A 230,686-nucleotide genomic window follows, 5' to 3' on the forward strand; every position below is an offset into this window, starting at 1 on the left:
AGACCGACAAGGTCGCGCAACCGGCCAGCCTGGATAACTTGCTGAAACGCCTGAACGACGATGAGTTCGATCTAGTAGCCGTCGGCCGCGCTTTACTGGTCGACCCGGACTGGGCACAGAAAGTACGTGAAGGCCGTGAGCAAGACATCCTAGCGTTTAGCCGGGAAGCGTTAACCACGTTGGTCTGACCAAATATCTATTGATAACAAACTTGTTGGCCAGGCGTGAGGGTTGATGGACACAACGCCGATGGCCTTGCCAACAAGTTAATTTCAGCGAATGGAACTACTACACCTGAATCTGCCCCATCGGAACCGCCTTGCCCTGTTCAGACGTGCTGCGCAGTTGCTGTTCAAACGCGTCGATAATCGCTTCCCAGCCCTGATGGATGGCGTGTTTACGAGCATTCAGACGGACGCTACGCAGGGTTTCGCTGTCTTTTAGTACCCAGCGTGCCGCGTCAATAAAGCCTTGCTCGTCCCCCGGCATCGCCAGCGCGCCATTATGGCCGTGAAGAATGTGCTGCGCGGCGGCGGCCTCGTCATACGCAATCACGCCCAATCCTGAAGCCAATGCCTCTAGCACGACATTACCGAACGTTTCAGTCAAACTCGGGAACACAAACAAATCGGCTGACGCATAGTGCGCCGCCAGCATTTCACCGCGCTGTGTGCCGCAAAAAATAGCGTCTGGCATTTGTTGTTCCAGCACCGCGCGTTTCGGGCCGTCACCGACCACTACCATCTTCAATCGCAGCTTCGGATAGGTCGCTTGCAAGGCATCAAAGCTGGTTTTCAACAGGCCCAGGTTTTTCTCCGGCGCGAGCCTACCGACATGTAATACGGCAATATCGTCGACGCGCAATCCCCAACTTTGTCTTAGCTCCATGCAGCGCTTTGCCGGATGGAACAACTGGCTGTCAACGCCTCGAGACAACAACTCAATACGCTCGAAACCCCGTCGCCCCAATTCCAGTTTTTGACTGGCACTTGGCACAACCGTCATCTGTGAGCGGTTATGAAACCAGCGCAGATAATGCGTAAGCAGCCGCGAGAAAACGCCGAGACCATAATCGACGGTGTACTGCTGGAAATTGGTGTGGAAGCCACTTATGACCGTTATCCCCAAACGCCGCGCTGCACGCAATGCCGATAACCCTAGCGGTCCCTCGGTGGCGATATAGAGGACATCGGGTCGTTGCCGGGTCCAGCGTCGTAGCAGTTTGTGCATCGACGATTGCCCCCATTGCAAACCTGGGTACCCAGGGATAGGCCATCCCCGGCATAACAACAGATTTGCATCCGCAGTTTGGCTTTGGTCGTCCACTTGGCGCGGCCGGACCAGTTCAACGCGATGGCCGCGTAGACGCAAGCCGTCACACAGCCGGCCAAGCGTATTGGCCACACCATTGATTTCAGGTGGGAAGGTTTCAGTGATCAGGGTGACATGCAATTGTGGATTCATGCCGTTAGTGTCGACGGGTGTCATGTCGCTGACGTGGCGGTTGGGTGATGGATTTGTGACGGTAATGCTGGTGGTGTATTTAGTTGAAGAATAGTGCGGTTGGTTAGCTAGGCGATATTTCAAACACTACATATGTAGGGGGGGGTCGTTACTACTGTAGGTAGGATGTTTCTTACTTTTAAAGTTCTGGTTTTGTAAGGCGATTCCGTAAATATTAGTTAAGTTAAACAACCGGTTGACTGGGGTTTTTCTACAGGTAACGTATGCGCTGTCTTCAGTAGGTTCGCTCAATTTTCTTGAGTTTATATGAAGGCTCCTCCGAATATGCAGCAGCAACCTTCAGGACTGCTGTTGTCTGAAATAACATAATAAGGAATTGTAATGTCTAGTAAATTTTTGCCTTTCAAAAAATGCTGCGCGATGTTGAGTATAACCTCTGCTTTGGTTTTAATTTCGCAGGCGTCAATGGCCGGGTCGTACCATTCGACGGTAGGGCTTCCGACGATTCATTCAAAGGGTTACGTGTATCAAACGCATGTGCCTGTTGCAAGTATTGCCCCGTCCGGTTCGCAGATCTCTACGGTGAGCTGGTCATGGAGTTATGTCGGTTTTCCACGTGGGCTTGTGGTTCAACTATGCCAAGGACCGTAAACAGATGTCACGATGTATCGCGTCAACGGTCAGGCTCGACAAGTATGTTTGCTGGGAATAATCAATCGCAACCATTCTTTTTTAGAACGGTTGTAAACGGTAGGAATAGTTCGCCCGTTCCGGTTGGTGCCCAGGGGGGGGCGGTAACGGTAAAATGGTGATCTAATCGTGTTGCCGTCTTGGGAAGGATCCCGAGACGGCATTGGGTTACAAGTCTGCCATTCGTTTGAACTCATTCGGTAATGCGTCGTAGTAGGCGAATACCTTTTTTAAGACTTCTATAGCCGGTGTATTTTTCGCTATTTCAGACCTGTAGAGCTCTGCGAGTCCGGGCTGCTTGTTCTGACGAACTTGTTCATAATAGGTTTGCATTTTTTTCGTATAGACTTCACCCGTCGCGCTAAGTCTTATAATTGGCTCGTCGGAAACGTCTATTAAAGGCCCGTCAAGCGAGTCGCATCCATAAAGTTGCGCCCACATTCCCGCCCGTTCCGAATCGTTATTCGCATCGCTCATTATCCAATCGCGAACTTCAGTAGCCCTTGCGCTTCGTACATAAGGTATTTCAGCCATTTTGTTCGTGGCGTTACTTAGTGTTTCGGCAAACGATATAGAGCGCTGTGAGTTTTCAGCTTTTTTATCGGCTGATGGCCGAAGCATTTCATTGCTGATTATCAGGGTGGTTGAATTCGTTACATTTGACATGGCCATATCCCTCCTTTGCGTTGGCCATACGAATAAAGCAATGTAAATGCCAACTCCTAATATGGAAATGTCACAAAATATGGAGAGTAATGTTTGCGGGGGATAAGAGTGGTTGCTTGATGTTTAAGACTACCGACATACAAGGCAAAAGTTCGTGGTTTGGCAGGAGCGGCAACCACTTGCCGTGCTTCGATAAATGAGGCCTCGATTTATTAGGCCTAAAACGCCGCCGCGATTACCTGACAAGTAATTGAGCGAATGCAGGCTGTGGGGAAGGCTGTGGCAGAAAGTTGTTCAGCGGGTTTATTCCTGACGACCCAGGAGGTTTCATGCTCAGAAGATGGTGATCCGGTAAGGGATCACCAAGCAGGTATCATTAACCCAAGGTACGAACCAGGTTAGAAATGATTTCGCTCAAGGCACTAGCGTCTGGCCCCTCCATTCGGTGCTCGTCGGCGAAGGAGTATGCAACAGAAAACAGACCTGCATTGACGAACGAATAAGCAGGTTCTTCTTTGTCTAGAATGCACTGCACAGCTGCATTAGTAATGGAAGTCGAGCTGATGACCAAACGTTCAGTCAGGTTGTTCACGCCGTTGATAAAGACTTCATCGGGGTTGAGGCCCGACAGCGCATCGCTCAGAAGCGGGCGCACGGTGTTTGCAATGTTGTTCCAGCCTTCTTGATGACCGGCTGCAGGGTTAATTGTCTTGCTCATACTGATCTTCCTTAATCTAGCGTCCATGCTAGGTGAGCATCATGCTCATCTCAGTGTTGTGAATGGACTTGTTTGTGGAGAGGCCATTAGAGCGGAACACGCCGGTTGCGAGCGCATATATAAATATCGTGTTCAGTTTTTTCGGCCAATTGCCTGTTTTTCCACCGCCAGGTGCCCACTTTCACGTACCCAAAATAACGTAGCCCCAGCCACTGCCGCTGGCATCATCAGCACATTCACGACCGGAATCAGCAGCGCCAGATAAACGATTCCGCCAAAACCCATACTCTGCCAACGCTTCTGCCGCAGCCAGACGAGCATTTCGTTCCAGCCGAGTTTGTGGTTATCCGCCGGATAGTCGATGTACTGAATCGCCATCATCCACACGCCAAAAAGCAGCCACAACGGGGCGGCGATGACGTTGACCACGGGGATGAAAGAGAGGATCAGCAACCCAATGGCGCGGGGCAGAAAATAGCCCAATTTGCGCATTTCACGGCTGAAGGTGCGTGGCACCATGGCGATCAATTCGCCCCAGCTAAAGGTCGGGAAGTCGTCGCTCCCCTTTAGGACCACTTCCACCTTCTCGGCCAGAAAACCATTAAAGGGCGCGGCAATCACGTTCGCAATCAGGGTGAAGGTGAAGAACACCATTAATATCACCAGAATGACAAACAATGGCCAGATGATGTAGTTCAGAAAGCTCAACCACGTGGGCAGTTCTGGCATGAAGGTGTCGACCCACATACCGAACTGATGCATGGCGAGGTAGATCAGTCCGCCGAACAACAGCAGATTGATGGTCAATGGCAGCAGGACAAACAGACGCAAACTTGGGCTGAGGACCAATTTCAGGCCTTCGTGCAGGTATTGCGGGCCAGATAGAGCAGGGGCAGGCATGGCAGCGTCCGATTAGTGGAGTCGGGCAGACCTTACCGGCTTTGGTGGGCGAGCGGAAGTCGTGACATTCGCAGTAACGATCACGGCAATGTAAAGTCGCTGGTTAGCCACAGATACAGCTATGTCGACATAGATGTGATCTATGAGGTGGATTGTGAAACCATATTTCCTTAATCTTCGCCTACTCGATAGTCTTCTCGATAATTAATCGACTTGGCAGTATTTGGCAGCGGCCTGGCCGCAGCCTCCGATTTCAGGACCGCCGTGTTTATAGCCTTCCCCAAGTGCTTGCGCGGTCCTTTTTATTCCAGCCGGTACGCCGGCGATCCGACCACTCGTCATATCGGCCGGTCAATAGGAGCGTGTCATGTCTGAAGTACGTCATTCGCGGGTAATTATCCTAGGCTCCGGCCCTGCCGGTTACAGCGCTGCGGTTTACGCCGCCCGTGCCAACCTCAAGCCGTTGCTGATCACCGGTATGCAAGCAGGTGGTCAATTGACCACCACCACTGAAGTCGATAACTGGCCTGGTGATCCCCATGGCCTGACCGGCCCGGTATTGATGGAACGGATGAAAGAACACGCTGAGCGCTTCGAGACCGAAGTGGTGTTCGACCATATCAATGCGGTGGATTTGGCCGGCAAGCCATTTAGCCTCAAGGGCGACAACGCGACTTACACCTGCGACGCGCTGATTATCGCGACCGGCGCCAGCGCGCGTTATCTGGGCTTACCGTCGGAAGAAGCGTTCATGGGCAAGGGCGTTTCTGCCTGCGCGACCTGCGATGGTTTCTTCTATCGCAACCGTGAGGTGGCAGTGATCGGTGGCGGTAACACGGCCGTTGAAGAAGCGCTGTACTTGGCCAACATCGCTAGCAAAGTAACGCTGGTGCATCGCCGCGAAACCTTCCGCGCCGAAAAAATTCTGATCGACAAGCTGTTTGTGCGTGTTGCCGAAGGCAAGATCGTGCTCAAGCTCAATTCGACACTGGAAGAAGTCCTTGGCGACAAGATGGGCGTGACCGGTGCTGCGTTGCGTAACAACGACGGTACCCGTGATGAGCTGAAAGTGGACGGCGTATTTATCGCCATCGGTCACACGCCCAATACCTCGTTGTTCGAAGGTCAACTGACGTTGAAAGACGGGTACATGGTGGTTCAAGGTGGGCGTGAAGGTAATGCCACCGCGACCAACATCGATGGTGTGTTTGCTGCGGGTGACGTGGCCGACCACGTTTATCGTCAGGCTATTACCTCTGCCGGTGCAGGTTGCATGGCGGCATTAGACGTCGAGCGTTACCTTGACGGCCTGAAGAACGCTGCGTTCTAAACGAACTGGTGCGCAAAAAAAACCGGCCCGGGCCGGTTTTTTTATGCCTGTCAGCACGTCACTCTTTGCGCTTCAACGGTTTGCCTTCAAAGGTCACTCCCGCCAGTCCGTTAGCGATCATGGATCGAATGTTAGCGTGGTCGCTGCCCTCTGGCGTGGCCTGTACCGAGCGGTAGTGTTCGCCGAACGCAAGCAACGTTTCTTCATCGCTTAATCCTTCAAGCAGTGCGAACCCCAAGAGCTTGCACGACCCTTCGTTCTGTCCGGCGACATTTTCGACGTTGCCGTTGGTGAAGGCTTGCGGTTGATAGGCATAATCTTTAGCGATGAACGCCAAGGTGTCGGCGAAGAGGTGTTGGCCGCTGCGTAGGTGGGCACGCAGGGTGTTCAAATCAGTCATGCTTTTGGTCCTTGGCAAATGCAGTGTTCTGTTCGGCGCTGGCTTCTTGCTGGAATTTGCTTTTCCACTCGCCGTACGGCATGCCGTAAACCACCTCACGGGCTTCGTCGAGGCTGACGCCTATGTGTTTTTCATCGGCAGCGGCTTTGTACCATTTGGACAGGCAGTTGCGACAGAAGCCGGAAAGATTCATCAAGTCGATATTCTGGACGTCCTTACGACTGTCTAGGTGCGCGACCAGTCGGCGAAAGGAAGCGGCTTCAAGTTCAAGGCGTTCTTGGTCAGTCATGATGAGCTCTGGCAGGCAATTGAATGGTTCGGATGATAACGGGCAAAACACCGTCACAGTTTTTGAGCGGTAGATCTAGCGCTGCCCAGCCAAGGTAATCGACACCGATTCGGCGAAACGCAGCGCGTGTGGTTTGTCGACTTCGACTTCGGCGTACAGCACGGCCTGATGGCTCATGACCAAATCAAGGACTTCCTGGGTCAGTCGTTCAAGCAGCGCGAAGCGATTACCTTCCACGTGCTGAATAATGGCTTTAGTAATGGTGCGGTAATTCAGTGCGTGATCGATGTCATTGTCACGCACCGCATCTTGGGCTGCGTACAGGATGGTCAGGTTGATCAACACATCCTGCTTATTGAGGATTTCATCTTCATTGATGCCAATAAATGTGCGTAAACCCAAGTCTTTGACCCGAATTCGAGCAGTGCCTGGTTCAAGTCTTGGCATGCTTACCTGCTCCGTCCGATCAACTGTAAAAATTCCTGCCGGGTTGTGCTCGATTCACGAAATGCACCGAGCATCACCGAGGTCATCATGGTCGAGTTCTGTTTCTCGACGCCGCGCATCATCATGCACATGTGGTGCGCCTCAATGACCACGGCCACACCAGCGGCGTTGGTCACTTCGTTAATCGTGTCGGCGATCTGGCGGGTGAGATTTTCCTGGATCTGCAGGCGTCGGGCGAACATGTCTACAATCCGTGCGATCTTCGACAGACCCAATACTTTTCCGGTGGGGATGTAAGCGACGTGGGCCTTGCCGATAAACGGCAGCAAATGATGCTCGCACAGCGAGTACAGCTCGATATCTTTGACGATCACCATTTCATCGTTGTCAGAGGCGAACAGTGCGCCATTGACGATCTCCTCGATGCTCTGTGTGTAGCCTCGACATAAATACTGCATCGCTTTAGCAGCGCGTTTTGGTGTGTCCACCAAGCCCTCGCGATCGGGGTCTTCGCCCAGACCAACAAGGAGTTCACGGTAATTCTGTGGCAGGGACAAGGTCATCAAGGATCCTCACGGGGCGGCTTACTTAAGGTGCCTACCGCCGTTTACAGTCAAAGTTGTGCCGGTAACGTAAGGGTTGTCCAGCAAATAGCGCAGGCTCTGATAGATCACTTCGGCTCCGGGCTCTATGCCCATGGCGGATTTAGTCAGGGTGCAGGCACGGTACGCTGCGTCGTCGTCAGGTTGAAACATCAACAGCGCTGGCGCAATGCTGTTGACTTTGATTCGGGGGGCGAACTTGGCCGCGAATGATAGCGTCAAACTCTCAAGCCCAGCCTTGCTGGCGCAGTACGCAATATGTTTGCTGCTGCCCTTGCGAGTGACGTCGTCGCTAATGTGGACAATGTCGGCTATGGGTGAGCGATGCAACAGGTGAGCGCAGTGAAGATTAATCAAATAAGGCGCCAACATGTGAACGCCAAACATTTGAGTAAATACTGCCGCTTCCTTCCCTGGCGTTTCGACTTGCCACTGTGAGGCATTATGGATAATTGCCCGCAAGCTGTCGGTGTGAGAAGCGAGTTCCTCGATAAAGGTCAGGATGCTTGCTTCGGAGCAAAAGTCGCTATGAATAGCTACTGCCCCCAAATCACGCAACTGCTGAACGCCAGGGCGTTCGCTGCGGTAGCTGAAAATGACGGGCTTCCCCTCCGCCAGCAAACGTTTTGCGCAATGCAGACCAACTCGCTGGCTGGCGCCAGTGATCAAGACAGGTGGAGTGGCGAAAACCATGGGCAACTCGCGTATCAGTAAAGGTCGAGCCGGGCGCCAAAATAGCGGCCGCGAGATCAAACCAACGAAGCCATCAACTGACTATTATCTGCAGCAAAGTTATACCAATGGCCATAACCGAACAACCCGCAAGGCAAGGCGCAAGACATTTCCTTGTGTCGCACCTAGTGGCGCGGGGCCGTTTCAGACGTGCGGATGGGCACGCAAAGTGCGCTATGCAACCCGCACGTGGGCAAGCGAGCTGACAGCGCAATAAACAGGAACCGCGAGGGGCTGAGTGGCAACATGCAGGCCCGAGCCGGAAACAGAAGAGTTAATTCACGCAGCAATGAGCCAAGTACACAGTTGAACACCACACGAACCGGAAAATTGCCCGCTATATCACCCTTGCCTATTTCCGCGGTGGCAGCGGGACAGTTTGTGGGCGGCGGTGTTGTGAGTACAATGCTCCACTGTATTCAATCGATGCCTGCCATGACTGATTCTGTTAACGGCCCCGCTATAGATGGTGGCCTGCAGCTAGACGACCTGAAACAAGAAGAATTATTTCCTATCCGCGAAGTGTCACGCATGACCGGAATCAATCCGGTCACGTTGCGTGCATGGGAACGGCGGTATGGACTTATTCAGCCAACCCGCACCGACAGCGGGCATCGTCTGTATTCTCAAGCCGATATTGAAGAAGTTCGCAGCATTCTTGGCTGGATTGAGCGCGGTGTATCGGTCAGTAAAGTCGGTAAGATTCTCGCCAGAGCCAGCGTCGTTAGAGGTGCGCCCGGTGCTGGCCGGGAAGACGGGTCGCTAAAGGAATGGAGTGAATGGCAAGCCCAAGTGCGCCGTGCGACCCGTGCTTTTGATGAGCGAAGTCTTGAGCTGTTATACGGTCAAATATTTTCGACATACCCGATGATCGTGGTGTTCCAAGATATTTTCATGCCCCTGTGGCAAGAGTTCTTGTTGCATCAGGATCAGTTTGGTCAAGCCAGTGAATGGCTGTTCCTCGATAGTTTTCTGCGGGGACGAACCCTGCAACGTTTGCAGATGTCCCGCAGTACTGGAGAAACTGCCGTATTGGTAGCTGCCCTACCCGGAGAATGCCGTGAGCTGGAGTTGTGGGTGGCAGGTCTGATGTTAGGAACCACCGATACCTCGGTTAGCGTATTGGCCTTGGGTCAACCGCTGGAGGAGTTGAGCCTTGTGTGCGGAAAAGCTCAGCCGCAGGTGTTAGTGCTGTATTCCAATCGCCCCCCGACTGCCGATCTGCCTCGGCGTTTGCAGCGCCTTGCGTTGATGCTCGACTGCCCGGTTTTGTTGGCAGGCGAAGCTTCTGATCTGGCGCAGGATACCCTTGCGGGTTCGCCCATTGCATGTCTTGGAAGTGATGGGCGTGTGATGCAACGACGGTTGCAGCAGTTTCTGAAGGGGCATCTGGATTCGTAGCCGGTCGGCTGGGCTACCCGCTCTAAGCAAAAGCTGTAGCTACTCAAATGGAGCAGGATGAGCCAATTGATGCTGTTGCAGAATGTACTGGCGCAGCAATTCGGTGGCTTGCTTGTTTCGCTGGCTCAAGCGGTAAGCGGCCAAGCCCTGCGCAGTGAGTCGTTCGAATGTGCCCCGCAGGGCGATACGGGCATGCCCAGCTGGAGTAAACCACAGCGAAAAATACTTTGGGGGTTTGGTCGCTTTGCGATTTTCCACCAAGACACCTTTGAAAGATATCTCGTGAACCCACATTGCAGAAAGCGAACCTTTATCGGTTTTCAGCGGCAACGGTTCGTCCAAGCTCAAGCGCCAAGGGCGGGTCATGGAGCCGTTTTCTTCATAAATGCTAGGTGCGCCCAACTGCAGATGCATGGCGTGAAATTCATCTTCCACCAAATGCAGCGGGAATGTCATTTGCTGGTTGTCGAACTGCGCTTGGAGTGTCACTTGCTCGTGAGCGGCCAGCCGCGTCAGCAATTCTTGAATCTGCGCACCGCCGTTGACCAGCAGGCTGCGCGACTGATCGCGCTCGTTAAGTTTTTGGCTGTGCTGCATGTTTTGAATGAAGTCCAACTCGTCCTGGGTCAGCAAGGTATCGCGCTGCATGGTAAAGCTCGGATTTGCGATTAATGGACTAAAGACCGTTAGTTTCGGCGTTAGTTAGGACCGCTTGTCGTTTTTTAGCGACATGATTTCTGCTCGTGCTGACGCCAGATCGGCTTCTAACTCGACAACCCTTTGTTGTGCCTCGACCTGCTTAGTCACGTCTTTCTGGATACCTATGAAGTAGGTCAGTTGATCGGCAGCATTAAATACGGGCGTAATCGATAACTCGTTCCAAAAATAGCTGCCGTCTTTGCGGTAATTACGCAGCACTGTTCGGCAGGGCGAGCCCTCGACGATGGCCTTTCGAATCAATTCCAGGCCAGGCTGATCTCTGTCGCCGGCCTGCAAAAAACGGCAGTCGCGATACAGAATGTCTTCTCCCTGATAACCGGTCAGGTCTTCAAAGGCTTTATTGACATAAATAAGAATATTGTCATCGCCTTCTTGCTCTGCGACCACGATTCCGTCGTTCGACGCATTGATTACCAGTTGCAGCAGCTTTGCATTAATCATTGAAAACTTCCGACATGGTTGCTAGGTCCGCATTCTAAAACATCGTGCCTGATTGAGGCATAATGCCGTCCTTTTTACTGTGCTACAGGGTCAGTTTATGAAAGTCGTTATCCTTTCTGGGTCGGTCTATGGCTCAGCTGAAGAGGTTGCTCGGCATGCGCAGAGCATCCTTCGCGATGCCGGTCACCAAGTCTGGCACAACCCTCGCGCTACGTTTGCCGAATTGCAAGCTTATGCGCCTGAAAGCTTTTTGGTGGTGACCTCGACCACCGGCCTTGGCGAGTTACCGGACAACTTTCTTGCACTGTATTCGCACATTCGCGACGTTTTGCCCGCGGCTTGGCGCGGATTGCCAGGCGGCGTGATTGCCTTGGGCGACGCCAGCTATGGCGATACGTTCTGCGGCGGCGGCGAGCAGGTACGCGAGCTATTTGCCGAGCTGGGGATTCGAGAAATACAACCCATGCTGCGCCTCGACGCGAGTGAAACAGTGAACCCTGAAGCGGATGCTGAGCCATGGCTGGCGACTTTCATTGTTCAGCTCGGCGCTTGATTGGGTTGTTCACGCAACAAGGACAACCAGGTGCGCGCGGCTTTTGATTTGTGCGCGCCCTGGCTGGTTTCCTCAACGTGTTCGCTGCTCGGTTATTGTCCGCTTTGCTTTAAGATGACTCGCTCGGCCAGTAAGCTGGCTGCGAATGCAACTACGGGGATCCTTGGCTCTGAACTAGACTGTTCGGCACACCATCCATAACGCCAACATAATAAAAGTGCCGAGGTGAACGCCGTGAATGTCGCTCAAGTTTTGCCCGCCCGAAATGTTCAGGATCAAGTCAGCGCCACTGAGTGGCAAGCCAGGGTTGATCTGGCCGCGTGCTATCGCCTGGTTGCGATGCACGGTTGGGATGATCTTATCTTCACCCACATTTCCGCCAAGGTTCCGGGCACCGAAGACTTCCTGATCAACCCTTACGGTCTGATGTTTCACGAGATCACGGCATCGAGTCTGGTCAAAGTCGATCAGGCCGGTAACAAGTTGATGGACAGTCCTTACGAGATCAACCCTGCCGGTTACACCATCCACAGTGCTATCCACGAGGTCCGGCACGACGTGGCGTGTGTGATTCATACGCACACCGCGTCCGGGGTTGCGGTGTCTGCGCAGAAGCAGGGAATTCTGCCTATCAGCCAGCAATCAATCTTCATCCTCTCCAGCTTGGCTTATCACCCTTACGAAGGTGTTGCACTCAATCACGAGGAAAAAACACGCTTGCAAGCTGACCTTGGTGAGAACAACTTCTTGATGCTCAATAACCACGGGTTATTGACCTGTGCCGGTAGCATCGCTGACGCCTTCTTGATGATGTTTACGTTCCAGCGTGCCTGTGACATTCAGGTGTTGGCGCAGAACGGCGGTGCCGAGCTGATTCCCATTCATGGACAGATTCTGGCCGGTGCAAGAGCGATGATGGCTGGAGTCACTAAAAGCGCACAAGGCATGGGTGGTGTATTGGCGTGGCCAGCGCTGCTACGCAAGGTCGACAAGCTTGACCCGAGTTACAAGGAATAGCGTTGAACAGAGCTTAAATCCTACCGTGCGGGGTTATTTGTCTGGCAATAAACGCTTTAGGGCAGATAGACGCGCGCACATCTGCTGGCCTTATTAGTCACTATTCAGCACGAACCGTGTTGATTGTGACTCGGCGTCGGGTGATTGACACTGATGCCATTGCCTACCTTCCGCTGGAGTTGTTCATGAGTGAGCCTGTGCGTTTTGAAGATAAAGTTGTCATCGTCACGGGCGCGGGCGGCGGTTTAGGGCGTGCCCATGCCCTGCTATTTGCTAAACATGGCGCTCGCGTAGTGGTCAACGACCTTGGCGGCTCGGCGCATGGCGAAGGCGCGAATGCCTCGGCGGCGGACCGGGTGGTAGCTGAGATTCGCGAAGCGGGCGGCACGGCCATCGCCAACCACGATTCCGTGACTGACGGCGACAAAATCGTCCAGAACGCCCTGGACGCGTTCGGCCGTATCGATGTAGTCGTCAATAACGCAGGCATCCTGCGCGACAAAACCTTTGCGAAGATGGACGACGCTGATTGGGACTTGGTGTATCGCGTCCACGTTGAGGGCGCCTATAAAGTAACCCACGCTGCCTGGCCGCACATGCGCGAGCAAAACTATGGGCGTGTAATCTTTACCGCCTCAACCTCCGGCATCTACGGTAACTTCGGCCAGTCCAACTACGGCATGGCCAAACTGGGCCTGTATGGCTTGACCCGAACCTTGGCGTTAGAAGGGCGCAAGAATAACATTCTGGTTAACGCCATCGCTCCAACGGGCGGTACTCGCATGACCGAAGGGCTTATCCCGGCCGCCGTATTCGACATGCTCAAGCCTGAGCTGATCAGCCCATTAGTTGTATTCCTCGGCAGCGAACAGTGTGTAGAAACCTCCGGCCTGTTTGAAGTCGGTGGCGGCTGGATCGGCAAAACCCGCTGGGAGCGCAGCGTAGGTGCTGGATTTGACCCGCGCGCGGGTTTCAGCCCGGAAGACGTCGCGGCCATCTGGGAAAAAATCGGCGACTTCGATGGCGCATCACATCCCAAAGACACGACCGACGCATTAAAAGAGATGATGGCGAACTTGCAGAAATATTCTGTTTGACGTGTTAGTGCGCGTTTTATGACTAGCTAAGCCGATCATTTGATCGGCTTAGCTGTTTTTGTAGGAAAGTTATTTGCAAGCGTGTAGGGCTGTTCTGAATCTGTTGTGTAGAGGTGGTTTTCGTTAAAGTTTATCCAAAGGACCTCCGATAAGACGGGAACAATGACGTCGAGTGTGGAGGTTTTTTATGATGGATAATTATGATGTTGTAAAATTACGGTTGGAAAGCTATACAGCGTCTCCCGATAGAGCTTTCAGGGTTGAAACAGATTATCCCGTCGCAGAAAAAGATATTCAGCAGAAAGTCGGACAGTATTGGGCGGATAAATCCATTTCTAATGAGGAAAGGTTGGCCGGCTTTGAGTATGACTTGTCCAATTTTGATCCGGAAAATACCAGTAATGTTGAAATGCGTGCTATTGCGTGGGAACTTTGTGACCTTGGGGTAATTGATACAGCTACCGCTAGCTGGCTGGGGGGGCTTGATGTTGAGTTTAATAGTCAGGGTAATGAAATAAATAAAGGCAAGAAAAAAAACGTATTCACGTCTTTTAATAGTAGCTTGGAATATTACAAAACGGAAATATCTGCTGGGAACACGAGTCTGAAAAATGTGCAGAGAAGCCTTAGCGCTGCTCTTCTAGTTGTACTTGCGGTACAAGAGCGCGCGCAGATGACTAAGAATAAAGCGCTGATCGATACGCATGCTTAACATCAAAATAGACGTTTTCTGAACCAGTAACTTTGGAAATGCATCTGACTTCACCTACATTGATCGGTAGGCCTCCCAAAGCGGTTAACTTGGGCCGCTGCATAACGGTAGCGGCCCAAGTATTATGTTCTCAGTTGTGGGTAAAAGAGGAACGGAGAATGTGCCGCCTTTATAGGGGGCAGATGTTTGTTTACCTTGGTTGTTTAGCACAATTCTAAACGTTCCGGAACCATACTGTTTCGCGGGATTAAATGCACCGCTCTCGACATTCGTCCAAACACCTCCAATCAGCTTTTGCACATCCACAAATGTCAGCCCAAGCCGAAATTTGTGATAAGTCGTGGCGCATTTCGCGGTATACGGCCCGTAAACAACCTTGAGTTCCCCCGGCGCCGCAACCCCTGGATAAACCGTTCCGTTGTTGATGAAACACATTTTGTTCAGCGGCGTTAGCCAGCTTTGCATTGGCGCAGCCACCACCTGACCACTCATTTGCACCAATCCAAACGCCAGCACCCATGCACCTAGTTTCTTATTCATGATGTAGCTCCTGTTATGTATTAAATTGTCAAGTCATACGCTTTGTCCCATTTGGGCTCAACGCTTGTAGAACACCGACTTGACACTAACAGTTTAAGCACACTTGTTTGTAGTCCTGCTCCCGAGAATAACGTAAGAAAATTCCGAGTATGGCCGTTCGGAAAGTTATCTGTAGGAGTCCTCTTGTAGTGTTGAGAGAGAGATTTTTTTAATTCAAGTGAGTAATCAAGATCGTGTTGGCGAGCGGATGATAAATTGCAGGTAAAAAAAAGCCGCTGTATTAACAGCGGCAAATAAGACGCAGATCCAGGAGCTCTAAAATCAACGTCGGTCAACCAGGGGTGCAACTAGCGCGTAGGCGATCGATCATCGATAGTCTGCGCGATGCAATATTCATTTGGAAAGTTAAGGCATAATTGCGGTATTCAATAATGCTGATCAGTCCTTGTGAAAGCCCAGCAAGAATAAGGAAAAAACGTCCGATTAAACAGAGCGGTTTGCGACAATGACTATTGCACCACAGGCAACAACCGCCATTTTTTCAGGATTGCGCTCTTGCGATTCCAGTCTCGCCTCTACGATGCACATTAGTTCAATCCATCCCCGTCATCATCGATCATCCACCGCGTCGATGATGCTTCGCGAAGCCGGGCCAGATGGGGGATTCACTCTTTCGAGGTACAACACAAATACCTCCTTTGTGCGCTTATCGCTCCTGATGGCGCTGGGTAGGGTATCTTCCTCTGCAATCAACCGGGGAAGACGCATGACAACAACAATAATGCGCGCCATCTTCAAGCCAAAGGCGCTGGCGATTGCCGTCGCACTGGGCTGTACAGCACAGGCGCAGGCCGTTTCATTCAACATTGGCGAAGTCGAAGGGCAATTCGATTCGTCGCTTTCATTAGGCGCAAGTTTTGCGCTACGTAATGCCAACCAGGGTCTGGTTGGGACGGTGAATGGCGGCAAAGGTCAGGCGTCTACCGGCGATGACAATCGCCTGAATTTCCAGAAGGGCGATGCGTTCTCTGAGATCTTTAAAGGTGTGCACGACCTGCAGCTGAAATGGGGTGACAGCGGCGTGTTCATCCGCGGCAAGTATTGGTACGACTTCGCGCTCGAAGACAATAACCAGGATTTCAAACAAGTCAGCAACAATGGGCGTAAAGAGGCGGCCAAGTCCTCCGGCTACCAACTGTTAGATGCGTTCGTTTACCACAACTACACCATTGCCGATTTGCCGGGCACCGTGCGGGCGGGTAATCAAGTAGTTAGTTGGGGTGAAAGTACCTTCATCGGTAACTCGATCAATTCGATCAACCCCATCGACGTTTCTGCATTCCGCCGTCCTGGTGCCGAGCTTAAAGAGGGCCTGATTCCGGTCCCGATGCTGTTCGCTTCCCAGGGGATAACCGACAAGCTTAGTGCAGAAGGCTTTTATCAAGTGCGCTGGGAGGAGACGGTCGTAGATAACTGCGGCACCTTCTTCGGGAATGATGTTGTAGCAGAAGGCTGTAACAACAACTACACGGTCGGCAGCCCCGCCATTGCGCCATTGCAGCCAATCGCCGCTGCTTTCGGCCATGGCTTCCAGGTAACGCCAGAAGGCGTTGTTGTACCTCGGGGCAGCAAGCGCGATCCGAGTAACAATGGACAATTCGGTGGTGCTTTGCGTTGGTTAGGAGACGATACCGAATACGGTCTGTACTTTGAAAACCTGCACAGCCGCGTTCCAGTCCTTAGTACCCAGACCGCTAGCCTGCAGACGTTTCAATCGATCCCCGGCATTGCCGCTGCCGCGGGCCGGGCTACAGGCAGCGCCGCTGCTGCCGCTGGTTTAGCGCAGAGTACTGCGCTTGGTAATGGTCAGTACTACCTTGAGTACCCGGAAAACGTGCGTCTGTTCGGCGCCAGTTTTGCCACCACCTTGCCGGAAGGCACGGCTTGGAACGGCGAGATCAGTTATCGGCCTAATGCTCCGGTCCAACTCAATACCACTGACTTGACCCTGGCGCTGGTAAACCCACTCGTTCGTGGCGCTGCATCGCCTATCGCGACCTCGCCAGGTGCAGACAACCAAGGCTACAGACGTAAAGAAATCACACAGGTTCAATCGACCCTGACGCACTTTTTCGATCAAGTATTGGGCGCTGAACGTTTAACTGTAGTCGGTGAAGCCGCTGTGGTGCACGTTGGTGGACTGGAGTCCCACGACACTCTTCGCTATGGCCGTGATTCGGTGTACGGCGCTTACGGTTTCAACGGCGACACCAAAGGCTTTGTGACTGCGACGGCGTGGGGTTATCGTGCGCGGGCAATACTTGATTACGCCAACGTGTTTGCGGGCGTCAATCTTAAGCCCAGCGTGTCTTGGTCACACGACGTAAATGGTTACGGTCCGAACGGTCTGTTTAACAAAGGCGCGAAAGCGGTCAGCCTTGGGGTTGATGCCGATTACCGCAACACCTATACCGCCAGCCTCAGCTACACCGATTTCTTCGGTGGTAACTACAACACCTTGATCGACCGTGACTTCGCCTCGTTGAGCGTCGGCGTGAACTTCTGATCAGTTTGAAAAGGGCATGACTATGCGCAAGATCATTCTTCAATGTGGCGTCCTGGCACTCAGCCTGATGGCTACCAGTGTAATGGCCGCAGTTTCGGCGGAAGAAGCCGCCAAGCTGGGCAAAAGCTTAACCCCAGTTGGTGCAGAAATGGCCGGCAACGCTGCCGGCACCATTCCAGCCTATACCGGTGGCCTGCCGGTCAACGCTGGCACAGTGGACGCCAATGGTTTTCTGTCCGATCCCTTTGCTAATGAAAAGCCGCTGTTCATTATCACTGCCGCCAACGTAGCCCAATACAAAGACAAATTGTCTGACGGTCAGCAGGCGATGTTCCAGCGCTATCCCGATTCGTATCGGATTCCGGTTTATACGACGCACCGCACGTTTGCCTTACCGCAAAAGATCTACGATTTGGCTAAGAAAAGCGCCACCACGGTGACGACGATTAACGATGGTAATGGTTTGGCAAACTTTGCTGAAAGCCGCTATTACGCGTTTCCGATTCCGAAAACCGCCAACGAAGTGTTGTGGAACCACATCACCCGTTATCACGGCGGTAACGTACACCTCACCATCACTCAGGCAACGCCGCAAACCAATGGCGCATTCGATTCAGTCACCTTTGAGGAGGATATCGGGGCGCCTGAGGATATTCCGGATCTCGACAAACAGGCCAGTGCCAACATCCTGACTTACTTCAAACAAGAAGTAACCAAGCCTGCGCGCTTGGCAGGTAACGTATTGCTAGTGCACGAAACCCTTGATCAAGTTAAAGAGCCCCGTCAGGCCTGGATCTACAACGCCGGTCAGCGCCGTGTTCGCCGTGCACCGCAGGTGGCTTATGACGGGCCGGGCACCGCTGCTGACGGCCTGCGTACCTCTGACAACTTCGACATGTTCTCCGGTGCACCTGATCGTTACGATTGGCAGCTGATTGGCAAGAAAGAAATGTACATTCCTTACAACAGCTACAAACTCGATCAGCCGACCCTCAAATACAGTGATGTGATCAAAGCTGGGCATATCAACCAAGATCTGACTCGATATGAGTTGCACCGAGTATGGGAAATCGTTGGCACCTTGAAATCCGGCCAGCGCCATATTTATGCCAAGCGTCACATGTACATTGACGAGGACAGCTGGCAGGTAGCGTTGGTCGATCATTACGACGGTCGCGGGGCATTGTGGCGTGTCGCAGAAGGTCACGCGGAGTATCACTACGCACGTCAAGCGGCCGCTTACACGCTTGAGGCTCTTTATGACCTGAACGCCGGTCGATATATCGCCCTTGGGATGAAAAACGAAGAGAAGCACGGCTACCAGTTTGATCAGAAGTTCCATGCGTCCGACTTCACACCTAACGCGTTACGCAACGCAGGTATCCGCTAAGCCTGTAACCAAGCATTTTTAGCAAAAAATAAACCACTTACAGCGATGTAGGTGGTTTTTTTATGGTAAATAATCACTGCGCCGAATATTCCTACATCCAGAACTACCGAACCGCTTAGTGTGGGCGTGAGAAGTCAGAATAATAATAGGGGCTCCCATGACTGCCTTTACCGTTCATCTGGGTCATGCGGACTATTGGCCGCGCCTGTCGCCTCAGCACTTGGTACGTCCACGCTTGACCGTGCCGTTACTCATGTCTAGTGCGCGAGTGAAACTATTGTGCGCGCCCGCTGGCAGTGGCAAAAGCGCAGTACTGGGTGAGTGCATCCGCCAAGCCCCTTCCGACTGCAGCGTCAGTTGGTTGCCGTTAGCAGGAAACGAGCAAAGTCCTGCGGGCTTTTGTGCACTGCTAGCCAGTGCACTTGGTATCGAAGATCGCGACGAAAACAGTTTTGTGCATCATTTGGCGCATTGGCAAAAGCCATGCTGGATTGTGCTGGATGATTATTGCCGATTGCCATCACCTGATATGGATCACTGCCTTGATCGGTTGTTGGCGGTCAGCAGTCCGGCTATTACTTGGTGGATAACCGGGCGGCGACGACCCCTATGCAACTGGCCAAGGTTGCTACTCAGCGGTGAGTTGTACGAGATTGATGGCCCCACATTAGCCTTCAATCTCGCTGAAATCGAGCAGCTTTTAGTCAACGAAAGCATCGTTTGGCCAATCGACGCAGGTACTTCAATTCTTTCCGAAAGCGCTGGCTGGTGCGTGGGCGTAAAGGTAGCTCTGCTCAATCCAGAGGAATGGATTACGGCTGAAGGCTTCACGCGGCAGCAGCGCCGGCAGCGCTGTTCTCGGACACTGTTTGAATACCTCAATCATGAGTTGTTTTCAGGAATTAACTCCGAACTAACTGAAGCCTGGCGGGTACTGGCGCACTTACCGCGGTTCAATCCGGGGTTGTGTGAACATGTGTTCGGTGCAGGTGAGGGCGGAAAGTGGCTTAAAGCGTTGCAGGACATCGGTGGCTTTATTGAACCTTGGGAACACAATAGCGAGTGGTTGCAGGTGTTCCCACCGCTGGCCCACTGCATGCGTGACGAGGACTGGCCGGAGCGCCGCTCATGGCATCGGCGTGCTTGTCAGTGGTTCAGTGCTCAGGGCGATTGGCAGTCAGCGGTAGAGCACGCGGTTCAGGCAGAGCAGTATGAAGTCGCGATCAGCCTGCTGCAGCATTATGACTTTTCTTACTTGCTGCTGGGCCAAAATATTTCGCTTCTACTGAGCTTGTACGAGCGCTTTCCCGATTTAATGCGCGGCACTCCCCACCTCATAAGACTGACCGGTTCAGCCCTGATCTACACCGGTCGTTTCGATCAGGCAGCGATATGCCTAGAGCATTTAGGGCGTTTTCTGCCACAACCGTCAGCCATGCAACAACGTGACTTTATTGCTGCATGGCAGGCGCAGCAAGGTTGGTTGCACCACCTGTGCGGTGATGCCCCGCGTGCAGTTGGCCATTTTGAAGAGGCATGCGCTTATCTCGCACCCGATGCGTGGTCATGCCGTGTTCTCTGCCTATCGGGCATGACCCAACAAGCCCTGCTTAACGGCCAGTTCGACGAGGCGCTGGTACACAATCGTGCGGCGCTATGCTTGGCGCGCGCCGAGGGATCGTTGCTGTTTGAAGCCTTGCTGGAACTGGATCATGCCCAGTTGCTGGAACAGCGGGGGGTGTTACAACGCAGCGAAGATACGCTGGAAAAAATGCACGATCTATTGCTGGCTCACCACGCGGTCGCAGGTCCGCTATTGGGTAGGATAGCGTTGCGTCGGGGGCGTCTGGCTTTGCGCCAGGGGCTTGATCAGCAAGCGCGTGCACTGTTGCGAAGTGGGCTGAACCAATGCCTGCGCAGTAAAGATAAGCTTGCGCTGTTCGGTTTTTTAGGGCTAGCCATCCTTGACGCTAATCAGAGTAACTATGCACAGGCGTTCGTCTGGTTACGAGACGCCGAGCGGGTGATGCAACAAAACCATATTCCGGAATATTTTTGGCGCGGTGTTTTGTTACAGGTCAGCAGCCATTTTTGGCTACAACAACGTCGGCCCGAACTCGTTCGAGTGGCATTGACCCGTGTGTTACATCATTTAAGTTGCGCGCCAGCCAAGCATGCACCGCCTGCAACGCTGGAGTTAGTCCCGCATATCGAATACTTGTTGGTATTAGCAGAAGTTTACTTACATCAGGCTGAGCAGCCCATGCAACGGCTGCAAGTGCTGCAGCGCTTTGCCAATCAACAGGGCATGCATAGCCTTGAAACCGAGCTGTATCTAGCGATGGCTGAAGTGGCCTTCCTGCTGGGAGATATGCGCACAGCCAATGGGTATTTGACTGACGGTTTAACCCTGGTTGACCGTTTAAACCTTCAGCAACCGTTGCGCGAGTTAAGACTGCGGCAACCTGCGATGTTGCGGGAACTGGGGGTAGAAGAGCGTTTGATTGCAGCCTCTGAAAATCCACTTAGTCATCGCGAGCTGGAAGTACTCATGCTAATCGCTCAAGGCAGTTCAAATCTGCAAATTGCCGACCAGCTGTTTATCTCTTTGCATACGGTAAAAACTCACGCTAGGCGTATTCACGCCAAACTAGGGGTAGAGCGTCGAACCCAGGCAGTGGCCAGAGCCAAGGCGCTAGGATTGATGGCGTGAATCGAGCGCAGCGGACATGCACATGCAAACGTTATTCCTTGATTGCTACTTTTTTCTCGCATTAGCTGTCGGTAGCAAGTGGTGATTACTTTGAGCTTTAATATGTATCACCGGCCCGCTGTACCCTCCATTAATTATTACGCTCGGTCTTTGGGACTGATTACTGTCAAATAGTCAGTCGGGAGCTCCAAGACTCTAGGCACATCCACTACGCTCGCCGCCGGGAGCTGTTTGCCAGTTGCAAACAGGTAGAAATGTATCGTGATGCGTTAGTTGACATGTTTACGGCCGCTTAACCCTGGCCTCTGGTTGACGCGTGTGATGGTCAGTTTGGGTGCGTCCGCTACGCTCGAAGGGGTTAGTAATAACACTATTAATTCACTGCACCTAAATGATTGCCTGATTGACGGGGTTTTTACTTTTAGGGACTTCGACAGCACGGACCCTGCTGGTAAGTTTGAGTTACACAGTTGTCAAATGCACGAGCAACCTATTGCTGCAGGTTCGGACCAGCAGTAAATTGACGCCCCATGGGAAATACAACGTCCTGTCAGCCACCTGACGTTAGATCTTAATGAACCGCGCGGCTTGGCGGTAAATGACTCAATCGTTCGGTCAATCTCAGCCGTTGAATAGGGTCCTCACTCAACAGCAGTGCATGTTCCAGGTCGAAACGCTCGGCCTGCGGACATTCAAGAGATTGATACAAACTGGCCCGTGCCAAGTGATCACCGGTGGTCGCTTGGCCCAACTGCAACACCCGGTCCGCATCCTTGAGCGAAGCCAAAAAATCATCATTAATTTGATGCAAATGCCGAAGGTTACGCGACAAGCGTTGCACCATTGCTATGTCTGTCGCGCGCGTCATGTGGTCCGATTTAAGTTGCATGTCTGGACCAAATTGGCGTACCAGCAATTCACGGCAATCTTTTGGGTAAAGCCGCCGCCCCCCGCAGGGATCCAAGAGGTGGTCTGCTCCTGGCACCCGCAACAGAAAGTGCCCTGGAAAATTAACCCCTTCCAATGGGATTTCTAGTCGCTTGGCCACTTCCAAGGCAATGATCGCCAAGCCTAACGGCTGCCCGCGTCGACGCTGCAAAATGTTGTGCACTAACGCCGATTGAGGTCTAGGTTGACTTTTGTCGTCCTGTTGAAACCCCAATGTATTCAGGCAGCGCAGCAGTGGCTGAGCCAGCTCAATGGCCGGCAGCATTGGCAAAGCAGCGCTGATTTGACGTTCTAGATCTTCGACAATTTGGAATCCTTGCACTGGGGAGAACTGCGGATCGTGTTCAGCGGACACCCACAAAACGGCTTCCATAACAGAAGACGGCGGACATTGCAGGCTGGCAAGGCAGGCTTGACGTGGGGTCATCAACCTCTCCGTTGATCAGATACCGTGGCTTTGATACGCACTAATTGTCGGGACTCTAGAGCTTCTGTTTTAGCCCCAGTCACCGATTTCGTCCAGTGCCTTATTAGTCAGCGCGTTGCGGTTGGTCGCCTAGGTTGCGAGTGTTTTTCATAGGTTCCTGAGTGGTTCGGCGTTTTTTGTTCCAGCGCCTATACTCGCCTTAGAAAAAACTCGGGAGCACCGCCAATGTTCGCTCTCATGCAAAGCTCACATGTGGAGACGCTGCACTTTATCGTCGATCCTGAGACTGGCCTCAAAGCATTGATCGCAATCCACAATAGCCAGAACGGTCCCGCCTTGGGCGGTTGCCGCTACCTTGATTACTCCGACGAACAGAGCGCCATTCAGGATGCCATTCGCCTCGCGCACATCATGAGCTACAAAGCGGTACTTGCCGGGCTACCTTATGGAGGAGGCAAGGCGGTGATCATGCGCCCGGCGCACGTTCCCAATCGCGCGGCGTTGTTCGAGTCCTTCGGGCGGTTTATCGAAACCCTGGAAGGACGCTACATCACGGCGGTCGACAGCGGCACCTCCAGCGCTGACATGGACTGCATCGCACGACAAACCCAACATGTCACCAGCACCACGGAAGCGGGCGACCCCTCGTTGCACGCCGCCATGGGCGTATTCGCTGGTATTCGTGCCACTGCCGTGGCGAGGCTAGGCAGCGACAATCTTGAAGGATTACGCGTTGCTGTCCAAGGGCTTGGGCATGTCGGTTATGCCTTGGCCGAGCAGCTGCATGCAGCCGGCGCCGAACTGTTGGTCAGTGATTTGGACAACGGCAAGGTGCGATTGGCCATGGAGCAGTTTGGTGCTCACCCGATTGCCTGCGACTCTTTGCTTAGCACCCCATGCGATATTTTTTCACCTTGCGGGTTGGGTGCCATCCTGACGAGCAAAAGCGTTTCGCAACTGCGCTGTGCCGCCGTGGCCGGCGCGGCGAATAATCAACTGACTGATTTGCAGGTCGGCGATCAGCTGGAAGGACGAGGCATTCTGTATGCGCCTGACTACGTGATCAACTCCGGAGGCCTGATCTACGTGGCGCTGCAACATCAGGGGGAAACGCTGAATACTATTACTGCGCACTTGTCACAAATCGGTACTCGATTGACCGAAGTATTTGCTCACGCCCAGGCCGAAAAACGCTCCCCGGCGCATGTCGCTAACGACCTGGCGGAACGCCTGTTAAATAAAGGGTACTGACGTTCAGCGGCTGAATTTGCCGACGCCTTCGCACAGATCCGTGTAGGAGCCAACGTGTTGGCGAAGCGGCAGAAGCGCCGTTCCTAACTAACCGCCTCGCCAACACGTTGGCCCTACAGAGTGTGTAGTGGCGCTTATTCTTCCAGCGGTGCACTCAGCAATTCGGACAAGGCGTCCGGCTGACTCTTGAACGCTTTAGCGAAGACATCACGATTTTTCGCCATGTAAATCCCGGCTTCTTCCACCTGAGCTTCCGTTAACGACGGCACCGCTCGTTGCAACACTTCGGCAAGCAATTCTGCCAGTTCGAGCATTTTGTCATGACGATCAGCTTCGGCTTTATCCATGAACAAACGCTCCAAATCTCGGCTGCTGCGGTATACCACTTCGACGGCCATTCAGCACCTCACATGCCTTCACGATAATCAGTCTTTAACGACTACTGTATTTTTATACAGGTAAAAGCATAAGCCACCCGATCCGTTTTGGATAGTGGCATTTTTGCTTAGATTCCTCATTTCGCAGCATTGCGGTGTTACTTGCGACAATCCACCACGCTCTCAATCCAAGACCTTGGCACCTGTCCTGCAAATAAAACCTACTACAAAAGACGACGCGACAGTAAATCGTCACCTCGGCACGGCATCATCCGCTCGAATTATTCAAGGAAGTACATTGTGAAAATCAACTGGGCTGAGTCTCTGCGTCAACACGTTCACGGGCTGGCCGAGTCACTGGGGAACTTGTGCGTCGAGACGTTCCATTACCTGGCGCTGTTCGCTATTGGCGCGGTAACGGCCTGGGCGGCGGTGATGGCGTTTATGGACATGCTGGAGAAGGGTCACATCACGGTCGATGACATTCTGTTGCTGTTCATCTATCTGGAGTTGGGCGCCATGGTCGGGATTTATTTCAAAACCAACCACATGCCGGTGCGGTTTCTGATTTACGTCGCCATCACCGCGTTGACCCGCTTACTGATCTCGGACGTATCGCACCACAACCCACCGGACCTCGGCGTGGTTTATCTTTCTGGTGCGATTTTGCTACTGGCATTCGCGATTTTGGTGGTGCGCTACGCGTCGTCGCAATTCCCGTCGGGTAAGGTTCCTGACCCGGACAGCAAAGCCAAGGGCGCGCTGACCGAGGAGAAAGGCGAATTGTAATTCGCGTTAGAAACCGGCCGATAGTTGCGGCTGGTTACTTAACCAATTCTTACGAGGAGCGGGTTTATCCAATTGATCGCTGTCGGTCATTGCCGCCAGAATGGCCACGGCGCTGTGGCCTTGTTCGATGGCGATGCCAAATTGCACGCTTTGGATGAGCCTGCGCAGTCGCTTGGGCTCATTGCGTTGCTCGGCACTGATCCAGCGCTTGGCGACGATGCCCGTCTCGTTGGATAAGGTCAGCATGATGCCGCCATCGAGCCCCTGAATGCTCAGATTGACTCGGTAATCAGGCTGAAAAACATCAGTGATCAGTTGAAAAGGGTTGTCCATAGCCTGCGCCTGGTCGAGAAGTCTATTTAAATTGACCGGCTGTCGGTGGTTTAAGTTCGCGACGTAAGACTAATGGCGATGATGGCGCCTCGGCATGCGCCATAAAAAAAGACAGCGCTGTTTTCACAGCGCCGTCCTTTTCAGATTGTTTCCATGGTGATGGTCGTCAATTGCGCGCTGCGGATTAACCGTGCAGGGCGTCCTCTTCTTTTTCCAAAAACTCTTCCTGAAGCATGGCATCCGGATTTTCAGAATCCGCGTCTATCTCCGCGTCTGTTACCGGCGCGCGTTTGTCGCGCAGTTTGCCGAACAAGTGTTCAAGGGCGTGATTGAGTTTCTCTGCCGCGCCTTCCACTGCCTGATCCAGTGTGTCGGCTTTGTGGGTAACCGAAATCGGTTGGTGACCTTTTGGCCGGGCTTCCATCTGGCAGCGAATATCATGCGGGCCAGGCTTTTCGCCATTCTCGTCGCGGATATGAACCTCAACGCGCGTTAGATCTTCTTCGTAGCGTTCGAGCGTGCTTTCAACGGTGGTACGGACCCACTCCTCCAGTCGGATGCTGTTTTCAATATGGTTATCGCTATTGACCTGGATTTGCATAGTTTTTTCCTTACTTAAGGCTTACTCACATGAGAACGATCAGCCTGCCTCGGGTTCGAGGAATAACCACTCGCCTCTCACCCTCAGTGTTGGCCCCGATGAGGAAACAATTCAACCCCTTGATAGCAAATATATTTTGTGGCGGAAAAGGCGAAGGTGGCAGGGATTTTGACTGGACGGCGTGCCGGCCGATGTGATTGGAGCCGTAGGTCAAGGCAGAGATCGGGACGTTTCCTACATCTCAGGCGGAATCCCCTGATTGGCAGTGTTGGATTTTCAAAGCAAATTCTCTGCATTCCATTGACGGAAATAGGTATGAACAAATATCTGATCCCGCTGCTTGCCTGTTCTGCCTCGTTCTCTGTTTGGGCAGACAACTGCAAACAGAAAAAATTATCTTTCGGTGCTCTGCCATTTGCGCAGAGTGACGGGTTGGCGGTAATCATTGGTCCTTACCAATTCAACCTGCCTGAAGCACCCACTGCGCTAGTTGCGTTCGACGGAATATTGGCCGCTTACCCCGAAAAAAAGTACGTAAGTTATCAACTTATAACCAATGACAGTGTTGCAGGTGCTCTGTCTCAATTCACGACGAAAAAACTCTCAAGCGCTGATTTAGATCGTTATCTATATGGGCTTTATAGTTTGGAAAGTCTGAATGAAACAGATCAGGCACTGGTTAGAGATATGCGTTCTGACATGCAGCTCGACTGCCGTGCCCGACTGACGAATTTCGCCGTGGGCTATGGTGTTGAAGCCATTTTTCAAGAAGCTACACCAACCGATCCAGAGCACCGAATTTTGCTTTTCGCGAATGATTCTACGTATTTGATCAGTGTGAGGGGTGCCAAGGAGATGGCGCTAAATGTTCTGCAGACCATAACGCTCAAGAAACAGTAAAACAGCCTACAAAAACGCCAACCGATACTCCCCCGGCGTCGCCCCCATCGCCTGTCTAAACCGGTTATTGAAATGACTCGCACTGGCAAATCCACAGGCCATTGCAATACTTCCCGACGGTTGTTGGCTTGTGCGCAGGAGTTGCTGTGCGTAGTTCATGCGGCGCGCCAACAAATACTGATGCGGCGGTAAGCCAAAACTTTCGCGAAACATCCGGGCAAAGTGGTATTCGGACAATGCACAGAGCGCTGCAAGTTCGCCCAGGCTTATTGGGTCTGCCAGACGATGTTCGATGTAGTCCACTAAGTGTCGCCGTAGATGCGGGGCGAGGCCGCCTTTGAGGCGGAGGCCGTGGCGTTGGCCGACTTGGTTGAGCAGCGCGTGGCTGAGCATTTCGTGGGCGAGGCTGCTGGTTAGCAGGCGTTCACCGGGTTCACTCCAATCCAGTTGGATTATGCGGCGAAAACGTTGAGCTTGTTCGGCATCGTCGATAAACGTGCTTTCGCGCAATTGCAGTTCCCGGGGCTCACGGTCGAGCAGGGTGACGCAGCCCAGGGCGAATTGTTCAGGGCTGATGTACACATGCGCGAGGCGAATTTCGCCATTGATGACCCAGGCCGACTCATGCCCCGCCGGCAAAACACAGAGCTTTCCTGGACTGCCTTTCTCATTTGGACGGTCGCGACGGTAGGTACCGGTGCCGCCGGCGATGTAACACGACAGGGTGTGGTGGCTGGGTGCTTGGTATTCCTGCGCATCGTGATGGTTGTTCCACAGGGCTGCGACCATCCCGTCACCCAGGCTCGCGCTTTGTTCGAGGCGAGCATTGGGCGAGCTGTTCAGGGCTTGAAAGACCTGGATGGTTTCCAGTGGCGGCATAACGAATTCCTCTAACTTCGCATCCTATCAAGTCGCTTACGTGTTGCCAGTCGCCAAACGATCAAAAGCGCAAGTTTGTGCAAGTCGGCCCTGAGACGAAACCTCAGACTGGAGCTCAATTAAGGAGCCCACCGATGAACCTCTCTTTGTACCTGCTCACCGTACTGATCTGGGGCACCACCTGGATTGCCCTCAAATGGCAGTTGGGCGATGTGGCGATTCCGGTGTCGATCGTCTATCGCTTTGGCTTCGCGGCCTTGGTGCTGTTCGTGATCCTACTGCTCAGCGGTCGGCTGCAGAAGGTCAATCGGCGCGGCCAACTGCTTTGTCTGGCGCAGGGCCTCTGCCTGTTCTGCGTGAACTTCATGTGTTTTTACACCGCCAGCCAATGGATTCCCAGCGGCTTGATCGCCGTCGTGTTTTCCACCTCGACGCTTTGGAATGCGCTGAACGCTCGACTCTTTTTCCGCCAGAAAGTCGCGCGTAACGTATTGGCTGGTGGTGGCTTGGGGTTGATCGGTCTGGCGTGCATGTTTTGGCCTGAATTGTCCGGGCATACCGCCAGCCATGAAACCTTGATCGGCTTGGGCTTGGCGCTGCTGGGTACGCTGTGTTTCTCAGCGGGGAATATGCTGTCCAGCTTGCAACAGAAAGCAGGGTTGAGACCGCTAACCACCAATGCATGGGGGATGCTCTACGGGGCGACAATGTTGGCGGTGTATTGCGTAGTGAGCGGCACACCCTTCAGTTTTGAATGGAGCACCCGTTACATCGGGTCGTTGGTGTATTTGGTGATTGCGGGTTCCGTGATTGGTTTTACCGCCTACCTGACGTTGGTCGGGCGTATGGGGCCGGAGCGTGCAGCGTATTGCACGGTGCTGTTCCCGGTAGTGGCATTGAATATTTCGGCTTTTGCCGAAGGTTACCAATGGACATTGCCCGCGTTGATGGGGCTGGTATTGGTGATGTTAGGGAATGTGTTGGTGTTTCGTAAGCCAAAACCGGTGACGGTGGTGACGGGAACGCTGGCATAGACCGCCTCGCCAACAAGTTGGTATCTACAGAGGGGTTATGTCTGTAGTCGCCAACGTGTTGGCGAAGCAAGCAACGCGGTTTAGCGGCGAAACCGAGGTGTTGTCTTCCCGAATGAATTCGGTCCTACAGGATTCGCGCCACGCCATGCGCATTGATCTCTCCCTTCAACGGGCACGGTCTAGGGAGAAATCAGCCGTTCCACACCTGCGGGTTCACCAGGTCCTGCGGTTTCTCACCGAGCAATGCGCTGCGCAGATTCTGATACGCACGGTCAGCCATGGCCTGGCGCGTCTCGTGGGTGGCCGAGCCAATGTGCGGCAGGGTTACAGCGTTGCTCAGTTGGAACAGCGGTGATTCTGCCAGTGGTTCTTTTTCATACACGTCCAGCCCCGCACCGCGAATCGTGGCGTTTTTCAGCGCTTCGATCAGCGCCGGTTCATCAACCACCGGGCCGCGGGAGATGTTGATCAGGATCGCGCTTGGCTTCATCAGCGCCAGTTCGCGTGTGCCAATAAGGTGTTTGGTTTTTTCGCTCAACGGTACAACGAGGCAGACGAAGTCCGACTCCGCAAGCAGTTGATCAAGGCTGCGAAACTGCGCACCCATCTGCTGTTCCAGCTCTGGCTTATGGCTGTTGCCGCTGTACAGAATCGGCATGTTGAAACCGAAGTGGCCACGTCGGGCAATAGACGCCCCGATGTTCCCTATGCCAACGATGCCCAACGTTTTGCCGTGCACGTCGGTGCCGAAATACCCAGCTTCGACCGTGCGTTTCCACTGGCCAGCTTTGGTCCACGCGTCCAGTTCAGCAACGCGGCGGGCACTGCTCATCAACAGCGCGAAGGCCAAGTCTGCCGTGCTTTCGGTTAGTACGTCCGGGGTGTTGGTCAGCATGATGCCGCGCTCGTTGAAGTAGCCCAGCTCGTAGTTGTCGTAACCCACCGAGATGCTCGACACCACCTCCAGGTTGCTGGCGCTCTGCAACTGCTCGCGGCCCAGCTTGCGCCCGGCGCCAATCATGCCGTGGGCATGGGGCAGCGCGGCGTCGAATTGTTCATTCATATCGCCCAATTTCGGGTCGGGTACGATCACGTTGAAATCTTGCTGCAGGCGCTCGGCCATTTCGGGGGATACGCGGCTGAACGCAAGGACAGTCTTTTTCATCGGGCGCTAATCTCGAACGGTTAAATGGAAATGTCAGACGATGTTGAGTAAATCATGGGTTTTCAAATCAGCTTCATGGGCGGCCAGAATCTCCGGCAGCGACCCGCGCAGGTATTCGACCCATGTCCTGATTTTTGCATCCAGGTACTGGCGCGACGGATAGATTGCGTACAGATTTAATTCTTGCGAACGGTAGCTAGTCAGCACCCGCACCAACGTGCCGTCGCGCAACCCCTCAATAGCCGAATAAATCGGCAAAATGCCGACCCCCATCCCGCTGCAAATTGCCGCTTTCATGGCGTCGGCCGAATTGACCAAAAACGGCGAGGTGACAATGGTGACCATCTCCTGGCCTTCAGGGCCGTCGAACACCCATTTTTCCAGTGGGAACACCGGGCTAACCAACCGCAGACAGGCGTGGTTGAGTAAATCCTGGGGTTTTTGTGCGGCCCCGAAAGCGTTGATGTAGGCGGGTGAGGCGCACACAATGCTGTAGGTGATGCCCAGGCGCTGGGAAACAAAACCCGAATCCGCGAGCTCTGTGGCCAGTACGATGGAAACGTCGTAGCCTTCTTCAAGCAAATCAGGTCCGCGGTTGCCCATGGTTAAGTCGAAGCTTACGTCCGGATGGTGCTTGCGATAACGGGCGATTGCGTCAATTACGTAGTGTTGCCCGACGCCGGTCATCGAATGAACTTTCAGCTGACCTGACGGACGCGCGTGGGCATCGCTGGCTTCTGCCTCGGCTTCTTCGACATAGCCGAGAATCTGTTCGCAACGCAACAGGTAGCGCTTGCCCGCTTCCGTTAGGGCAATACGCCGCGTGGTGCGGTTCAGCAGACGTGTTTGCAGGTGCGCTTCAAGGTTGGAGACTGCACGCGATACGTTTGCGGTGGTTGTATCGAGCTGTACCGCAGCGGCAGTAAAACTGCCCGCTTGCGCCACACAGCTGAAAGCACGCATGTTTTGCAGGGTATCCATTGGCAGTTCTCTGATGAGATTGACAAATTGTGACATGAAGTAACGGTTGGATGTGAACCAAACCCGCTGATTATCCCCGGTTCTGTAACAAAGAATCGCACTTCACCGGTCTTATCGTCGCCTTGACCGCCCTCTAGAATCGATGCATATCCTCCGCAGTACACCTAAGTCGGGAATTTGCAGCAGTGCCGCGTCGCATGTCCAGAGGGCTCAAACCCCTATTTGTTATGGCTCTTTCGCTGGCAATCGGCGGCTGCATTGGAACCGGAGGCATTGGCCCTCAGGAGCATTCCATTCCAGCCAACGAACTGGCAACGGATGAGGCGATCCAGAGTGCTGCCAAAGAGGCGCACTGGCCAGCTTCGCAATGGTGGCGTGCCTATGGTGATGAGCAGCTTGATCGCTGGATCGAACTGGCGGCCAAAGACAACCCAAGTCTGGCAATGGCCGCCGCACGAGTGCGTCAGGCCAAGGCAATGGCAGGTGTCGCCGAGTCGGCCGAATCGCTGCACGTCAGTGGCGATTCGAACCTTAAAAGGCATAATTGGCCAACCGATCAGTTTTACGGCCCAGGTCAACTGGCCAATACCAGCACTTGGGACAACAATGCCTCAATGGGCCTTCGCTATTCTCTAGACCTTTGGGGTCAAGAGAGCAATACCACAGAGCGAGCGTTGGATATGGCTCATATGAGCGCCGCCGAAGCGCGTTTGGCTCAGCTGGAACTACAAAACGACATCATCCGAGCGTATATCCAGTTGTCGCTTAATTACGCACAGCGCGACATCGTTGAGGCGACGCTGGCCCAGCAAGAGCAAATTCTGCAACTGGCACAACGGCGCTTTAACGGGGGCCTGGGTACTCATTTCGAAATCAGTGAGGCCCAAACCCCGTTGCCTGAAACCCATCGTCAGATCGATTCCCTGGACGAGGCCATCGCGCTGAGCGGTAATCAGCTGGCTGCGCTGGCTGGCAAAGGCCCTGGGGAGGGTGCACGTTTGAAGCGCCCGACACTGTCGTTGCAAACTGCGTTGAAACTGCCTTCGTCGCTGCCCGCCGCCTTACTCGGTCAGCGTCCCGACGTGGTAGCTAGCCGCTGGCGGGTTGCGGCTCAAGCGCGTGGCATTGACGTTGCGCACGCCGGTTTCTACCCCAACGTCGATTTGGCTGGCAGCCTCGGCTTCATCGCAACCGGGGGCGGCATGCTCTCGTTCCTGGCAGGTAATAAATTCAACTACAGCGTCGGCCCGGCCATTACTCTGCCAATCTTCGATGGCGGACGTTTGCGTTCAGAGTTGGGCGAAGCTTCTGCCGGTTACGACATCGCGGTGGCGCAGTACAACCAGACCTTGATTACCGCATTGAAGGAAATATCGGACCAACTGATCCGTCGAGAATCGATGGCCAAGCAGCAAGCGTTTGCAGCTGAATCGGTGGCCTCGGCGCAAAAAACCTATGACATCGCGCAGGTCGCTTACGCCCGTGGCCTGACTGATTACCTGAACGTGCTCAACGCGCAGACCTTGCTGTTCCGTCAGCAACAGATCCAACAACAGGTCCAGGCCGCGCGCCTGACGGCACATGCCGAATTGGTGGTCGCGTTGGGCGGTGGTTTGTCAGCGGGCGCCGATTCACCTAAAGAAGAGAAGACCCTGCCGTCGAAAGTTCCGGCTGCACTCGCGGCGTTTGACCATTGAAAAACTCCAAGGTAACTCCTGCACAGCAGACACAGTCCTGTGGGAGCGAACGTGTTCGCGAAACAGACGACGCGGTGCCTGATTGGACGCCATCGCGAGCAAGCCCGCTCCTACAGGTTTGGCTGCGCTCATGATCAGCTTTTTTCGGTCTATTGAATGGCGTCGCGAGTTTTTCGCGTGGGCACGCAGCGACGGCGTGACCTGGATTTACATCTTCAAAGTCTTGTTTGCGGCGTTTCTGACCTATTGGATCGCGCTTCGTCTTGAGTTGCCGCAACCGCGCACGTCGATGATCACCGTATTTATCGTCATGCAACTGCAAAGCGGACATGTGTTCGCTAAAAGCTTCTATCGGATTATCGGCACCCTGGCCGGCTCAGCCATGATGGTGTTGTTAATGTCTTTGTTCGCCCAAAACAGCGAGCTGTTCCTCGGCAGCCTGGCGTTGTGGGTTGGCTTTTGTTCGGCGGGCGCTGCGCGTTATCGAAACCTGCGGGCGTACAGTTTTGTTCTCGCCGGTTACACCGCAGCGATGATCGGCTTGCCAGCATTGGCGCACCCCGAAGGCGCCTTCATGGCAGCCGTCTGGCGGGTGCTGGAAATCTCCCTTGGAATTGTCTGCTCGACCGTAGTCAGCGCCGCGATCCTGCCGCAAAGCACTAGCGCCGCCATGCGTAACGCGCTCTATCAACGTTTCGGCGTGTTTGCCCGATTTGCCGCTGATGGCATACGCGGCCTCAGTGAGCGGACGGCCTTCGAAGCAAGCAACGTTCGCTTCATCACCGAAGCCGTCGGGTTGGAAGGTCTGCGCAGCGTCACGGTGTTTGAAGACCCGCACATGCGTCGTCGCAACGGCCGATTGAATCGTCTGAACAGCGAATTCATGGCCATTACCACCCGCTTCAACGCCCTGCATCAATTGCTCGAACGGTTACGCTCACGGGGCTTGACGCAAGTGGTGTCGGCCATCGACCCGGGTCTTGCGACCCTGGCTGAATTGCTCGACGGTTTCGCCGGACGCGCATTGACCATTGCTGATGCCGCCTCACTCGAGCGCAAATTGGCGGCCTACAAAGTCAGTCTGCCGGATCAGGTGCGCAGCCTGCGTGAGATCTTGGTAATGGGCCGCCCGAGCGCCGCGGACTTGTTGGATTTCCACACCGCCTTTGAGCTGCTGTACCGCTTCGTCAATGACCTGCACAACTACGCGCAAACCCACGCGTCGTTGGGCGATCACCATCATGTTCGCGAACAGTGGAATGAGTCATTCAAGTCCACCACCAGTTGGTTGTCGTCAGCGGCATCGGGCATTCGCGCGGTATTCATCGTCGGCGCGCTGAGCGCTTACTGGCTGGCCACCGCCTGGCCGAGCGGCATGACCATGATCTTGGTATCGGCGGCGACGGTGGCTTTGTCTGCCACCACGCCGAATCCAAAACGTATGGCATTTCAAATGGCCTGCGGCACGCTAATGGCGGCGGTGTTTGGGTTCATCGAAACCTTCTTTGTTTTTCCCTACATCGATGGTTTTCCGTTGCTCTGTGTGGTGTTGGCTCCGGTGTTCGTCATTGGTGCCTTCCTGGCCTCCCGGCCCCAATGGGCCGGTATCGGACTTGGGTTGCTGATATTTTTCAGCATTGAATCGATACCCAGCAACATGACCCTTTTTGACCCGTACCTTTACGTCAATGATTACATCGCGATGATTATCGGCATGTTGGTCTGTGCTGCAGCAGGGGCAATCATCCTGCCGCCCAACAGCCGCTGGTTGTGGCGTCGGCTGGAACTTCATCTGCGTCGGCAAGTGTTGTTCGCCATCAGCGCACCCCTACGCGGCTTGGGCCCGGGTTTCGAAAGCCGCACCCGCGATCTGCTGCACCAGGCCTATGGGCTGGCCGCCGGCCAGCCGCAGGTGCAGCGCGGATTATTGCGCTGGATGTTCGTGGTGCTGGAAGTGGGTCACGCGATTATCGAGTTGCGCCGTGAACAAGAGGTGCTGCCGGATTTCGCGTGCTATGCCCATTACCAGCCTTGGCGCCATGCGATCCGGCTTATGGGGCGTTCGTTGGTACGATTGTTCGTTCAGCCTGGTAGGAACAACCTTGAACGCAGCTTGAGCGCGGTTAATCACGCTATCGTCTGCGTGCAGCTAACCGACGAACCCTTCGCCCCGCACTTTGAAACTTCAGCGTTACGCAGGGTTGAGAGCTATCTGCACTTCATCCGTACTTCGTTACTTGATCCGCAATCACCCCTGGCTGCGTACGCTGCCAACCGTGAGCCGCAAGGACTTCCGCATGCCTCGTGAAATAGCGTTCCACGGTCTCTACATGCCGACGGTGACCGTGATGTTTTTGATCGCGACGGTATTGGCCTGGGTGCTGGACAGAATTCTGTCGGCGTTTGATCTGTACCGTTTTTTCTGGCACCCGGCGCTGTTGCGCCTGAGCATGTTTGCTTGCATTTTCGGGGTGCTGGGGCTGACGGTTTACGGTTGAAGTCCGGCTGTTTGCAACACCCTTTTTGCCTCCGCCCTTTCGTTGAGAACCAGGATGAAAAAGCTCTTCAGTCTGACCGCCACGTTACTGGTCCTGGCCTTGGCCATTTGGATAGGTCACAGCCTGTGGGTTAACTACATGAACACACCGTGGACCCGCGATGGTCGCGTGCGCGCCGATGTGATCAACGTAGCGGCCGACGTGACTGGAACCGTGGTCGATGTGCCAGTGCGTGATAACCAGCAAGTGAAGAAGGGCGATTTGCTGATGCAGATCGACCCCGATCATTACCAGATCGCAGTTAAAGAGGCACAGGCGAACGTCGCTTCACGCAAAGCCACCTGGGAGATGCGCAAGCTCAATGCCAGCCGCCGCGCAGACATGGACAGCCTGGTGATTTCCCGTGAAAGTCGCGACGATGCCAGCAATATAGCCGTTTCAGCTCAAGCCGATTATCAGTTGGCCCAGGCGCAACTTGAGGCAGCAGAGCTCAACTTGCAACGCACCAAGGTGGTGGCGTCGGTGGACGGCTACGTTACCAACCTCAACGTGCATCGGGGTGATTACGCGCGAATTGGCGAAGCGAAAATGGCCGTCGTCGACATGAACTCGTTCTGGGTCTACGGCTTCTTCGAAGAAACAAAGTTGCCGCACATCCGTGTGGGTGACCCGGCTGACATGCAGCTAATGAGCGGTCAGTTACTCAAGGGTCACGTGGAAAGCATCGCCCGTGCGATTTATGACCGTGATAACCCGGAGAGCCGCGAACTGATCGCCGACGTCAACCCGACCTTCAACTGGGTCCGCCTGGCGCAGCGGCTGCCAGTGCGGATCCATTTGGACAGCGTGCCCGACGGCGTGGTGTTGGCGGCGGGCAGCACCTGCACCGTGATTGTTAACCCAGGGGTTAACTGATAGTCGTCAAACACGCATTGCTTATTGATAAAAATAATTCTGCAGAGCCCGACGAAGGTTGTGATGAATCTGCCTATTGTCCTATGGCTGCCTGAGCTGCTGTGGGACTGAGTCAATGAAATCGCAAGACCTTTTTCGGTGGCTACTACAGAGAATGGGTTTGTTCACAATACTTTGTCTAAACCAAACCGCTTGCGCAGTCCTCTTTCCAGCAAACTTTTGGGTACTAGCGCCGCTATCAATGGCAGCGCTCGGCAGCCGTTTCCCAGGCGTAGCAAGCGTGGCGGTTTTCGTTTTTTCACCGCGTTGAGCAAATCGAGGGCGAATGCCGTGGCAGATGTCGGATTGCCTTGTGAGGCATTGGCTCTGGCGCGAATCGCCTCGCGCAACGGCCACCACGGCGAAGACTCAGCGATCAACAACTCAGCTTCACGGGTCGCATTGCTGGCAAAGCGCGTGTCGATAGCCCCGGGCTGGACCTCCATAACCTTGATGCCGAACGGCGCCAGCTCCAGGCGTAGCGCATCGCTGAGCGCATGCACGGCGGCTTTCGAGGCGCAATACGCACCCGCAAATGGCGTCACCAGAACCCCTGAAACGCTGCCAATGTTTACCACCATTCCCTTACTTTGGCGCAACAATGGGAGCAGCGCCTGGGTCACGCCGACCACCGAAAATACGTTGGTTTCAAACTGCCGCCGCATGGCCTCCACACCGCCATCCAGCAACGGACCCATTGCGCCATACCCAGCATTATTAATCAGCAAGTCAAGCCCACCGTGGGCTGCGAGCTTCATTTCCAGGCGCTCAAGGGCTTCGCCATTGTTGACGTCTAACTCAACGGCGAAAAATCCAGCGGCATCCAGCGCTGCTACATCGTCGGCTTTACGCGCAGTGGCCCACACTTCATAGCCCGCCGTTTTGAACACGTCTGCCAGTGCCCGGCCAATGCCACTGGAACACCCGGTGATGAGAGCGATAGGCATAGTTTTCCCTTATTGTTTTTTAGAAATTGCCCTGTAAATGCTCAGCCCGAAACTCGACCGTTTCTGCACGATAACCGGGCCGCAACGGCGGTATTGGTAGACAGTCTTGCCAATCTCCCCCGGCCTTTAATTCACCGGGGCCGCGATAACGAGGTGCAGCATAGACATCATCGGCCAGGTTCACCGTGTCGCCAGGTCGATAGGCCGCTACGCGCCATTGCAATGCCAACAGTGGTTGGTTGTTACCGTTGTGTAATTGAACCCGCAAAGGGTTATCAGCTGGACAGCGTTCAGGCGAATAACTCAGGCGCAGCTCAAGCCGCTCCAACTGCCGGGTGTCCTGACTGTCCTGCCACAGGACCCACAACGTCACTAGCCCTAGACACAGCGCCGCCGCCAACGACACCAGCAAGGCTTTGGTGGGGTAGCGCTGTAGCAGGACGAGCCATATAAGGATTAGCGCGATGCCAATCAGCATTAAGAAACGCCTTGTTTGATACAGATGTTCGGCATCGTACAGAAGTGCAGGTGGGATTGACCAACCGCCAGATCACTCATTGACCGACATCCAGACTTTGCGCCCTGAGTAGCCGTTTAGGTTTTAATGGCTGATTTGGGATATGCACATACTAAGGAACCTTGCCGATCATCGGTGTAACTCGGTCGGGGTGTCTCGCAGGAAAACAAAGGTGTCGGTCTTCGACTGCTCAGGGCTGTAGCGATAGCCATGGGCATCAAATTGCTTCAGCGCTTCGGGGTTGCTGATTTGTTCTTTGATCACAAACCGGCTCATCATGCCGCGCGCTTTCTTTGCGTAGAAGCTGATGATTTTGTATTGGCCATTTTTCAGGTCACGGAATTCGGTATTGATGATTCGGGCGTTGAGCGCTGAGCGTTTCACCGCTGAAAAATACTCGTTTGACGCCAGGTTCAGCAGCACATCATCGCCTTGTTCGAGCAACGCCTGGTTCAGCCACTCACTGATTTGCGTGCCCCAGAACGCATACAAGTCTTTGCCGCGAGCGTTGGCCAGCTTGGTGCCCATCTCCAGCCGATACGGTTGCATCAAGTCCAGCGGGCGCAATAGACCATACAGGCCAGAAAGCATCCGCAGGTGGTCTTGGGCGTAAGTGAAATCGGCGTCGGTGAAGTTTTCTGCCTGGAGTCCGGTGTAAACATCACCTTTGAACGCCAGTAGCGCCTGCTTGGCGTTTTCGGGTGTGAAATCAGGTGTCCAGCTGCCGAAGCGAGCGGCGTTAAGGCCAGAGAGTTTGTCTGACAGGTGCATCAAGTCGGCGATTTGGGCTGGCGCCATCTCCCGCAGCTGGATGATCAGCTCTTGAGAATGGTCAAGGTACTGCGGCTGGGTGAAGCGCTTCGTGACCGGCGGGGTCTCAAAGTCGAGGGTTTTGGCCGGGGAAATCACCATCAGCATAAAATCGTCTCCTGGAATCGTGAGCGCGATTCTAGGGTACAACGCAAGGTCAGTGGCGATAGATTCTGAGCCAACTTGTTGGCGAGGGCGCTAAACGACAGGCTGCTTCACGCCTCTGGCCAACAAGTTGGCTTCTAAAGAGCATCTGTGGCTCACCTGGGTCATGGGCAGGTTATAGTGCGCCGCGAGGTATTTCTGGGGATGTGACTGTGCGCTTTGTTTTTTTTATTTTGGCCGGTCTGTTCTGGCTCAACGCCCACGCTGCTGGCCCGGTACCGCTGGCGACGATTGATCGCAGCGTATGGCCGGAACAATTGGCCACCCCCGCATTATTCGATGTCGCATCGCGCGCCGAAATCCTGGCGTTTGCCCATGCGTTGGTTGTGAGTGAAGGCCAGGATGAAAACGCTCTTAAAGCGAGATTGGGCCTAAGAAAAATCAACATGGTTTCGCTGAATCTGATCCGTCGGCGCTTATGGACGCGTTTGTTGGAGAACTATCAATATGCCCAGCAAAGCTGCGAACAGGACGCTTCGTTTTGTGTGTTGGTCGAAGACATGGCGATGCTCCGCGAGCAAGCCACCAAGTTCAAGATCGCCGATGACTCGTTTTACGCCGCTTGGGATCTCCCCAGTCATGCCTTCCATGAGCGTTACCTGACCGAGCTCCTGCATATGGCGGCACTGTTTCCGCTGACCAGCAACGAGATCGAACGCTATAACTCTGACGAACTGACCGGCGATGAACTCGGCGATCGCACCTTCCTGCTCAGCTTCAACAGCGGCCCGACCGTGGTGGATGGCACCACCGACTGGCTGACCGATTACCTGCGTCAGCGCAAACTCAATGCCACGTTCTTTGTGCTTGGGAAAACTTTCCAGACACGTGAAAGCGAAAGCTTGGCGGCCGATATGCAGGCGTTGTACAAACAACAATGTGTTGGGTCGCAAGGCTGGCAATACCGCTCGCACAGCCAATGGGTCGACTGGCAGAGCTCAGTAATGCGCAGTGCGGCATTGTTGCAGCAAGCGCTGCCAGAAAATTACGTACCGTTGTTCCGACCGCCCTACAGTCAACGTCGGTCCGACAGCGCCGAGTTCTTCCGCGCTCAAGGTTTGAAAGTCTCGTTATGGAATATCGATTCGGAAGATTGGAGCCGTGCTATCTCAGCTGAGCAGGCTGGCCAACGGGTGCTGACGTTGATGTTGCTGTGGCGGCGGGGGGTGGTCGTATTCCATGACATCAACAACAAAATCGAAACAGCGTTGCCTTGGTTGCTCGCCAGCACTGCACAAAGTGGACTTCAATGGCAGGATTGCCACCATTATCCCTGAAAGGCCCGGTAGGTCGGGCTGTGCATCCATTTGAGTGGAGGGAGGAATTGAATTTTTTTAGCAATTTGGATCGGGCGGACTTCCGACTTTAACGGTGCTGGAGCGCGCCGCCAAGGGCTATTCGTCACACCGCAAAATAAACTTCAAAAAAGTGTCAAAGAGCTTTTTACTGTCATGCCTTTTGCGGTATTACCACTGTAGATCGCCGAAACCTGCAACACAGGTGGCGTCATCCCAGACCCATCTTGAGCATGTCTCCCCTGCCTGAAGAGGAGAGTTCGGCGGCCTTATCGTGGCGCAGTACTGTGCAGTATTGCGTCGCTTGGCTTCTAAAAAAGGTGAGCGAGTATGGATGATCACGGACGCACCCCTTCATCTAACCAGCCAATTATGTACGTGCTTGATACCAACGTACTGATCCATGATCCAAATGCTTTATTGAACTTCGAAGAGCATCACGTTTCCATCCCCATGACCGTGCTTGAGGAGTTAGACAAGCTCAAAGCGGGGAAGCACTCCGTCGCTGCCGAATGCCGTCAAGCTATTCGACTGATCGACAAAACATTGGGCGGCGCTACACCAGAGGAGGTTGAGTTAGGCGTACCGATTGATCGCGGCACCGGTATCTGCAAGGGCTTTCTGTCGATCCTCATGAACAAGCGGCATGAGCCCAACAACTTGTTGCCTGAACATCTGAACGACAACATCATCATCAATCAATTGATCGACCTGCACACGCGCAACAAGGATTTGCGTCTGGTGCTGGTGACCAAAGATATCAACATGCGCCTCAAGGCGCGGGCGTGTGGGATCGCCTCCGAGGATTACAGTACTGATCAACTGGTCGACGACGTTTCCATGTTGTCGCGTGGTTATCACACCATGACCGGCTCTTTTTGGGACCGTGTCAGCAAGGTTGAAACTCGCCAGGATCACGGACGCACTTGGCACCGCGTGCAGCTCACCGATAACCTGCCTGCGGTACACATCAATGAATTCATCATTGATGCACAGGGTTTTGTGGGTTGGATCAAAGGCATCAAAGCTGATGAATTGCTGATTCTGGATATGCACCAAGAACCTTTGCTGCACCAGGAAGCTTGGGGCCTCAAACCACGTGACATTTATCAGGGGCTCGCGTTGTTCGCCTTGCTTGACCCTGATATCCACTTGGTCAACCTGTCGGGTGCAGCCGGTTCCGGTAAAACCATTCTGGCGTTGGCCGCTGCAATCGAACAGACCATGGTCAGCAAGCGTTATCGCCGCATCATCGCGACTCGTAGCGTGCAAGGTCTGGATCAGGAGATCGGTTTCCTGCCCGGCACCGAAGCCGAGAAAATGGAGCCTTGGTTAGGCGCCATCACCGACAACCTTGAAGCGCTGCACATGGACGATGAAAATACCCACGGCAGTGTTGATTACATCCTCAGCAAAGTGCCGTTGCAGTTCAAATCCCTTAACTACATTCGAGGCCGTAGCTTCCAGCAAAGCCTGATCCTCATCGACGAATGCCAGAACCTCACACCGCACCAGATGAAAACCATCATCACCCGTGCCGGTGCCGGTTCCAAAGTAGTGTGCCTGGGTAACCTGGCGCAAATCGATACGCCTTACCTGTCGGCGACCAGTTCCGGCCTGACCTACCTGACGGAGCGCTTCAAAGACTTCCCCAATGGCGTGCACATCGCCCTGCAAGGCGTGCCACGCTCAATCCTGGCTGAGTATGCGGAGTCGCATCTGTAACCGCTGATCGGGCGGCTGTGTTTAAAAATGGCCGCCCGATTTCCTTGCCTGACAGCATCTACTCGCTCTGCATTCTGATTTTTTCAGAGTGATATTGATCCCTATATTCAAAATATAGCCATGCCCCGACGATAACAGCGAACACACCGGCGAAACAAAAGACTCCTCCAATTGTTATAAGGCGGGATAGCCAAGCGCCCAGTATTGGAGTCGTAATCATGAGCGCCAAGGAAAGGCTTCGAGCAGTGGCTGAAAGAACGCCTAGATGGGAAACAGGGCAATATTTTTGCAGCGTAATCCCAAATCCAAGGGCGGTGAGTCCGTACGCTATTCCCGCCACAAGAAACAGTGACATGAAGACGACTATATTGGCCAAGTGAGGAATGGTTGGAAGCAAACCGGCCAAGATGACGGCAACCCCAAAAAGTGATAGGGAAAGTGTGGAGCAGAGTGAGAGTCGGGCTGGATAAATTTTAGGGAAAATTAGCCCCGATAATATTCCGCCTACTGCGGTGGCACTGACGACAGCCCCGAAGGCGTACGACTCCAAGCCGAAATTTTTTAGGAAAAGACTTAATAGAGAGTCATAACATCCAAGCACAGCCGACTGCACCATGGTGCAGATGAAAAATAGCCTTGTAATAGGACCATGTTTGAAAAATGATTTGAACGCCTCAAGACTACCGAACGACCTCATCTCGGGGTTTTGAGTGACAGAGGATGTGGAATGAGTAATTGATAAAACGATTACGCAAATAGTGCCGATCAAGGAAAATACCGCTGATACTAAAAAACCTGAAGATTTGTCTGCGACGCTTGCTATGATGCCAGCCGCCAATGGAGAACACACTTTTATAAATTGATCCATGATGGTGACGAGAGATATATTTTTTACAAGATCTTCATTGGATAGTAATTTTCTCGTAAGGATTATCTCTGCAGAGCCTGAGCCTAGGTTGGCGAGCCCCTTCATGAAAACGAAGACTAAGAAGACTGTTTGAGACGTCGCCGAAAATAACAGGCAGGCAACAAAACAGCGAGTAAGGAAGCTCCAGCAGATAAATTTGAACGGGCTCGTGCGGTCTGCTAGAGCACCGAACAGTGGTCCCAATAAAAGAGGAGGTAGCCCGTACAATGCAGCAGCGAGTCCTAGCGTTTCAGCAGAGGCATCGAAGCCAAACGTTAATACTGTAAATATTAGAACGAAGTCTACCCAAAGCGTAACCGAGGTGCTTAGTCTGATACCACACAGATAACCGTATCCAGCGATGTTGGGAATATTCACTTAGCTTGCCTTCGCTTTTCTATACATATTTTGGTTTATGACATAAGTCGATATTCCATTTTGAAGGCAGAACGCTTCAATGTCTGAGTGGGAGTTTATGAAACCTCTACCTTTGAAGTTAAGAGAGGTGTTACAGAGTACGCCCACTCCGGAATGCGTTTTGAAGGCGGAAAGCAAATCGTACATCGCAGGATTGTCCACTGCTGTTACGGTCTGAACTCTCGCTGTTCCGTCGATATGTGTGATAGCCCTTAATTTGCGGTCGATAACATTATAAAATGACAGCATATATTTGCTTTTAACACACCCTTCAAAATAAATTCCAGCGTCTTCTTCGATACAGATTGGTGCTATCGGCCGATATCTTTCTCTTTCTTTTATTATATTTAATTTTTCTGTTGTTTCGATAGAAAATGGGGCCGCGATAATTGACCGATTTCCTAGGGCGCGGGGACCTATTTCACAGTTGCCTTGGACCCAGCAAACTATCTCACAGTTGCCTTGGACCCAGCAAACTATCTCTCCTGTGGCTAGTGTTTCGGAAACCTCGTCTAAGCACAGAGGTTTTTCCAGGAAAACTGAACTGTTCTTTGGGATGTCATAGATAAATGACTGAGCAGAATACACGGACCACTCGATCTTTACTTTTCCAGTCAAGTTATGTTGAGTCGCAGCTGCGGCTCCGATTCCTACGCCTGTGTCATTGGTGCATGGCGGAACAAAAACGGCATCAAATAGACCCGATTTTTCCCACATCCGGTTCCACTCGCAATTCAACCCACACCCGCCCGCAATTTTATTGTCCGCATAAGGAGAGAGTGCGTAAGAAGCAATTATGTGCGACAGTTCATGGCTGCAGTGGGTCCACTTCAGTGAGTTCTGGCCTAACTTATATTCTCTGCTTTCGAAGTTAAGGCCTAAATAACCTCCGTCGGTAGGAGCGTTTCGAGGGTCGTGCCCTTCCGCCCAACCGCTTATAGCTACCGCATCCAAATCATCGGAATACTTTAGCGTTGCTTCTATTAATGATTTCGTAGAAACAGGGGCATATCGTTGTCCACTATTTTTCTCGGCTTCATGGCTAAATGCTAGCTTCCCGTCCTCTAACAAACAGATGTGGCCGTCGTGCCCGGTATTGACGCCTAGTATTTTCATTTAAATTCTCTTGTTAGGTGTGGTTAGGTTTAAGCCAAAACAAATACATGGCACCAAAAAAACTAGGATTCGATTTTTCAAATATGTCCCAATTTTCAAAAAAATCTTCCAACGAGGTGGAGTCATAAAATTGACGGAAGCCCGGGGAATTTCTTTCGCCGGCCCGTTCAAAACCCGCAAAAGTGGCTTTGGTTAAATGTAATAATTCAGATATTTTTTGTACTGTATAGGTGTGTTTTAGTGGGTTAAAAAACAAATCCATACAGCCAGATCGATTATAAAAATCTGGTGATTTTATAATTTCATTAAAGGCCTCGGCGGAGCTATTAAGTAAAATGAAATCTCTTATCCTCGGCAGATTTTTCGGCGAAAATGAAATTTCAGACTCAGAAAACTGTTGAGCCAATTTTTTTAGTGGCTGTCTCGCCAAGGTGCTATAAAGGCCTAATTTTAAAACGCCACCTGGTTTTAAAGAAGAAAGAAGTGCTCGGCAACCTTTAACCGGATATTTAAGATGGTGCAGAACACCAATGCACTCAATGAGCCGGAATTTTATTTTTAGCTCATCGACATCGTAGATGCTACCTTGGACAAAGGTTATATTTGCGACGTTTAGCTCTCTACTTTTGGTCAGGGCATACTGTAGGCTTGCCATACTAATATCCAAGCCGATAATATTAGTTTCGGGATAGGTAAGCGCTAATTGAATGGCGTGTCTTCCGGTGCCACAACCCGCCACGAGTATAAATTCCCCGTTATTTTTTAAAGACGTTCGATTAACGTTTAGCTGAGAAAGGGCTTCATTTAGCGTTGTCTCTCTGTAATAAGGTACTGACGACCACGCTGGATAGGGATACGCTTCATAAAAATCAGCCGTGATTTCTCTTTTTCTGCAGGACGCCATAACGAAGATTTCGGGACTGCCTATGTGCAGGTTGTTCGCGTTTACAGGGTGAGCTTGATAGGCTCCTACTGGAAAGCTTTCGTTTGGTGAGTAACGGCTGTAAGACGCCAATACACGCTCTATAGCTTTACATCTGCAGGTGGAAATGCTGTCGTCGCTCTGATACAGTTTTAACGACTCTATTATTTCCTGATCTTCAGTTTCAATTTTGTAGATGTAGCCGTTGAGACGGCATTGGGCGCTCATAGCTGCCAGAAATGGTAAATGCTTTCCGTTGTAGCAGTCTTGTATAAGTTGTCGCGCGATCTTTCTTCGCGCTCGGCGAATCTCCATTTCAATGATGGGTGAGTTAACTAGTTGTGTAGAAATGAGCTTTAATGTGTTGGCGTTATCTTCAAGCAGATCTGAAGTGTTAAGTATGTTTTTTGTCTCGCCAGCTCTTGATAGGGTAACTAGATGTCCGAGCTGTTCGAAATAAATATTTGCCGCCGCTTGTTTATCCAAGAGTGTGTTATCTATCAGTGGAGCCAGAGAGTCAAAAATAACCCTGTCAAATGATTCGATATGTAGACTCTGTAGTAATCTGAGGTAGTTTTTTGATAGCTCACCTGTTGAGTTGGATTCGAGTTTTATCGCGGCTTGGTATGTCCACACTGCGGCGCTATGTTGGTTGCTATATTCGTATGCTGAAGCTAGATTCTGATAATATTTTAACTGTGTTTCTGTTGTTTTACTCGCTGCGCATGCCTTTTTGTAGAAGCTTAGCGCTAGTTTTATTTCGCCTTGTTCCTCGTGCAGAATCGCTAGATTGTTGAGCGCTCTATCATTTGTCGGGTCAAGCAGAAGGCTTTGTTTGTAACGTTTATGGGCGTCGGCAAAATTATTCTCTGTCAAAGCGATATCTGCTTGTAGGCGCAGGTGTTCTGATTTTTCTTTTTTCTCATCACTAGGGGCAGTTTTGCTCACATCACGACTTCCTTTATCATGGATTCGAGTTTAGGAGTTGTAATACGCCAGGGCTTAAAGGGTCTGAATAGCCGGGGCCCCCAGCCATTACAAATATGGACTGCTCTTTAAATCCGTCAACCTTTATGAGGTCGTTAAGTAGATTGTCTATAAAGTATCCCGTAACCCATGTGTTAAGGGAGTAAGCGGTGGTTACCAAATTGAAGGTTTGAGATAAATGGCCAACATCCAATAGTCCCGAACGATATGCTCGTGAATGTGGGTATTTCCACCATAATTTATCGAATCTCGTAGTAAGGACAATAAGAAATGAAGCTTCGATCGCAAAACTCTGATAGCAAAGAATTTTTTCTAGTGATGGATCAATCACTAGGTCTATTTCTGTCAGCACATGTTGATGTGATCTATAGTGATAAATTCCTCTACTTAGACCATCGACGTTAAGTGCGATTAGGTATGCTTCAGTTGCCTGGAGACATCCCGCGCTGGGTGATGATCGTCTGTATCCGACTGTCCTAATTCCTCGTTTTTCCATTTCTTCTTTGTGGGAGTCGCCGTGAATTGCCCCAAACGTTGAATACAAAATATCGGCTACGATTGATACAGGAACTGCGTCAGATCTAAAGTTTCGACTCGTCCTTCTTTCCCACAGGGCGCCTTGAAGATTCATATTTTGGATGGGCGCTCCGTTATAATCAGGCAGAGTGATTATTTTGCCTTCGCGCTCGGTTTCCAAATCAGGCATCGTGTCTTCGATACTCTGGCAGAAATCAATATAGCCTGATTCAGTATCCTCTAGTTTTGATATTTCAGAGGGAAAATTATGCTTGCTGCCATAATGAAATATCTTGGATATTAAATCCCATCCCCACTTTCCACGTTCAGCGGCCAGCTTTTTATAATCAAGCGCTTGATCAGCCAGCAGTAATATTCCGGCTTCAATCAGCAACTCGTCCTCAGGTTGAGCTTGATAAGGAAGATGGCTATATTCAGTGAGTTCAAATATCCTATCAAGATATGTTTTTTCAAAAATTTCGTATTGCTCTCCGGTATTTAAATTCCATAGACCAAAAACGCCATCATTGAGCGTTATGACTATCTCTTCACTGATTACGAATTCACGCATGACTGACTCCTTTGAGGAAAAGACGCTGAGCGGTTATCCGCCCAGCGTCAACATTATTACTTGGCCATTTTCGATTTTTTGTCCATAGGAGTAATCAAAGTGTTGTAAGCATTATTGGAGAGTGCAGTCAAACGGGTTTGCAGATTAATCTTACGCATCATCAATTCCTTTTTTAGTTGGGGTAATGGGTCTTTCGACTCCACGAGTTAAAGAATAATATTTATACGTTTTCAGTCAATAAAAATATTGCGTGATGTTTCCTACAGATAAAACATTTGTCCTTGTAGGAAGTTTCTGTCTGTTAAATTTAATTGGTTTATTTTGTTGGTTTATTTCAATAATTTACAGGGATCTAGATGTGTGTCTGGCTAGGGGCGAGATTCGTATTTGAAATATATTGTAATAACTATTTTTTGGGTTTTCTTACCAGTTGGTTATGCACCTAAGCCCTATGTCAGGACAGATGGCGGATCGACGAATGCCAGAACCTCACGCCGCACCAGATGAAAACCATCATCACCCGTGCCGGCGCTGGTTCCAAAGTGGTCTGCCTGGGTAACCTGGCGCAGATCGATACCCCTTACCTGTCGGCCACCAGTTCTGGCCTCACTTACCTGACGGAGCGTTTCAAAGACTTCCCCAATGGTGTGCACATTACCCTGCAAGGGGTACCCCGTTCGATCCTGGCTGAGTATGCGGAGAGTCATTTGTAAGAACGTTTGCTGACAATAGAGGACCCCTGTGGGAGCGAATTCATTCGCGAAAGCGGCTTATCAGGCGCTAAAGAGGTATCGCCTGCACCGCCGTATTCGCGGATGAATCCGCTCCCACAGGTTTGTTAGCGTGCCTCACTTTAGGTTTACACTCCGCACTCCTGCTCAGGAGTAATGTTGTGCTGACTCATCTCGATTCCCAAGGTCGCGCCAATATGGTCGACGTCACTGAAAAAGAAGTGACGTTCCGTGAGGCGGTGGCCGAAGCGTTTGTACGTATGCGTCCCGAAACCCTGCAACTGATTGTCAGCGGCGGTCATCCCAAGGGGGATGTGTTTGCTGTGGCGCGGATTGCCGGCATTCAGGCGGCGAAAAAAACCTCTGATCTAATCCCCTTGTGCCACCCGTTGATGCTGACTGGGGTCAAAGTAGAGCTGAGTGCGGAAGGTAACGACGCTGTGCGCATCGTCGCCCGCTGCAAGCTTTCCGGGCAGACCGGTGTAGAAATGGAAGCGCTGACTGCCGCGAGTATCGCTGCGTTGACGATCTATGACATGTGCAAGGCCGTGGACCGTGGCATGGTCATTGAAAACGTGCGGTTGCTGGAAAAGCTTGGCGGTAAGAGTGGGCACTTTGTAGCCGACGAGGCGGGTGCTCAATGAGCGTTCAAGTATTGTATTTCGCCCGGTTTCGCGAGGTGTTGGGCTTGGAAACTGAAACGGCGGAGGGCGACTACCACTCCGTCCGGGCACTGCGTGAATACTTGGTGTTGCGCGGCGGGGCCTGGCAAATTCTGGCTGAACAGAACCTGATGTGCGCGCGTAACGAAGAGCTGTGTCAGCTGGACGAACCCCTGGTTTCAGGCGATGAAGTCGCGTTTTTCCCGCCTGTGACCGGAGGCTGAACATGGCGATTCGGGTGCAGACAGCGGCGTTCGATCCGGGCCTGGAAGTCAATGCGCTACACGCCGCCAACGTAGGCATCGGTGCGGTGGTCAGTTTCGTGGGCTATGTGCGTGATTTCAACGACGGTCGGGAAGTGGCGGGCATGTTCCTTGAGCATTATCCGGGCATGACCGAAAAAGCCTTGGCCAAAATCACGGTTGAAGCTGAGCAGCGCTGGCCGTTGCTGAAACTGGAAGTGCTGCATCGCATTGGTGCTTTGGAGCAGGGAGAACCCATCGTCTTCGTTGGCGTCGCCAGTGCACACCGGCAAGCGGCGTTCGATGCCTGTGCGTTTGTGATGGATTACTTGAAAACCCGAGCGCCGTTCTGGAAGAAAGAAAACACCAGTGACGGGCCGCGTTGGGTAGAGGGCCGGGACAGTGATCATGCAGCGGCGGGGCGGTGGGACAGTAAAGCCTGAAACTAGTCTGTAGGGGCCAACACGTTGGCTCCTACAGACAATGGGGTCACAGCGGCACAGCACTCTTGCGCACGACCGGTTTCAGCAGTTCCATCGGCGGCGTTTCGCAGCTGATCTTGCGGCCCAGCAGCGCTTCGATGGACGGCAACTGATACGAGTCATCTTCGCCGGCAAAGCTGATCGAAACGCCGCTGGCGCCCGCACGACCGGTACGGCCAATGCGGTGCACGTAATCGTCTGGGACTTCCGGCAGGGTGAAGTTGATCACATGGCTGATGCCATCAATGTGGATTCCACGACCGGCCACGTCTGTGGCAACCAACACACGAATCTTGCCTTCGCGAAAGCCTTCCAGAGTCTTGATACGTTTGTGTTGCGGCACGTCGCCGGACAACTGCGCAGCGTTGACGCCATCTCGGACCAGACGCTCTTCGATGCGCCGCACTTCATCTTTGCGGTTGGCAAACACCATCACCCGTTCCCAATTGTTCTCGGTGACCAGGTTGTAGAGCAACTTGTATTTGTCAGCGGCGGCAACGGCATAGATATGCTGCTCGACCATGTCACTGGCAACGTTCAAAGCCTCGATTTCAACGATTGAAGGCTCGGTCGTCCATTGTTTCGCAAGGTTCATTACGTCTTCGGTGAAGGTCGCGGAGAACAGCAGGGTCTGACGTTCGCCCTTGTGCGGGGTTTGGCGAATGATCTGCCGGACCTGTGGGATGAAGCCCATGTCGAGCATGCGGTCGGCTTCGTCCAGTACCATCACCTCGACCATATCCAGATGCACTTCGCCGCGCTGGTTGAAATCCAGCAGGCGCCCCGGCGTGGCTACGAGAATGTCGCAATGACGGGCTTCGAGCTGCTTGAGTTGCTTGTCGAAGTCCATGCCGCCGACGAAGGTCATGACATTGAGGCCGGTGTACTTGGTCAATAGCGCCGCGTCTTTGGCAATTTGCACTACCAGTTCGCGGGTTGGCGCGATGATCAACGCACGCGGCTCGCCCATGTACCGCTCTTTAGGCGGAGGGGTCTGCTGTAGTTGCGTGATAATCGAAATCAGGAACGCGGCGGTCTTGCCGGTGCCGGTCTGTGCGCGACCGATTGCATCTTTGCCCGCGAGGGTGAAACCCAATACTTCAGCCTGAATCGGCGTGCAGTAGGGGAAGCCCAGGTCGTGGATCGCATGCATCAATTCAGGCGACAAGTTGAAATCGTGGAAGCGGGTTTTGCCTTCCTGTGGTTCAACGACAAAGTCTTGAAGCTTCCAGGTGCTGACTGGCGGTTTGGGCGCACGTTCACGACGGGGGCGTTCTGGCTTTGGCGTTGCAAGTTTTGCGCTGACGATGTCTGCGTCTTGACCCTGGGCAGGCGTGCTGACAGGTGCCGAATGATGGGGATTACGTTGCCGTGGATCGCTATCGGTTGGGCCGACGGCAACAGGCGAGGAGGCGATAGGGCTGGGCGCGAGTTGCACAACCTCGCTTTTACCGAACATCTTTTTGAGTGCTTTGAGCACGGTCATCTCATCAATTGATTAAGGAATGTACGTCGGGCAGTGTAAAGCAAGAACCTCCTGCGGCGTAGTGCCATCCGGAAGCGCTACAGGACGCGTCAAGTCAGGGCTTCACAGTGCGCTGTAGTTCGCTTCTTACACTCGCAACGGAGTTTTCAACTAAGCTTTTGTGCCAGCCAGACTCCGATGTCAGTAATCTCCTGCGGTAACACTTCGTGCCCCATTGGGTATTCCTGCCATGTAACGGTTACGCCCGAGGCCTTAAGGGCGTCATGCGCAGCGCGGCCCATGGCATTTTTGACCACATCGTCACGGTCACCATGCAAGCAACACACCGGAATCTGCTTTTGGCTCGCGGACAATGTCAGTAGTTCGCTAAAAGTCGGAGCGTAAGTAGACAGCGCAAGCACGCCGCCCAACGGTCCCTGCCAGCGCAAGAAAGCGGCGTGTAAAACGACCGCGCCGCCTTGAGAAAAGCCTGCCAGAAATATCCGTGCCGGGTCGATGCCGCTGTCACGTTGCGCTTCGATCAGGTTCAACACCATCAGTGCAGAAACCTCCAACTCCTCGCGATTAATGGCCCGCGCAGGGTTCATGGCCAAAATATCGTACCAACTGGGCATGGTATAGCCGCCGTTGATTGTGACGGCACGGTCCGGTGCCTGAGGCAGGATGAAGCGTGTAGTAAGCAAGGTTTGTTGGAGCATTTCTGCAACCGGCATGAAGTCATACCGATCGGCACCAAGACCGTGCAACCAGATCACGCAGGCATCGGCCGCGTTGATGGGCTCAAGAATCAAAGGGTCGCTCATTGTTGCTCCATTAATGTGCGCACGCGCTGTTTTAGTGCGTTGACGCGGTGCGCAATTGAAATAAATAGTTAATAAGATGTCGCAAGGTTACAAGTATTGGACTTGACCTGTCGTTAATTCGACATCGCCAGCGTGCTGGTACGGGCTTTGCTATGAAACCCCCTGAGTGAATGCGTTTGCTCCGGCGGTAACACTATCAGGTGGCTGATGGCTGGAGTAGGCACTGAATCCATGCATCAAGATTCTGCGTACAGTTCGTTTTGTACCGGATTGGTCCAGCGGACATCATGGGGCTTCAATCCATTTGACTGATTGCGGGCTAAGGTTAATCGGGTGTCGAGTAGATCTCGGACGCGATCCTGGCCTAGGTCTTACGTAGCATTGACCCAAAAATAAGCCGACACGGGTCAGCAATGCCTCACAAGGGTGCGACGGGACTGAAGCTCTACACAACAAGAGCAAAACTTGGAGGTTTGTTGAATGAAGATGTTGAAATCTACCCTGGCGGTACTGACTGCCGCTGCAATTCTCGGCGTAAGCAGCTTCGCTCAGGCGGGCACTACCCTTGATGCGATACAGAAGAAGGGCTTTATTCAGTGCGGCGTCAGTGATGGCCTGCCAGGTTTTTCGGTGCCTGATTCCAAAGGCGTCATCCAAGGTATCGACGCAGACTTCTGCCGTGCAGTCGCTGCTGCAGTTTTCGGTGATGCTACCAAGGTCAAATTCAGCCAGCTGAACGCTAAAGAGCGTTTCACCGCGCTGCAATCGGGCGAGATCGACATTCTGTCGCGTAACACCACGTGGACCAGCTCCCGTGATGCAAGCATGGGCTTGATCTTCCCTGGCTTTGTTACCTATTACGACGGTGTGGGTTTCCTGGCCAACAAGAAACTGGGTGTGAAAAGCGCCAAGGAACTGGATGGCGCTACCATCTGTATTCAGGCCGGCACCACCACCGAGCTGAACGTTTCTGACTACTTCCGCGCCAACAACCTGAAGTACACGCCGATCACATTCGACACCTCCGACGAAAGTGCCAAGTCGCTGGAAAGCGGCCGTTGCGACGTTCTGACTTCCGACAAATCCCAGCTTTACGCACAGCGCAGCAAACTGGCTTCGCCGGCAGACTACGTTGTACTGCCTGAAACTATCTCCAAAGAACCTTTGGGGCCGGTTGTACGTAAGGGCGACGAAGATTGGATGGAGATCGTGCGCTGGACTGGCTTCGCTCTGCTGAACACTGAAGAAGCCGGCGTAACGTCGAAAAACGTTATGGATCTGGTCAAAAACGGCAAAAACCCTGACGTTGCTCGTCTGTTGGGTGTTGATGGCGAGTACGGCAAAGACCTGAAGCTACCTAAAGATTGGGTTGTGAAGATCGTTTCGCAAGTCGGTAACTACGGTGAAATCTTCGAGAAAAACCTCGGTAAGGCCACACCACTGGCGATCGACCGTGGTATGAACGCTTTGTGGACCAATGGCGGCATCCAATACGCACCACCAGTACGCTGATAGGCCCTGCGCTCGGTAATCCATAACGGTTACCGAGCGCTGTCTGTTGCATTTTTTCCTGGGGCACTTCATGCAAAATCAAATCGGCGCACCCAAGCAGAGGTTCTCCCTCAGCGACCCAAAAGTGCGTGCGTGGCTATTTCAGATCATCACGATTGTCGCGGTGGTCTTCATGGGTTGGTATCTGTTCGATAACACCCAGACAAACCTTCAACACCGCGGTATTACCTCTGGCTTCGAGTTTCTTGATCGCAGCGCCGGATTCGGTATTGCTCAGCATCTGATTCCCTATGTCGAATCGGACACCTACTCGCGCGTTTTTGTTATCGGTTTGCTCAACACACTGCTGGTCACGTTTATCGGCGTGATACTGGCAACGCTGCTGGGCTTCATCGTCGGCGTGTCACGGCTATCGTCCAACTGGATGATTAATAAGCTGGCGACTGTTTATGTAGAAGTCTTCCGTAACATTCCGCCGCTGCTGCAGATTTTATTCTGGTACTTCGCGGTCTTCTTGACCATGCCAGGGCCTCGTAGCAGTTACAGCTTCGCCAGCATGTTTTTCTTCAGCAATCGTGGCTTGAATATGCCCGGTGCTCTTTTGACTGACGCTTTTTGGCCGTTTTTTGCCAGTATTGTGTTGGCAATAGTAGCCATCGTGTTTATGTCTCGCTGGGCGACCAAACGGTTCGAAGCCACTGGCGTTCCTTTTCACAAGTTTTGGGTTGGGTTGGCCCTGTTTCTGGTCATCCCTGCACTGGACGTGCTGATCGTCGGTAGCCCGTTGCAATGGGAAATGCCTGAACTCAAAGGGTTCAACTTCGTCGGTGGCTGGGTAATGATCCCGGAGTTGCTGGCGCTGACCATTGCCTTGACGGTGTACACGGCTGCGTTTATCGCTGAAATCGTGCGCTCCGGGATCAAATCGGTCAGCCACGGGCAGACCGAGGCCGCTCGTTCGTTGGGGCTGCGTCCGGGTCCAACCCTGCGCAAGGTCATCATCCCGCAAGCGTTGCGCGTGATCATTCCTCCGCTGACCAGCCAATACCTGAACCTGGCGAAGAACTCGTCGTTGGCGGCGGGTATCGGTTACCCGGAAATGGTTTCGTTGTTCGCCGGTACGGTGCTCAATCAGACCGGTCAAGCTATTGAGGTGATTGCGATCACCATGAGCGTGTACCTGGCAATCAGCATCAGCATTTCGCTGTTGATGAACTGGTACAACAAGCGCATTGCGCTGATCGAGCGGTGAGGAAAAGCTCATGACAACTCATTCTTTCAAACCCGACATGACGCCGCCAAAAATGAGCGTGGGCGCCGTGGCGTGGATGCGGGCCAACCTGTTCTCCAGCTGGCTCAACACATTGTTAACGCTGTTGGCGTTTTACCTGATTTGGCTCATCGTGCCGCCGTTGCTGCATTGGGCGATCTTCGATGCCAATTGGGTGGGTACAACCCGCCAAGACTGCACCAAGTCGGGCGCATGTTGGGTGTTTATCGAGCAGCGCTTTGGCCAGTTCATGTACGGCTATTTCCCGCCTGAACTGCGTTGGCGAGTGAACCTGACGGTTATATTGGCCGTCGTCGGCGTTGCGCCGTTGTTCATGAAAATGATGACCCGCAAAGCGATCTATGGCTTCAGCTTTCTGGTGATCTATCCGATCGTGGCTTATTTCCTTTTGCGAGGCGGCATTTTCGGCTTGACCAGAGTGGCCACGAGCCAGTGGGGCGGGTTGATGTTGACCTTGGTGATTGCCACCGTCGGTATCGCCGGCGCATTGCCTTTAGGTGTTGTACTGGCCCTTGGTCGACGTTCTAACATGCCGGCGATTCGCGTGGTCTGCGTGACCTTCATCGAGTTCTGGCGCGGCGTTCCATTGATCACCGTATTGTTCATGTCGTCAGTGATGCTGCCGTTGTTCCTGCCAGAAGGCATGAGCTTCGACAAACTGTTGCGCGCACTGATCGGAGTGATTTTGTTCCAGTCGGCCTACGTGGCTGAAGTGGTACGTGGTGGCTTGCAAGCCATCCCTAAAGGTCAGTACGAAGCGGCCGCTGCGATGGGCTTGGGTTACTGGCGCAGCATGGGCCTGGTGATTCTGCCGCAAGCGTTGAAAATGGTGATTCCGGGCATCGTCAACACGATCATTGCCCTGTTCAAAGACACCAGCCTGGTGATCATCATCGGCTTGTTCGACCTGCTCAACAGTGTCAAACAAGCAGCCGCCGACCCGAAATGGCTCGGTATGGCCACCGAAGGCTATGTCTTCGCTGCGCTGGTGTTCTGGATCTTCTGTTTCGGCATGTCCCGCTACTCCATGCATTTGGAGCGTAAGTTGGACACAGGCCACAAGCGTTAGGAGTTTTGTGATGACTGAAGTGAGCAAACTGCCTCTGGGCGCCGAAGGCATGATCCAGATGGAAGGCGTACACAAGTGGTACGGCCAGTTCCACGTACTCAAAGATATCAACCTGAACGTCCGCCAAGGCGAGCGTATCGTTTTGTGCGGCCCGTCGGGTTCGGGTAAGTCGACCACCATCCGCTGCCTCAATCGTCTGGAAGAACACCAGCAAGGCCGGATCGTGGTCGATGGCACTGAGTTGACCAACGACCTCAAACAGATCGAAACGATTCGTCGTGAAGTGGGCATGGTGTTCCAGCACTTCAACCTGTTCCCGCACCTGACCATTCTGCAGAACTGCACCTTGGCCCCAATGTGGGTGCGCAAGATGCCCAAGCGTCAAGCGGAAGAAATCGCCATGCACTACCTGGAGCGTGTACGCATTCCAGAGCAGGCGCACAAATTCCCGGGTCAACTGTCCGGCGGTCAACAACAGCGCGTGGCGATTGCTCGCGCTCTGTGCATGAAGCCGAAAATCATGCTGTTCGACGAGCCAACCTCGGCCCTCGATCCAGAAATGGTTAAGGAAGTGCTCGACACCATGGTCAGCCTGGCAGAAGACGGCATGACCATGCTCTGCGTAACCCACGAAATGGGCTTCGCCCGTACCGTGGCAAACCGAGTGATCTTCATGGACAAAGGCGAGATTGTTGAAGAAGCCGAGCCTAATGCGTTCTTTGATAACCCGCAGAGCGACCGGACCAAGTTGTTCTTGAGCCAGATCTTGCACTAGTGGTTTTGATGATGTGAAGAAAAAACCCGGACTTAGTGTTCGGGTTTTTTTATGCGCAGCTGGCCAAATTTGGTGGGAGCAGGCGTGCCTGCGAAAGCGGTGGGGCGGGCGGTGGAGATGTTGGCGAATTACACATCCTGTGGGTCCAGCCTAAACAACTCCACCATGCAATATTTCCATGAAAATGAGGGCGTTGGGCATGGAATACCACATGTTAAGCCCAACCAGCATCCACACGAAATTCAGCAGCGTAAATCTAGCATTACCCTTGCCTAGAAGATCATTCTCAAAATAGTTGATTGCACGCTGCGCTCCGATCCATAAGTAGATTTTTATATCCAGAGAGAACAGGGTGACTTGGCCCCCGTCAGTCTGGGGCAGTCAAATATCTGAACATCATATTTTCTTCCACTAACGCGAGGTTTTCGTACGACACGAATTTCGGTACGAAAACATCGTAGGGCAGGCTTGTCTGCGAAGGCCATTCATAGCTGAATGTCAGGCAAAACTCAGCGCCTATTTTTTCAATAAGCAACTTTCATTTCCCTGCATGCTTTATTCACTTTGGATTCAAAACATTTTCCGGCCCGGCTTTTTCAAATAAGCACGCATTGCATAAGTCCCAGTGACCAAAAGGGATACAAAGAACACGCCCATGACATATCGCGATTGAATGGGTGTTAATGTTGCGATCCTCAATAATATATTCCCGGCAATAACAGTATAAAATACAGAGCAACAGATAATCACTCCGGCCCTTCCTAAAAAAATTAAAACACGGATAAAATTATCTGCAATTCTCATAAAACCTCAAAATATAAAGTTTTTCATTGTTAATTTAAAAAATTTTCCAGAATAATATTCTTCTACTCCATGGATAAGCTACAGCTTCAGCATGAAGAATGATCATACAAAATGACAGCCAACCATCGATTTATCGATAACGTTTAAGAATAGAAATTTCCCATCGTTCAAAAACTCTTGGTGAAATATCGCGCAGAAAATGTTGTAAACCAATGCAGCGGTGGATTTTTCGACTGAAAATCCTTCGCCCGAAAGCGCAAACCTTGCCCAGAGAGAAGGTAAATAAATCATAAAGGCGAGCAGTATAAAAATATATGAGGTAACCCCATTGGGACCAAACGCTCCCCCGTTGGATTTCGGAATTATAGTATCTGGTCGCGCAAGCCAGTCTTGCAGTGGTTTCAACCAGAACAGAATAAATAAAACAGTGATCACGACATATACTATGAAATTTTTTACAGGTTTTTTTTCCCATTTGGCCAACGCTCGTCTCTGGTAGGTCTTTCGGCGGTCCGGGCTGGGGCAGGGCAAAACTACTGGCATAGGATCGCGTGAGAACCAGCTTTTTCGTTTCCATGGTACTGGGCTGGTGAAGAAGTAAGCGAACATGACGAGGAGTGATGCTCCGGCCATAATGGGGTTCTCCTTCACTCCTACAAATGGAATGTAGTTGTTCTCAAGGTAGTTCCAGTGCAAAGCGAAGCATGCGAGGATATACAAATAGTAGCCTAAGTATCTCGTGGGGGAGTAATTATCTCCTTATAATGCGCTCCTGGCCATAGAGCAGGCAGGTACAATAAAATACCTGCAATAATAAAAAGGCTGCTAAACAAATGATCATTCACTTTTAGCTTATCAAGTTTTCCCCGCTTCCCATGCGTCATATGCAGTTATCAAGGTGGTTGTTGCATCAAGCATCAAAGCCGGGACAGACGCTAGTTTGTATGCTCTTGTGAGATCTTACCTTATGTAACGAAATAGGCGCCGCGCCTCTAGTTTTAACATTAGTCGAGCGGAACCATATACTGACGTGAATATATCAACGCCTGCATAGGCCATATTGCCTTCAAACTCCCCATAGCCCAGCTTTTCCGAGATATCCTTATAAAGTATTCTGACAGGACCTTGCGTATCTGACTTGCCGTCGCGTAAATTTACACCGTTCTCGTACATATTGTTAAACCCATGGGCGACTACTATCGTGCCATATGGACAGGCCACCACAGAACCGCAGTACTTAGATCCCTCAATAACCTGAACCGTGCCAGCGGTAAATCCAATCGCATATTTAGCGACTTGCTGCGATTGTTCTACAATATCTTTTATGTTCTTTTTTAGCTCTTTTAACCCCCAGTCAGCACTCTTCCTCCCCTCCGCCACATCCCTGACAATACCCCGCGCATAATAAGCAACCTCACGGTTGAACTGTATTCTCAACATCCCGTCATGAATATGCTTGGCCGACACGGTGCACGCTTGGCTTGCCAATACACTTGCCGCAGTGGTCACTCGGAAGTAGTCATCGCTGCTAGGCTTTTGCTTGCCGTTTATTTGTTCCATGCGGAGTCATCCCAAGAGCTCCATCCGCTGGTATTGGCGAGGTGATTCGTCCAGGTGATATCGCGACAGCGGATAGCAATTTCCTCTTCAGGTTTGGCGTCATTTTCCGCGATGGAGATTCAGGCGTTACGTATTTTTTCTAAACTTCATAAGTCGAAATTACCGTTTTTCTTAAAGTGGTTAAAGGACCAGTAAAATCCAATTATATTAAGACATGAAAAAAATATAATTACGATGCAGCGCCAAAAAATAGGCTCTAGTGATATAAATTGCATAAGTAAGAAAAAGGTGACAGCCGTATAAAACCCAGCGGCAGCGGGGATCAACAATAACATTTGAAAAAAAGCAAAAACCTTTTGGTTAAATGCAGCTTTTTTTTTTATTGCGACACTCTACACTCAAATGTGGTTTTAGACTGTTAGGGCTGGCGACCTAAATGGCATCGCAAAACGAAAATATTTTCTGGGTAATTGGCGCCGACAGCCTACTGTCTACTGTTAAGAAGGTCCGATCGGTCATTGGTCGTTCAATTGGTACAATTGTCGAATTGTCATGCTATCGCTAAGTATTTCTAAAGCCAATGAGGGCTTATTCATTAGTCTATATGCCCTGAAGAGATCCGTAGGCATTGTACGAAATAGTTTCCATGTCTCGGGTTTCTGCACCTTTCGAATTAAACCCCATCCAGACAAGCTTAAATCGATGATGGCGTAGGCTTTATCTCCTGTGGCGTCTGTGCCAATCATGTTTTTTGCGATGTACCTATATACTTTTCTTACGGGGCCCTGCATGTTCGAATCTCCGGTCCATAAATTTACGCTGTTCTCTATAATGTTGTTGGTTCCGTGGGCTATGATTGTTGCACCAATGGGGCAAGTAATAACGCCAGTGCAGATTGCGGCTCCCCCCACCATCTGAGATACCCCCGCGACTACGCCAACGCTCTTTTGTCCGATTTCTACCGATTTTATTGCAAGTGCTTTTAATTCTACTGTTAACTCCTTCAACCCCCTCTCAGGGCTCTTCTTCCCCTCCGCCACATCCCTGACAATCCCCCGCGCGTAGTAAGCAACTTTACGATTAAACTGAAGCCGCAGCATCCCATCCTGAATATGCTTGGCCGACACGGTGCACGCTTGGCTCGCCAATACACTTGCCGCGTTGGTCACTCGGAAGTAGTCATCGCTGCTAGGCTTTTGCTTGCCGTTTATTTGTTCCATGCGGAGTCATCCCAAGAGCTCCATCCGCTGGTATTGGCGAGGTGATGCGTCCAGGTGATATCGCGATAGCGGATAGCAATGTGTTCCTGGGGTTCGGCGTCATTTTCCGAAACAGCATGGGGCATTTCCATTTGCTGGTCGGCAATCAGGCAGTCTTTCAGCTTGATCGTGAAGAATTTTTCTTGAGTTCCGAACTTCGAGACTCGGTAGAAGGTAATCTCGCAGTTGACCACTTCACGGTTGGACAGCGCTTGTGCCAGTAACGGGGTGGCCTTATCGATGTTTTTAGTGATGAGTGCGGGTTGATGTGTGGCGTGGTTCGAGTTCTCAGCGTTGAACATTCGATGATCGAATGAGAGCACCATTATTTCATCCGTGTGTGCAGTCTGGCACTTGTTGCCAATTGATTCGTGGCTTGAGCAACCGGCTGAAATGAGCCCTTGCTGTTTACCGGTCATGGTCATGTATCCGTGATAAGCCATAGAGAGAATCTCCTGTGAAAAATTCGGGCTATTGTATGGCGAAAATTTTTAGTGGATGCGTAGGACCTTTCCGTAAATTCGCAGCATTCCCGCTAACCGACATGTCTGCCCTTGATTGATTGATACAAAATGAAACGGAGAGGTGGCCGCCCCTTATGAGTGGACATGTCAGCCCATTTCATCGCGTGAATGTGATCGACTTATTTTTTCATCGACAAATATGTTTCCACGGGTCTGATGCTTGCTGGTATTTATAAGTCGATTGTCGGAGTGAAGGACTCTCTGGTGCTTCCTTCGTGATATATCTGGCTGAGACTGCGGTAGCTAATGCCAAAGTGTTCTATGATTTTTTCACCGTTTCCCGAGAACTCAGGTCGGCTTTCCATGTTATGCGAAGTGATGACGGCTCCCTCTAGAGTGAAGGTGAAGAATTTTTGTTGAGTGCCCGACGGCGACTCGCGGTAGAGGGTGATTTCGCATTCAATTATTTCTTCTTCTGCGAACGCTTGAGTCAGAAGGGGTGTGGATCGATCATCATCCTTGCTGAAAAAGAATGGATATTCGGATAGACCGTCTGAAGTCTCTTTTCTACTAAATTGGTGATTGAACGACAGCATCCTAATTTTATCAATGTGCTCAGGTTCACGTTTATCTTCTTTGGTTACCAAGATCGAGCCGCCAGAGATGAGCCCCAGTTTTCGCCCCATGATGGATATGTAAGAGTAAGGTGTCATTGGTTGAGCATCCTTTTTAACTTCCAATAATTATATTCATGTGTTTTACGAGAGGTAGGTCGAGCAATCGATGATTGCGCCTTAATTCAATAGCCGTGTTGCACTCAGCTTCTGCAAACGCCCCCTTTGAATTGCGGGACATTGTATTTCGAGGGTTTCTGCGAAGTATGTAGGACGTTTCCGAGATTTCGCTCAAGCGTAAAAAACGAGTGTCAAACAACGAATAACTTAGGGAGTCGCTAATATTAATTGTAGGAGCGCCCATCCCGCGATGGGCCCGGCGTCGCGCTCGACCGAGCGGTCCTGATAGTTTGACCCCGGTTCTAACGGGAAGAATCGAGTCGCGGTTTTTACAACTGCTTCGCAGCCGATGCTAGCAAGCCCACTCCTACAGTTTAAATTTATATATTCAATGAATTATGTATTTTTGATAAGGGTTGACGAAGGCTGAGATAGGCCCAGAGAACTTTCTCCAAAAAGTAGGCGCCTACAGATTCGGAGCCAAGTGTCGCGCCCTAAAACAGCGCCCAACCTTGTTTTCTCTCCCGTTCTCCAACAGGATGCTCGATCAGCCTCCGAATCCTGACCCAGAGAACAACATGCCGACGCCCCACGAAATCAACGAGCTGCTGATCGATGCCGAGGCTGACGATCAGCAGGTCCAGCAACCGCACCCGGCATTAAAGCGCCCTTGGTTGCTGTTGCTCGGTTTGGTGTTGGTGGCGCTGAACCTGCGCCCGGCGTTGTCGAGTATGTCGCCGTTGCTGAGTGAGGTGTCCAATAGCCTTGGGTTGTCGGCGGCCAAGGCCGGTTTGCTGACGACCTTGCCGGTGTTGTGCCTCGGGCTGTTTGCGCCGCTGGCACCGGTGTTGGCACGGCGTTTTGGCAGTGAGCGGGTGGTGTTGGGAATTCTGCTGACGTTGGCGGGCGGGATTATCTTGCGCAGTTCGCTGGGTGAGTTCGGACTATTCGCCGGCAGCCTTTTAGCGGGCGCAAGTATCGGCATCATCGGCGTTTTGCTGCCGGGCATCGTCAAGCGTGACTTCGCTAAGCAGGCAGGCGCCATGACCGGTGTTTACACCATGGCGCTGAGCTTGGGTGCCGCTATTGCAGCCGGTGCGACAGTGCCGCTGAGTCATTATTTCGGCGGCAGTTGGTTCCTGGGCTTGGGCTTTTGGATGGTTCCAGCGCTGCTGGCGATGCTGTTCTGGCTGCCTCAGGCGCGTCACGGTCATGGCGCGCATTATGTGGCTTATCGAGTTCGTGGGTTGCTGCGCGATCCCCTGGCGTGGCAGGTCACTCTTTATATGGGCCTGCAATCGTCGCTGGCGTACATCGTGTTTGGCTGGTTGCCCTCGATCCTGATCAGTCGCGGGTTGTCGCCCACCGAGGCGGGGTTAGTGATGTCAGGTTCGATCATTGTGCAACTGGTCAGCGCGCTCACCGCGCCGTGGCTGGCAACGCGCGGTAAGGATCAGCGTTTGGGTATCTTGATCGTGATGCTGTTGACCGTCGGGGGATTATTCGGTTGCCTGCTCGCGCCGTTAAATGGCTTGTGGGGCTGGGCGGTCGTGTTGGGATTGGGGCAGGGCGGTACCTTCAGTCTGGCGTTAACGCTGATCGTGTTGCGCTCGCGGGACGCACACATTGCGGCCAACCTGTCGAGCATGGCCCAAGGCTTTGGCTACACGCTGGCCTCGCTGGGTCCTTTGGCTGTGGGCATCGTCCACGATCAAACCGGAGGCTGGAAGGCGGTGGGATGGATCTTTGCCGTTATCGGTTTGGCTGCCGTAATTTTTGGCTGGGGCGCGGGAAGGGCTGAATATGTACAGGTCAGCGCCGAAAAAGTCTGACAGGCGGTATTTATGAGGCGAATGCTGATAGTCAATTTACGCATTGCCGATTAATGTGCGGGGATCTTTCCGTTCGTCATGGAACCGACAAAAATGAGCGACGCTAACAGCGCAGTAATCATTGAGTTTTACCAAGCTTTTAACCGGCTCGATGCTGAGGCCATGAGCGCCTGTTACACCGAGGATGTCCTGTTTAGCGATCCTGTATTTGGTGAGTTGCGGGGCCGGCAAGTCGGTGACATGTGGCGGATGCTGACCTCCCGCGCCAAAGACTTTTCACTTACGTTCGACCATGTTCGCGCCAATGAGCTTACCGGCGGCGCGCACTGGGTTGCGACCTACCTGTTTAGCCAGACCGGTAATACGGTGGTCAACGATATTCAGGCCAGTTTCATCTTTCGCGATGGCAAGATCTGCGAACATCACGATCAGTTTGATCTGTGGCGCTGGTCGCGTCAGGCGTTAGGCACCAAGGGGCTGCTGCTGGGCTGGACGCCGCTGGTGAAAAACGCAATTCGGGCACAGGCCCAGAAGGGCTTGAAAGCATTTCAAGCCGGAGACTGAACGTGCGCGCCGAGATAATATTTATGTAGGCATTTTTTTATGCTCGGCTAGATAACGTCAATGCCTTATTCCCGCGATAAGGCAATTGCACAATGTCATCTATACCCCAATCTCCACCAATCGTATCTTTGCTTCCTACTTCGCTGCTTGAGCAGATGAGGGACCGATTCAAGCGCGATCCTGTACTTGATGTTATTCAGAAAAACCTGTCACCCGCCTTCATCCAATCCTCGCTGCAAGATCGCCAAGACTACTGCGCAGCGTTGTTGGCCAGTCGACGGGCCAAGGAGGCACTGAAACTATTGTTCAAGCCGCTTAAAGGGCTCAGTGAGTTTTCTGAACCCTTATTGTGTCAGGCCCTGGACGCTAAGTTTGGTGCGGGTCTTGATGCCAGAACAGACCGGCTGTTTTATGTCGTTCAGGAAAGAGCGACCCTGGCGGGTACCCAACTAACGCTGTTGGAGTCGGCGCTGCATAACTTTGAGCGCAAAGAAGCGGCGGCGGGGTTTCTCCGACCCAATGCAGCAATTCTCGACAGCACCGGAAATGTTCACCCGAAAAAAATCAAACCCCAAGCGTTTATAGACCTTTGCCGCCAATTGAACTTAGGGCGCAAGTACCAGGACCACCTGGAGAGTGTGCTCGAGCCGGACTCTGCCCCTGGCGATGCTCACGACGCCGGCCGCTTCAATGCACGAGGAACCTTCAAGGCCAATGACAAGGCCGACATGGAAGTTTATGCCCGCGAAGCCGCCATGAAAAAAACCATCAGTCAGGACGCGTGCTCGGCGATGGTCGCGTTGGCCCGTCGCAGGCCTGAGCCTCGCTTCAACGGTAAACCTCTGTTGTTGCAATGTCTGACACTGTTTGGCGTCGAGATCCCCCGAGTGTTGTTGATCAGTCCGCAACGTACATGGAGCACAACGCAAGTTCCTACGCTTTTGTACATCCCGCAAGACCCCGTTAGTCCGTTCACTGAATATGCATCGCTAAAAGACCTAGAAGATGGGCTTCGCTCGCGATTAATGGACAAGTCCTATCAATCGTTCTTCGCCCAGCTTATCGGTGAGCGGCAAAGAGCTGCATTTTTTACCCGGCTAAACAAGCATCTTTTCCCGTTGGTTCCCAAAGATGGAAGCATATTCACCTCGGGCCTTTGGCACCGTGTTGCCGACCACGAGGCAAATCTGGTGGTCGACACTGATGTTCTTAGCGAGGATCCGTTTAGCCGAATGTACCGCCAACATTTGTTTCTTCTGAAGGACAACGCTCGATTCCTGGCAGTGCCCACTGAGGAAGAAGACGCGAAAAGCCGTCAGGAGCGGCTGCAACTTTGGTTGAGCGCAGGTATGAACATTCTCAACCTCGCTTCGTTCGTTATCCCACCCTTGGGTGCGGTCATGATGATTTATGCGACGGTGGAGTTGATCGGGGAGGTCTATCACGGTCTTCAGGATTTGAGCCACGACGACATGAAAGAAGGGCTTCTTCACTTAATGAGCGCCGCTGAACAGATTGCGTTTATGGCGCTATTAGCTGCGGGCCACCAATTGCCTGAACCGCCGCCGATCACCAGCAATAATTTTGTCGGGCGCGTCATCCCTATCAAGTTGAACAACGGACAAACACGGCTTTGGAAACCTGACTTAACCCCGTTTGAACTTCCAAGCGCGCTTCCCGAAGGCGCGAGCCCCGATATCAACGGCGTTATTGAGCACAGCGGTAAAAAGTACCTGAACCTTTCGGATAAGTACTATGAGATCCAGCATCATGCACCGTTGAATAAATGGGTCATCAAACATCCGAACAACAACCATATGTTCTCCCCGGCGCTTGAACACAACGGTGTCGGAGCATTCCGGCATGAGGGCGAAATGCCCCAAGAGTGGGCGAAAAACAAGTTGTTCAAACGGCTTGGTCATTCAGTATCGGGTTTGAGTGAAACCGCTGCTGAAAAAATTCTGGCCATCGCTGATATTGACGAATCGATATTGCGCCAAGTGCATGTAGACAGCGTGCCGCCTCCGGGGCAATTGAGCGATACGATCAAGCGTTTTCAGCTGGACTCAATGCTAGGAACTTCTATTCGCGAGCCCGGTAGCACTCGTGCCGAACACTTCGAACGGTTGTACAACACAAGCGAAATGACGACGGATCCGCTTGTGACGTTGATCCAGAGAGACTTCCCTACCACTCCAATCGCAGTGGCGGAGGATCTATTGGTCACCCTCACGGCGGTCGAAAAACAACACATGCTGGAAACCGGCCGCATCCCTTTACGCGTTGGCGAAGCAGCGGTCTGGCAGCAGAGGGAAACGCGACTTAACCGCGCCCTTGAAGGATTCTTTTTGCACTCGGTGAACAATGCCGACACTGAAACCTTGAGCTTGCGCCTACTTGAAAAATTACCGGGTTGGTCTGATCAGGTACGTATAGAGGTCCGCGAAGGCTCCTACTATGGCGGGTTGCTGGATTCCGTTGGCGAGCCCCGAGCCTCGGTCTACAAGATTCTGGTCAAATCGGAGGGTCGCTACCAAGCATTTGACGACGAAGGTAATGCCCTCAACGGCGTTCACTTCGAAGGCAATAACCTCTGTGATTCAATCTTGCATGCATTGCCCGATGGCCCTCGGCGGGCTATTGGTTTTCCCCATCCCTCACAAGGCTCGGCGCTAAACCAGGCACTTGCGGATCTGGCTATTGCCGATCGAGCACAGGCGTCACGCCTGCTGCGGCAACAAAACATACGCCTGAAATTTAATTCACCAACGCACATCAAACAAGCTCGCTTAGGCTACCCCCTGAGTGGCAGGGGCGTGCTGCCGGGATATATTCTTGAAGATCATTTGCTCGACAAAATTGGCCTGCTTGAATGGAATGACGTTTCTGCGTCGAACGTTTTGGGCGTCATGCGCGATGCCGGAATGACCAATGCCGATATCAACGCCCGGCTGGACGTATTGCTGGAGGAGGCGCACGCCCTGCGGGTGAGCTTTGACCAATGGACGAGCGCAACAAGCGCAATCGCGGGCATGAGCGAGGCGAGAATGATTAGCCGGACCCGGATTGGCGAAGCCATCAGAGGGCATTGGCAAAGGAGCAGCTTGGCAGCGCCGAACGACGGTCTGGCTACGCTACGTCTGGACTCGATTGGTCTAGAGGACTTTCCTGAAGAGTTGCCGGCGTTCTTCTATCAAAGCGTTCAAGGCCTTGAAATGTCTGACGTGTTAGTACGGGTGGACGTTTCGAGACTTCCGTTATATGACCCTGGTCGACCCGAACTGTTCGAGAGGTTCCTGCTCCGGTTTTCCCATGTTACTTCGTTGGCAATTAGCAGCTCTCACCCGACCGGCTTTTTCATGTCAGATTTTTTTGCTCTCCCGCACATTGTTTCAACCCACTTTCCCAACTTACGTGCCCTCAGTTTGATTAATCAGGGGCTGAACATTCGTCCTGCCAACCTGCAACTCATCGCCGGTCTACAGCATCTCGAACGGCTGGATCTGAGCGGAAACAGCTTTGCCTCGTTCGATGCGCCGGCAGGGTCGGTTCAATTGAGCCTTCAGTATTTGGGTCTTAACCGTGTCGGGCTGAATCGTTGGCCCGTTTGGCTCAATGACCTATTGCCGAACCGCATCGCCGAGGTATCGATGAACGATAATCAAATTACCATGTTGCCCAACCACATCATCGGTAATGAATTGGACTTTCCTAGGCGTACCCGGATCTGGCTGCAGGGTAATCAGTTATCGCGGAGCTCGACCATAGAAGCGATTCTGGGTGAAGCCAGGGCGGGGGGGGCATTCAGTTTTAATCTAGATGTGCCCGCTGAACTCGAACCGCGCTTGATGGAGCTGTTGCAAGAGCAGGCAGCGCTGGAAACGGCCTTGCGAGATTGGGAAGCAGCGGCAAGTTTGGATGCGTCCTCCTCCGCCGAATTGGAGCAAAACAGGAGGCAGCTCAGCGACACTTTACTTTGCCATTGGGTTCAAGCGGTTGCAGGGCTCAACCCCCTCTCCCTGCTGGTTGAGTCGACCAGTTTGCAGAGTTTTCCACAACTATTGCCGGAAACGTTTTACCGCAATGTCAACGACCTGACGTTACGGCGCGTAGTGTCGGATGAGAACCAGTTGGATCAATTTTTAAGACGCTTTCAATACATGAACAGTCTGGACATCATCGAACACTCTCCTCCTTTGGTGGCGCCTCCTCCGGTATTGACGGATCTGCCCCGCCTGAGGGCGTTGGGTCTGACCGACCAAGGGATGTTGATAGACCAAGAGGTCATGGAGTTTCTAAGCGGTCGCAGTCAGCTGGCCCACCTAAACCTGAGTGGTAATAGGCTGGACCCCATTTCCATCACCCCTCTATTGTCGGACCGCTATTGGCAATCTCTGACGTTGGATAATGTCGGTCTGAACCAATGGCCTGACTGGTTGACCGAAATTGTGCCAACGGGCGTCAATTCGCTGTCGCTTTGCGAAAACCACCTGACAGAGTTACCCGAGGAAATACTTCGAAACCCGCGCTGCGATTCTGCACACACGGAAATATCGTTGAACGGTAATCCGCTGTCCCGAGACACGATGATCGCTGCCCATGTAGGGGAGCACGGTAATCACAGGTCATTCAGTTTCTATATGGATTTACCCGACGATATTCGCAATCTGCCGACCGAGCGCGCTGATTCGTCCCCTCCAGGTAGCTCAGATTCAGACTCAGACTCAGACTCAGATTCAGACTCAGACTCGGAGTTTGCGCAACACCTGCATGGGGCCGCGGGGCGTTCAACTTCTGCACCGCCTACTGTCGAACCTTGGCTAACGGGTTCTAGTTTAGAAACCGCCACTCAACGCGCCCTGTGGGTGCAGCTTGAAGCAGCGGCTGATGCGCCACGGCTTATGGCATTGATAAACCGTCTTCAAGAGTCTTCGGACTTTCTCCGAGCGCGGAGCGAATTAACGTTACGTGTTTGGAACGTGATAGAGGCTGTAGGGCATGACGCTGAGCTGCGTGCGCTGCTTAATGTTATGGCTGAAGAACCTCTCGTCAATCGAACCTGTGCCGACGGTATTCGCCTGCAATTCAACCAAATGGAAGTTCAGGTCTATACCAGAAGTTCACTGCGCGGGATACCGGAAACCGAACGGGGGCAGACACTCTACCGTCTCATGCGGCAGTTGTACCGTCTGGATGAAGTTGATCGCATCGCGCTTGCAAACAGCCGACATCGCGACGCGGCCGAAGTACGACTTGCCTACCGTGTGGGTTTGGCCGAGCGTCTCGGATTGCCGCTACCTCCGACGAGTATGCTGTATCGAAACCTTGCATCGGTGACGCCAGAGGAACTGTCGGCTGTTCAAGCCGAGGTTGTCACCCACCAAAACAGCGGCGATTTCCTGGCTTCTGCGGCGGGTCGAGACTTCTGGATCAGTTGGCTACGTGACGAGTACGCCTCGGAGTTCACGGCGCTTGAGGCGACATTTGAGCAAGAAAAGGCGCGTCTGGAGGATGAATTTGCAGAATTGAACGATGACTATCTGAGCCGCGCAGAATTGTTGCAGACGCAGCAAAAGGATAGGGAGCGCGACCTCATTCAACAACTGACCCACCGAGAAGGGCTCAAGTACGACGAATAACGTAATTCCCGGTTGCGGCCATGGCATCTGCTAGAATTGCCACCTCTCCAGTGTTGGCAGTCGTCACTCAGCAAATGCCCGCTTCCTCCGTCAGCTCAGCTACGAGCAATGTCACCCTGAAGACCAGTGCTGCAAAGCGCTGGTTTGTCTACTTGGTGCGCGCCGCTAACGGCGCGTTGTACTGCGGGATCAGTGACGATCCCCAGCGCCGCTTCACGGCTCATCAAAGCGGTAAAGGCGCACGCTTCTTCTATTCCAGCCCGGCAGTCGCGCTGGTTTACGTAGAAGCGTGTTGCGACAAGCGTGAAGCCCTGCGCCAAGAGCGTTTAATCAAACAACTGAAAAAGAGTGCCAAGGAAACACTTGTGTCGAGCTTTGGCGTCGGACTTGAGGGCGCCATTTATCCACCTTCGTGATGACTGACTATCAGGCTGACCAGATAGGCTCCCCACGCGCCGGGAGGTAAGCTTCAGGCTTTCTATCCGAACGCGGAGCCAAACATGTCAGAGCTGATTTTGCATCACTATCCAACGTCCCCTTTCTCCGAAAAAGCTCGTTTGATGTTCGGTTTCAAAGGACTGTCATGGCGTTCGGTAATGATCTCGCCGGTCATGCCCAAACCTGACCTGACCATCCTGACTGGTGGGTACCGCAAAACCCCGGTGCTGCAAGTGGGTGCAGATATCTACTGTGACACCGCCATCATTGCTCGTCGTCTGGAGCAGGAAAAAGCTTTGCCAGCGTTCTTTCCTGAAGGTCAAGAGTTTACCGTCGCAAGCTTCGCCGCCTGGGCTGATTCGGTAGTTTTTCTGCACGCCGTAAGCCTTGCTTTACAGCCTGTGTCTGCTGCACAACGGTTCGCCAAATTGCCTCCTGAAGGTGTGAAAGCTTTCATGGTTGATCGTGCTGGACTGTTCTCGGGTGGGAACGCCGTGCGAGTCACGCTGGAACAGGCCAAGCATCAATGGCCGACGCTCATGGCCCGTCTGGAAATGCAACTTGAGCGCAACGGAGACTTCCTGTTTGGTAAGCCGTCGATTGCTGATCTCGCCCTCGCTCACCCGCTATGGTTCGTCAAACAAGGTTCTGTGACTGCCCCTCTGGTTGACGACTATCCGGCCATTACCGCTTGGTACCAGCGGGTAGAGGCCCTTGGCCATGGAGCCTTCAATGCATTGAGCGCCTCCGATGCACTTGAAATTGCCCGATGTGCTGCTCCAGCGCCGTTACCCGACGAACAATTCAGCGAGCCTAATGGCTTTACACTCGGCCAGAAAGTCATCATCTGTGCCACGGATTATGGGGTCGATCCGGTCGAAGGCGAATTGGTGTTCAGCGGCAGCGAAGAGCTGATTCTACGCCGCGAGGATGAGCGCACAGGTGCGGTGCACGTGCACTTTCCACGGCTAGGGTTTCGAATCGAAGCGAGGTGACTCGATTCATTTCAGTGCCGCCAGTATCTCCTCCGGGCTGAATCCCCTGATCAGCGTGCCATTGACGTCGATCATGGGGATACCGCGTCCGCCTAGCGCCTCGTAAGCTTTGCGACCCTCGGCGGATTTCTCGATATCGAATTCGCGATAGGGAATGCCTTTGCTGTCGAGCAAGCGCCGAGTCTGTTTGCAGTAGCCGCACCAGTCGGTGGCATACAGCACGACCTTGGCGTTTGCCAATCTTTGGCTGATCGCCGCCGTGTCAGGGCTGAAAAAGTGTTCGACCTTGCCCCAGTTCTGGTAGGCCACCACCACCAACATGATCAATACGAATTTCTTCAGCGTGCGGATGAGCATTGCTAACCTTTTCTTGCTTTGGCTTCGGCGAATAACCTAGATGTCCGATCCAACCCTCAGCGGCGCTTCAACTGATCAGTGAGTTGGGTTGGCAGACCTTTGATGATAAGAGTACCGGCTTCTTCGTCGTATTGGATCTTGTCACCCAACAGATGTGCCTCAAAACTGATTGAGAGGCCCTCTGCACGGCCAGTGAAGCGACGGAACTGATTCAGGGTGCGCTTATCCGCCGGAATCTCTGCAGACAGGCCATAGTCCTTGTTGCGGATGTGATCGTAGAACGCTCGCGGACGCTCTTCATCGATCAGACCAGACAGCTCCTCCAGCCCCATGGGTTCGCCCATTTTGTTTTGGGCGCTGGCGTAATCCACCAGGGTTTTGGTTTTCTCCCGGGCGGACTCTTCGGGTAAATCTTCACTCTCCACAAAGTCGCTGAACGCCTTGAGCAAGGTGCGGGTTTCACCGGGGCCGTCGACGCCTTCCTGGCAACCGATGAAGTCGCGGAAGTATTCAGATACTTTTTTGCCGTTTTTGCCTTTGATGAACGAAATGTATTGCTTGGACTGCTTGTTGTTCTGCCACTCGGAGACGTTGATACGTGCCGCCAGGTGCAGCGTGCTCAAGTCGAGGTGACGTGAGGGCGTCACGTCCAGCTCCGCGTTCACCGCCACGCCTTCACTGTGGTGCAGCAGGGCGATGGCAAGGTAGTCGGTCATACCTTGCTGGTAGTGAGCGAACAGCACGTGGCCGCCGACCGACAGGTTGGATTCTTCCATCAGTTTTTGCAGGTGTTCAATGGCGATCCGGCTGAACGCTGTGAAGTCCTTGCCGCCCTCCAGGTATTCTTTCAGCCAGCCGCTGAAGGGGTGTGCCCCCGATTCCGCATGAAAAAAGCCCCACGCTTTGCCTTGCTTGGCGTTATAGCTCTCGTTCAGGTCGGCGAGCATGTTCTCGATGGCCTGAGACTCGCCGAGTTCTGAATCGCGGGCGTGCAACACCGCTGGCGTACCGTCGGGTTTTTTCTCGATCAGGTGGACGATGCAATGACGGATCGGCATGGGCTTCTCGGTTGGAAAATCACGGATGAAGAGCGGCGGAGGAGCCTGCGCTCAATTCAAAGTCGGCAAGTGTAACGCACCTTGGGCGGCGTAGATGTGTTCGGCACGAGGCGGGTTTTGGGCTGTTTTGAGTGTTTACAGCGTATTTTTTACCGTTTAACACTCTAAAGCTGACCAAATGGGTAGGTAGGGGCGGATATTTGATTGCCTCTGTGCTAGTTTTGCCCGGTCTTGCGCACCTTAAGGGCGCTAAGCACGCAGTTTGTACGCGTCAGGTCGAACCAAACCCGGGTTTCAGCATCTACACTTCGCGCTTGATCGTGGCTGCTCCGTGAGGGCCAGGCTTATCGCCTGGCCCCAGGCCGACGCCGCACTCTGCAATCCAAATGAATTAGATAGGGAAGGAACACCACCATGGCAATGACTAAAGACCAATTGATCGCCGATATCGCTGAAGCTATCGACGCGCCAAAAACCACCGCGCGTAATGCTCTTGAGCAATTGGGCCAGATTGTTGCTGATCAACTGGAAAACGGCGCTGAAATCACTTTGCCAGGCATTGGCAAATTGAAAGTCACTGAGCGCCCAGCTCGCACTGGCCGTAACCCTTCGACTGGCGCTGCCATCGAAATCGCTGCCAAGAAAGTCATCAAATTCGTACCGGCCAAAAGCCTCAGCGATTCGGTGAACAAGTAAGTATTTGTTTGCCCTGACGGGCAATCGGATCTTGCTGTAAAAAAGCCGTGCTCCGGATCACTCCGGGCACGGCTTTTTTCTGTCTGATGTCCCTGAAAAATCTGTAGAAACCAAGATGTTGGCTCCTACAGGTGTTGAGTTTTCAATATCAGGCCTTGGCTGCGGCCCAGCGCTTCTCGCGCCAGATACGCTGCTGAGTGTTGTCGAGGAAGGTCCAAGCCACGAAGCGGCTTTGTTTCTGGCCCTGAGACATCTCCACCACGCGGCTGTCGAACACACCGGCTTTCTTCAGTGTGCTTTGAATCAACGGCAGGTTCGAGGCCTTGGAGACCAAGGTGCTGAACCAGAACACCTGCTGTGGCACGTGTTTGCTTTCGTTGATCAGTTGCGTCACGAAGCCTATTTCGCCGCCTTCGCACCACAATTCCTGTGATTGCCCGCCAAAGTTCAGCACCGGTAACTTGCGTTTCGGGTCAGCCTTGCCCAATGCGCGCCATTTGCGTTGGCTGCCGCGTTGCGCTTCTTCCCATGAGGCGTGGAACGGTGGGTTGCAGACGCTCAGGTCGAAACGTTCTTCGCTGTGCAGGAGGTCTAGCAGGATCTGTTTGCGGTTGCTTTGCAAGCGCAGGCTGATGACTTTCTGCAGGTTGTTGGATTTGACGATGGCGGTGGCGCCGGAGATTGCCGTGGGGTCGATTTCCGAACCGAGGAACTGCCAGCCGTAGTCACTGTGGCCAATCAACGGATAGACGCAGTTGGCGCCCATGCCGATGTCCAGTGCACGAATCGACGCGCCGCGTGGAATCACGCCGTCGTTGCTCTCAGCCAACAGGTCAGCCATGAAGTGCAAGTAATCGGCGCGGCCTGGGATCGGTGGGCACAGGTAGTCAGCCGGAATGTCCCAATGCGCGACGCCATAGAACGACTTGAGCAGGGCGCGGTTGAACACTCGGACTGCCGATGGATTGGCGAAATCGATGCTTTCGTTACCGTAGGGATTGACCACCACGAACTCGGCCAGCTCGGGGCTGCTTTTGATCAACTTCGGGAAATCGTAACGGCCTTGGTGACGGTTGCGCGGGTGCATCGTGGCTTTAGGTTTGTCTGGGGTGGTCATGGAATTCAATTCTGTGAATGCAGGTGCATCACGCTGTAGGCGCGCGCTTGCCCGCGATTGCTGTGGGTCAGGCACCGTGTTTGATGAACAAAACCTTCGGTGTCAGGGCTGGCCATATCGCGGGCAAGCGCGCTCCTACAGAGAGGCTGACCCGCGAACGGGCCAGCTTTGATGTCGCCCTTACAAGCTGGCGATGCGTGCGTGTTGTTCCGCCAGTTTGGCTAAGGCTTGTTCAGCTTCGGTCAGTTTGGCGCGTTCCTTGGCAATCACTTCAGGAGGCGCTTTGTCGACGAACGCTGCGTTGGACAGCTTGCCGCCCACGCGTTGCACTTCACCTTGCAGGCGCAGGATTTCTTTGTCCAGACGCGCCAGCTCAGCGGCTTTGTCGATCAGACCGGCCATGGGCACCAGCACTTCCATTTCGCCAACCAATGCGGTTGCGGACAGCGGAGCTTCTGCACCGGCAGCCAACACTGTAATAGATTCAAGCTTGGCCAGTTTTTTCAGCAGGTAATCGTTTTCGGTCAGGCGGCGTTGATCTTCGGCGCTAACGTTCTTGAGGAACAGTTGCAGTGGCTTGCCAGGGCCGATGTTCATTTCCCCACGAATGTTGCGGGTGCCCAACATCAGGCCCTTGAGCCATTCGATGTCGTCTTCGGCGGCCTGATCGATGCGTGCTTCGTTGGCCACTGGCCAAGGTTGCAGCATGATCGTCTTGCCGGTCACGCCCGCCAGCGGTGCGAGGCGCTGCCAGATTTCTTCGGTAATGAACGGCATGAACGGATGAGCCAGACGCAACGCCACTTCCAGCACGCGAACCAGCGTTCGACGAGTGCCGCGCTGACGCTCGACCGGGGCATTTTCGTCCCACAGCACGGGCTTGGACAGCTCCAGGTACCAGTCGCAATACTGGTTCCAGATGAACTCGTACAACGCTTGGGCGGCGAGGTCGAAGCGGAACTGATCCAGATGGCGAGTCACTTCAGCTTCGGTACGCTGCAACTGCGAGATGATCCAGCGATCAGCCAAGGATAGTTCCACCGCTTCGCCGTTTTGCCCGCAGTCTTCGCCCTTATCCAGAACGTAACGTGCCGCGTTCCAGATCTTGTTGCAGAAGTTGCGATAGCCTTCGACGCGGCCCATGTCGAACTTGATGTCACGACCGGTGGACGCCAGCGAGCAGAAAGTAAAGCGCAACGCATCGGTGCCATAGCTGGCGATGCCGTCCGCAAACTCGTCACGGGTTTGCTTTTCAATCTTTTTCTGCAGTTTTGGCTGCATCAAACCGGTGGTGCGCTTGGCGACCAGGTCTTCGAGTTCGATACCGTCAATGATGTCCAGCGGGTCAAGGACGTTGCCCTTGGACTTGGACATCTTCTGACCGAGACCATCGCGCACTAAACCGTGAACGTATACGGTCTTGAACGGAACTTGCGGTGTGCCGTCTTCGTTTTTCACCAAATGCATAGTGAGCATGATCATCCGGGCGACCCAGAAGAAAATGATGTCGAAGCCAGTGACCAACACGTCAGTGGAGTGGAAAGTCTTCAGCGCTTCGGTTTTTTCCGGCCAGCCCAGCGTAGAGAAGGTCCACAGCCCTGAGCTGAACCAGGTGTCGAGAACGTCGTTGTCCTGTTGCAGCGCAATCTCTGGCCCGAGATTGTTCTTCGTGCGAACTTCGGCTTCGTCGCGACCGACATAAACTTTGCCTGACTCGTCGTACCAGGCCGGAATCCGATGGCCCCACCACAGCTGACGGCTGATGCACCAGTCCTGAATGTCACGCATCCAGGAGAAGTACATGTTTTCGTACTGCTTGGGCACGAACGCAATGCGCCCGTCTTCCACAGCGGCGATGGCAGGTTCAGCCAGCGGCTTGGTGGAGACGTACCACTGGTCGGTCAGCCATGGCTCGATGATCGTCCCGGAGCGGTCGCCCTTGGGCACTTTCAGTGCATGGTCGTCGACACTGACCAGCAGGCCAGCAGCATCAAAGGCGGCAACGATTTGTTTACGCGCTTCAAAGCGATCAAGACCGGCATAGGCTGCCGGAAGTGCGCCGTCAATCAGCTCATTCAGCGTGCCGTCGATGTTGAACACTTGGGCGACAGGCAGCACTGCAGCGTTTTTGTCGAAGATATTCAGCAGGGGCAGGTTGTGGCGCTTGCCGACTTCGTAGTCGTTGAAATCGTGGGCCGGGGTGATTTTCACGCAGCCGGTGCCGAACTCAGGATCGCAATAATCATCAGCGATGATCGGGATGCGGCGGCCAACCAATGGCAGTTCGACGAACTTACCGATCAGGGCTTTATAGCGTTCGTCTTGCGGGTTAACGGCAACGGCGGCGTCGCCGAGCATGGTTTCCGGACGGGTAGTGGCGACGACCAGGTAATCCAGGCCATCAGCGGTTTTCGCGCCATCGGCCAGTGGGTAACGCAGGTTCCAGAGGAAACCTTTCTCGTCGTGGTTTTCCACTTCCAGATCGGAAATAGCGGTGTGCAGTTTGGTGTCCCAGTTGACCAAACGCTTGCCACGATAGATCAGACCGTCTTCATGCAGGCGTACAAATGCTTCTTTTACCGATTCGGACAGCCCGTCGTCCATGGTGAAGCGCTCGCGGCTCCAATCCACTGAAGAACCCAAACGACGGATTTGACGGCTGATATTGCCACCGGACTGGTCTTTCCATTCCCAGATTTTTTCGAGGAATTTATCGCGACCTAAGTCATGACGGCTCAGGCCTTGGGCTTCGATCTGGCGTTCCACCAGCATTTGCGTGGCGATACCCGCGTGGTCGGTGCCTGGTTGCCACAGGGTGTTGCGACCCTGCATGCGGCGGAAACGGATCAAGGCGTCCATGATCGCGTTGTTGAAACCGTGACCCATGTGCAAGCTGCCGGTAACGTTCGGCGGCGGAATCATAATGGTGTACGAGTCACCAGCGCCTTGCGGAGCGAAATAATTCTCGGACTCCCAAGTCTGATACCAGGAAGTTTCAATGGCGTGCGGCTGGTAGGTCTTTTCCATGCGCGGCTGGACCCTATTGGCATTAATTCAGGAAAGCCGGCAAGTATAGCGGCAGGGGCAGCTGCAAGCCACAGACAGCGGACAGAGGCAAGCTACAAGCGGTGCGCGTTTGGCTTCTGCTTGCAGATTGCGCCTTTATAGCTTTCCGCTTGAAGCTGCTGCGAGCAGCCGCTCCATCCTCGCATCAAGCCGACGTTTGATTTCGGTTTCGATGTGTGGGGCGAAGTCGTCGATGACGTCTTGCATGATCAATTGCGCGGCGGCGCGCAGTTCGTTGTCCAAGTGCAGCAAAAGGTCCGGGTTCGGTGCTGCCTGCTCGGCGACCGGTTCTGGGATCAAGGTGGGGATGTCCGCTTCGTTGCCTTCAAACTCGGCAACCTGCGCAACAGGTTCGGCGTCGAGAAAAGGGATCTTGACCACTTGGCCTTTATCCGTTGTGGCTGTTTGAGCGCCAACCACATCGAACAACAACGGGATTTGCACGTCGCCCTTAACGCTGTCGGTCAGCAACGGCGGTTGCAATGAATCATCCCCGAGCAGTTGGCGGATCGACTCAAGGTCATCCAGCAAATGCGCGGAGTCTTTCAGGGGTTTTGGAGTATCCATCGTGTGCTCAGAGACGCTGTAACCGGTGATCTTGCAGAGGATAGCCCTGTTCACGATAGAAGCGAAAACTCTCTCGTGCGGCCAGACGAATAGCGGGATGTTCTACTACCACTTCCGCCACACGGGCGAAACGCTTGAAAAATTCGGGGATGCGCAGGTCCAGATTGACCAGCAAATCCTGATGTTGCCCTGGATCATCGCCCAGCCCCAGTACGATCGGAGCATCCTGATCGTCCTCGGCATTGCCGTGCGGCACGAAGCTTTCGCCTTTGAAGCGCCACAGTCGCGCGTCGAGGTCTTCACGCTGGGCGGCATCACTGCAATGCAAATAGACCCGATGCCCGAGGCGCCAGGCTTTTTCGCTGAGTTTGCAGGCGAAGTCCAGGCGTGCCTGCGGATCGGCGCTGGGCAGGATATAAAAATCGACTTGGGTCATGTCAGTTCCTGAACGCGGGACGTATCGGCCAAGCGGCCAATACGTCCCTAAGCGGTTTACACGCCAGCGCGGTCGAGCAGGTATTGAGTCAGCAGCGGAACCGGACGGCCCGTGGCGCCTTTGTCCTTGCCGCTCAGCCATGCAGTGCCAGCGATGTCCAAGTGCGCCCAGTTGTAGGCTTTGGCGAAGCGTGACAGGAAGCAACCCGCAGTGATGGTGCCGCCTTTGGGGCCGCCAATGTTGGCGATGTCGGCAAACGGGCTGTCCAGCTGTTCTTGATACTCATCGAACAACGGCAATTGCCAGGCACGGTCGTCGGCTTGTTTGCCAGCGTCGAGCAGTTGCTCGATCAGTTCGTCGTTATTGCCCATCAGCCCGGACGTGTGGCCACCCAAGGCAACGACACAGGCGCCGGTCAGGGTTGCGATATCGATCACCGCTTGCGGTTTGAAGCGTTCAGCGTAGGTCAGGGTGTCGCAGAGGACCAAACGCCCTTCGGCGTCTGTGTTAAGGATTTCGACGGTCTGGCCGCTCATGGTGCTGACGATATCGCCAGGGCGAGTGGCGCTGCCGCTCGGCATGTTTTCGGCACAGGCCAGCAGGCATACCAAATTGATTGGCAGTTTCAGTTCAAGCACGGCGCGCAGGGTGCCGAACACACTGGCGGCACCGCACATGTCGAACTTCATCTCGTCCATGCCCGCAGCCGGCTTGATGCTGATGCCGCCGGTATCAAACGTAATACCTTTGCCGACCAGTACGTAGGGCTTGTCGGTTTTCTTGCCGCCCTGATAATTCATGACGATCAAGCGTGGTGGTTGGTCGCTGCCGATGGACACGGCGAGGAACGCACCCATGCCCAATTCTTTGAGCTTCTTCTCGTCGTGTATCTCAACCTTGAGGTTTTTATGCTCTTTGCCCAGGCTTTTAGCTTCTTCAGCCAGGTAGCTCGGGTGACAGATGTTCGGCGGCAGGTTGCCCAAGTCGCGGGTGAAAGCGATGCCTGTTGCGATAGCAGCGGCGTGCGTGGCGGCGCGCTCAGTGTCAGCCTGGGTAGTTTTGCTGGTCAGCAAGGTGATTTTTTTCAATGCGCGCGGTTCGGCTTTCTGGCTCTTGAAACGGTCAAACACATATTCGCCATCAGCCAAGGTTTCTACCAGCAGGCGCGCTTTGCCGTAGGTGTCGCGATTTTTGACGACCAGCTCATCCAGGACCAGCACGGCATCGCTGCCACCTAGACCTTTCAATACGGACAATGTGCAGCTAACGACTTTGCGAAACTGACGATCAGTCAACTCACCTGTTTTGCCCACACCAACCAACAGCACACGCTCGGCCTTGAGGTGAGGCAAGCTGTGTAGCAAAAGACTTTGCCCGACTTTGCCTGCCAAATCGCCCCGCTTAAGGACTGCGGTGATTTCCCCGCCGGTCAGGGTGTCGAGATTTTTGGCCGCTTCGCTTAGAGCACGACCTTCTGCCACTGCAACGACCAGCGTGGCGGTTTTCAAAGTTTCTGGGCTAGCGTTTTTTACAACAAATTCCATGTCGGGGTCCCCGATAACTGTGGGTTTTCGCAGAAAGAATGAAGCGCACAGTCACTGGCGTTGTTTCGCACCGGTAATGCCTGCGGCAAGGCCCGCAGTTTGACCCTCACCTACGGAGCCTGACAACCCTTCGTGTGCCAGGTTTTTACCCGCTATGGCGTTGCCGCGTAAAGACTCTCGCGCTTCTATGCAGAGCGCGCAGTGACAGACACCCTTAATCACAGGATAATGCCGCATATTTTTTTGGTGGTTCGTCTCTGCGAGCCGTTAGTCATCGTGGCTGATACGTTTTTGTTTGGCCGCCTGTGCCTGACAACCCTGGAGTGTCTGGTTTGATCGTCTTCCGTTATCTGTCCCGAGAAGTGCTGGTGACCATGAGCGCGGTCAGCGCCGTGTTACTGGTGATCATTATGAGCGGACGCTTCATCAAGTACCTGGCTCAAGCCGCATCGGGCGCGCTCGATCCCGGCGTGCTGTTCATGATTATGGGCTTTCGCCTGCCAGGCTTTATGCAACTGATTCTGCCATTGGGCCTGTTCCTGGGCATTTTGCTGTCCTATGGCCGGCTCTATCTCGAAAGCGAAATGACCGTGCTTGCTGCCACCGGCATGAGTCAGCAACGCTTATTGTGGATGACCTTGGCTCCGGCGGCTGTCGTAGCGCTGCTGGTCAGTTGGCTGAGCATGGGGCTGGCCCCGCAAGGTGCTGCGCAGGTGGCCTTGATCGTCAATCAACAAGATGCATTGACCGAGTTCGACACGTTGGTGCCGGGTCGCTTCCAGGCGCTGCGGGACGGTTCCCGGATTACCTATACAAAATCTCTTTCCGAAGACCGCACCCATCTCGGTGGTGTGTTTATCTCCGAAAAAAGGTTGTCCCGCGATGGCAAAAAAGATCAGGGTATTTCCGTACTGGTCGCCGAAAAGGGTCGTCAGGAGGTCAAGCCTGACGGTACGCGTTACCTGATTCTAGAAAACGGTTATCGCTACGACGGTAATCCAGGTGAGGCGAACTATCGCGCCATCAAATACGACACATATGGCGCGGTGTTGCCTAAACCGGAAATCAGTGGAGAAGTTACCGATCGCGAGGCCATTCCTACACGGGATCTGATTGGCAATGACACCTTGCGCGCCAAGGCAGAACTTCAGTGGCGTTTGTCACTGCCGCTGCTGGTTTTCATCGTCACACTAATCGCCGTACCACTTTCCAAGGCCAACCCGCGACAAGGTCGCTTCCTCAAGTTGCTTCCGGCGATTCTTCTGTACATGGCGTACCTCACCATCCTGATCGCCGCGCGTGGAGCGCTTGAGCGCGGCAAGATCCCAATAGCCTTTGGTTTGTGGTGGGTGCACGCGCTGTTTCTGGCGATCGGTGTCTTGTTGCTGTACTGGGAACCTCTGCGGCTAAGCATGGCGAGTCGCCGCGACGCGAAGGAGGTGACCCGTGGTTAAAATTGACCGTTATATTGGCAAAAGCGTCTTTGTGGCGATCCTGGGTGTACTGGGCGTCATTTTGGGTCTGGCTTCGCTGTTCGCTTTCATTGATGAAATGGGCGACATCAGCGACACCTACACGCTGCTAGACGCCAGCTCGTTCGTATTGCTGACGGCGCCTCGGCGGGTCTATGAGATGTTGCCGATGTCGGCGCTGATCGGTTGCCTGGTCGGACTTGGCAGCCTGGCCAGCAGTAGCGAGCTGACCATTATGCGCGCGGCCGGTGTCTCGATTGGCCGCATTGTCTGGGCGGTGATGAAGCCAATGTTGCTGCTGATGATCGCTGGCGTGTTGGTCGGCGAATACGTAGCGCCTGTCAGCGAAGACATGGCTCAGTCCAACCGTTCTCTTGCTCAAGGTAGCGGCGACGCACAAAGCAGTAAATACGGGGTATGGCACCGCGAGGGCGAAGAGTTTATTCATATCAATGCCGTGCAACCCAACGGTGTGCTTTACGGCGTGACACGCTATCGGTTCGACGATCAGCGCCATATGCAGATCGCCAGCTTTGCCAAGCACGCGAAGTTCGATACGGACCATTGGCAACTGCAGGACGTGACCACCACGCGGTTCCATGGTGATAGCACAGAAGTTGTCACCAGTCCGAGCGAGCTATGGGATGTGACGTTAAGCCCGCAGCTATTGAGTACCCTGGTCTTGCCCCCGGATTCGCTGTCCATTTCCGGGTTGTGGAGTTATTCGCACTACCTGGCTGAACAGGGTTTGAATAACGGTCGTTACTGGCTGGCATTCTGGACCAAGGTCCTACAACCGTTGGTGACGATGGCTTTGGTGTTGATGGCTATCTCATTTATTTTCGGACCACTGCGGTCAGTGACCTTGGGTCAGAGGGTGTTCACCGGGGTGCTGGTTGGCTTCACCTTCCGTATTGCTCAGGATTTGCTGGGGCCGTCGAGCCTGGTGTTTGGCTTCTCACCGTTGTTCGCAGTGCTGGTGCCGTCAGGTATCTGCGCTATTGCCGGGGTTTGGTTGTTGCGCAGGGCGGGGTAACCCACCAGTAGGAGCCCACGTATTGGCGAGGCTTAAATTGTCTCGCCAACACGTTGACTCCTACTGGTAATGTTGAAGCGCTTATTTCTGCTTCGGCACCCGCACCAATTGTGTGTCGGAATACATGTCATGCCAGCTGCGTTGCTGCTTGTCGAACAGTACCCAGAAAAAACCCAGTCCTACGCAAAGCCACGAGCCAATCGAGACCACAAAGCGCAGCAGCGCTTGCCATAGGCTGATGCCGGTGCCGTCGGCGTTCTGCACGCGGATGCCCCAGACCTGCATGCCCAAAGTCTGGCCCGAGTGAGTCCAGAACTTGGCGAAGAAGCCGAACAGGACAAACAGCAGGATCGTTGACAGTAACGGATCGCCATCCAAGGTGCCGGCTTCCGACAAGGTTCTCAGTTTGGCTTCACCGATAAACGCCATCAAAATAAGCTTGTAAACCAGAGTGGTGACCATGAGCAGGGCGATGCAGAGCAGGGTGTCGTAAACCATTGCTGCCAAGCGACGACCTAGCCCCGCAATGGGGAAGTCACCTTGGGGGCGAAGCTGATGTGTCGACATGGCGGACGCTCGATTACAAAAAAGAAAGCATTTTACGGAATCCCACGCATAAAAAAGCCCCTGATGGTCAACATCAGGGGCTTTAGTTGTTTCCGAAGGGTTTACGCCTCAGGAATGACCTCATCTGCTTGCAGACCTTTTTGGCCCTGCACGGAAATGAAGGTGACTTTCTGGCCTTCTTTCAGGCTCTTGAAGCCGTTACCCTGAATAGCGCGGAAATGGACGAACAGATCCGGGCCGCTTTCTGGAGTGATAAAACCAAAACCCTTTTCGTCGTTAAACCACTTGACGGTACCGCTCTGACGATCAGCCATTTTCTTTATTCCTTGGAGCTTGAATTAATGACAGCCCCTTTGCGTTGAAAGGGAACTGGGACTGGTTGCAGGAAGTAAGAATCGTCGAACGGGATGTAGCAATACTTGGCTCTACTGCCCGGGTCACGGTTCAGCGACCCATGCAAACACAGTTAAGGAACTTTACGCCAACTTCGCCCGGAAAAACAAGTCCGGCTAAGGCCCGGTTTCAGGGGTTCTCCGGCCTGTTTGAAAACTTTTACCGACACGCCGCAATCGATAGATTTTACGGAAGTTTCTAGTTGTTCGCGCGCCTGGATATGGACTACAACTGCTAATAATCGAGAAGGTATGACTGTCCTGCGCACTGTTTTTGCCAGTGCGCAGCTTGTCGTTATGTTAACCGCGAAAGTAACGCTGAGCCACGAACGGCATCTTGCTGACCTTCATCGGAATTTTTTTGCCGCGCACGATGGCCCATACTTCGCTGTCAAGCGCCACGTGGGCGCTGTTGAGATAGGCCATGACTAGAGGTCCGCCGAGGCTTGGCCCGAAGCCGCCACTGGTGACAATGCCGATGACTTTGTCGTCAGCGTCGACGATTTCTGCGCCTTCACGCACAGGAGTGCGTTCTTGTGGCAAGAGTCCTACACGTTTGCGAGCCACACCTGCTTGCTGCTGGGCGAAGATCTGTTTTGCACCGGGGAAGCCTCCGGCCCGGGCGCCGTCGGCACGTCGTACTTTGGAGATTGCCCACAACAGGCTCGCTTCGATCGGAGTGGTCTCGGTGTTCATGTCGTGGCCATACAGGCAAAGACCTGCTTCCAGACGCAGCGAATCACGCGCTCCGAGGCCAATCGGTGCGACTTCAGGTTCGGCCAGCAGGCGTCGGGCCAAGGCTTCAGCGTGGTCCGCTGGAACCGAGATCTCATAGCCGTCTTCGCCGGTATAGCCCGAGCGGCTAACGTAGCAGTCGGCACCCAGCAGCGTCACTTTAGCGAACTGCATGAAGGTCATTTTCGCCACTTCAGGCGCCAGGCGTGCAAGCACGGTCACGGCAGATGGGCCTTGCAGGGCGAGGAGGGCGCGCGCTTCGAACATCGGCTCGATGTCGCACTGACCTGCCAGATGCTTCTGGATGTGTGCCAGGTCGTCGTCTTTGCAAGCGGCGTTGACCACCAGAATCAACTGGTTGTCGCCAATGTTGGCGACCATCAGATCGTCCAAAATGCCACCGCTTTCGTTGGTGAACATCGCGTAGCGTTGCATGCCTACTGGCAAGTCGATGATGTCGACCGGCACCAGCGTTTCCAGTGCTTTGGCGGCGTTGGCACCGGTCAGGCGAATCTGACCCATGTGCGACACGTCAAACAAACCGGCCTGAGCGCGGGTGTGCAGGTGTTCTTTAAGCACGCCGGCGGGGTATTGCACCGGCATGTCATAACCGGCGAATGGGACCATTTTTGCCCCGAGTTCGCGGTGCAGAGCGTGAAGCGGTGTGGTTAACAACTGTTCAGTGGACATTGATGACTCCTAAGATTTTCCAGAACCGTCTAAACCACAACAATTCCGGTGAATGGCATGAGGCTGGATGTCAGCACTCGATAATGTTCACGGCCAGCCCGCCTCGGGCTGTTTCCTTATATTTGCTTTTCATGTCGGCGCCGGTCTGGCGCATGGTGCGGATCACTTTATCCAGGGACACAAAGTGCTGGCCGTCGCCACGCAGCGCCATGCGCACGGCATTGATGGCCTTGACCGAACCCATGGCGTTGCGCTCGATACAGGGGACTTGCACCAGTCCGCCAATCGGATCGCAGGTTAGGCCCAGATTATGCTCCATGCCGATTTCGGCGGCGTTTTCCACTTGCTGGACATTACCGCCCAACACTTCGCACAACGCGCCGGCGGCCATGGAACAGGCAACACCGACTTCACCCTGGCAGCCCACTTCAGCGCCAGAGATCGAAGCGTTTTCTTTATAAAGAATGCCAATGGCAGCTGCTGTGAGTAGAAAACGCACGACACCGTCTTCGTTGGCTCCGGTAATAAAACGCATGTAGTAATGCAATACCGCCGGAATGATTCCCGCCGCGCCGTTGGTGGGCGCAGTGACGACGCGGCCGCCATTAGCGTTTTCTTCGTTCACCGCCAAGGCGTACAGGTTCACCCAGTCCAGCACCGACAGCGCATCGCGTAGCGCGGCTTCAGGGTTCTGGCACAGCTGACGGTGTAGCGCGGCGGCGCGGCGCTTGACCTTCAAGCCGCCCGGTAAAATGCCTTCGTTACGGCAGCCTGCGGTGACGCAGTCCTGCATGACTTGCCAAATCTTCAGCAGACCGCTGCGGGTTTCTGCTTCCGGGCGCCAAGCGGATTCATTGAGTAGCATTACTTCGCTAATGGACAACCCATGGGTGGTGCAATGGCTGAGCAACGCTTTGGCACTTTTGAAGGGAAAGGTCAGCGGTGTGCTGTCTTCGACAATACGGTCTGCGCCGGCAGCGTCTTCATCGACGACAAAACCACCGCCTACTGAATAATATTCGCGACTACGGATTTGCAATCCAGCGGCATCGAAGGCACGAAAAATCATGCCGTTTGGATGGAATGCCAAGGGTTTGCGGATCATCGCCAGGTGCTGTTTTTCAATGAACGGGATGCTGTGTTCACCGAGCAGATTCAAGCGTTCGCTGCCACGGATCTGTTGCAGGCGCTCGGCTACGGTTTCGGTATTCACCGTGTCCGGGTGCTCGCCTTCCAGGCCCAGCATTACCGCTTTGTCACTGCCATGGCCTTTGCCGGTAGCGCCCAGCGACCCATACAACTCGACCTTGATGCTGGCTGTGCTGGTTAGTAAGTCATCGCGACGCAGGCCTTCGGCAAACCGCGCAGAGGCACGCATCGGGCCTACGGTGTGCGAACTGGAGGGTCCGATGCCGATCTTGAACAGGTCAAATACGCTCAGTGACATGGTGCACTCCGGTATTTTTTGTTGTTATGAGTCGCTTCGCCAACAAGTTGGCTCCTACAGGGAATTGCATTCCTCTGTAGAGCCAACTTGTTGGCGAGGCTGTTAATGCCTATTCAGATCAAGCCTCTTGATAGCTCTCAATCGATGGGCACGCGCAGATCAGGTTGCGATCACCAAAGACATTGTCGACGCGACCCACTGGCGGCCAGTACTTGCCATCAATCAACGAGGCGACGGGGTACACCGCTTGTTCGCGGCTGTACGGGTGAGTCCACTCGCCAACGATTTCGGCCGCCGTGTGTGGCGCGTTTTTCAGCGGGTTGTCTTCCTTGTCCAGCGCGCCACTTTCCACTGCACGGATTTCGTCGCGGATACAGATCATGGCGTCGCAGAAACGGTCCAGTTCTTCCTTGGATTCGCTTTCGGTTGGTTCGATCATCAAGGTGCCGGCCACCGGGAACGACATGGTTGGCGCATGGAAGCCGAAGTCGATCAGGCGCTTGGCGACGTCATCAACGCTGATGCCGCTGCTGTCTTTCAAGGGGCGCAGGTCGAGGATGCATTCGTGTGCCACCAGACCATTGCTGCCGGTGTACAGCACGGGGTAATGCTCTTCCAGGCGACGCGATATGTAGTTGGCATTCAGAATCGCCAGCTGTGAAGCTCGCTTGAGGCCAGCCCCACCCATCATGCGGATGTACATCCAGGTAATCGGCAAAATGCTTGCGCTGCCAAACGGTGCCGCGCAGACCGCGCCCACCTTGCGCTCCATCGTGGCGTGGCCCGGAAGAAACGGGGCAAGGTGCGATTTCACGCCAATCGGGCCAACCCCTGGACCGCCACCGCCGTGGGGAATGCAGAACGTTTTGTGCAGGTTCAGGTGCGACACGTCGCCCCCGAATTTGCCCGGCGCGCAGAGGCCAACCATCGCGTTCATGTTGGCGCCGTCGATGTATACCTGACCGCCGTTATCGTGAACGATGCCGCAGATTTCGCGAATGCCTTCTTCGAACACGCCATGGGTCGACGGGTAAGTGATCATTAGCGCCGCGAGGTGTTCGCGGTGCTCAATGGCTTTGGCGCGCAGGTCTTCGATGTCGACGTTACCGCGTGCATCGCAGGCGGTTACGACCACTCGCATACCGGCCATGTTGGCGGTCGCGGGGTTGGTGCCGTGGGCAGAAGATGGGATCAGGCAGATGTCGCGGCGTTCGTCGCCACGGCTTTGGTGGTAAGCGCGAATCGCCAGCAGACCGGCGTATTCACCTTGAGAGCCGGCGTTTGGTTGCAGCGAAATGGCGTCGTAACCGGTGGCGGCGCAGAGCATCGTTTCCAGTTCGTCGGTCAATTGCTGATAACCCAGGCTCTGCTCGGCAGGGGCAAACGGGTGCAGATTACCGAACTCGGCCCAGGTGACCGGGATCATTTCGCTGGCGGCGTTGAGTTTCATGGTGCACGAGCCGAGCGGGATCATGGTGCGATCCAGCGCCAAGTCCTTATCAGCCAATTTGCGCAGGTAGCGCATTAGCTCGGTTTCGGAGTGATAACGGTTGAACACCGGGTGGCTGAGGATTGGCGATTGGCGCACGAGCGCGGCAGGCAGCTTCGATTTGGCATCGTTAGCCAGTGCGTTGAAGTCCGGCAGTTTTTGTCCATCAACCGCAAATAACTGCCACAGGGCTTCAACGTCGGCCTGTTGGGTGGTTTCATCGAACGACAGGCCAAGGCGCTGGGCGTCGATTTCACGCAGGTTGATCTGTTGCGCGCGGGCCTTAGCGTGCAGGGTCGCGGTGTCGGCGCCGGTGACCAAGGTCAAGCTGTCGAAGAAGAACGCCTGCTCGACGTTTAAGCCCAGCTGGCTCAGCCCTTGAGCGAAAATCGCGGTCAAGTGGTGTGTTCGCTTGGCGATCTGTATCAGGCCACGGGGTCCGTGGTAGACCGCATACATGCTGGCAATGTTGGCCAAGAGCACTTGCGCGGTGCAGATGTTGCTGGTGGCCTTTTCGCGGCGGATATGTTGTTCGCGGGTTTGCATGGCCAGACGCAGCGCAGACTTGCCATGGCGATCAACCGACACCCCGACCAAACGGCCAGGCATGTCGCGCTTGAACGCGTCGCGGGTGGAAAAGTAAGCCGCGTGCGGACCACCAAAACCCAGTGGTACGCCGAAACGTTGTGCACTACCAATGGCCACGTCTGCGCCGAATTCGCCAGGCGGGGTCAGCAAGGTCAATGCCAGCAGATCCGCGGATACCGCCACCAGTGCATGGGCAGCATGGAAGCGTTCGACCAGTTCACGGTAGTCGAATAGATCACCGTTGCTCGCTGGGTACTGCAGCAGCGCGCCAAAATATTCACCGACCTCAGTCAGTTCGCTTTCATCCGCGACCACGACGGTAATCCCCAGCGGTTCAGCACGGGTGCGCAGAACATCGACGGTCTGTGGATGGCAATGGATTGAGGCGAAAAACAGATGGCTGCTCTTGTTCTTGCTCAAGCGCTTGCAGAAGGTCATGGCTTCGGCGGCAGCGGTCGCTTCGTCGAGCAGCGATGCGTTGGCGATCGGCAAACCGGTCAGGTCGCTGATCAATGTCTGGAAGTTCAACAATGACTCCAGGCGGCCTTGGGAAATCTCGGGCTGATATGGCGTGTAAGCGGTGTACCACGCTGGATTTTCCAGCAAGTTGCGCAGGATCGGAGCAGGGGTATGGGTGTTGTAATAGCCCTGGCCAATGTAGGTTTTGAACAGCTGGTTTTTGCTGGCGATAACTTTGATTGACGCCAGTGCATCCGCTTCGCTTTGCCCCGGGCCCATGTCGAGGACGCTGGTGCCCTTGATGCTTTCCGGGATGATAGCGGCGCTCAACGCTTCTAGCGAGTCGAAGCCCAAGAGGCCGAGCATGGCTTTTTCGTCAGCTGGGCGAGGGCCAATATGGCGCGCGATAAATTCGTTAGCGGTGTTTAACTCGATACGGTCAGTCATGTCTATTCCTCAAGCCTCGGCGTTGGCTTTGATCAAGCGGTCGTACGCGCCTTGATCGAGCAAGGCGTGAATGGCGTCAGCATCTTCAGGGATGAAACGAAAGAACCAGCCCGCGCTGGATGCATCTTCGTTGACCAGCTCAGGAGTGGTTTCGAGGGCAGTATTGACTTCAACCACCTCACCATTTAGCGGCATGTTTATGCTGCTGGCGGCTTTGACTGACTCCACTACCGAGACTTCAGCGTGTTGAGTGTAGGCCTGCAGCTCCGGAAGTTGCACGAACACCACGTCGCCTAGCGATTCCTGTGCATACGGGGTGATGCCAACAGTAACGCTGCCATCAGCTTCAGCACGTAACCATTCGTGATCAACGGTGAATCGCAACTCGCTCATAAAAACTCCTCAAAGGCGCAAAAGCTCGTGACCGGCACGAACGTAATGGCGAGTTCATAGCAATTTTGCGGCCAGTGTCTAAATATTGTTTTAAATCATATAGTTATGAGATTTTTAACATCGACATGTTTTGTCCGCTGTAGCGGAATCGCTACAGTTAAACCTGTCTGGAAAATGCCTATGGGATCAGGGCCTTGCGTTGCGCGGCGTGCAGGGTTCTGTAGCGAATTCGTTCCGCTGTAGTGGTTTCAGTACAGTTCAGAGAAATAACCTTCCCTGAAGGAGCCAACCTTTGGGCATCAACCCTTTCCGGAAATCCCATACTTGCGCAGCCGGTGAGCGATGGCGGTGTGGGAAGTTTGCAAACGGCTGGCAAGTTGGCGAGTCGAGGGGTAGCTGACGTAGAGCTTTTCTAGCAAAGTTTTTTCGAAGTCTTCGACCGCCTGTTCCAAGCTGGCGACTTCGCCGTCGGTCTGGCGCGCTACTGAGGTGCCCGCGATGTCCAGGTCGCCGATGTCCACCAGCGAGCTTTCGCAAATCGCCGCCGCGCGGAAAATCACGTTTTGCAACTGGCGCACATTGCCGGGCCAGCGATTACTGAGCAGGGCCGGGTAGGTGCCCGGCGTCAGGCGGCAGATAGGCCGTTGAATCTGCGCGCAGGCTTGCTCCATGAAATAGCGCGCCAACAGCAAAATGTCTTGCCCGCGTTCACGTAGCGGCGGCACCTCAAGGTTAAGCACGTTCAGTCGATAAAACAGGTCCTCGCGAAAGGTGCCTTCGTTGACCATCTTTTCCAAGTCTCGGTGGGTGGCGCTGAGGATCCGTACGTTGACCTTCACTTCCCGGTCGCCACCGACGCGCCGGAAGCTGCCGTCGTTCAAAAACCGCAGCAGCTTGGCTTGCAGGTACGGCGACATTTCGCCGATTTCATCGAGAAACACCGTGCCGTGGTTGGCCATCTCCATCAGTCCGGGTTTGCCGCCACGTTGGGCGCCAGTAAAGGCGCCGGGGGCGTAACCGAACAGTTCGCTTTCGGCGAGGTTTTCCGGGAGTGCGGCGCAGTTGAGCGCCAAAAACGGTGCCGCATGGCGGGCACTGATGGCGTGACAGGCACGGGCCACTAGCTCTTTGCCGGTGCCGGTTTCGCCTTGAATCAGCAGCGGCGCGTCCAAAGCAGCGACGCGCAACGCTCGCGTCTTCAACGTGCGGATGGGCTGCGACTCGCCTAGCAGTGAGTCAAAACCCTCGGAATGGTCATGGTGCAGCGCGGCCAAGCGTTCACCAATGCGGCTCGGCAGGTACAGGGTGAGCAATGCCCCAGCGTCAGTGATCGGCGTGGCGTCCAGCAGGAGAGCTTCGCCGTTGAGCGTGACTTCGCGCAATGGCAGGCGAAAACCGTTTTCCAGCAGCGCCGTATGCAGACCGGGATCAGCGAACAGCTCCGCCACAGATTCGCCCGCAGGCTCACGGCCGCAGAGCGCAATTAGTGCAGGGTTGGCAAGCAGTATGCGGCCGTTGCTGTCCAGCGCCAAAACCGGGTCGGTCATGGCGGCGAGCAGGGCATCAAGCTGAAGGTGCCGCCGTTGGCCGGGAAGGATGTCGACCACGGTAATCGCCTCGACACCGCGCACTCGAAACAGCCGGTCTTTCAACTCTTCCAGCACTTGCGGGCTGAGGGTGGGGGCGTCGATGTATACGTTCGGCGGAACCATCTCCACCGCGTCCAGATTCAGATTGCGCCCGCCGAGAATCGCCAGCACTTCCTGGGTAATGCCAACGCGGTCGATGAAGCAGACGTGGATACGCATGGGGCGAATGAGTGTTCCGGCGGCGAGGGCGGCAATTATGCCAGTAAATTGGGTGGTGGCGTGGCAGGCGCTTCGCCAACAAGTTGGCTCCTAAAGAGCGAACGCGGTGGCGAGAGGCTTTGTAAATTACTTCAGATGCTCAGGCTTCACCGGCTCACCCGATTTAAGGGCGAGCTTTGCCCGGACGTCTTCGAACATTTCGTCGTATTGCTTGTGCATCGCCAGCGGCAGGGTCGCGGTGTGCGGCAAGCCGTGTTTGATTGCGATCTTGTTGGCCACGCTGGCGAAGTTGAAAGCGCTGTCACGCGGCAGATCAAACGTATCTTCGAACGCGTCGCCGTTGACATCGCCGACCATGGAGAAATGCATGTAAGCGCCGTCTTTTGGGTCTTGATGCACTTCGTAGTGGATATGGATGTCATACCCGAAGTCATCGGGTTGCAGCGCAGCGCGAGTGATATACAAATGACCTGGCTCGTACATGTGCGTTGCTCCTTTACGGTACAAAAGTGTAGGAATAGACCACATGGTCGCTTCCCAGGTTCACCGATAGTGAATGCCTTGTCTGGCGGTGCTGATCCGGGTTCCGGCATAACCGTTGACGATGTCTTCGATGTCCGCCAGCGAACCGATCACGGCCTCTTTTCCGGTGTTGCGCGCGAATTCGCAGGCAGCCTGCACTTTAGGCCCCATCGAGCCTGCGGCAAAGCCCAGTTTTTCCATGTCGTCGGGATGAGCCTGGGCGATGGCCTTTTGCGTCGGCTTACCCCAGTCGATAAACGCTGAATCAACGTCAGTGGCAATCACTAGCAAATCGCAGTCCAGTTGCTCCGCCAGCAAGGCCGAGCACAGGTCTTTATCGATCACGGCTTCCACGCCTTTGAGCTTGCCGTCTTCGCCATACATTGTCGGAATGCCGCCACCGCCGGCGCAAATCACGATGCTGCCTTTCTCCAGCAGCCATTTGATCGGGCGAATTTCGAAGATGCGCTTGGGTCTCGGGCTGGCTACAACGCGCCGGTACTTGTCACCGTCTGGGGCAATGCTCCAGCCTTTTTCTTGAACCAGGTGTTCGGCCTCTTCTTTTGAGTAGATCGGGCCGATGGGTTTGCTCGGGTGCTGAAACGCGGGGTCGTTACCATCCACTTCAACTTGAGTCAGCAGAGTGGCGAGCGGTTTATCAATGGGTAGCAGATTGCCCAATTCCTGCTCGATCATATAGCCGATCATGCCTTCGGTTTCTGCCCCAAGCACGTCAAGCGGGTATGGAGATACCGAAGTGTAGGCGGCCGCTTGCAGGGACAGTAGGCCGACTTGCGGGCCATTGCCGTGAGCGACGACCAATTCATTGTGGTGGGATATTTTGGCGAGTTGTTCGGCGGCGATGCGAATATTGATCCGCTGATTGACAGCCGTCATCGGCTCGCCACGACGGAGCAGGGCGTTACCACCCAGAGCAACGACGATACGCATGGTGGTTTTTCCTTTTTGAAGTTAGCGCAACCCCTGTGGAGCCGCCAATAGTGGCTCCTGAAGTCTTGTTGCAACTTATCCTGCCAATGCCGCTACCAAGATTGCTTTAATCGTGTGCATGCGGTTTTCCGCTTGCTCGAAGGCGATGTTGGCTGGGGATTCGAAAACGTCTTCGGTCACTTCCACGCCGTTGGCCAGGTTTGGGTAGCGGCTGGCGATGTCTTTACCGACTTTGGTTTCGCTGTTATGAAACGCAGGCAGGCAGTGCATGAATTTAACCCGTGGGTTGCCCGCCGCTTTCATCATGGCGCTGTTGACCTGATACGGCAGCAATTGCTCGATGCGCTCATCCCACGCTTCTACCGGTTCGCCCATGGACACCCAAATATCGGTGTGGATGAAATCGACGCCTTTGACCGCTTCTTTCGGGTCTTCGGTGATGGTGATGCGTGCGCCGCTTTCCTCGGCGAAGACTTTGCATTGGGCGATGAAATCCTCATGCGGCCACAGCGCTTTAGGTGCGCCGATACGCACGTCCATGCCCAGCTTGGCGCCGATCATCAGCAGTGAGTTGCCCATGTTGTAGCGCGCATCGCCCAGGTAGGCGTAGCTGATGTCGTGCAGCGGTTTGTCGCTGTGTTCGCGCATGGTCATGGTGTCGGCGATCATTTGCGTTGGGTGAAACTCAGCGGTCAAGCCATTGAAAATAGGTACGCCGGCGAACTTGGCCAGTTCCTCGACGATTTCCTGCTCAAAACCACGGTATTCGATGGCGTCGAACATGCGCCCGAGAACCCGTGCGGTGTCTTTCATGCTTTCCTTGTGGCCGATTTGCGACGACACCGGGTCAATGTAGGTGACGTGCGCCCCTTGGTCGTGGGCCGCTACTTCGAATGCGCAACGGGTGCGGGTCGAGGTTTTTTCGAAGATCAGTGCAATATTTTTGCCTTTGAGGTGTTGCTGTTCGGTGCCTGTGTATTTCGCGCGCTTGAGATCGCGGGACAGGTCGAGCAAATAGTGCAGCTCACGGGTGGTGTGGTGCATCAAGCTCAGCAGGCTGCGATTACGCATATTAAAAGCCATGTTTAATCTCCCTTGAAAGTGGGCAAACAATCAGTAATTAACCGGGTCACGAACGATTGGGCAGGTCATGCAGTGGCCACCGCCGCGACCTCGGCCCAACTCACTGGCGCTGATGGTGATGACCTCGACGCCAGCTTTGCGCAGCAGGGTGTTGGTGTAGGTATTGCGGTCGTAACCGATGACCACGCCTGGCTCTAAGGCCACGACGTTGTTGCCGTCGTCCCACTGTTCGCGCTCAGCGGCAAAGCTGTTGCCACCGGTTTCCACCACCCGCAGGGTTTTGAGATTGAGCGCTGCGGCGACGGTGTCGAGGAAGTTGGTGTCCTCGCGACGGATGTCGATGCCACCTGGTTTGCTTTCGTCAGGGCGCAAGCTGAAGGCGACGATTTGTTTGACCACGTCCGGGAAAATCGTTACCAGGTCGCGGTCACAGAAACTGAACACGGTGTCTAGATGCATCGCTGCGCGGGACTTTGGCAGACCGGCGACGATCACCCGTTCAACCGCGTTGTACTTGAACAAGTTCCGCGCCAGTTGGCCGATGGCTTGATGTGACGAGCGCTCGCCCATGCCGATCAACACCACACCATTACCGATGGGCATTACGTCGCCACCTTCAAGGCTGGCGTTACCGTGATCTTCATCCGGGTCGCCGTACCAGATACGGAAATCCGCGTTGACGAACTCAGAGTGAAATTTGTAGATCGCGCTGGCGAGCAACGTTTCCTGACGCCGCGCGGGCCAGTGCATCGGATTCAAGGTAACGCCGCCATAGATCCAGCAAGTGGTGTCACGGGTGAATATCGTGTTTGGCAACGGCGGCAGAATGAAGCTGGAATGCCCCAGGAAATCGCGGAATATCTCTAGAGTCTTTCCGCCGAAATCGCTCGGCAGGTCATCTGCAGACACGCCGCCAATCAAGTATTCGGCGATCTTGCGCGGCTCCAGGCTGCGCATCCAGGCGTTGGTCTCGTTGATTAAACCGATGCCGACGGAGTTCGCACTGATCTTGCGCTCCAAAATCCAATCGAGTGCTTCGGGCGTCGCCACGATATCGGTCAGCAGATTGTGCATTTCCAGCACATCGACGCCACGCTCACGCATTTTGGTGACGAAATCAAAATGGTCGCGCTTGGCCTGATTGACCCATAGCACGTCGTCGAATAGCAGTTCATCGCAGTTATTTGGAGTCAGGCGTTGGTGAGCGAGGCCGGGTGAGCAGACCAAGACCTTTTGAAGCTTGCCTACTTCAGAGTGGACGCCAAGTTTGACGGGTTCAGCGGACATTTCTGTACTCCTCCAATGACATGAGCAGGGGTGTTACAACAGGGTCAGAAAACCGGCGTAAAGGCCATAGGCAGCAGCCAGCGCCCCGATCAGCACGACGGCAAAGATCAACTTCTCCAGGTTGGTAAAAACCGGTTGGCCGAGTTCACGTTTGGCTTTGGCAAACAGAATCACGCCGGGTGCATAGAGCAGGGCCGAGAGCAGCAGGTATTTCACGCCGCCGGCATAAATCAACCAGACCGCATAGATCAGCGCGACGGCACCGATAAACAGGTCTTTCTTGCGTTCGGCGATGGCCTTTTCGTAGGTTTCGCCGCGCACCGCTAACAACACGGCATAGGCTGCGGACCACAGATACGGGATTAAAATCATCGAGGTCGCGAGGTAGATCAGCGACAGATAAGTGCTGGCAGAGAATAAAGTGATGATCAGGAATACCTGAACCATGGCGTTGGTCAGCCACAGTGCATTGGCCGGTACATGGTTGGCGTTTTCACGCTTTAGGAACGCTGGCATGGTGTGGTCTTTGGCTGCGGCAAACATGATTTCCGCACACAGCAAGACCCACGACAGCAGGGCGCCGAGCAGGGAGATGATCAAGCCCACGCTAATCAATACCGCGCCCCAATGCCCGACTACATGCTCAAGCACGGCAGCCATTGATGGATTCTGCAGTTTGGCCAATTCTGGCTGAGTCATGATGCCCAGCGACAGCACGTTCACGAACACCAGAAACAGCAACACGGTGATGAAACCAATGATGGTGGCCTTGCCCACATCCGAGCGCTTTTCGGCCCGGGCGGAAAAGATGCTTGCGCCTTCAATGCCAATGAACACCCAGACGGTGACCAGCATCATGTTGCGCACCTGATTCATCACGCTGCCCAGGTCCGGGTTCTTGATACCCCAAATGTCAGCGGTGAAGATGTCTAGCTTGAAGGCGAAGATCGCAATCAAGACAAACAGCAACAGCGGCACGACTTTGGCAACGGTGGTGACGAGGTTTATAAACGCGGCTTCTTTGATCCCGCGCAGCACCAGAAAATGTACTGCCCACAACAAAATAGAGGCCCCCACTATTGCGGCTGGGGTGTTGCCTTGACCGAAGATCGGGAAGAAATAACCGAGGGTGCTGAACAGCAGAACGAAGTAACCGACGTTGCCTAGCCACGCGCTGATCCAGTAGCCCCAGGCTGACGAAAAGCCCATGTAATCGCCAAAACCGGCTTTGGCGTAAGCGTATACACCACCATCGAGGGTGGGTTTACGGTTGGCCAGGGTTTGGAACACGAACGCCAGGGTCAGCATGCCGACGGCAGTTATTGCCCAACCCAGTAAAATGGCGCCGACGTCGGCGCTGGCGGCCATATTTTGCGGGAGCGAGAAAATCCCCCCGCCTATCATCGAGCCCACTACCAAGGCCACTAGCGCGCCGAGTCGAAGTTTGCCAGGAGAATCAGACATCGCGCAGCTCCATCCAAGAGAAGGAATTCACAACGGTAGTTCAATCGCTGTACGGGCAGATGACGCAGATCAAGTAGTTATCTTATTGCCGTGACAATCTGTCGCTGGTGCCTGCAGGCAACTGGGGCAACCTGGACCACATAACTCGACACGCTATCGTTGCTCTATTTGTAGATACCGTCTTGTTGCGAGGTGGCGAGGTGGCGAAGTGTCATGCATCGCATGAAGTCCTTCGCCAGAAGTTGGCATCTACACAGAGTTTTCAGCAGGCTCCGGCCTTGACCAGATCCATAGATTGCCCAGGCTCATACCGCCAATGGCGAGGTAGACCGGCCAGTGGTGGTTGAGCAGGATGAGCATCGCTACAACGCAGATCAACATGCTGACGCTAGCGCTGATTTTAGCCCGGCGGGCTATCAGGCGGCCGTTGCGCCAATTGCTCAGCATCGGGCCAAACAGTCGATGGTTTTCTAGCCAGGCGCTTAACCGGGGTGAACTTTTGGTGGCAGCCCAGGCGGCCAGCAGGATGAATTCGGTAGTGGGCAAACCGGGTACGACGATGGCGATCAAGCCTATGGTCAAGCTGACATAGGCAAGAATACCGAACAGCACGCGAGCGGTTTTTGAGCCGGTCGGTGCGTGAGGTTTGGTCGAGAGGGTCATGGGCGTGTGTCCATTTAACAACCCGGGCAGTTTAACAGGGCTGGCCGGGCGCGCCGGGTTCAAGCAGTTTAAGTCTTCGGTGCGGTGGCGTAAGCCTGTCGCAGCAACACATTGAAACGTTCAAATGCCTCGATTGCGCCCCGTTCGACTTGCGCCTCTTGCTCGGCACTGAGCTGCAAATTATCCAGAGTTCGCACAAAACGCTTCCAACCGTCGGCCCGGCCCCCGGCAGGTTCGCTCAGATGACGCGCGCCAAAGGTAGCGTTGAGGTCTAGAGCCACGGCGCGCTTGATCAAAAAAGCTGCGCCCAGCTTGGAGCCTTCCGAGACGTATAACCATCCCAATGCCTGGAATTTGGTGGGCTGAAGCAGTGCACCGGCGACCGGTTCAGGCACCACGGTGCAAAGGTCTGTCAGATCGGCCTTGGCGTGTTCAGCGCGGCAGCGGTCGGGCAGGTCGTCGAAGATTTTCACCAGTTCCGGGTCGTTGTACACGGCTTCCAACTCCGCTTGAAAAACGTATTGAGCCACGACAAAGCGGGTGTAACTGGCCAAGCTTTCAAACGGTGCGTTGGCTTTTACCGCCTTGTCGAGCTGTTCATGAGGCGCCTGGGTGATCTGATTCAGCCGTTGAGAGCGAAGGGCCGGGCGATGCTGTCGGGAAGTCATAAATCGTCCTTTTAAAACACGTTTCGAAACGAGTAAACCTGCGCCGAATGTACCCGGCGCAGGCTAAAACATCAGATGTCCCACACCACGTTGACGCCGAAATTGCGGCCCGGCTGGGTCAAACGATCAAGGTTGGCCGGGCTGGTGGCGCCCGCTTCGCCAGTGCTGTCGTAACCGCGCACGTCATCCCAGCTCCAGTATTTTTTATCGGTGAGGTTGTACAGGCCGGCGTTGATGGTTACGTCATCAGCAACCTTGTAGTAACCGGTTAAATCGAAGACGCCATAGCCTGCTGATCTGAATTGGCTGGAGGTGCCGTCTGGCGCATTGAAAACGGTCGCGGTGTCGTCGACCTGGTTCTTGCGCTGAACCACTGTCCAGCTCAGCAATCCGCCATAAGCATTTTGGTCGTAGCCCAAACCGAAGACGCCGGTCAGCGGGTTGACGCTGTTGATCGGCTGGCCAGTGTCGTTGTTGCGTCCGTGGGCATAGGCCACTGAACCTTGGGTGTACAGACCGGCGGATGCACCGAATGCATCAAGGTTCAAGCGGCCTTTGACCTCGGCGCCCTTGATGGTGGCGTGCTTGATGTTATTGGCCTGGAACACGGTTTCAAGAGCACCAGGGGTAATCGCGTCTTCGTTGATGAAGTCGCGGTACTTGTTATAGAACACCGCTACGCCAAACGATCCCGCGTCGAAATTGCCTCGCAGGCCGGTTTCGTAGCTTTTGCTGGTCTCCGGTTTCAGGTTCGGATTAGGTGCAACGATGTAGCCTGAGGTGAGATTTTCGAACTGGCCATACAGTGCTTTGGCGGTTGGCGTGCGGAAACCTTCGGCGTATTGGCCGTACAAGGTGTATTGCTCGGTCAGCGCATAGGTCAGACCCAATTTGGGTGATACGCGATGCCAGGTTTTATTTTTGTCGCTGACCGTGCCGTTACCGCTTGGGTTGGCGCTATTCAAAAATTCCTGAGTGATATGCGGATCAAGCTGGGTGTAGTCGTAGCGCAGGCCCGGCGAGAAGGTCCAGTTGTTCCAGCGAATTTCGTCTTGAGCGAACAGCGCATAACTGGTGACGGTAGGGTCCGGGAAGTCGCTCATAGGCTTAACACGGTCGGCCGGGCTGTCCGTACCAATCACTCGGCAGGCGCGAAATACGGCCACGCAGGTACCGCTGCCTTGGCGCAAGCCGGTGACTTTTTGCTGCTTGATGGTTGTGCCGTAGGTCAGCAGATGATCGGTATCAACAATCGAAAAGGTTTTGTCGAACTGCGCGTCAACGACCCATTGTTTGTCTTGATAGACAGTGTTTCGCACACGGTTCACTTTACGGCTAGGAGACGATAACAACTCTTCTGTGCTCTGGTCGGTCTTGGCGACTTGATAGTTCAAACTCCATTTGACGTGATCGGCCAGCGCGCTATTGAGGGCGAAGCGGTTTTCAATGCCGAATCGTTCGCGGGTGAGGGTGTCATTCCCCGTGCGCGACTTGTACCAACCTTGGGGAGCGGGGAAGTAAGGCCCGCCCACTGCACTTTTCTGGTTGGTATCGGTATCACTCCTGTAGCGTTCGTAAGTCAACCCTAGCCGCGATTCCTCGCCATAATTCCAGCCCAGTTTTGCCAGTACATTTGTGTTACGCACATCCTCCGGGTTCGCAGCGGTGCGGCCCAGCCCGGTGCCGCCATGGTCATCATAGGATTCAGTTTCACGACCGTTGCGCTGGCTCAGGTGCAGCAAACCGTCGATATTTTCATGGTGACCGGCGACGGTAGCGGAGTTGAGCCAACTGTTGTCCGCCGAGTTGTAACCGGTTTTCAACCGGGCGCCGACGTCTTGCCCGGGCTTAATAATGTCGTCCGGATCGAGGGTGAAATAGCTGACCGCGCCACCGATAGCACTGCTGCCGTACAGCACCGACGCCGGTCCGCGTAGGATCTCTACGCGTTTGACGATTTCCGGGTCCACGTAGTTGCGGTGAGTTTTAGCATAAGGCCCGTTAGAAAAACTGGCGGGAACTTCGACGCCATCGACCTGGGTCAGGACTCGATCCCCATCGATCCCTCGGATGTTGTATCCGGTAGTGCCAGAACGTTGCCCGGTACCGCCCACCGACACACCGGGTTCGTAGCGCACCAAATCACGAATGTTATTGACGTTCTGCTCATCAAGTTCTTTGCGTTCATGCACGCTGACGCTGCTTGAAACCGAGTTGACCGACTGTTCAGTGCGTGTGGCGCTTATAGTGGTTTGTTGCAACATGACGGCATTGCCCGCCGATACCGGCGCGGCTTCTTCGTTAGGTATCGCAGCGGTCGCTACAAGACTGAATGCCTGCGCTGCAATCAATGCCAGGGTGAGTGAAGATTGGGTGAAGGTTTTACTTGGTGTCAGCATCGATAGCTCGCCGTCGTTAGGGTCATTATTCATAGTCACGCTTGATTTAAATGAGAATCAATTGCGTTGGCTATAACTAGACGAACGACGGATGGACATCGCGTAAAAACTATTGGTATTCACTACAGTTCATGCTGAGACACAACCCCATTGCAGATGGCTTTGATCAGCTTTAGCTCCTTTTGCACCGTGCTTGTGGAGACGTCGAGCTGGGCTGCAATTTCCGGATAGCTGCAGCCTTGCAAGCGATTGAGGGAGAATATTTTTTGCTGACGTGTACTCAGTTCAGTGAGGCAGGTGTTGAGGCGTTCAAGCAAGCGTTGAGCATGAGCGGCATCTTCGGCGCTGCTTTGGGATTGGGTGACGTTGCGCAAAACATCCAGCGGTACGTCTTCGATCATCGTCCGGGATTGAAGGCGTTGCGCACGCAGGTGGTCTAACGCCAGGTTTCGCGCGGTCTGATAGAGAAAGGGTGCCAAATGCTCGATTGAGCGTTCAGCCAAGGCGCGAGTGACGCGCAAGTAGGTGTCGTGCAACAAGTCTTCTGCCGCGAAAACGTTGCCAACCATTCTCTGCAGCATGCGTAGCAGAATTTTGCGCTGGGAAAGGAAGAGTTCATTGAAACTCGACTGGTTCACGGAATACCTGACCAATAAAATAGCTAATGATAATTGTTATCATCTGCGATATTGGTCAAGCGGCCATTCGTGACAAGCTATGAAAGATGCCCTGTCAGTCTGCGTTGTGCAGCGCCAGGCAATTGTCCAGCATCCGGTTGGAGAATGCCCATTCATTGTCATACCAAGCCAACACTTTCAGCAGCTTACCGTTTACCTTGGTGTGATTGGCGTCGAAGATTGAGGACAGTGGGTTGTGGTTGAAGTCACTGGAAACCAACGGCAACGTGTTGTAGCCGAGCACTTTAGAGTGGCGGCTGGCTTCCTTGAATATCTCGTTGACCTCTTCGGCAGTGGTTTCACGCTTGAGCTGCACGGTCAGATCCACCAGTGAAACGTTGATCACCGGCACCCGAACCGACATTCCTGTCAGTTTGCCCGCCAGTTCCGGTAGCACCAGCCCCACCGCTTCAGCCGCGCCGGTCTTGCTTGGAATCATGTTGTGTGTGGCTGAACGCGCACGGTAAGGGTCAGTGTGATAGACGTCAGTCAGATTCTGATCGTTGGTGTAGGCGTGAATCGTGGTCATCAAGCCGTTTTCAATGCCCAGCTCGCGATGGATCACTTGGGCCACGGGTGCCAGGCAGTTGGTGGTACACGATGCGTTTGAAATAATCTGATGCGATTGACGCAGCACGTCGTGGTTAACGCCGTAAACCACGGTGGCATCGGCACCTTTGGCCGGTGCAGAGATAATCACTTTGCGAGCGCCAGCAGTGATATGCGCAGCGGCTTTATTGCGGTCGGTGAACAGACCGGTGCATTCAAATACAACGTCAATGTTCTCGGCTTTCCACGGCAAGTCGGCCGGGTTGCGGATGGCGCTGACTGCAATTCGGTCCCCATTGACCGTCAGGCTCTCATCGTCGAACTCGACCGTGCCGCCGAAATGGCCGTGAACAGTGTCAAATTGCAGCAGATGTGCGTTGATCGAGCTGTCGCCCAAGTCGTTGATGGCGACGACTTGCAAGTCTTGCCGGTAACCTTGGGTATAGAGTGCGCGTAGGACATTGCGGCCGATGCGGCCAAATCCATTGATTGCGATGCGAAGAGTCATACAGCCGTCCTCTGTGAAATTTGTTGTTGGAATTACAAGATTATTCGCATAAAAATAGAAAACAAGCCTTTTTAGTGGCAATATTTTGTTTTATCTACAACGAGTAACCCGTAAGCCCATTACAGTTGTTCGAAGTCGTGCCCGAGCTCAGCCTAGGCTCGACTGCCGAAAATTGAAATCATCTGAACGGGTCACCTATCCGCTAGCTTGGAGTTCATTACATGCATCCCCGTGTTCTTGAGGTAACTGAGCGGCTAATAGCCCGTAGTCGTGCGACACGTGAGCGCTATCTGCACATGATCCGTGGCGCCGCCAGCGATGGTCCGATGCGCGGTAAATTGCAATGTGCCAACTTCGCCCATGGCGTGGCCAGTTGCGGCACTGAAGACAAACAAAGTCTGAAAATGATGAATGCTGCCAACGTGGCCATTGTTTCTTCGTACAACGACATGCTCTCGGCTCACCAACCGTATGAGCATTACCCTGAGCAGATCAAACAAGCCTTGCGTGAAATCGGCTCGGTGGGCCAGTTTGCCGGTGGGGTTCCCGCTATGTGCGACGGCGTTACCCAAGGTGAGCCGGGCATGGAACTGGGTATCGCCAGCCGTGAAGTGATTGCAATGTCGACCGCCATCGCGCTGTCTCACAACATGTTCGACGCCACGCTGTGTCTCGGTATCTGCGACAAGATCGTGCCGGGCTTGTTGATGGGCGCCTTGCGTTTTGGTCATCTGCCGACTTTATTCGTACCGGGTGGCCCGATGCCGTCGGGGATTTCCAACAAGGAAAAAGCCGATGTCCGTCAGCGCTACGCCGAGGGTAAAGCCACCCGCGAAGAGCTGTTGGAAACGGAGATGAAGTCGTACCACAGCCCTGGCACTTGCACGTTTTACGGCACCGCCAACACCAACCAACTGCTCATGGAGGTCATGGGCCTGCACTTGCCTGGGGCTTCTTTTGTCAATCCATACACCCCGTTGCGCGATGCCCTGACGCGTGAAGCGGCACACCAAGTCACCCGGTTGACCAAGCAAAGCGGGCAGTTCATGCCGCTGGGCGAAATCGTCGACGAGCGTTCGTTGGTGAACTCGATTGTGGCGCTACACGCGACAGGCGGTTCGACCAATCACACGCTGCACATGCCCGCCATTGCTATGGCCGCTGGGATTATTCTGACTTGGCAGGACATGGCCGATTTGTCAGATGTGGTGCCGACCCTTAGCCATGTGTATCCAAACGGCAAAGCTGACATCAACCACTTCCAGGCGGCGGGCGGAATGTCGTTCCTGATCCGCGAATTACTCGAAGCCGGTCTGTTGCACGAAAACGTCAACACCGTTGCCGGATTCGGCCTGAGCCGTTACACCCAAGAGCCATTCCTCGAAAATGGCACATTGGTATGGCGCGACGGCCCGATCGAAAGCCTTGATGAGGATATTTTGCGTCCGGTCGCTCGGCCTTTCTCGGCCGAAGGCGGCTTACGTGTGATGGAAGGCAACCTCGGTCGGGGCGTGATGAAAGTCTCTGCGGTCGCCGCCGAACATCAAATCGTCGAAGCGCCAGCGCTGGTGTTCCAGGACCAGCAAGACTTGGCGGACGCGTTCAAAGCCGGTCAATTGGAACGTGATTTCATCGCGGTCATGCGGTTCCAGGGGCCACGTTCCAACGGCATGCCTGAGTTGCATAAAATGACGCCGTTCCTTGGCGTGTTGCAGGACCGTGGCTTCAAAGTGGCGTTGGTCACCGACGGGCGGATGTCTGGCGCGTCCGGTAAGATCCCGGCAGCGATCCATGTCTGCCCGGAGGCGTTCGACGGCGGACCCTTGGCGCTGATTCGTGACGGAGACATTATCCGTCTGGACGGTGTTAAGGGTACATTGCACGTTCTGGTGGACGCGGCAGAGTTGGCCGGCAGAGAACCGGCAGTGGGTCTGCTCGACAACGGTGTTGGGTGTGGGCGCGAACTGTTTGGCTTCATGCGCATGGCTTTCAGCTCGGCAGAGCAGGGCGCTAGCGCCTTTACCTCGGGATTGGAGACGCTTAAGTGAAATTGGCTTTGGTGGGTGATATCGGTGGCACTAATGCGCGTTTTGCCATTTGGGAAGACGATACGTTGCATTCGGTCCGGGTGTTCCCGACCATTGATTACGCCAGCCCGGAAAAGGCCCTTGAGGTCTACCTCGAAGACCTGGACCTGCATCCGGGCGAAGTCGGCTCCGTCTGCCTGGCCGTAGCCGGACCGGTGGGCGGCGATGTATTTCATTTCACCAACAGCCACTGGCGAATCAGCCGTTCGGAATTCTGCGCCCACCTCAAAGTTGATAATTTGTTGATGGTCAACGATTTCACGGCAATGGCCTTGGGCATGACCCGGTTGAAAGACAACGAATACCTGACGGTGTGCCACGGCATGCCTGAAGCAGGGCGACCGCGTGTAGTGATCGGACCTGGAACGGGATTAGGCGTGGGCACGTTGATTGGCCTTGCCGATAACCATTGGATGGCCTTGCCCGGCGAAGGCGGACACGTTGATCTTCCATTGGGAACACCCCGGGAAGCCCAGATCTGGGCGCGATTGATGACAGAGCACGAGCACGTCAGCGCTGAAACCATCCTCAGCGGAGCCGGCTTGCTGCTGTTGTACCAAGTCAGTTGTTCGCTGGATAACATTGAGCCAACGCATAAATCGCCGGCGGCTATCACTTCGGCTGCCGTGGCAGGCGATCCGGTGGCGGCAGCGGTGCTGGAGCAGTTCTGTTGCTGGTTAGGTCGTGTGGCAGGCAATAACGTATTGACCGTCGGCGGGCGTGGTGGTGTTTACATTTGCGGCGGTGTGATTCCTCGTTTCAGTGATTTTTTCATTGCCAGCGGTTTTGCCAGGTCGTTCGCCGAAAAAGGCTTGATGAAGGATTACTTCAAGGGCGTACCGGTTTGGTTGGTAACAGCTGAATATCCAGGGCTTATGGGTGCCGGCGTAGCATTACAGCAAGCGTTTGGTCGCGTTTAATTTACTCGGCCTCAACTAAGAAACAGGCTTTATTGATAACAAGGACGACCCTGTGAGCTCAGTCAGTAAGTCAATTTTGCTGGTCGACGACGACCAGGAAATTTGTGAATTGCTGCAAACCTACCTGAGTCGCTGTGGCTTCATAGTGCGCACGGTCGGTGATGGTGCCGGTTTTCGCCAAGCGCTCAGTGATGAACCCAGCGATCTTGTGATTCTCGATGTCATGTTGCCCGACGAAGATGGCTTTAGCTTGTGCCGTTGGGTCCGCCAACATCCGCGCTATGCCCAAGTCCCCATCATCATGCTCACCGCCAGTTCAGACGAGGCTGATCGAGTAATCGGCCTGGAACTGGGCGCTGATGATTATCTGGGTAAACCGTTCAGCCCTCGTGAGTTGCAGGCGCGCATCAAGGCGTTATTGCGCCGCGCACAGTTCGGTCATGAGCGCAGCGGCGGCGAAGTGCTGGTGTTCGACGATTGGCGATTGGACATGGTCAGTCATCGCTTATTTCACCGTGACGGTGAAGAAGTCATCCTTTCCGGGGCTGATTTTGCGCTGCTCAAATTATTCCTGGACAATCCACAACAGATTCTTGATCGCGACACGATTGGCAATGCCACCCGTGGACGCGAGTTAATGCCGCTGGAGCGCATTGTTGACATGGCGGTTAGCCGCTTGCGTCAGCGCTTGCGCGATACCGGCAAAGCGCCGCGGTTGATTCGTACCGTGCGCGGCAGCGGTTACCTGTTGGCGGCGAACGTGACCTTCCAGGCCAGCAATGGCTACTGAAATGAGGGGCTGGCGCTTTCCAATGCCTCGTTCATTACTCGGTAGGATGTTGCTGCTGACCTTGCTAGTTGTGCTATTGGCGCAAGGTCTGTCCAGCGTGATTTGGGTCTCGCAGTTGCGCGCGACACAAATGGAAGGCTTGGTCACCAGTGCGCGCAGTCTTGCGCACTCCATGGCTGCCAGTGTCAGCTACTTCCGTTCGCTACCGGTTGCTTATCGACCGCTGGTGTTGGACCAGTTGCGCAGCATGGGCGGCACGCGTTTTGTCGTGTCTCTCAACGACAAGCCGCTGGAAATGGAGGTTCTTGGCCCCACCCTGCGCAAGCAAGCCGTATTGAATGCCGTCGAAGAGGTGCTGCGTCAACACTTGGGCAGCGAACCGACGATATCGGTGAGATTCGTGCGTCCTGAGGATCTGAAGATTTTCAACGGTGGCCTCAAACTCGACGAACTGCCACGTTCCTGGGCGCACTATGCGTTGAGTTTGGAACCGATCAACCCGCCCGTGCTCGTCACGCAAATCGAATTGTCGCCCGGTGAATGGCTGTACATTGCATCGTTGCTGCCGGAACCCTACACCACCCTGGAAGAGCAGAACCTGCCGACGCAACAGGTATGGTTCATTGGGTTAACCAGCAGCTTTCTGCTGCTATTCATCGGTCTGCTGGTGCATTGGCAGAGTCGGCCACTCAAGCGGTTGGCACGGGCCGCGCGGGAAATGTCATTGGGTACCGTGGTCGAACCGGTCATTGAGGGCGGCGGGAGTGAAGTGGTTGAAGTCAGCCGGGCATTCAACGCCATGCGCGAACGCATCAGCCGTTACCTTTCCGAGCGCAGTCAATTATTCAGCGCCATTTCCCACGATTTGCGCACGCCGATTACTCGGCTTCGTTTGCGGGTTGAGTTATTGGAGGATGAAAGCGTGCAGGCCAAGTTCAGTCGCGATCTTGATGAGCTGGAACTGCTGGTCAAAGGCGCCCTGCAATGCGTGAAAGACACTGATATTCATGAAAACATCGAGCCGGTGGACCTCAATCACGTGTTGGATTGTCTGGTCGAGCCCTACGTCTCGCCTGCCGGAAATGGCCGCGTGACCCAACAGGGCCAAGCTGGAGCGCTATTTTTAGGCAAACCGCTGGCGCTCAAGCGCTGCATGGGCAACCTGATCGACAACGCCCTCAAATACGGACAAAGGGCGCACCTGCATGTAACAGACGACAGCAGTGCATTTGTCCTCCACGTCGATGACGAAGGTCCAGGCGTACCCGAGCAGCGTCTGGAGCAGGTATTTGAGCCGCACTTTCGTTTAGCGGGCAAACAACAGCAAGGCTACGGGCTAGGGTTGGGAATCGCTCGCAACATCGCCCACAGCCATGGCGGAGAGGTCAGCCTGCAAAACCTGCGTGAGGGCGGGCTGCGCGTGACGTTGAGATTGCCTCGGACGGTTGATTGATCAATTCTGCTTCCCTGAATTCAGTGGGAGCGAATTCATTCGCGAATGGTTTGACGCGATCCATCTGATTGACCGCTTCCCGAATGAATTCGGTCCCACAGAATCTTCGGCGTCTCCCGCGAGCCCCCTATAGACCGGCTTGTACCATTTTGTGTGAATGTAACCAGTCTGTGACCATTGCGCGTCCCTTCGTTACGGTATTGCTCAATCCCTTGGTTAGAATCCATGCAGCGCAAGCTCCAGACTTGCTCATGTATAACAACAAGAAAAGGTAATCAGATGAATTCAATTTCCCGCCTCGCCGCCGTCATTTCTCTCGCCTCGTTGTTCCCTCTGAGCGTTCAAGCTGCTGACTCCAAAGGTACTGTGGAAGTAGTGCATTGGTGGACATCCGGCGGAGAAAAAGCTGCGGTCGATGTACTGAAAGCTCAAGTTGAAAAAGACGGGTTCACTTGGAAAGACGGCGCTGTAGCCGGCGGCGGCGGTTCTACCGCGATGACCGTGCTCAAAAGTCGCGCGGTTGCCGGTAATCCTCCGGGCGTTGCTCAGATTAAAGGTCCGGATATTCAGGAGTGGGCCTCTACTGGTCTACTCGATACCGACGTGCTGAAAAATGTCTCCAAAGAAGAGAAGTGGGACAGCCTACTAGACAAAAAAGTGTCCGACACGGTGAAGTACAAAGGTGACTACGTTGCTGTTCCGGTGAACATCCACCGTGTGAATTGGCTGTGGATCAACCCTGAAGTCTTCAAGAAAGCCGGTATCGCCAAGGCCCCCACCACCCTCGAAGAATTCTACGCAGCCGGCGACAAACTCAAGGCTGCCGGTTTCATTGCCCTGGCCCACGGTGGTCAACCGTGGCAGGACAGCACCGTCTTCGAAGACGTAGTGCTATCGGTTATGGGCGCTGATGGTTTCAAGAAAGCGTTTGTAGATCTTGATGGAAAAACCCTCACTGGTCCGGGAATGGTGAAGTCATTCACCGAGTTGAAGAAAATCGCTACTTACATGGACGCTAACCGAGCGGGTCGTGATTGGAACCTCGCTGCTGCCGACGTGATTAATGGCAAGGCCGGTATGCAGATGATGGGCGATTGGGCCAAAAGTGAATGGACTGCGGCGCATAAGGTAGCGGGCAAGGATTACGAGTGCGTTCCGTTCCCTGGCACCGAACATGCCTTCACCTACAACATCGACTCCCTGGCCGTGTTTAAGCAAAAGGATGCGGGTACAACGGCTGCTCAACAAGACTTGGCCAAAGTCGCGTTGGGTGAGAACTTTCAGAAAGTCTTCAGTATCAACAAAGGCTCGATTCCGGTTCGTCTCGACATGCTGAAGGACATGAACAAGTACGGCTTCGACTCCTGTGCCCAGACGGCAGCCAAGGACTTCCTGGCTGACGCTAAAACCGGCGGCCTGCAGCCGAGCATGGCACACAACATGGCAACGACGCTGGCTGTGCAAGGTGCGATTTTCGATGTGGTCACTAACTACATCAACGATCCAGCCGCTGATCCTGCGAAGGCAGCGACGCAGTTGGCATCGGCAATTAAATCAGCCAAGTGAACCTATAAATCTAACCACTGCTGGCTTGCCAGCAGTAAGCCCCAGCCGCAGTTCGTGCTGATGAAACCGGAGTTTGGTTTCAGGCACAACTGCGAACGGGTATTGATGTTTCTGACGTGGATTTTTCGATGAGCTCTGTCGCTGTTATCAGCAAAGCCTCGCCGCTCGACGTGCTTCAACGCTGGTTACCAAAGTTGGTGCTGGCGCCGAGCATGTTCGTCGTATTGGTCGGCTTTTACGGTTATATCCTGTGGACGTTTGTGTTGTCGTTCACCACCTCTACTTTTCTACCGTCTTATAGCTGGGCGGGATTGGCTCAGTATGCTCGCTTGTTCGATAACGATCGCTGGTGGGTTGCAAGCAAAAACCTGGCTGTCTTTGGCAGCATGTTCATCGCCATCAGCCTAGTGGTTGGCGTGGTGTTGGCGGTATTCCTCGATCAGCGCATTCGCCGTGAAGGGTTTATTCGCACTATTTATCTGTACCCGATGGCGCTCTCGATGATCGTCACCGGTACCGCTTGGAAGTGGCTGCTTAATCCCGGCATGGGCCTGGACAAGATGCTGCGCGACTGGGGATGGGAAGGCTTTCGTCTGGACTGGCTGGTGGACCCGAATCGCGTGGTCTACTGCTTGGTCATTGCAGCAGTTTGGCAGGCATCGGGCTTTATCATGGCTATGTTTCTTGCCGGTCTGCGTGGTGTTGATCAATCAATTATTCGTGCTGCGCAGATTGATGGCGCCAGCTTGCCTCACATCTATCTCAAGGTCGTTCTTCCTAGTCTACGGCCGGTGTTCTTCAGCGCTGTGATGATCCTGGCGCACATTGCCATCAAGAGTTTTGACCTAGTAGCAGCGATGACTGCTGGCGGCCCGGGTTACTCATCGGACTTGCCTGCCATGTTTATGTATTCGTTCACCTTCAGTCGCGGCCAGATGGGCATGGGCTCTGCCAGTGCGATGCTGATGCTCGGGGCGATTCTTGCCATCGTCGTGCCTTATCTGTATTCCGAATTGAGGGCCAAGCGCGATGAGTAGTCTGGCGAATAAATCATCTTTCAGCCTTAGTCGGATCGCGATTCACGCGGTCCTGATTTTCGCATGTTTGCTGTACCTGGTGCCGTTGGTGGTGATGTTGCTAACCAGCTTCAAAACACCGGCAGACATCAGCAGCGGCAACTTGTTGAGCTGGCCGACGGTGGTCACCTCCATTGGTTGGGTTAAAGCCTGGGCGACCGTGGATGGCTATTTCTGGAACTCGATCAAAATCACTGTTCCGGCGGTTCTGATCTCTACGGCCATTGGCGCCCTGAACGGTTACGTGCTGTCGATGTGGCGCTTTCGCGGCTCGCAATTGTTTTTTGGCCTGCTGCTGTTCGGCTGCTTCCTGCCGTTCCAGACCGTGTTGCTGCCAGCGTCTTTTACCCTTGGCAAAATGGGGCTGGCCAGCACCACCACTGGCCTGGTGATTGTGCACATTGTCTATGGACTGGCATTTACTACCCTGTTTTTTCGCAACTACTACGTCAGCATCCCGGATGCACTGGTCAAGGCCGCGCGGCTTGACGGCGCCGGGTTCTTTACGATTTTCATGAAGATCATCCTGCCAATGTCGACCCCGATCATCATGGTCTGCCTGATTTGGCAATCCACTCAAATCTGGAATGACTTCTTGTTTGGCGTGGTCTTCTCCAGCGGCGACTCGCAACCGATCACAGTGGCGCTGAATAACCTGGTCAACACCAGCACTGGCGCCAAGGAATATAACGTCGATATGGCGGCTGCAATGATCGCTGGCTTGCCAACGCTGTTGGTGTACATCGTCGCTGGCAAGTATTTCGTGCGAGGCCTGACGGCCGGCGCGGTCAAGGGGTAAGGCATGGCAACTCTAGAATTACGTAACGTTAACAAGACCTACGGCAGCGGTTTGCCGGACACCTTGAAAAATATCGAGTTGAAGATCAATGACGGTGAGTTTTTGATCCTTGTGGGTCCTTCCGGCTGCGGAAAGTCGACGTTGATGAATTGCATCGCAGGATTGGAAAGCATCAGCGGTGGATCAATTTTGATCGATGACGCTGACATCAGCGGCATGAGTCCCAAGGATCGTGACATCGCCATGGTGTTCCAGTCTTACGCGCTGTATCCAACCATGACCGTGCGCGAGAACATTTCCTTTGGCCTGAAGATTCGCAAAATGGCGCCCGCTGCAATTGAAGAAGAGGTCTCTCGGGTTTCCAAGTTGTTGCAAATCGAGCATCTGCTTAACCGCAAACCCGGGCAGCTGTCTGGCGGCCAGCAGCAGCGTGTAGCCATGGGGCGCGCACTTGCGCGTCGGCCAAAAATCAACCTGTTCGACGAGCCACTGTCCAACCTCGACGCCAAGTTGCGAGTCGAGATGCGCACCGAAATGAAGTTGATGCACCAGCGCAATAAAACCACCACCGTTTACGTTACCCATGACCAGATTGAAGCCATGACCCTGGGCGACAAAGTGGCCGTGATGAAAGACGGAATCATCCAGCAGTTTGGTACCCCGCAGCAGATCTACAACGACCCGGCCAACTTGTTCGTTGCCAGCTTTATCGGTTCGCCACCGATGAACTTCATACCGTTGCGCTTACAACGCAAAGACGGACGGCTTTTAGCGCTGCTGGACAGCGGGCAAGCACGCTGTGAACTGCCGCTGGGCATACTTGACGCCGGGCTTGAAGACCGTGAAGTGATCCTCGGTATGCGTCCTGAACAGATCGTTTTGGCTAGCATCGAAGCGAATGGATTGCCGACTATCCGCGCTGAGGTCCAAGTCACCGAACCTACGGGGCCCGATACATTGGTATTCGTTTTGCTGAACGGCAGCAAGGTTTGTTGTCGCTTGGCACCGGATGTCGCACCGCAAGTGGGCGAGTCGCTGACCTTGCAATTTGATCCGTCCAAAGTCTTGCTGTTTGACGCCAAGAGCGGCGAGCGTCTAGGTATTTTGGGGACGCCGCAACCCACCGAGCGTGGGGGTAACGTTACACAGATAAACCGTAGTCATTGAAGGCTGCTTGAGCACAGTTGGTTGATCGGGTCTGCCGTGAAGGTCGGTCCACCAGCAAGACGGAGCAAATGCTGCAGACCATGTACTTAAGCTAATAACAATAAAATGAGGATGTAGGGATGAAAAAGCAACACAACAACACCCGTTTGCTCTGCCAACTGTCAGCGGTTGCAGCGCTGGTTCTTTCTGCCAATGCGATGGCAGACGAAGCTTTCAGTGCCGATTCCAAATGGATGACCGGCGACTGGGGCGGCGAGCGGACCAAGTTGATCGAGCAAGGTATCGACATCAAGGCGGATTACGTCGGTGAAGTAGGCGGCAACCTGCATGGTGGCTACAACAACGACAAGACTGCGCGCTACTCCGACCAGTTTGGTCTGGGCGTGGCGTTAGATCTGCAAAAGCTGGTGGGCTGGGATAACACCCAGGCCAAGATCCAGCTCACCAATCGTAATGGTCAAAACATTTCCAATGACCGTATTGGTGACCCACGAGCCGGCACCTTGAGTTCTTCCCAAGAGGTGTACGGCCGTGGCCACATGGTGCGCCTGACCCAATTGTGGATTCAGCATCAGTTCCTCGACAACAAACTGGACATTAAAGCTGGTTACTTCGGCGAAGGTGAAGACTTCAACACTTTCCCCTGTGAATTCCAGAACCTGGCGTTCTGCGGTTCCCAGGCGGGTAACTGGGCGACGAACATCTGGTACAACTGGCCGGTCATGCAGGCAGCTTTGCGGGTGAAGTACAACATCACCCCTGAGTTTTATGCGCAGATCGGTGTGTACGACCAGAACCCTTCGCAACTGGAACACGGCAACGGCTTCAAACTCAGCGGCAGTGGGACCAAGGGTGCCCTCATACCGGTCGAACTGGTCTGGTCGCCGAACCCCAACGGTCTGCCGGGCGAGTACCGTGTGGGTTACTACAAGAGCTCAGCCAACGCCAATGACGTTCTTCAGGACGACAACGGCAATAATGCAGCGACTACCGGTAACGGCTACAAAGTTCACAGCAGCAAGCACGGCTACTGGGGCGTAATACAACAGCAACTCACTACCCACAACGGCGACGCTTCGCGCGGTCTGCAAGTCGCGGCCAACGTTACCTTTCACGACAAGGACACCAACTTCATCGACAATTACCAGTCGCTGATGTTTGTGTACAAAGGCCCGTTCGATATGCGTCCAAAGGATGACATGGGGATCGGTTTTGCGCGTATCCATGTTAACAATGACGTGAAGAAAAACGCTGAATTGCTCAATGCGAGCAACGGCGTCACCGACTACGACAATCCGTTGTACGCCCCGCTGCGCAGCACCGAGTACAACTACGAACTCAACTACGGCTTCCACGTGACCAACTGGTTGACCGTGCGTCCTAACCTGCAATACATCACCCATCCAGGTGGCGTGGACAAAGTTGACAACGCGGTTGTGGCCGGCCTGAAAATTCAGACGGTGTTTTAACGATGTTGCAATAAGTTCTTTCTCTTTGTGCTCATTTTGCGGATAGCCATGGCTATCCGTTTTTTTTGGAAGCCATTCAGCACTGACATGGGAGCAGGCCTGTCGGTCCTCGCATGGCTGTGCAGCAAACGACATGACTATGTCGCCTGCACATCGTTGCCTAGGGTTTGGGCAGCATGATTTTTAGGACCGGGCACATGCTTGAGCATCCGCTACAGCGTTTTTTTTATGGGTCGCGGGCCAGACCAACTTTTCAGTGGGAACGCTATCAACAGCGGGATGTGTTGCTGATTGATCACCCTCAATGCCAAGCGGCATTCAGCCGTCAGGGCGGACAATTGCTGCATTTTCAACCTCGTGGTCAGCGTCCCTGGTTGTGGTGCGCTGCGCGTTGGCCGCAAGTTGGTGCAATCCGTGGAGGGGTGCCTATCTGCTGGCCTTGGTACGGTCGCCACCCTAGCGAAGGCGTGTGGCCTTCCCATGGGTGGGCGCGGTTGCTGGATTGGAAGTTGATCGACAGCACTGAGGACGAATCTGGCGTCCATCTGCACTGGCGTTTGAAACTGTGGGATTGGCAGGTCGATCTGCACGCCGACCTGGGGCAAGGCATGGAGCTGCGCTTGAGTACTAAACACCAAGACATTGAGCCCTGCCTGTTCGGTCAGGCGTTGCACGCTTATTGGCGCATCAGCGACGTGACCGATGTCGCCTTGGAAGGCCTTGATGGCGCCCGTGGCTACGATCAAATGAATCGACAGGCTTGTGTGCAGAAGGGATCGCTACGCATTGAAGGCGGTTGTCAGCGGGTGTTCAGTCATGCCGGAGAGTTACAGCTTCAGGACGAGGCCTGGCAGCGCAATTTGTGCATTGACATCAGCGATAGCACCAGCACTGTCATCTGGCACCCAGGCAGTCGTCCGTTAATGGGAGTGGGCGGTAACGAGGCGCTGGGTTTTGTTTGTGTCCAAGCTGCTTCAGGAGGTTCCAGCAGCCTAAGCCTTGCGCCGGGGGAGGAGGCGCATTTGAGCTTGCAGGCGCATTTGGTGGATTGAGCGCATAACCTTGGATTGTCCCGAAGGGGCGCTCTCCTCGGGATTTCGCCAGTCCCTACAATTCAATAACCGATGCATTGATAGCGAACCCAGCTTCTAAATCAACTCATCATCAATCGGATACCGGCTGGCATTGAGGCTTTCTTTGATCTTGCGCAGATGCGGTTGAAAATCCACGCCTCGGCGCAAGGTCATGCCCGTTGCTAAGACATCGAGCACGGTAAGCTGGATGATCCGCGAAGTCATGGGCATATAGATGTCGGTGTCTTCTGGCAGTGGAATGTTCAGGCTTAAGGTGCTGGCCTTGGCCAGTGGTGAACCTTCTGCAGTCAGTCCTAACACCGATGCCCCGTTTTCGCGGGCGATGCGTGCCACTTCTACTAGCTCCCTTGTACGCCCGGTGTAGGAAATGATTACGAACAACTCACCGGTATGGGCCACTGAGGCGATCATGCGTTGCATCAGCACATCGGCGTGGGCGGTGACAGCCAGGTTGAAGCGAAAAAACTTATGTTGCGCGTCGAGGGCAACCGGTGCCGAGGCGCCGAGGCCAAAAAAGTGAATCTGTCGCGCCTGAATCAATAGGTCCACGGCTTTGCTAACCAGGTTCGGATCAAGTTGTTGCAGGGCGCTGTCTAGTGAGGCGATGGCGCTGCCGAAAATCTTCCGGGTATAAGCCTCGGGAACATCGTCAGCCTCTACCGCACGACTAACGTATGCAGCACCGCTGGCCAGGCTTTGCGCCAATTGCAGTTTCAATTCGGGGTAACCGCTGACGCCAAACGAGCGGCAGAAGCGGTTGACGGTGGGCTCGCTGACCTTGGCGGCCTGGGCCAGCGCGGCGATGCTCAAGCGGGTAGCCTGCTGCGGGTTGAGCAAAATCACCTCGGCGACCTTGCGCTCAGCCTTGTTCAAATCGTCAAGCCGAGCCTGAATGTGCTCCAGGAGATTGCGCGTGCGGTCCATTTAATATCCTTGTCTGGCCAGCGTCAGACGGGCCTGGTCGCTGCCTGTCATCGAGAGTCTTCCAAGTGCGGGCAAAGGTGGCCTATCGTACTGATGGGCCTCGTCGATCACCACAGGAATCTGGTTTTAGACGAAATGTTGTGATTATTACTACATTTGGCCTTGAGTCCTGCCTTTAAAAAAGGTATTTGTAGCCTAACTTGATAAAAGAACAAACATTATGCCTCTGATAACGGTTGAACCGTGCACCTTTGCCTTGTTCGGCGCTTTGGGCGACCTGGCGTTGCGCAAGCTGTTTCCTGCTCTGTATCAACTCGACCAAGCCGGACTGTTGCACGCGGACACGCGTATTTTGGCGCTGGCCCGTGAAACCGGTGACGAACAGCAACATCTGGCGAACATCGACAGTCACCTGCGCCGCTTTGTGCCGGCTGCGGAACTGAACGAAGAAGTGGTCAGCCGTTTTCAAGCGCGTTTGAGTTACCTGCACGTCGATTTTCTCAGGGCCGACGATTATGTCGCACTCGCTGAGCGAGTAGGCAACGCCGAGACAATGATCGCGTATTTCGCCACGCCAGCTTCGGTGTATGGCGCGATCTGCGAAAACCTGGCCTCGGTGAACCTGACCGAGCGCACCCGTGCAGTGCTGGAAAAACCTATCGGCCACGACTTGGCTTCTTCACGTCGGGTTAACGATGCTGTGGCGCAGTTTTTTCCGGAAAACCGCGTCTACCGAATCGACCATTATCTGGGCAAGGAAACGGTTCAAAACCTGATTGCCCTGCGATTCGCTAACAGCTTGTTCGAAACTCAGTGGAACCAGAACCATATCTCCCACGTGGAAATTACAGTGGCGGAGCAGGTTGGGATTGAAGGCCGTTGGGGCTATTTCGATCAGGCCGGGCAGCTGCGCGATATGATCCAGAACCACTTGCTGCAGCTGCTTTGCCTGATTGCTATGGACCCGCCAAGCGACCTGTCTGCGGACAGTATTCGTGACGAGAAGGTCAAAGTGCTCAAAGCGCTGGTGCCGTTTACCCCTGAACGCCTCGCGACCCAGGTTGTACGCGGTCAGTACATCGCCGGTTACAGCGAAGGTAAGCCCGTACCGGGTTACCTGGAAGAAGAAAATTCCAACACGCAGAGCGACACAGAAACTTTTGTTGCTCTGCGCGCAGATATCCGCAACTGGCGTTGGTCCGGCGTGCCGTTTTACTTACGTACGGGTAAACGCATGCCGCAAAAATTGTCGCAGATCGTGATCCATTTCAAAGAACCGCCGCACTATATTTTCGCCCCGGAGCAGCGGATGCAGATCAGCAATAAATTGATCATTCGCTTGCAGCCCGATGAAGGCATTTCCTTGCAGGTGATGACCAAGGATCAGGGTTTGGACAAAGGCATGCAGTTACGCAGCGGCCCGTTGAAACTGGATTTTTCCGACACCTATCACAGCGCACGAACCCCCGATGCCTATGAGCGGTTGTTGCTGGAAATAATGCGCGGCAATCAGAACCTGTTTGTTCGTAAAGATGAAATTGAGTCCGCATGGCAATGGTGTGACCAACTGATTGCAGGCTGGAAAAAGGCGGGCGATGCGCCCAAGCCTTACGCCGCCGGATCGTGGGGGCCAATGAGCTCCATTGCCTTGATTACTCGTGATGGGAGGGCATGGTATGGCGATATATGAACTTGAACTGCCAACGGGCCTTATAGCTCACGAGTTCACAAAGCCGGCGCAACTGGCTAATGAGTTGGCCGCTGCGGTGGCTGAGCAGTTGATCAACGCGATTGCGGCCAATGGTGTAGCGACGTTAGTGGTGTCTGGTGGGCGCAGCCCGGTAGCGTTCTTCCAGAGCTTGGCCGCGCATGCGGTGGACTGGTCGAAAGTGGTGATCAGTCTTGCGGATGAACGCTGGGTGCCGGTCGAGCACCCGGACAGTAACGCTGGCTTACTCAAGCGCTACCTGTTGCAAGGTCCTGTCGCCAAGGCGCGTTTTATCAGCCTTTACAGCGCCGCAGCGAATCTGGAAGAGGCAGCGCAGGCCGCTGACCTGGCGCTGGCAGAACTGCCAGCAATTGACGTGCTGGTGTTAGGCATGGGCGATGACGGCCATACCGCGTCGCTGTTCCCGAACAGCCCGAATTTGGGTGAAGCGTTGAATCTTAACGGTCAGCGCCGCTGCCTGCCGATGCTGGCACCGACGGTACCGCATCAGCGATTGACCCTGACACGCCAATTGTTGGCTTCGGCGGGTCTGCCGATCCTGTCCATTTCCGGGCAGGCCAAACTTGACACGTTGCGCACGGCACTGGCGGGCGATGATCTTGCTCAAATGCCAATCCGTGCCTTCCTCAACTCTTCGTTAGAGATTTACTGGTGCCCATAAGTAAAGGATCCGCCGCTATGAAGACAATAGAAAGCAACCGGCCTCTCAATAGCATGGCGAACAAGATTGCCCAAATCGACGAGCTCTGCGCTAAAGCGAAGATTTTGCCGGTGATTACTATTGCTCGTGAACAAGACATTCTGCCGTTGGCTGATGCCTTGGCCGCTGGCGGCTTGACCACGCTGGAAGTGACCCTGCGCTCTGCGTTCGGTCTGACCGCGATTCGTGTTTTGCGTGAGCAGCGTCCAGAGTTATGCGTTGGTGCCGGCACTATTCTGGATCGCAAGATGCTTGCAGACGCAGAAGCCGCCGGTGCGCAGTTTATTGTTACGCCCGGTTGTACCCATGACCTGCTGCTGGCGGGTACCGAATCTGAGTTGCCGCTGTTGCCGGGAATCAGCAGCGCTTCGGAAATCATGGTTGGCTATGCCTTGGGTTATCGCCGCTTCAAGCTGTTCCCGGCAGAAATCAGCGGCGGCGTCGCTGCAATTAAAGCCCTCGGTGGACCGTTTGTTGATGTACGTTTTTGCCCAACTGGCGGCGTCAGCCCAGCCAACCTGCGAAGCTACATGGCCCTGCCTAACGTGATGTGCGTAGGTGGTTCATGGATGCTGGACAATGCCTGGATCAAAAGCGGTGATTGGGCACGTGTTCAAGCGGCCAGTGCAGAAGCATTGGCGTTGTTCGATTAGGTTTTAATTATTAATTACTGACGGTTGGTTTACGGCCATTTACGGGGCGCCTTGGTCGGGTGCCCCGTTTTTTTGCTGCGCCAATGTGCTTTATGGCCTGATTCTTCATAAGCGGAACGGGCGTTTGCTTTTTCGTAGAGGGTCCAATAGCGCACCCAAACCGTTGTGGTCGATTTCATGCATCAGGGCCAGCAGCGCGCCCAGCTCGCCGTGGGGAAACCCTTCCCGAGCAAACCAGTTCAAATATTGCCCCGGCAGATCAGCGATGAGTCGGCCTTTGTATTTGCCATAGGGCATTTCTCGGGTAACTAGTAATTCAAGTTTTTGAGGGTTCATGTGTGCGCCCACTGGTTGGATGTGCTCTTGGCCGAACACGCGGTGTCGTTGTGCAAGATACGTGCATTCTGCATGCAGGCTAAACGACAGTTCTTGCAGAAAGAGCGATTTAATTTAGTCAGTTAATTTGTAATTATTTGAAATTAAACGTTTTTTGTTGTGACTACAAGCTGGCATGGTCGCTGCTCTCTTTATTAGCATCATCCACCAAAGAGGAATTGGAAATGACTGATATTAATAAAGAAGCCGTTTCTGTACTTAACGATCTGATCGAGACCAGCAAAGACGGTGAAAAAGGTTTTCATTCCAGTGCTGAAGACATTAAGAATCCGACAGTGAAGGGCTTTTTTATCACTCGTTCACAAGAATGTGCCGCAGCCGTTCGCAAGCTTCAAGCTGAAGTACGGTCGTTGGGTGGTGATCCAGAAGACAGCACGAGTGTAGGGGCGTCGCTGCACCGTGCATGGGTTGACTTGAAGTCGGCGGTGACCGGTAAAAGTGATGAAGCTATTCTTAATGAAGTTGAGCGCGGCGAAGATCATGCGCTTAAGGCTTATAAAGATGCATTAGAAAAAGCGACTTCTAAAAACTTACCTTTCAATGTTGTTGCGCTCATTCAAGAGCAACTGAGGGGCACGCAACGGAACCACGATCAGGTGAAGGCTTTGCGTGATCAGGTTCGCGCGCGCAGCTAACGTGGCTGTAATGGTAAAAAACGTCAGCTTGTCTGGCGTTTTTTTATTAGACGGATTACAGGCAGACATGAGGAAGGGCGGCGGTATTGCAAGCGCTTGCGCACTCGATGCGATTACGTCCATTGCGCTTGGCTTGGTAAAGCGCAGCGTCCGCAATGCTGATTAACAAGTCAGGGTCACTCGTTGAAACATGATCTTGGGAGGCGACCCCGATACTGACGGTGACGCCCTGCTCATCAGTCGAAAACGTGGGCAATGCCTCTACAGCCGCTCGGATTTTTTCTGCGATGAGCACCGCGCCTGCAAGTGGGGTCTCGGCCAAAATTACCGAAAATTCCTCGCCTCCGTAGCGAGCGGCTAGATCGGTTGGACGACGGATATTGGCTAGAATGGCTGCTGCAACGTGACGCAGTGTTTCGTCTCCGCCGAAGTGACCATGGCGATCGTTGAACGCCTTGAAATGGTCAACATCAATCATCAGCAGTGACATCGTTTTGCCTGAGCGAAGTCCGCGCATCCATTCGGCATTAAGCACTTTATCCAACTGACGGCGGTTTGCGAGGCCTGTTAAACCGTCGGTCGAGGCTAGCTGCGCCAACCCCTGCTCGGCGCATCGACGTAACCTCAACTCCCGGCATAGTAGAAACGTCAACCAAAAAATACCTAAACACAGAACGCCCGTAGCACCGCCCACCAGCCATGTTCCGCGAAGCCACGTTCCATAAACTTCCTCCATCGACTGCCCAATCACCACTATTAATGGCAGATCACCGACCTTTGAGAACGTGAATAAACGCTCTTGATGGTCGAAGCTGGAGACGCTGATAAAAGTCCCGTTGCCTTCCTTAATAAAGCGTCTGATATTTTCCCTCTGGCTGAAATCCTTGCCTATAAGGGCTTCATTGCCGACATCGGGTTGTCGCGCTAGTAAATATCCGTTGGTATTGATTAGGTTAACGTAGCTGTTGCTGCCGATATCCAGGCTTTGGAACAGTTTACTGAAATATATTAAGCGCATCGCCGCCGAAGCAATACCTATGAATTTGCCGTCGGAAGAAGACATGCGTCGGCTAACCGTAATGCACCAGTCGCCATAGCCCGATCGCAATTTGAAGGGGTCACTGATTAGTAAACCCAAGCCAGGGTTGGCTTGGTGGGCACGAAAATGCTCCCTGTGTGCGAAATTATCGGGTCTCGATGCAATGGATAGAGAGTCCGCGAGCACGTCACCTTTCTGATCAAGTAGAAGCAAATTGCCTTTGTACGGCGCGGCGGTGAAGCGGTCGAACAACAGCTGTTGGCGCAGTTGTGGTGTGAGGGCCTGAACCTCGGGACGCTGCCAGGAGCTGGTCATGGTTTGCAATGAAGTGTCGTAAAGGTCGATGTTGCGCTGCACATCCGACTTGATCAATTTAACAATATTAGACGCTGAGCGGGCGGCGAAATCTTTTGCGCTGGCGCGTTCGCGAATGAGTAACGAAGTGACAATGACCACAATAGCGATTACCGCTAACGCACTACCGAAAATCAAAACATTCTCCGGTCTGGACCTATCGCCTAACAGTTCATGGTCGGGGAGCGTTGAATCCATTTTTGAAGTCCGGAAAATGAATACTGGGAATATCTATAATTCATTGAATTTATTTGGATATTGAGCATTTTATGTAGAAATAAACGCCTTTATCTGCAGGGTAATATACAGGTTGAATCAGAGTGTTTTTTGAAAATAATTGCAAGTCTGTCTTGGTGTGACGAAACGGTTGATTTCCAATTTGCGTGCGGACGCCTCAAGAGCGTGCTAAGCAGGGAAACTCGTAAAACGTTAAGCAAAAAAAGCCACTGATGACTGTTGCCATAAAACGGTCGATCAGGAGTGAAGCATGAGCACGCTTGCCTGCGATCTACCTCGAAGCAGTGTCATTGGGTGTCGCAAGGCCGGTGAAGGGGCGGGGTGGTCTAGAATAGCTGTTGAAGGTCTTTCGAATATCCGCAGCTTCATTCGCTTCATTTGCCCGCCGACTTGGTCAGCCAGTGCGAAAGAGGATCTAACTCCGCTGAGGTAGGCGAGCAGATCTTCGAAAACTCAAGACTCCACGGTTTCTGTCGATAACAAAAATAGGGGTCGAAGGTTTCTAAAATCGTTGTTTTTAATAGGGGTGATTGAACGCTTGTTGAAAGGTTGCTGAAAGGAAGTATAGGAAAGTTCCTACTTAAAGCTTTTCTGTCCTTTCGCTGAAAATGACTAGGCGGAGTAGTGATATGAGCAGAAAAACGGCAGGTTTTATTCTGTTTTCAATAGCTATTTTAACTTTCAGTGCCGAAGTACTGGCCAGCGGCGGCGTGCTCAATTTCCGGGGACAGGTTGTTGAATCATCGTGTGATGTCCGGCACCTTTTTGAATTAAAAACCTTGAAGCAAGTACAGCTAATTCAGGTTTTACCCCGTGTCACCTTGGTTCTGGACCGCTATCGCAATGCTTGCAGCGGTGATGTCATGGCCTTCGATATTTCCTTAGTAGGGGGTATTGCAGACGAAAACCCTGCTGCCAGCGTTGTAATCGTTACGTACCAATAGCCCGCAACTGTTTCGAAATGTTGCTTCAAGTTATATAGCGTCAGGTTGCGAAATTTTTTATCTCGTACCTTTGCCAAGGTTTTACATGCTGTGTCTGCGCTATAAGCCCCCGTTCATAGGTGTTTAATCAATAATCTGAATTTGCCTACGGAAAAGGCCTTCGCTAACTGTTGCCAAATCCTTATCAATAATGTGGTTTTCCTGACAGCGGCCTTTGTATCGTGTCGTTATAGTTCAGGCCGTCCAGTGATGGGCAAAACATAAACACACACAAGGAATGTTATTCGTATGAAAAAACTCTCTCTCGCATTAGCTGTGTTAGGCGCAATGGGTCTGGGTGCCGTGAGCACGGCCAACGCCGCCAATAACGGAAAATTGGTGTTCAACGGTACGCTGACTAATATTTCCTGCGCAGTCGGCCCGGGTGCTGGCGTAGGTGCGGGCCCGAATGGGGACATTAACGTTGATCTGGGGAATGTATCGTTCTCCGATATTGGCGCTGCCAGCGATACCAAGCTGGAAACCGCTACGCCGGTTCAGTTACTGATCAACTGCAGTGCAGGCGTTGAGCAATACAGCACGGTAAAAATGCGCTTTGTCGCACGCTCGGGTAGCGGTCTGGACAACAACGACTCCAAACTGTTGCGTACTACGGGCGCTGCCGACGGCGTAGGTATCGGCCTGCTGAACGCTCAGAACCAAATTATGGACTTGAGCGGTACTGAAACCATCGACAAACCGTTGATCAAGGATGGCACCGGAGGTGCAACGGCTGAGCTGAATTTCGGCGCAGTCTATGTATTGAACGGTACGCCAACTAATCCAGGTAACGCTGACGGCTTCATGCCTTTCGTACTGGACTACGAGTAACAACCTTGACGGGGCGAGTCTTCTCACCCCGTCACACTTCGGTTTCAGGCGACGGTCATCATGCGTTTCACCCTTATTAAATATGCCTGCTTATTACTGGCGTTCCTAACGGCCGTCAGCGTTCAGGCGGGTATTGTTCTCAATACCACCCGTATCATCTATCCGGCGCAGGACAAAGAAGTCAGTTTCGGCGTTCACAACAGCGGGGGCGGGGAAATCCTTTTGCAATCCTGGCTCGAGGCCGCTGCCGAAGAGACTTCAAATTTGCCGTTTGTGATCATTCCAGCCTTAACTCGTATGCCTGGCCACGGTAAGCAACTCCTAAGGATTATGTATGCCGGTGCCGACATGCCTCAGGATCGCGAATCAGTTTTCTGGCTCAATGTTCAAGAGATCCCACAAACTGCCGCCGCAAATGCGTTGCAGATCGCTATTCGTCAGCGCATCAAAGTATTTTTCCGCCCTGAGGGATTAAGCGATGTACCGTCCCAAGCGCCGCAGCAACTGCAATGGCGACTTTTGCGAAACGGCGTTCTGCAGGTGAGTAATCCAGGTTCTTATCATGTGTCTATGGTCAGAATTGAAGCGCATGACGGTATAAGTCAGGTGATGAGTAAGGAGAGCCATATGTTGGCGCCGAAACAATCCTTGGAGCTTGCGCTGACCAAACTGCAGAAAGGCCGATCGGTGTCCGTAAGCTTTATCAGCATCAATGACTTCGGCGGGCAAGTGCAATATCGCGCCCTATTAAATGGGCATGACATGGCCAATGCTGTTCTAACTAACAAAAGCGATCGTGTTACTCAATAGCGAGTAAAAGAACCCCCTTTATATACCGAGCATCCGAGTTGCGACCTGTGCGCATCCTCGGCGGGTTGCGCCTGTGCGAAAGGACTCTGCGGCGTGACAGTACCCCAAGGATTGAGTGATAACAGCACATGGAATGGTACACGCTTAACAGTAAACGATTCATCGCAAACCCGGTTGCAGAGAGTGCATGGATTAAGCTAAGTGGTCTTCGTATTGGCATTGCCATGGCGTTAACGACTCCTGTAATCGCTGCCGCCGATCAACCCGCTTCCGTCACCTTCAACACCGCCTTTATTCAGGGTACTAACGAGCCGGCGGATCTTGACGCGTTTCTACGCGGGAACAGCGTATTGCCCGGTACTTACAGCATCGACGTTTATGTCAATCGCACCTTGGCCGGGCGTCGTGATATCGGCTTTTTGCAAAGCCCCACGTCCAAGCGGGTCGAGCCATGTCTGACGCTGGACATGCTTCAAAGTTTTGGTCTTGATATTGACCGTTTGCAGCAGCCTGCAACGCTTGGACGCGACAGCCTGCCCGCGACATGTTTCGATCTGCCAGCTCACGTCGAGTTTGCCCGTGTCGAGTACCAACCCAATAATCTTCGCTTGTCTATCAGCGTGCCACAGGCTGCGATGGCGCGCAGCGCTCGGGGTTACGTGGCGCCAGAACTGTGGGACGAAGGCGAAACAGCGGGGTTTATCAATTACAACTTCAGTGCTGTGCGTCGGCACAATCAGCAAGAGCAAAATGATCAATACTATTTGGGGCTGCGCAATGGTTTTAATCTAGGTGCCTGGCGCCTGCGTAATGAATCCTCGTTGACGTATGGCGGTAATAAGCCTTACCAATTCACCACTAATCGCACCTATGCCCAGCGTGACCTGACGGCACTTAGAAGCCAGCTCACCCTCGGTGAGGTGTATTCCAATTCATTAATTTTCAACAGCGTGCGTTTTAGAGGCGCCGAGATTGGTTCGGATGATGGCATGTTGCCTGACAGTGAGCGGGTATATGCTCCGACCATTCGCGGTATTGCCCAGACCAATGCCACGGTGGAAGTCCGCCAAAACGGTTATTTGCTGTACAGCAACACCGTTTCTCCCGGCCCGTTCGAAATCAATGACATTTACCCCAGCGGCTCCAATGGCGATCTGTTGGTAACTGTCGTCGAAGCGAACGGAACTACGCGTTCATACACTCAGACGTTTGCATCGCTACCCGTCATGGTGCCGCAGGGAGCATTGCGCTACAGCTTCGCGCTCGGGCAATACGACAGCAACAGTGACTATCAGGCGACCCCCGCTTTCACCACGGGTACGCTGGTTTACGGTGTGTCCGAGCGGCTAACAGGTTTTGGCGGTGTGCAATGGGCGCAGGATTATCAGGCGGCCAATCTCGGTGCCGGTATCAACTCACCCATGGGTGCTTTTTCTGCGGACCTCACTCAGTCCGTCAGTGCGCAGCGCGAGCAATCTCAACAAGGGCGGAGCCTGCGCCTGCGTTACGCCAACACCCTTGATATGACCCGCACCACCCTTGCCGTCGCGGGATATCGTTATTCCACAGACCAATTTCGTACGCTGGAAGACCATGTTAATGAACAGGCCGAGCGTATCGGTCAAACCGGGGTCGGTCGGGCAAAAGACCGCCTTGAACTCAACATCAGTCAGTCATTGCCTGCACTGTCGGGTTCGTTAAGTCTCACAGCCAGCGATCAGCGTTACTGGAATCTACCGGGTAACACGCGCCAGCTTTTCTTGTCGTACAACGCTGCTTGGAAAACCATCAGCTATAGCCTGTCGATTGAGCGTAATCAGCAGATGAATGCAGATGGACAAGCGGGTACCGACCATCGCCTCTCAGTAGGGCTAACAGTGCCACTGGGGTCAAGCTCGAAATCGTCCAGGGCTTCGTTCAATCTGGTACGCGACAGCGGCGGCGATTACAACGCCCAAGCGGGGCTCAACGGCCAAGTGCTAGACGACAGAAATACCTTTTACTCGGTCCAGGCCGGACAAGACCGTAGTGCCGGTTCGTTTGGTTCGGGGAAACTTACGACCACGAAGCCGTACGGTCGTTTCGAAGCGGGGTATAGCCAAGGTCGTAATTACGATGCGATAAGCCTGGGTGCCTCCGGGTCATTGGTCGGACATAGTGGCGGGATTAACTTCGGGCAACCCTTGGGTGAAACCTTTGCGCTGGTTGAGGTGCCACAGATCAGCGGCGCGAAGCTGACCAACTACAACAACGTCGAAACATCGGCCAATGGTTATGCAGTGTTGCCTTATGCCCAGCCCTATCGCACTAATTGGGTCGCACTCGATACGCGGCAGTTAGGAGCCGACATTGATGTTGAAGACGCTATCGTTCAGGTAGTGCCCAGGCGCGGTGCTGTAAGTGTTGTGCATTTCAACGCATCGATAGGACGTCGTATTCAATTTGAGTTAGTGCGCGTGGATGGCAGCAAAGTGCCGCTGGGCGCCAGTGTGGAAGACGAACATGGAAAGTCGTTGGCAGTGGTCGATCCCACGAGTCGTGCGCTGGTGTTGAGTGATCAGGACATAGGTGTGCTGCGAGTTAAGTGGTCCGATCAAAGCTGCCAGGCGTCCTACCGCTTGCCGCCTAAAGATCCGGTCCGCGCCTATGAGCGATTGAAGGTCACTTGCCAATGATTCGGCTGGGAATTTTAGGGTGGTTGGCGGTGGGCCTTTTGCTGAACGTTCCTGGTGCGCAGGCCGCCGTATCTTTGAGCGGAACACGATTGATCTTCGACGGCAACTTTCGTGAAGTGAGCATTGAAGTCGTTAATCGCAGCAATCATGAAGTGCTGCTGCAGGCGTGGCTCAGCGATGCTGAAGACATTGACGCCGATCAGTCTAACGACCTGCCTTTTGCCGTAACGCCACACTTGTCGCAACTGTCGGCCAACCGCAAGCAGGCATTGCGTCTTCTGTATGAAGGTGTTGGCAGGCCGCTGCAGCGTGAGTCATTGCTGCATTTGTACGTGATGGAAATCCCCCGGCGGGCGGCGGGTGAAAACCAGCTGAGCATTGCGATTCGCCAACGCATCAACGTGTTTTATCGACCTCCGGGCTTGTCTGGCGACCCTGCGCAAACTGCCGAAGCGTTGCTGTGGAGTGTGATGCGTGATGAAGAGGGCGCGAGCTTTCTGCGGGTCAGTAATCCCACTGCCTACCATGCCTCACTACAGCACGTGCAACTCGATGGCGCGAATGGGAAACATCTCGTCAGCGATTACCAATTGCTACCACCGGGGGTGACCCTCAGCTTGCCACTGGGTGCTGTCGCACCTGGCAATCCAGGGTGGCATCACTTGTCCTTCAAGGCACTCACCGACTATGGCGGTCCGCGCTACTACAGCGCTGAGGTTGAAGAGCGTTTGCCGTTCAACGCTCGTTTGCGGCCGACCGCCGCATTTATCAAGGACGTACAACCATGACCCACATCTGCTGCATTCGCTCCCTAATCTCGGCGCTGTTACTGTTCACTCCGGTAACCAGTTTTGCGTTGGTATGCAAAGACAAGGGGACCGGATCTTCCGTAATTCAAGCTGATCTGGGTAGCACCGTTGCTATACCCGCGTCAGCTCCTGAAGGCACTGTTGTCTGGCGCTCGGATCAGTTCAATGTTCAGGTTGAGTGCTTCAAGGATGGTTTGCAGGCGCAACAGGAAGAAGTGTTCGTTTACCTTAACCCGGACAACAGGTTAGTAGGGCAAGGTATCAGGGTTGGACTGACCTTTAATGGCGTCGATTATCTTCAAAGCAGTGGTCGGATTGGCACCGGACAAAGCCTGCCAGTGTGCAATGAAGGGGCGTCGAATATCGATGCCTGTCCGCGTATAAACTTCAACTTGGCCTTATCGGTGTTCATAGAGAAATCTGGTCCTACGCCGCCTTCGGGTGTGGCCAGTCAGTTGCAGGATTACCGACTGCTGCAACTGGACAGCGCGGAGGGGCTGAATCCTCTGCCTGGTTATAACCTCAGCTACGTTATTAACAACCTTAGTGGCCTGCGGTTTGTTGCCTGTGATGCTGAGTTGCAGGTGATTCCTGAGACTGTCGAGTTTGGCGCAATAGGTATTCAGCAGGTAGCTGTGGGCCGGGTGATTGATCGGCGCCCGTTTTCTTTGATGACCAACCGTACCTGTGACACGCCTTTCAGCCTCGGTGCGCAGTTCAAACCGGTATCGGGCATCATATCGGGCGACTTTCTGGTTCCGGTAGCCAACGACGGCGTTGGCATTCGCATTGTCAACTCCGGCAACGGCGCCACGCTGCCTTATAACCAGCCTTTCCATTTGGCCGATCTGTTGGGGAATGACTCGTCCGCCAAAGCTGATTTCGACGCTGAACTTGTTTGGCAAACCCCCAACCCCAAAGCGGGTGCATTCGAGGCCGAAGTCATCATCGACCTGTTTTACAAATAGAAGGCGATGGGAGGTCGGAGGCGGTGCCGGCAGGCCGTCCAGGATTCAGGTATGCTGCGCGGCCTTGGGTGACCGCCCATCATCGCCCTACGACAGACTCGATACTTTTGGAGCTTCCATGACTACCCCCGAACACACGCCAGCTCCTGAAGCCGTCGCCGAACAGGGCGCCGAGATCGTTGCAGGTAAAAAAACTGCGATCATTCCGGACTTCAAGTTTTCGTTCAAAGCTGCTGAATTCACGCCAGTGAAGACCTTGGAAGAGCCGTATTACAAGAAGTCCGGCAAAGCCAGCCACAACAAGATCCCGGGCGCCGCGCCGCATGGCACTCGCAAGTCCATGGGTAAGCGCTGATTCCTGACCTTGTAGTTACGCTTATGCATTTTGTTGAAAGCGTTCGCGGTACTGGGTAGGGGTTACCCCAAGTCGCTGGCTGAAAATCAGGCGCATGCGGCTGGCACTGCCAAATCCGCAATGATAGGCCACGGCCTTGATCGCCAATTGGCTGCCTTCGAGTAAATGACGCGCGGCGTCGATCCGCGCCCGTTGCACGAATTCAGCCGGGGTCACTTTCGCGTCTCGGGCGAAGATTCGCGCAAAACTTCGCGGACTCATCGCAACCACTTGTGCCAGCCGCTCCACAGAGAACGGCTCGGCGATGTGTTCCATGACGTAGCGCTGGATTTTTGCCACCGGCGAACCTTCATTGTCGGGCGCTGTCAGGTAGGGGCTGAACTGCGATTGTCCCCCTTGACGCTGCACCACCACCAACAAGCGCTTGGCTACCGCCAATGCCACCGCTGCCCCGTGGTCTTCCGAGACTAATGCCAAAGCCATGTCGATTCCGGCAGTAACCCCTGCGCAGGTCATGAGCGCACCATCGCGCACATAAATTCGGTCAGGCTCAACCCGCGCCAGAGGAAATTGCTCGGCCAGTTGGCGTGCATGGCTCCAATGAGTGGCGGCCTGTTTGCCATCAAGCAGCCCGGCATGTCCCAAAATAAACGCTCCGGTGCAAATAGACCCATAGCGCCCAGCGAGCGGCGCCGCTTTACGCAACCACTTGGTTATCGCAGGCTGAGGCATGCTTTCAGGCAACAGCGGGCCTCCGGGCACCAGCACCACGTCAAATTGATGAGGGGCGTCTTCAATAGCGACCTCGGCACCCAGCGGCATGCTGTTGGACGCCATGATCGGATAGGAAGCGGTGCCGATCGTAATGATGCGATAGCCGTTAGCCGCAGGTACAAAACGGTTAGCCTCAGCAAACACATCTAATGGTCCCGCGACATCTAATGACTGGACGCCGGGAAAGATCACAATCGCCACACTTTTCATTGATGGTCGTTCATGTGTTCCGTAAGGAAATAAAGGTGTAGTTCAGAGGTTCATGGGTTACGACCTGAGCTCCGGCTAACTGCAAGGTATCTATAATTTCCGGGCCCGACACGTGGAATGACCAGTTGGACTCGACGGATGATTGCGCAGACGTAGGAAAATCGGCAACTTCTTGCATGGCACCGGCGAAGGCAGTCATGTCCGGCAAATAGGCAGTGAAACCGTCGCCCTTGAGTGCGGCGGTGCGGATACCCAGCACATCGCAAATGGCGTTTTTAGCAGCAACCTCATCGTGATCGGCTAGCCGCGATTGTTCGATGAGTGCCATCAGATGAGCGTCGACCACCGCGTTTCCAAGGATGAGATCCGGTCCCTGTTCCCATGCGTTAGGCGGACAATCCTTGCTCTCGGGTTTTAGAGGGATATGCGGGTTGATCTCCATTGGGTAAATTCGGCAGACCAGAGGACGACGCTCATAAATACGGCACATATTTTCTGCGTCAAGATTCCGGCAAGGTCCGACGTTATAAGCGGCGAACGTGATAGCAACATAAGCGGTCGCGCTGCCGCTGAGGACTTTGAGTGAACGGCGTTGTGCGTGGGTGCGTTGCACGGCTATTACGCCGTATCCATCCTCAAGGAAAGCTTCGGCCAAGATGATCACCGTACCGCCATCGGCCGTCCACTGTCCGGCCTCGAGTAATGTCAGCGGGACGTGATGGTCGTTGCAGCATTTTCCGCAACCTACGCAGGCAAACTGAGTCTTCATCAAAGTAGAAAGCCCAAAAAATGCACGTTGTGACGGTGACAGATTTACCCGCATCGTCACTGCCGAGGCAGATTTTGAAGCAAGTTATAAGCCATTGATCTTACTTTTTCGCCGGGGTCAGCATTAAGTCCCACTCGGTCACCACCGCCGTTTTGCTTTGGCGCTGATAAAGGCACAGCTCGGTGCCGACTTTGTTTTTCATGTGTGGTTGTGGGTAGTGCCCTTTGAGCACAAGCGCGCTGTAACCGATGCTGTCGTCGAATAGCGCTGCGGCGCCTGCGGGTTTTACGTCTTTTAGTTGGCTGGCCTTGACACAGCTAGCGATGACGGCGTTATCCAGATCTTTCCAGGCCTGATCGCTGGATGCATTGGCTTGGCTGCCAATAACCGTAAGGCCTGTGAGCAATAGCGCGAATGCTTTCATGTCGATTTCCTTTTTGAGCAGTATCCATTGGATGCCAAATTATGGCAGACAAGCTCGGTAGGAATTCGTCGTATAACGGCAATGCGTTGGACATAACGCATGCCAGATGTTTCATTCAGGCGTGAAGCGGCGTGATGGGTCTCCGGCACTTTGAGATCGACGCTGGCTGCGTCACGCAGACGAAACATGCGGCGGTGTTAGCGAGACTTCGTCTCAATAGGGTGATTTAGATGCCTTGGGCCTCGACCGTTCGGGCCGCTTGAATCAAGCACTTGGTCAACTCGGGAGAAGAAAATTTAGTAAGCACTGCGTTTGCTCCGGCTGCACTTGCTTTTTCGCTGTTCATTTTGCTATCCAGGGAGGTGTGCAGAAGCACGTATAAGTCCTTGAAATCCGGTGTTTCGCGTAACGTTCTGGTAAAAGCGTAGCCATCCATCTCCGACATTTCAATGTCAGAAACCACCACATTAATCTGCTCGGCAGTGCCTTGCAGCTCAAGCAGTTGATCGATGGCCTCCTTGGCGCTGCGTGCCGTGTGGCAATGGACTCCCAGGGTGCGCAGTGTTATTAGCGATTGCTGCATGGCAACCTGACTGTCATCGACCAACAGGATATTCGCCTTAGACAAGACTCGCGCTTCTTCTTCGCTCAAGTGCACGGGTTCGTTGACGATTCTAGCCGGCGCGATGCCGTGAATAACTTTTTCGATATCCAGCACCTGTACCAGTACGCCGTCAACCTGGGTTACGCCCGTGATAAACGATCTATTGCCCGAGCCGAAAGGCGGTGGGCGGATGTCGGTGGTCAAGCAGTGAACGATCTTGCTCACCGCCTGGACGTGCAGACCCTGCTTGGAACGGCTCACATCTGTGACGATCAGGCACCCACCCGATGGATCTACCAACGGTTGCTCACCGATTGCGCGGCTAAGATCGATCACCGACAACGACGCCCCCCGCAGGATAGCGACGCCCTGAACGTGTGGATGGGATTCGGGTAAACGGGTCAGGGGAGGGCAAGGGATAATTTCGCTGACTTTGAGCAAATTGATTGCCATCATTTTGCCGCTGCGCAAGGTGAACAGCAGCAGCGATAGAGAATCTGCGCGGGCTTTATTCGAGGACATATCAACCTTCTGAAATTAAAGGCGTCGCTATACATGAGCGGCGAACAGCTTTCGATGTCGGGTTATCGACTTGCCTGAAGCAGGCTTGAGCCGCTTTTGTGCCTAAGATCATCGACCATTTGTAACATATGTAGTCATAAAGACATTTGTGAGTCTTTATGACTTGTATTTGAGTGGGGTCAATTTGATATATATTTCCTAATATGTTGAATTATAACGACTTAAAATATGGCATGAAAACTGATGGGGCAAGGTACCTGTTATCAAGCCTTGCGGCTTAGGAGTCATCCCCATGTTAAGCGCTCATGATCGTGCCATTGTTAAATCCACTGTGCCACTCCTCGAAAGCGGCGGCGAAACGTTGACCACGTATTTCTACCAAATGATGCTGAGAGAGTACCCGGAGGTGCGGCCTTTATTTAACCAGGCTCACCAAGCCAGTGGTGATCAGCCTAGAGCGCTGGCTAACGGCGTATTGATGTATGCGCGCCACATCGACGAACTAGAGCAACTGGGCGGACTGCTTGCAAAAATCATCAATAAGCACATCGCTTTGCAGATTTTGCCGCACCACTACCCCATCGTAGGTACCTGCCTGATTCGCGCCATTGAAGAAGTGCTGGGCAGTGACATCGCAACACCTGAAGTTTTGCGGGCCTGGAGCAATGCGTATAAACAGCTCGCCGACATTTTGATTGGCGCGGAGCAGGTGATTTACGAGGAGAAAGCCGACGCTGTGGGCGGCTGGCGCGGGGCGCGGGAATTCAAGGTGGCTCGCCGCGTTGATGAAAGTGCTGAGATTACCTCGTTCCATTTTGTGCCTGTCGATGGTGAGGCTGTTCTGGGTCACATCGCTGGCCAATACATTGGCTTGCAACTCTTCATTAATGGCGAAGAGACGCGCCGCAACTATTCGTTGTCTGCGGTAGCCGATGGCTGCCAGTACCGTATCAGCGTCAAGCGTGAGCCCAACGGCTTGGCGTCGAATTTTCTGCATGACCACTTGCACGTCGGCGAGCGCATTAATCTCTTTACGCCTTCAGGAGAATTCACACTGACCGATAGCCTAAAACCGCTGGTGTTGATCAGCGGCGGGGTAGGCATTACGCCGACACTGGCGATGCTTGAAACCGCGTTGGCGACTTCGCGGCCAGTGCATTTTATTCACTGCGCGCGCAATGGCAGTGTGCATGCTTTCCGGGGTTGGGTTGATGGCCTTGCCAGTCTTTATCCGCAGTTGAAGCACTTCTATTGCTACGCCGAAGACGATGGCGTTAGCTCTCCCGCGCATTCAGTGGGATTATTAGATCAACAACGACTGGAGCAATGGTTGCCTGAAGACCGTGATCTGGATGCTTACTTCCTGGGGCCGAAAGGATTTATGGCGGCGGTAAAGCGCCAGCTCAAGGCGGCGGGTGTGCCTGAGCAGCAAAGTCGTTACGAGTTCTTCGGCCCGGCTTCTGCGCTTGAATAAAGATTGTTGAAGTACGCGCTCAACATGTCTCATCCTCGATAGATGTCAGTGTGATGCCATCGGTCGATTCGATTTATCCTTGCGGTGATTTGCGCTTGAGTTGGTAACGACTGCCCATGATTATCGCGGGCGATTCGTCCGTTGAGCATTTACACTCTGTGTCAGACCATTTAAAGGGTAAAGGGATGAGCGATAACTTAATGTATCTGGGGCGCGAGAAAAAATTTCTAGTGATGCTAGGGGTGATTTGCCTTGCGATGATCGGAGGCGCTTTGTACATGCAGGTGGTACTGGAAGAGGCGCCGTGCCCATTGTGTATCCTGCAACGTTATGCGTTGTTGTTTATTGCCATTTTTGCGTTCATTGGCGCTCTGATGCCGGGTCGCCTCAGCATTACGGTGTTCGAGGGGTTGGTGATGCTCAGTGCAATAGGCGGCGCCATGGTTGCAGGGCGCCACGCGTACATCCTTGCGCATCCCATAGAAAGCTGCGGTATCGATGTGCTTCAACCTATCGTGGACAGTATGCCGTTGGCCTATTTATTTCCGCTGGGATTCCAAGTGGATGGCTTCTGCACTACGCCTTATCCGCCAATACTAGGATTATCATTGGCTGAGTGGGCGTTGGTCGCATTTGTATTGACGGTGGTGTTGGTCCCGTTGGGAATTTTGCACAATCGCCGTAGTAGTCGTTGAACTTGAGGTATAGACTTCGAACGCCTTACATTTCCTGTGGAGATTAGGGCGCTCATCTGTACCGTGTTCACCTTGGTAATTGATTTTTGCAGATTCTGATATGAACTATTGCTGAATGAGTCATAGTCAGCAAAAGGTTACCTATCTACAATCGCCAGCATTAACCAGTCAGCACCGCACGCGCTATGGAAGAAACGATGCCCTCGGCGTCTCTACCACCTTTGTAGAGCGCGCCAGCATCAGGCGTTGACACCTCAGAATATCCGCACCAAATGGAATTGGTCTGCCAACCAGGCCGTTGCCACCATTCAAATAAGAAAACACAGATAATTTCGGATTTGTCGTTCGGCTCTTGAGCTGCTCAGGCACGCCCTTATTCAAATCAAAAAAAACGCCAACACCGGCAGGCTTTAGTGTCTGCGTTCGAAATCCAACTGACTGCGCAAGCTGCTTTAGAGGTCGTGAGATGAGTAGAAAAGGGTACCCCAGATTACTAGGCTTCTTAGCCTTTTTGAGCACACTCGCGCTCAGTGGTTGTGGTATGTCCGTCCTTGATCCCAAAGGGCAGATAGGCGTTGACGAGAAGAACCTGATCATCACCGCCACCGTGCTGATGTTGTTAGTCGTCGTGCCTGTGATCGTCATGACGTTTGTGTTCGCCTGGAAATATCGCGCCTCGAACACTCAAGCTACGTACGCACCAGACTGGGCACACTCGCATAAAATTGAAGCCATTGTCTGGGGCGTCCCGACCGTTATCGTTATTGCGTTGGGCATTTTGATCTGGAAATCAACTCACGACCTCGATCCCTACAAACCGCTTGAGTCGGCCATCAAACCAGTCACCATCGAAGTAGTGATGATCGACTGGAAATGGCTGTTCATCTACCCGGACTTGGGCATTGCCACGGTCAACGAAATCAAGTTTCCCGCTAACGTACCGGTTAACTTTCGGATCACATCCGACGCGACGATGGGTTCATTCTTCATCCCAGGCCTGGGCGGTCAGATCTACGCCATGGCCGGTATGGAAACCAAACTGCACCTGATCTCCAACGAGAATCATGTATACGACGGTATGGCAGCCAACCTCACTGGCGAGGGGTTTTCTGACCAGAAATTCAAGGCATACGCTACCTCCCAGGCTGATTTTGACGCCTGGGTTGCTGCCGCCAAGAAAGCACCAAATCAGCTCGACTTGATGCAATTTAACGAACTCGCCAAGCCAAGCGTGAAAAACCCTGTGGAGTACTTCGCCACCGTTCAGCCAGATCTGTTCCAGACCATCATCGATAAGTATGAAGGAATGAACAAAGGCGCCGGGATGAAGCATGAGGCAGGTGAGAAGAGTGAAATGACGGGTATGGACATGACTAAGCATTCGGCTGCCGGGGCAGAGGAGTAACAGATGTTCGGTAAATTAACGCTGGACGCGATTCCCTTCCATGTTCCGATAGTGATGGTGACGCTGTGCGTCATCGCGCTGGTTGGTGCGGCAGTGATCGCTTTAATAAGCTACAACCGCAAATGGGTTTACCTGTGGTCTGAATGGTTGACTTCGGTTGACCACAAGAAAATCGGCGTGATGTACATCGTCGTTGCGCTGGTCATGCTGCTGCGTGGTTTTGCAGACGCCCTCATGATGCGCTCACAGTTGGCCCTGGCCAGCTCCGGCGGTGAAGGCTACCTGCCACCGGAACACTACGACCAGATCTTCACCGCGCACGGTGTGATCATGATCTTCTTCATGGCGATGCCTTTTGTGGTCGGCCTGATGAACATCGTCGTACCGCTGCAGATTGGTGCTCGAGACGTTGCCTTCCCGTTCCTCAACTCGTTGAGCTTCTGGTTGTTCGTTGTCGGTGCGGTATTGGTCAACTTGTCACTGGGTATCGGCGAATTCGCCCGTACCGGTTGGGTTGCCTATCCACCGCTCTCCGGCCTGGCTTATAGCCCGGGCGTGGGGGTTGATTACTACATCTGGGCCTTGCAGTTATCCGGGTTGGGTACGTTGCTGACGGGGGTGAACTTCATTGTCACCATCCTGAAAATGCGCGCACCTGGCATGACCTTGATGAAAATGCCGGTGTTCACCTGGAACTGCCTGTGCACCGCGATCTTGATCGCGGCATCGTTCCCGATCCTCACCGCCACCTTGATTCTGCTGACGCTTGATCGTTATCTGGGCATGCACTTCTTCACCAACGAGCTTGGTGGCAACCCGATGATGTATGTCAACCTCATCTGGGCCTGGGGCCATCCAGAGGTTTACATCCTGATCCTGCCGGCATTCGGTGTGTTCTCGGAAGTGACGTCGACGTTTACCAAGAAAACACTGTTCGGCTACAAATCGTTGGTCTATGCGACTATCGCAATCACTGTTTTGTCGTTCGTTGTTTGGCTTCACCACTTCTTCACAATGGGTTCGGGTGCCAACGTCAACGCGTTCTTCGGAATCATGACGATCATTATTGCCGTTCCCACGGGAGTGAAGATCTTCACTTGGCTGTTCACCATGTTCCGCGGTCGGCTTGAATTCACCACACCAGTTCTGTGGACGTTGGGCTTTATCGTAACCTTCACTATCGGCGGCATGACCGGCGTACTGCTGGCGGTTCCGGGTGCTGACTTTGTGTTGCACAACAGCCTGTTCCTGATCGCTCACTTCCACAACGTGATCATCGGTGGTGCGGTATTCGGTTACCTGGCAGGTTTCACCTACTGGTTCCCGAAAGCATTCGGCTTCAAGCTTAACGAGCGCCTGGGCAAGTACGCATTCTGGTGCTGGATCGTCGGCTTCTACCTGGCATTCATGCCGCTCTACGTACTGGGCTTCATGGGTATGACCCGTCGCCTGAACCATACCGATAATCCGCAATGGACTCCTTGGCTCATCGCGGCCTTCGTTGGCGCGTTGGTCATCATGTGCGGCATCGCGTTCCAGCTCATTCAACTGGTTGTCAGCATCCGTGACCGCGAGAAGAACCGTGATCTCACTGGCGATCCGTGGGATGCCCGCACCCTTGAGTGGTCAACTTCTTCGCCTCCACCGTTCTACAACTTTGCCGAGCAGCCGGTTGTTGACGATCTGGATGCGTATTGGGGCATGAAAGAGCGCGGGATCAAGACCAAAACTGCCGCGGATTACAAAAAAATCCACATGCCGCGTAACACTGGCGTGGGCTTCTACATCGGCTTTGGCAGCCTGATCTTCGGTTTTGCCTTGATCTGGCACATCTGGTGGTTAGCTGCGATCGGTCTGGTCGGGATGGTGGCAACCTTCATCATTCGCTCGAACGACGACGACATCGACTACTACGTCCCTGCCGAAGAAGTCGCGCGAATCGAAAACGAACGCCTTCAACTTATGGCTAAGCAGGCTTAAACCATGTCGAACTTAGTATTAGAAAGCCAGATTGCCCATGCTGAGGAGCATGGGCACGAGGATGCCGGGTCAATGACCGTGTTCGGCTTCTGGATCTACCTGATGACCGACTGCATCTTGTTCGCGACGATCTTCGCCGCTTACTCGGTGCTGAGCAACAACGTTGCAGGTGGCCCGTCGGGCAAAGATATCTTCGAGCTGCCTTACGTTTTGGTAGAAACCTTCTGCCTGCTGTTCAGCAGTATCACCTACGGTTTCGCCATGTTGGCGATGCACAAAGGCAACAAGAAGGGCGTGATCGCTTGGTTGATCGTGACCTTCTTGTTGGGTCTCAGCTTCATCGGCATGGAAATCAATGAATTCCATCACCTGATCGCTGAAGGCTTTGGTCCTGATCGCAGCGCCTTCCTGTCCGGCTTCTTCACGCTGGTGGGGACCCACGGTTTGCACGTGACTTCTGGTTTGATCTGGATGGCCGTGCTGATGTTCCAGATCAAGAAGAAAGGTCTGACCGCAACCAACATGACCCGTTTGAGCTGCCTGAGTTTGTTCTGGCACTTCCTGGACGTGGTTTGGATCTGCGTGTTCACCGTTGTCTACCTGATGGGAGCACTGTAAATGGATCACGCTAATATCAGCCATGCTGGCGCCGAACACGCGCATGTCGGCAGTGCAGGTGCCGACCACGGCAGCTTGAAGTCCTACGCTATCGGTTTTTTCCTGTCGGTGATCCTTACGGTGATTCCGTTCGGTCTGCTGATGCACCCGATCTTCGCTCAGCCGGTCACATTGGCAATCGTAGTGTTGTTCGCAGTGGTACAGATATTTGTCCACCTGGTGTTCTTCCTGCACATGAACAGGTCGTCCGAACAGCGTTGGAATATTGTCGCTTTTGCCTTCACTGCCCTGATCATCGTGATCGTGGTCGGCCTGTCGTTGTGGGTGATGTACAGCATCCACACGAACATGATGGCGCACTGAGGAATCTGAATGTCCCTTAAGCACTTTATCCAAATCACCAAGCCGGGGATCATTTTCGGTAATGTGCTTTCGGTGGCAGGTGGCTTCTTCTTGGCTTCTAAAGGGCATGTCGACTTCGGCGTGTTCTTGGCTGCGGTAATAGGCACCTCGTTGGTAGTTGCGTCAGGTTGCGTTTTTAACAACTGTATTGACCGCGACATCGACGTGAAAATGGAACGAACCAAGAATCGGGTGCTGGTGCAGGGGTTGGTTTCGTTGAAGCTGGCCTTGCTCTACGCCACCGTTTTGGGCGTCGCCGGGGTGGGCTTGCTTTATACCAAGGCCAACCCGCTGGCAGCGCTTTTTGCAGTCATTGGATTTGTGATTTACGTCGGCTTCTACAGCCTGTACCTAAAGCGCAAATCGGTGCATGGCACGTTGGTTGGAAGTCTATCTGGAGCCATGCCACCGGTGATTGGTTACGTGGCGGTGAGCAACAGCTTCGATATGGCGGCGCTGACGTTGCTGGTGATGTTCAGTTTGTGGCAGATGCCGCATTCCTATGCCATCGCGATTTTTCGCTTCAACGATTACCGAGCTGCGTCGATCCCGGTGCTTCCGGTGCTGCGCGGTATTGTCGTCGCCAAGCGGCACATCCTGATCTACATCTTGGCGTTTCTGGTAGCAACGCTGATGTTGACGATCGGTGGTTATGCCGGCTTTAGTTACCTGGCCGTTGCTGCAGGGATGGGAATGTACTGGTTGTATATGGCCTGGACGGGCTATAAAGCGGTGGACGACACTATTTGGGCACGTAAACTGTTTGTATTCTCCATTCTAACCATCACTGCTCTTAGTGTGATGATGTCAGTTGATTTTCAGGTGCCAAGTGAGTTGCTGGTTACTTACGCACGTTGAACCTACGCAGATGCTTGAACAGAGACGCCCCGCTCCGATAAAGAGCGGGGCTTTTTTTATGGCTTGGTTGGGTAATCTTCGTTCAGCAACGTCAGGCAAAACGAGCGAACTGTAAAAGTGGCGATGAGGCGATGGCAAAAGCCATCACGTTACAGCATGATAGGGGCGCTCGACGCCCATGGAAGAATGGTTTCGCCGCCGCTCCGATATTGTCTGGTCTGATGACTGGAGCAGAGTGGACCCCAAAATGACTGCGACTCGCCTTGTCCGGCGCCGCTGTCGATAGACTCCAGTAGAAACATCAAATGATGACCGAACACCTTACTTCCAGGAAAGAACAAGCGGCGGATGTCGGTCCGCTTGTGTCCATTGTTGCGCCTTGTTATAACGCGGAAAAATACTTGGAGGAGGCGCTTAAAAGCATTTTTGCCCAAGACTATAGCAATGTAGAAGTTATTATTGTCGACGACGGGTCGACTGATAACAGCTATGCCATGTTAGAGGCCCTGCAAAGCACTTACGATTTTCAGCTTTATACACAGCCAAACCAAGGCGTGAGCGCTGCCCTGAATTACGGGTTGAAGCATGCGCAAGGTGAATATGTATCCACCCCGGATCTAGACGACATCATGCTTCCAGAGTCCGTGCGGGTAAGGGCTGACTACCTGGATAAACATCCTGAAGTGGGCTGTGTTGGCGCCTTGGTCGTCTACATGGACAGTGAGGGCAATAACGTCAAAACGCAGAAGTCGGCGCAAATCCAGCGCTTGGGTTTCGACGAGATTCTGAGCAACGCCATTGTGGTGGGTGCCCCGGTTTCGTTGTACCGAATGGACGCGCTCCGGGCAGCCGGGTTTTACGAGCCGAGCATCAAAGTCCAAGACTTCCAGATGACGTTGAAAATAGCCGATCAGGGTTATCAGATACACATATTGCCGATAAGTGTTACCCGTTATCGACGTCATCCGAATAACCTGTCTCGTCGATATAAAGTGCTACTGGACGCTGATATGAAGGCAATCAGCCCTTATCAGTCGCACCCTGGGTATGAGAAGGGCAGGGCTGTAATCCTCAATAAAGCGCTTAAATACGCGGTCGTTACTGACAAAAAAGACGCGTGGCGATTGTTACGAGCCATCCCCCTTCGCCGTTTTAACAAAACCACTTTTCGCCGATTGAAACGGCTGCTGTTGCACCGCTAGTCGGGCGTTGTCGCTGCTTGGAACTTTACCGAAATGTTTCCGGTCTCACTCCCATCTTCGATAGAACACGGCCATGAAATTTCTTGAGGCTTTAAAAGAAAGGCGGACAAAAAAACAGCTCAATGGCATGGACAAGCTTCATCGGTTACCCGAGAAAATTAGACTGCGCTACCCGAAGTATTCATTCGGCGTTGGCACTTACGGTATTCCTGAGGTTATCAAGTTTGGTCATGATGCTGTCCTGAAAGTCGGCGCCTATACGTCAATTGCTACGGGGGTCAAAATTCTGCTGGGAGGTGAGCATCACACTGATTGGGTGAGCACTTATCCATTTCCGGCGATGATCAGCGAAGTCAACGATATCCTCGACTTCTCGACCAGCAAGGGCGACGTGGTCATCGGGAGTGATTGCTGGATTTGCACCGATGCAATGATCCTCTCCGGCGTCACCGTCGGTCATGGCGCTATCGTCGCCGCCGGTGCGATTGTGAACCGAGACATTGCGCCCTTCTCTGTGGTTGGCGGCAACCCTTGTAAGTTCATTCGCTGGCGCTTTGACGAAGAAACCCGCGCGACGTTGCTGCAATCGGCATGGTGGGACTGGCCCATCGAGGAGGTCAAGGCAATGGCGAGAACCTTGTGCAGTGCGGATATTGACGGGTTCGTCCGCTATATCAATGAGCGCAACGTGGAGCAGGGGTTGGGATGACGCTGGCACATTTTGCTCAGTACGGTGGCATCACGGTTATGCTTCCTGCCGCGATTGTCGTTGGCATTTGGCTTTACGTATCCGGGTCCAAACGCTCGGCATTGCTGTGGTTGGCGACAATGCTGTCGGTCTACGTGGTCGTTGGAATAAGTAAGATTTTGTTCAAGGGCTGGGGCATCGGCCTGCTCAGCCTCAATATTTCAGTTATCAGCGGCCACGCGATGCACACCTGCCTGGTACTTACCGTGGTATTGAGCTTGCTTGCCCGTCAAATCGATCCTCGATTGCGTTGGCCGGCGGCTGGTGTGGGGCTGATGATGGGTTGGTGGTTCGCCACGTACTGTGTGGCACCGTTTGTACATCCTCTGCAAGAGGCGATTGCGGGGGCTCTTCTTGGTTCCTTGGCCGCTTGCGTGTTTCTGTTCAGCGTGGAGGGCCTCGAAATCCGTAAAATCCCTCCTGCTGCGCTGGTGCTTGGATTGGCGTTCATGGCGTTCAACGCCACCACCACCAAATACACCGCCGAGAATCTACTGAACCGAATAGCCGTGACCCTTTCTGGCGGTGATCGGGCCTTCAAACAGCCGGAATGGCGGACACCTCAAGTGCAGCTGCAGCTCAAACCGCCCATCTGATGAAGCCCGTATGCCGCAGATTTCTCGTTTCGATCCTCACGCCATCTTCACTACCTGACGCCCCATGCGCAGTCGGTACAGCCCCAGGATGAACAAAATCCACACCGGCATGATGTAGACCGAAATGGCGATCCCCGGAATCATCAACATCATGATCAGAATCAATGCCACGAACGCCAGGCACAAGTAGTTGCTGAACGGTGTCCAAAACGCCTTGAACCCAGGCACAACGCCTTGCTCGGTCATGGCTTTACGGAACTTCAGGTGGGTCAGGCTGATCACGACCCAGTTGATGATCAGAGACGCGACGACCAGCGCCATCAACAACTCCAGCGCTTTTTGCGGCGCCAGGTAGTTGACCACCACGCACAGCAAGGTCACTAACGCCGAAACTCCGATTGCCAACACGGGTACGCCTTGTTTGTTCAGCTTCATTAGCGCTTTAGGGGCATCACCTTGTTCGGCCAGTCCAAAAAGCATGCGACTGTTGCAGTACACGCCGCTGTTGTAGACCGAAAGCGCCGCCGTCAGCACCACAACGTTAAGAATTTGTGCCGCAGTGTCGTTACCAATCAGAGCGAAAATCTGCACAAAAGGGCTACCGCTGTAGGCATCGCCGGAAGCGCCCAGTGTTTGCAGCAACGAATCCCATGGATACAGCGCCAGCAGTACGGTGAGTGCGCCGACGTAGAAAATCAGGATGCGGAACACCAACTGATTAATCGCTTTGGGAATGACTTTGCGTGGCTCACTTGCTTCTGCGGCAGTGATACCCACCAACTCCAGCCCGCCGAACGAAAACATGATGAAGCACAGCGACATCAACAGCCCGCTGAATCCGTTGGGAAAGAAGCCGCCGTGGCTCCACAGGTTGCTGAACGATGCCTGCGGGCCACCGGTGCCACTGATCAGCAGATATCCGCCGAGTACGATCATGCCGATGATGGCGACCACCTTGATGATCGCAAACCAGAACTCGGTTTCGCCGAAGACTTTCACGTTGGTCAGATTGATCAAGTTGACCAACACGAAAAATACCGCAGCACTGACCCAGGACGGCACATCCGGCCACCAAAACTGAACGTATTTACCGACGGCCGTAAGCTCGGCCATGCCGACCAACACATACAGCACCCAGTAATTCCAGCCACATAAAAAGCCCGCGTATCCGCCCCAGTACTTATGCGCGAAGTGACTGAAAGAGCCGGCCACGGGCTCCTCGACAATCATCTCGCCCAGTTGACGCATGATTAAAAACGCAATGAAACCACAAATGGCATATCCCAAAATCATTGCCGGACCGGCCGACTTGAGGACGCCCGCAGAGCCAAGGAACAGCCCGGTACCAATCGCGCCACCGAGCGAAATCAGCTGGATGTGGCGGTTTTTCAAGCCACGCTTGAGCAAGCCTGGCGTCAGGTCTTCACCTGTCATTGCTTTACCTTTCTGTATTTGGAATAGGGCGGAGGTGGAGCGGGTGTTGAAATTGGCCGTCATTCTAAAACGGGCAGTGCGTAGGAAGCATCTCTAAATTGCGGGCAGGGGCGCTTGGTATCAACTTTAGGAGCGAACTTGTAGGCGAAGCGACGTGCCGGATACATCGCGGGGTGCTTCGCCAGCAGGCTGGCTTCTACAGACTGGCAGTGCGGCAAGCTCCGTTCAAACAGACCTTAAGCCTGTCTGAACGGACTCTGGGTACTCGCTTAGCGATAGTTCTCGCGACGGAAGATCATTGGCGAAGGGCCTTGGTAAATGCCAAACCGGGCAACCCCCGTCGCAGCTTGGCGTCCGGTGCCGTTCCAGTCATACAGAAGCCATGATGGGGTGGCGGGTAAGCTGCCAAGTACCGAGCCGCTAATGCCCGGAGGTTGCAGTTTCAATAAGCCAACACCTGCGTTGGGGGCAATCATCGAAATGTTGCTATTGGCATAGTTCGCCGGTGTCAGTTGGCCGGTATAGCTGGTTAATGTTGGCGTCTGCAGAACGGCGGCGGTACAGGTGTCGAGACCTTCAGTTTGGAAGCTACCCCCCGCGATGTTTTGCCATGTTTCAAGACTTAACGGCAGGGTTAGCACCTGTAATTCTGAGCCATGGGCATTCCCCAAGCGCAGGCGCCCGAGGCGTACTTGACTGCCGGGAGTGTTGCTAAAGTCATAGCTGTAGGCAGTACATGTTGTGCCATCGCCAAAACAAGCGCCATCGGCGTCGGTCAATGTTGCAGCACTGAACCGCTGACGAATAGCGGCCGTAAACGGAAAGTCGTCAGCCAGCGGAAGGGCAGCCGGGGTGTATTGAAGGGTGTCGCCGCTCCAGCGGAAACTCTCGGCACCGTCACCGTTGTTTGCACCGCTTTGCGCTACGGTGGCCGTGGCGCTGTTGGTCAGGCGACCGATGACATCCACGCTGGTTTTGCCAGTGATCGAGGTGTACGCATCTCGAACGGGTATAGACAGTCTCCAAAACGCATCGCGGTCGTAGTTGTGCGTGATGCCTTTGTTGCGGTTAAACGCGGTGACGATGAGGTTGGGTTCGTGCCCAACGGCAAACGCCATTGGTTGGCCCTGATAGCTAAAGGATGTCCCGCAGCTCTGGGTCAGGCTGGCACTGCCCTGCACGCCCAGGAAAGCCGGAGTGAAGCGTCCGACCAGGCCACTTCTGCCGCCGCTGACAGTTTCACCAAAATAGGCGTTGGCCGCTGGTGTCGCCGTCAGTTGGAATACCCCTACTTCGGAAATCGATGTCGTGGCGGTTGTCTGGTTGCCCAGTACTTGGTTGTACTGAGTAGGCGAGAGTATGCCGCTGTCGCCCGCCGCAGGCGCAACCAATACGCTGGCGAGGGGAATGTTGGGCAGCTGAAAGTTAGACGCGATTATCCGGCCGCTGCACAACGACGCAGCGGTCAGCGGATCACCATCGGCCAGCCAGCCGACTGCTTGTATGCGAATCGGAAAGTTATCCCCGGCTCGCACACCAGGGAATGCTTTGCAGTCAGAGCTGACACCCGCGACGGTACACACCGAGTCTGTCTGGATGCACAGGCCGTAAGGTTTGGAGACGAATAAGTCGCTGCCGTTCATGCTCAAGCCGGCATCGTTGTTGGCGGTGCTGCCTAGGTAGGTGGCGGTGAGCATCATCTGACCTGCGTCGTCATAGCGGACGGTAAGGGGCGCGCTGCCGGTGCTGTCAAACACCAGGCTCAGGCGGGTAGGCGCGCTGGTGACTGCGGTGTTGTTGACGATAACGGGTTGGCTGCCAGAAACGGGACTGACATAGGTCGAGCTGAAGTTCAGGTTGCGGGTGACGTTGGAAAACCCCGGTACACAGGCTTGAGAGGTATCGCTTTTTTTCACGGCGCGCAGGGAAATGCCGCTTTGTGGCCGACCGGTAATCAGAGTTGGCACCGTGAAAATAAAACCGCTGTCGGCATAGGCGATGGTGCAACCGCTTGTTGAGCAGACAGTTTGTCCGTTACTCCCTGGAACGGACGAACTCACTCCGACGCTTACGTTACCCGCGCTGCCAATGCTCAGATACGCTTGTGCGCTGCCACCGCTGAACGTGATGGTGTTGCCATTCATCACTGCGGGTGCCGCTGCAGTCCAGCCGCTAGCAGGACTTAGCGCGATACTGACTGGATCGGTAAACGGGCTGCAACCGGCAGTGGCGCAGGCGGTGATAGTAACGGGCTGTGGATTGCAGGTCAGTGCTGTGCCCGCGTAGCTGAACGCGAAATGATCGATAGCGGCCACCGGCGGAAGAGGGGCCGGAGCGCTGCAGTAAGTATGGGCCGGGCTGGTGTTGCATCCCCCGGTGATGGACAGTGCGCCAACAGCACGGGTGGTACCACCGATGCAGGTGTCAGTGGCAGTGAGGGCCGCGCCGGATAAGGCGTCTTTAATGATGGTACTCCCCGTCAAGGTCATCGCCGCTTTTGACTGGACGCTGACGCCTACGCTGGTGCGTGTGAGCGTCATGGCTGCTCCCCCTTGTACGTTACCGCCAACGCAGGTGTCTGTGGTGGTGATCACGGCAGCGGCAATCACATCGCCAGAGACGCTTCCGCGGACCAAGGTAGCAGCCGCTTGCGTGTTTATGTTGCCGGTTATGGGGGTGTCGGTCATGGTAACCACGCCGAACGCCTTGATGTCGCCACCCACACTGCCGCCTGTCAGGGTGATTGCCCCGGAATGGCTGGTCACACTGCCGTTTATCGGTGCGCCAGTCGAGGTGATTGCGCCCTCAGCAACGACGGACCCGGCGATGCTGCCCCGGACAATCGTGATAGCGCCGGTGCTGCTGGTCAGATTTCCTTTGATCGCGGTATCGGAAGATGTCGCTGCGCCATAGCCCAGAACGTCAGCGCCTACGCTTGAATCACTAAGGGTCAATGCCCCTCCGGTACTGGTCACCGATCCGGTAATCGCGGAGCCCGTTTTGAGGGTTATGGCACCTGAGGCCTTCACATAGCCGCCAACGGTTACAGCTGCCAGTGTGCCGGCGCCTGAGGTGCTAATGACGTTCCCGTTCACTTTGGTAGTGGTGGCGGTAATTGCTCCACCAGCCTGGACACTGCCCCCGATGTTGCTGCCCGCAAGCGTCATCGTGCCGTTGGTAGTCTGGACCGAACCGGCGACGTTGGCACCGGACAGCGTAATCGTGCCAGCGGTGGAATTGATTGACCCACTGAACGTGCTTTTTGTACCTGCGACGTCAATTGCCCCGGCCGTCGAAACCAGGTCTATGGTGCTGCCGCTGGTACCAATCGTGTTGGTGTCCAGCGAAAAGCCTTGATTGGCCACGACGGTAATATTGCCGACGATCAACGTGCCCACGACCAATGAGTCGCCAGTTGCCAAAATGACTTTGCCGGTGCAGGTAAAGGTATTGCCAGTGCTGCTCCAAAGGCCCGTGCAGGGTGCGTTTGTCCCGAGCAGGCTGAAAGAATAAGCCGTCGCGGCACTGGCCGTGTTTGTCAGCAACAGGCCCCCCAAAAGCGCTCCCCAAAGGAAGCTTTGCTTCACTACTTGCTTGCTCATGGAGTGCCTTTTTCTATAGTTGCCGTGAGTTGCCGGTAGGCGTAATCGGAGCGGCTACCGGTGCTGCCGTTTTGTGCGGTCGAGGTGAAGTGGAATATCTGCAGCGGCGAACCGTTGTTGTCCAAATAGTTGTTACTGGTACACGCGACACTAACGCTGAATTCGGCAAGATTACTTCCGGTAAGACTGGGGCTGCCTTGAGTGCATAGGCCTGAACTGATTGATTGACTTATTCCCCACTCCAGCCCCGCATTGGCCGATTGGTAGGCACGAGCTTGCTGGATGGCAAGGCTGTTGGAACCGTGTTGCGCAGCAGACAGGCGCGCCATGGCCAACACCACCAAGGTGACCACAATCAACAAAAACATCGCGGCTACCAGGCCAAATCCCTGGGTGCGTTGGGGCCAGCGGCGGTCAGGGCGCATTGTCGACGTGAACCTGTTGCAATAGGTTGAAGCTTTCGTTGCCGATGGAGATCTGCAACGTCAGGGATAACAAACCGCCACGCTGAGTGCTACCCACTTGGTAGGTGAAATTGGTTTTCGAACAATCGACGTTTGTTGCCAGTGGCTCAGGGTTGGAACCTGGCGGCGGTCCGGACGGTATTGCAGAAAAAAGGGTGCTGTAGCTATAGCGAAGCAGTTGGTTATTTTCACAACGGTAGCCCACCACGGACTGCGCCGTGTACAAGCGAAATTGTGGTGACGCATAAGCAAAACGAAATCCACCTACTGGCAAATTACCAACGGCGACCCGGCTTTCCCCTATTGGTGCACCTGGAAGCAAACTGAATGTGGTGCCTGTCGGGGTTATGACGCCAGGATTTGCAGGCGCCCACACGTTACTTCCGGGCACCGGTGCACCGCCTGACTCCGCGCCGATGTTGTACATCACCATCCAGAGAGCGCCCGTGGGGTTGAATGCTCCATCCAACATCTGCACTTCGTCACAGCGAGTATCAATAGTTGAACTGCCGCAAGTGCCCGCCGGATCGGTGGAAAATCGCACGCCGTCGGTGTCTGTGCGGTTCGGACGATAACGCGCCGCACTTTGAATCAGCATCAGCTCTACGGCTTTACCGTCTGCCGATGCTCGCAATGAATTGGGAACCGCGAGGCGTACATCGCGGGTCAATCGATTCATGGCGCCCGCCGCTTGTTCCACCAGAGTGCCGCGCCTGCTCTGATCCAACAAACCTTGCAGCGGGTGCGCAAATACCGTGCTGATCACCACGACGATGATGCCGGACAAGGCGATGACGAGCACTAGCTCCACCAGGGTGAAGCCGCATGGGCGCGTTGGTCTGTTCATCAGTAGCGCGTCCGGTAGCTGCCCAGCACTAACTTTTGGTTGGCGAGATCGGTGACGGTGACTTCGACGTACAGCGCGTTGGCAGAATTCAGCCCCGCCCATGCTTGGGGGCTGACAGCGACACTGATTCGATAGCCCCCGAGGCTGGAGATAGCGTTACCGTCCGCGTCGTGGGCACCGGTGTCATTTAACCCGGCGTAATCACAGACCCGCTGGTACTGGCTACGGCTACTGGGTGGCGTGGCGCAGACGTTACCGCTTGCATCGGCGAAATCCTTCAACAGGATTTCTTCAAGGTAGGCACTGGCAATGTCCAAGCTTTGCTGGCGTAACAGAGGATCGGCCGATTGGCTGGTGATGGCCGCCATGGCCGTGAACAGTGCGACGGCAGCGATACCGATAATCGCGATGGTGAGCACTAGCTCAACCAACGTCACGCCCCGTTGGCGCTTCATTGCACCAGACCTGTGTCAGCCGTCACGCTGAACGAATGGCCACCATTCAGGGTGCCGATGGTTGCACTCGCAGCGCTGGACGGACGGCCCAGGGAGTCGAATACAACGGGAAAATTGGCCGTTGTCAGCGTCACATCAGTGGGCGCTGCAGCGGCAAAGGTTGCATCGCCATCCGGGCTCTGAACTTCGAGGCTATAAGTGCCGCTCGTACAGTTCACCGCTTGGCGTAGGTGGTAGCCGTTGGTATTAAGGCTGACCTGAGTCAGGCAACCGCTGGACAGGGCAATCTTCTGCCCATAGCGCACGGCGGCCTGGCTCTCTTCGAAGAACAGGCGTTCGTTGAACACCTGCCTATCAAAGAAACGTGGCCCCACAACAGCCGAAATGATTCCGATGATAACAATCACCAAAACCAGTTCGACGAGCGTGAAACCGCGCATATCAGGCATTAGCAGCCGCTAGTCGTAACGGCTGAGAACGCTGGGGCGGCTGTTGTGGTCGCTGCTGTATAGGTAAAGGTACAAGAGGCCGGGGTTGTCGCGTTTTTAGCGCTGATTGCCACCGTTGTAGCCGCTGCTGCGGGTTGGGTAAAGGAGTAATCACTCGAAGCAATATTTGCCGCCAATAGAATGCCTGGTGCATCCGGGTAGCCATTGAGCATCGTAATAGTCTGGCCTTCAAGCGTTACAGTCCCGCCCTCGGCCAGAAATGCAGAGTGCGCTATCGCAGAAGCAGAGCGCATGGAACCTGCTGCGCCATTGAGGGTGGCTGCTCTTGCATCGCCAGTCAGGTTAGCGAAACGCGGAAGTGCGAATGCGGCGAGAACGCCGATGATAACGATCACCATGACCAGTTCGATCAGAGTGAAACCACTTTGTTGTCTTTTCATGTTTTTACTACCTTTTGCGGAAATGAGGTTCAGTTGGTGCTGATTGATGCTTTGCCGGTATCGGCGTGTTATGCGTTGTCTGGTTGGTAAATGACTGTATAGACGGTGCTGATAGCCCCGACTCACCCATGTCCCTTTGCGGCCGCTGACAAATCCCACATGGGAAGAAAAACCCCCAATGCGAGAATCAGCACCATTAAGCCCATGGCCACGATCAGAATCGGTTCGATGGCATCGGCGAGTTGCTTGAGGTCGTAATCCACCTCTTGTTCGTAAAAATCTGCGACCTCGACAAACAGATCGTCCAGGGCACCGGCTTCTTCACCGACGCCCATCATTTGCAGCACAAGGGGGGTAAACAGGCCGCTGGTGGTGGCGGTAGTGGTCAATGACTCACCCCGTTCCACGCCTTCGCGCATATCGAGAATGGCCTGACCGATGTAGCGGTTGCTGACCGTCACGCTGTTAATTGATAGGGTTTGCAGCAGTGGCACCCCTGCGCGATACATCATCGCGAACGTGCGGGTGAAACGGCCGAGTGCAATGCGCTCAAAGAGACCGCCGACAATCGGCAGGCTCAGCTTGATCCGATCCCAAAGCAGTGCGCCGGCGTCGGTTTGTGTCCATTTGGAAAAGCTGTAAACGCCGCCGACCACCATCAAACCCATCGCCCACCAGTAATCCTGGAAGAACTGGGACATGCCGATCAGAAACCGGGTGGGTAACGGCAATTGCGCGTGAAACTGCGCAAATATTCGGGAAAAGGCTGGTATCACCACCATGTTGATTACGGTCAGCCCTATGCCCATGGCAATAAGCACAAACATGGGATAGCGCGTGGCTTGCTTGATGCGCTTGCGGGTTTCCCGCTCCAGCTCCAGATAAATCGCCAGTTGGCGAAAGGCCTGGTCCAGTTGGCCGGTGTTCTCGCCGACGCTGATCATGCTCACAATTAGCGTATTGAACACTTTTGGGTGCGAGTTGAACGCCACGGCCAAGCTCATGCCGGCATCTAGGTCGCTGCGTACTTCAGTCAATATTGCGCAAAAATGTTTGTTGTAGTTTGATTCGGCCAACCCGCCAATAGCGCGAATGATCGGGACACCGGCTTTGCTCAAACTGTGCATTTGCCGACAGAAGATAATCAGCTCCAGCAGCTCAACCTTCTTACTGCTAAACCGCTCAGTCAGTTGCTCCAACAGGTCACCGACCGGTTCTACATGCTCAACAATGGTCAGCGGAACAATGCTCTGGGACAACAATTCGCTAGCAAGCGCGTCTGCCGAGTTGCTATCGCGACTGCCGGTCACTTGCGTGCCTCGGGCGTCCCGGCCAGTAAATCGGAAAATGGTCATTGGCCCAGGCCCTCGGCTTGAATGTGGCGCGCCCGGGTGCTACGTCTTAAGCCGCACATTAGACCAACACCTCGTCGGTCCGGGAAATACTGACCTTCAGTACTTCTTCGACGCTGGTTAGCCCCTTCATCGCAAAATCCAGCGCACAGGTAGCCAGCGGTCGATAAAGGGGGCTGGCAAGCGCTGCGTCAGCAAAACCTTGTGGGTCATTGCGGCGCAGAGCGCCAACCATTTCGTCGTTCATTTCCAGCAATTCGTACACGCCCAACCGCCCAAGGTAGCCGGTGCTATGGCAGTTATGGCAACCGACGCCCTGGTAGAAAAGCTGACCGCGCAACGACCCGCCGTAGAGGTTTTCCATCCAGGTAAGCTGATGCGGTTCGGGGACGTGGACCGCGCGGCAACTTTCGCAGACCCGACGAATCAGTCGTTGGGCCAAAACGGCGCTCAAAGCGGTGGCCACCAAGAACGGTTCGACACCCATGTCGATCAAGCGCATGGCGGTCGTCGGGGCGTCGTTGGTGTGCAGGGTCGACAACACCAAGTGACCGGTCATGGCCGCACGCAGCCCGATTTCAGCCGTCTCGTGGTCGCGTATTTCCCCGATCAGCAGTATGTCCGGGTCCTGTCGAAGGGCGGCGCGCAATACACGGGAAAAGGTCAGGTCGATCTTGGTGTTGACCTGTACCTGGTTCACCCGTGCCAGCCGGTATTCAACCGGGTCTTCGACAGTGATGATTTTCTTTTGCGGGCTGTTCAGTTCGCTGAGCCCTGCATACAGCGTGGTGGTCTTGCCCGAACCGGTGGGGCCAGTGACCAGCACCAGGCCGAAAGGGCGTTGCAGCAGTTGACGAAAACGCGCAAGCATCGCGGTTGGCATGCCGCCTTTGTCCAGGTCGGTGATGCCATTTGTCTGATCCAGCAAACGCATGACCACTGATTCGCCGTGTTGCACAGGCATTGTCGACATGCGAATGTCAATGGTGCGCTCCTTGACTCGGATATTGAAGCGGCCATCCTGAGGTATGCGTTTTTCGGAGATGTCTAGGCCTGACATGATTTTCAGGCGCATCACCAACGCAGAAGCCACCCGCGGCTCCTTCAAAATATGTTCGTTGAGCACACCGTCGATGCGTTGACGAATACGCAAAATGCCGTCGCCTGGCTCGATATGAATGTCTGACGCGTTCATCTGCACGGCGTCTTCAAACAGCGTCCGCAGCAGACGAACCACCGGGGCGTCGCTGTTATTGGTGGCCCCCAGCGCAGACAGGTCGAAGTCACTGTCTTTAAGATCGCCTTCCAATTCCCCAGCAATGGTGTCCAATTCGCTGGTGCGCCGGTACAGCGCATCCAGGGCCTTAAGCATTTCGGCTTCGCGTACGACGGCGGGTTGAACCGGAGTACGCAATACACGCTCCATTTCATCGAGCGCAAACAGGTCGAGCGGATCGCTCATGCCGACTACTAGGCCGTCCGCCGCTTTGGACAAAACAATGACGCGGAAGCGCCTTGCCAAGGTTTCCGGCAGCATCTGGACCAGAGCTTTATCGAACTTAAAGTTCTTCAGTTCGATAAACGAAATCTTTAACTGCTCGGACAATGCCGTCAGCAGGCGTTGCTCATCGACGAAACCCAGGTCAATGACCGTGCGCCCAAGTTTGAAGCCCGTGCGCTTTTGCTCCTGCAAGGCACGTTGCAACTGGATGTCGTTGAGCAGGCCGGCGTCGATTAGCAGGTCGCCAAGACGGACCTTGCCCCGACGTATCTCTTCCTTATCCATACAGTCTTACCCACATCAGAGCTAACCACATTGTCACTTACCTCCCAACGCGACGGCGCGCTCGCCAGCGAAACGCCGGGCACCGTCGTCCAGACCTTGTCCGCGCTCGGCGTAGCGGTAGTGTCGCGCCGCTTCGGCAGGTTGCGACAGGCGTTCCAAGGCAATTCCCAGTCCTAGCTGCCATGCGGCTTGAGTAGGTCGCAATTGGGTCAACTGCTCATACAATCCAGCGCTTTTTTGCCACTGCGCAGTTTGTTGATAGCTGGCCGCAAGCAGGGCGTAATAAGTAGGGTCTTGTGCCAGCGTGGGAGGGTTTTGCTCCAACGTGGTCACAGCGTTCCGGGCGTCGCCGGATTGCAGTTGCGAGCGCGCCAACAACAGGCGTAATTCGCTGTCGTTAGGCCATTGCTTGAGTTGTAGCGGCAGCCATGTCAGCAGCAGCGCTTGCTGGCCGTCAGCCAAGTACGCACGAGCCAGACCGTGGATTACATCCAGGTTTTTACCACGAGACAATTGCAGCGCTTTTAGCTCACTGATAGCCCGGGGATAGTCGCCACTTTGGAGGACTTGCAGGGCCACGGTGAGCGCGTCTGGTTGATAGGGCGTTATTTTCATCTGCGGTGGGCCACTGACCAACAACGGTTTTGCTGCTTGAACCACGGTTGCAGTACGAGGCTGTCTTTCCGCGGGCAGAACAGGAGCGTTAGCCCAAGCGGGCAAAGGCGCCTCATCGGTTGCGGTATCAACAGTGGCCGGTTCGTTCGCGGCTGTGTTGTCTGAGCCCATGGGCGTGTCAGCAGCATCTGCGATGGTTGCCTTGGTCGGCATGGGTACCTCGATTCTCAACAGCCAATTGTTGCCGGCTGGCTCCAACCGATCACGCACTTGTAGGTTGTCACCCAGACCGGTCAACACCACTTGCACGTTTTGCCCTTGGGTTTGAACTTTCCACGACAAACTGCGGCCGTCGCGTTGCAATCGGCCTTCGCGCATCGCGACGCCAAGTGATGTATTCAGTTGGGCGCCAGGCAGGTCGAGCGTCACCAAGCCGTTTTCATCGCGGCGCTGATAAGCCGCTGAACGGTCAATCAACAATTTAAGGACTAGACCGTTGCTGTCGTTTTGAGGCAGTACTTCCAAAATCTGCGCGGAAGTTGGTGCTTGAACGGCGGCCAGCGGTACGGCTGCTACAGCAATAGCGGGCGCGCTCTGCGCTGGAGAATGGGACTTGACCAACCGGTCTACCAGTAACCCCAGAGGCAGGCCGACAATAATCACCAGGCCCAAGCCGATAAGGTTTCTCTGAAAGCGTCGAACACGTTCGCGGCGCTCAGCCCCGGCTTCATCCACGGCCAACAGACCGTCCCGCTGCAGCTGCCGGGATGCTCCGGCACGGCGTTCTTCGAGGTCGCGGAGCATGTCATTAACCAAGCTCATATAAGCACCTCGTTAAGTTGCATCAGGCACAACCCGGCGGCGATAAACAGCAAAAGCGTGAGTATGACCACATGCCATTTGGACCAGAATGTATCTTGCTGGACAACCGATCGAGCGCCTTCAGTGTCACGCCACGCGTGTTTAACATGCTTGGCCGTGACCTGTCGGCGGCCTTCTCCATAGGCCACCATCAACGCTTTGTGCGCGAGGATATTGATCAAGCGAGGAATGCCGCCGCTGTCTTTTACCAGGCGGCGAATAGCACCTTGATCAAATAACGAATTGCCCCGGTAACCTGCAACGGTCATGCGCTCGTTCAAGTATTGGGTGGTGTCATGCCTGTCCAGCTTACGCAGGCGATAGGAAAATGTAATGCGCTGGCGCAACTGACGCAGGTCGTTGCGCGCTAAGGTGGTATCCAGTTCGGGCTGGCCGAACAGCACCACTTGAAGCAACTTGGTCCGCTCGGTCTCCAAGTTCGTCAGCAGCCGCAAAGCCTCTAGTGTTACGACGGGCAACCCTTGGGCCTCGTCGATTAACAGTACGGTGCTTTTACCGTTTGTTGCCAGTTCGATCAGGCGCCGATGCAAAGCGTCGAGCACACCTTGGGAGTCAAACTCTTCAACATCTTCAATGTATAACTCACGGGCCAAGGCCTGGCGTAAACCGGTGGGGCTCATGCCTGGATTGGGTAGATACGCCAACTGGTAGCGCTCACTGTCCAGCTGCTTGAGTAGGGCGCGGCAGACCAAGGTTTTGCCTGTCCCTACCTCACCGGTAATTTTGATAAACCCTTCGCCTTCACCAAGCGCCACCTGCAACAAATTCAGGCATGCCTGGTACGGCGCCAGCTTGACTAGAAACTCTGTATTTGGGGTCAGTGCGAACGGTTTCTCGCGCAGGCCAAAGTAGGCTTCATACATGGGGTTACTTTAGATCCTTGAACGTCTCTGCGGTTTTACGCAAGTCGCCCAGCCACACATCGTCGTTAACAACCTGGGGTCTCATGAGAATCACCAGTTCGCTTTTTTGCAGCGAGTTGCGTTGTTGCTTGAACAGATTGCCAATGATTGGCAGCTTGCTAGCCCACGGCACGGCAGTGTTGCTGTCATCGCTTGCGTTTTGCAGCAAGCCACCGATCACCACGACCTGGCCGCTGTGTGCACGCACGATGGAATCAGACTGGCGGGTTGTAGACAGCGCCAGCGGCAGTTGCAAGACGTTATTCACACCCAGCGTAATGGTTTTATTTTGGTCGGTAACCCGGCTGACGGTTGGTCGCACATGCAAGGTCACGGTGTCGTTCTGATCGATTTGTGGTGTCACGTCGAGTGAAATACCGGAAAAGAACGGGGTTAACGTAACGTTCTGCGTGGGTTGGGTAACCCCGGCAACCGTAGTGGTGCCGGAGGTGGACGAAACGTCAGTGACGAAAAATTCATCGGTTCCGACTTTGATCACTGCCTTCTGGTTGTTCAGTGTGGAAATCCGCGGACTAGAAAGCACGCGAACCTCGCCCTGAGTTTCCAGTAGCTGAATCAAACCGGAGAAGTCACCCACATTAATAGTGCTGCTGAACACTCCCCCCACCGCCGTTGGTCCCGTCAGCGGTGCGCCCGCAAGGCTAGCACCCAGATCGCCGCCCAACTTGGCCCAACTGATGCCTGCCTGGAAGTTTTTGGAAAGCTGGACTTCTAGAATCTTGGTTTCCAGAACTACTTGGCGTTGCAAATTACGTTGGGCCTTATCGAGAAACCGTGCGACGTTTTCTTGATCTGCACTTTTGGCGCGCACGACCAGCAAACTCGCTTGTGGGTTGACGATCACGCTGTTGCCCGGCTCGTCACCGACGATCATCTCGACCACCTTGCCAACTTCCTTCCAAAAGTCGGCATCACTGATAGTTGTTACTTGGCTGGCATTAAGGGTGGACTGCGAGTTGCCGTTGTTTTGCCCGTTGCCGTTGCCGTTGTCGCCCCCGTTACCGCCATTGTTGTTGCCGTTATTGTTGTTATTGCCATGGTTGCCATTATTGCTGATCATTTGACCCGCACTGACGCGGGTGTCGGTTTTACCGACGCGCTGCAAGTTTAGGTAGTTGAGGTCGTAGCTTCGGGTGATGACGCTGTTAGGCAGGATCTGATAGCCATAGCTGGTACGGCGGTAATCGTAGCCATAGGTGTCCCGTACTGCACTGAGTACTTCCTCGAGCGTTACGCGATGAAGGCTAAAGGTGATATTGCCTGTTACATCAGGATGCACCACAAGGTTCTGTCCCGCGCCTTGCATTAAGCTCAGAAAAAAATCGCGGGCAGGCATGTCTTTGGCGGATACGTCAAAACGAGCATCACTTTTTGGAAGGGTCTGCACGTTATAGGGCGGCAGCAACGCTGCTTGAACCGAAGGGGGAGGCACTACTCGCGTTTGGGCTTGTTGGATACTTTCATTGAGTAGCTTGTTGCTCTGATCATAGAGCACCTGGTCGCCGCCTTTGAACGTCTGGCATGCGGAAAGCAAAGACACTAAAAAGAGTAGGCCTGGGCCCGACAGAAACTTCATCATGGGCATCATCGGCTCGGTTGTATAACGGGGTTGACCAGTCGCAGATATTCGCGCTTACCGTCACGCTCGATCAGAACTGCTTGAGGATAAATAGCCAGTATCCGTGCGTCGGCGTGTTTGTCGCCGACGTGAAGGGTCTGACCATCTATGACTGCTCGGCTACCATGGGCACCTAGGATAATTTCTTGCAGCACCGGAATGTGGACCTGTTCGCCTGGAAGACTCGGCATAAAGCGCGCCGGCGGCAGAGTCGGGTCAATAGGAACTTCAGTGCTGGCTTGGGCCGCCGCGCTGCATAGCAGTGCACCGACAAAAAAAAGTTTAAACACCGATCCACCCCGCGTACCGACTTAAGGTGTACAGCTCCAGGCTGATTTGAGCGTGGGCAGCACCGCTATCGCCGACGCGATATTCAAGGCTGTCCCAGTTAAGTTTCCATTGGGTGCCCTGGATCGATTGCAGGTAATGCAAGAGGTCGAAATAACCACCCTCCAACTTCAGCTGTACACCATGTCGATACAAGACAACGACGCTAGGGGTTGTTTTAGCGTTAGCTTTAGCAGCCGGGTCGATTGAAGGCAGTTCGACCGCCGCGCTAGAGCTTTCCATGCTCAATAATTGTAGGCCCGGCTGAGCTTTGAGCAAGTCGCGAAGCACTGAACGCATTTTGTCCGGGGAGATCAATTCACTGGTGTTGTGGTCGATCTGCGCCAACAAGTTTGCGCTGTTGGTGGACGCCAACAACAGGGCGCGGTTGTAAGGAATGTTGGGATCAGCCTCAAGTGCAGCGCGCAACTTGCCTAGAGCAGAAACGGCCTCATAAGCACGGGCTTCCGAAGATTGGTAATCAGTTGCCTGTTTGGCCGCGGCTGTAGCTAGAGAGTTACCCAGCACCATGACATACAGCACGGCGCATATCGCCAGCCCTGCGCCATAAGCAAGCCATTGCTCTCGCGGGGAAAGAATATGCCAGCGCGCCAACCATTTCTCAGTGTTCATGGGCGCTCCTTGGGATCGGTAACCCGTGAGGACAGGTCGAAATGGAACAATTTATCGACACCGCGTTGCACGTCGAAACGCGCAAACTCTCGCCCTTTAAAGGCTGCATTCTCGCCCAGTAGTCCCAGGTACTCTGGCAACGTCTGTTGGTTTTGGCTAAAACCCTGCAACCGCATTTGCGTACCACCGTCGCGCAACGAAATTACGTTAAGCCACAGACCGGTCGGTGGATGCTGTGCCGCCAGCGCCGAAAGTGGTGCAACGAAACCTACGCGTTGTTGGCTCGCCACGACCTTCAAGTAGTTGATCAGGCGTTCCAATGCGCGGTTTTGCTCATCCAGATCGGCGAGCCGTAAAGGCAGTTGAGGGTCCAGAACCGGTTGGACGAAAGAAGCCTTGGCCTCTTCGAGCTGGCGTACCTGCTCCCGCTCTTGAGTTTGGGCGTTGGCCAACCGTGTTGCGCCCACATGCAAATTCCAACCTGCCCAAGCGACGTGGCCTACGCAAAGCACCCCGACCATTGCCAGTCCACCGAGAAACTCAAGCTTCTGAGGCCGGCGAGCGGATTTTTTCTCCGCTTTATAAAGATTCAGGTTCTGCATCATAGGGCCACTCGGCGCAATGCAGCACCGACCGCGGTCATGCAAGAAGCTTGGGTCTCTTCATCCAGATCGGCAGCCGCCTGACCCGGAAATAACTCCCGCAAGTCTAATGCCGCTACATTAACCGTCAGTCGTTCGTCCAGAGCTAGTAGGGCTTCTGCGCCATCGCGCTTCATTGGCAATAGCATCAGGCGATTGATCTGCCCTTTGCCAAGTTGGCTTTCGAAATAATCGAGTGTGCGCTGGATTTCCAGCATGGCTGCAGAGATGTTCGAACCCGCCAAATCCAGGCCGTGCTCGATAACACGTGCCATATACAGCTCGGGCCCGTGCTGCACGCAAATCAGGCCACCGCTGGAACGTAATCGCAGCACTGCAATATTCAGGTCATCGGCGCCCGCTAACAATCCAATATTGCGAAAGGCCATTTCAGTTACATCAACGCTGACAAGGTTCAAGTTCGCTTGTTTGATCAGGTCGCACCACTCCTGCAGCCGGGCCTTGTTCAGCACGGCGCAGTACGCCATGTGCGAGCGGCCACGGTAGGCGTCAGTAGGCAAGGCAAAGGCGTCCACGACGACGTCTTCAAGAGGCTCTTTGATGAGGTCCTTGATGCGCCAACGCATGGCATTACCCAAATCTTCGGCAGGAACGTCGGGGCTTTCTAGTAGCAGCATCTGATATGCCGCAGGATGCAACACCAGATTTACGGGTAAACCAGCCAGACCTAGTTCATTGACAAGATTTTTTAATACAGCAGCGTGCCGTTCCGGAGAAGACTCGCGGAACTGACAATCGAGCAAAAGTGGAGGTTCGTTTGGACGTTGTAAAACATTAGCTAAAGCAATGCCGGCGGGGCTGAATTCAACGCCCAGGTGTCCGCTTGCAGTGGTTTTAATACGAGTAAACCACATGACTTCTCATCTCTTTACCTGGCGAGGTGCGCCAGTACCACATCGATACGCAGAAGGGCGATGTCAAAACAATAGCACGTATCGTAGGACAACTTGTTTTCTTCGATATACGGTCAGAATTCTGACGCTCTCAATGATGGCCAAAAGACATATGTTGTCATTTGGCTGGAACAGCGAACGGTAGAAAAATAACCCTGAGAGCGCTCATGATCTGAAGTGTCATAAGCTAACTCTTTGTATTATCTGTGATATCTGTCTATTTAAAATTTATTGAAAAATTAATCAAAATCGAAAAATAGTGACTCATTGATTTTTTATCACTTCATTCGACTATGGTCTACTTATGCAATTATTTAAAATACAGGTGTGTATTTTTAGCCGATTTCTACGAAGTTTCAGAGTAATGAGGCAGGGAAGTGAATCAATGACCCGAACATAGATGCCGGATATAGAAGATGCAGGTGCTGAAAACCTGACGAATCTAACAGGTATTTGAAAGCCCCACTAAAGGATGTCAGATAGCCGGTCGAGAATTTTATCGCCAGTTTCTTTCGGGTGCCAGCTGCTAGAAGGAGCAGTGCTCTGAGAATTGTCTGCTCTGTTATGGCCGCGCGCGGGAGGGGTTCTAGTTTAAGGAGATATGCGGCCGTTTGACTTGGAAATGACGTCTGGCCGTTTCGTAAAACTGTCTTAACTATTAGGAGGGCAGTTCAACATCAAACGCTAAAAGCTCAGTTTTTGTCGAAAGCGCGTAAAAAATATTTCACGGATTTACCCTCATTTTCGGTATCGAAACGTCTGCCTCAATAGCGCAGACGTTTCTGGTTTAACCGCGCAGTGAACGCAGTCCTTGGGCATGTTGCAGGATTTGGCAAACATACCTGCGAGTACACTCTTGGTTCTTGTGAAAGACAGAGGATATGAACCTAAGCCTCCCAGCCCGCCCCGCTGACCGCCACTTGCGCCAGTGGGTGCAAGTCAGTTCCCTGATGCTCCGTCTGCCAAGCTAGCAACTCCATGCGCATGCCCGGCGTCCAGAACATTTTCAGATGATTACGCACGCTGAGTACGGCCTGTTCCTGGTCAGGTTCGCCGGCGAAGTGCTGAGCGATTTGATTAACCATTTTGATCAGGTTGGCAGTACTCATCGGCTTACTCCGGGCGTTGTGGCGCTGGTGCGTGCCTGGCGGCGTTCATCGAGCAGGCTTTGTTGTTTGTCACTGAACTCCTGATAGCGCTTTTGCCACTCGGAAGGATGGTAGACGCGGCTGACTTCCACTGCAGTGACCTTGTACTCTGGGCAGTTGGTGGCCCAGTCGGAGTTGTCGGTGGTGATGACGTTGGCCCCCGATTCAGGGAAGTGGAACGTCGTGTACACCACGCCCGGGGCGACCCGTTCGGTGACCCGTGCACGCAGTACGGTTTGCCCGGCGCGGCTGCCGATGCCGACCCAGTCCCCTTCGTTGATACCACGGCTCTCAGCGTCGGATGGGTGGATTTCCAGCCGGTCTTCGGCGTGCCAGGCGACGTTGTCGGTTCGCCTGGTCTGGGCGCCGACGTTGTACTGGCTAAGGATGCGCCCGGTGGTCAGCAGAAGGGGATAGCGATTGTTGACCTTTTCCTCGGTGGGCACGTAGCCGGTAAGCATGAACCGTCCTTTGCCGCGCACGAACTCGTCGATGTGCATGGTAGGAGTGCCATCGGGTGCCGCCGCGTTGCACGGCCATTGCAGGCTGCCGTGGCGTTCCAGTTGGGCGTAGCTGACGTTAGTGAAGCTCGGCGTCAGGCTGGCGATTTCATCCATGATCTCTGAAGGATGCTGATAGCTCATGGGATAACCGAGCGCATTGGCCAGGGCCACCGTGCCTTCCCAGTCGGCCTTGCCACCCAGAGGCTCCATCACCTTGCGTACTCGGGAGATGCGCCGCTCGGCGTTGGTGAAGGTGCCGTCTTTTTCCAGGAACGAACTGCCCGGCAGAAACACGTGGGCGAACTTGGCGGTTTCGTTGAGGAAAATGTCCTGCACCACCACGCATTCCATGGCAGACAAAGCCGCCGTCACGTGCTGGGTATTGGGGTCGCTCTGTGCGATATCTTCGCCCTGGCAATACAAGCCCTTAAAGCTGCCACCCAAGGCCGCCTCGAACATGTTGGGAATACGCAGACCGGGATCGGGTTGCAGGGTGACGTTCCAGGCCTGTTCGAACTGCGCGCGTACTACCTCGTTGGAAATGTGCCGGTAGCCGGGCAGCTCGTGGGGGAAGGAACCCATGTCGCAGGCGCCCTGAACATTGTTCTGCCCACGTAGCGGGTTCACGCCCACGCCTTCACGGCCGATGTTGCCGGTGACCATCGCCAGATTGGCAATGCCCATGACTGCGGTGCTGCCTTGGCTGTGCTCGGTAATCCCCAAGCCGTAGTAGATCGCCGCGTTACCAGCGCTGGCATACAGACGGGCAGCGGCACGGATGTCGGCAGCCGCTACGCCGCAGACGGCGCCGAGGATTTCCGGCGAGTTTTCCGCACGGCTGACAAATTCGCTCCAACGGGCGAAATCGCTGCCCTCGCAACGGGTTTCGATAAAGTCTTGGTTGAGCAGGCCTTCGGTGACGATGACGTGGGCCAGTGCGTTGAGCATGGCCACGTTGGTGCCAGGGCGCAGCGCCAAGTGCAATTCGGCGCGGGCATGTACCGAGTCCACTAGATCAATGCGTCGTGGGTCAATAACAATCAACCGCGCGCCTTCACGTAGGCGGCGTTTGAGCTGTGAGGCAAATACCGGGTGGGCGTCGCTGGGGTTAGCACCCATCACCAGGATCACGTCGGCCTGCATCACCGAGTCGAAACTCTGGGTGCCGGCGGACTCGCCAAGGGTTTGTTTCAGGCCATAGCCGGTGGGCGAGTGGCAGACCCGCGCACAGGTGTCGACATTGTTGTTACCGAAGGCAGCGCGCACCAGTTTTTGCACCAAGTAGGTTTCTTCGTTGGTGCAGCGGCTTGAGGTGATGCCACCGATGGAGTCGCGACCATATGTTTGCTGCAGTCGGCGAAATTCGCTGGCGGCGTAGGTCACCGCTTCATCCCAGCTAACCTCTTGCCAAGGGTCGTTGATGTGCTTGCGAATCATCGGCTTGGTAATGCGATCCGGGTGGGTGGCGTAGCCCCAGGCAAAGCGCCCTTTGACACAAGAGTGGCCGTGGTTTGCGTGGCCGTTCTTGTCTGGAACCATGCGTACCAATTTGTCGCCTTTCATCTCGGCGCGGAACGAGCAGCCTACGCCGCAATAGGCACAGGTGGTGATCACGCTGCGTTCGGGCTGACCCAATTCGACGACGCTTTTTTCTATCAGGGTCGCGGTGGGGCAGGCTTGCACGCAAGCGCCGCAGGATACGCATTCCGAGTCGAGGAAGTTCTCGCCGCCAGCAGCCGCGATCCGCGATTCAAAACCGCGCCCAGTAATAGTCAGGGCAAAAGTGCCTTGGGTTTCTTCGCAAGCGCGCACGCAGCGGTTGCAGACAATGCACTTGCTGGGGTCATAGTCGAAGTACGGGTTAGAAGTGTCCTTCTGGTCCTCTAGATGGTTGTCGCCTTCATAGCCGTAGCGCACTTCCCTTAGGCCAACCTGCCCGGCTACGGTTTGCAACTCACAGTTGCCGTTGGCCGAGCAGGTCAGGCAGTCCAGAGGGTGATCGGAGATGTACAACTCCATGACGTTGCGACGTAGGGTCGCAAGCTTCGGCGTCTGAGTATGAACGCTCATGCCTTCGCTGACCGGCGTGGTGCAGGACGCCGGGTAGCCGCGCATGCCGTCGATCTCTACCAGACACATACGGCACGAGCCGAACGCTTCCAGGCTGTCGGTGGCACATAGTTTGGGAATGGTGGTGCCCATCAGTGCAGCAGCGCGCATCACCGAAGTCCCCTCCGGCACGCTGATACTGCGGCCGTCGATGTTCAGGGTGATCTGGACCTGGCTTTGGCGGGCAGGGGTGCCTAGGTCGATATCTGTTTTCGGGTCGAAGAGGGTAATCATTGGTCGGCCTCCGAGGGCTGCAGACCGAAGTCGGCGGGGAAGTACTTGAGGGCGCTGACCACCGGATAGGAAGTCATGCCGCCTAACGCGCACAGCGAACCGTATTGCATGGTGTCGCAGAGGTCCTTGAGGATGATCGCCTGCTGATCTCGACCACTCTGGTCCGGCGCGGCCAGCAGGCGGTCGATCACCTCCATCCCCCGGGTCGAACCGATGCGGCAAGGGGTGCATTTGCCGCAGGATTCCTCGGCACAAAACTGCATGGCGAAGCGCGCCATGTGAGCCATGTCCAGGGTGTCATCAGCCACAACCACACCGCCGTGACCGAGCATCGCGCCCATGGCGGTAAACGCTTCGTAATCCAGCGCAGTGTCGAATTGCGCGGGGGGCACCCAAGCGCCGAGAGGGCCGCCAACTTGCGCGGCCTTCAGTGGTCGGCCACTGGCGGTACCGCCGCCGTAGCCTTCCACCAGTTCGCGCAAGGTCAGGCCAAAGGCCCGCTCCACCAAGCCGCCGCGACGAATATTGCCCGCCAGTTGGAAAGGCATGGTGCCCAACGAACGGCCCATTCCGTAATCGCGATAGAACTGCGCGCCCTTGGCCAGAATGAGCGGCACCGACGCCAGGGTCACCACGTTATGCACCAGAGTGGGCAGGCCGAACAGACCTTTCAGGGCAGGGATGGGCGGCTTGGCGCGGACGATCCCGCGCTTGCCTTCGAGTGAATCCAGCAGCGCGGTTTCCTCACCGCAAATGTAAGCGCCCGCACCGACCCGCACTTCCATATCGAAGGCCTGGCCGCTGCCGCCGACGTTGGCCCCGAGGTAACCGGCTGAGCGGGCGATATCCAGCGCCTGGCGCATTGTTGCCACGGCCTGTGGATATTCCGAGCGAACATAAATGTAGCCGTAGTTGGCACCGACGCTGATACCGGCGATCGCCATGCCTTCTATTAGCAGGAAGGGATCGCCTTCCATCAACATGCGATCGGCGAACGTGCCCGAGTCGCCTTCGTCGGCGTTGCACACAATGTACTTCTGCGCTGACTGGGTGCCGCGCACCGTGCGCCATTTGATCCCCGCCGGAAAAGCTGCGCCGCCCCGGCCACGCAGACCTGAATCGAACACGGCGGTCGAGGTCTGCTCGCCACCCAACGCGATGGCCTGGATCAAACCCTCAAAGCCGCCATGCGCCCGGTAGTCCTCCAAGGACAGCGGCCGAGTAATGCCGGCACGAGCGAACAGCAGGCGCTGTTGAGACTTGAGATAAGGCAGCTCTTCCACCAAACCCAAGGCCAGTGGATGGGCGGACGGCTCGCCTTGCAGCGCATCGAGCACCGACGGCACATCGGCAGCGGTCAGCGGGCCGAAGCCGATACGGCCGTGTGGGCTGTCTACCTCGAGCAGCGGTTCGAGCCAATATAGGCCGCGAGAACTGGTGCGTTGCAGGTCCAGCGGCAAGTTGCGTTTCAGCGCCTGAGCGGCAAGGGCCACAGCGACCTCGTCGGCACCCACGGCACGTGCGAGAGAATCGCAGGGCAGATAGAGGCTCGGCATCATGCGTCCTCCTGGCAAGCGTCGAGCAGGGCATTTAGGCGCTCGGCGTCGATCCTCGCATGCACCTGGCCATCCAGCTCCAGGGCTGGCGAGCAGGCGCAGGCTCCGAGGCAATACACGGGACGCAGGCTGATATTGCCGTCGGCGCTGCTGCCGTGGTCGTCCAATTGAAGGCGTTCGCGCAACTGCGCGGCAAGCTGTTCGGCGCCGCGGCTTTTGCACGACTCGGCTCGACACAGACGCAGAATATGCCGGGCCGGGGGCGCAGTACGGAAGTCATGGTAGAAGCTGATCACCCCGCGAATCTCGGCGTGGCTCTGATTGAGGGCGTGGGCGATTTCGGGGACGGCGGCATCAGGGATGAAGCCAAAGCCCGCTTGAATCTCATGAAGGATCGGCAACAGTGCGCCGGGTGAGCCCTTGTGGCTCTCCAACACGCTATTGATCATAGGCAGGTGCAACATATCATCGGGCATACAGCAATTCCTCACGGCCACGAGCGAACCAAGTGGTTGTCGATTGTCCGAAAGTGTCGGCTGCGGCACTCACACCACGTTACGGAAGCGTGGCATTTCAGGCCGCTGGCCAGGCACCCTTAGGGGCATCTTGTTGTTCCTAAGCGCGGTCTCCGCCGCACCCGTTGCAGGGATTAAAATCAGCTTGCCACGTCGGATGCGATTCTTCTACACCAAAGCGACGTGCTCGGTTCTTTTTGCGACCACTAGGTCAGCTTAGAGGCGTGCGAAGAAAGCGTAGTAAAACCCGATTTTCTGTGGCGGTGTGTCTGGTATACCGCGCCGTTGCCTTCGTGAGCAGGTTCCCACAGGTTGTTCCCCAAACGTGGCGTCAATGTAGTCAGCATTTCCCTTGACAGGGGGGGTAAAGCCGCCTAGCTTTGGCATTTATGCATACGTATGCATTCCACCCTTCTTTGCACGTGATTGCCGTCCATGCCGCTCAGTCAATGAATGCGGTGGACCTTGCCGCGTAGGCGCAGGGCCGAATGAAACTAACAATAAATATAAGACGAGGAAACCTATGCAAAACCCATCACTGGCAGGCAATCCTGTAGTGCCCATGGAGCAGGAAGAGCAACACCTGCTGCGAAAAGTAGCGTGGCGACTGGTCCCGCTGATTATGACCTGCTTCGTTGTGGCGTATTTTGACCGCGTCAATATCAGCTTCGCAAAGCTGCAGATGCAGTCAGAGTTGGGACTGAGTGATGCTGCCTACGGATTGGGCGCCAGCATGTTCTTCATTGGCTATCTGCTGTTTGAGATTCCCAGCAACCTGATTCTGGTGCGGGTCGGCGCGCGTCGATGGATTGCACGGATCATGGTCACCTGGGGCACGGCGTCGGCGGCGATGATGTTCGTCCACACCGAAGCCATGTTCTACGTGCTGCGGTTTCTACTGGGTGTGTTAGAGGCGGGTTTTGTTCCCGGCGTCATGTACTTTTTCATGCAGTGGTTTCCCGCCAAGCAGCGGGGTCGAATCAACTCGTTCTTCTTCGGCGCGAGCGCCTTGTCCGGAATTCTGGGCGGACCGCTGGCGGGCGGCATCATGAAGTACCTGAACGGCATGCACGGACTGTCGGGCTGGCAGTGGTTGTTCCTCCTCGAAGGCATCCCGTCGGTCGTTCTCGGCATTGTAGTTTTGTGTGTGCTCGATGATCGAATAGAAGATGCAAAATGGCTTAAACTTTCCGAAAAAACCATGCTGTCTGACCTTCTCCGTCGTGAGCATAAGGTGCACTCATCGCATTCGTTCAAGGATGCGTTGCGTAACCCTATTACCTACATGCTGTCGCTCATTTACTTGGGCTTGTGTGCGGGCATCTACGGGATTTTTTTCTGGATGCCGCAGTTAGTCAGAACCGCTGGCAACGCGGACCCGCTCGAGATCGGCATCATCACCATGCTGCCGTACTTCGCCGCCCTTATAGGTATTGTGCTCATTGGCCGAAGTTCGGACCGGACGGGTGAGCGGCGCTGGCACTTGGTAGGCTGTGTGCTCGCCGGGCTGCTGGGTTATGTGGTGTGCGCCACCTTCGGCGATAACACGGTGCTGCTGGTCATTGGCCTTAGCATTGCAACGACAGGTCTGATTTCGTCCTTTGCGCTGTTCTGGGTATATCCGCCTCGTGTGCTGACCGGTGTAGCGGCCGCGGGGGGGATCGCGCTTATCAATTCCATCGGGCAGCTCGGCGGTGTTTTCGCGCCTTATATGGTCGGCAGGGTCAAAGACTTGACCGGCAGCGCCTCCATGGGTTTGTACGCTATCGCAGCCGTGTGCGGTGTGGCTGCTTTGTTGATCGCGTGGGGATTGCCACGTGACATTCACTTTATTGAATCAAAGGAGACATCTGATGCGTCCTAACAGAGTGCTCGAATGTTGGGCCGACGGTCGTGCTGCAGTATCCGGTTGGTTGGCCATCGGCAATAGCTACAGTGCGGAAATTGTCGGATGGAGCGGGGTGGATTGCGTCACCGTGGACCTGCAACATGGCATGACCGACGTCCAACAAATGATCGGCATGTTGCAGGCCATCTCGGCAACACCGGCGACGCCGTTTGTCAGGGTGGGCTCGTGTGATGCGACGATCATGATGAAGGCGCTCGATGCTGGCGCTTATGGGCTGATTTGCCCCATGGTGGACAACGCGGGGCAAGCGCAGGAATTTGTCAGCGCGACCCACTATCCGCCCCTTGGATTGCGCAGCTTCGGCCCAACGCGCGGCCTGCTTTACGGCGGCCCGGATTATTTTCAGCACGCCGATCAAACCATCGTCCGGCTCGCCATGATCGAGACGCTGCCGGGCCTGGAGGCGGTGAAAGAGATCCTGGCGGTCGACGGCTTGCAAGGCATCTTTATCGGTCCTGCCGACCTGGGTTTAGCCTTAGGTAAAGGGCCGGTTGGGGACCCTGTCGATCCTCAGGTACTCGAAGCCATTGAGCTCTGCCGAAAAGCGGCGGTAGAGGCCGGAAAGTACATCGGTATTTTTTGCACCTCGGGCGCCGTCGCCGCACGTTATGTGGCACAAGGTTTCCATTTTGTTGTGCCTAATCACGACGCCAACCTGCTCAAGGCAGCCATGACGACGGAAGTAAAGGCCGCCAGAGGCTGATTTCGCGCTGAAGGCTATTCCTCACGGGGCGTTGATTATCCCGGTGAGGCATTAGAAGCAATGAAGTGCTGGTCATTCCCTTGACCAGATGCTGCGAATCTCAACGATGCACTTCAATCATTATTCCGCAATACCGGCGTAAGGCACATCTTTGTGGCCATAGCGGCGGACGCGGATATTGGCTTGTTCTCCGTGTCCGGAAAAGCCTTCCAGCGCGCACAAACGAGAGCAATACGACCCGATCATTGCCGAGGCTTCGTCATTCATTATTTTCTGATACGTACAGGTCTTTAGAAACTTCCCGACCCACAATCCACCGGTATAACGCGCCGCCTTTTTGGTCGGTAGCGTGTGGTTAGTGCCGATAACTTTGTCGCCAAACGCCACGTTAGTACGCGGGCCCAAGAACAGCGCGCCGTAGTTGCGCATGTTCGCCAAGAACCAGTCTGGGTCCTTGGTCATCACCTGCACGTGCTCAAATGCCAGCTTGTTGGCGATGTCCAACATCTCTTCGTCACTGTCCGCAACGATGATCTCACCAAAATTCTCCCACGCTTTACGGGCGATGGGCGCAGTCGGCAAAATCGCCAACAGCCGCTCAATATGAGCCATGGTGTCGAGGGCCAGCGAATGTGAGGTGGTCAACAGAATGGCGGGGGAGTCCGGCCCGTGCTCCGCCTGCCCCAACAGATCCGTCGCACAAATCTCCCCATCGACGCTCTCGTCAGCGATTACCAACGTTTCGGTTGGTCCGGCAAACAGATCAATCCCCACGCGGCCAAACAGCTGACGCTTAGCCTCAGCCACAAACGCATTGCCCGGTCCGACCAGAATATCCACAGGGGATATGGTCTCAGTGCCGATCGCCATCGCACCAATCGCCTGAATACCCCCAAGGCAATAGATCTCATCAGCCCCCGCCATGTGCTGGGCGGCGACGATGGCGTGGGCTGGTTTGCCGTTGAATGGCGGCGCAGCAGTAATGATGCGCGGGACACCGGCTACCTTTGCGGTGATGACGGACATATGGGCAGACGCCAGCAAAGGATATTTCCCACCAGGCACATAACACCCCGCCGCGTTTACCGGCAGATTTTTGTGACCAAGAATAACGCCTGGCAGGGTCTCAACTTCAATGTCGTGGATGCTGTCGCGCTGGTGCTGTGCGAAATTTCGTACCTGAGTTTGGGCAAACTCAATGTCAGCGATGTCTCGTTTGGTCAGTTGTGAATAACACGCCTCAATTTCGGTAGTCGTTAACCGATAGCTGTCACGCTCCATTTTATCGAACTTGAACGCGAGCTCTCTCACCGCCGCGTCGCCGCGCGCCTCAATGTCGGCCAGTATAGTTTCAACTGTTTCACGAACCTGCCGGTCAGCCGATTTAACAGCCTCGATCCCCACGCTTCTCTTCAGCCAATTCGCCATGGTGCTCTCCAGAACTTATTTTTTACGAGTGATTGCATACGTATGCAATTTATCATAAAAGACTGTTGGGTAGTTTGGAAAGGGGTACATGGGTACGATGACGTAATTGTCGTCGAGCAGGATTTAACATTCATGGCTGAAACCATTCGCCGCCCCGTCACTGCGCACGATGTAGCGAGGCTGGCGGGCGTCTCTCAATCTGCGGTGTCACGCACCTACACCAAAGGCGCAAGCGTGGGGCAGAAGACTCGGGAGAAGGTCGAGGCGGCATCGGCAGCACTGGGTTATCGGCCTAACCTGGTGGCTCGGTCCCTCATCACTCGTCGTTCGAACCTTATCGGCGTCGTGGTACCCAGCCTGGAAAATCCGTTTTATTCCAATGTGCTTGAAGCGTTGTCCAAGGCATTTGAAGTTTCTGGATACGGTGTGTTGCTATTTTCCACAGCCGGTAAAGATGACTCCGATCCCGTACTAGAAGAAGTGCTGCGCCATCGGGTAGACGCGCTCATTCTGGTGTCTTCTAGCCTGTCGTCGCATTTCGCGCAAGAGTGCAAACAAATCGGTCTTCCGGTCGTGCTACTCAACCGAAAAAACGACAGCCTGGCGGTGTCCAGCGTGACCAGTGACAACGCTGAAGGGGGAGCGGTCATTGCTGATTTTCTGGTTGCATCGGGCCATAAATCGCTGGCCTTCATCGCCGGCATTAATGGCTCCTCAACCAGTCGAGACCGCGAGCACAGCTTTACAAAACGGCTTGAGGAACACGGGTATAAAGCACCGTTGCGAGAAGTAGGTGACTACACGTTTCAGGGTGCAATGGACGCTACGCGGCGGCTTATCGCCCGCGAAAATCGCCCCGACGGAATCTTTTGTGCAAATGATTTAATGGCCATCGCCGCCATTAACGTGATTGAGCGAGAGTATGGGCTGATCCCAGGGCGAGATATCTCGGTCATAGGTTTCGACAACATCGCCATGGCAGCCTGGCCAGCAGTCGCGCTGACGACTTATCGTCAACCTCTCGACCAATTCGTCCAAAACGCCGTCGACATTATCGAAGCGCAATTGACCAACCGCGCCACACCCGCGATACAAAAAGTACTCGCTGGGCACCTGATCGTTCGGGGAAGTGCGCGGTTGCCGGAGACAGGGTTTGCTGAGGTTGATGGCGAGCGGGTATGGCGGGCGACAGTATAAACCTGCTACTGAGCCGTCCACCCACCATCGATCTTGAGCGACGTACCGGTCACCATTCGCGAAGCCGGCCCCGCAAGATAAAGGGCCGCGCCAACGATGTCTTCCATCTGCGCCATGCGCCCCAGGGGGATTTTTGAGACAAAGCTTTCAATGGCGCCTGGTGCGCTGGCGATTTTTCGGATCATCGGCGTATCCACAAACGTTGGGCAAATCGTGTTGACCCTGATATTGCGGCTTGCAAATTCAATGGCCATTGCTTTGGTCAAACCCTCAACCGCGTGTTTGGTCATGCAATAGGCCGTCCGGTTGGCTGCACCCACATGGCCCATTTGCGAAGACACGTTGATCACCGAACCGCTCTCATTACCCGTGCGCTCCAGCATCTTCGCCACAGCCGCCTGCGCCACTACATAACACGCCCGGATGTTCAGATTCAGCATCTCGTCCAGGTGCTCATCTCGCATTTCCAACATCGGTTCTGGGTAATTGGTGCCTGCGTTGTTCACCAGAATGTCGAGGCTGGGCAGGGCATTGATCATCGCCCTAATGGCCGCGCTGTCCGTCACGTCACATACCACCGTGCGCGCCTGGCCGCCAGCCAGGCAAATCAACTCTGCGACCTCAATCAGCCTGGATTCCGTTCTTCCGACCAGCACCACACCAGCACCCGCAGCACTCAACGTCTGAGCGATACCCGCTCCAATGCCCCCTCCCGCGCCGGTAATAAGTGCTGTTTTACCGTCCAGACGAAAGGACGGCATTCCAAAAAAATCGCTCGACACAACCATGATGACCTCAGTTTTGCATTCGTATGCAATCGATCATATAGAGTTTGGCAGATGAATGAAAAGGTTGAGGAGGTGAGGTTGGTTTGATTGTATTTGACTAAGCAAGACGGATCAGGGAGGGCTTGAGTGCAATCAACTGATTCAGAAATGCCTGCATGCAACAGCTACCAAACGGGCTTTCGCTTTAACCAATCAGTCACCCACAAAAAAGCCCGCTTTCGCGGGCTTCTCGTCTATCTCATACAAGCCGGTAGAGACCTGTACTTACTGCTATTTGGTGCCCCGAGGGAGACTCGAACTCCCACTCCTTTCGAAAACGGATTTTGAATCCGCCGCGTCTACCAATTCCGCCATCAGGGCTTGCTGGCGGCGGAGTATAGAGATGAGGCTACCGTTGGTCAACAACTGTTTCTTGGTGAATTTTAGCTATTTCCGCTAGACTCTACGGCCCTGCTAAACGAACCCCATCATGCGCGTTGCTGACTTTACCTTCAAACTCCCGAATTCCCTGATCGCTCGCCATCCTCTGGCTGAGCGTCGTGGCAGTCGTTTATTGACCCTGGACGGGGTTAGCGGCGCGCTGGCTCATCGACAATTCACTGATTTGCTGGAGCATTTGCGCCCTGGCGACTTGATGGTGTTCAACAATACCCGGGTGATTCCGGCGAGGTTGTTTGGGCAGAAGGCGTCTGGGGGCAAGCTGGAGATTCTGATCGAGCGCGTGCTGGACAGCCGCCGGGTGTTGGCACATGTGCGGTCGAGCAAATCGCCCAAGCCAGGTTCGAAGATTTTGATCGACGGTGGTGGCGAGGCTGAGATGCTGGTGCGACACGACACACTGTTCGAGCTGCAGTTTGCCGAGGACGTGTTGCCGTTGCTGGACCGCGTCGGCCACATGCCGCTGCCACCTTATATAGATCGTCCGGACGAAGACGCCGACCGTGAGCGTTATCAGACTGTCTATGCCCAGCGCTCTGGCGCGGTGGCTGCACCGACTGCCGGGCTGCATTTTGATCAGCCGCTGATGGATGCGATTGCACAGAAGGGCGTTTCAACCGCGTTTGTCACCTTGCACGTCGGCGCGGGTACGTTTCAGCCGGTGCGCGTCGAGCGGCTCGAAGACCATCTTATGCACAGCGAATGGCTGGAAGTCAGCCAGGACGTGGTGGACGCCGTCGCCGCCTGTCGTTTGCGCGGTGGTCGTGTCATTGCGGTGGGTACTACCAGCGTGCGCTCGCTGGAAAGCGCTGCGCGGGATGGTGTGTTGAAACCGTTTAGCGGCGACACCGATATCTTCATTTTCCCTGGCCGGCCGTTTCATGTGGTCGATGCCTTGGTTACCAACTTTCATTTACCGGAATCCACGCTGTTGATGCTGGTTTCGGCATTCGCTGGCTACCCCGAAACCATGGCAGCCTATGCAGCGGCGGTGGAGCATGGGTACCGCTTCTTTAGTTACGGGGATGCGATGTTTATTACGCGTAATCCCGCGCCGACCGCTCCACAGGAATCGGAATCGGCCCCAGAGGATCAAGCATGAGTCGCACCAGTCGTATGTCTTTCGAATTGCTGGCCACTGATGGCAAAGCGCGTCGAGGTCGGATTACCTTTCCACGGGGCGTGGTTGAAACGCCCGCGTTTATGCCGGTCGGCACCTACGGCACGGTGAAGGGCATGCTGCCTCGGGACATCGTGGCCACTGGTGCGCAGATGATTCTGGGTAATACGTTCCACTTGTGGTTGCGCCCTGGCACTGAAGTCATCAAGCGTCACGGTGACTTGCACGACTTCATGCAATGGAGCGGCCCGATCCTGACTGACTCCGGCGGTTTTCAGGTGTTCAGCTTGGGTGCCATGCGCAAGATCAAGGAGGAGGGCGTGACCTTCGCCTCTCCAGTGGATGGCGCCAAGGTGTTCATGGGGCCGGAAGAGTCAATGCAGGTCCAGCGTGATCTGGGTTCGGACATCGTGATGATTTTCGACGAATGCACGCCGTATCCGGCCGACGAAGATGTTGCGCGGATCTCCATGGAACTGTCCTTGCGCTGGGCCAAACGCTCAAAAATTGCCCATGGCGAGAACACCGCTGCGCTGTTTGGCATCGTCCAGGGCGGCATGCACCAGGATTTGCGCATGCGCTCCCTTGAAGGCCTGGATGAGATTGGCTTTGACGGCTTGGCCATCGGCGGTCTGTCTGTGGGTGAGCCCAAGCACGAGATGATCAAGGTGCTGGACTACCTGCCGGGAATGATGCCGGCTGACAAACCTCGTTACTTGATGGGCGTGGGCAAGCCTGAAGACTTGGTTGAAGGTGTGCGCCGCGGTATCGATATGTTCGATTGCGTGATGCCCACCCGCAACGCGCGCAACGGTCATTTGTTCATTGATACCGGCGTGCTGAAAATTCGCAATGCGTTCCATCGTCATGACGATTCGTCGTTGGATCCGACCTGCGATTGCTACACCTGCCAGAACTTCTCTCGCGCCTATTTGCACCACTTGGATAAGTGCGGAGAAATGCTGGGAAGTATGCTCAATACCATTCATAACTTGCGGCATTACCAAGTGCTTATGGCTGGTTTGCGCGAGGCTATTCAACAGGGTACATTGGCCGCCTTTGTGGATGCCTTCTATGCCAAACGCGGGCTGCCAACGCCGCCGTTGGATTGATTGAATACCGATTTTTTGCTGATTTCTAAAAATTTTGTAATTGGAGTGCTAAATGAGCTTTTTTATCCCTTCCGCGTTTGCGGACGCTGCTGCACCTGCCGGTCCTGCTGGTTCGGGTTTTGAATGGATTTTCTTGGTCGGCTTTTTGGTCATCTTCTATCTGATGATCTGGCGCCCACAGTCCAAGCGTGCCAAAGAACAGAAAAACCTGCTGGGTAACTTGCAGAAAGGCGACGAAGTAGTCACCTCTGGCGGCATCGCTGGCAAGATCAACAAAGTCACCGATGATTTCGTGGTTATTGAAGTGTCCGACACGGTTGAACTGAAAATCCAGAAAGGCGCCATCGCCGCCACGCTGCCCAAAGGCACCTTGAAAGCGATCTAAGATTCAGTCTTTTACCAATCGACGGGGCGCGCAAGGCGCCCCGCGTTATAAGCGGGCGGCGTGATGCTGAACAAATACCCTCTGTGGAAATACATACTGATCCTGGCAGTGCTGGTGGTCGGTGTTATTTATTCCGCACCCAATCTCTATCCTGACGATCCGGCTATTCAAATCAGCGGCGCGAGCACTGCGCTTCAGGTGAACCAGGCTGACCTGGACCGAGTGAGCAAAGCGCTCGTCGACGCAGGTATTACGGTCAAAGGCGCGTCTCTGGCTGAGAATGGCAAGGCCGGTTTGTTACGTTTGAGCAAGCAAGAAGACCAGTTGCCTGCCAAGGATGTGGTACGCAAGGCGCTGGGTGATGACTATGTCGTTGCGCTAAACCTGGCTCGGACCACGCCTAAATGGTTGCGCGGCCTGGGTGCAAGCCCGATGAAAATGGGTTTGGACTTGTCTGGCGGTGTTCACTTCCTGTTGGAAGTCGATATGGATAAAGCGCTGGAGGCGCGCCTGAAAGTTTATGACGGCGAAGTCAAAACCTTATTGCGCAAAGAGCGTTTGCGTTACCGCACTCTGCCGTCGGTGGGTGGCGGCATCATGCTTGGGTTTGCTGATGCAGATACTCGCTCGCAGGCCAGTGCGCTGATCCGCAAGAACAACAACGATTTCACCATGACCACCAGCGAGCGCGGCGATCAGTTCGTGCTGCGCTTGGCGATGACGCCGGCGAAAATTGCCGAGATCCGCGAATACTCGATCAAGCAGAACTTGACCACGGTGCGTAACCGGGTCAACGAACTGGGTGTTGCCGAGCCACTGGTTCAACGTCAAGGCGCCAACCGCATTGTGGTTGAGCTGCCGGGCGTGCAAGACACCGCTGAAGCCAAGCGTATCTTGGGCAAGACGGCCAACCTTGAATTCCGGCTTGGCGCAGGTCCCGACGATTCGAAAGCCTCTACCGAGATGTTCGAGTTCCGTGAAGGCGGTCGCCCTGCGGCGCCGGTTGAGCGTGGTTTGATCATTACCGGTGACCAGGTTACTGACGCCAAGGCCGGTTTCGACGAACACGGTCGCCCGCAAGTGAACATCAAACTTGATGGTCACGGCGGTGATCTGATGAGTCGTGCGACCCGTAGTAATGTGGGTCGCAGCATGGCGGTCATCTTTATCGAGCAGAAGCCTACAACGACCTACACCAAGCAAATGGTCAATGGCGTCGAGAAAGACGTACCGACTCAGACGTTCACTGAAGAGAAGAAAATCATCAGTCTGGCAACCATCCAGTCGCCGTTGGGCAGCCAGTTCCGTATCACTGGCCTGAACGGTCAGGGTGAGGCTTCCGAGTTGGCGCTGCTGCTGCGTGCCGGTGGTTTGGCTGCGCCGATGTACTTCGCTGAAGAACGGACTATTGGTCCGAGCTTGGGCGCAGACAACATTACCAAGGGTATCCATGCGTCGCTGTGGGGCATGCTGTTTGTGTCGCTGTTCATTATTGCGATCTACCGTTTCTTCGGTCTGATTGCTACGGTTGCACTGTCTGTGAACATGGTGCTGCTGCTGGCATTGATGTCCTTGCTGGGTGCCACGCTGACCCTGCCAGGTATTGCCGGTATTGTGCTGACCATGGGTATGGCGGTCGACGCCAACGTGCTGATCTTCTCGCGAATACGTGAAGAAATCGCTGGGGGCATGACCATACAGCGCGCGATCAACGAAGGCTTCGGCCGCGCATTCACTGCGATCCTCGATGCCAACCTGACAACGCTGCTGGTTGGCGGCATTCTCTTTGCGATGGGCACTGGCCCAGTCAAAGGCTTTGCGGTGACCATGTCGCTCGGGATCTTTACCTCGATGTTTACGGCCATCATGGTGACCCGCGCAATGGTCAACCTGATCTATGGCGGACGTGACTTCAAGAAGTTATGGATTTAAGGGGCTGCCATGTTACGTACCATTAACTTTATGGGCGTTCGCAATATTGCGTTCGCTGTCACCATGCTCCTTACGGCGCTGGCGTTGTTCAGCTTCTTTCATAAAGGCCTGAACTACGGTTTGGACTTTACCGGCGGTACGCTCATCGAGCTGACTTACGAACGTGCGGCAGACTTGCCGAAGGTACGTCAGGAGTTGGAGACTGCGGGTTATCACGAAGCAGTGGTTCAAAGCTTTGGCGCAACGACGGATTTGCTGGTGCGTATGCCAGGTGAAGATCCGCAGTTGGGCAATCAGGTTGCTGCAGTGCTGCGCCAGACCGGCGCGGACAACCCGGTGACCGTCAAGCGCGTAGAGTTCGTGGGCCCCCAAGTGGGTTCTGAGCTTCGCGACCAAGGCGGCCTCGGCATGCTGATGGCGTTGGGTGGCGTTCTGATCTACCTGGCCTTCCGCTTCCAGTGGAAGTTTGCCATCGGCGCCATCGTCTCCTTGATTCATGACGTGGTGGTTACCGTGGGCATCCTGTCGTTCTTCCAGGTAACGTTTGACTTGACCGTGCTCGCCGCCGTACTGGCAATTATCGGCTACTCACTGAACGACACCATTGTGGTCTTCGACCGGGTTCGGGAAAACTTCCGAATCCTGCGTAAAGCGACTCTGATTGAGAATATCAATATCTCCACCACTCAGACCCTGTTGCGGACCATGGCGACGTCGATTTCGACATTGTTAGCCATTACTGCCCTGTGGGTGTTTGGTGGCGATAGCCTGCACGGTTTCTCGGTTGCACTGTTCATCGGTGTATTAGCGGGTACGTACTCATCGATCTATATCGCCAACGTCGTTCTGATCTGGCTGAACCTCACCACCGAAGACCTGATTCCTCCCGTCGTTGCGGACAGGGCTGATGATCGTCCGTAAGTAATGCTGGTTTGACCGTAAGGGCGTGAGTGTTGAACTCACGCCCTTTTTTGTACTCCAAGGCTAGGATGGCGTGAGACTTTTCTTTTGATAAGCGCCGCGTATTAGTGCCAGGAGGTTCAAGTGAACAAGTCGTTGTTAATTGGTGCGGTGTTGGGCGCTGTCGGCGTGACCGCCGGAGGTGCTATCGCCACCTATAGCTTGGTCAAAGGCGGCCCTGAGTATGCGGATGTGTTGGGTGTTCAGCCTATCAAAGAGCAAGTAAAAACCCCGCGAGAGGTTTGTAAAGAGGTGGCTGTCACTCGTCAGGCGCCGGTTAAGGATCAAAATCAAATATTGGGCAGTGTGTTGGGTGCTGTGGCGGGTGGTTTGCTCGGTAACCAGGTTGGCGGTGGCAACGGTCGGAAACTTGCCACGGTCGCGGGTGCCGTGGGTGGCGGATATGCGGGTAACCGCGTTCAGGAAGGCATGCAGAATCGCGATACTTACACCACCAATCAAACTCGGTGTAATACCGTTAATGACATTAGCGACAAGGTCGTGGGTTATGACGTGAAGTATCAGTTGAACGGCAAAGTTGGTCAGGTCCGTATGGATCGTGATCCCGGCAATCAAATTCCGGTCAACAAACAAGGCCAATTGATTTTGGGGCAAGGTGGCGCCGCAGCGCAGTAATTATTCAAAAACGGGTTGGCCGTGAAAAAAAGCACCTTCGGGTGCTTTTTTGTATTTGGTCGCGCAATAAAACAGATCTAGTGATGTAAAAAAACCGGCAAATGCCGGTTTTTATGAGAGCCGTGAGGCTTAGCGCTTCAGCGAGGCAGGTAAGTGCGGTGCGATTGAAGTTAGCACGGCTTTGAAACACTTGGTGTTGCCGGCAACGATGTGGCCTTTTTCAAGGAAGTCGTGGCCGCCAGTGAAGTCGCTCACCAAGCCGCCTGCTTCTTGAATCAGCAGCGCGCCTGCCGCCATGTCCCATTCAGACAGGCCCGACTCCCAGAACGCATCGAAACGACCGGCCGCTACATAAGCGAGGTCGAGACTGGCGGCGCCTGCGCGACGGATACCGGCAGTTTGACCTACCAGGCTGCGGAACATGCCCAAGTAGTTTTCCAAGTTGTCCATTTGACCATCACGGAATGGGAATCCGGTACCCAGCAGGGCGCCCTCCAGACTTTTTCGCTGGCTCACACGCAAGCGACGACCGTTAAGGGCGGCACCACGGCCACGGCTCGCGGTGAATTCTTCTTGGCGAACTGGGTCCAGAACCACTGCATGCTCAAGGCGACCGCGATATTTACAAGCGATGCTGACCGCAAAATGCGGCACGCCTCTTACGAAGTTGGTAGTGCCATCAAGGGGGTCGATGATCCACAAGTATTCGGTACCGTCACCGCTGCCTTCATGCAGGCCGCTTTCTTCGCCCAGAATGCCGTGGGTCGGATAAGCTTTTCGCAGGGCGGTAATAATACTCAGTTCGGCAGCGCGATCAATTTCGGTGACGTAATCCTTCGCTTCTTTTTCGTCGACCTTGATGGTATCCAAGCGCTCGATGGAGCGGAAAATCAATTCACTGGCGCTGCGGGCGGCGCGCAGCGCGATATTCAGCATGGGCTGCATGGACGTTTCACCTAGGTCGTTAAAGAAAGCCGAACATTGTAGGGGCACCGACTGATTATTTCCAGCGCGCATAGCGTCCATAGCGTTAATCGAGGGGGTTCTGTAAGATTTGCTCCCCTTTCTCCCGTCTGTGAGAACTTGCATTGCTGCAAAATATTCGTGTCGTCCTGGTCGGTACCAGTCACCCCGGTAACATTGGTGGGGCTGCGCGTGCCATGAAAAACATGGGGCTTTCACGCTTGGTGCTGGTCGATCCGCTGGATTTCCCTTCCCACGAGGCCGAAGCGCGTGCGTCCGGTGCCAGCGATGTTCTTGCGAACGCCCAAGTGGTGGCGACGTTAGAAGATGCCTTGGTGGGCTGCAATCTGGTGTTGGGCACCAGTGCTCGTGACCGCAGGATTCCCTGGCCGCTGCTTGATCCGCGTGAATGCGGGGTAATGGCTGCAGAACAGGCGGCTGACGGTGCTGAAATCGCATTGGTGTTCGGTCGTGAATACGCCGGGCTGACCAATGAAGAGCTGCAGCGATGTCATTATCATGTGCATATCCCGTCTGATCCCGAGTTTAGTTCGCTGAATCTTGGCGCGGCGGTGCAGGTGCTGTGCTATGAAGTGCGGATGTCGTGGCTCGCGGCCCAAGGTAAACCGACAAAAATTGAGAAGGTGGAAGTCACCTCCACCCGTAGCTCCGAGCCTGTGACCATGGATGAGATGGAGCTGTTTTACGGTCATCTTGAGGCAACTCTGGTCGCTATTGGTTTTCTCGATCCGGAAAACCCGCGTCACCTCATGGCTCGCATGCGCCGCTTGTTCGGGCGCAGCGCCGTTTACCGATCAGAAATGAATATTTTACGCGGCATCCTCACCGAGACGCAGAAAGTGGCGCGCGGCGAGCCTCATAAGCGCAAGGGCCAATGATGTTCAACCGTCTGCGAGAAGATATTCAGAGCGTATTCCATCGAGACCCTGCTGCACGCAATGCGTTCGAGGTGCTGACGTGCTATCCCGGCATGCACGCCATCTGGCTGCATCGACTTTCACGCTGCTTGTGGAATTTGGGTTGGAAATGGCTGGCGCGGATGGTTTCTAATTTCGGGCGTTGGATGACGGGGATCGAGATTCATCCAGGGGCAACCATCGGCCGGCGTCTCTTCATAGATCATGGAATGGGCATCGTGATCGGCGAAACCGCTGAAATCGGGGATGACGTTACGTTGTACCAAGGCGTGACTTTGGGCGGCACCAGCTGGAACAAGGGTAAGCGTCACCCGACATTAGAAGCGGGTGTCGTCGTCGGTGCCGGTGCCAAAGTGCTGGGGCCCTTCACGGTCGGCGCAGGCGCAAAGGTCGGCTCCAATGCTGTGGTCACCAAGGCAGTACCGGCGGGTGCCACAGCGGTCGGCATTCCGGGGCGGATCATTATCAAGACCGATGAAGAGGTAGATGCCAAGCGCAAAGCCATCGCTGAAAAGCTCGGTTTCGACGCCTATGGAATCAGTGAAGACATGCCGGACCCAGTCGCGAAAGCAATTGGCCAACTGCTCGATCACATTCAGGCCGTCGATGCACGCCTTGAAAGTATGGGCGAGGCGCTTAATAAGCTGGGCTGCGATTACAGCTCCAAGGAGCTGCCCGCCCTGCGCGATGAGGTCTTTGAGTGCGTGAAAGACTGCAGCGAAACTAAAGTTGGCTAAGGGCGAGCTCCTGACGCTCATAGACCTAAGGTGCGTGCCAGCGCGCCTAGGCATTTGCTATGATGCTGCCGCTATTTGCGGGTAATCCCGACTAATTTACTAGGTCTTATAGTTGACTTAAACACTCGGGAATAGCATACTCGCCCTCATTCCGAACCTCCGCGGTACATGCCATGCGACTGACTACTAAAGGCCGATACGCTGTAACAGCCATGCTTGATCTGGCGTTACATGCGCAGCGCGGGCCAGTGTCACTGGCCGATATTTCAGAGCGGCAAGGCATATCTTTGTCCTATCTTGAACAGCTTTTCGCCAAACTGCGTCGCAGTAATCTGGTGTCGAGTGTTCGCGGCCCAGGTGGTGGTTACCAGCTGTCCCGTGACATGCAGGGCATCCAGGTTGCGCAGGTAATCGATGCGGTTAACGAATCGGTTGATGCGACACGCTGTCAGGGGCTGGGTGATTGCCATGCTGGCGATACCTGTCTGACCCACCACTTGTGGTGCGACCTTAGTCAGCAAATCCACGAATTCCTTAGCGGTATAAGCCTGGCTGACCTTGTTACTCGCCGTGAGGTGCAAGAAGTCGCTCAACGTCAGGATCTGCGTCGCAATGCGTGCAGAACACCGCAGTTGGATAAGATCGAAACGTCCGCCGTCGAATGACCGTAGATGCATGAGCGGCGCGCCTGCCTGATAGGAGATATTCAATGAAATTGCCGATTTACCTCGATTACTCCGCGACGACTCCAGTCGATCCGCGCGTTGCGCAAAAAATGAGCGAATGCCTGCTGGTTGATGGAAACTTCGGTAATCCCGCGTCGCGTTCGCACGTGTTCGGCTGGAAAGCAGAAGAATCCGTGGAAAATGCCCGCCGTCAGGTCGCTGATCTGGTCAATGCAGATCCACGTGAAATTGTGTGGACCTCAGGTGCCACCGAGTCCAATAACCTGGCCATTAAAGGTGTTGCACACTTCTATTCCAGCAAAGGCAAGCATCTGATCACCAACAAAATCGAGCACAAAGCGGTTTTGGATACCATGCGCCAACTGGAGCGTGAAGGCTTCGAGGTGACGTATATCGAGCCCGGTACAGACGGTTTGATCACCCCGGCGATGGTTGAGGCGGCCTTGCGCGAGGACACCATTTTGGTGTCGGTCATGCACGTCAACAATGAAATTGGCACCATCAACGATATCGCTGCTATTGGTGAACTGACCCGTTCGCGCGGCGTGTTATTTCACGTTGATGCCGCACAGTCCACCGGTAAAGTCGGTATCGATCTGGCCAACCTCAACGTTGATCTGATGTCGTTCTCTGCGCACAAAACCTATGGCCCTAAAGGCATCGGCGCCCTCTACGTTAGCCGCAAACCGCGCGTTCGCCTGGAAGCGACCATGCACGGTGGTGGTCATGAGCGTGGTATGCGTTCCGGTACGCTTGCGACTCACCAGATCGTGGGTATGGGTGAAGCCTTCCAGGTTGCTAAAGAAGACATGGCTGTTGAGAGCGTTCGCATCAAAGCCTTGAGCGATCGTTTTTTTAAGCAAGTCGAACATTTGGAAGAGCTGTACGTGAACGGTAGCCAAATCTCCCGTGTACCGCACAACTTGAACCTGAGCTTCAACTACGTTGAAGGCGAATCGCTGATCATGGCGCTCAAGGATCTGGCGGTTTCGTCCGGCTCTGCGTGCACCTCGGCTTCCCTTGAGCCTTCTTATGTATTGCGCGCCCTGGGCCGCAATGACGAATTGGCGCACAGCTCGATTCGTTTTACCTTCGGCCGTTTTACCACCGAAGAAGAAATCGACTACGCCGCGCAGAAAGTGTGCGAGGCCGTTACCAAGCTGCGCGCTTTGTCGCCGCTGTGGGACATGTACAAAGACGGCGTCGACATCTCGAAGATCGAGTGGGCTGCGCACTGACAAGTCGCCAATAAGAGCGACTTTCTGATGAGTGAGGATTAAGTACCATGGCATATAGCGAAAAGGTCATAGACCACTACGAGAACCCGCGCAACGTCGGCAAGATGGACGCGGAAGATCCAGATGTGGGTACCGGCATGGTCGGCGCCCCGGCGTGCGGCGATGTAATGCGCCTGCAGATCAAGGTCAACGAACACGGCATCATCGAAGACGCCAAGTTCAAAACCTACGGTTGCGGTTCGGCTATCGCCTCCAGCTCCTTGGCTACCGAGTGGATGAAGGGCAAGACTCTGGATGAAGCAGAGACCATCACAAACACTCACTTGGCCGAAGAACTGGCGTTGCCTCCAGTTAAAATCCACTGCTCTGTACTGGCGGAAGACGCCATCAAGGCAGCTGTTCGCGACTATAAGCAGAAGAAAGGCTTGCTCTAATCCCCGAGGGAGGAGAGCCTTTACGAAGCTTGATTCAATTAAGGAGTTTCGATGTCTATCAGCATGACAGAAGCTGCCGCTCAACATGTGCGTCGGTCCCTGGCGGGCCGCGGCAAAGGTGACGGGGTTCGTCTGGGTGTTCGCACCACAGGTTGTTCCGGTCTCGCCTATGTGTTGGAGTTCGTCGACGAGGCGGGTAGCGAAGACACCGTGTACGAATTGCACGGTGTCAAAGTGATCATCGATCCCAAAAGCCTGGTTTATCTCGATGGCACTGAACTCGATTTCGTCAAGGAAGGGTTGAACGAAGGCTTCAAGTTCAACAACCCTAACTCGCGCAGTGAATGTGGCTGCGGCGAAAGCTTCAACATCTGAGGCTGACCGTGGGTACTCCTTGTCATTTCGCTTTATTCGAGCTCAAACCGGATTTCCGTTTGGATCTCGATCAGTTGGCCGCACGCTACCGTGAACTGGCGCGCACCGTACATCCAGACCGCTTTGCTGATGCTCCCGAGCGTGAGCAACGGCTGGCGCTTGAGCAATCCGCCAGTCTCAATGAAGCCTATCAAACGCTAAAAAACGCACCTAAACGGGCACGTTATTTACTCACGTTAGGCGGTCATGAGATGCCGTTGGAAGTCACCGTGCAGGACCCTGAGTTTCTTCTGCAGCAGATGCAATGGCGCGAAGAGCTTGAGGATTTGCAAGATGACGCTGATTTGGCTGGTATTGCTGTGTTCAAGCGTAGGCTAAAAGCTGCTCAGGATGGATTGAACGAAAGCTTCGCTGCCTGTTGGAATGACGCTGTACGACGCGAACAAGCTGAACGGCTGATGCGACGTATGCAGTTCCTCGACAAGCTCACCTACGAAGTGCGCCAGCTGGAAGAGCGCCTCGACGACTAACCCCGTGCCGCCTTTGGCTGCACGCCTGTGAAATTCAGATAAGCATGGCCCTACTGCAGATCGCCGAACCCGGCCAAAGTCCTCAACCGCATCAGCGACGTCTGGCGGTTGGAATCGACTTGGGCACTACAAATTCGTTGGTCGCTGCATTACGCAGTGGTCTTTCCGAACCTCTGGCCGATGGTGAAGGGCAGGTTATTCTGCCGTCCGCCGTGCGCTATCACTCCGATCGTATTGAAGTGGGGCAGAGCGCTAAAGACGCCGCCGCGCTTGATCCGTTCAACACCGTTTTGTCAGTCAAGCGACTGATGGGTCGAGGCTTGTCCGACGTGAAGCAATTGGGTGAGCAGCTGCCTTACCGCTTCGTCGGTGGCGAGTCGCACATGCCCTTTATTGACACGATTCAAGGGCCTAAAAGCCCGGTAGAAGTGTCGGCAGAAATTCTCAAAGTGCTGCGTCAGCGCGCCGAAGCGACCTTGGGTGGCGAATTGGTGGGTGCGGTGATTACCGTTCCGGCTTATTTCGATGATGCTCAGCGGCAAGCCACCAAAGATGCTGCTCGGCTGGCCGGCCTCAACGTGCTGCGCCTGCTGAACGAGCCTACGGCCGCAGCGGTTGCTTATGGCCTGGATCAACACGCCGAAGGCGTGGTAGCTATCTATGACCTGGGCGGCGGCACTTTTGATATCTCCGTTTTGCGTCTGACGGGCGGCGTCTTTGAAGTCTTGGCAACCGGCGGCGACACGGCGCTGGGTGGCGATGATTTCGATCACGCCATTGCCAGCTGGATAGTGAGCGAGGCTGGGCTTTCCTCCGACCTTGATCCTTCTGCCCAACGTAGCCTGCTGCAAACTGCGTGCGCTGCCAAAGAAGCCTTGACTGAAGTCGATTCGGTCAAGGTCGTGCACGGCGACTGGCATTCGGTACTGACTCGTCAAGCGTTCGATGCGATGCTCGAACCCATGCTGGCCCGCAGCCTCAAATCATGTCGGCGCGCTATTCGCGACGCGGGCATCGAAGTCGAAGACGTTGAAGCCGTGGTCATGGTCGGCGGTTCGACCCGTGTGCCGCGTGTGCGAGAGGCTGTCGCCGAGCTGTTTGGTCGCCAACCATTGACTGAAATTGATCCTGATCAAGTAGTAGCCATTGGCGCTGCGATCCAGGCCGATACGTTGGCGGGCAACAAGCGTGATGGTGAAGAGTTATTGTTGCTCGATGTGATTCCGCTGTCTTTAGGGCTTGAAACCATGGGTGGTCTGATGGAGAAGGTGATTCCACGCAACACCACCATCCCCGTCGCCCGTGCTCAGGATTTCACCACCTACAAAGACGGTCAGTCGGCCATGATGATTCATGTGCTGCAGGGCGAGCGTGAGCTCATCAGTGATTGCCGTTCCCTGGCGCGTTTTGAATTGCGCGGCATCCCGCCGATGGTAGCTGGGGCTGCAAAAATCCGCGTCACCTTCCAGGTTGACGCCGATGGTTTGCTCAGTGTCGCTGCTAGAGAGCTGGCATCGGGCGTCGAGGCCAGCATCCAGGTCAAGCCATCCTATGGCCTTACTGATGGCGAAATTACCCGCATGCTCAAGGACTCGTTCCAGTATGCCAGCGATGACAAGGTTGCTCGCGTACTGCGTGAACAGCAGGTTGACGCTCAGCGCCTGTTGGAGGCAGTCCAGGGCGCGCTGGATGCAGACGGCGATCGTTTGTTGGATGCAGAGGAGCGCGTGGTCATTGAGGCGCAAATGCATGAGCTGAATGAATTGATGCAAGGCACGGATGGCCCTGCCATCGAGCTACAGACCAAGCGGCTATCGCAAGTGACCGATGCTTTCGCTGCTCGCCGCCTGGATTCAACTGTCAAATCCGCGCTGGCGGGGCGCAAACTGAATGAAATCGAGGATTAACTGATGCCGCAGATCATTTTTCTGCCACACGCCGAGCATTGTCCGGAGGGTATGGTTGTGCAGGCTGAGGCCGGTCGATCCATTCTCGATGTGGCCCATGACCACCATATCGAGATCGAAAGCGCCTGCGGCGGCGTTTGCGCCTGCACGACGTGTCACTGCATTATTCGCGAAGGCTCTAATTCGCTGAATGAGGCTGATGAACTGGAAGAAGACTATCTTGATCGGGCTTGGGGTCTGGAGGCGCAATCGCGTCTGACTTGTCAGGCAATCGTGGGTACTGAGGACTTGACCGTTGAGATACCGAAATACTCCCTTAACCATGCAGCCGAAGCAGCGCACTGATTCAAGGAGTTTTTATGAGTATTAAATGGACGGATGTGCTTGAGATCGCCATCCAATTGGCTGAGAGCAAGCCAGAGGTGGACCCGCGCTACGTGAACTTCGTCGAACTCCAGCGTTGGGTAATTAGCCTGCCAGAGTTCGATGATGATCCGGTGCGTGGCGGCGAGAAGGTTCTGGAGGCTATTCAGGCTGCCTGGATCGATGAGGCGGACTGAGCCAACAGTGCGTTAGGCAATACCCCTAAACCCGCGTACAATACGCGGGTTTAATTTTTCGCTTTAATCACCGTTTCTGGAGTTTCACCATGGCTGTTCAACGTACTTTTTCCATCATCAAGCCTGATGCTGTTGCTAAAAATGTAATCGGCGAAATCGTTACTCGTTTCGAAAAAGCTGGTCTGCAAGTGGTTGCTTCGAAAATGAAGCAGCTGTCCAAAGCTGAAGCTGAAGGCTTCTACGCTGAGCATAGCGCTCGCGGTTTCTTCGGCGACCTGGTTGCTTTCATGATTTCCGGTCCGGTTGTCGTTCAGGTTCTGGAAGGCGAAAACGCAATCGCCAAAAACCGCGAATTGATGGGCGCTACCAACCCTAAAGAAGCGGCTGCTGGCACTATCCGTGCTGACTTCGCTGATTCCATCGACGCCAACGCTGTACACGGCTCCGATTCCGAAGCGGCTGCTGCACGTGAAATCGCTTATTTCTTCGCCGCTACCGAAGTAACCGCTCGTAACGCCTAAGGCTAACGAGTGAGGGTGAAAAAATGACAACATCGACTGGCAAAACCAACCTGTTGGGTCTGACTCAACCGGAAATGGAAAAATTCTTCGACTCGATCGGGGAGAAGCGTTTTCGTGCCGGTCAGGTAATGAAATGGATTCACCACTTTGGCGTCGGAGATTTCGACGCCATGACGAACGTCAGCAAGGCCTTGCGCGAAAAGCTCAAGGTCTGCGCTGAGGTTCGCGGTCCTGAAGTCGTCAGCGAAGACATATCCACCGACGGCACCCGTAAATGGGTGGTACGCGTGGAGTCGGGCAGCTGTGTCGAGACTGTTTACATTCCCCAGGGCAAGCGCGGCACTTTGTGTGTTTCGTCCCAGGCGGGCTGTGCGCTGGATTGCAGTTTCTGCTCCACTGGCAAACAGGGCTTCAATAGCAACCTCACCGCTGCCGAAGTCATCGGTCAGGTGTGGATTGCCAACAAATCGTTTGGCAGTATCCCTGCTACGGTCGACCGTGCCATTACCAACGTGGTGATGATGGGCATGGGCGAGCCGCTGCTCAATTTCGACAATGTCATTTCCGCCATGCTTTTGATGATGGATGATTTAGGTTATGGCATTTCAAAGCGCCGGGTGACGTTGTCCACCTCTGGCGTGGTGCCGATGATTGACGAGCTTTCCAAGCACGTTGACGTTTCGCTGGCGCTTTCACTGCACGCACCCAATGATGAGTTGCGCAGCCAACTGGTACCGATCAACAAGAAGTATCCGCTAAAGGTTCTGCTTGAGTCCTGCCAGCGTTATATGGCGTCATTGGGTGAAAAACGCGTATTGACCATCGAATACACGATGTTGAAAGACATCAACGACAAGGTTGAGCACGCAATCGAAATGGCGGAGCTGCTCAAGGACATTCCTTGCAAAATCAACTTAATCCCATTTAACCCGTTTCCGCACTCTGGCTATGAACGTCCGAGCAACAACGCAATACGACGTTTCCAGGATCAGTTGCACCAGGCTGGCTACAACGTCACAGTGCGCACCACCCGTGGCGAAGATATCGACGCTGCGTGCGGCCAGTTGGTGGGGCAGGTCAATGACCGCACCCGCCGCAGCGAGCGGTATATTGCTGTGCGTGAGTTGAGTGCCGAGGGCGATGTGGTCCAAAACGCCGCCACGTCGAACTGATCGGGACTATGTTCATGACCTTGCGTACTGCACTGTTGCTCTGTTTGATTAACGTGCTGGCCGGCTGCGTGTCATCGGGAACCATCAATCCGTTGAGTACCAGCAAGGGCCGCGATGAGGCGCGCGCTGCTTACGTGCAGCTAGGTGTTGGCTATCTACAGCAAGGGCAAACCGAACTGGCCAAGGTTCCGCTGAAAAAAGCCCTTGATATGGACAGCTCGGACCCTGATGCCAATGCGGCGCTAGCTTTGGTCTTTCAGGCCGAAATGGAACCGGATCTAGCAGACAAGCAGTTTCTAAAGGCGCTGTCAGCACGTCCCGGTGACGCGCGAATCCTGAATAATTACGGCAGTTTTCTCTACGAGCAAAAGCGTTACAAAGACGCTTACGAACGATTTCAACAGGCCGCTTCAGATACTTTGTATCCGGAGCGTTCCAGAGTTTTCGAGAGCCTGGGGATGACCTCCATGAAGCTCGAAAAACGCGACGAAGCCCTGGCTTTCTTCACCAAAGCATTGGGCCTCAATCCTCGGCAGCCGAGAACATTGCTGGAAATGGCTGAGTTGTCTTACGAAGACGGGCATTATGTGCCCTCCCGTGATTATTACGACCGTTTTAGCCAGCTGAGCGATCAAAATGCACGTAGTCTATTGCTCGGTACGCGATTGGCTAAACGTTATGGTGATCGCAACAAAGCAGCCAGTTATGCGTTGCAATTAAAAAGACTCTATCCCGGCTCGCCGGAATATCAGCAATACCAGTTGGAGCAATGATGAAAGCGGCGCATCCCGAAGTTGTAGCAGCCACTCGTGTCAACCCTGGCGAAACTTTGCGCCAAGGTCGCGAGAGTAAAAACTGGTCGCTGCCTGATGTGGCTTCGAGGTTAAACCTGACCGTTGCTTTTCTGGGCAACGTGGAAACCGGCGACTTTGAAAAGCTGCCAGGGCATACATTCGCTCGTGGTTATATCCGCGCCTATGCGAAGTTGCTCGGCCTTGATCAAACCGCCCTTGTTCAGCAGTTTGATCATTACACCGGAACTGATTCCCACGGTAGCAACGTACATAGCTTGGGCCGTATCGAGGAACCGGTGCGGCTGTCACACAATATTTTGCGCATCGTCAGCTTGTTGCTTCTGGTAGTGCTGGTAGGTGGTGGCTTTTTCTGGTGGCAGGATCAGGCGTCAATGCGTGGCAAGGAGCTGGTAAACACCAATCTGGAGCATGTCGAAGTCGAAAGTGCTGACGGCACCACTCAGATTCATCCTCTGGATGGGCCGGAAGATCAAGTTGTGGCGGATTCTCAAGGCACTACCTCGACGTTGGCGCTTCCCGCAGGTACCCAAGCGGCCGAGGTTGCGCCCGCCGCGCCGGCGACTTCGGTCGTAGCGCCTTCTGCCAGCGTAACTGCGGCGCCAGTCCATGTTGTACCTGTGACGCCGGCCACCACCGTTTCGCCGACGCCAGCGACCACAATGCCGGTCACCACCTCAGGCGTCCAGCCTACGCCTGAAGCCGGTGCCGGGCTGCTCAATATGCGGTATGTGGCCGATTGCTGGACTCAAGTAACCGACGGCAACGGCAAGGTGCTGCTGAGCGGTGTCAAGCGCAAGGGTGAGAACCTGGACGTCAGCGGCAAGCCGCCGTTCAGTGTGCGACTGGGCTTCGCTCGCGGGGTTCAGTTGACCTATAACGGCCAGGCCGTTGATCTGGCTCCTTTTTCCAGCGGCGAAACTGCTCGCCTAAAATTAGGACAATAATTCATGCACGGCGAATCCCCTATCAAGCGTCGCGAAACGCGTAAAATTTGGGTCGGCTCCGTACCGGTAGGCGGCGATGCACCCATCGCCGTGCAGAGTATGACCAACAGCGACACCAATGACGTGGCCGCCACTGTCGCCCAGATCAATCGTCTGGAAGCAGCGGGCGTGGACATCGTGCGGATCTCAGTACCGGACATGGATGCAGCTGAAGCCTTCGGCCGAATCAAACAGTTGGTCAAAGTGCCGTTGGTGGCTGATATCCATTTTGATTACCGAATCGCCTTGCGCGTCGCTGAGCTGGGCGTCGACTGCTTGCGAATCAACCCAGGCAATATCGGCCGCGAAGATCGGGTTCGAGCCGTTGTGAGCGCTGCCCGTGATCGGGGTATTCCGATCCGTATCGGGGTCAACGCCGGATCGCTGGAAAAAGACCTGCAGAAAAAATACGGTGAGCCGACGCCGGCTGCGCTGGTCGAATCCGCGTTACGCCACGTCGAGCATCTGGATCGTTTGAACTTTCAGGATTTCAAAGTCAGCGTCAAAGCCAGTGATGTGTTCATGGCGGTGGAAGCCTATCGATTGCTGTCCAGGCAAATTAGCCAACCGCTGCATCTGGGTATTACCGAAGCGGGCGGCTTGCGTTCTGGCACTGTGAAATCCGCAGTCGGCCTCGGGATGCTGCTCGCCGAGGGAATTGGCGATACTATCCGCATCTCGCTGGCCGCTGACCCGGTTGAAGAGGTGAAAGTTGGCTATGACATTCTGAAATCGTTGCGCCTTCGTTCTCGTGGGATCAACTTCATCGCCTGTCCGAGCTGCTCGCGGCAGAACTTTGATGTGGTCAAGACCATGAACGAGTTGGAAACGCGCCTTGAAGATTTGTTGGTGCCGCTGGACGTCGCGGTGATCGGTTGTGTGGTTAATGGTCCGGGCGAAGCTAAAGAGGCCCATATCGGCCTCACGGGCGGTACGCCTAACCTGATCTACATCGACGGTAAACCTGCGCAGAAACTGACCAACGATAATTTAGTGGATCAGCTCGAACGCTTGATCCGTCAGAGAGCTGCCGAGAAAGTCGAAGCTGACGCAGCGCTGATCGCGCGCGGCTAATTTAGTTTTTAAGGATTTTTTGTGAGCAAGCCTTTGCAAGCTATTCGGGGCATGAACGACATCCTGCCGGATCAGACGCCGCTGTGGCGCTTTTTTGAAAGTACGGTTTCGCGACTGCTGGATAATTACGGCTACCGTCAGATTCGTATGCCGATTGTCGAGTTCACCGAGCTGTTCAAGCGCTCAATCGGTGAAGTGACCGACATCGTCGAAAAAGAGATGTACACCTTCAAAGACCGTAACGGTGATTCCCTGACCCTGCGGCCTGAAGGTACTGCTGCGTGTGTCCGAGCGGTGCTTGAGCACGGGATTACCGGTGGTGGCCAAGTGCAAAAATTGTGGTACATCGGTCCGATGTTCCGCCACGAACGTCCGCAGAAAGGCCGTTATCGTCAATTTCACCAGATCGGCGTGGAAGTATTCAACCTCGACGGTCCGGACATCGACGCAGAGTTGATCGTGCTGACCTGGCGCTTGTGGGGGTTGCTGGGTATTCGCGACGCGGTCAAATTGGAACTCAACAGCCTGGGCACCAGCGCAGCACGTGCGCGTTATCGCGAGGCTTTGGTTGAATTTCTTTCTGCGCGCTTGAGCGAGCTGGACGAAGACAGTCAGCGTCGTTTGAAGACCAACCCTCTGCGCGTTCTCGACACCAAGAATCCTGAGACTCAAGCAGTCCTGATTGATGCGCCGAAACTGGTGGATTACCTCGATGATGAATCCCGCATCCATTTCGACGGCCTGAAAGCGCGTTTGGATGCTGCCGGTATTCCCTATGTGATCAATCCCAAGCTGGTGCGCGGGCTGGATTACTACAGCAAGACCGTTTTCGAGTGGGTCACCGATCAACTGGGCGCCCAAGGCACTGTATGTGCGGGTGGCCGCTACGACGGTCTGGTCGAGCAAATGGGCGGTAAGCCTACGACCGGAGTTGGTTTTGCAATGGGCATCGAGCGTTTGGTATTGCTCCTCGAAAGTCTCGGGCAGATCCCGGAAGATATCTCGCGTCAGGTCGATGTTTATTTATGTGCCTTTGGTGAAGCGGCCGAATTAGCTGCCTTGGCGCTGACTGAACGTGTGCGTGACCAGTTGCCGAACCTGCGTTTACAGGTAAACGCCGGGGCTGGCAGTTTCAAAAGTCAATTAAAGAAAGCCGACAAGAGCGGTGCGTTGTACACCCTGATCCTGGGCGAAGACGAGTTGGCTCAGCAGGTGGTAGGCGTCAAACCCCTGCGTGGCCAGGGCGAACAACAAAATATTGCTTGGGATGCTCTCTCAGAGCACCTGGCCTCCTGCATTGTGCAGGGTTGAAGCTGATAAACAGCCGATTTAGCGAAAAGGAGTATTGGGGTGTCGCGTACCGAAGATGAAGAGCTGGCAGTGATGAAAGACTGGTGGCAGCGCAACGGCAAACCCTTGGTCACCGGCTGTCTGGTCGTGGCGATCGTGGTGCTTGGCTGGCAGGCTTGGCACAGGTATCAAACGAGTCAGTCACAAGGTGCATCGATGCTTTATCAAGCATTGCTGGAAACCACGCTGACTCCGAATGGTCAGCCTGATGCCGCGCGCGTTGCGGATATCTCCAGCAAGCTAAAAAGCGATTTTGGCGGCACGGCTTATGCTCAATACGGCAGGTTGCTCGTCGCGAAAGTTGCGGTCGATACCGGCAAGCTGGATGATGCGGCAGCTGAACTCAAGGCCGTGGTCGACAAGCCTGTTAGTGAGGCGCTGGGTGAAGTTGCGCGCCAACGCTTGGCTCGCGTCTTGGCTGCACAGAATAAGGTTGATGACGCCCTGAAGCTGCTCGATGGCGATGCTGACAAGGCATTTCTGGCCAGCCGCGAAGAACTTAAAGGCGATTTGCTGGTACAGCTTGGCCGTACCGATGACGCTCATGCTGCTTATGAAAAAGCCAAATCCGCGCTGTCAGAAGAAGCGGCGGTAGGTGGCCTACAAATGAAGCTAGACGACCTGGCGAAAGGGGATGCGTGACGTGATGCGTTGGAAACATGCAGCATTGCTGGCCCTGGCCCTTTTGGCCGCGGGTTGCAGCAGCAATGGTAAAAAAGAATTGCCCCCAGCCGAGCTGACTGACTTCAAAGAAGAAGTAGTTTTGCAAAAGGAATGGAGCCGCTCCATCGGTGACGGTCAAGGCGACATCTATAACATGCTGACTCCGGCAATCGACGGCGAGCATATCTATGCCGCCGACGTGAAGGGCGTGATCATGTCGCTGGACCGCAATACCGGTGACGTTGTCTGGAAGAAAGACCTCGAGTTGCCTGTTTCCGGTGCCGTTGGTTCGGGCTACGGGCTGATCATGCTCGGTACGCTAAAGGGTGAAGTCGTCGTATTGGACGCCACCACCGGTGACATAAAATGGCGTGCTCGCGCTACCAGCGAGATATTGTCAGCACCCGCCACCAACGGTGATGTTGTCGTCGTCCAGACTCAGGATGACCGTGTGATCGGCTATGACGCCGCCACTGGTACCCAGCGCTGGATCTACGAAAGCACCCCGGCGCTACTGACATTGCGTGGTACTGGTGCACCGATCGTCACTAACCACCTTGCATTGGCCGGGTTGTCGACGGGTAAGGTAGTAGCGTTGAACACCAGCAACGGCGTTCCAATATGGGAGCAGCGCGTTGCGATCCCACAAGGTCGCTCGGAGCTTGATCGTGTCGTTGATATCGACGGCGGCCTGTTGCTCTCGGCCGACAAGGTTTACGTTGCGACCTATCAGGGCCGAGTTGCTGCTCTGGATCTGGAAAGCGGTCGTATTCTTTGGCAGCGAGACGCCTCTAGCTACTCGGGTGTTGCCCAAGGATTTGGTAGCGTTTATGTGACCTTGGCAAACGGCACAGTGCAAGGTATTGATGAGCGTTCGACAACTGCTCTCTGGAGCAATGACTCGTTGGCTCGCCGCCAATTGGGTGCGCCTGAAGTGTTTTCCAGCTACGTGGCAGTCGGCGATATGGAAGGCTATCTGCACCTGTTGAGCCAGGTGGATGGGCGTTTCGTAGGTCGTGAAAAAATTGATGGCAATGGCCTGCGCGCCCGTCCGTTAGTTGATGGCGACACCATTTACGTTTTTGGCAACAGCGGCAAGCTGGAAGCCTTGAAGATCAAGCAGTAACTGTCTATGCGTGAGGTCGCTGTCTATGCTTGAGGCATATGACCTCTCATAACCTTGCTTCGGCAAGGCTCGCGGCACTTCAAGTGCCGCTCCGAACACCGGCCGCTGCCCTGCAGCGGCCTTTGTATTTTCTGAAATAACGAAGTGGAGAGCCGCATGGTTCCCGTAATCGCCCTGGTGGGCCGACCGAACGTCGGCAAGTCCACCTTATTCAACCGCCTGACCAGGACTCGCGACGCTATCGTCGGCGATCTGTCCGGTCTGACCCGTGATCGCCAATACGGTGAGGCCAAGTGGCAAGGGCGTTCCTACATTCTGGTCGACACCGGCGGTATCTCTGGTGATGAGCATGGCATGGACGAAAAGATGGCCGAGCAGTCGCTGCTGGCCATCGAAGAAGCCGATGTTGTGTTGTTCCTGGTAGATGCTCGCGCCGGTTTCACCGCTGCTGACCAGATGATCGGCGAGCATCTGCGCAAGCGGGGCAAGCGCTCCTACGTGGTTGCCAACAAGGTCGACAACATCGACCCGGAAATGGCCCGCGCTGAATTCAGTCCGTTAGGCATGGGCGACGCTATACCGGTTGCCGGCGCGCACGGTCGTGGCATCACCCAGATGCTGGAAATCGCCTTGGGAGATTTCCCGAAAGATCCTGAAGAAGAAATCGACGAAGAACACGTCGAGGAAGGTCAGGAAGCCAAGCGTATTCCGGGCCCGAGCGAAAAAGACGGCATCAAGATCGCAATCATCGGCCGTCCTAACGTCGGTAAATCGACACTGGTCAACCGCATGCTCGGTGAAGACCGGGTCATCGTCTATGACGAGCCGGGCACCACCCGTGACAGCATCTATATCCCGTTCCAGCGCGGTGATGAGAAGTACACGCTGATCGACACCGCAGGTGTGCGCAAGCGCGGCAAGGTCCACGAGGAAGTTGAAAAATTCTCCGTGGTCAAAACCCTGCAAGCGATCAAAGACTCCAACGTCGTCATTTTTGTGATGGATTCGCGCGAAGGCGTGGTTGACCACGATCTCAACCTGTTGGGCTTCGTGCTGGAATCGGGTCGTGCGTTGGTTATCGCGTTGAACAAGTGGGATGGCATGACGCCGAGCGAGCGCGACTACGTCAAGGTCGAGCTACAACGTCGGTTGTTCTTCGTCGACTTCGCCGACATCCACTTCATCTCGGCGCTGCACGGCACTGGCGTGGGCAACCTTTACCAGTCGGTGCAAAACTCATTCATGTCTGCGGTTACCCGCTGGCCGACCAACCGTCTGACCCAGATTCTCGAAGACGCCGTCACCGAGCATGCACCGCCGATGGTTGGCAGCCGCCGCATCAAGCTGCGCTACGCTCACCTGGGTGGTGCCAACCCGCCGTTGATCGTGATCCACGGTAACCAGGTTGAAAAAGTTCCCAAATCTTATGTTCGCTATCTGGAAAACACCTACCGCCGGGTCTTGAAACTGGTCGGTACGCCAATCCGGATCGAGTTCAAAGGTGGCGAGAACCCGTATGAAGGCAACAAAAACACGCTGACAGACCGTCAGGTCAACAAAAAGCGTCGAATGATGTCGCACCACAAGAAAGCCGACAAAAAGCGCAAAGATAAGCGCTGATTGTGTAACGGACTTTTTCAAGAAAGGCGCCAATGGCGCCTTTTTTTATGCGCGCAGTATGGGCTATCCTGCTGCTTCTCACGCCGTCGTAGAGTCGGGTGCCAGCAAGGAAATAGCCGATGATCATCAGTAAATTGCCGAACGTTGGCACCACCATCTTCACCACCATGTCTCAGCTCGCCACCCAGACGGGTGCAATCAATTTGTCTCAAGGCTTTCCGGATTTTGATGGCCCGCAGTCGCTGCGCGATGCCGTTGGTCGCCATATCGCCGAAGGGCACAACCAGTATTCGCCAATGACTGGGCTGCCTGCTTTACGCCAACAAGTTGCGGCTAAAATCGCTCGCAGCTACGGTCGTCAGGTCGATGCCGACACTGAAATCACCATCACCCCGGGCGCCACCCAAGCGATCTTTTGCGCGATCCAAACGGTGATAAATCCTGGCGACGAAGTGATCGTATTCGACCCGTGCTATGACAGTTATGAGCCTTCGGTTGAACTGGCTGGAGGCCGTTGCGTGCATGTACAGCTGGATGCCAAAGATTTTGCGATCGATTGGCAAAAACTGGGTGATGTCATCAGCCCTCGTACTCGAATGATCATCCTCAACAGTCCGCATAACCCAACGGGTGCGCTGGTTACCCGTGATGAACTTGATCGACTGGCTGCCTTGATCGCCAATCGCGACATCCACTTGGTCAGCGATGAAGTCTATGAACACTTGGTATTCGATGGTGTGAAACACGCCAGCGTGCTGGCCCATCAAGAGCTTTATCAGCGTTCGTTTGTGGTCAGCTCGTTCGGCAAGACTTATCACGTCACCGGTTGGAAAACCGGATACGTCGTCGCACCGCCAGCGCTGACGGCCGAATTGCGTAAGATCCACCAATACGTGAGTTTTTGTGGTGTGACGCCGTTGCAATACGCGCTGGCTGACTTTATGGCCGAGTGTCCCGAACACGTCGAAGAACTGCCAGCGTTCTATCAAGCCAAGCGCGACCTGTTCTGCGACTTGTTAGCGCCCTCGCGCTTTACCTTCGACCGTGTGGACGGGACGTACTTTCAGTTGGTGGACTATTCAAATATTCGTCCCGACTTAAATGACGTGGACATGTCGTTGTGGATGACCCGTGAGCATGGTGTTGCCAGCATTCCAGTGTCGGTGTTTTACCAGTCCCCGCCGCAGGGTCAGCGGCTGATTCGTCTGTGTTTCGCCAAACGCGAGGAGACGTTGCGTCAAGCAGCGACACAACTATGCGCGATCTAAGCGAGTTACCTAACCTTAACGTTGCATTGGTCCAGACCACATTGGTGTGGCACAACCGCCAAGCCAACCACGACCATTTCGAGCTGCTGCTTGACCAGGCCTCAGGCGCTGATTTGGTGGTGCTGCCGGAGATGTTCACCACCGGCTTCACCATGGAATCCGAAGCCCAAGCGGAACCCGAGCAGGGGCCTACGGTGACATGGATGTTAGCTCAGGCGAAAAAGCTTAACGCCGTCATCACGGGTAGCATCATTGTGCGTGTTGCTGACGGTAGCCATCGCAACCGTCTGCTGTGGGCGCGACCTGATGGCGAGGTTCTGCACTACGATAAGCGCCATTTGTTCCGTATGGCGGGGGAGCACAAACACTACACACCCGGCGAGCAGCAGGTTCAGTTCGAATTGAAAGGCTGGAGGATCAGGCCGTTGATTTGCTATGACCTGCGTTTCCCCGTCTGGAGTCGCGACGCACAGGACACCGATTTACTGCTGTACACCGCCAACTGGCCCGGCGCCCGACGCCTGCACTGGAACCGACTGTTACCCGCCCGCGCCATCGAAAACCTGTGTTATGTCGCGGCGGTTAACCGTGTTGGTGTTGATGGCAAAGGCTTCGCCTACACCGGCGATAGCCATGTGTTTGATTTTCAGGGTGAGAGTCTGTTGAGTGCCGGCGAAGCCGATGGGGTCTTTCACGTCAGCCTCAATGCTGCCGACTTGGCTGCGTATCGCACGCGCTTCCCGGCTAATCTCGATGCGGATGTGTTTGAGCTGCACTGATCCTGATATTGAAAAGTGAACTGCGGCCCAGACAAAAAAATGGCCCCGAAGCGTTAACTTCGGGGCCATTTTTATTTCACGGCGTTTAGATCAAGCCGCTTTGGCTTCGGCCTGGCACAGCGAACGGTTCAATGCGCTAAACAGTGCACGGAAGCTCGCGGTAGTGATGTTTTCATCGACACCCACGCCATGCACCGCACGATCACCGTTAACCCGCAGCTCGATGTAGGCAGCGGCCTTGGCCGTGGTCCCCGCACCAATCGCGTGTTCGTTGTAGTCCATGATTTCCACGGACACTGGCAGCCCGGCGACCAGCGCTTCCAGCGCACCTTTGCCCTTGCCGCGCCAATGCTGAGTTTCACCTTCGCAGTGAACTTCGGCATCTACAGCACTGGTGCCATTCTCTTCCTGCAGCCTGTGGCTGAGCAGAGCGTAGGGTGCATTGGCTTGCAGGTATTCACGGTGCAGCAAGCTGTAGATCTGCTGCGCAGTCATTTCCAGGCCCAGACGGTCGGTTTCACCTTGAACCACTTGGCTGAACTCGATCTGCATCCGGCGAGGCAGGCAAATGCCATATTCCTGTTCCAGCAAGTAAGCGATGCCGCCTTTACCTGATTGGCTGTTGACCCGAATCACTGCCTCATAGCTACGGCCGATGTCAGCGGGATCAATTGGCAGGTAAGGCACTTCCCACAAGGTGTCTGGCTGTTGCTGAGTGAAACCTTTACGAATCGCGTCTTGGTGCGACCCGGAGAACGCCGTGTGCACCAAGTCGCCCACATACGGATGGCGCGGGTGAACCGGAATCTGGTTGCACTCTTCGACGACTTTGCGCACGCCATCAATATCAGAGAAGTCCAATTGTGGGTTGATGCCTTGGGTATAGAGGTTCAGTGCCACGGTGACCAGATCGACATTGCCGGTGCGCTCGCCGTTACCGAACAGGCAGCCTTCGACGCGATCAGCGCCGGCCATCAGGCCCAATTCAGTGGCTGCGACGCCGGTGCCACGGTCGTTGTGGGTGTGCAGGCTTATCAGCACGCTGTCGCGACGGTTGATATGACGGCCGAACCACTCGATTTGATCCGCGTAAATGTTAGGTGTCGCCACTTCAACAGTGGCTGGCAGGTTAAGGATGACCTTGTTCTGCGGCGTCGGATTCCATACTTCGATCACCGCGTCACACACTTCTTTGGCGAACTCGAGTTCAGTGGCGCTGAAGGTTTCCGGCGAGTACTCAAAGGTCCACTGCGTCTCTGGCTGCTCGGCGGCAAACTTGACGAACAATTTGGCGGCGCTGACAGCGATCTCTTTTACCCCGGCTTTGTCCTGATTGAAGACAATGCGGCGGAACGACGGCGAGGTGGCGTTATACAGATGAACGATGGCTTTCTTCGCACCGCGCAGTGATTCAAAGGTGCGTGCAATCAAGTCTTCACGGCCCTGGGTCAGCACCTGAATGGTGGTGTCATCCGGAATGTGATTGCCTTCGATCAGGGTACGAACGAAATCAAAGTCGGTTTGCGATGCGGCCGGGAACGATGCTTCAATTTCCTTGACGCCCACCGCGACCAGGGTCTTCCAGAATCGCAGCTTTTTAACTGCGTCCATCGGCTCGATCAGCGACTGATTGCCATCGCGAAGGTCGGAGCTGCACCAGATAGGCGCCATGGTAATAGTCTTCGACGGCCAGGTACGATCAGGCAGATCAATGGTTGGGAACGCGCGGTACTTGGTCGATGGATCGTTGAGCATCGTCATTGGGAAATCCTTTTTTGTTCGGGCCGGAAAGAGGCGGCCTACCGTTGAAATGGAAGAGCGAGCTGAGGCATAGCGTTTAGCGTGGCAGTCGTGAACTGACGAGGCTAAGGCAGCTGTGTTGACGCAGTAGAATGAGGGTGTTTGGCGTTTTCATACCGCCAACCGTAACCATTGAGATTGAAGTTGGCAAGCAGTGCTGAAAAATTGAGATAAGTTCTCTATTTTTCGATTTTTAACGAATTTCATAGCGCAATTTTGGCGCAAGCTGCGGTGTTATTGCGCATTTGATAAAGCAGCTGCATGTTTCTGCGGCGCAGTAGTTCATATAGGTCAGGACTGCTTGGAGTCATCAACGCCGAAACGCCCCAATGAAAATAACCGGATTTAGATCAATCCAAAAGGGAAAGGGTGACCGGTGCCAAATGGTTATCTTCGACCCGTACGTGCAGTTCACCTTCACCGAGCCGCGCCGTTAGTCGCTGCCCGTTATGAGTTTGTTCGGCGCTGCGAATCGCGTGACCGCGCTCATCAAGCAAAATGCTGTAACCACGGCTCAAGGTCGCCAGCGGACTGACCACGTGCAAAGTCTGCACCTGACTTTGGAGCTGTAAACGACGGTTTTTAAGCATTTCACGCATGGCACGCGGCAGGCGTTCGGAAAGACCGTCCAGCCGTTGCTTCAAAAAGGCCAGGGTGCGCCCAGGATGTTGCGCCGCAAGACGGGTCTCCAGATGGGCCAGGCGTACTGCGCGTTTATGCGCGTGCTGTTCGAAGGCTCGACGTAGACGCATGTCCAAATCATCCAGACGCTGTGCTTGTTGGCGCAGACGTTCGCCAGGATGACGCAAGCGTCTAGACATGTCTTCCAGACGTAGGCGATCACGCATCAGCCGGTCTTGAATGCGTGCCACCAAGCGGCGCTTCAGACTATCAACTCGCCTATATAAGTCATTGGAGTCCGGGGCTAGCAGCTCTGCGGCGGCCGATGGGGTGGGCGCACGCACGTCCGCCACGAAATCACTGATTGAGACATCGGTTTCGTGTCCGACAGCGCTGACGATAGGGGTCACACAGGCGTCGATGGCGCGGGCCACGGCTTCTTCGTTAAAGCACCATAAGTCTTCCAGTGATCCACCGCCTCGGGCCAGGATCAGGGCGTCAAAACCTTGGGCGTCGGCCAGCTTTAGCGCTCGGACTATCTGCGCAATCGCCTCGCGGCCTTGCACCGCAGTGGGAATCAACGTCAGCCGGACCTGAGGCGCGCGGCGGCGAAACACGCTGATGATGTCGCGAATCACCGCGCCTGTGGGCGAGCTGATAATACCAATACGCTGTGGATGCAACGGCAGCGGCACTTTGCGTTCGGCGCTGAACAGGCCTTCGGCATTGAGCTTTTCTTTCAAGGCGTCGAAGGCCAGACGCAGGGCACCTTCGCCAGCGGGTTCAACCGTATCGAGAATCAGTTGATAGTCGCCACGTCCTTCAAACAGCGAGACCTTGCCCCGTACCCTTACCGCCAAGCCATCTTTCAATACCTGCCGAACCCGCACTGCGTTCTGCCGGAACAGCGCGCAACGCACTTGGGCGCCGCTATCCTTGAGGGTGAAATACACGTGGCCGGAGGCCGGGCGGGACAAGTTGGAGATTTCGCCCTCTACCCAGATATTGCTGAACACGTCCTCCAGCAGCACGCGCGCACGACCGTTGAGTTGGCTCACGGTAAGGACTTCTCGGTCGAGGCCGAGTCTTGCGAAGGGGTCTTTAATCATGACTGGCATGATACACGCAGCGGATGGGATCGCTAAACCAGGCCGTCAGCTCAAAATCTCTCCATAGCGCTGAACATTGCTAAAGTCAGCGCCCGTACTCAGGACGCTTATCTATGCCCCTTTCCGACATCGCTACATTGTTCAATCAGTTGGAATTCACGCCGCTGGATTGGTTGATTATAGAGGTGGGGGTAACGGCGGCTTACATCGTGTTTGGCATCGCCGGGTTTGGTACTGCGCTGATCGCCGGGCCGATCCTGATCAACTTCATGTCTCTGTCGCGGATCATTCCGTTGCTGGTGTTGCTGGATTTCATCGCAGCGTTCGGCAATCTGCTGCCTTCGCGCCAATCCGTGGTCAAAAGCGAATTGCTGCGCCTGCTGCCCTGCATGGCGATTGGTTGCACCCTTGGCGTGGTGTTTTTGCTTAACTTGAAAGCCAATGTGTTGCTGTTATTGATGGGGCTGTTCATCACCGCTTATGCGTTATATAGCCTATTGGTCAAAGTGCGCCCGGCTCAACTGGCGGCGGGGTGGGCGATACCGATGGGTACGGTGGGCGGATTGTTTGGGGCGCTGTTCGGCAGCGGCGGATTTTTATATGCGATCTACCTCAACAGCCGCTTGGGCTCCAAAGAACAAGTGCGGGCGACCCAGGCCGCGTTGATCAGTTGTAGCACCATAGTCCGTTTAAGCCTGTTTCTGATCGCGGGCGTATACGCTGAAGTTTCTTTATTTTTGCTGGCGACCTGTCTGTTTCCGGCCATGGTGCTGGGTTCGTGGACGGGCCGCTCGTTGAGCATGAAGCTGTCCCGTGAAACCTTCGTACGATTGATCATTTGGCTAGTATTGGCCAGCGGAATTGCGCTGATTGCCCGCTACATTTCCCTTTCGACCAGCACTTGACCTGATGCCGCGAGGGATTAAGCTGCCTTGTTCTTAACGCGTCGCAACAGGCAGTACCATGAATTCGCAGAGCATTATTGTCCCGAAAATCTCCACGCTGGCGGTTCACGAACCACGGGCGCGGGCTATTGTGCGCTGGTTGGTGCGCAAAAATATCATCGAAGAAGCGCCGACTACTTGCGGTCGAAGCGGCAATCGCATGGCCCACGCCATTGCGCCGGGCGCGGCCAATGTTGTGCTGCATCCTGAAGCGCTTCCCTTCAGCGAGCCAATCAACGGCTTGGAAATAATCACCCATCGCTGCATCTACACCCCGGCTAAGGGATTTCTTGAAGAGGCGGGCTGCGCCGAATGCCGTAAAGAAGTGGGTGAGGCGTTATTTGAAAGCCTTGAAGACTGGATGCCGGGGCGCACCGACAACTTCGTCTGCCCGGAATGCGGGCACGAAGACGACATCAACGGGTTCTTGTTCTTGCAGCCCTGCGCGTTTTCCAACCTGGGCTTTATCTTCAATAACTGGGCAGAAGCCGGGTTCCAGCAGAATTTCATCGACGAGTTCGCAGATTGGCTCGACAGTCCCGTGGCTTGGGTCAGGGTCGAGCTTTGACCCGGCCCCACACATACAAGGAGCCAACTTGTTGGCGAAGCGTTGTGTCAGACAGGCTGCACCAAGCCTCTCGCCAGAAAGTTGGCTCTATAGAGATCGGTGGCAGTGGTAAAAATAGCCTGAGGTTTACATTGAGCCGACAGGCATGTCTGGGTACAATGACGCGCTTCCAATTTCCCGCTCGGGAGCCCCCGCATGCTGCGTATCAGCCAAGAAGCTCTAACCTTCGACGACATTCTCCTAGTGCCCGGTTATTCCGAGGTACTTCCTAACGAAGTTAGTTTGAAGACACGTTTGACACGTGGCATCGAGCTGAACATTCCGCTGGTTTCTGCCGCAATGGATACCGTTACCGAAGCCCGATTGGCGATTGCCATGGCTCAGGAAGGCGGCATCGGCATTATCCATAAGAACATGACCATCGAGCAGCAAGCTGCCGAAGTGCGCAAGGTCAAGAAATTCGAAGCGGGTGTCGTCAAAGATCCGATCACCATCGAGGCGGACGCCACGGTTCGTGACCTGTTTGAACTGACACGCTTGCATAATATCTCCGGCGTACCGGTACTGCACCATGGCGACCTGGTCGGCATCGTGACGTCCCGCGACGTGCGCTTCGAAACCCGTCTGGATGCTACCGTTCGTGAAGTGATGACGCCAAAAGAGCGTTTGGTCACCGTCCGTGAAGGCGCCGACAAGTACGAAGTGCGCGATTTGCTGCACAAGCACCGCTTGGAAAAAGTCCTGATCGTCGACGCCAACTTCGCCCTTAAGGGCATGATGACCGTCAAGGACATCGAAAAAGCCAAGGCCTATCCGCTGGCGAGCAAAGATGACCAAGGTCGTCTTCGCGTTGGCGCAGCAGTCGGCACCGGCAAAGACACTGGCGAGCGCGTTGCAGCCCTGGTTCTGGCAGGTGTGGATGTGGTGGTGGTCGATACGGCCCACGGCCATTCCAAAGGCGTGATTGATCGCGTCCGTTGGGTTAAAGAGAATTTCCCTGAAGTACAGGTCGTTGGCGGCAACATTGCCACGGGCGCTGCTGCCAAGGCATTGGTTGCTGCTGGCGCCGATGCGGTAAAGGTTGGCATCGGTCCAGGCTCCATTTGCACTACTCGCATCGTTGCCGGTGTAGGCGTGCCGCAAATCAGCGCCATCGCCAACGTTGCTGCAGCCCTTGAAGGCACCGGTGTTCCATTGATCGCCGATGGCGGCATCCGTTATTCGGGTGACCTGTCCAAAGCCATCGTCGCAGGTGCTTCCTGCGTCATGATGGGCTCGATGTTCGCTGGTACCGAAGAGGCTCCGGGCGAAATCGAACTGTTCCAGGGCCGCTCGTACAAGGCTTACCGCGGTATGGGGTCGCTAGGCGCCATGTCCCAGGCGCAAGGCTCTTCCGACCGCTACTTCCAGGATTCTTCAGAAGGCGCCGAGAAGCTGGTGCCGGAAGGTATCGAAGGCCGAGTCGCCTACAAAGGCTCGCTCTCGGCTATCGTTCACCAACTGATGGGCGGCCTGCGATCGTCGATGGGTTACACCGGCAGCGCCGACATTGAAGAGATGCGCACCAAGCCAGAATTCGTGCGTATTACCGGTGCTGGAATGGCTGAATCCCACGTCCACGACGTGCAGATCACCAAAGAAGCGCCGAACTACCGCGTCGGCTAAAAGCGCTGTTTAGCTGTTCCTGTGGGACCGAGTAAATTCGGTCCCACAATCTATCCGGGGCTGCTAGCAGCCCCGTGTTGTTCCTGATTTTCCGACGAGAACGAGAAGAGTCATGGCCCTCGACATTCACGCCCACCGCATCCTGATCCTCGACTTCGGCTCGCAGTACACCCAACTGATCGCCCGCCGCGTGCGTGAGATCGGCGTGTATTGCGAACTGCATCCGTTTGACATGGACGACGAAGCGATTCGCGAATTCAACCCGCGCGGGATCATCCTCGCTGGCGGCCCAGAGTCCGTTCATGAAGCCGGCAGCCCACGAGCGCCGCAAGCGTGTTTCGACCTGAACGTTCCCATTTTCGGCATCTGCTACGGCATGCAGACCATGGCTGAGCAGCTGGGTGGCCGCGTGCAAGGCTCCGAGATGCGCGAGTTCGGTTACGCCCGTGTTGATGTGGTCGGTAAAAGCCGCATCCTGGACGGCATCGAAGACCACATCGACCTTGATGGTGTTCTGGGCCTAGACGTTTGGATGAGCCACGGCGACAAAGTGACTGAAATCCCGGAAGGCTTCCACCTGCTGGCCAGCACCCCAAGCTGCCCAATCGCTGGCATGGCCGACGATAAGCGTGGCTATTACGGCGTGCAGTTCCATCCGGAAGTAACCCACACCAAGCAGGGCGGGCGCATTCTGTCGCGCTTCATCCTCGACATCTGCGGCTGCGAAGCGCTATGGACTCCGTCGCACATCGCTGACGACGCCATTGCCAGCATCCGCGCTCAAGTTGGCACTGACAACGTACTGCTTGGTCTGTCTGGTGGCGTCGATTCTTCGGTGGTCGCGGCGTTGCTGCACAAAGCCATTGGTGACCAGCTGACCTGCGTCTTTGTCGACAACGGCCTGCTGCGCCTGCATGAAGGCGAGCAAGTGATGGCCATGTTCGCTGAGAACATGGGCGTCAAAGTGATTCGCGCCAACGCTGCGGATCAGTTCCTCAACAACCTGGCAGGCGAAAGCGATCCGGAGAAAAAGCGCAAGATCATCGGTCGCACTTTCATCGATGTGTTTGACGCTGAATCCTGCAAGTTGGACAACATCAAGTACCTGGCCCAAGGCACCATTTACCCGGACGTGATCGAGTCGGCTGGCGCTAAAAGTGGCAAGGCCCATGTAATCAAGTCGCACCACAACGTGGGTGGTTTGCCGGACGAGATGAACCTCAAACTGGTCGAGCCACTGCGCGAGTTGTTTAAGGACGAAGTCCGTCGCTTGGGTCTTGAACTGGGTCTGCCGTACGACATGGTTTATCGTCACCCATTCCCAGGCCCAGGCTTGGGTGTGCGGATTCTCGGTGAAGTTAAAAAGGAATACGCCGACCTGCTGCGTCGTGCCGACCACATCTTCATCGAAGAATTGCGCAAGGCCGACTGGTATCACAAAGTCAGCCAAGCGTTCGTGGTGTTCCAGCCAGTGAAATCGGTTGGCGTAGTCGGCGATGCACGTCGCTACGCGTGGGTCGTTGCCTTGCGAGCGGTTGAAACCGTCGACTTCATGACCGCACGTTGGGCGCACCTGCCTTACGAACTGCTGGAAGTAGTCAGTGGCCGGATCATCAATGAAATCGAAGGCATCTCCCGCGTCACCTACGACGTGTCGAGCAAGCCGCCAGCGACCATTGAGTGGGAGTAGGTATTGGTTGTAACTATTTGATTTTTATCTAAATATCTTCAATAGTTACGAGTCTTTCTACGTCATTAATGGCGCTGTCCACGGTGTGCAGCGCAGCATCCTCAGCCAGTGTATCGACACCGTGTTCGGTTGGGCGATGCCGCCGCCACCGATTGATGAGGTCGCTCGGCCTCATCTCACGCTGCATTTTCAACTCGTCAATTTTGACGCTCGCGGCGCTCCCAAGCGATACCTGGCTCACGAGCCTTAATATAATATTCATCCTTGTTAACCTTATTGTCCTTAAGGCTCACGTTGAAGCGCTTTAATTTTATTTGGTGCGCGCTTAATAAGTGCTACCGTGAACCTTAAATTATTTAATGCTAATGGTGGTGAGTCTTATGGACGGCTTTTTCCCCGTCGCTTGCGCTGATAGGCTAAGTAAAATCGGGCTTCTAGTTAAAGCCAAGCGCCTTGCGTTAGGAGTACGCCAATCGGACCTAAAAGTCACACTTGGCGTCTCGGAGCACACGCTCCGCAAGATTGAGGGTGGATCTGAACTCGTGGATCTTCGGTCGTTCATGTTGGTGCTGTGGAAGTTGGGAATCACAGAAACGGTTTTCGCTTCCCTGGAAGGAATCGAAAAAACGTCCGAAATCACCCGCTTTACCTACGAAGGCGAATCCCACCACGCCATAGCAACAAAGCGTGTGCGACTGCCTAAATCCAAGCCCGAGGATTTCTGATGTCGCGTGCTTACATCTACATGGATCATCCCGAAACCGGCGAGCTTCTGACCCTCGGAAGGCTGGCCTTGAGAGGGAGCACCGGTGAGTTTCTCTATGCGCCCGAATTAGTTAAGCGCGGGGGTTGGGTGCCTGACCCCATCAACTATCCATTGCGCGCCGAGCCTTACACCGGAATTACGAAGAACCGTGGCTTTCCCGGCTTCATCAATGACGCGATGCCCGACGGTTGGGGCGAGCGATTGCTCCATCGCGCATATGGAAGAGATCTTGGTCCAATCGATTTTTTGCTCAAGTCGCCGAACAGCGACCGGATTGGGAACTTGATGGCTGGAACCGCGGCGGCACCGGCACCGGGCTTAGGTGGGGGAGCAGTTCCAACTTTGCGCGGATTGGCAAAATTTGTTGAGGCCTGTGAAGCCGTTTACGACGGGCAGCTCGAAGATGAGGCGATAATCACGCTCAACATTCGCCAGCAGCGGTCGGCACTCGGCGGTGCGCGCCCGAAACGAACCCTGCAAGACAACGGAATGTTGATCCTGGCCAAGCCACGAGATCGGTTCGATAACTACGACTATCCATCGATTGAGTATGCGTGCATGACTTTCGCGGCATCGAAGGGATTGAGCGTCGCGAAGACGGCCCTTCACGCCGAGTCCCCAACCACCCTGCTAGTGGAGCGCTTTGACCGAACTCCGATTGCTGAAGGTGCGAAACGTATCCCGATGCTCAGCGCATTGACCTTGCTGAATGCTGATTGGAATGAGCCGTACCATCGTGACTGGTTGTACGCGGGCATGGCCGATGAGATGCGCCGACGTGGTGTTCCTGATGAGGACTTGCATGAGCTGTTCAGGCGCATGTGCTACAACGCACTGGTTGGAAATAGCGACGATCACCCGCGTAACCATGCAGTAATTTTAATCCACGGCCAGTGGCGCCTTTCACCCATGTATGACGTTCTGCCGATTCTGGAGGAAGGTCCAGCTAAGGCGTTAGCCATGGCGGTTGGAAGTGACGGCCCCCAAGTGAGTCGCTCCAACTTACTCAGCCATCACACACACTTTGCGCTTGAGCGTGAGCACGCCGAGCATCTCCTTGATGAGGTAGCAAGCTGGGAAGAAGAGTTGAAGGACTACTACAGCCAATGGCTTAAAGGTGGAGATCTGCAAATGGCACGCGAAGCCACCAGCTCAGAGCGAATGCTCAGGTAAGCAAGAGCTTATGAGTTTGAAAGTGGTTTCCAAGGTTGGGCGCGTGCGGTGTGGTGGCCGATGATCAGACCGCACGAGTAAGCCTCAACCCTTCTTTACAAACTCCGATTTCAGTTTCATCGCGCCGATGCCGTCGATCTTGCAGTCGATATCGTGGTCGCCGTCCACCAAGCGGATGTTCTTGACCTTGGTTCCGACTTTAACCACCAGTGACGAGCCTTTGACCTTGAGGTCTTTGATAACGGTAACGGTGTCGCCGTCTTGCAGGGTATTGCCTACCGAATCCTTGATGACTTTGACGTCGTCAGAGGCATCGGTTGCGCTGTCAGCGGTCCACTCGTTGGCGCATTCCGGACAGACGAATTGGGTGCCGTCTTCGTAGGTGTATTCGGAATTGCATTTGGGGCACGGCGGTAAGCTCACGGCGTTTCTCGCATCTGAAGATAATAGACGCAGGATTATAAGGGTTTTTAAGGGGGTAGGGTGCCGACTCGTGATAAACGCTCAGCAATAAGCAATATCCGATCCACTTGCATGGGATGAGCTTCAAGGTCATCGTCTCGAACCGTAAAGCCATCATTCCGTATTTCACCGATACCTACTTGTTAGGTAAAAACGAGCGTGCTCGTGTGGCACAGGTGGCCGATAATCCCGGCATCTGGATGTTTCACGTCATGTGATCGATCACATGGAAACCGGGCTTATGGCCGCAATTGAGGTGTCCTGATGAGGCAGCCACAGATTATTGATCGCAGTCAGGACCAGTTTTTTATGCGCGAAGCGCTGGCCTTGGCCGCCCAAGGCGGGGCGCTGGGCGAGGTGCCCGTGGGCGCGGTAGTGGTGCAAAACGGCGAGATTATTGGTCGCGGTTTTAACTGCCCCATCAGCGGTCATGATCCTAGCGCACATGCGGAAATGGTCGCAATCCGGGCGGCGGCACAGGCCTTGGGTAATTATCGGCTCTCGGGCAGCACGCTCTACGTGACCCTTGAGCCGTGCAGCATGTGCGCTGGGCTGATCGTGCATTCACGAATCGCCCGGGTCGTATACGGCGCACCTGAACCCAAGGCCGGTATTGTGCAGAGCCAGGGTCAGTTTTTTACCCAGGGGTTTCTCAACCATAGGGTGCTGTTCGAAGGCGGCGTATTGGCCCAAGAATGCGGCGCGATGTTGAGTGAGTTCTTCAAGGCGCGGCGGGCGAAGGGCTGAACCTCACAGAAAACTCTGAAACCAGCTGTTCAGCGGGTGTACAGAATTTTATGGGTTACAGCGAAGGATTTTCTTCGGTCGGTTTGGTCTTGTCGACTCCCGGCACGTGCAGGTTGCCGTCGGCCACTTGACTGCCCTCGAGCTGTGGCTGAGTCACCCAAGTGAGGATGTCGTAATAGCGGCGGATGTTCGCGACAAAAGTTACCGGTTCGCCACCGCGGGCGTAGCCGTAGCGGGTTTTGCTGAACCACTTCTTTTGCGCCAGACGCGGCAGCATTTTTTTCACGTCGAGCCATTTATTGGGGTCCATTCCTTCGGCTTCCGCCATCTTTCGCGCGTCGTCCAAATGCCCGCTGCCAACGTTGTAAGCGGCCAATGCAAGCCAGGTTCGATCCGGCTCCTCAATCTTGTCATCCAACTGATCTTTCATGGCGGCAAAATACTTTGCCCCGCCTTCAATGCTTTGCCTGGCGTCCAGCCGATTGACCACGCCCATGGCTTGCGCCGTGTTTTGGGTGAGCATCATCAAGCCACGCACACCGGTTTTTGACGTCACCTCGGGCTGCCAAAGAGACTCTTGATAACCGATAGCCGCGAGTAGTCGCCAGTCCACCTGTTCTTGCTTGGCAGAGGTTTTGAAATGTTTTTCGTAGCGCGGCAAGCGCTCTTGAAGATGTTGCGCGAAGGTGTAGGCGCCGACGTAACCCAAGACATCCACGTGCCCGTAATAGCGGTCTTTCAAGCGTTGAAGCGTGCCGTTTTTCTCGACCTTATCGAGAAATTTGTTGATCTCGTTGAGTAGGCTGTTGTCGTCACCTGGCGCAACCGCCCAACGCTGATCGCGACCCTCGCCCAAATCAAACCCCACGCGCACGTTTGGGAAGTACACCTGATTCATTGCCACTTCATTCGAATCAACCAGGGTCAGGTCTATCTGACCCTCATCAACCATCCGCAGTAGGTCGACAACCTCAACTGCGTCAGATTCTTCGTATTCCAGTGCAGGCATTTTCAGTTTCAGAGCGGCCAATTGCTCGGCGTGGCTGCTGCCTTTAAGCACCATAATTTTTTTTCCGATCAAATCGGCCGCCGTCGATGGGCGCGGTTGACCGTTGCGATAGATGATCTGAGTGGTGACTTGCAAGTAGGGGTGTGAGAAGCGCACCTGCAATTTGCGTGAATCGGTCGCAACCAAACCGGCAGCGGCCAGTACCGGACCACCGGGTTTGTGTAATTGATCATACAAATCGTCGATGTTGTCCGCTGTCTCTATCTTCAGTGTGACGCCGAGATCTTCGGCGAAACGCTTAACAAGTTCGTATTCAAAACCGGTTTCGCCGTTGCGATCCTGAAAATAAGTAGCCGGGCTGTTACGAGTTACGACGCGCAAAACGCCATCCTCCTTGACTCGCTCCAGTGTGTTGGGTTTATCAACACAGGCGCCGAGCATCAGGAGGAGTCCGGTTGCGATGAGCCATTTGGCACACAGCGGGCGGAAAGCGGGATGGGAAAACATCGGTGCAGTATACGCAAAGGACCCCCGGCACCATATCTCGACAGACAAGGCCATGTCTGATAGGCCCGGGTGGTAATCGGGATGCCGACATTAGGTGACGTCGCACGCCACCGTTTTGGGTGCCGAAAGGGACGGTTTAGGCTAGAATGCACGGCCTCAAAGCACACCCCTTCCCGAGGCTGTCCCGAAGATGTTGATCCTGCGCGGTGCTCCTGCCCTTTCTGCCTTCCGCCACAGCAAATTACTTGCGCAATTGGAACTCAAAGTTTCAGCTGTAAGTGGCTTGTACGCCGAATTCGCCCACTTCGCTGAGGTCGCCGACGTTCTTGGCGACGAAGAACAGCAGGTGCTTGCCCGCCTTCTGAAATACGGCCCTAGCGTGGCGGTTCAAGAGCCTAGCGGTCGGCTGTTTTTGGTGCTCCCGCGGTTCGGCACTATTTCGCCATGGTCGAGCAAGGCTAGCGACATCGCCCGCAATTGCGGTCTCGCGAAAGTCCAGCGCCTTGAGCGCGGAATCGCCTTCTATGTCGAAGGCCAGTTTAGCGAAGCCGATGCCCAATTGATCTCAAGCTGTCTGCACGATCGCATGACTCAGTTGGTGTTGGGTTCGCTAGAACACGCTGCCGGTTTGTTCGGCCACGCCGAACCCAAGCCACTGATTGCCGTCGATGTGCTGGGTGGCGGGCGCGCCGCGCTGGAAGTTGCCAACGTCCAGTTGGGCTTGGCCCTGGCTGACGACGAAATCGATTATTTGGTGACGAGTTTTGCTGCGTTGGGCCGTAATCCCCACGACATCGAACTGATGATGTTCGCTCAGGCCAACTCTGAGCATTGCCGCCACAAAATCTTCAATGCCAGCTGGGACATCGACGGCGAGAATCAGGAAAAAAGCCTATTTGGCATGATCAAGAACACCTTCCAGATGCATGGTGAAGGTGTGTTGTCTGCGTATAAAGACAATGCCGCCGTCATTGCTGGCCCGGTTGCTGGGCGTTTTTTTCCGGATCCTGAGACCCGCCAATACGGTGCGGTCCAGGAGCCGGTGCATATATTGATGAAGGTCGAGACCCATAACCACCCAACCGCTATCGCCCCGTTCCCCGGCGCTGCTACCGGCTCGGGTGGTGAGATTCGCGACGAGGGTGCGACTGGTCGTGGCGCTAAGCCAAAGGCCGGCCTTACCGGCTTTACCGTGTCCAACCTGCAAATTCCCGGTTTCGTGCAGCCTTGGGAAGTGCCCTACGGTAAACCCGAGCGTATCGTCACCGCGCTGGACATCATGTTGGAAGGTCCGTTGGGCGGCGCAGCATTCAACAATGAGTTCGGGCGCCCGGCACTGACCGGTTACTTCCGTACTTTCGAACAATCGATTAACACGCCCCACGGCGATGAAGTCCGTGGTTATCACAAGCCGATCATGTTAGCCGGTGGTATGGGCAACATTCGTGACGAACACGTCCAGAAAGCCGAAATCGTGGTCGGTTCTAAGCTGATCGTGCTCGGTGGTCCAGCCATGTTGATCGGCCTTGGTGGTGGTGCAGCCTCTTCGATGGCTACCGGTACCAGTTCGGCAGATCTGGACTTTGCTTCGGTTCAGCGTGAAAACCCTGAGATGGAGCGCCGCTGCCAGGAAGTGATTGACCGCTGCTGGCAGCTGGGTGAAGACAACCCGATCAGCTTCATCCATGACGTCGGCGCAGGCGGTTTGTCCAACGCCTTCCCGGAACTGGTCAACGATGGCGAACGCGGCGGTCGTTTCGAACTGCGCAATATCCCCAATGACGAGCCGGGTATGGCCCCGCTGGAAATCTGGAGCAACGAATCCCAGGAACGCTACGTGATGGCGGTGGGTGCCGCAGATTTCGAGCGTTTCAAAGCCATTTGCGAACGTGAGCGTTGCCCGTTTGCTGTCGTTGGTGAAGCCACGGCCGAGCCACAGCTGACTGTCACCGACAGTCACTTCGGCAACAGCCCGGTGGACATGCCGCTGGAAGTATTGCTGGGCAAAGCGCCACGCATGCACCGTTCAGCTGTTCGCGAAGAGGCGTTGGGCGATGATTTCGACCCAAGCATGCTGGATATCGAAGACTGTGTGACCAGGGTTCTGCATCACCCGGCAGTTGCCAGCAAAAGTTTCCTGATCACTATTGGCGACCGTTCTATCACCGGACTGGTCGCCCGCGATCAAATGGTTGGCCCGTGGCAAGTGCCGGTAGCTGACTGCGCGGTGACCGCCACCAGTTTCGACGTTGAAACCGGCGAAGCCATGGCCATGGGAGAACGCACGCCGTTGGCGCTGCTGGATGCTCCGGCGTCTGGCCGGATGGCCATTGGCGAGACCCTGACCAACATCGTGGCGTCGCGCATCGCTAAAATCTCAGATATCAAACTGTCGGCCAACTGGATGTCCGCGGCCGGTCACCCCGGCGAAGACGCTCGTTTGTACGACACCGTGAAAGCGGTCGGCATGGAATTGTGCCCGGAACTGGGTATCACCATTCCAGTGGGCAAGGACTCCATGTCCATGAAAACCCAGTGGCGCGATAAAGACACCGACAAGAGCGTAACTTCGCCGCTGTCGTTGATCGTGACCGGCTTTGCCCCAGTGACGGATATTCGTAAAACCATGACTCCTGAGTTGCGCATGGACAAGGGCGAAACCGACCTTATCCTGATCGACCTGGGCCGTGGTCAAAATCGTATGGGCGCATCGATTCTGGCACAGACCCACGGCAAACTCGGGCGTGTGGCGCCGGACGTGGACGACGCCGAAGACCTCAAAGCCTTTTTTGCTGTGATCCAAGGCCTCAATGCTGACGGTCACGTACTGGCTTACCACGACCGTTCCGATGGCGGCTTGCTGGTTACTGCTCTTGAAATGGCTTTCGCCGGTCATTGTGGATTGAACTTATTTCTTGATGGCTTGGCAGACGGTCCGGCTGATTTGGCCTCGATCCTGTTCAACGAAGAACTGGGCGCGATGATTCAAGTTCGTCAGGACGATACTCCGGATGTTCTTGCACAATTCAGCGCTGCCGGTCTTGGCGAATGCGTTTCGGTCATCGGCCAGCCAGTAAACAACGACGAAGTGGCTATCAGCTTCAACGGTGATCCGGTGTTTGGCGGTCAGCGTCGCCTGCTGCAACGTCAGTGGGCTGAAACCAGTTATCAGATTCAACGTTTGCGTGACAACGTTGAATGTGCCGAACAGGAGTTCGAAGTACTGCTGGAAGAAGACAATCCAGGCCTCAGCGTCAAGGTCGGGTTTGATGTAAATGACGACATAAGCGCGCCGTACATCAAGAAGAATATTCGTCCACAAGTCGCCGTTCTGCGTGAGCAGGGCGTCAATGGTCAGGTGGAGATGGCCGCCGCGTTCGACCGCGCTGGCTTTAACGCCATCGACGTGCACATGAGCGATATCCTCGCTGGTCGCGTCGATCTGGGTGAGTTCAAAGGTCTGGTAACGTGCGGTGGTTTTTCGTACGGCGACGTACTGGGCGCTGGCGAGGGCTGGGCCAAATCAGCTTTGTTCAATACTCGTGCCCGGGATGCGTTCCAAGGCTTCTTTGAGCGTCAGGACAGCTTCACTCTCGGCGTGTGTAACGGTTGCCAGATGTTGTCCAACCTGCGGGAATTAATTCCGGGCAGCGAGTTCTGGCCGCACTTTGTACGTAACCGTTCCGAGCAGTTCGAAGCGCGGGTTGCGATGGTCCAAGTGCAGGATTCGCCGTCAATCTTCCTACAGGGAATGGCCGGCTCGCGTATGCCAATAGCCATTGCCCACGGTGAAGGCCATGCCGAGTTCGCCAGCGCAGATGCGCTACTTGAAGCCGAGGTATCTGGCTCCGTAGCGATTCGGTTCGTTGACAACCACGGCAAGGTGACTGAGAAATACCCGGCTAACCCGAACGGTTCGCCACGCGGTATCGGTGGTATGACTTCGCGCGACGGTCGTGTCACGATCCTGATGCCGCACCCGGAACGGGTATTTCGCGCTGTGCAGAACTCGTGGCGTCCGGAAGAGTGGAATGAAGACGGTGCCTGGATGCGCATATTCCGTAACGCACGGGTCTGGGTGAACTGAGGTAGCGTCAGCCATGTATAAGCTCTGCTTTTTTGTTCCACAGAGCCATGTAGACGAGGTCAAAAACGCTGTATTCGCTGCCGGTGCGGGTCGGATTGGCGCCTATGATCATTGCTCATGGCAAGTACTCGGGCAAGGGCAGTTCTGCCCGCTGGACGGCAGTCAGCCGTTCAGGGGGATCAGGGGCGAAATTGAGCAGTTGCAGGAATGGAAAGTCGAGCTGGTTGTCGCAGATGAGTTGATCGCTCACGTAGTTGTGGCTCTTAAACAGAGTCACCCCTACGAAATCCCGGCGTATGAAGTGTGGCGGTTGGCTGACTTCTGAGACACCGCAGATTATCTTCTGATGCCATCTGGGCCGCGAGAGACTCTCAGCGTTAAGGGTCAACCCCCCACAAGCATCGGTCGTATAGCCTTGCTCAATCCTTGAGCTCGATCGCCGACCAGTACATGCCATACGCCATCTTCCAATTGACTCAATCCCAAACATCCCAGTGCCTTCAGTTGGCTTTCAGCCAGTTGATAGTCCGCATCTATCTGTACGCGCAGACGCGTCAGCGCTATACAATCGACTTGCCTTACATGGTTACCACCCAATGCGGCTAGCCATTGTTGCGCTTCTTCATTCGCTACCGGCTGCACCTGTGGCTCTATGGTCGGGGGGGTCACCGGCAGCGGCGATACGCTGGTATTAGGCAGGGCTATTCGCAGTTCGTCTGCCAGGCTGTCAGCCATGGGTCCGACGACCACCTGCAGACTTCCTGCATTGCCTGGACGCACAATGGCCATTGCGCCTAAAGCCTTAAGTTCACTGTCGATGGCCTTGCTGCGGTCTACCAGGTTCAAGCGCAGACGTGTAGTACAAGCGTCGATGCTGAGTAGGTTAGCCGCCCCCCCGAACGCATGAATGTATGCACCGGCGCGTTCGCTTTGAGGTACTAGAGCGTCTCTGTTGACCAGTTGTTCGCGCCCCGGGGTTTTTAAATTGAAGCGGCGAATGCAGTAATCGAACACTGCGTAGTACACCGCTGCATAGAGCAGTCCCAGCGGAAAAATCATCCACCCATTGGTGGACTTGCCCCAGCCTAGAGCCAAGTCAATGGCGCCACCGGAAAAGGTGAATCCCAAGTGGATATTGAGCAGGTCAGTCAGGGTCATCGACAACCCCGTCAACAGTGCGTGAATCAGGTACAGCAGGGGCGCGAGGAACATGAAGGCGAATTCCACCGGCTCGGTGACACCGGTCAAAAAGGAGGTCAAGGCCATCGACAGCAATACTCCGCCGATTAATTTACGCTGGCTCGGCAAAGCATTTCGGTACATCGCCAGACACGCGGCGGGTAAGCCGAACATCATTATCGGGAACATACCGGTCATGAACTGACCACCTTCCGGATCGCCTGCGAAATAGCGAGCCAAGTCACCCGTGACCACTCGCCCGGTTTCCGGGTCAGTAAAGGTTCCGAAGACGAACCACACCAGGTTGTTCAAAATGTGGTGCAGGCCGGTAATAATTAAAATTCGGTTCATGACACCAAAGGCAAAGGCGCCAACGCTACCGCTCTCCAGCATCATCTTGCCGAGGCTGTTGATGCCACCTTGTAACGGCGGCCATATCAGCCCAAATATTAATCCGAGCACCACGGCGGTTAAGCCAGTGACGATGGGCACGAAGCGCCGTCCGCCGAAGAATGCCAAATACTCCGGAAGCTTAATGTCCTTGAACCGGTTATAGAGCGTTCCCCCGACTAGCCCGCTGATGATCCCCGCCAAAATGCCCATGTCAATTTTGGGGTCCAGCACTTTGAGTGCTGAAACCATCACCAGATAACCAATGGCGCCGGCCAATCCAGCCGTACCGTTGTTGTCGCGGGCGAAACCCACGGCAATGCCGATGGCGAAAATCAGCGCGAGATTGGCGAAAATTGCGTTGCCAGCGGCATGGACGATGGCGATGTTTAGCAAGTCAGTATCACCGAGGCGCAGCAACAGGCCGGCGATGGGCAAGATGGCGATGGGTAACATCAGGGCGCGGCCAAGGCGTTGTAAACCTTCGATCAGGTGCTGGTACATGGCGGTTTTCCTTATTATTGTTATACGAAGGCGTGGTGCTTCAAATATTGTTGACATGCCAGACGTACCGCTTGAGCACTGTTCAAGCTGAGCAGCGATCGGCTCCAGGGCTGGCAGTCAGCCAGGTCTAACATGCGCACCTGCGCCTTGATTTCCCCAATCAATGGTCGGCTGACCGACAGTTCACGCACGCCAAGGCCAATCAGCGCCGCAGTCGCTAGCGGGTCTGACGCCAACGCCCCGCATACACCTACCCAGCGGTGGTGGCGTGCAGCACCGACACAGGTCATTTCGATCAGTCGCAACAGCGCGGGATGAAGGGCATCCACCCGCGCCGCAAGTCCTGCATGGTCACGGTCCATGGCCAAGGTGTATTGAGAAAGGTCGTTAGTGCCGATAGACAAAAAATCCGCATGTTCGGCCAATTGCTCAGCCATTAGCGCCGCGGAGGGCACCTCGATCATGACTCCAAGTTGTGCACGGTGGGCAATCCCGAGCTCGGCGCTCAGCGCCTCCAAGCGCTGGCGAATGTTCAACAACTCATCCACTTCGCTGACCATGGGCAACAGGATTCGGCACCGCTGCTGCGGGCTCACCCTGAGCAAGGCGCGCAATTGTTGGTCGAGAAGTTCTGGACGCAGCTGACCGAGGCGAATGCCGCGCAAGCCCAATACCGGGTTGGCTTCGGCGGGCAACGGCAGATACGCCAGTTGCTTGTCACCCCCGATGTCAATCGTACGGATAATTACCGATTTATCGCCCATGGCGTCCAGCACGCCTTGATAGGCCGTCCATTGTTCGTGCTCATCTGGCGCGGTGGTGCGATCAACGAACAAAAACTCGGTACGCAACAACCCTACACCGTCCGCACCCGCCGCATGGGCCTCCGCCGCCTCTGCGCGGGAGGCAACATTGGCGGCCACTTCAATGGTCACGCCATCCACGGTAACGGCAGGAACATGAGCAAACTGTTGCTGGTTGCGTCGTTGCCGACCCCATTGCTGCTGGCGCTCGATGACCTGTTGTAGGCGCTGGGTGCTGGGTATCAGTTCCAACGTTCCGTCGTCGGCATTAAGGACAACGGTATTGCCTGGTGGCTGGTTCAGCAATACCGGACCCAATGCCACCACGCACGGCAGGCCTTTGCCCCGCGCCAGAATCGCCACATGCGAGGTGGCGCCACCCTCGGCCATGCATAGACCGGCAACCTGATGCTGGCTGAGCATCAGCAAGTCGGAAGGCGTCAGCTCCTCGGCGACGACAATTGCACCGCTTGGAATATCAAGGCGTAGGGCGTCACCGAGCAAGGCCCGCAACACCCGCTGACGTAAATCGCGAAGATCGTTGGCGCGCTCGGCGAGCAACGGTTTGCCTAATGCCTGCAACACGTCGCATTGCGCAAGCAGAACCCGGCTCCAGGCGTGGGCCGCGGCGCTACCTTGATCAATGGCGAGTGTGGCGCCATCCAATAGCACTGGGTCTTCCAGCAGTGCCAAATGAGTGGCGAAGATCGCCGTCTCTTGCTGGTCACCGCGTTGTTCGGCAGCGTGCATTGTCCCTTGAATCTCAGCGGCTACCTGCTGCAATGCAAGTTGCAGGGCATGACGCTGCTCGCGAGCGACATGCTGCCCGGGATCGCTTGGGAGGTGAACCGAGTTCAACCGAAACAGCGGACCGCTCACCAGGCCCGGCGAGGCACAGACGCCTTGCAATACACCGACTTTAGACGCTGGGTGATCAGTCACGAGCGGCGCAGGGAGGTGTAGGGGCTTATCGTGGGGTGAAGGGATGGACAATGCGTTAAGCAACGCCTGCAGTGCAGCCTCACAGTCCTCACCCCTGCAGACGACCTCGACTTCGTCTTGCTCGGCGACCCCTAAACCCATGATCCCAACCAAACTCTCGGATGAGCTGCTGCGCCCTGAAAAATGCAGTTCGGACTGGCTGATAAAGCCTTGAGCGGTTTGACGCAGCAACGCTGCCGGGCGCGCGTGCAGGCCACCGCTGTGGGCAACACGGACGCGTCCACGTACTTGCGAAATATTAGAGCTGCGACCTGAGTCGAGAGGTATTTTCGACAACAATGCGCTGACGTTAAGCAGCGGCTGGCCTAGGGTCACCGATGACACGCCCGCGATCGGTATTGACTTGAAGCGGTCACCGTTGACCAAGACCAAGGTGCTGATCAGGCTGGTGGAATGTTGTGCGATGCGGTCCAGATCGAAGCGCAGCAGCGCCTGACCTTCGCTGACGCGGGAGCCTTCCTCGACCAGTGCAGTAAAACCGTCACCTGCGAGAGCAACCGTGTCCAGGCCGATATGCAGTAAAAATTCGGCGCCGTTGTCCGCGCGCAACGTTACCGCGTGCAGGGTGCGTGCGATATGCACAATGACCCCGGGGCAAGGCGCGCAGAGGCAGTCGTTGGTGGGGTCAATCGCAATCCCATCACCTAGGGCACCGCTAGCAAACACCGGATCAGGGACTTGCGACAGTGCTATTACCGGGCCGCTGAGGGGCGCGCTGAGAATCAAATCCTTATTATTATGCATGGCGCATTCTCATTCAGTGAGTGAGGGTAACTTTGCTCAAGTGCCGGGGTTGATCAGGGTCCATGCCGCGGGCCTTGGCCAAATGAGCGGCCATGACGTAGAAGCTTTGTATGGCAAGTATCGGATCCAGGGCGGGATGGGCCGCACGGCTTAGGGTCAAGTCACGTTGCTCGATGTCGTCCGGTGCGGCCAACAGCACGCGAGCTCCTTGTTTGCGCATGTCTGCGGCAAAGCTCAGCAGGCCTGTCTGCTCAGCACCACGTGGGGCGAAAATAAGGAGTGGGTAGTCTTCGCCAACCAATGCCATGGGACCGTGGCGCACCTCAGCACTGCTGAACGCTTCGGCTTGAATCGATGACGTTTCCTTGAATTTAAGCGCTGCTTCTTGAGCGATGGCAAACCCGGCGCCACGGCCGATCACCAATAGCTGCTGGCAGTCACGCAGCACGTCGACGGCTGCGCTCCAGTCCTGTTGAGCGGCGTTACGCAAGTTTTCCGGCAGGATTAAGCCGGCTGCTAATAGCGCGTCGTCCTGTTGCCAATGACCAATCAAACGGGCGCTGGCACTTAACGTAGCGATGAAGCTCTTGGTTGCCGCGACGCTGCGTTCGGCCCCGGCGCAGAGCGGCAACACATATTCGCTGGCAGCTTCCAGCGGTGATTGTTCGGCATTGACCAAAGCAATGCTCAAGGCTCCGCGCTCCCGCAATGTGCGCAAACTGTCTACAAGGTCGGGGCTTTGACCTGATTGAGAGAAAGCGAAAACCGTCTGCCCAAGAACGTGCATTGGCGAATGCTGCAACGTCACCACTGACATCGGTAACGAGGCCACCGGTACACCGGTCAGTTGCATGGTCAGGTAGGCGAAGTAGCTCGCGGCATGGTCTGAACTGCCACGGGCGACGGTCATGATCACATTCGGCGCCGCGCCGCGCAGGCGTTTAGCGACTCGTATCAGGGACGGGTCCATCTTGTGTAATTGGCGCTCGACCGCGTCGCTGGACGATAGGGCTTCTTCAAGCATTTTTGAGTTCAATGGCTTCTCCTTCGACCATGACGGCTTGCACATTCAGTGAACGATCCAGTACGACGCAATCAGCCCAGCTCCCAGTTTGCAAGCGCCCACGCTCTTCCAAACCCAAATAATCTGCGGGAAATTGTGACAAACGTTGTGATGCTTCAGGCAATGACACGCCGATTTTCACCAAGTTGCGCAGGGCTTGGTCCATGGTCAGGGTGCTTCCGGCCAGAGTGCCGTCTTCTAAACGAACGCCACCCAGGCATTTAGTGACCGTGTGGCTGCCGAGTTTGTATTCGCCATCGGGCATGCCTGCCGCCGCAGTGGAATCGGTGACGCAATAGAGCCGCGGGATGGCCCGCAGGGCGACGCGCATGGCGCCGGGGTGGACGTGCAACAGGTCAGGAATCAATTCGGCGTAATTCGCGTGGGCCAGCGCAGCGCCAACAATTCCTGGTTCGCGGTGGTGCAGTGCGCTCATCGCGTTGTACAGGTGAGTGAAGCTGGATGCTCCCGCATCGAGGGCGGCAACACCTTCTTCGTAGCTGCCCAACGTGTGACCCAGTTGCAGCCTTATGCCGCGTTGGCTCAGCTCGCGGATCAGTTGTAGATGCCCGGCAATTTCCGGGGCAATGGTGATCACTCGGATTGGCGCCAGGCTTAGGTAATGCTCTATTTCGGACAGCAACGCGGTGTGGGCGAAATTGGGTTGTGCGCCTAGCTTGCTGGGGTTGATGAATGGCCCCTCCAGATGTACACCCAACAACCGCGCGGTGCCGGGTTGTCGTTGCTCGCAATAGCTACCCAGCGCACTCAACACCTCGCTGAGTTCTTCAGGAGGAGCGGTCATGGTTGTGGCTAATAATGACGTGGTGCCGAAGCGCAGGTGGGTACGGGCAATGGTGTCGAAAGCCTCGCGGCCTTGCATGATGTCTTGACCGCCACCCCCGTGAATATGCAGATCGATAAAGCCGGGCAGCAGGTATGGTTTATTGTTGGTTTGCGGCTCGCAATGTTGACCCCGGATAGCGCTCACGCGCCCGTCTTGATGTTCCAGATGGCCGAGAATCCAGCCCTGTGGCGTGAGAATGTTGTGTTCGGACATCAGTAGCCCCGGCAGTTTACTTTGAAAAAAAGTCATTCAGCGACGAAGTTCGGCGACGAAATCGTAATAGTCGTCACGGCAGTAGGTGTCTGTTAGCTCGATGGGTGTGTTGTCTTCGAGGTAACCGATGCGCGTCATCAACAGCATGGCAGTGCCGGTTTCGATGCCGACCAGCGTGGCGAACTCAGCCGAGGCATTGATAGCGCGAATGTGTTGCAGGGCGCGTACGACAGGGCGGCCAATGCTGTCCAGGTGCGCATAAAGCGAATCACCTACAGCGTGGGGGTCGGGTAACAATTTAGCGGGTAGGGCCGTCATTTCGATGGCCATGACGATTCCGTCGGCTGTTCGTAAACGCTTGAGGCGCGCGACGTTGTCGATGGGCGATAGGCTCAATCGAATCAATTCATCGTGTGTTGGCAGGGCTATTTCGCGCTTGATCCATTGCGACCCAGGCGTAAACCCTTTCATTTGGAGCATTTCGCTGAAGCTGGAAGCCGTGACAACGGTTGTTCCAAGCGCGGCGTGATGAACGTGCCGGAGCCTTGATGGCGTCGGATCAAACCTTGATCAAAGAGAATTTCCAGTGCTTTGCGTGCAGTAACGCGAGAGATACCAAGCAGCTCGCTCAAGCTGCGTTCAGACGGCAGGGCCTGCTCGGCTTTCCATTGGCCAGCATGAATGGCGGCTTCGATATTACGAGCAAGCTGTAAGTAGAGGGGAGTTGCCTGGGTGTCGTCTGGCCGTAAGGCAGAGATCGGGTTCATGTCGCAGTCCAAAGTCGATATGACGCCAAGCTAATACCACGTCAATACCAATAAAAGACCACTTGGCGGAGTAAGCGGGATACGCCCGATAGTCAGGGACGAATTTCAATCATGGTGCCGTCTTTTACCAAGCTCCAGACTTCTCGCATGTCGATGTTATTCATGGCAATACAGCCATCTGTCCAATCCAGTGTCTGGAAGTACCATTCCGGGTAGTTCTCATCAACCGGGGTGCCGTGAATCATGATCATGCTGCCCGGACTAACCCCTTCGCGTCGGGCGCGAGCCGAGTCGTTGATGTTGGGATAAGAGATGTGCATCGATAAGTTGTAGGCGTCGCTGACTTTGCGCCAGTCCAGCCAGTAAAACCCTTCGGGCGTGTGTCGGTCGCCTTCGCGCAGCTTTTGTCCTTTAGGGAATTTGCCCAGTGAAACGCGATAGGTTTTCAGTGCTTCGCCGTGACTGATCAATTGCAGCTGATGCGCGGATTTGAGGACCAGTATTTTGTCGACCGGGCGGTCTGAGATGTCTTGAGTGTCGATGACCTTTTGCCCCAAAAACGCTTGCTCGCTACCCTTTGGGACAATGCTTTTAATAAATTCAGCCTGCGAAAGCGACGCGAAGCACAAGCAGAAAACGGTGAGCAACCAACGCATTGAAACGGTATCCCTGGGTAAAGTAAGGGCTGCCTTGGCGGGCAGCACCGTGGAATCAGGTTTTTTTCGTCGGATGCGAGGCCAAAATGGCTTCCGATCGTACTGGATAAACCTGCTCGATCCGGTCGGCGTAAAAACATTCTAAAGTACGCCTCACCGTCATGAAAGCCAGCTCTGACCATGGAATTTCGGCCTCTTCGAAGAGCCTGACTTCAAGGCTCTCGACACCGGCTGCAAAGTCCATATTGACCAGATCAGCGCGATAAAACACGTGAACCTGGCTGATATGGGGCACGTCGACCAGCATGTACAGCGTCATGTTGCTCAACGTCGCGCAGGCTTCTTCGACGGTTTCGCGGCGAGCAGCCTCTTCAAGGGTCTCGCCGTTCTCCATGAAGCCGGCTGGCAAAGTCCAGAACCCGAGGCGCGGCTCAATGGCGCGACGACATAAAAGCACCTGTGTCCCCCAAACCGCTACGGCCCCGGCGACGATATTTGGATTTTGGTAATGAACAGTCTGGCATGTTTCGCAAACGAAACGCAGGCGACTGTCCCCGTCGGGGATGCGCTGGACGACCGGTTTACCGCAGTGGCTGCAGAATTTCATACGGGCTGGATTCCTGAAAGCAGTGGCTATCTTGGCTTGACGCATCAAGGTCGGCAAGTCGCTGGTGCAATTGAAGGAGAAGGGCGTCGTGATGAACTGTCTTACAAGGGCTTGGGCACTTCGCCGCTTTGGTGCATGATGCCAAACAAGCAACAGAACCGAGATTCCCATGCTGGACGAGCTACTTCGCCGCGTAAGCAGTCACACACCTAACACGCTTGAGGCGGGCCGAGGCTTTCCCGAGGCCGCGGTCTTATTGCCCATCACTCGCAGCGAACAACCGGAGTTGATATTGACCCTGCGCGCCAGCGGTCTGTCGACCCATGGCGGAGAGGTGGCGTTTCCTGGAGGTCGTCGTGATCCCGGTGATCCGGACCTGGTGTTCACCGCGCTGCGCGAAGCCGAAGAGGAAATCGGTTTGCCACCGGGACTGGTCGAGATCATCGGTCCACTTAGCCCGCTGATTTCCAAGCACGGCATTTTGGTCACGCCCTACGTGGGGTTGATTCCCGACTTTGTCGAATACTGCCCCAATGATGGCGAGATCGCCGCCGTGTTCAGCGTGCCACTGGAGTTCTTTCGTCAAGACACCCGCGAACACACCCATCGCATCGACTACCAAGGGCGCAGCTGGTATGTACCGTCGTACCGTTATGGGGAATTCAAGATATGGGGATTGACCGCAATTATGATCGTCGAGTTGGTCAATGTGTTGTACGACAGCAACATCAGCCTGCACACACCACCAGACCGTTTTATTACTTTCGATAGCTAGCGCTCCACCCACGGCCAAAGAGCCTTGAGGACAAACAAGATGAAATTCCGCTTGGGCGATTCCCGTGTAGAAACCGATCCTAAGAGCTGGGTCGCACCCACTGCCACACTGATTGGCAAAGTCAAACTTGAGGCGGGCGCCAGCGTCTGGTTCGGCGCCGTGTTGCGCGGCGACAACGAACTGATTCACATCGGCGAAAACAGTAACGTGCAGGACGGCACGGTAATGCACACCGACATGGGGTCGCCGTTGAACATCGGCAAAGGCGTAACCATTGGCCACAACGTGATGCTGCACGGCTGTACGATTGGTGATTACAGCCTGATTGGCATTAACTCGGTGATTCTCAATGGTGCGCAGATAGGCAAGCATTGTTTGATCGGCGCCAATTCGTTGATCGGCGAGGGGAAGGTTATTCCTGACGGCTCGCTGGTGATGGGTTCCCCTGGCAAAGTCATGCGCGAACTCACCGATGTGCAGAAAAAAATGCTTGAAGCCAGTGCCGCACATTACGTCCATAACGCCCAGCGCTATGCCCGTGATCTAGCGCCGCAGGACGATTGATGAACCCTGAAGGTCGCGTTGCGTCGCCTTGCGTCAGCATCTGTTGCCTGGATGACGCGGATGTATGCCTGGGCTGTCAGCGCACCGTTGAAGAAATCACCGGCTGGAACCGTATGGACAATGCCGAGCGTCGTGTGGTGCTGGGGTTATGTCATGAGCGGGCGCGGGCCAACGGCGTGCTTTGGCACGTGGGTGTAAAGCCGGCGTCCTGATTCGGCGGCTCGCTTGTCCGGGCTTGAGCCTCTGCCTGCCGCTTCGTGGTAAATTGCGCGACTTTCTTCTCATCCGAGTCGTGCGCCACCGTGGGCAAACTCGACGACCTGCTCCACGAGGACCTGAAATGACTCAAATCGGAACGCCGCTGTCGCCTACTGCAACCCGTGTAATGCTCTGTGGTTGCGGAGAGTTGGGCAAGGAAGTGGTCATCGAGCTTCAACGTCTGGGCGTTGAAGTGATTGCCGTAGACCGTTATGCCAACGCGCCCGCCATGCAGGTTGCACACCGTAGCCACGTCATTAACATGCTCGATGGTGCGGCTTTGCGTGCGGTGATCGAAGCCGAAAAACCGCACTACATCGTGCCGGAAATCGAAGCGATCGCCACCGCGACTCTGGTTGAACTTGAGTCTGAAGGCTTCACCGTCATTCCAACTGCTCGCGCCGCGCTGTTGACCATGAACCGCGAAGGCATTCGTCGCCTGGCGGCTGAAGAACTGGACTTGCCGACTTCGCCCTATCACTTCGCCGACACGTTCGAGGACTACAGCCAAGCTGTCGAAGACCTAGGGTTCCCGTGCGTGGTCAAGCCGGTCATGAGTTCGTCGGGTAAAGGCCAAAGCCTGCTGAAAAGCATCGACGACGTACAAAAAGCCTGGGACTACGCGCAAGAAGGCGGTCGCGCTGGCAAAGGTCGGGTGATCATCGAAGGCTTTATCGATTTCGAGTACGAAATTACCCTGCTGACTGTGCGTCACATCGGTGGCACGACATTCTGTGCGCCAGTCGGTCATCGTCAAGAGAAGGGCGATTATCAGGAATCCTGGCAGCCACAGGCCATGAGCCCTGCGGCATTGGCGGAATCGGAACGGGTTGCCCTCGCCGTGACCGAGGCCTTGGGTGGTCGCGGTGTGTTTGGCGTCGAGCTGTTCATCAAGGGCGATCAAGTGTGGTTCAGCGAAGTGTCACCGCGTCCGCATGACACGGGTCTGGTGACCCTTATTTCCCAAGACCTGTCGCAGTTCGCATTGCATGCGCGGGCGATCCTGGGTCTGCCAATTCCATTGATCCGCCAGTTTGGGCCATCGGCTTCGGCGGTGATTCTGGTCGAAGGCAAATCTACTCAAACCAGTTTTGCCAACTTGGGCGAGGCACTCAGCGAGCCTGACACCGCCTTGCGCTTGTTCGGCAAACCTGAGGTCAACGGCCAGCGCCGGATGGGCGTTGCCCTGGCCCGTGACGAATCCATTGAGTTGGCGCGGGCAAAAGCCATGCGCGCTTCGAGAGCGGTTAAGGTTCAGTTGTAATGAGATAAGCCGGGAGCCAGTCAAGCCATTCCCGGTGATTTCGGGAACGGCTTGACTGGCTCTATCAGGCAATCGTATCCAGCTCCCGTTCCCGGGTTTCTTTCAGGCAAAGCACAGCGATCAAACTAATTAGCGCCGCCGCCGACACATACCCTCCGACCCAGCTCAAACCACCCATTGCTACCAGCTTTTGCGCAAAAAACGGTGCCACGGATGCGCCGACGATGCCGCCCAGGTTGTAGGCTGCCGATGCGCCGGTATAGCGCACGCGAGTCGGAAACAGTTCGGGTAGCAGCGCCCCCATTGGCGCGAACGTTACACCCATCAAAAACAACTCGATGCACAAGAACAGCGCGACGCCGCCCGTAGTGCCGTGGGTCAGCAGCGGTTCCATGGTGAACCCGGAAAGCACCGCCAGTACGCCGCCAACAATCAACACTGGTTTGCGCCCGAAGCGATCACTTGCCCAAGCAGATAAGGGTGTGGCAGCGGCCATGAACAGAACGGCGAAACACAGCAGGGCCAGAAACGTCTCGCGGCTGTAGCCGAGAGAGGCTACGCCATAGCTCAAGGAAAATACCGTGGAGATGTAGAACAGCGCATAGCACACCACCATCGACGCCGCGCCCAGCAGCATTGGCCGCCAGTAGTGGGTGAATAGTTCAGCAATCGGTAATCTGACCTGCTCATGGCGAGCAATGGCATTGGCAAAGATGGGTGTTTCTTCAAGCTTCAACCGCACGTATAGACCCACCATTACTAGCAACGCACTGAGCAGAAACGGAATGCGCCAGCCCCATGAACGGAACTGTTCGTCGGTGAGGGTCATGGCCAGTGCCAGGAACAGCCCGTTGGCTACCAGAAAGCCAATCGAGGGGCCCAACTGTGGAAACATGCCAAACCAGGCGCGCTTGCCTTTGGGGGCGTTCTCCGTGGCGAGCAAGGCTGCGCCGCCCCATTCACCGCCGAGCCCAAGCCCTTGGCCGAAACGCAACACGCATAATAGCGTCGGCGCCCAGAAACCGATGGTGGCATAGCCCGGTAACACGCCGATCAGGGTAGTGCAGACACCCATCAGCATTAGCGAAGCAACCAGGGTCGATTTGCGCCCGATGCGGTCACCGAAGTGGCCGAAGAGCGCCGCGCCCAGTGGCCGTGCCAGAAAGGCGATGCCAAAGGTCAAAAACGCCGCCAGCATTTGCGCTGAACTTGACGTCTGCGGGAAAAATACCGGGCCGATTACCAGCGCGGCGGCGGTGGCATATACATAGAAGTCGTAGAACTCGATGGCGGTGCCAATGAAGCTGGCGATGGCGACGCGGCCGGTAGAGTTGGTTGGTTTGGTGGCGCAGGTGTCGTCATTGAAGGTTGTAGAGCTAGTCATGCAGGTGTCCCCGATGAAATTATTATTGTTTTATGGCTGCTTGCTTGCTGGGTGGGGCATTTTAGTACAGCGCCAGGCAGAAGCGCGAAGGGCTAGACCACGGCGCGAGTCATACCGTTGTGCCATATCATCACTCGGGTGACACGATTGTCTTCGGTCTCGAGAATTTCCAGTCGGTACGGCCCTATTTTCAGGCAAACCGAACTTTCCGGAATAGTTTCCAACGCTTCGGTCACCAGACCGTTGAGGGTCTTGGGACCGTCGGACGGCAAATGCCAGCCCAGAATTTTATTCAGTTCACGAATCGAGGCGGCGCCTTCAATGACCAGGCGCCCATCGGCTTGCGGATGGATATGGGGGTTATCCAGGTCCTGTTCGTTTTCAAACTCGCCGACGATCTCTTCGAGAATATCTTCCAGGCTGACGATACCCTGAACCTCGCCGTATTCGTCTACCACTACGCCAAGCCGACGCTGTTGTTTGTGGAAATTGAGCAGTTGCAGTTGCAGTGGGGTGCTTTCCGGCACGAAGTAGGGTTCGTAGCACGCCGCTTTGAGGTCGTCTTTGGTGAGTTGGGCGGTCGGCAGCAGGTGGCTGATCTGACGGGTATTGAGTACGCCCTCAACCTGATTGATGTCATTGTGATACACCGGCAGCCGCGTATGACGGGAAATGATCAACTGTTCGATGATTCGCTCGATGGTGTCATCCAGATTAATCCCATCAACTTCGCTGCGCGGCACCAGAATATCGTTGACGGTAATGCTGTCGAGCGCACGAATCCCCGAGATCATATGTGAGCGTGGTTGATGCTCCTGCGCGCCGTCGTGAAGCATGACCGCAAGGGGAATTTCATCGTCGTCCGCTTGACGGATATTCGGTTTGTCGGTGACACCGAAGGGGCGCAACAGTGCGTCGGCAATCGCCGAAAACAGCCAGGCCAGTGGGTAAAGAAGCTTCATTGGCAGGCGAAGGATGCTGTTGCCCAGCATCAGGATGGCATCGGGATAACGTGCGGCCAGCTTGCGAGGTATGAACTCGGCAAAGATCAGTAGCCCGCTGCTGACCAGAATCCATGCCAGCGTTGGGCCGTTGAAGTACCAGGAGTTCAGAGTCAGCAAGGTACTGATGATCGTGATCAGCACTTTGATGAGGGAGTTGCTCAGAATCAAGCTGGCGAGCTTGAACGCCAGTTTCGGTTTGGCGGCGTCGCTGCTTCGACTGCTGGGGCGTAACGCCTTCATATTGAGGTAAGCGGCTTCTACGGCGGTTATCAGGCCGGACCACAACAGTAGCAATACCAATACGCCGAGCATTGGGCCGATGGGCAAGTTATCCATGATCAAGCGCCCGTCAGATGTGCAGAATAAATTCGCGTACCAGCTTGCTGCCGAAAAACGCCAGCATCAGCAGGCAGAAACCGCCTAGGGTCAAACGGATAGCTTTGTGACCGCGCCAGCCGAGACGATTGCGCCCCCACAGCAGCACGCTGAACACCAGCCAGGCCAAACAAGCGAGCAGCGTTTTATGTACCAGATGTTGAGCAAACAGGTTTTCGACAAACAACCAACCCGAGATCAGCGACAGGGAAAGCAAGATCCATCCCGCCCACAAGAAGCCGAACAACAGGCTTTCCATGGTTTGTAGTGGAGGGAAGTTTTTGATCAGGCCCGACGGATGTTTGTGCTTGAGGCGATGATCCTGCATCAGCAACAACAAGGCTTGTAAAACCGCAATGGTGAACATGCCATAGGCCAGAATCGACAGCACGATATGGCTCAGAATACCGGGCTCTTCGTTGATGATCTGTACCGTGCCGCTGGGGGCGAACTGGCTCAGAAGCGTCGTCATTAGACCTAACGGGAACACCAGCACCAGCAGGTTTTCCACCGGAATTCGTGCACAGGCGATCATCGTCACAACAATGATGGCGATGGCGATCATGCTGGCGGCGCTGAAAAAATCCAGCCCCAAGCCGATCGGTCGAATCAATTGGGAATAGAGAGCAACCGCATGGGCAATCACTGCAAAGCTGCCGAGCAAGCAAAGCAGCCGTTTATCGGCCTTGGCGCCTTGCTTCAAACGAAGCGCTTGGTAAAGGGTCGCAGCGGCGTAAAGGAAGGCGGCGGCGAGGCTAGGTAGCAGACTGGGTGGCAAGGGGAGCATAAATCCTGATAGGCAAGCCCGAAAGGCGCTGAGTTTCGCATAGAACCGACATTTGACGAAAGACTACAGAAGCAGACTCCATGGTGTCCGTCCAGCAGAGTCTTCGCTATAATCCGCCACCTGCTCAAGTCGCAGGCTCGTCGCAGGCTATTTTCAGTAGCCGTTTTAGCCTCTGTTCAGGCGCAGGGCTACCACGAGCCGGGCCGCACCAACCGTGGGTTCACCAGGAACCTGAAAGGATCGCACATGTTTGAAAATCTTACCGAACGTCTGTCGCTGACGCTGCGCCATGTCACTGGCAAGGCCAAGCTGAACGAAGACAATATCAAGGATACGTTGCGCGAAGTGCGTATGGCGTTGCTCGAAGCCGACGTCGCCTTGCCGGTGGTCAAAGACTTCGTCAACAAGGTCAGAGACCGCGCCGTCGGCACCGAAGTGTCGCGCAGCCTGACACCGGGTCAGGCGTTCGTGAAGATCGTTCAGGCCGAACTTGAAGCATTGATGGGCGCGGCCAACGAAGATCTGGCACTCAACGTTACGCCACCGGCTGTCGTGCTAATGGCGGGTTTGCAGGGTGCGGGTAAAACCACCACCGCCGCTAAGTTGGCGCGTTTTCTAAAAGAACGCAGAAAGAAAAGCGTCATGGTGGTGTCGGTCGACGTCTATCGTCCTGCTGCCATCAAGCAGTTGGAAACCCTGGCCAACGAAGTCGGCGTTACCTTCTTCGCGTCCGATATCAGCCAGAAGCCAGTGGATATCGCACTGGCGGCGATTAAAGAAGCCACGCTCAAATTCATCGACGTCGTTATCGTCGATACCGCCGGCCGCTTGCACATCGATGTCGAGATGATGGGCGAGATCCAGGCGTTGCACGCGGCAGTGAAGCCGGCCGAAACCCTGTTCGTGGTTGACGCCATGACCGGTCAGGATGCCGCCAATACCGCCAAGGCCTTTGGCGATGCGCTGCCATTGACCGGTGTGATTCTGACCAAGGTCGACGGTGATGCACGCGGCGGTGCTGCGCTGTCGGTTCGGGCAATCACGGGCAAACCGATCAAGTTCATCGGTGTGGGCGAGAAGAGCGACGCGCTCGAACCGTTCCACCCGGACCGTATTGCGTCACGCATTCTCGGTATGGGCGATGTGCTCAGTCTGATTGAGCAA

The 230,686-nt window shown here is 54.7% G+C and carries 210 protein-coding genes, 1 tRNA gene and 4 pseudogenes (2 of these 215 running past the window's edge); 112 read left to right on the plus strand and 103 right to left on the minus strand.

All coding sequences use genetic code 11. From position 1 onward, the window contains the following. A protein-coding gene (locus RGW60_RS00620) for an NADH:flavin oxidoreductase (protein WP_322201184.1) crosses the window boundary here: on the plus strand, positions 1-188 show its 3' end. The gene continues 916 nt to the left of window position 1, outside the view; 188 of the gene's 1,104 nt are visible here — the last part of the coding sequence; the start codon falls outside the window, past its left edge; the stop codon is at positions 186-188. A 100-nt stretch (positions 189-288) separates the two neighbouring features. Here RGW60_RS00620 and RGW60_RS00625 read toward each other — a convergent pair whose 3' ends face one another. From RGW60_RS00625 to cysZ, 4 genes are all read right to left on the minus strand, one after another. After that, complete coding sequence (locus RGW60_RS00625; RefSeq protein ID WP_322206815.1) at positions 289-1,464, minus strand: glycosyltransferase family 1 protein; 1,176 nt, start codon at positions 1,462-1,464, stop codon at positions 289-291. An 858-nt stretch (positions 1,465-2,322) separates the two neighbouring features. Continuing rightward, entirely contained in the window at positions 2,323-2,826 is a 504-nt protein-coding gene (locus tag RGW60_RS00630) for a hypothetical protein (RefSeq protein ID WP_322201186.1), read from the minus strand. A 370-nt stretch (positions 2,827-3,196) separates the two neighbouring features. Continuing rightward, positions 3,197-3,538: a hypothetical protein gene (locus RGW60_RS00635; RefSeq protein ID WP_322201188.1), complete on the minus strand. Its 342-nt coding sequence runs from the start codon at positions 3,536-3,538 to the stop codon at positions 3,197-3,199. Between the two features lie 132 nt (positions 3,539-3,670). Beyond that, entirely contained in the window at positions 3,671-4,438 is a 768-nt protein-coding gene (cysZ, locus tag RGW60_RS00640) for a sulfate transporter CysZ (RefSeq protein WP_322201190.1), read from the minus strand. 367 nt (positions 4,439-4,805) lie between these two features. Between cysZ and trxB the strand changes: the two genes are divergently transcribed. Continuing rightward, positions 4,806-5,768, plus strand: a complete 963-nt coding sequence (trxB, locus tag RGW60_RS00645) for a thioredoxin-disulfide reductase (RefSeq protein WP_322201192.1) — start codon at positions 4,806-4,808, stop codon at positions 5,766-5,768. Positions 5,769-5,826: 58 nt separating this feature from the next. Here the strand turns inward: trxB and RGW60_RS00650 are convergent, their stop codons facing one another. The 5 genes from RGW60_RS00650 to folM all read right to left on the minus strand — a co-directional run bounded on the left by RGW60_RS00650 (position 5,827) and on the right by folM (position 8,199). After that, positions 5,827-6,168 (minus strand): HopJ type III effector protein, encoded by a 342-nt coding sequence (locus RGW60_RS00650; protein WP_322201194.1) that lies wholly within the window; start codon positions 6,166-6,168, stop codon positions 5,827-5,829. Continuing rightward, positions 6,161-6,457 carry a DUF1244 domain-containing protein gene (locus RGW60_RS00655; RefSeq protein WP_322201196.1) on the minus strand — a complete coding sequence of 99 codons (297 nt, stop codon included), beginning with the start codon at positions 6,455-6,457 and terminating at the stop codon, positions 6,161-6,163. The genes RGW60_RS00650 and RGW60_RS00655 overlap by 8 nt, the downstream gene beginning before the upstream one ends. Positions 6,458-6,532: 75 nt before the next feature. Next, positions 6,533-6,904, minus strand: a complete 372-nt coding sequence (gene folX, locus RGW60_RS00660) for a dihydroneopterin triphosphate 2'-epimerase (RefSeq protein WP_322201198.1) — start codon at positions 6,902-6,904, stop codon at positions 6,533-6,535. 2 nt (positions 6,905-6,906) lie between these two features. Next, positions 6,907-7,467 carry a GTP cyclohydrolase I FolE gene (folE, locus tag RGW60_RS00665; protein ID WP_322201199.1) on the minus strand — a complete coding sequence of 187 codons (561 nt, stop codon included), beginning with the start codon at positions 7,465-7,467 and terminating at the stop codon, positions 6,907-6,909. A 21-nt stretch (positions 7,468-7,488) separates the two neighbouring features. Further along, on the minus strand, positions 7,489-8,199 hold the full coding sequence (gene folM, locus RGW60_RS00670) for a dihydromonapterin reductase (RefSeq protein ID WP_322201201.1): 711 nt from the start codon (positions 8,197-8,199) through the stop codon (positions 7,489-7,491). Positions 8,200-8,673: 474 nt separating this feature from the next. Between folM and RGW60_RS00675 the strand changes: the two genes are divergently transcribed. Continuing rightward, positions 8,674-9,639, plus strand: a complete 966-nt coding sequence (locus RGW60_RS00675; protein ID WP_322201203.1) for a MerR family transcriptional regulator — start codon at positions 8,674-8,676, stop codon at positions 9,637-9,639. A 39-nt stretch (positions 9,640-9,678) separates the two neighbouring features. Here the strand turns inward: RGW60_RS00675 and RGW60_RS00680 are convergent, their stop codons facing one another. Together RGW60_RS00680 and RGW60_RS00685 are read right to left on the minus strand one after the other, a co-directional pair. Further along, complete coding sequence (locus tag RGW60_RS00680) at positions 9,679-10,287, minus strand: hypothetical protein (RefSeq protein WP_322201205.1); 609 nt, start codon at positions 10,285-10,287, stop codon at positions 9,679-9,681. Positions 10,288-10,341: 54 nt separating this feature from the next. After that, entirely contained in the window at positions 10,342-10,800 is a 459-nt protein-coding gene (locus tag RGW60_RS00685; RefSeq protein WP_322201207.1) for a PAS domain S-box protein, read from the minus strand. 97 nt (positions 10,801-10,897) lie between these two features. Here RGW60_RS00685 and RGW60_RS00690 point away from each other — a divergent pair, with 97 nt between their 5' ends. From RGW60_RS00690 to RGW60_RS00705, 4 genes are all read left to right on the plus strand, one after another. Continuing rightward, entirely contained in the window at positions 10,898-11,353 is a 456-nt protein-coding gene (locus RGW60_RS00690; protein WP_322201209.1) for a flavodoxin, read from the plus strand. Positions 11,354-11,587: 234 nt separating this feature from the next. Next, the gene (locus RGW60_RS00695) at positions 11,588-12,370 is read left to right on the plus strand and encodes a class II aldolase/adducin family protein (RefSeq protein WP_322201211.1); all 783 of its coding nucleotides are present in this window, start codon (positions 11,588-11,590) and stop codon (positions 12,368-12,370) included. A gap of 185 nt (positions 12,371-12,555) precedes the next feature. After that, positions 12,556-13,467, plus strand: coding sequence for an SDR family oxidoreductase (locus tag RGW60_RS00700; protein WP_322201213.1), 912 nt, complete (start codon positions 12,556-12,558; stop codon positions 13,465-13,467). A 187-nt stretch (positions 13,468-13,654) separates the two neighbouring features. Beyond that, entirely contained in the window at positions 13,655-14,179 is a 525-nt protein-coding gene (locus RGW60_RS00705) for a hypothetical protein (protein ID WP_322201215.1), read from the plus strand. 84 nt (positions 14,180-14,263) lie between these two features. Here RGW60_RS00705 and RGW60_RS00710 read toward each other — a convergent pair whose 3' ends face one another. Beyond that, on the minus strand, positions 14,264-14,719 hold the full coding sequence (locus tag RGW60_RS00710; protein ID WP_322201216.1) for a hypothetical protein: 456 nt from the start codon (positions 14,717-14,719) through the stop codon (positions 14,264-14,266). A gap of 766 nt (positions 14,720-15,485) precedes the next feature. On the opposite strand from RGW60_RS00710, the gene RGW60_RS00715 reads away from it, so the two are divergent. From RGW60_RS00715 to RGW60_RS00725, 3 genes are all read left to right on the plus strand, one after another. Then, entirely contained in the window at positions 15,486-17,285 is a 1,800-nt protein-coding gene (locus RGW60_RS00715; RefSeq protein WP_322201218.1) for a DUF1302 domain-containing protein, read from the plus strand. Between the two features lie 22 nt (positions 17,286-17,307). Further along, positions 17,308-18,675 (plus strand): DUF1329 domain-containing protein, encoded by a 1,368-nt coding sequence (locus RGW60_RS00720; protein ID WP_322206816.1) that lies wholly within the window; start codon positions 17,308-17,310, stop codon positions 18,673-18,675. Between the two features lie 157 nt (positions 18,676-18,832). Further along, entirely contained in the window at positions 18,833-21,388 is a 2,556-nt protein-coding gene (locus tag RGW60_RS00725) for a LuxR C-terminal-related transcriptional regulator (protein WP_322201220.1), read from the plus strand. Positions 21,389-21,959: 571 nt separating this feature from the next. On the opposite strand, the gene RGW60_RS00730 is transcribed toward RGW60_RS00725, so the two are convergent. Continuing rightward, positions 21,960-22,763: a SirB1 family protein gene (locus RGW60_RS00730; protein ID WP_322201221.1), complete on the minus strand. Its 804-nt coding sequence runs from the start codon at positions 22,761-22,763 to the stop codon at positions 21,960-21,962. A gap of 225 nt (positions 22,764-22,988) precedes the next feature. On the opposite strand from RGW60_RS00730, the gene RGW60_RS00735 reads away from it, so the two are divergent. Then, positions 22,989-24,014, plus strand: a complete 1,026-nt coding sequence (locus RGW60_RS00735; RefSeq protein WP_322201223.1) for a Leu/Phe/Val dehydrogenase — start codon at positions 22,989-22,991, stop codon at positions 24,012-24,014. 134 nt (positions 24,015-24,148) lie between these two features. Here RGW60_RS00735 and RGW60_RS00740 read toward each other — a convergent pair whose 3' ends face one another. Continuing rightward, the gene (locus RGW60_RS00740) at positions 24,149-24,412 is read right to left on the minus strand and encodes a YebG family protein (RefSeq protein WP_322167804.1); all 264 of its coding nucleotides are present in this window, start codon (positions 24,410-24,412) and stop codon (positions 24,149-24,151) included. A gap of 279 nt (positions 24,413-24,691) precedes the next feature. Here RGW60_RS00740 and RGW60_RS00745 point away from each other — a divergent pair, with 279 nt between their 5' ends. Then, on the plus strand, positions 24,692-25,180 hold the full coding sequence (locus tag RGW60_RS00745; RefSeq protein ID WP_322201225.1) for a phosphate-starvation-inducible protein PsiE: 489 nt from the start codon (positions 24,692-24,694) through the stop codon (positions 25,178-25,180). 6 nt (positions 25,181-25,186) lie between these two features. Here the strand turns inward: RGW60_RS00745 and RGW60_RS00750 are convergent, their stop codons facing one another. Both RGW60_RS00750 and RGW60_RS00755 read right to left on the minus strand, forming a co-directional pair. Beyond that, on the minus strand, positions 25,187-25,513 hold the full coding sequence (locus RGW60_RS00750) for a DUF3509 domain-containing protein (protein WP_322167806.1): 327 nt from the start codon (positions 25,511-25,513) through the stop codon (positions 25,187-25,189). A 184-nt stretch (positions 25,514-25,697) separates the two neighbouring features. Continuing rightward, a complete protein-coding gene (locus RGW60_RS00755; protein WP_322167807.1) occupies positions 25,698-26,114 on the minus strand; it encodes an HPF/RaiA family ribosome-associated protein in 417 nt (138 codons plus the stop codon). Positions 26,115-26,429: 315 nt separating this feature from the next. Here RGW60_RS00755 and RGW60_RS00760 point away from each other — a divergent pair, with 315 nt between their 5' ends. After that, positions 26,430-27,014, plus strand: a complete 585-nt coding sequence (locus RGW60_RS00760) for a hypothetical protein (RefSeq protein ID WP_322201228.1) — start codon at positions 26,430-26,432, stop codon at positions 27,012-27,014. 6 nt (positions 27,015-27,020) lie between these two features. On the opposite strand, the gene RGW60_RS00765 is transcribed toward RGW60_RS00760, so the two are convergent. Further along, the gene (locus tag RGW60_RS00765) at positions 27,021-27,893 is read right to left on the minus strand and encodes an AraC family transcriptional regulator (protein WP_322201230.1); all 873 of its coding nucleotides are present in this window, start codon (positions 27,891-27,893) and stop codon (positions 27,021-27,023) included. 134 nt (positions 27,894-28,027) lie between these two features. Between RGW60_RS00765 and RGW60_RS00770 the strand changes: the two genes are divergently transcribed. Then, on the plus strand, positions 28,028-28,927 hold the full coding sequence (locus RGW60_RS00770; RefSeq protein ID WP_322201232.1) for a DMT family transporter: 900 nt from the start codon (positions 28,028-28,030) through the stop codon (positions 28,925-28,927). A gap of 190 nt (positions 28,928-29,117) precedes the next feature. Here the strand turns inward: RGW60_RS00770 and RGW60_RS00775 are convergent, their stop codons facing one another. Both RGW60_RS00775 and RGW60_RS00780 read right to left on the minus strand, forming a co-directional pair. Then, a complete protein-coding gene (locus RGW60_RS00775; protein ID WP_322201234.1) occupies positions 29,118-30,092 on the minus strand; it encodes a D-glycerate dehydrogenase in 975 nt (324 codons plus the stop codon). Positions 30,093-30,125: 33 nt separating this feature from the next. Further along, the gene (locus RGW60_RS00780) at positions 30,126-31,073 is read right to left on the minus strand and encodes a LysR family transcriptional regulator (protein ID WP_322201236.1); all 948 of its coding nucleotides are present in this window, start codon (positions 31,071-31,073) and stop codon (positions 30,126-30,128) included. 185 nt (positions 31,074-31,258) lie between these two features. Between RGW60_RS00780 and RGW60_RS00785 the strand changes: the two genes are divergently transcribed. The 4 genes from RGW60_RS00785 (at position 31,259) to RGW60_RS00800 (ending at position 36,183) form a co-directional block, all read left to right on the plus strand. Continuing rightward, on the plus strand, positions 31,259-32,770 hold the full coding sequence (locus tag RGW60_RS00785; protein WP_322201238.1) for an efflux transporter outer membrane subunit: 1,512 nt from the start codon (positions 31,259-31,261) through the stop codon (positions 32,768-32,770). A 91-nt stretch (positions 32,771-32,861) separates the two neighbouring features. Beyond that, positions 32,862-35,078, plus strand: coding sequence for an FUSC family protein (locus RGW60_RS00790; protein ID WP_407074129.1), 2,217 nt, complete (start codon positions 32,862-32,864; stop codon positions 35,076-35,078). Continuing rightward, positions 35,068-35,268: a DUF1656 domain-containing protein gene (locus tag RGW60_RS00795; protein WP_322201242.1), complete on the plus strand. Its 201-nt coding sequence runs from the start codon at positions 35,068-35,070 to the stop codon at positions 35,266-35,268. The genes RGW60_RS00790 and RGW60_RS00795 overlap by 11 nt, the downstream gene beginning before the upstream one ends. Positions 35,269-35,322: 54 nt before the next feature. After that, on the plus strand, positions 35,323-36,183 hold the full coding sequence (locus tag RGW60_RS00800) for an HlyD family secretion protein (RefSeq protein ID WP_322201244.1): 861 nt from the start codon (positions 35,323-35,325) through the stop codon (positions 36,181-36,183). A gap of 164 nt (positions 36,184-36,347) precedes the next feature. Here RGW60_RS00800 and RGW60_RS00805 read toward each other — a convergent pair whose 3' ends face one another. The 3 genes from RGW60_RS00805 to yaaA all read right to left on the minus strand — a co-directional run bounded on the left by RGW60_RS00805 (position 36,348) and on the right by yaaA (position 38,604). Then, the gene (locus RGW60_RS00805; protein WP_322201246.1) at positions 36,348-37,169 is read right to left on the minus strand and encodes an SDR family oxidoreductase; all 822 of its coding nucleotides are present in this window, start codon (positions 37,167-37,169) and stop codon (positions 36,348-36,350) included. A gap of 19 nt (positions 37,170-37,188) precedes the next feature. After that, the gene (locus RGW60_RS00810; protein ID WP_322201248.1) at positions 37,189-37,647 is read right to left on the minus strand and encodes a multidrug transporter; all 459 of its coding nucleotides are present in this window, start codon (positions 37,645-37,647) and stop codon (positions 37,189-37,191) included. Positions 37,648-37,815: 168 nt separating this feature from the next. Beyond that, on the minus strand, positions 37,816-38,604 hold the full coding sequence (gene yaaA, locus RGW60_RS00815) for a peroxide stress protein YaaA (protein ID WP_322201250.1): 789 nt from the start codon (positions 38,602-38,604) through the stop codon (positions 37,816-37,818). A 209-nt stretch (positions 38,605-38,813) separates the two neighbouring features. On the opposite strand from yaaA, the gene RGW60_RS00820 reads away from it, so the two are divergent. Continuing rightward, positions 38,814-39,938, plus strand: a complete 1,125-nt coding sequence (locus RGW60_RS00820) for a polysaccharide deacetylase family protein (RefSeq protein WP_322201252.1) — start codon at positions 38,814-38,816, stop codon at positions 39,936-39,938. Between the two features lie 348 nt (positions 39,939-40,286). Then, on the plus strand, positions 40,287-41,681 hold the full coding sequence (locus tag RGW60_RS00825; protein ID WP_322201254.1) for a PhoH family protein: 1,395 nt from the start codon (positions 40,287-40,289) through the stop codon (positions 41,679-41,681). A gap of 58 nt (positions 41,682-41,739) precedes the next feature. On the opposite strand, the gene RGW60_RS00830 is transcribed toward RGW60_RS00825, so the two are convergent. From RGW60_RS00830 to RGW60_RS00845, 4 genes are read right to left on the minus strand one after another with little or no spacing between them, the layout of a single operon-like run. Continuing rightward, positions 41,740-42,966 carry an MFS transporter gene (locus tag RGW60_RS00830; protein ID WP_322201256.1) on the minus strand — a complete coding sequence of 409 codons (1,227 nt, stop codon included), beginning with the start codon at positions 42,964-42,966 and terminating at the stop codon, positions 41,740-41,742. After that, positions 42,967-44,121 carry a carbamoyltransferase C-terminal domain-containing protein gene (locus tag RGW60_RS00835; protein ID WP_322201258.1) on the minus strand — a complete coding sequence of 385 codons (1,155 nt, stop codon included), beginning with the start codon at positions 44,119-44,121 and terminating at the stop codon, positions 42,967-42,969. Between the two features lie 13 nt (positions 44,122-44,134). Next, positions 44,135-45,991, minus strand: a complete 1,857-nt coding sequence (locus RGW60_RS00840; protein WP_322201260.1) for a methyltransferase domain-containing protein — start codon at positions 45,989-45,991, stop codon at positions 44,135-44,137. A gap of 16 nt (positions 45,992-46,007) precedes the next feature. Further along, on the minus strand, positions 46,008-47,117 hold the full coding sequence (locus RGW60_RS00845) for a SagB/ThcOx family dehydrogenase (RefSeq protein WP_322201262.1): 1,110 nt from the start codon (positions 47,115-47,117) through the stop codon (positions 46,008-46,010). A 470-nt stretch (positions 47,118-47,587) separates the two neighbouring features. On the opposite strand from RGW60_RS00845, the pseudogene RGW60_RS00850 reads away from it, so the two are divergent. From RGW60_RS00850 to moaE, 4 genes and pseudogenes are all read left to right on the plus strand, one after another. Next, positions 47,588-47,830: pseudogene (locus tag RGW60_RS00850) on the plus strand (PhoH family protein); the annotation flags it as partial. A 179-nt stretch (positions 47,831-48,009) separates the two neighbouring features. After that, on the plus strand, positions 48,010-48,492 hold the full coding sequence (moaC, locus tag RGW60_RS00855; RefSeq protein ID WP_322201264.1) for a cyclic pyranopterin monophosphate synthase MoaC: 483 nt from the start codon (positions 48,010-48,012) through the stop codon (positions 48,490-48,492). Next, entirely contained in the window at positions 48,489-48,734 is a 246-nt protein-coding gene (locus tag RGW60_RS00860; protein WP_322201266.1) for a MoaD/ThiS family protein, read from the plus strand. Before moaC ends, RGW60_RS00860 begins: the two co-directional genes overlap by 4 nt. Before the next feature lie 2 nt (positions 48,735-48,736). Then, positions 48,737-49,195, plus strand: a complete 459-nt coding sequence (gene moaE / locus RGW60_RS00865; RefSeq protein ID WP_322201268.1) for a molybdopterin synthase catalytic subunit MoaE — start codon at positions 48,737-48,739, stop codon at positions 49,193-49,195. Between the two features lie 46 nt (positions 49,196-49,241). Here the strand turns inward: moaE and rhlB are convergent, their stop codons facing one another. Next, positions 49,242-50,720 (minus strand): ATP-dependent RNA helicase RhlB, encoded by a 1,479-nt coding sequence (gene rhlB / locus RGW60_RS00870; RefSeq protein ID WP_322201270.1) that lies wholly within the window; start codon positions 50,718-50,720, stop codon positions 49,242-49,244. 146 nt (positions 50,721-50,866) lie between these two features. Beyond that, positions 50,867-51,523 (minus strand): alpha/beta hydrolase, encoded by a 657-nt coding sequence (locus tag RGW60_RS00875; RefSeq protein WP_322201272.1) that lies wholly within the window; start codon positions 51,521-51,523, stop codon positions 50,867-50,869. Between the two features lie 480 nt (positions 51,524-52,003). Here RGW60_RS00875 and RGW60_RS00880 point away from each other — a divergent pair, with 480 nt between their 5' ends. The 4 genes from RGW60_RS00880 to RGW60_RS00895 all read left to right on the plus strand — a co-directional run bounded on the left by RGW60_RS00880 (position 52,004) and on the right by RGW60_RS00895 (position 56,170). Further along, positions 52,004-53,035, plus strand: a complete 1,032-nt coding sequence (locus RGW60_RS00880; RefSeq protein WP_322201274.1) for an amino acid ABC transporter substrate-binding protein — start codon at positions 52,004-52,006, stop codon at positions 53,033-53,035. A gap of 70 nt (positions 53,036-53,105) precedes the next feature. Further along, positions 53,106-54,287, plus strand: coding sequence for an amino acid ABC transporter permease (locus RGW60_RS00885; RefSeq protein ID WP_322201276.1), 1,182 nt, complete (start codon positions 53,106-53,108; stop codon positions 54,285-54,287). 10 nt (positions 54,288-54,297) lie between these two features. Beyond that, a complete protein-coding gene (locus RGW60_RS00890) occupies positions 54,298-55,395 on the plus strand; it encodes an amino acid ABC transporter permease (protein WP_322201278.1) in 1,098 nt (365 codons plus the stop codon). Positions 55,396-55,405: 10 nt separating this feature from the next. After that, a complete protein-coding gene (locus tag RGW60_RS00895) occupies positions 55,406-56,170 on the plus strand; it encodes an amino acid ABC transporter ATP-binding protein (protein ID WP_322201280.1) in 765 nt (254 codons plus the stop codon). A gap of 906 nt (positions 56,171-57,076) precedes the next feature. Here the strand turns inward: RGW60_RS00895 and RGW60_RS00900 are convergent. The 5 genes from RGW60_RS00900 to tssD all read right to left on the minus strand — a co-directional run bounded on the left by RGW60_RS00900 (position 57,077) and on the right by tssD (position 60,970). Next, complete coding sequence (locus tag RGW60_RS00900) at positions 57,077-57,607, minus strand: hypothetical protein (RefSeq protein ID WP_322201282.1); 531 nt, start codon at positions 57,605-57,607, stop codon at positions 57,077-57,079. 327 nt (positions 57,608-57,934) lie between these two features. Beyond that, entirely contained in the window at positions 57,935-58,534 is a 600-nt protein-coding gene (locus RGW60_RS00905) for a DUF4225 domain-containing protein (RefSeq protein WP_322201284.1), read from the minus strand. 515 nt (positions 58,535-59,049) lie between these two features. Next, a complete protein-coding gene (locus tag RGW60_RS00910) occupies positions 59,050-59,754 on the minus strand; it encodes a DUF4225 domain-containing protein (protein ID WP_322201286.1) in 705 nt (234 codons plus the stop codon). Beyond that, entirely contained in the window at positions 59,742-60,236 is a 495-nt protein-coding gene (locus RGW60_RS00915) for an Hcp family type VI secretion system effector (RefSeq protein ID WP_322201288.1), read from the minus strand. Before RGW60_RS00915 ends, RGW60_RS00910 begins: the two co-directional genes overlap by 13 nt. Positions 60,237-60,487: 251 nt before the next feature. Continuing rightward, a complete protein-coding gene (tssD, locus tag RGW60_RS00920; RefSeq protein WP_322201290.1) occupies positions 60,488-60,970 on the minus strand; it encodes a type VI secretion system tube protein TssD in 483 nt (160 codons plus the stop codon). Positions 60,971-61,530: 560 nt separating this feature from the next. On the opposite strand from tssD, the gene RGW60_RS00925 reads away from it, so the two are divergent. From RGW60_RS00925 to RGW60_RS00945, 5 genes are all read left to right on the plus strand, one after another. Beyond that, positions 61,531-62,823 carry a CynX/NimT family MFS transporter gene (locus RGW60_RS00925; RefSeq protein ID WP_322201292.1) on the plus strand — a complete coding sequence of 431 codons (1,293 nt, stop codon included), beginning with the start codon at positions 61,531-61,533 and terminating at the stop codon, positions 62,821-62,823. Positions 62,824-62,916: 93 nt separating this feature from the next. After that, positions 62,917-63,387 carry a nuclear transport factor 2 family protein gene (locus RGW60_RS00930; protein WP_322201294.1) on the plus strand — a complete coding sequence of 157 codons (471 nt, stop codon included), beginning with the start codon at positions 62,917-62,919 and terminating at the stop codon, positions 63,385-63,387. A 155-nt stretch (positions 63,388-63,542) separates the two neighbouring features. Then, positions 63,543-69,026, plus strand: coding sequence for an NEL-type E3 ubiquitin ligase domain-containing protein (locus RGW60_RS00935; RefSeq protein WP_322206817.1), 5,484 nt, complete (start codon positions 63,543-63,545; stop codon positions 69,024-69,026). Positions 69,027-69,100: 74 nt separating this feature from the next. Beyond that, positions 69,101-69,442, plus strand: coding sequence for a GIY-YIG nuclease family protein (locus tag RGW60_RS00940; protein WP_322206818.1), 342 nt, complete (start codon positions 69,101-69,103; stop codon positions 69,440-69,442). A gap of 84 nt (positions 69,443-69,526) precedes the next feature. After that, entirely contained in the window at positions 69,527-70,459 is a 933-nt protein-coding gene (locus RGW60_RS00945) for a glutathione S-transferase family protein (RefSeq protein ID WP_322201296.1), read from the plus strand. Between the two features lie 6 nt (positions 70,460-70,465). Here RGW60_RS00945 and RGW60_RS00950 read toward each other — a convergent pair whose 3' ends face one another. Then, a complete protein-coding gene (locus RGW60_RS00950) occupies positions 70,466-70,816 on the minus strand; it encodes a glutaredoxin family protein (protein WP_322201298.1) in 351 nt (116 codons plus the stop codon). Positions 70,817-70,872: 56 nt separating this feature from the next. Continuing rightward, positions 70,873-71,874, minus strand: a complete 1,002-nt coding sequence (gene yejK / locus RGW60_RS00955; RefSeq protein WP_322201300.1) for a nucleoid-associated protein YejK — start codon at positions 71,872-71,874, stop codon at positions 70,873-70,875. Positions 71,875-72,288: 414 nt separating this feature from the next. On the opposite strand from yejK, the gene RGW60_RS00960 reads away from it, so the two are divergent. Then, positions 72,289-72,570 carry an HU family DNA-binding protein gene (locus tag RGW60_RS00960; RefSeq protein ID WP_299829188.1) on the plus strand — a complete coding sequence of 94 codons (282 nt, stop codon included), beginning with the start codon at positions 72,289-72,291 and terminating at the stop codon, positions 72,568-72,570. Positions 72,571-72,718: 148 nt separating this feature from the next. On the opposite strand, the gene rlmF is transcribed toward RGW60_RS00960, so the two are convergent. The 5 genes from rlmF to RGW60_RS00985 all read right to left on the minus strand — a co-directional run bounded on the left by rlmF (position 72,719) and on the right by RGW60_RS00985 (position 79,300). After that, positions 72,719-73,687 (minus strand): 23S rRNA (adenine(1618)-N(6))-methyltransferase RlmF, encoded by a 969-nt coding sequence (gene rlmF, locus RGW60_RS00965; RefSeq protein ID WP_322201302.1) that lies wholly within the window; start codon positions 73,685-73,687, stop codon positions 72,719-72,721. Between the two features lie 180 nt (positions 73,688-73,867). Continuing rightward, on the minus strand, positions 73,868-76,714 hold the full coding sequence (locus RGW60_RS00970) for a valine--tRNA ligase (protein ID WP_322201304.1): 2,847 nt from the start codon (positions 76,712-76,714) through the stop codon (positions 73,868-73,870). Between the two features lie 135 nt (positions 76,715-76,849). After that, complete coding sequence (locus RGW60_RS00975) at positions 76,850-77,320, minus strand: DNA polymerase III subunit chi (RefSeq protein WP_322201306.1); 471 nt, start codon at positions 77,318-77,320, stop codon at positions 76,850-76,852. A 7-nt stretch (positions 77,321-77,327) separates the two neighbouring features. Continuing rightward, positions 77,328-77,756 (minus strand): DNA polymerase III subunit chi, encoded by a 429-nt coding sequence (locus RGW60_RS00980; RefSeq protein WP_322201308.1) that lies wholly within the window; start codon positions 77,754-77,756, stop codon positions 77,328-77,330. A gap of 56 nt (positions 77,757-77,812) precedes the next feature. Next, positions 77,813-79,300: a leucyl aminopeptidase gene (locus RGW60_RS00985; protein ID WP_322201310.1), complete on the minus strand. Its 1,488-nt coding sequence runs from the start codon at positions 79,298-79,300 to the stop codon at positions 77,813-77,815. Between the two features lie 332 nt (positions 79,301-79,632). On the opposite strand from RGW60_RS00985, the gene lptF reads away from it, so the two are divergent. Then, complete coding sequence (gene lptF / locus RGW60_RS00990; protein WP_322201312.1) at positions 79,633-80,754, plus strand: LPS export ABC transporter permease LptF; 1,122 nt, start codon at positions 79,633-79,635, stop codon at positions 80,752-80,754. Further along, complete coding sequence (lptG, locus tag RGW60_RS00995; RefSeq protein WP_322201314.1) at positions 80,747-81,808, plus strand: LPS export ABC transporter permease LptG; 1,062 nt, start codon at positions 80,747-80,749, stop codon at positions 81,806-81,808. Before lptF ends, lptG begins: the two co-directional genes overlap by 8 nt. Before the next feature lie 81 nt (positions 81,809-81,889). On the opposite strand, the gene RGW60_RS01000 is transcribed toward lptG, so the two are convergent. The 17 genes from RGW60_RS01000 to gap all read right to left on the minus strand — a co-directional run bounded on the left by RGW60_RS01000 (position 81,890) and on the right by gap (position 101,594). Beyond that, positions 81,890-82,375 carry an RDD family protein gene (locus RGW60_RS01000; RefSeq protein ID WP_322201316.1) on the minus strand — a complete coding sequence of 162 codons (486 nt, stop codon included), beginning with the start codon at positions 82,373-82,375 and terminating at the stop codon, positions 81,890-81,892. Between the two features lie 101 nt (positions 82,376-82,476). Then, positions 82,477-82,689, minus strand: a complete 213-nt coding sequence (locus RGW60_RS01005; RefSeq protein ID WP_322201318.1) for a cold-shock protein — start codon at positions 82,687-82,689, stop codon at positions 82,477-82,479. A gap of 378 nt (positions 82,690-83,067) precedes the next feature. Continuing rightward, positions 83,068-84,192 (minus strand): glycine cleavage system aminomethyltransferase GcvT, encoded by a 1,125-nt coding sequence (gene gcvT, locus RGW60_RS01010; RefSeq protein ID WP_322201320.1) that lies wholly within the window; start codon positions 84,190-84,192, stop codon positions 83,068-83,070. A 70-nt stretch (positions 84,193-84,262) separates the two neighbouring features. Continuing rightward, the gene (locus RGW60_RS01015) at positions 84,263-85,639 is read right to left on the minus strand and encodes an L-serine ammonia-lyase (RefSeq protein ID WP_322201322.1); all 1,377 of its coding nucleotides are present in this window, start codon (positions 85,637-85,639) and stop codon (positions 84,263-84,265) included. A gap of 118 nt (positions 85,640-85,757) precedes the next feature. Further along, positions 85,758-88,622, minus strand: a complete 2,865-nt coding sequence (gcvP, locus tag RGW60_RS01020) for an aminomethyl-transferring glycine dehydrogenase (protein ID WP_322201324.1) — start codon at positions 88,620-88,622, stop codon at positions 85,758-85,760. A 9-nt stretch (positions 88,623-88,631) separates the two neighbouring features. Further along, complete coding sequence (gcvH, locus tag RGW60_RS01025; protein ID WP_322201326.1) at positions 88,632-89,015, minus strand: glycine cleavage system protein GcvH; 384 nt, start codon at positions 89,013-89,015, stop codon at positions 88,632-88,634. A gap of 299 nt (positions 89,016-89,314) precedes the next feature. After that, on the minus strand, positions 89,315-90,823 hold the full coding sequence (locus RGW60_RS01030) for a sigma-54-dependent transcriptional regulator (protein ID WP_322201328.1): 1,509 nt from the start codon (positions 90,821-90,823) through the stop codon (positions 89,315-89,317). A gap of 126 nt (positions 90,824-90,949) precedes the next feature. Further along, positions 90,950-91,306, minus strand: a complete 357-nt coding sequence (locus RGW60_RS01035) for a DUF5064 family protein (RefSeq protein WP_322201330.1) — start codon at positions 91,304-91,306, stop codon at positions 90,950-90,952. A 60-nt stretch (positions 91,307-91,366) separates the two neighbouring features. Then, on the minus strand, positions 91,367-92,296 hold the full coding sequence (gene arcC / locus RGW60_RS01040) for a carbamate kinase (protein WP_322201332.1): 930 nt from the start codon (positions 92,294-92,296) through the stop codon (positions 91,367-91,369). A 75-nt stretch (positions 92,297-92,371) separates the two neighbouring features. Continuing rightward, a complete protein-coding gene (locus RGW60_RS01045) occupies positions 92,372-93,379 on the minus strand; it encodes an ornithine carbamoyltransferase (RefSeq protein WP_322167880.1) in 1,008 nt (335 codons plus the stop codon). 30 nt (positions 93,380-93,409) lie between these two features. Further along, positions 93,410-94,666, minus strand: a complete 1,257-nt coding sequence (gene arcA, locus RGW60_RS01050; RefSeq protein ID WP_322201334.1) for an arginine deiminase — start codon at positions 94,664-94,666, stop codon at positions 93,410-93,412. Between the two features lie 33 nt (positions 94,667-94,699). After that, complete coding sequence (gene arcD, locus RGW60_RS01055) at positions 94,700-96,130, minus strand: arginine-ornithine antiporter (protein WP_322201336.1); 1,431 nt, start codon at positions 96,128-96,130, stop codon at positions 94,700-94,702. A 249-nt stretch (positions 96,131-96,379) separates the two neighbouring features. Continuing rightward, on the minus strand, positions 96,380-96,793 hold the full coding sequence (locus tag RGW60_RS01060) for a YbaN family protein (protein WP_322201338.1): 414 nt from the start codon (positions 96,791-96,793) through the stop codon (positions 96,380-96,382). A 68-nt stretch (positions 96,794-96,861) separates the two neighbouring features. Beyond that, positions 96,862-97,461, minus strand: a complete 600-nt coding sequence (locus tag RGW60_RS01065) for a biliverdin-producing heme oxygenase (protein ID WP_322201340.1) — start codon at positions 97,459-97,461, stop codon at positions 96,862-96,864. Between the two features lie 71 nt (positions 97,462-97,532). Beyond that, positions 97,533-99,893, minus strand: a complete 2,361-nt coding sequence (locus RGW60_RS01070) for a TonB-dependent hemoglobin/transferrin/lactoferrin family receptor (protein WP_407074076.1) — start codon at positions 99,891-99,893, stop codon at positions 97,533-97,535. Positions 99,894-99,982: 89 nt separating this feature from the next. Continuing rightward, complete coding sequence (locus RGW60_RS01075) at positions 99,983-100,498, minus strand: sigma-70 family RNA polymerase sigma factor (protein WP_322201341.1); 516 nt, start codon at positions 100,496-100,498, stop codon at positions 99,983-99,985. Positions 100,499-100,592: 94 nt separating this feature from the next. Next, entirely contained in the window at positions 100,593-101,594 is a 1,002-nt protein-coding gene (gene gap, locus RGW60_RS01080) for a type I glyceraldehyde-3-phosphate dehydrogenase (protein WP_322201343.1), read from the minus strand. 221 nt (positions 101,595-101,815) lie between these two features. On the opposite strand from gap, the gene edd reads away from it, so the two are divergent. From edd to RGW60_RS01130, 10 genes are all read left to right on the plus strand, one after another. Then, the gene (gene edd / locus RGW60_RS01085; RefSeq protein WP_322201345.1) at positions 101,816-103,642 is read left to right on the plus strand and encodes a phosphogluconate dehydratase; all 1,827 of its coding nucleotides are present in this window, start codon (positions 101,816-101,818) and stop codon (positions 103,640-103,642) included. Continuing rightward, complete coding sequence (locus RGW60_RS01090) at positions 103,639-104,601, plus strand: glucokinase (protein ID WP_322201347.1); 963 nt, start codon at positions 103,639-103,641, stop codon at positions 104,599-104,601. Before edd ends, RGW60_RS01090 begins: the two co-directional genes overlap by 4 nt. A 52-nt stretch (positions 104,602-104,653) precedes the next feature. Next, positions 104,654-105,391, plus strand: a complete 738-nt coding sequence (locus tag RGW60_RS01095) for a response regulator transcription factor (protein WP_322201349.1) — start codon at positions 104,654-104,656, stop codon at positions 105,389-105,391. Continuing rightward, positions 105,381-106,844: an ATP-binding protein gene (locus RGW60_RS01100; RefSeq protein ID WP_322201351.1), complete on the plus strand. Its 1,464-nt coding sequence runs from the start codon at positions 105,381-105,383 to the stop codon at positions 106,842-106,844. Before RGW60_RS01095 ends, RGW60_RS01100 begins: the two co-directional genes overlap by 11 nt. A 279-nt stretch (positions 106,845-107,123) precedes the next feature. Beyond that, the gene (locus tag RGW60_RS01105) at positions 107,124-108,410 is read left to right on the plus strand and encodes an ABC transporter substrate-binding protein (RefSeq protein WP_322201354.1); all 1,287 of its coding nucleotides are present in this window, start codon (positions 107,124-107,126) and stop codon (positions 108,408-108,410) included. Between the two features lie 128 nt (positions 108,411-108,538). Further along, on the plus strand, positions 108,539-109,447 hold the full coding sequence (locus RGW60_RS01110; protein WP_322201356.1) for a sugar ABC transporter permease: 909 nt from the start codon (positions 108,539-108,541) through the stop codon (positions 109,445-109,447). Further along, positions 109,440-110,285 carry a carbohydrate ABC transporter permease gene (locus tag RGW60_RS01115; RefSeq protein WP_322201358.1) on the plus strand — a complete coding sequence of 282 codons (846 nt, stop codon included), beginning with the start codon at positions 109,440-109,442 and terminating at the stop codon, positions 110,283-110,285. The genes RGW60_RS01110 and RGW60_RS01115 overlap by 8 nt, the downstream gene beginning before the upstream one ends. A gap of 3 nt (positions 110,286-110,288) precedes the next feature. After that, positions 110,289-111,452 carry an ABC transporter ATP-binding protein gene (locus tag RGW60_RS01120; RefSeq protein ID WP_322201360.1) on the plus strand — a complete coding sequence of 388 codons (1,164 nt, stop codon included), beginning with the start codon at positions 110,289-110,291 and terminating at the stop codon, positions 111,450-111,452. Positions 111,453-111,571: 119 nt separating this feature from the next. Beyond that, positions 111,572-112,921 carry a carbohydrate porin gene (locus RGW60_RS01125; protein WP_322201362.1) on the plus strand — a complete coding sequence of 450 codons (1,350 nt, stop codon included), beginning with the start codon at positions 111,572-111,574 and terminating at the stop codon, positions 112,919-112,921. Between the two features lie 197 nt (positions 112,922-113,118). After that, positions 113,119-113,973 carry a D-hexose-6-phosphate mutarotase gene (locus RGW60_RS01130; protein WP_322206819.1) on the plus strand — a complete coding sequence of 285 codons (855 nt, stop codon included), beginning with the start codon at positions 113,119-113,121 and terminating at the stop codon, positions 113,971-113,973. Between the two features lie 96 nt (positions 113,974-114,069). Here RGW60_RS01130 and RGW60_RS01135 read toward each other — a convergent pair whose 3' ends face one another. Continuing rightward, positions 114,070-114,939 (minus strand): MurR/RpiR family transcriptional regulator, encoded by an 870-nt coding sequence (locus RGW60_RS01135; protein ID WP_322201364.1) that lies wholly within the window; start codon positions 114,937-114,939, stop codon positions 114,070-114,072. Between the two features lie 220 nt (positions 114,940-115,159). Between RGW60_RS01135 and zwf the strand changes: the two genes are divergently transcribed. Genes zwf through RGW60_RS01150 form a run of 3 tightly spaced genes read left to right on the plus strand, consistent with a single transcriptional unit; the run spans position 115,160 to position 118,021 of the window. Further along, positions 115,160-116,629, plus strand: coding sequence for a glucose-6-phosphate dehydrogenase (zwf, locus tag RGW60_RS01140; RefSeq protein WP_322201366.1), 1,470 nt, complete (start codon positions 115,160-115,162; stop codon positions 116,627-116,629). Continuing rightward, positions 116,616-117,329 (plus strand): 6-phosphogluconolactonase, encoded by a 714-nt coding sequence (gene pgl / locus RGW60_RS01145; protein ID WP_322201368.1) that lies wholly within the window; start codon positions 116,616-116,618, stop codon positions 117,327-117,329. The genes zwf and pgl overlap by 14 nt, the downstream gene beginning before the upstream one ends. Before the next feature lie 17 nt (positions 117,330-117,346). Next, on the plus strand, positions 117,347-118,021 hold the full coding sequence (locus tag RGW60_RS01150) for a bifunctional 4-hydroxy-2-oxoglutarate aldolase/2-dehydro-3-deoxy-phosphogluconate aldolase (protein WP_322201370.1): 675 nt from the start codon (positions 117,347-117,349) through the stop codon (positions 118,019-118,021). Positions 118,022-118,126: 105 nt separating this feature from the next. Here RGW60_RS01150 and RGW60_RS01155 read toward each other — a convergent pair whose 3' ends face one another. Next, positions 118,127-118,357, minus strand: a complete 231-nt coding sequence (locus RGW60_RS01155) for a DUF3820 family protein (RefSeq protein WP_322201372.1) — start codon at positions 118,355-118,357, stop codon at positions 118,127-118,129. Positions 118,358-118,581: 224 nt separating this feature from the next. On the opposite strand from RGW60_RS01155, the gene RGW60_RS01160 reads away from it, so the two are divergent. Continuing rightward, positions 118,582-119,052, plus strand: a complete 471-nt coding sequence (locus RGW60_RS01160) for a PA2169 family four-helix-bundle protein (RefSeq protein ID WP_322201373.1) — start codon at positions 118,582-118,584, stop codon at positions 119,050-119,052. A 55-nt stretch (positions 119,053-119,107) separates the two neighbouring features. Here RGW60_RS01160 and RGW60_RS01165 read toward each other — a convergent pair whose 3' ends face one another. After that, on the minus strand, positions 119,108-120,643 hold the full coding sequence (locus RGW60_RS01165) for a sensor domain-containing diguanylate cyclase (protein ID WP_322201374.1): 1,536 nt from the start codon (positions 120,641-120,643) through the stop codon (positions 119,108-119,110). 668 nt (positions 120,644-121,311) lie between these two features. Here RGW60_RS01165 and RGW60_RS01170 point away from each other — a divergent pair. The 7 genes from RGW60_RS01170 to RGW60_RS01200 all read left to right on the plus strand — a co-directional run bounded on the left by RGW60_RS01170 (position 121,312) and on the right by RGW60_RS01200 (position 128,113). Next, positions 121,312-121,626: a hypothetical protein gene (locus RGW60_RS01170; RefSeq protein WP_322201375.1), complete on the plus strand. Its 315-nt coding sequence runs from the start codon at positions 121,312-121,314 to the stop codon at positions 121,624-121,626. A gap of 288 nt (positions 121,627-121,914) precedes the next feature. After that, positions 121,915-122,496, plus strand: a complete 582-nt coding sequence (locus RGW60_RS01175; RefSeq protein WP_322201377.1) for a fimbrial protein — start codon at positions 121,915-121,917, stop codon at positions 122,494-122,496. 60 nt (positions 122,497-122,556) lie between these two features. Continuing rightward, positions 122,557-123,306 carry a molecular chaperone gene (locus RGW60_RS01180; RefSeq protein ID WP_322201379.1) on the plus strand — a complete coding sequence of 250 codons (750 nt, stop codon included), beginning with the start codon at positions 122,557-122,559 and terminating at the stop codon, positions 123,304-123,306. 224 nt (positions 123,307-123,530) lie between these two features. After that, positions 123,531-125,981, plus strand: coding sequence for a fimbria/pilus outer membrane usher protein (locus RGW60_RS01185; RefSeq protein WP_322201381.1), 2,451 nt, complete (start codon positions 123,531-123,533; stop codon positions 125,979-125,981). Further along, positions 125,978-126,769 carry a molecular chaperone gene (locus RGW60_RS01190; RefSeq protein WP_322201384.1) on the plus strand — a complete coding sequence of 264 codons (792 nt, stop codon included), beginning with the start codon at positions 125,978-125,980 and terminating at the stop codon, positions 126,767-126,769. The genes RGW60_RS01185 and RGW60_RS01190 overlap by 4 nt, the downstream gene beginning before the upstream one ends. After that, positions 126,766-127,758, plus strand: coding sequence for a fimbrial protein (locus RGW60_RS01195; RefSeq protein WP_322201386.1), 993 nt, complete (start codon positions 126,766-126,768; stop codon positions 127,756-127,758). Before RGW60_RS01190 ends, RGW60_RS01195 begins: the two co-directional genes overlap by 4 nt. Before the next feature lie 118 nt (positions 127,759-127,876). Continuing rightward, positions 127,877-128,113 carry a hypothetical protein gene (locus tag RGW60_RS01200; RefSeq protein WP_322201387.1) on the plus strand — a complete coding sequence of 79 codons (237 nt, stop codon included), beginning with the start codon at positions 127,877-127,879 and terminating at the stop codon, positions 128,111-128,113. A gap of 21 nt (positions 128,114-128,134) precedes the next feature. Here the strand turns inward: RGW60_RS01200 and RGW60_RS01205 are convergent, their stop codons facing one another. From RGW60_RS01205 to RGW60_RS01220, 4 genes are all read right to left on the minus strand, one after another. Then, a complete protein-coding gene (locus RGW60_RS01205) occupies positions 128,135-129,097 on the minus strand; it encodes a GlxA family transcriptional regulator (RefSeq protein ID WP_322201389.1) in 963 nt (320 codons plus the stop codon). A 10-nt stretch (positions 129,098-129,107) separates the two neighbouring features. Next, complete coding sequence (locus RGW60_RS01210; protein ID WP_322201390.1) at positions 129,108-129,866, minus strand: YkgJ family cysteine cluster protein; 759 nt, start codon at positions 129,864-129,866, stop codon at positions 129,108-129,110. Positions 129,867-129,966: 100 nt separating this feature from the next. Further along, positions 129,967-130,290 carry a hypothetical protein gene (locus tag RGW60_RS01215; protein ID WP_322201392.1) on the minus strand — a complete coding sequence of 108 codons (324 nt, stop codon included), beginning with the start codon at positions 130,288-130,290 and terminating at the stop codon, positions 129,967-129,969. 226 nt (positions 130,291-130,516) lie between these two features. Then, positions 130,517-131,416 carry a chemotaxis protein gene (locus RGW60_RS01220; protein ID WP_322201393.1) on the minus strand — a complete coding sequence of 300 codons (900 nt, stop codon included), beginning with the start codon at positions 131,414-131,416 and terminating at the stop codon, positions 130,517-130,519. 292 nt (positions 131,417-131,708) lie between these two features. Between RGW60_RS01220 and hmpA the strand changes: the two genes are divergently transcribed. The 10 genes from hmpA to RGW60_RS01270 all read left to right on the plus strand — a co-directional run bounded on the left by hmpA (position 131,709) and on the right by RGW60_RS01270 (position 141,394). Beyond that, positions 131,709-132,890, plus strand: a complete 1,182-nt coding sequence (gene hmpA / locus RGW60_RS01225; RefSeq protein ID WP_322201394.1) for an NO-inducible flavohemoprotein — start codon at positions 131,709-131,711, stop codon at positions 132,888-132,890. A gap of 185 nt (positions 132,891-133,075) precedes the next feature. Continuing rightward, positions 133,076-133,585, plus strand: a complete 510-nt coding sequence (locus RGW60_RS01230; protein WP_322201396.1) for a disulfide bond formation protein B — start codon at positions 133,076-133,078, stop codon at positions 133,583-133,585. 466 nt (positions 133,586-134,051) lie between these two features. Further along, complete coding sequence (gene cyoA / locus RGW60_RS01235) at positions 134,052-134,990, plus strand: ubiquinol oxidase subunit II (RefSeq protein WP_322201397.1); 939 nt, start codon at positions 134,052-134,054, stop codon at positions 134,988-134,990. Between the two features lie 3 nt (positions 134,991-134,993). Then, positions 134,994-136,970, plus strand: coding sequence for a cytochrome o ubiquinol oxidase subunit I (cyoB, locus tag RGW60_RS01240; protein ID WP_322201398.1), 1,977 nt, complete (start codon positions 134,994-134,996; stop codon positions 136,968-136,970). A 3-nt stretch (positions 136,971-136,973) separates the two neighbouring features. Beyond that, entirely contained in the window at positions 136,974-137,588 is a 615-nt protein-coding gene (locus tag RGW60_RS01245) for a cytochrome o ubiquinol oxidase subunit III (protein WP_322201399.1), read from the plus strand. Next, the gene (gene cyoD / locus RGW60_RS01250; protein WP_322201401.1) at positions 137,589-137,951 is read left to right on the plus strand and encodes a cytochrome o ubiquinol oxidase subunit IV; all 363 of its coding nucleotides are present in this window, start codon (positions 137,589-137,591) and stop codon (positions 137,949-137,951) included. It begins immediately after the preceding gene. A 9-nt stretch (positions 137,952-137,960) separates the two neighbouring features. Next, a complete protein-coding gene (gene cyoE, locus RGW60_RS01255; protein ID WP_322201402.1) occupies positions 137,961-138,848 on the plus strand; it encodes a heme o synthase in 888 nt (295 codons plus the stop codon). 308 nt (positions 138,849-139,156) lie between these two features. Further along, positions 139,157-140,050, plus strand: a complete 894-nt coding sequence (locus tag RGW60_RS01260) for a glycosyltransferase family 2 protein (RefSeq protein ID WP_322206820.1) — start codon at positions 139,157-139,159, stop codon at positions 140,048-140,050. Positions 140,051-140,123: 73 nt separating this feature from the next. After that, entirely contained in the window at positions 140,124-140,759 is a 636-nt protein-coding gene (locus RGW60_RS01265) for a CatB-related O-acetyltransferase (protein WP_322201403.1), read from the plus strand. Next, positions 140,756-141,394, plus strand: coding sequence for a hypothetical protein (locus RGW60_RS01270; protein WP_322201404.1), 639 nt, complete (start codon positions 140,756-140,758; stop codon positions 141,392-141,394). Before RGW60_RS01265 ends, RGW60_RS01270 begins: the two co-directional genes overlap by 4 nt. Before the next feature lie 36 nt (positions 141,395-141,430). On the opposite strand, the gene RGW60_RS01275 is transcribed toward RGW60_RS01270, so the two are convergent. From RGW60_RS01275 to RGW60_RS01370, 20 genes are all read right to left on the minus strand, one after another. Then, the gene (locus RGW60_RS01275; protein WP_322201406.1) at positions 141,431-142,828 is read right to left on the minus strand and encodes an amino acid permease; all 1,398 of its coding nucleotides are present in this window, start codon (positions 142,826-142,828) and stop codon (positions 141,431-141,433) included. 269 nt (positions 142,829-143,097) lie between these two features. After that, entirely contained in the window at positions 143,098-146,430 is a 3,333-nt protein-coding gene (locus RGW60_RS01280; protein ID WP_322201407.1) for a DUF6701 domain-containing protein, read from the minus strand. Next, positions 146,427-146,855 (minus strand): hypothetical protein, encoded by a 429-nt coding sequence (locus RGW60_RS01285; protein ID WP_322201408.1) that lies wholly within the window; start codon positions 146,853-146,855, stop codon positions 146,427-146,429. Before RGW60_RS01285 ends, RGW60_RS01280 begins: the two co-directional genes overlap by 4 nt. Further along, on the minus strand, positions 146,845-147,741 hold the full coding sequence (locus RGW60_RS01290) for a PulJ/GspJ family protein (protein WP_322201410.1): 897 nt from the start codon (positions 147,739-147,741) through the stop codon (positions 146,845-146,847). Before RGW60_RS01290 ends, RGW60_RS01285 begins: the two co-directional genes overlap by 11 nt. Beyond that, entirely contained in the window at positions 147,741-148,196 is a 456-nt protein-coding gene (locus RGW60_RS01295; RefSeq protein WP_322201413.1) for a prepilin-type N-terminal cleavage/methylation domain-containing protein, read from the minus strand. The genes RGW60_RS01290 and RGW60_RS01295 overlap by 1 nt, the downstream gene beginning before the upstream one ends. Continuing rightward, entirely contained in the window at positions 148,193-148,645 is a 453-nt protein-coding gene (locus tag RGW60_RS01300; RefSeq protein WP_322201415.1) for a prepilin-type N-terminal cleavage/methylation domain-containing protein, read from the minus strand. Before RGW60_RS01300 ends, RGW60_RS01295 begins: the two co-directional genes overlap by 4 nt. Further along, positions 148,645-149,085, minus strand: a complete 441-nt coding sequence (locus RGW60_RS01305) for a type II secretion system protein (RefSeq protein WP_322201416.1) — start codon at positions 149,083-149,085, stop codon at positions 148,645-148,647. The genes RGW60_RS01300 and RGW60_RS01305 overlap by 1 nt, the downstream gene beginning before the upstream one ends. A gap of 122 nt (positions 149,086-149,207) precedes the next feature. Continuing rightward, on the minus strand, positions 149,208-150,440 hold the full coding sequence (locus tag RGW60_RS01310; RefSeq protein WP_322201417.1) for a type II secretion system F family protein: 1,233 nt from the start codon (positions 150,438-150,440) through the stop codon (positions 149,208-149,210). A gap of 58 nt (positions 150,441-150,498) precedes the next feature. Next, entirely contained in the window at positions 150,499-152,223 is a 1,725-nt protein-coding gene (locus RGW60_RS01315) for a GspE/PulE family protein (RefSeq protein WP_322201419.1), read from the minus strand. A 33-nt stretch (positions 152,224-152,256) separates the two neighbouring features. Further along, positions 152,257-153,660 (minus strand): tetratricopeptide repeat protein, encoded by a 1,404-nt coding sequence (locus tag RGW60_RS01320; RefSeq protein WP_322201421.1) that lies wholly within the window; start codon positions 153,658-153,660, stop codon positions 152,257-152,259. After that, positions 153,657-154,583 (minus strand): ExeA family protein, encoded by a 927-nt coding sequence (locus RGW60_RS01325; RefSeq protein WP_322201423.1) that lies wholly within the window; start codon positions 154,581-154,583, stop codon positions 153,657-153,659. Before RGW60_RS01325 ends, RGW60_RS01320 begins: the two co-directional genes overlap by 4 nt. A gap of 4 nt (positions 154,584-154,587) precedes the next feature. Continuing rightward, a complete protein-coding gene (locus RGW60_RS01330; RefSeq protein ID WP_322201425.1) occupies positions 154,588-156,219 on the minus strand; it encodes a secretin N-terminal domain-containing protein in 1,632 nt (543 codons plus the stop codon). Between the two features lie 8 nt (positions 156,220-156,227). Then, positions 156,228-156,551 carry a Type II secretory pathway component gene (locus RGW60_RS01335; protein ID WP_322201427.1) on the minus strand — a complete coding sequence of 108 codons (324 nt, stop codon included), beginning with the start codon at positions 156,549-156,551 and terminating at the stop codon, positions 156,228-156,230. Next, positions 156,544-157,221, minus strand: coding sequence for a type II secretion system protein GspM (locus tag RGW60_RS01340; RefSeq protein WP_322201428.1), 678 nt, complete (start codon positions 157,219-157,221; stop codon positions 156,544-156,546). The genes RGW60_RS01335 and RGW60_RS01340 overlap by 8 nt, the downstream gene beginning before the upstream one ends. Next, positions 157,218-157,826, minus strand: a complete 609-nt coding sequence (locus tag RGW60_RS01345; protein ID WP_322201430.1) for a PilN domain-containing protein — start codon at positions 157,824-157,826, stop codon at positions 157,218-157,220. Before RGW60_RS01345 ends, RGW60_RS01340 begins: the two co-directional genes overlap by 4 nt. Then, a complete protein-coding gene (locus RGW60_RS01350) occupies positions 157,823-158,737 on the minus strand; it encodes an MSHA biogenesis protein MshI (protein WP_322201432.1) in 915 nt (304 codons plus the stop codon). Before RGW60_RS01350 ends, RGW60_RS01345 begins: the two co-directional genes overlap by 4 nt. A gap of 926 nt (positions 158,738-159,663) precedes the next feature. Continuing rightward, positions 159,664-159,885 (minus strand): formate dehydrogenase subunit delta, encoded by a 222-nt coding sequence (locus tag RGW60_RS01355; RefSeq protein WP_322201434.1) that lies wholly within the window; start codon positions 159,883-159,885, stop codon positions 159,664-159,666. Further along, complete coding sequence (gene fdhF / locus RGW60_RS01360; protein ID WP_322201436.1) at positions 159,882-162,770, minus strand: formate dehydrogenase subunit alpha; 2,889 nt, start codon at positions 162,768-162,770, stop codon at positions 159,882-159,884. Before fdhF ends, RGW60_RS01355 begins: the two co-directional genes overlap by 4 nt. After that, a complete protein-coding gene (locus RGW60_RS01365) occupies positions 162,767-164,329 on the minus strand; it encodes a formate dehydrogenase beta subunit (RefSeq protein WP_322201438.1) in 1,563 nt (520 codons plus the stop codon). Before RGW60_RS01365 ends, fdhF begins: the two co-directional genes overlap by 4 nt. Further along, positions 164,326-164,802: a formate dehydrogenase subunit gamma gene (locus RGW60_RS01370; protein WP_322167946.1), complete on the minus strand. Its 477-nt coding sequence runs from the start codon at positions 164,800-164,802 to the stop codon at positions 164,326-164,328. Before RGW60_RS01370 ends, RGW60_RS01365 begins: the two co-directional genes overlap by 4 nt. A 562-nt stretch (positions 164,803-165,364) precedes the next feature. Here RGW60_RS01370 and RGW60_RS01375 point away from each other — a divergent pair. Together RGW60_RS01375 and RGW60_RS01380 are read left to right on the plus strand one after the other, a co-directional pair. Then, a complete protein-coding gene (locus RGW60_RS01375) occupies positions 165,365-166,705 on the plus strand; it encodes an MFS transporter (protein ID WP_322201440.1) in 1,341 nt (446 codons plus the stop codon). Next, the gene (locus RGW60_RS01380; RefSeq protein ID WP_322201442.1) at positions 166,695-167,453 is read left to right on the plus strand and encodes an HpcH/HpaI aldolase family protein; all 759 of its coding nucleotides are present in this window, start codon (positions 166,695-166,697) and stop codon (positions 167,451-167,453) included. Before RGW60_RS01375 ends, RGW60_RS01380 begins: the two co-directional genes overlap by 11 nt. A 120-nt stretch (positions 167,454-167,573) precedes the next feature. Here RGW60_RS01380 and hisD read toward each other — a convergent pair whose 3' ends face one another. Continuing rightward, entirely contained in the window at positions 167,574-168,881 is a 1,308-nt protein-coding gene (gene hisD, locus RGW60_RS01385) for a histidinol dehydrogenase (protein WP_322201444.1), read from the minus strand. Positions 168,882-169,013: 132 nt separating this feature from the next. Between hisD and RGW60_RS01390 the strand changes: the two genes are divergently transcribed. Further along, complete coding sequence (locus tag RGW60_RS01390) at positions 169,014-170,078, plus strand: LacI family DNA-binding transcriptional regulator (protein WP_322201446.1); 1,065 nt, start codon at positions 169,014-169,016, stop codon at positions 170,076-170,078. 5 nt (positions 170,079-170,083) lie between these two features. Here RGW60_RS01390 and RGW60_RS01395 read toward each other — a convergent pair whose 3' ends face one another. Continuing rightward, positions 170,084-170,866, minus strand: a complete 783-nt coding sequence (locus RGW60_RS01395) for an SDR family NAD(P)-dependent oxidoreductase (protein WP_322201448.1) — start codon at positions 170,864-170,866, stop codon at positions 170,084-170,086. Between the two features lie 275 nt (positions 170,867-171,141). Beyond that, positions 171,142-171,226 (minus strand) — tRNA-Leu (locus RGW60_RS01400). 109 nt (positions 171,227-171,335) lie between these two features. On the opposite strand from RGW60_RS01400, the gene queA reads away from it, so the two are divergent. The 6 genes from queA to RGW60_RS01430 all read left to right on the plus strand — a co-directional run bounded on the left by queA (position 171,336) and on the right by RGW60_RS01430 (position 177,449). Then, positions 171,336-172,406 carry a tRNA preQ1(34) S-adenosylmethionine ribosyltransferase-isomerase QueA gene (queA, locus tag RGW60_RS01405; RefSeq protein WP_322201450.1) on the plus strand — a complete coding sequence of 357 codons (1,071 nt, stop codon included), beginning with the start codon at positions 171,336-171,338 and terminating at the stop codon, positions 172,404-172,406. A 14-nt stretch (positions 172,407-172,420) separates the two neighbouring features. Then, positions 172,421-173,536 (plus strand): tRNA guanosine(34) transglycosylase Tgt, encoded by a 1,116-nt coding sequence (gene tgt, locus RGW60_RS01410; protein ID WP_322170764.1) that lies wholly within the window; start codon positions 172,421-172,423, stop codon positions 173,534-173,536. A gap of 52 nt (positions 173,537-173,588) precedes the next feature. Then, on the plus strand, positions 173,589-173,921 hold the full coding sequence (yajC, locus tag RGW60_RS01415; protein WP_322201452.1) for a preprotein translocase subunit YajC: 333 nt from the start codon (positions 173,589-173,591) through the stop codon (positions 173,919-173,921). A 63-nt stretch (positions 173,922-173,984) separates the two neighbouring features. After that, positions 173,985-175,853, plus strand: a complete 1,869-nt coding sequence (gene secD / locus RGW60_RS01420) for a protein translocase subunit SecD (RefSeq protein ID WP_322201454.1) — start codon at positions 173,985-173,987, stop codon at positions 175,851-175,853. A 9-nt stretch (positions 175,854-175,862) separates the two neighbouring features. Further along, entirely contained in the window at positions 175,863-176,774 is a 912-nt protein-coding gene (gene secF / locus RGW60_RS01425) for a protein translocase subunit SecF (protein WP_322201456.1), read from the plus strand. A 123-nt stretch (positions 176,775-176,897) separates the two neighbouring features. Further along, the gene (locus RGW60_RS01430; RefSeq protein ID WP_322201458.1) at positions 176,898-177,449 is read left to right on the plus strand and encodes a glycine zipper 2TM domain-containing protein; all 552 of its coding nucleotides are present in this window, start codon (positions 176,898-176,900) and stop codon (positions 177,447-177,449) included. A 129-nt stretch (positions 177,450-177,578) separates the two neighbouring features. Here RGW60_RS01430 and suhB read toward each other — a convergent pair whose 3' ends face one another. Continuing rightward, complete coding sequence (gene suhB, locus RGW60_RS01435; protein WP_322201460.1) at positions 177,579-178,394, minus strand: inositol-phosphate phosphatase; 816 nt, start codon at positions 178,392-178,394, stop codon at positions 177,579-177,581. A gap of 143 nt (positions 178,395-178,537) precedes the next feature. Here suhB and trmJ point away from each other — a divergent pair, with 143 nt between their 5' ends. From trmJ to RGW60_RS01540, 21 genes are all read left to right on the plus strand, one after another. Next, positions 178,538-179,311: a tRNA (cytosine(32)/uridine(32)-2'-O)-methyltransferase TrmJ gene (trmJ, locus tag RGW60_RS01440; RefSeq protein ID WP_322201462.1), complete on the plus strand. Its 774-nt coding sequence runs from the start codon at positions 178,538-178,540 to the stop codon at positions 179,309-179,311. Next, complete coding sequence (gene cysE / locus RGW60_RS01445; RefSeq protein ID WP_322201464.1) at positions 179,311-180,087, plus strand: serine O-acetyltransferase; 777 nt, start codon at positions 179,311-179,313, stop codon at positions 180,085-180,087. The genes trmJ and cysE overlap by 1 nt, the downstream gene beginning before the upstream one ends. A gap of 173 nt (positions 180,088-180,260) precedes the next feature. Beyond that, entirely contained in the window at positions 180,261-180,752 is a 492-nt protein-coding gene (iscR, locus tag RGW60_RS01450) for a Fe-S cluster assembly transcriptional regulator IscR (protein ID WP_297833141.1), read from the plus strand. A gap of 44 nt (positions 180,753-180,796) precedes the next feature. Beyond that, positions 180,797-182,011: an IscS subfamily cysteine desulfurase gene (locus RGW60_RS01455; protein ID WP_322201466.1), complete on the plus strand. Its 1,215-nt coding sequence runs from the start codon at positions 180,797-180,799 to the stop codon at positions 182,009-182,011. Positions 182,012-182,058: 47 nt separating this feature from the next. After that, positions 182,059-182,445: a Fe-S cluster assembly scaffold IscU gene (gene iscU, locus RGW60_RS01460; RefSeq protein ID WP_322167960.1), complete on the plus strand. Its 387-nt coding sequence runs from the start codon at positions 182,059-182,061 to the stop codon at positions 182,443-182,445. Between the two features lie 51 nt (positions 182,446-182,496). Next, a complete protein-coding gene (gene iscA, locus RGW60_RS01465) occupies positions 182,497-182,820 on the plus strand; it encodes an iron-sulfur cluster assembly protein IscA (RefSeq protein ID WP_322201468.1) in 324 nt (107 codons plus the stop codon). Between the two features lie 8 nt (positions 182,821-182,828). Continuing rightward, complete coding sequence (hscB, locus tag RGW60_RS01470) at positions 182,829-183,350, plus strand: co-chaperone HscB (protein ID WP_322201471.1); 522 nt, start codon at positions 182,829-182,831, stop codon at positions 183,348-183,350. Positions 183,351-183,394: 44 nt separating this feature from the next. Then, entirely contained in the window at positions 183,395-185,257 is a 1,863-nt protein-coding gene (gene hscA / locus RGW60_RS01475; protein WP_322201473.1) for a Fe-S protein assembly chaperone HscA, read from the plus strand. A 3-nt stretch (positions 185,258-185,260) separates the two neighbouring features. Continuing rightward, positions 185,261-185,602: an ISC system 2Fe-2S type ferredoxin gene (fdx, locus tag RGW60_RS01480; RefSeq protein WP_322201475.1), complete on the plus strand. Its 342-nt coding sequence runs from the start codon at positions 185,261-185,263 to the stop codon at positions 185,600-185,602. A gap of 14 nt (positions 185,603-185,616) precedes the next feature. Then, positions 185,617-185,817 carry a Fe-S cluster assembly protein IscX gene (gene iscX / locus RGW60_RS01485; protein ID WP_322201477.1) on the plus strand — a complete coding sequence of 67 codons (201 nt, stop codon included), beginning with the start codon at positions 185,617-185,619 and terminating at the stop codon, positions 185,815-185,817. An 89-nt stretch (positions 185,818-185,906) separates the two neighbouring features. Then, positions 185,907-186,338 (plus strand): nucleoside-diphosphate kinase, encoded by a 432-nt coding sequence (ndk, locus tag RGW60_RS01490; RefSeq protein WP_322201479.1) that lies wholly within the window; start codon positions 185,907-185,909, stop codon positions 186,336-186,338. Positions 186,339-186,361: 23 nt separating this feature from the next. Further along, positions 186,362-187,510, plus strand: coding sequence for a 23S rRNA (adenine(2503)-C(2))-methyltransferase RlmN (gene rlmN / locus RGW60_RS01495; RefSeq protein WP_322201480.1), 1,149 nt, complete (start codon positions 186,362-186,364; stop codon positions 187,508-187,510). A gap of 14 nt (positions 187,511-187,524) precedes the next feature. Continuing rightward, on the plus strand, positions 187,525-188,283 hold the full coding sequence (pilW, locus tag RGW60_RS01500; protein ID WP_322201482.1) for a type IV pilus biogenesis/stability protein PilW: 759 nt from the start codon (positions 187,525-187,527) through the stop codon (positions 188,281-188,283). Continuing rightward, complete coding sequence (locus RGW60_RS01505; protein WP_322201484.1) at positions 188,283-189,269, plus strand: RodZ family helix-turn-helix domain-containing protein; 987 nt, start codon at positions 188,283-188,285, stop codon at positions 189,267-189,269. Before pilW ends, RGW60_RS01505 begins: the two co-directional genes overlap by 1 nt. Before the next feature lie 3 nt (positions 189,270-189,272). Next, positions 189,273-190,382 (plus strand): flavodoxin-dependent (E)-4-hydroxy-3-methylbut-2-enyl-diphosphate synthase, encoded by a 1,110-nt coding sequence (gene ispG / locus RGW60_RS01510; RefSeq protein ID WP_322201485.1) that lies wholly within the window; start codon positions 189,273-189,275, stop codon positions 190,380-190,382. Positions 190,383-190,403: 21 nt separating this feature from the next. Further along, on the plus strand, positions 190,404-191,693 hold the full coding sequence (hisS, locus tag RGW60_RS01515) for a histidine--tRNA ligase (RefSeq protein ID WP_322201486.1): 1,290 nt from the start codon (positions 190,404-190,406) through the stop codon (positions 191,691-191,693). A 39-nt stretch (positions 191,694-191,732) separates the two neighbouring features. Further along, a complete protein-coding gene (locus tag RGW60_RS01520) occupies positions 191,733-192,374 on the plus strand; it encodes a tetratricopeptide repeat protein (protein ID WP_322201488.1) in 642 nt (213 codons plus the stop codon). Beyond that, positions 192,367-193,521, plus strand: coding sequence for an outer membrane protein assembly factor BamB (gene bamB, locus RGW60_RS01525; protein ID WP_322201490.1), 1,155 nt, complete (start codon positions 192,367-192,369; stop codon positions 193,519-193,521). The genes RGW60_RS01520 and bamB overlap by 8 nt, the downstream gene beginning before the upstream one ends. A 156-nt stretch (positions 193,522-193,677) precedes the next feature. Then, positions 193,678-195,141, plus strand: a complete 1,464-nt coding sequence (gene der / locus RGW60_RS01530) for a ribosome biogenesis GTPase Der (RefSeq protein ID WP_322201492.1) — start codon at positions 193,678-193,680, stop codon at positions 195,139-195,141. Positions 195,142-195,260: 119 nt separating this feature from the next. Beyond that, entirely contained in the window at positions 195,261-196,409 is a 1,149-nt protein-coding gene (locus tag RGW60_RS01535; protein ID WP_322201494.1) for a pyridoxal phosphate-dependent aminotransferase, read from the plus strand. Further along, the gene (locus tag RGW60_RS01540) at positions 196,397-197,188 is read left to right on the plus strand and encodes an amidohydrolase (protein ID WP_322201496.1); all 792 of its coding nucleotides are present in this window, start codon (positions 196,397-196,399) and stop codon (positions 197,186-197,188) included. Before RGW60_RS01535 ends, RGW60_RS01540 begins: the two co-directional genes overlap by 13 nt. 90 nt (positions 197,189-197,278) lie before the next feature. Here the strand turns inward: RGW60_RS01540 and leuA are convergent, their stop codons facing one another. Further along, positions 197,279-198,949: a 2-isopropylmalate synthase gene (gene leuA, locus RGW60_RS01545; protein WP_322201498.1), complete on the minus strand. Its 1,671-nt coding sequence runs from the start codon at positions 198,947-198,949 to the stop codon at positions 197,279-197,281. Between the two features lie 389 nt (positions 198,950-199,338). Continuing rightward, positions 199,339-200,718: an exodeoxyribonuclease VII large subunit gene (gene xseA / locus RGW60_RS01550; RefSeq protein WP_322206821.1), complete on the minus strand. Its 1,380-nt coding sequence runs from the start codon at positions 200,716-200,718 to the stop codon at positions 199,339-199,341. A 113-nt stretch (positions 200,719-200,831) separates the two neighbouring features. Between xseA and RGW60_RS01555 the strand changes: the two genes are divergently transcribed. From RGW60_RS01555 to guaA, 4 genes are all read left to right on the plus strand, one after another. Then, positions 200,832-201,623: a sulfite exporter TauE/SafE family protein gene (locus RGW60_RS01555; RefSeq protein WP_322201500.1), complete on the plus strand. Its 792-nt coding sequence runs from the start codon at positions 200,832-200,834 to the stop codon at positions 201,621-201,623. Positions 201,624-201,681: 58 nt separating this feature from the next. Next, positions 201,682-202,230: a sugar ABC transporter ATPase gene (locus RGW60_RS01560; protein ID WP_322201502.1), complete on the plus strand. Its 549-nt coding sequence runs from the start codon at positions 201,682-201,684 to the stop codon at positions 202,228-202,230. A gap of 195 nt (positions 202,231-202,425) precedes the next feature. Next, complete coding sequence (gene guaB / locus RGW60_RS01565) at positions 202,426-203,895, plus strand: IMP dehydrogenase (RefSeq protein WP_322201504.1); 1,470 nt, start codon at positions 202,426-202,428, stop codon at positions 203,893-203,895. A 112-nt stretch (positions 203,896-204,007) separates the two neighbouring features. Beyond that, positions 204,008-205,585: a glutamine-hydrolyzing GMP synthase gene (gene guaA / locus RGW60_RS01570; protein ID WP_322201506.1), complete on the plus strand. Its 1,578-nt coding sequence runs from the start codon at positions 204,008-204,010 to the stop codon at positions 205,583-205,585. A 28-nt stretch (positions 205,586-205,613) separates the two neighbouring features. On the opposite strand, the gene RGW60_RS01575 is transcribed toward guaA, so the two are convergent. Continuing rightward, positions 205,614-205,847 (minus strand): hypothetical protein, encoded by a 234-nt coding sequence (locus RGW60_RS01575; protein ID WP_322201508.1) that lies wholly within the window; start codon positions 205,845-205,847, stop codon positions 205,614-205,616. 118 nt (positions 205,848-205,965) lie between these two features. On the opposite strand from RGW60_RS01575, the gene RGW60_RS01580 reads away from it, so the two are divergent. Together RGW60_RS01580 and RGW60_RS01585 are read left to right on the plus strand one after the other, a co-directional pair. Beyond that, on the plus strand, positions 205,966-206,310 hold the full coding sequence (locus RGW60_RS01580) for a transcriptional regulator (RefSeq protein WP_322201510.1): 345 nt from the start codon (positions 205,966-205,968) through the stop codon (positions 206,308-206,310). Beyond that, positions 206,310-207,524: a type II toxin-antitoxin system HipA family toxin gene (locus RGW60_RS01585; protein WP_322201512.1), complete on the plus strand. Its 1,215-nt coding sequence runs from the start codon at positions 206,310-206,312 to the stop codon at positions 207,522-207,524. The genes RGW60_RS01580 and RGW60_RS01585 overlap by 1 nt, the downstream gene beginning before the upstream one ends. An 84-nt stretch (positions 207,525-207,608) precedes the next feature. Here RGW60_RS01585 and RGW60_RS01590 read toward each other — a convergent pair whose 3' ends face one another. Next, positions 207,609-207,947, minus strand: a complete 339-nt coding sequence (locus RGW60_RS01590) for a zinc ribbon domain-containing protein YjdM (protein WP_322201514.1) — start codon at positions 207,945-207,947, stop codon at positions 207,609-207,611. A gap of 92 nt (positions 207,948-208,039) precedes the next feature. On the opposite strand from RGW60_RS01590, the pseudogene RGW60_RS01595 reads away from it, so the two are divergent. Together RGW60_RS01595 and tadA are read left to right on the plus strand one after the other, a co-directional pair. After that, positions 208,040-208,251 (plus strand): annotated as a pseudogene (locus RGW60_RS01595) (multicopper oxidase domain-containing protein); the annotation flags it as partial. Then, on the plus strand, positions 208,251-208,733 hold the full coding sequence (tadA, locus tag RGW60_RS01600) for a tRNA adenosine(34) deaminase TadA (protein ID WP_322201516.1): 483 nt from the start codon (positions 208,251-208,253) through the stop codon (positions 208,731-208,733). The pseudogene RGW60_RS01595 and the gene tadA, both read left to right, overlap by 1 nt. 55 nt (positions 208,734-208,788) lie before the next feature. Here tadA and mltF read toward each other — a convergent pair whose 3' ends face one another. Next, on the minus strand, positions 208,789-210,249 hold the full coding sequence (gene mltF / locus RGW60_RS01605; protein ID WP_322201518.1) for a membrane-bound lytic murein transglycosylase MltF: 1,461 nt from the start codon (positions 210,247-210,249) through the stop codon (positions 208,789-208,791). Between the two features lie 190 nt (positions 210,250-210,439). Here mltF and purL point away from each other — a divergent pair, with 190 nt between their 5' ends. Next, positions 210,440-214,336, plus strand: coding sequence for a phosphoribosylformylglycinamidine synthase (gene purL, locus RGW60_RS01610; protein ID WP_322201520.1), 3,897 nt, complete (start codon positions 210,440-210,442; stop codon positions 214,334-214,336). Positions 214,337-214,349: 13 nt separating this feature from the next. Beyond that, positions 214,350-214,661: a YqfO family protein gene (locus tag RGW60_RS01615; protein WP_322201522.1), complete on the plus strand. Its 312-nt coding sequence runs from the start codon at positions 214,350-214,352 to the stop codon at positions 214,659-214,661. 59 nt (positions 214,662-214,720) lie between these two features. Here the strand turns inward: RGW60_RS01615 and nagE are convergent, their stop codons facing one another. The 7 genes and pseudogenes from nagE to RGW60_RS01650 form a co-directional block, all read right to left on the minus strand. After that, on the minus strand, positions 214,721-216,409 hold the full coding sequence (gene nagE / locus RGW60_RS01620; protein WP_322201524.1) for an N-acetylglucosamine-specific PTS transporter subunit IIBC: 1,689 nt from the start codon (positions 216,407-216,409) through the stop codon (positions 214,721-214,723). Between the two features lie 20 nt (positions 216,410-216,429). Further along, entirely contained in the window at positions 216,430-218,958 is a 2,529-nt protein-coding gene (gene ptsP / locus RGW60_RS01625) for a phosphoenolpyruvate--protein phosphotransferase (protein WP_322201526.1), read from the minus strand. 13 nt (positions 218,959-218,971) lie between these two features. Next, positions 218,972-219,994: an SIS domain-containing protein gene (locus RGW60_RS01630; RefSeq protein ID WP_322201528.1), complete on the minus strand. Its 1,023-nt coding sequence runs from the start codon at positions 219,992-219,994 to the stop codon at positions 218,972-218,974. Next, positions 219,975-221,081, minus strand: coding sequence for an N-acetylglucosamine-6-phosphate deacetylase (gene nagA / locus RGW60_RS01635; protein ID WP_322201530.1), 1,107 nt, complete (start codon positions 221,079-221,081; stop codon positions 219,975-219,977). Before nagA ends, RGW60_RS01630 begins: the two co-directional genes overlap by 20 nt. Positions 221,082-221,117: 36 nt before the next feature. Further along, positions 221,118-221,848, minus strand: a pseudogene (locus tag RGW60_RS01640) (GntR family transcriptional regulator). Positions 221,849-221,940: 92 nt separating this feature from the next. Then, positions 221,941-222,357: pseudogene (locus RGW60_RS01645) on the minus strand (L,D-transpeptidase family protein); the annotation flags it as partial. Positions 222,358-222,559: 202 nt separating this feature from the next. Then, positions 222,560-223,111: an NUDIX hydrolase gene (locus tag RGW60_RS01650; RefSeq protein ID WP_322201534.1), complete on the minus strand. Its 552-nt coding sequence runs from the start codon at positions 223,109-223,111 to the stop codon at positions 222,560-222,562. Between the two features lie 169 nt (positions 223,112-223,280). On the opposite strand from RGW60_RS01650, the gene RGW60_RS01655 reads away from it, so the two are divergent. The 4 genes from RGW60_RS01655 (at position 223,281) to purT (ending at position 225,972) form a co-directional block, all read left to right on the plus strand. After that, positions 223,281-223,886 carry a CoA pyrophosphatase gene (locus RGW60_RS01655; protein WP_322201536.1) on the plus strand — a complete coding sequence of 202 codons (606 nt, stop codon included), beginning with the start codon at positions 223,281-223,283 and terminating at the stop codon, positions 223,884-223,886. A 39-nt stretch (positions 223,887-223,925) separates the two neighbouring features. Then, entirely contained in the window at positions 223,926-224,450 is a 525-nt protein-coding gene (locus RGW60_RS01660) for a gamma carbonic anhydrase family protein (protein WP_322201538.1), read from the plus strand. After that, positions 224,450-224,662, plus strand: coding sequence for a DUF1289 domain-containing protein (locus RGW60_RS01665; protein WP_322201540.1), 213 nt, complete (start codon positions 224,450-224,452; stop codon positions 224,660-224,662). Before RGW60_RS01660 ends, RGW60_RS01665 begins: the two co-directional genes overlap by 1 nt. A 128-nt stretch (positions 224,663-224,790) precedes the next feature. Next, entirely contained in the window at positions 224,791-225,972 is a 1,182-nt protein-coding gene (gene purT, locus RGW60_RS01670; protein ID WP_322201542.1) for a formate-dependent phosphoribosylglycinamide formyltransferase, read from the plus strand. A 64-nt stretch (positions 225,973-226,036) separates the two neighbouring features. Here purT and RGW60_RS01675 read toward each other — a convergent pair whose 3' ends face one another. The 3 genes from RGW60_RS01675 to RGW60_RS01685 form a co-directional block, all read right to left on the minus strand. Further along, on the minus strand, positions 226,037-227,356 hold the full coding sequence (locus RGW60_RS01675) for an MFS transporter (RefSeq protein WP_322201544.1): 1,320 nt from the start codon (positions 227,354-227,356) through the stop codon (positions 226,037-226,039). 92 nt (positions 227,357-227,448) lie between these two features. Continuing rightward, complete coding sequence (locus tag RGW60_RS01680; RefSeq protein ID WP_322201546.1) at positions 227,449-228,696, minus strand: HlyC/CorC family transporter; 1,248 nt, start codon at positions 228,694-228,696, stop codon at positions 227,449-227,451. A gap of 13 nt (positions 228,697-228,709) precedes the next feature. Next, positions 228,710-229,522, minus strand: coding sequence for a cytochrome C assembly family protein (locus tag RGW60_RS01685; protein ID WP_322201548.1), 813 nt, complete (start codon positions 229,520-229,522; stop codon positions 228,710-228,712). Between the two features lie 246 nt (positions 229,523-229,768). Here RGW60_RS01685 and ffh point away from each other — a divergent pair, with 246 nt between their 5' ends. Then, positions 229,769-230,686, plus strand: the 5' portion of a protein-coding gene (ffh, locus tag RGW60_RS01690) for a signal recognition particle protein (RefSeq protein ID WP_322201550.1). It continues 459 nt past the right edge of the window; only the first 918 of its 1,377 coding nucleotides appear in the window; it begins with the start codon at positions 229,769-229,771; its stop codon lies beyond the right edge, outside the window.

The sequence above is a fragment of the Pseudomonas sp. AB6 genome, assembly GCF_034314105.1.
In the GTDB taxonomy this organism is placed as follows: domain Bacteria; phylum Pseudomonadota; class Gammaproteobacteria; order Pseudomonadales; family Pseudomonadaceae; genus Aquipseudomonas.

Excerpts from the sequence above, each read along its gene's own strand:
- guaA (WP_322201506.1), top strand. The coding sequence starts at position 204,008 with ATGGCCCTCGACATTCACGCCCACCGCATCCTGATCCTCGACTTCGGC.
- cyoE (WP_322201402.1), top strand. The coding sequence starts at position 137,961 with ATGTCCCTTAAGCACTTTATCCAAATCACCAAGCCGGGGATCATTTTC.
- RGW60_RS00685 (WP_322201207.1), bottom strand. The coding sequence starts at position 10,800 with ATGATTAATGCAAAGCTGCTGCAACTGGTAATCAATGCGTCGAACGAC.
- RGW60_RS01535 (WP_322201494.1), top strand. The coding sequence starts at position 195,261 with ATGATCATCAGTAAATTGCCGAACGTTGGCACCACCATCTTCACCACC.
- tssD (WP_322201290.1), bottom strand. The coding sequence starts at position 60,970 with ATGACACCTTACTCTTACATATCCATCATGGGGCGAAAACTGGGGCTC.
- RGW60_RS00940 (WP_322206818.1), top strand. The coding sequence starts at position 69,101 with ATGCCCGCTTCCTCCGTCAGCTCAGCTACGAGCAATGTCACCCTGAAG.
- RGW60_RS01660 (WP_322201538.1), top strand. The coding sequence starts at position 223,926 with ATGAAATTCCGCTTGGGCGATTCCCGTGTAGAAACCGATCCTAAGAGC.
- ptsP (WP_322201526.1), bottom strand. The coding sequence starts at position 218,958 with ATGCATAATAATAAGGATTTGATTCTCAGCGCGCCCCTCAGCGGCCCG.
- RGW60_RS01325 (WP_322201423.1), bottom strand. The coding sequence starts at position 154,583 with ATGTATGAAGCCTACTTTGGCCTGCGCGAGAAACCGTTCGCACTGACC.
- RGW60_RS00765 (WP_322201230.1), bottom strand. The coding sequence starts at position 27,893 with ATGCCGCCACTGGAAACCATCCAGGTCTTTCAAGCCCTGAACAGCTCG.
- fdhF (WP_322201436.1), bottom strand. The coding sequence starts at position 162,770 with ATGATTACCCTCTTCGACCCGAAAACAGATATCGACCTAGGCACCCCT.
- RGW60_RS00720 (WP_322206816.1), top strand. The coding sequence starts at position 17,308 with ATGCGCAAGATCATTCTTCAATGTGGCGTCCTGGCACTCAGCCTGATG.
- suhB (WP_322201460.1), bottom strand. The coding sequence starts at position 178,394 with ATGCAGCCCATGCTGAATATCGCGCTGCGCGCCGCCCGCAGCGCCAGT.
- leuA (WP_322201498.1), bottom strand. The coding sequence starts at position 198,949 with ATGACGATGCTCAACGATCCATCGACCAAGTACCGCGCGTTCCCAACC.
- RGW60_RS01275 (WP_322201406.1), bottom strand. The coding sequence starts at position 142,828 with ATGACAGGTGAAGACCTGACGCCAGGCTTGCTCAAGCGTGGCTTGAAA.
- RGW60_RS01015 (WP_322201322.1), bottom strand. The coding sequence starts at position 85,639 with ATGTCACTGAGCGTATTTGACCTGTTCAAGATCGGCATCGGACCCTCC.
- RGW60_RS01245 (WP_322201399.1), top strand. The coding sequence starts at position 136,974 with ATGTCGAACTTAGTATTAGAAAGCCAGATTGCCCATGCTGAGGAGCAT.
- RGW60_RS01150 (WP_322201370.1), top strand. The coding sequence starts at position 117,347 with ATGAAGACAATAGAAAGCAACCGGCCTCTCAATAGCATGGCGAACAAG.
- RGW60_RS00890 (WP_322201278.1), top strand. The coding sequence starts at position 54,298 with ATGACAACTCATTCTTTCAAACCCGACATGACGCCGCCAAAAATGAGC.
- RGW60_RS00935 (WP_322206817.1), top strand. The coding sequence starts at position 63,543 with ATGAGGGACCGATTCAAGCGCGATCCTGTACTTGATGTTATTCAGAAA.
- RGW60_RS00700 (WP_322201213.1), top strand. The coding sequence starts at position 12,556 with ATGAGTGAGCCTGTGCGTTTTGAAGATAAAGTTGTCATCGTCACGGGC.
- RGW60_RS00975 (WP_322201306.1), bottom strand. The coding sequence starts at position 77,320 with ATGGATACTCCAAAACCCCTGAAAGACTCCGCGCATTTGCTGGATGAC.
- RGW60_RS00715 (WP_322201218.1), top strand. The coding sequence starts at position 15,486 with ATGACAACAACAATAATGCGCGCCATCTTCAAGCCAAAGGCGCTGGCG.
- RGW60_RS00835 (WP_322201258.1), bottom strand. The coding sequence starts at position 44,121 with ATGAAAATACTAGGCGTCAATACCGGGCACGACGGCCACATCTGTTTG.
- RGW60_RS01580 (WP_322201510.1), top strand. The coding sequence starts at position 205,966 with ATGGACGGCTTTTTCCCCGTCGCTTGCGCTGATAGGCTAAGTAAAATC.
- arcA (WP_322201334.1), bottom strand. The coding sequence starts at position 94,666 with ATGTCCGCTGAACCCGTCAAACTTGGCGTCCACTCTGAAGTAGGCAAG.
- tgt (WP_322170764.1), top strand. The coding sequence starts at position 172,421 with ATGTCTTTCGAATTGCTGGCCACTGATGGCAAAGCGCGTCGAGGTCGG.
- RGW60_RS01005 (WP_322201318.1), bottom strand. The coding sequence starts at position 82,689 with ATGGCTGATCGTCAGAGCGGTACCGTCAAGTGGTTTAACGACGAAAAG.
- RGW60_RS01195 (WP_322201386.1), top strand. The coding sequence starts at position 126,766 with ATGACCCACATCTGCTGCATTCGCTCCCTAATCTCGGCGCTGTTACTG.
- folE (WP_322201199.1), bottom strand. The coding sequence starts at position 7,467 with ATGACCTTGTCCCTGCCACAGAATTACCGTGAACTCCTTGTTGGTCTG.
- RGW60_RS01175 (WP_322201377.1), top strand. The coding sequence starts at position 121,915 with ATGAAAAAACTCTCTCTCGCATTAGCTGTGTTAGGCGCAATGGGTCTG.
- RGW60_RS01130 (WP_322206819.1), top strand. The coding sequence starts at position 113,119 with ATGCTTGAGCATCCGCTACAGCGTTTTTTTTATGGGTCGCGGGCCAGA.
- RGW60_RS01505 (WP_322201484.1), top strand. The coding sequence starts at position 188,283 with ATGAAAGCGGCGCATCCCGAAGTTGTAGCAGCCACTCGTGTCAACCCT.
- RGW60_RS01230 (WP_322201396.1), top strand. The coding sequence starts at position 133,076 with ATGAGCGATAACTTAATGTATCTGGGGCGCGAGAAAAAATTTCTAGTG.
- RGW60_RS00705 (WP_322201215.1), top strand. The coding sequence starts at position 13,655 with ATGATGGATAATTATGATGTTGTAAAATTACGGTTGGAAAGCTATACA.
- RGW60_RS01365 (WP_322201438.1), bottom strand. The coding sequence starts at position 164,329 with ATGATGCCGAGCCTCTATCTGCCCTGCGATTCTCTCGCACGTGCCGTG.
- gcvT (WP_322201320.1), bottom strand. The coding sequence starts at position 84,192 with ATGTCCACTGAACAGTTGTTAACCACACCGCTTCACGCTCTGCACCGC.
- RGW60_RS01070 (WP_407074076.1), bottom strand. The coding sequence starts at position 99,893 with ATGAATAATGACCCTAACGACGGCGAGCTATCGATGCTGACACCAAGT.
- RGW60_RS01345 (WP_322201430.1), bottom strand. The coding sequence starts at position 157,826 with ATGATGCAGAACCTGAATCTTTATAAAGCGGAGAAAAAATCCGCTCGC.
- cyoD (WP_322201401.1), top strand. The coding sequence starts at position 137,589 with ATGGATCACGCTAATATCAGCCATGCTGGCGCCGAACACGCGCATGTC.
- RGW60_RS01170 (WP_322201375.1), top strand. The coding sequence starts at position 121,312 with ATGAGCAGAAAAACGGCAGGTTTTATTCTGTTTTCAATAGCTATTTTA.
- RGW60_RS01370 (WP_322167946.1), bottom strand. The coding sequence starts at position 164,802 with ATGCCCGATGATATGTTGCACCTGCCTATGATCAATAGCGTGTTGGAG.
- RGW60_RS00655 (WP_322201196.1), bottom strand. The coding sequence starts at position 6,457 with ATGACTGACCAAGAACGCCTTGAACTTGAAGCCGCTTCCTTTCGCCGA.
- nagE (WP_322201524.1), bottom strand. The coding sequence starts at position 216,409 with ATGTACCAGCACCTGATCGAAGGTTTACAACGCCTTGGCCGCGCCCTG.
- RGW60_RS00930 (WP_322201294.1), top strand. The coding sequence starts at position 62,917 with ATGAGCGACGCTAACAGCGCAGTAATCATTGAGTTTTACCAAGCTTTT.
- RGW60_RS00800 (WP_322201244.1), top strand. The coding sequence starts at position 35,323 with ATGAAAAAGCTCTTCAGTCTGACCGCCACGTTACTGGTCCTGGCCTTG.
- RGW60_RS00675 (WP_322201203.1), top strand. The coding sequence starts at position 8,674 with ATGACTGATTCTGTTAACGGCCCCGCTATAGATGGTGGCCTGCAGCTA.
- cysE (WP_322201464.1), top strand. The coding sequence starts at position 179,311 with ATGTTCAACCGTCTGCGAGAAGATATTCAGAGCGTATTCCATCGAGAC.
- secD (WP_322201454.1), top strand. The coding sequence starts at position 173,985 with ATGCTGAACAAATACCCTCTGTGGAAATACATACTGATCCTGGCAGTG.
- RGW60_RS01455 (WP_322201466.1), top strand. The coding sequence starts at position 180,797 with ATGAAATTGCCGATTTACCTCGATTACTCCGCGACGACTCCAGTCGAT.
- RGW60_RS01305 (WP_322201416.1), bottom strand. The coding sequence starts at position 149,085 with ATGAAAAGACAACAAAGTGGTTTCACTCTGATCGAACTGGTCATGGTG.
- iscR (WP_297833141.1), top strand. The coding sequence starts at position 180,261 with ATGCGACTGACTACTAAAGGCCGATACGCTGTAACAGCCATGCTTGAT.
- RGW60_RS01380 (WP_322201442.1), top strand. The coding sequence starts at position 166,695 with ATGCGTCCTAACAGAGTGCTCGAATGTTGGGCCGACGGTCGTGCTGCA.
- yejK (WP_322201300.1), bottom strand. The coding sequence starts at position 71,874 with ATGCCGATCCGTCATTGCATCGTCCACCTGATCGAGAAAAAACCCGAC.
- RGW60_RS00805 (WP_322201246.1), bottom strand. The coding sequence starts at position 37,169 with ATGCCTATCGCTCTCATCACCGGGTGTTCCAGTGGCATTGGCCGGGCA.
- RGW60_RS01215 (WP_322201392.1), bottom strand. The coding sequence starts at position 130,290 with ATGAAAGCATTCGCGCTATTGCTCACAGGCCTTACGGTTATTGGCAGC.
- purT (WP_322201542.1), top strand. The coding sequence starts at position 224,791 with ATGACTCAAATCGGAACGCCGCTGTCGCCTACTGCAACCCGTGTAATG.
- RGW60_RS01135 (WP_322201364.1), bottom strand. The coding sequence starts at position 114,939 with ATGGACCGCACGCGCAATCTCCTGGAGCACATTCAGGCTCGGCTTGAC.
- RGW60_RS00735 (WP_322201223.1), top strand. The coding sequence starts at position 22,989 with ATGTTCGCTCTCATGCAAAGCTCACATGTGGAGACGCTGCACTTTATC.
- RGW60_RS00925 (WP_322201292.1), top strand. The coding sequence starts at position 61,531 with ATGCTCGATCAGCCTCCGAATCCTGACCCAGAGAACAACATGCCGACG.
- RGW60_RS00730 (WP_322201221.1), bottom strand. The coding sequence starts at position 22,763 with ATGACCCCACGTCAAGCCTGCCTTGCCAGCCTGCAATGTCCGCCGTCT.
- RGW60_RS01280 (WP_322201407.1), bottom strand. The coding sequence starts at position 146,430 with ATGAGCAAGCAAGTAGTGAAGCAAAGCTTCCTTTGGGGAGCGCTTTTG.
- RGW60_RS01330 (WP_322201425.1), bottom strand. The coding sequence starts at position 156,219 with ATGAAGTTTCTGTCGGGCCCAGGCCTACTCTTTTTAGTGTCTTTGCTT.
- RGW60_RS01675 (WP_322201544.1), bottom strand. The coding sequence starts at position 227,356 with ATGACTAGCTCTACAACCTTCAATGACGACACCTGCGCCACCAAACCA.
- RGW60_RS00980 (WP_322201308.1), bottom strand. The coding sequence starts at position 77,756 with ATGACCCAAGTCGATTTTTATATCCTGCCCAGCGCCGATCCGCAGGCA.
- RGW60_RS01125 (WP_322201362.1), top strand. The coding sequence starts at position 111,572 with ATGAAAAAGCAACACAACAACACCCGTTTGCTCTGCCAACTGTCAGCG.
- RGW60_RS01205 (WP_322201389.1), bottom strand. The coding sequence starts at position 129,097 with ATGAAAAGTGTGGCGATTGTGATCTTTCCCGGCGTCCAGTCATTAGAT.
- RGW60_RS01350 (WP_322201432.1), bottom strand. The coding sequence starts at position 158,737 with ATGTGGTTTACTCGTATTAAAACCACTGCAAGCGGACACCTGGGCGTT.
- RGW60_RS01575 (WP_322201508.1), bottom strand. The coding sequence starts at position 205,847 with ATGAATATTATATTAAGGCTCGTGAGCCAGGTATCGCTTGGGAGCGCC.
- RGW60_RS00900 (WP_322201282.1), bottom strand. The coding sequence starts at position 57,607 with ATGGCCGGAGCATCACTCCTCGTCATGTTCGCTTACTTCTTCACCAGC.
- RGW60_RS01265 (WP_322201403.1), top strand. The coding sequence starts at position 140,124 with ATGAAATTTCTTGAGGCTTTAAAAGAAAGGCGGACAAAAAAACAGCTC.
- RGW60_RS01110 (WP_322201356.1), top strand. The coding sequence starts at position 108,539 with ATGAGCTCTGTCGCTGTTATCAGCAAAGCCTCGCCGCTCGACGTGCTT.
- RGW60_RS01185 (WP_322201381.1), top strand. The coding sequence starts at position 123,531 with ATGGCGTTAACGACTCCTGTAATCGCTGCCGCCGATCAACCCGCTTCC.
- RGW60_RS01105 (WP_322201354.1), top strand. The coding sequence starts at position 107,124 with ATGAATTCAATTTCCCGCCTCGCCGCCGTCATTTCTCTCGCCTCGTTG.
- RGW60_RS00630 (WP_322201186.1), bottom strand. The coding sequence starts at position 2,826 with ATGGCCATGTCAAATGTAACGAATTCAACCACCCTGATAATCAGCAAT.
- RGW60_RS01260 (WP_322206820.1), top strand. The coding sequence starts at position 139,157 with ATGACCGAACACCTTACTTCCAGGAAAGAACAAGCGGCGGATGTCGGT.
- zwf (WP_322201366.1), top strand. The coding sequence starts at position 115,160 with ATGCCTCTGATAACGGTTGAACCGTGCACCTTTGCCTTGTTCGGCGCT.
- RGW60_RS00875 (WP_322201272.1), bottom strand. The coding sequence starts at position 51,523 with ATGAGCGACCCTTTGATTCTTGAGCCCATCAACGCGGCCGATGCCTGC.
- RGW60_RS01045 (WP_322167880.1), bottom strand. The coding sequence starts at position 93,379 with ATGGCTTTTAATATGCGTAATCGCAGCCTGCTGAGCTTGATGCACCAC.
- RGW60_RS00860 (WP_322201266.1), top strand. The coding sequence starts at position 48,489 with ATGAGCGTTCAAGTATTGTATTTCGCCCGGTTTCGCGAGGTGTTGGGC.
- RGW60_RS01115 (WP_322201358.1), top strand. The coding sequence starts at position 109,440 with ATGAGTAGTCTGGCGAATAAATCATCTTTCAGCCTTAGTCGGATCGCG.
- RGW60_RS00945 (WP_322201296.1), top strand. The coding sequence starts at position 69,527 with ATGTCAGAGCTGATTTTGCATCACTATCCAACGTCCCCTTTCTCCGAA.
- RGW60_RS01540 (WP_322201496.1), top strand. The coding sequence starts at position 196,397 with ATGCGCGATCTAAGCGAGTTACCTAACCTTAACGTTGCATTGGTCCAG.
- RGW60_RS01120 (WP_322201360.1), top strand. The coding sequence starts at position 110,289 with ATGGCAACTCTAGAATTACGTAACGTTAACAAGACCTACGGCAGCGGT.
- RGW60_RS00885 (WP_322201276.1), top strand. The coding sequence starts at position 53,106 with ATGCAAAATCAAATCGGCGCACCCAAGCAGAGGTTCTCCCTCAGCGAC.
- mltF (WP_322201518.1), bottom strand. The coding sequence starts at position 210,249 with ATGTTTTCCCATCCCGCTTTCCGCCCGCTGTGTGCCAAATGGCTCATC.
- pilW (WP_322201482.1), top strand. The coding sequence starts at position 187,525 with ATGACCTTGCGTACTGCACTGTTGCTCTGTTTGATTAACGTGCTGGCC.
- RGW60_RS00750 (WP_322167806.1), bottom strand. The coding sequence starts at position 25,513 with ATGGACAACCCTTTTCAACTGATCACTGATGTTTTTCAGCCTGATTAC.
- guaB (WP_322201504.1), top strand. The coding sequence starts at position 202,426 with ATGCTGCGTATCAGCCAAGAAGCTCTAACCTTCGACGACATTCTCCTA.
- RGW60_RS01065 (WP_322201340.1), bottom strand. The coding sequence starts at position 97,461 with ATGACTTCCCGACAGCATCGCCCGGCCCTTCGCTCTCAACGGCTGAAT.
- RGW60_RS01315 (WP_322201419.1), bottom strand. The coding sequence starts at position 152,223 with ATGGATAAGGAAGAGATACGTCGGGGCAAGGTCCGTCTTGGCGACCTG.
- xseA (WP_322206821.1), bottom strand. The coding sequence starts at position 200,718 with ATGATTAAAGACCCCTTCGCAAGACTCGGCCTCGACCGAGAAGTCCTT.
- RGW60_RS00725 (WP_322201220.1), top strand. The coding sequence starts at position 18,833 with ATGACTGCCTTTACCGTTCATCTGGGTCATGCGGACTATTGGCCGCGC.
- RGW60_RS01290 (WP_322201410.1), bottom strand. The coding sequence starts at position 147,741 with ATGAACAGACCAACGCGCCCATGCGGCTTCACCCTGGTGGAGCTAGTG.
- RGW60_RS01285 (WP_322201408.1), bottom strand. The coding sequence starts at position 146,855 with ATGCGCCCTGACCGCCGCTGGCCCCAACGCACCCAGGGATTTGGCCTG.
- RGW60_RS01295 (WP_322201413.1), bottom strand. The coding sequence starts at position 148,196 with ATGAAGCGCCAACGGGGCGTGACGTTGGTTGAGCTAGTGCTCACCATC.
- gap (WP_322201343.1), bottom strand. The coding sequence starts at position 101,594 with ATGACTCTTCGCATCGCAATCAATGGATTTGGCCGCATCGGCCGCAAT.
- RGW60_RS01320 (WP_322201421.1), bottom strand. The coding sequence starts at position 153,660 with ATGAGCTTGGTTAATGACATGCTCCGCGACCTCGAAGAACGCCGTGCC.
- RGW60_RS01310 (WP_322201417.1), bottom strand. The coding sequence starts at position 150,440 with ATGACCATTTTCCGATTTACTGGCCGGGACGCCCGAGGCACGCAAGTG.
- RGW60_RS00770 (WP_322201232.1), top strand. The coding sequence starts at position 28,028 with ATGAACCTCTCTTTGTACCTGCTCACCGTACTGATCTGGGGCACCACC.
- iscA (WP_322201468.1), top strand. The coding sequence starts at position 182,497 with ATGTCTATCAGCATGACAGAAGCTGCCGCTCAACATGTGCGTCGGTCC.
- RGW60_RS01395 (WP_322201448.1), bottom strand. The coding sequence starts at position 170,866 with ATGGTTGTGTCGAGCGATTTTTTTGGAATGCCGTCCTTTCGTCTGGAC.
- RGW60_RS00950 (WP_322201298.1), bottom strand. The coding sequence starts at position 70,816 with ATGCTCATCCGCACGCTGAAGAAATTCGTATTGATCATGTTGGTGGTG.
- RGW60_RS01685 (WP_322201548.1), bottom strand. The coding sequence starts at position 229,522 with ATGCTCCCCTTGCCACCCAGTCTGCTACCTAGCCTCGCCGCCGCCTTC.
- RGW60_RS01210 (WP_322201390.1), bottom strand. The coding sequence starts at position 129,866 with ATGAAGACTCAGTTTGCCTGCGTAGGTTGCGGAAAATGCTGCAACGAC.
- ndk (WP_322201479.1), top strand. The coding sequence starts at position 185,907 with ATGGCTGTTCAACGTACTTTTTCCATCATCAAGCCTGATGCTGTTGCT.
- hisD (WP_322201444.1), bottom strand. The coding sequence starts at position 168,881 with ATGGCGAATTGGCTGAAGAGAAGCGTGGGGATCGAGGCTGTTAAATCG.
- RGW60_RS01650 (WP_322201534.1), bottom strand. The coding sequence starts at position 223,111 with ATGAAATTCTGCAGCCACTGCGGTAAACCGGTCGTCCAGCGCATCCCC.
- RGW60_RS01585 (WP_322201512.1), top strand. The coding sequence starts at position 206,310 with ATGTCGCGTGCTTACATCTACATGGATCATCCCGAAACCGGCGAGCTT.
- der (WP_322201492.1), top strand. The coding sequence starts at position 193,678 with ATGGTTCCCGTAATCGCCCTGGTGGGCCGACCGAACGTCGGCAAGTCC.
- hscA (WP_322201473.1), top strand. The coding sequence starts at position 183,395 with ATGGCCCTACTGCAGATCGCCGAACCCGGCCAAAGTCCTCAACCGCAT.
- RGW60_RS00905 (WP_322201284.1), bottom strand. The coding sequence starts at position 58,534 with ATGGAACAAATAAACGGCAAGCAAAAGCCTAGCAGCGATGACTACTTC.
- RGW60_RS01220 (WP_322201393.1), bottom strand. The coding sequence starts at position 131,416 with ATGTCCTCGAATAAAGCCCGCGCAGATTCTCTATCGCTGCTGCTGTTC.
- secF (WP_322201456.1), top strand. The coding sequence starts at position 175,863 with ATGTTACGTACCATTAACTTTATGGGCGTTCGCAATATTGCGTTCGCT.
- RGW60_RS01390 (WP_322201446.1), top strand. The coding sequence starts at position 169,014 with ATGGCTGAAACCATTCGCCGCCCCGTCACTGCGCACGATGTAGCGAGG.
- RGW60_RS01340 (WP_322201428.1), bottom strand. The coding sequence starts at position 157,221 with ATGAACACTGAGAAATGGTTGGCGCGCTGGCATATTCTTTCCCCGCGA.
- RGW60_RS01180 (WP_322201379.1), top strand. The coding sequence starts at position 122,557 with ATGCGTTTCACCCTTATTAAATATGCCTGCTTATTACTGGCGTTCCTA.
- rlmN (WP_322201480.1), top strand. The coding sequence starts at position 186,362 with ATGACAACATCGACTGGCAAAACCAACCTGTTGGGTCTGACTCAACCG.
- RGW60_RS00690 (WP_322201209.1), top strand. The coding sequence starts at position 10,898 with ATGAAAGTCGTTATCCTTTCTGGGTCGGTCTATGGCTCAGCTGAAGAG.
- cysZ (WP_322201190.1), bottom strand. The coding sequence starts at position 4,438 with ATGCCTGCCCCTGCTCTATCTGGCCCGCAATACCTGCACGAAGGCCTG.
- RGW60_RS00625 (WP_322206815.1), bottom strand. The coding sequence starts at position 1,464 with ATGAATCCACAATTGCATGTCACCCTGATCACTGAAACCTTCCCACCT.
- yajC (WP_322201452.1), top strand. The coding sequence starts at position 173,589 with ATGAGCTTTTTTATCCCTTCCGCGTTTGCGGACGCTGCTGCACCTGCC.
- gcvH (WP_322201326.1), bottom strand. The coding sequence starts at position 89,015 with ATGAGCGAGTTGCGATTCACCGTTGATCACGAATGGTTACGTGCTGAA.
- purL (WP_322201520.1), top strand. The coding sequence starts at position 210,440 with ATGTTGATCCTGCGCGGTGCTCCTGCCCTTTCTGCCTTCCGCCACAGC.
- RGW60_RS00780 (WP_322201236.1), bottom strand. The coding sequence starts at position 31,073 with ATGGATACCCTGCAAAACATGCGTGCTTTCAGCTGTGTGGCGCAAGCG.
- nagA (WP_322201530.1), bottom strand. The coding sequence starts at position 221,081 with ATGTCCGAACACAACATTCTCACGCCACAGGGCTGGATTCTCGGCCAT.
- RGW60_RS01030 (WP_322201328.1), bottom strand. The coding sequence starts at position 90,823 with ATGCGTATCCACGTCTGCTTCATCGACCGCGTTGGCATTACCCAGGAA.
- RGW60_RS00825 (WP_322201254.1), top strand. The coding sequence starts at position 40,287 with ATGGATGATCACGGACGCACCCCTTCATCTAACCAGCCAATTATGTAC.
- RGW60_RS00915 (WP_322201288.1), bottom strand. The coding sequence starts at position 60,236 with ATGGCTTATCACGGATACATGACCATGACCGGTAAACAGCAAGGGCTC.
- hmpA (WP_322201394.1), top strand. The coding sequence starts at position 131,709 with ATGTTAAGCGCTCATGATCGTGCCATTGTTAAATCCACTGTGCCACTC.
- ispG (WP_322201485.1), top strand. The coding sequence starts at position 189,273 with ATGCACGGCGAATCCCCTATCAAGCGTCGCGAAACGCGTAAAATTTGG.
- RGW60_RS00775 (WP_322201234.1), bottom strand. The coding sequence starts at position 30,092 with ATGAAAAAGACTGTCCTTGCGTTCAGCCGCGTATCCCCCGAAATGGCC.
- RGW60_RS01665 (WP_322201540.1), top strand. The coding sequence starts at position 224,450 with ATGAACCCTGAAGGTCGCGTTGCGTCGCCTTGCGTCAGCATCTGTTGC.
- RGW60_RS01680 (WP_322201546.1), bottom strand. The coding sequence starts at position 228,696 with ATGGATAACTTGCCCATCGGCCCAATGCTCGGCGTATTGGTATTGCTA.
- bamB (WP_322201490.1), top strand. The coding sequence starts at position 192,367 with ATGCGTGACGTGATGCGTTGGAAACATGCAGCATTGCTGGCCCTGGCC.
- RGW60_RS01615 (WP_322201522.1), top strand. The coding sequence starts at position 214,350 with ATGTATAAGCTCTGCTTTTTTGTTCCACAGAGCCATGTAGACGAGGTC.
- RGW60_RS00970 (WP_322201304.1), bottom strand. The coding sequence starts at position 76,714 with ATGGAAAAGACCTACCAGCCGCACGCCATTGAAACTTCCTGGTATCAG.
- moaE (WP_322201268.1), top strand. The coding sequence starts at position 48,737 with ATGGCGATTCGGGTGCAGACAGCGGCGTTCGATCCGGGCCTGGAAGTC.
- cyoB (WP_322201398.1), top strand. The coding sequence starts at position 134,994 with ATGTTCGGTAAATTAACGCTGGACGCGATTCCCTTCCATGTTCCGATA.
- folM (WP_322201201.1), bottom strand. The coding sequence starts at position 8,199 with ATGGTTTTCGCCACTCCACCTGTCTTGATCACTGGCGCCAGCCAGCGA.
- RGW60_RS01035 (WP_322201330.1), bottom strand. The coding sequence starts at position 91,306 with ATGTACGAGCCAGGTCATTTGTATATCACTCGCGCTGCGCTGCAACCC.
- yaaA (WP_322201250.1), bottom strand. The coding sequence starts at position 38,604 with ATGCTGATGGTGATTTCCCCGGCCAAAACCCTCGACTTTGAGACCCCG.
- RGW60_RS01160 (WP_322201373.1), top strand. The coding sequence starts at position 118,582 with ATGACTGATATTAATAAAGAAGCCGTTTCTGTACTTAACGATCTGATC.
- trxB (WP_322201192.1), top strand. The coding sequence starts at position 4,806 with ATGTCTGAAGTACGTCATTCGCGGGTAATTATCCTAGGCTCCGGCCCT.
- edd (WP_322201345.1), top strand. The coding sequence starts at position 101,816 with ATGCATCCCCGTGTTCTTGAGGTAACTGAGCGGCTAATAGCCCGTAGT.
- RGW60_RS01000 (WP_322201316.1), bottom strand. The coding sequence starts at position 82,375 with ATGTCGACACATCAGCTTCGCCCCCAAGGTGACTTCCCCATTGCGGGG.
- RGW60_RS00960 (WP_299829188.1), top strand. The coding sequence starts at position 72,289 with ATGGCAATGACTAAAGACCAATTGATCGCCGATATCGCTGAAGCTATC.
- RGW60_RS01100 (WP_322201351.1), top strand. The coding sequence starts at position 105,381 with ATGGCTACTGAAATGAGGGGCTGGCGCTTTCCAATGCCTCGTTCATTA.
- RGW60_RS01155 (WP_322201372.1), bottom strand. The coding sequence starts at position 118,357 with ATGAACCCTCAAAAACTTGAATTACTAGTTACCCGAGAAATGCCCTAT.
- RGW60_RS01190 (WP_322201384.1), top strand. The coding sequence starts at position 125,978 with ATGATTCGGCTGGGAATTTTAGGGTGGTTGGCGGTGGGCCTTTTGCTG.
- arcD (WP_322201336.1), bottom strand. The coding sequence starts at position 96,130 with ATGTCTGATTCTCCTGGCAAACTTCGACTCGGCGCGCTAGTGGCCTTG.
- RGW60_RS01060 (WP_322201338.1), bottom strand. The coding sequence starts at position 96,793 with ATGACCCTCTCGACCAAACCTCACGCACCGACCGGCTCAAAAACCGCT.
- folX (WP_322201198.1), bottom strand. The coding sequence starts at position 6,904 with ATGCCAAGACTTGAACCAGGCACTGCTCGAATTCGGGTCAAAGACTTG.
- arcC (WP_322201332.1), bottom strand. The coding sequence starts at position 92,296 with ATGCGTATCGTCGTTGCTCTGGGTGGTAACGCCCTGCTCCGTCGTGGC.
- RGW60_RS01165 (WP_322201374.1), bottom strand. The coding sequence starts at position 120,643 with ATGGATTCAACGCTCCCCGACCATGAACTGTTAGGCGATAGGTCCAGA.
- RGW60_RS00760 (WP_322201228.1), top strand. The coding sequence starts at position 26,430 with ATGAACAAATATCTGATCCCGCTGCTTGCCTGTTCTGCCTCGTTCTCT.
- RGW60_RS00795 (WP_322201242.1), top strand. The coding sequence starts at position 35,068 with ATGCCTCGTGAAATAGCGTTCCACGGTCTCTACATGCCGACGGTGACC.
- RGW60_RS01375 (WP_322201440.1), top strand. The coding sequence starts at position 165,365 with ATGCAAAACCCATCACTGGCAGGCAATCCTGTAGTGCCCATGGAGCAG.
- RGW60_RS00895 (WP_322201280.1), top strand. The coding sequence starts at position 55,406 with ATGACTGAAGTGAGCAAACTGCCTCTGGGCGCCGAAGGCATGATCCAG.
- RGW60_RS00740 (WP_322167804.1), bottom strand. The coding sequence starts at position 24,412 with ATGGCCGTCGAAGTGGTATACCGCAGCAGCCGAGATTTGGAGCGTTTG.
- fdx (WP_322201475.1), top strand. The coding sequence starts at position 185,261 with ATGCCGCAGATCATTTTTCTGCCACACGCCGAGCATTGTCCGGAGGGT.
- cyoA (WP_322201397.1), top strand. The coding sequence starts at position 134,052 with ATGAGTAGAAAAGGGTACCCCAGATTACTAGGCTTCTTAGCCTTTTTG.
- RGW60_RS01655 (WP_322201536.1), top strand. The coding sequence starts at position 223,281 with ATGCTGGACGAGCTACTTCGCCGCGTAAGCAGTCACACACCTAACACG.
- RGW60_RS00845 (WP_322201262.1), bottom strand. The coding sequence starts at position 47,117 with ATGCGTGAATTCGTAATCAGTGAAGAGATAGTCATAACGCTCAATGAT.
- RGW60_RS01560 (WP_322201502.1), top strand. The coding sequence starts at position 201,682 with ATGAATTCGCAGAGCATTATTGTCCCGAAAATCTCCACGCTGGCGGTT.
- RGW60_RS01300 (WP_322201415.1), bottom strand. The coding sequence starts at position 148,645 with ATGCCTGATATGCGCGGTTTCACGCTCGTCGAACTGGTTTTGGTGATT.
- RGW60_RS01355 (WP_322201434.1), bottom strand. The coding sequence starts at position 159,885 with ATGAGTACTGCCAACCTGATCAAAATGGTTAATCAAATCGCTCAGCAC.
- tadA (WP_322201516.1), top strand. The coding sequence starts at position 208,251 with ATGAGGCAGCCACAGATTATTGATCGCAGTCAGGACCAGTTTTTTATG.
- RGW60_RS00635 (WP_322201188.1), bottom strand. The coding sequence starts at position 3,538 with ATGAGCAAGACAATTAACCCTGCAGCCGGTCATCAAGAAGGCTGGAAC.
- pgl (WP_322201368.1), top strand. The coding sequence starts at position 116,616 with ATGGCGATATATGAACTTGAACTGCCAACGGGCCTTATAGCTCACGAG.
- RGW60_RS00910 (WP_322201286.1), bottom strand. The coding sequence starts at position 59,754 with ATGGAACAAATAAACGGCAAGCAAAAGCCTAGCAGCGATGACTACTTC.
- RGW60_RS00755 (WP_322167807.1), bottom strand. The coding sequence starts at position 26,114 with ATGCAAATCCAGGTCAATAGCGATAACCATATTGAAAACAGCATCCGA.
- RGW60_RS01270 (WP_322201404.1), top strand. The coding sequence starts at position 140,756 with ATGACGCTGGCACATTTTGCTCAGTACGGTGGCATCACGGTTATGCTT.
- iscU (WP_322167960.1), top strand. The coding sequence starts at position 182,059 with ATGGCATATAGCGAAAAGGTCATAGACCACTACGAGAACCCGCGCAAC.
- rhlB (WP_322201270.1), bottom strand. The coding sequence starts at position 50,720 with ATGACCGTGCTCAAAGCACTCAAAAAGATGTTCGGTAAAAGCGAGGTT.
- RGW60_RS01555 (WP_322201500.1), top strand. The coding sequence starts at position 200,832 with ATGCCCCTTTCCGACATCGCTACATTGTTCAATCAGTTGGAATTCACG.
- queA (WP_322201450.1), top strand. The coding sequence starts at position 171,336 with ATGCGCGTTGCTGACTTTACCTTCAAACTCCCGAATTCCCTGATCGCT.
- RGW60_RS00880 (WP_322201274.1), top strand. The coding sequence starts at position 52,004 with ATGAAGATGTTGAAATCTACCCTGGCGGTACTGACTGCCGCTGCAATT.
- RGW60_RS00650 (WP_322201194.1), bottom strand. The coding sequence starts at position 6,168 with ATGACTGATTTGAACACCCTGCGTGCCCACCTACGCAGCGGCCAACAC.
- rlmF (WP_322201302.1), bottom strand. The coding sequence starts at position 73,687 with ATGACCACCCCAGACAAACCTAAAGCCACGATGCACCCGCGCAACCGT.
- iscX (WP_322201477.1), top strand. The coding sequence starts at position 185,617 with ATGAGTATTAAATGGACGGATGTGCTTGAGATCGCCATCCAATTGGCT.
- gcvP (WP_322201324.1), bottom strand. The coding sequence starts at position 88,622 with ATGACTGACCGTATCGAGTTAAACACCGCTAACGAATTTATCGCGCGC.
- RGW60_RS00680 (WP_322201205.1), bottom strand. The coding sequence starts at position 10,287 with ATGCAGCGCGATACCTTGCTGACCCAGGACGAGTTGGACTTCATTCAA.
- RGW60_RS01200 (WP_322201387.1), top strand. The coding sequence starts at position 127,877 with ATGACTACCCCCGAACACACGCCAGCTCCTGAAGCCGTCGCCGAACAG.
- RGW60_RS00810 (WP_322201248.1), bottom strand. The coding sequence starts at position 37,647 with ATGCTGATTGGCATCGCGCTAATCCTTATATGGCTCGTCCTGCTACAG.
- RGW60_RS00985 (WP_322201310.1), bottom strand. The coding sequence starts at position 79,300 with ATGGAATTTGTTGTAAAAAACGCTAGCCCAGAAACTTTGAAAACCGCC.
- RGW60_RS00710 (WP_322201216.1), bottom strand. The coding sequence starts at position 14,719 with ATGAATAAGAAACTAGGTGCATGGGTGCTGGCGTTTGGATTGGTGCAA.